Here is a 230686-nt window from a genome sequence, read left to right as displayed (position 1 = left end):
TTTTTTCTCATGCTGACGTCCGGATGATCCAAAAGTGGGTGGAAAAATTCACTAAGGCGATCGCGGAGGATAAAGGGCACGTCTGATCATTTCGTAAAAATGCTTCGCCTTGGCCAGACCGGCAATGCTCAGGAGGGCTGGCGCTCTCAAGTCCCGGTTCCTGCCTGCCGATAAACATTCAAAGAGAGCGCCCATCGCACGTTTTAGATTTGAGGCGTTACGCAGCCTGGAAACGTAAATAACTGTTGCGAATTTGCCTAAGTCACACCGCGGCGACCAATGGAGGCATAGAGTTAAAGTGCTTTCTGAGGTTTGTGGTGCGTTGCGGGAGGTCGTATGAAACGTAGAACGGCTAGGCAGCTTGTTGTCCAGTTGGCGGATTTGAGGCATCTCGCGCGGTGTAGCGCACTGAGAGCAAAGGCTGCCAGCAGCACGATGGTGCAAAGCTCGCTTGAAGATGGCGCGCGCAAAACGCCAGACGTCAGAGACGCTACGAATGCGGCGGATGAAGTCGGGCAAGAATCGTTTGTTGGAGCGGTACATGAAATCCATGCATGAGCATTCGTTGCGGACCCAGGTCGAAAAGTGGCTTGCGCCAGGGTTGTCGACCCCTGTTCGTGTCACCGAATTTAGTCGGACGCCCGTCGGCGGCCGACGTTATGTGTGTGTGGAAACGGCATTGCCGCGGGGCTTGCGCGCGCTTTTGTTCTTTCGTCACGACGATGGATGCTGGTGTGTATTTCCTCCCGCGTCGGACAGAGCAGCCTCCAATCGATCGATGACGAATCGCGCGCAGCCAGGGTAAGGGACCGGGTGGAAATAGTTGGGGATGCTTATTTTTGAAGGCGCACGGTGATGTGCTGACCGCGCGTGATGTGCGGCCCATATGGCAACTTTTAGGTTGGCCATGTGCTAAAAAATACTATGCTGGGAGAATCGCCATGTACATCGGCTTGCTCGTCTCGCAAGTGCGGCATCCTCAGGAACGGCTGTCTTATCCCGAGGCCGCGCTGCCTAATGCGGAATCTTCGCCACGCGGTTTTGCCGCGCTGTGGACGAAAATCACGGGCGCTTTTTTGCGACTGGCGTAAAGCCTCCCTATTGCCCTCCGATTCGCTGCGCTCGCCTGAGCGCAGTGTCAGGATTTTGTCGTCCATCGTCTTTACCATCTTTAAGCAGCGCATCGACATGCCTCAGCGTCAATTGCGTTCGCTCCACGTTTCTGATATCGGTCGAACAGGTTAGCCGCACTGCGCCGACCTGATGACTTACTCATGAACTGTTAACGCTTGGATGTGACCAGGTTTCCAATTGCGAAACGAATTCGGCATGCACACGTTTTGCGAAAACCCAAGCCCCAAGGAAATAAATGGCGATGGACGGATGCTTCAGGGAAGGGGGCTCCTTTGGCCTCCGATCTTCATTCGACGGATCGCCAACGACTGAGCGAAACGAGCGCAACCGGCGCTCGATACCTGAAAGCCTGCGCATCCTCTTTCTTTTCAGTGGACTGTTCGCGGCGCATGCGAGCCAGGCTGCGGCCGTCGATCTTCCCGGCATGCTGCCCAGCATGATCGGCGGCGGCCTGGGTTCTACCACTGACTATGCAGGCGGGAAAGATCGCTTTGTCGGCGCCGTTCCGGGTGTGCGCTATGTCACCGATGGCGGACGTCTGTTCGAATTGTATGGGCCTTACGCGCAGTTCGATTTGGGCGGCATTACCGGGTTGCAATATGGTCCGGCCATATCGCTTCGCCTTGGACGCAACAACGTCGATGATCCGGTCGTTTCTCAGGTCCACGAGATTCACACCACGGTCGAGGGCGGCGGGTTCGTCGGCTATGAGTATGAGCATCCGGGTAGCGTTCCGTATCGGCTGCGCGGGTCCGTGACCGTCATGACCAACGCGGGCGTCGTTTATACAGGTGCGCGCGTCTCGGTGAACGGGAGCTTCTGGATGCCGTTGTACCGGCGGGTGTTCGCCGGAGCAGGCGTAGGGGCGAGCTGGGTCAGTCAGGGCTTCAACCAGGTCTACTTCGGGGTCACGCAAGACGATTCCGCTCGTAGCGGGCTGCCTGTGTTCAGCCCTTCGGGCGGGCTCGAACAAATGACGGGATGGCTCGCCGCGATCTATCAGTTCGATAAACACTGGTTCGGCGGCGCGATGATCTATTACCAGCGGGTATCGGGTTCGGCAGCGGACAGCCCCATCGTGACGCAGCGCGGCAATCGCAATCAGATCACGTATGGCGCGGGCATCGCTTATGCGTTCAAATGAACTGCAAGGCTATTCGAGTTCCACGCCTTTCAACTCGGGAATGAGAAACAGCGTCGCCAGCATGTCGAGAACATAAATACCCGCGAGCGATGCAATCGCGACCTGCAGCGAATACGACGCAGCCAATCCGCCCACGATGATCGGCCCCAATCCGCCGACCGCGCGACCAATATTGAACAACACATTTTGCGCGGTTGCACGGGCCGCGGTCGGATACGCCTCGGAGATAAGGGCCCCGTACCCACCGATCATCCCGTTGATGAACAGGCCCATCACGGCGCCGGCCCAAAGCATGGCGCCGGGCGTCGACAACGTCGAATAGAAAATCACCATCACGACCGAACCCGCCTGAAACAGCAGGAAAGTCGGCTTGCGGCCGATGCGATCGGCGAGCTGACCGAAGATAAAAACGCCGATCATCATCCCGACAATGGTCACCGACGTCCATAACGCCGACTTGGTCAGGCCGAAGCCCAGCGTCTTTCCAAGGTAAGTCGGCAGCCAGATCATGATGCCGTAGTAGCCGAAGTTCTGAACGGAACACAAAATGACGATACCGATGCTCGCGCGCGTGGTGTTGGCATCGGCGACAAGTAGTTTAAAAGCGTTAGCCTTGTTCTCGGGTTTCATCGAACTGCGTACGAACACCTCCGGTTCATGCAGCGAATTGCGCACCATCCACGCGATGATCGCCGGCGCCACGCCAAGCAGGAACATGCCGCGCCAGCCGATATGCGGAAGCAGCAGCGGCGTCAGCAAGGAGGCGGCCAGCACGCCCGCCTGCCAGCCCAAGGCAACATAGGACGACGCCCGGGCACGATACTTCGCGGGCCACGCTTCGGCTGCCAAAGCCATGCCGATACCAAACTCGCCGCCAAGCCCGATGCCCGCGATGGTCCGATAAGCGAGCAGATCCCAAAAGCCGGTTGCAAACGCGCACAGTCCCGTGAATACCGCGAACAGCACGATGGTCCATGTCAGCACGCGAATCCGGCCATACCGGTCGCTCAGCGAGCCGAACACAATGCCGCCCGCCACCGCGCCGATCAGCGTCCATGTAACCAGTGCCCCGGATTGCTGCGTGCTCAGATGCAATTCGAGCGCGATGGCAGGCAGCATGAAGCCGAGAATGAGCAGATCGAAGCCGTCCATCGCGTAGCCGGTTGCGGAGGCGATGAGCGCCTTCCACGCGTTTTTATCGGCGGTAAGGGTGGTGTCCGGGACTATCGGCGCCCTGCGTCCGGATGCCTTTGCATCGGCTTGCATACCAAGCTCCAGTGAGAATTCTTTTTGAGTTTGAAAGCGCGGCAAGCGACCGGCAATTCTCTGCTGACAAAAAAAACGATGGGGGCCTTTGCCCCCATCGCCTGCTTCTGAATCTTTACTTGGCTGCGGAGCCGCTCTCGGCCACGGTTTTCACCGCGCGTTTGCGTGCCGCTTTCTTCGCCGGCGCGGCCTTGTTCGATGCCCGGGCTTTCTTCGCTACTTTCTTGGCTGCTGCGCCATTGGATGCCAACGATTTTGTCTTGGCATTTTTACGCGCTGCGCCTGGTTGCCTTGTAACGGCATCGGCCGCAGCGGCGCCGTTCTCGATCAGGAACTTCGAACGGTCCTTGACCTGGGCGATCCATGCAGGAGCACGTCCATGTCCGCTCCAGGTTGCGCCCGTCTTTGGATGAAGATACTTCGGCGCGCCCTTGCCCGGCAGGCTGCCGGCCGCTTTCCGCCTTGTTTTCAAGGATGTTTTCGGCGCGCTGCCTTTTACCGCTTTCGCATTGCGCCGGGCTTTCGCTTTCGCCTCGATGTCCTCGGTCGTCAGGCCATGCTCCAGCATGATCTTTCGAATTTGATCGACTGCCGCTTGCATCTTTTTTGCAATCAATGCGTCAGCCTGAATCTGTAGCTTCGTTATTTTTGAGCGAAGCTGTTCGATTGTAGGCATATGGGACCTCCTGAAATGGATGTGGCCGCACTATGCCACGCGCGCTTGAATTGCAAAAGTGCCGATGAAGTGGAATCACGCAGGGCCGCCATGTTGCAACGATACGATCGTGTTTGAAGAGCGGTTCGAGACAGCGGTTAAAGCAAGTCATGCATGCTCTCAGACAGGGTTTTGCTATATCCATGTCAATGAAGTGAGGTACAGGTACGCGGTTTCGTGACTTTCATGCAAAAAACCCTTTAATTTATGGTCTGAGATGTTGCGTCTTCATGGCGGTGTTGTTACGCTGGCGCCCAACCCGAGGATTTGTACCTTTGCGTTAGTCGGTGACGGCGCAAAGGCAAAGGTCTTGGGCAACTTTTGACTATAAGCGAGGAACTCATGGCAACAACCACCACGAAGAAAACCGCAGCTCCGGCATCGAAGAAAGCAGCAGCGCCGGCAACCAAGAAAGTGACCGCCGCAAGCAAGAAAGCAGCGCCGGTAGCAAAGAAGGCAGCGGCGCCCGCAGCGAAGAAAGCGGTCGTGGCCACTCCGCTGAAACCCATCAAGGACTCGTTCACCAAGGCATCGCTGACTGTTCATCTGGCAGAACGCTCGGGCGTCGAGCCGAAGGCGGCGAAGGCTTTGCTCGCGGCTCTCGAAGAAACGCTGCTGGCATCGATTCACAAAAAAGGTGCTAAGGAATTCACGTTGCCGGGCCTGCTGAAGGTCGTTGCGCAAGACGTGCCGGCGAAGAAGAAGCGCTTCGGCAAGGACCCGTTCACGGGTGAAGACAAGTGGTTTGCAGCCAAGCCGGCATCGGTGCGCCTGAAGGTGCGCCCGCTGAAGAAGCTGAAGGACGCAGCGCTGTAATTTGAAGGTTTGCAGTCGAGTCTTCAGAAGTAATAACGCCCCTCGCGATGAAAATCCGAGGGGCGTTTTTTTGCAGTTTAAAAGATGGCGCCAGACGCCCGCTATTTCGACTGCTCCATCGAAGACTTCAGTTCCTTGGCGGCTTCTTCAATGCGCTTCGTCACGATCGCGTAGGCCTCTGTCTGCGCCTGCTGCGTTTTCTGCGCGATGTCCTGCATGTCGGCCAGCGCCTGATGCAGCGCTTTCTGTACGACCTCCGTCGGATTGCTTGCGGCCTTGGCCGGCGACGTGGCGAACTCTTGCGCGATGGTTTGGAAATCGCCGAGCGCGCGGCGCAGGATCTCCAGTTGCTTGTCGCGAAGCGCTTCCATGCCACCGAACGCAACGCGGTTTGCAGCCGCCAGCGCTTCAACGTCTTTGCGGCGGGCATCGAGGATGGCCTGGACATCGAATCCGGGAAGCTTGTATTGCTGGAACATTGCGGCAAACTGACTAAACGGGTCGGCGTACTCGGGCTTTGCCATGTGCGTCTCCAATAGGTTTATTCGCGTTCGGAAAAACGAGAGGCGCTCTTCGGTGTTCGACCTTCGGCGCCCAACGCTCGTTCGATATTACAGCGGAACGGCCGTTCCCGAATCCAAGGGAAAACGCGCGGGAGTTCGCGCGAACGTTCACGAGCGCGCTGTAATCTTAGGAGACAATTATTTGGGAACGTAGCGAGCTTCAGTGGCTCATAAGAACTGAAGGGTTGTGTTTATCCCGGCGCACGAATGGAGTAAATGATGAAAGTCGCAGCAAAGATTGTTATGTCGATGCTGATTGCGGGCGCGTCGGCGGGCGTTTATGCGCAGGCGAACGGCAGTCTGGACGATGGCGCAAACCCGGCCTCCACGCGTAATCCAACTGCGCCCGGAACGTCCGTTCGCAACAGTCCCCAAACGAGCGTGACGGGACTTAGCAAAGGAACAGACGGTGTTATCAGCAGCATGAGAGCCAACGGCACGAGAACCACGGAAAGTTCAATCCTGAGGGCGCCAAACAGAACCGGGACGATGCCCGGCACGCGATAAGCCCCGGCGCGCTCATCTGAATACCAGTGCGCGATCGCCGCCTCGCTGCAGCACGAAATTCTGCAGCACCATGGCAAGGTCTTTCTCGTTGGGACGCGTTCCCCACGTGCTGTATCCCGCGACGGACGCGATCGCGAACCATGAGTGAGGCGGAAACCATTCGGCGATGACAACGCCTTCGTCGATAATTCTAAGGCGTCCGGTATCGCGATTGAATTCCGCCGACATCGCCATGCCGTCAATTTGCCTGCTTGCCCTGACCGGTTTGCTCAGCATCTTGCGCTCCCAGTTGCAGCGTGTTTTATGACGTCGGCGAGATGGATCTTCGGATTGAACGGATCCCGAACCTTTCGTGCAGAGCGAGCGCGATGGTCCGGGTTTTTATTGATGACGTTGAACTATCCGCACGATGAAAACCGTGCGGCGGCAAAGCGATGCGGGGAGACCGCACCAAATTCTGCCCTGGCGGCGTCTGAGTCTTGGTGCGCGGCGAGAATCGCGCATGACTTGAACATAAGCCGACGATATCCAGCAGGCAATCCCTCTTTTAGGAGGGCATCGACTACTAGGGTATTGGGGCAGGTAAGACAATAACTCTACTAAGATTTACGTTGTTCCGATTTGCCGGATTGCGGTGCATTCAGATGCGGCCCGCTTCCCGAAGCAGACGTCGAAGCAACATGACCTGATTAACGGCATCGGCTTCGAGTAATGACAAGCCGTCCTTTGGGAAAACCTCTTCCGGATGATGCCGCGGGTCGCCGGCCAAGCCGGATTCGATACTTTCGCCCACGCAACCGATCCATTCTGCAAGTGGAGCATTTGCCGCAAAGCCCGCGCCGAACGAACGTGCGCGCGTTGCGGTTCCCGCTACGCGGCGTAGCAGCGCGAGTGCGGTCGAGCCGGTACGATCCTCGTTCGATGTATCGAGTTTTTCCAGTCGCAAACGCGCGAGTACTTCCTCCGCGTTGTTGCTTGCAAGACCGGCGACGCGTCTTAGCCGCTCGAGTTCGAGTTCATCGCTTTTAGACCTGCCGAGCGCCTCGGCGAGATAAGCAAAATTCGCAGCGATCGCCTCGATCAACCTCTGATTGAAGCGGGCGGGTTCGCGGCTTGGCCATAGCAAGAAAGTCGCGAGCAATGCAACAACGCAGCCAAACACATTGTTCGTAAGCCGCGTGATCGCATAGCCAATCTCAGCGCCACCCGGGGCCGCAAAGTCCGCGACCAGCACGAACGTAGGCGTGATGAAAAGCACGAAGAGGCTGTAGCTCACGGGCCTGAGCGCCATGGTCGCGCACACGAGCGGGAACACGACCAGCGAGATTGCCACGGGTGAGTGAACAGCAAGACCGATCGCGGCGGCTAGCAGACCGCCCACCACGCTGCCCGCCGCGCGCTCGATGCTGCGCGGCCAGCTCGTTGCAATGGACGGCTGCAGGATCAGCAGCGTCGCCATGGTGGCCCAGTATCCGAACGGAAGGTGAAGCAGGCGCACCGTCATGAATACGATGGTCGCCGCCACCGCAACCCGCGCCGCATGCCGCGCGCCGATAGACTCCGCCGACGCATTCGCCTTCAGCGTTTCAAAACCGTGCTTCAGATTCAGCAAAGCCGCATTCCACCAGGACGCCTGCACGATCGGCGCGGGTTCCAGCTCGCTGAAATCGGCATCGAATCGAAGCACGATTTTTTCGCCCAGCGCGGTTTCCAGTTGCTGCGCAAGCGAATGAAGCCGGTCGCGCTGACGCCATGTCGGCTCCCAGGGTTGATCGGCGAGAGCACGGGACAGGCGCGAAAGCACTTCCGCGAAGGCTTCCAGTACGCGTGCGGCGCGTTTGGGATTCGGCAGCCTGTGGTGCCCGCGCTCGCAGGCGTCGGTGACGGCAATCAGGTACGCGAAGATCTGCTCGCTGTCGGCGAGCGCGAGCAGCAGGTTGTTGTAGGTGTCGCGTCGGTCGGCCCTTGCCGATGGAACCCGTGCCAACGCCTTGCGTGTCGTCTCGATCGCGGCGCGTGCCTGCCCGCGATACCGCGACGCATGCGATGCCCATTCCTGGAATCCGGCGCGCTCGCGCTTGAGCAGACGCGCGCTGTCGCTGGACATGTCGGCGAGCCGCGCGTAAGTCGCGCGCGTGGCGGCGCGGCTCGATCCAAACGGATGGATGCGCCAGACCGTGAAACTGAGCGCGGTCGCGAACAGGCATCCGGCGGCATACAACGCGAGGAACCGGAAGCTTTCCAAAGAACCATGAATGGGGCGATCGACCATCACCACGCACGCCGTTGCTGCGAGAATGCCGACCTGCGCCGACGCCGATCCCCAGATTCGCGCCAACGCGCCCAGCCCCGAAAAAACGAAAACGGCAACGGCCGCTGCAACGATGTTCGATCCCGACGCGTAAGCGGTCAGCCCGCCGCATAGGGTGGATAACAACGCGAACGCGCTCATCGATGCAAAGCGCATCCGGTTCGAGCCCGCCGCGTCCGCGAGGCACGTCCAGAACGCACCGATCGCCGCCCACGAAAACTCGGGCATGTGCAGCAGGTTGCCGAGCAGCAGCATGACCGTGGATGCAAACGCGGCGCGCAATCCTTCCGATAAATCCGCCTGGCTCACCGCAAACGAGACCATCCAGACAGGACGATTCCGCGCGACGGAGTCGAGCAATCCGGAAGCCGCCTTGCCATGGCGTCCCGCTACTTTTCTTGATTCACGATGGAGATCTCGCAAACGCAACATAAGCTTGATGGACGTCCGTGTGTCGCGCTACGTTGAGGAACCGCGCTGCTTTTCATTGATGATCCACAGCACTTCGGCGTCGTCCGTACTTGTCGAAACCGCCGCGTGCCCTGTGCGGCTATCGAAGTAAATGCTGTCGCCGGCTTCAAGATTCGTCGGCGCGTAAAGCTCGGAATACAGGCAGACCGTGCCGCTCAGGACGAACAGAAATTCCTCGCCTTCATGCCGGCCCCATTCCTCGAATGCGTCGAGCGAATGCGCGGTGATGCGGATGCGAAACGGGTACATCGCCTTTTGCGCGAGTTCGGTCGCAAGCAATTCCATCTCGTAGCAACCCGCCGTGTGCGGGCTTCCCTGACCCTTGCGAGTCACCGCGCGGCGGCCGCCGGCGTTGGCCTTGAGCGCGGAGCCGAACAACTCGCCCAGGTCTATTTTCAACCCGTGGACAATCTTTTGCAGCACGTCGAAGGTCGGCGACATCAGGCCGTTTTCGACCTTCGATAAAGTCGAACGCGATACGCCGCACAAACGGCTCGCGGCCTCGAGGGTCATGTTTTGCTGGAGACGCGCGGCTTTGACCCGGCGGCCGAGGTCTGTTGATGACTGCTCGACTGGCCTCAAGAGATTCGTATCCATGGATTGCGGAAGATAAGCGGAAAAGCGCGGTTGTTTCCGATAATACCATCGGCTCGATTGCGCTTTATTTGAGTTCCGAGGACCAAGCAGGCCAAGTCTTCACGCCTGGACTTCGTTGATTCTTGCAATATTGCCAACAAAAAAACAGCGTAGTATAGTTTCCGAACTTACAAAAGTTTCGTATCGGAAACTCGCGTTAGAAAAGGAATCAGCAGTCATTCCTCGTCGGTCTTCCCGTCTTTTGCGTCTGGAGCAAGTCGTGAGTTCAAAAGTCGTTATTGTCGGCGGCGGGGTTATCGGCAGTTCCGTGGCTTACTTCCTGCGCGCGACGGATCCGACCGTGTCGGTTACCGTGATTGAACGCGACACGACTTACGCCCGGTCTTCATCGGCGCTCTCGGCTGCATCCATTCGACAGCAATTTTCCACGCCTTTGTCCGTGCAGATGTCCTTGTACGGGATCGAGTTCCTGCGCGGTATCGGCGAGCTGCTTGAAGTCGATGGCGAAAAACCGTGCATCGATTTGCACGAAGGCGGCTATTTGTTCCTCGCGACGCCGCCGGGGGAGTCCACGCTGCGTGAAAACCACGCAATGCAAACGCGGTTGGGCGCCGACATTTCCTTGCTCGACAAGACGTCGTTGAGCGCGAAATTCCCGTGGCTGAATACCGGTGACCTGGCCGCAGGCGCCTACGGCAATTCGGGCGAAGGCTGGTTCGACGGCTACGGCCTCGTGCAAGCGCTCAAGAAGAAAGCGCAGGCGCTCGGCGCGCGTTACGTGCCTGCCAATGTCACGCAAATGGACATGGCGGGCAGCCGCGTGACCCATGTGCGCACGCATATCGGCGAGCGCTTCGAGTGTGACAGCGTGGTGAATGCCGCCGGTCCGTGGGCGCGCGGTATCGCGTTGATGATGGGTATCGATATCCCCGTTCGCGCGCGCCGGCGGAGCATTTTCAACGTGTCGTCACCGGCCCGGCTGAGCGCGTGTCCGCTGCTCATCGATCCGACTGGCGTTTATTTTCGTCCCGAAGGGAAGACATATATTTGCGGCACGTCGCCGGATGCCGATAACGATCCCGACGACTTGCCGCTGGATCAGGTCGATCACGCCATTTTCGATGACGTCATCTGGCCGACGCTTGCGAATCGCGTACCGGAATTCGAAGCGCTGCGCGTGGAAAATTGCTGGTCAGGTTATTACGAGTACAACGTGCTCGATCAGAACGCGATCATTGGATACCACCCGCAAGTCGATAATTGCGTATTCGCCAACGGCTTCAGCGGTCATGGTTTGCAACAAGGGCCGGCAACCGGGCGCGGTATCAGCGAACTCATTCTTGGCGGAAGATATAAGACGCTGGACTTGTCGTCGCTAAGTTGGTCGCGGGTAATCGAAAACCGGCCAATCGTGGAGAAGAATGTGGTGTGACGCTTCCAGCTTTAATGCAGTGCGTATTGTTTCCTTTGGTGAAAACCAATTGCGCCCGGCTTGATGCCGGGTTTTTTTTCGTGCGGTGGTTTCAAGAAAACGCAGCTTGATACACCTTTGGCGTGACGCCGGTCTGCTGCTTGAATACACGCGTAAAGTGCGACTGATCCGCGAAACCCGTTCGTGCGCCGACTTCGGCGATCGGCCTTCCGCTGCGCAAGAGCGGCATGGCACAACGTACGCGTTCCTGCTGCAAAAATGCATGGGGACTGAGACCGGCCTCGCGGACAAAAGCGCGGAGCAGCACGAACGGGGTGACATCGAATTCGCGGGCGAGCGTCGATAATGTCAGCCCCGCATGCAAATCATCGCGCAGACGATCCTTGACCGCGCGCACGAGTGCCGGTTCGCTGCGCACGACGGGCAACTGGCCGGCACGTCCCGAATGCCCGGCATGCCGCGCGTACAGACCAGTGACGGCGCTTGCCAGAACCTCGCTGCGCTTGAACGCATCGTGGTCGACTTCGGAACACCAGTTCACGCCATAAAGATGCTGCGACAGTTCGGTATCGGCAATGAAAGGACTCGGCAAATCGAACCGCTCGCGCCGCGTTATGCCAAGACGTTCGCAATAAGCGCCAAGCGCGGCCGGCTGAACGTGCGCCACGCGCATTTTCCATTGACCATCGCCCGCGGCGAGTCCGGCGTGGACCAGATCGGCATCGATGACAATCACATCGCCACGACGGCACAAACGCCGCTCCTGCTGGACCTCGACCGCGAGCACGCCGCCGGTGATGACGGCGAGGCAATGGGTATCGTGCGAATGGGGCGGATAGCGGTGACCGACGAAACGGCCCTTCAGCATGACGGCATCCATTACATCGGGCGCGTGCCAGAGCTTGATGGATTTGGTGGGCGCGGTGGCGTTCACGAAGTGCGGCCTGTGAAAGGGGCGGAAAACGTCATGATATGCCCTGGCTTTCCTTGATGCAGGAACCTGCGCAAAACTCAATGACGCTCATGCAAAAAGCGCAAGTCCACCGACGAGTTTGCCGACCTTTTTCTTCGGTCCGACCAGACCGACCGCCAGATATTGCAGCGACTCGCCCGGCAGTGCGTTGACGGCGCTTAGAAAGGCGGCGTAGTCGGTCGTGGTCTGGCCCTGCACCGGAAAGTCCACGACATCGCAATGCGCGAGCGATTTCTGGCGAAGCGCGCTCAATTGCTCGGTCGTGGCCTTGAGCACCGGAATGCCGATGGGTATGAGGCCGGGGTGGGCGGTTCCATCGAGTTCGCGCAGCGCTTCGCCGACAAGATGGTTGTGCCGCTGGCCTAGCGTGAACGCGACCACTGCGGCGGCGTTCGATGCCTTCCCCGGCGGCAGCGCTTCATCCACAACGATGACACAACGTTCCGGCTCCGCGGGTGCCTGAGCGGCGGTCGCGTCGATTGCTTCGTTTTGCGCTAACAATGCATTTCTCCTGAAGAACACGCAGAAACGACAATGCTAGGGAAACGCCCACGGAAAGTATTGGACGATTTTGCAGGCGAACGATTTTTATCCGGCCGCCACCTCATTCGGCGAATGGGCCTAAGCGGCCGAAAGGTTCTCACGCATCCATGCTCCGGTTCACAAACGGCGATGCCGTGTTTTGCATTGCATGTTCAAGGAACGTTTAGCTGGAAGTTGTAAACGCAAACCGGTTTTGTTTATCGGGAACAATCCGTGAGATGCATTGAAAAAAACCTGCGCGCGTGTTTAAGTGCCCGCTGACGTCTTTTTTCGCGCTCGAGCAGAGCGCCTGGAAACGACGGTCCCCTGGCCGCCAACGTGAAATTCAATGAACGCCGTCTTCAAGACTTTCCTTGCGCTGATCCGTCTCCCCGGTTATCCCGGCATTTCTCTCGCGATGTTTCTTTCGGGCATTGCGTCGTCTTTTGCCGTGCCGTACACGTCGCTGTTCGGCGCGACCGAAGCGCATATGACGCCGCTGCGCCTCGGCATTTTCATGACGCTGACGGCCGTCAGCAGCGTGGTGGTCAGCGCGTATCTCGGGCGCATCGCGGACAAACGCAGCGATAAAAAACGCATCGTCCTGCTTTCGATTGCCGGATCGGCCCTTGGTTATGCGCTGCTTTGCGTCACGCGCAACTACATTCTGCTGACCATTTTCGGCTGCGTCTTTCTGAGCATTGGCGCGGCCGTGTTTCCACAACTGTTCACGTTCAGCAAGGCCCGGCTGCACGCTGAAGGCATCGAGAACACCGAGTTGCCGATGGCAACGCTGCGCACCACGCTCTCGTGCGCGTGGGTGTTCGGGCCGGCGGCCGGTGCGATCGTGCTGGGCGTATCGGGGTTCAACGGACTGTTTTTATCGGCGGCGGGCGCGTTTGCCGTGGCCGGCGTGATCGTGTTGTTCATGCGTGAGCCGAAGGTCTACGACGCGCTCGAAGCCGGCGACAAAACCAGCAGCGAAATTCCGCAGCAAGGCAAGAACGCGCATGTGTATGCGGCGCTCGTGAGTTTCACGCTGATCGGAATGGGATCGGCGATCGCGACCATCATGTTGCCGGTATTGATCGTGGACCAGTTGCACGGCACGACCGCGCACGTGGCGCAGATGGTCGGCCTCGGCGCGTTCGCCGAAATCCCGATGATGCTGATGCTCGGCGGCGCGTCACGGCGGATCAACAAGGCGAACATGATCGCGTTTGCATCGCTGTCGCATATTGTTTATTTCGCCGGAATCGCGATGGCGCCCAATCTCTGGGTTCTCGTCCCGCTGCAGATCCTGAACGCGGTCGTGGTCGCCGTGACGTCGTGCCTCGGTATGTCGTATTTCCAGGAAATGATGCCCGGCGCGCTTGCCCGCGCGACCACGCTGTTTTTCAACACGATGCGAACCGGTTCGGTAATGGCGGGCGTGGCGTCGGGGTTTGTCGCGGCGACCTGGGGGTATCGCGCGGTATTCGTGTTTTGCGTGGTGCTGGCGACGACTGCATCTGTCGTACTGTTTATTTTCAACTATCAGCGCGGCGCAAAAGTGTTCATCGATCCCGCCGTTGATCCCGCCTTCGACCCGGTTGCGTCTGGTACAACACTTGAAGTCGCCAAGCCCGCGCAACCGGTGAACAACGTGTAACGCTCAGATGGGATGTCCGTCCGGCGGCGCGTCGGGTTGCTGCGGTTCTTCCGGCCGATGCCCCGGCGAAGGAGGCGACAACGGATCGGCCTCCGGATCGCGGTTTGGATCGGCGAGGGGATCGGGGATCGGATTGGTCTGCATCCGGTAGCTTTGGTATTGCACGGTCTGGGTGTTCATGGCTCGCCTCGGTGGTTCAGTGTCGTCGATGGATCATGCTGCATCCTTGAGCATAGGCGTATGCAGCGTGAAAGGCAGCCCGGGATGCGCCGCGCCTTGGGTATGAAGTTCGGCAAGGGCCGCTCCAACAATGGTCTCGGCGCGCCCGCGAAAAATGACGCGATCGATGCTTATTAAAGGAGTGCCGCGTTCACCCGCAATACGCGCAACCGCAGATCCTTCAACGCGCTCGCTCAGGATCAGTCTGGCGTTTCCAATCAACGCAGCCCGGACCTCGGAAGTCATCGCTCCAGCGAGATACAGCGCGCCGGACTGCATCGCGCCCAGAACAGCGCCGGTGCTTTCCGACTCGCAAGCATCGCCGATGATCGCAATTTGCCAGCCATCGGCCGCAAGGGTGTCGCTGATATCGGCAAATAGCTGGCCGTTGCTGGAAGCGCTGGTACTGTTGTGAGGATCGATCAGGACCAGCCGGTCCGGCTCGATCCCATGAAATGCGAGCAGCGCAGCATAGTCGTTCTCGGGGTGCACGACGGGCTCGAAAGCGCATGTGCCCAAGGCGGAGAGCTCGGCGCTCAAGGGTTCGTCGAACGTCGGGAAGGCGGAAGCGGCAAGCATGTGGGGCGGCTCCGGAACGTTGATTCAAACAGATGGGCATTCGCGCGGCATTGCGCGCGCCGGGAGTTTGCAGCACGGTTCATGCCTGTTTCGAGCTGGCCCTAAGCCGCCATTTTTCGCAACCGGATTGGAATTGCTTTGCCGGCCGGCACCTTGCTGCGCTTTGCGTGATGCGACAGGGGAATCAGCCGGTTGCATTCGGGGTAGTAACCCATTACGCAACCTGCCGGAATGTCGTACGCGTGAACCTGCAGGCCGGTCAGTTCGCGCAGCACGTCGTCCTTGGCAACCGTGGTCGCCGTCACCGTGTCGTTTTCGGCAAGCCCGAGCCGGATCATGTCGTCCTTGTTCATCAGCAACACATCGCGCGATTTGGTGATTCCGCGAAAGCGGTCATCGAGCGCATAAACCGTCGTATTGAACTGACTGTCGCCGCGTGTTGTCATCAGGCGCAGGGTGCGTTCGCCATCGAATTGCATGTCGGGGTCCTCACCAAATCCCGCCGGCACGATGAAATTCGCTTTTCCCGTCTTGGTTTTCCACTCACGCTTTGCAGCGGGAAGCGGCCGATGAAACCCGCCCGGCTGCCCCATGCGTTGATTGAAATCCTTGAACTGTTCCGGGTAGGTTTGTTCGATGGCGCTGCGCACGAGCCCGTAATCCGCCACCCACGCGTCCCAATCGATCATTGGATTCGGCGGCAAGATCGACTTCGCCAGCGCCGCGACAATCGCAGGTTCGGACAGCAAATGTTCGCTCGCCGGCTCGACCATTCCCTTCGATGCATGAATGCAAGCCGTACTGTCCTCCACCGTGACAGTTTGTTCACCGCCGGTCTGCCGGTCCACCTCGATGCGCCCGAGGCAGGGCAGCAGATACGCCGCGCGCCCGTGCACGATATGACTTCGGTTCAGCTTGGTCGCAATCTGTACGGTCAGCGGCACGTTCTTCCACGCTGGATCGAGCACGCCCTGATCCGGAATCGCGCGCGCAAAGTTTCCTCCAAGTCCTATAAACGCATCGATACCACCATCAAGCACGGCCTCGCACGTATCCACGGTCGTCAGCCCCGTTTCTTTCGGCGGCTCGAAGTTGTACAGTTCGGCGAGCTTGTCCATGGGCACGAGCTCGGGCTTTTCCGTAATGCCGACGGTGCGTTGTCCCTGCACGTTCGAGTGGCCGCGAATCGGGCAAATTCCCGCGCCTTTCTTGCCGATATTGCCGCCCAGCAGCATCAGGTTCGTGAGCATCTGCACGGCAAGCACGCCCTCGCGATGCTGCGTGATCCCCATGCCGTACAGGATCATCACTGCCTTGGCACGCGCATATTCAGTCGCGGCCGCTTCGAGCGCTGCGCGCGTCAACGCCGATTCCAGTTCGATGTCTTTCCAGTCGGCCGCGCGCATTGCGTTCGCGAATGCATCGAAACCATGCGTATGTTCCGCGATGAAATCCGCATCGAGCACGCGCGGCGTGTTTGCGGCGATGGCTTTGTCATCGGCTTCGATCAGCGCCTTGCAGATTCCCGTGACCGCCGCGATATCGCCACCAATCTTCACCTGGTGATATTGCGAGCTGATACAGGTTTGTTCAGTGGAAAGCATTTCCTTCGGCGATTGCGGGTTGGCAAAACTCACGAGACCGCGTTCGCGCAGCGGATTGAACGTGATGATCTGCGCGTTGCGTTTGCGCGCTTCCTGTAGCGGATGGAGCATGCGCGGCGCATTCGTGCCGGTGTTGTGGCCGAAGAAAAACATGCAGTCGGTGTGATCGAAATCTTCGAGCGTCACAGTCCCAACCGGCACGCCGATGGTCTCGGGCAACGCCACCGATGTACTTTCATGGCACATGTTCGAGCTGTCCGGCAGGTTGTTGCAGCCGTAGAGCCTGGCCATCAGCGCATACATGTAAGAGGTTTCAAGCGACGCCCGTCCCGAGGCGTAGAACACCACGCGCTTCGGATCGTAGCCTCGCAGCTTTTCGCCGATTTCATCGAAGGCCTGTTGCCATGGGATCGGCAGATAACGGTCCGTCTCGGCGTCGTAGCGCATGGGTTCGGTCAACCGGCCTTGCGACTCGAGTTCCATGTCGCTCCACGCTTCAAGCGCGGCGAGCGTGTGGTGATCGAAGAATTTCGGCGTGGCGCGCTTGGTCGTGATTTCCCAAGCCGTGGCTTTCGCGCCGTTCTCGCAGAACTCGAACAAATGCGGGTCGGCGGGTTTCGCCCACGAGCAGCTCACGCATGCAAAGCCATCCGGTTTGTTCTGCTTGAAAAGGACGCGGGTTCCGTTGGTGGCGACGTGTTCTTTGAGAAGTATCGTCGTGACCGCTTTCACCGATCCCCAGCCGCCTGCCGGATGGTCGTACTGCTTGATATTAGGTTGCTTACTCATGCTTCGAAGCTCCGCGGATGGACAAGAAGCGAACGGCTCAAATGCGTTCGCTGGCGGAGCTTCACTCAGCAAGAAACAGGCTCAAGACCTGACCAAAACGTTTTTAAAAAAAATGAAAGCCGCCGGCCCGTGTTCGCGGGGCGGCGGCTTTCATTTATTTAGTGCCGAGTGGTTCGGTGTTTGTGTGAACCACCGGTCAATGTCAGGCTTCTTGGGTTTGCTGACCTTCGGGCGTGGGTTTGAATGCATCGGCGCGACGTCGGATTTCCTCCACTTCGACCGTCACGAAAGTGCGGTTCTCGGCGGCCAGCGCGCTTTGATACGACGCACCTTCCGGCACGCGATGCAGCAGCGCGCGCATTTCGCCCTGTGTGGTCTGTTCGACCGGCTCGAAGTTGTAGAGGCGCAGCATCAGCTCGGCGCGCTCGTGCAGCAGGAACAGGCACGCTGCGAACACCGCCACGGCGACCACTTCCTGCGCGCCGAAGCTGAAATCGTCCGGGATCGGCGAGAACGGCATGGCCACGACGGCGATCATTCCGGCTATAGCCAGCGCGATCGTCGCATACAGGAAAAACTTCGCGCGCCCGACAATACGATCATGTTCCGCCTTGAGTTGACCGGCCGTGCGCGGGATAAGCGCGGTGTGGCCATGTTTTTGTTCGCGTTGCTGAAGTGCTGAAAGCGGAAGGGCGGCCATGGAGTCGGTTGCCTCACAGTTCGGTAAGTTTGTCGCCAGGAATTGGCGCTGTCACCGGGTTAACGCCAAGCTTCCAGGAAAGTTGACGCCAGTTACGTGTTGTTTCAGTCGGGTCTCAAAATGTTTCTGGCCGGGCTTCCGCCAAGTACTGTTATTTTGTACAGGTTCCGTTCGCTTTTTCCGATAATCGCAATAACGCAAACCCATGTTTTTGCGTGGCTTTTATCGGTTCGACCTCCGTTGGGAATGCCTATTGCTGTGGGTCTCCAGCAACTGTCCGGAGCTTACCGGACAACGAAAATGCGAACGGAGAGAAGAACATGATTGGCATCGTCATTCCGGCTCATAACGAAGCAGAGCAGATCGGGGCATGTGTAACAGCAGCAAAACGCGCGGCGAGTCATCATCAACTGTTGGGCGAAGAGGTGCGCGTGATCGTGGTTGTCGACCATTGCACTGATGAGACGCCGGTCATTGCCAAGTCCCTTGGCGCCGAGGTGATCGCCGTGGACGCGCGCAATGTCGGCATCGCGCGGGCGGAAGGCGCGCGTCGTGCCTTGTCGCTGGGCGCGAGGTGGCTCGCTTTCACCGATGCCGACAGCGTCGTCGCCGATGACTGGCTGGTCCGTCAGCTCGATCTGTGTGCCGATGCGGTGTGCGGCGTCATCGCAATTCACGACTGGTCGCCACATTTGTCGGCAGTGCGCGAGCATTTCGCGCGCAACTACATGGACGCAGATGACCACAGGCATATTCATGGCGCGAACATGGGGGTCTCGGCGGCGGCTTATTTGCGCGTCGGCGGTTTCGCACCACTGGAACATAGCGAGGACGTCGCGCTCGTCGAGGCGTTGATTGCCGACGGCGCGTCGATTGCATGGAGCGCGGCGCCGCGCGTGGTGACGAGCGCGCGCACGGACTTCAGGGCGCGCAAGGGGTTCGGAGCGACGCTGGTCGATATGAGCCGGCGCTGCTTTCTGGTATCGACGGATGAGGATGGGGTGTTGGCGGCTTGAGCAAACTGCGCTTCATCGACCCAGCAAATCCCCCGGCACATCGACATCGCGCAAGATGTTCGCATCGTCGACATCGATCTTTGCCACCGTCTCCGACATGAACAGCGCCCGCGCTCCGGCGTCACCATCGAGCGCGCTGAGCGTTTCCAGGTGCATCGCGCCAAACCCCGCCGGATGTCCCCGTTGCCCGCGATAAAACGGCGCCACGATCGACGCCCCCGCGTCCAGCGAGCGCGCGACTGCTTCCACCGTCCCCGGCTCTATCCATGGCATGTCGCCGAGCGTCACGAGCCAGCCCTCGGCCTCCGGCGTCGCACGCACGGCGGCGGCGAGCGTGGCGCCCATGCCGCGTTCGGCATCGATGGAAAACATCACGTTGCAGCCCGCCTCGTTTAAAACCTCAGCGAGCTTCTCCGATCCCGGCCGAACCACGGCAAGCACGCTCGATACAGCCGACAACAAACGCCGCGCGGACTGGAATACCACCGGCGTGCCGTCGGGAAGCGTGGCGAGCAACTTGTTGTGAAGGCCGCTCGGGTCGAAGCGGGAACCGTAGCCGGCGGCAAGCAGGATGCCGGTTGCGCTCGATGAATAACTCATGGCCGGCGTCCTGACGAAGAGGGAAAAAGAGAGAAGCGTCGATTCTGACAAGCCGCATCGCGCGCGGCAAGCACGAAAAAAACCGCGCGGCGTTTTAAACCGCGCGGTTTCCGCAACGACAAACCGTCAAACCATCGTCTTCGGCATGACCTTGTCGAGCGTAATCGGCAGATCACGCACGCGCACGCCGGTGGCGTGATACACCGCGTTGGCAATCGCGCCCGCCACGCCCGTGATGCCGATCTCGCCGATACCCCGCACGCCCAGCGAATTGATATGCGGATCAGCCTGGCCGAGCACGGTGATGTCGATTGAGTTGATATCGGCGTTCACCGGCACGTGGTACTCCGCGAGATTGGCATTCGTGTAGCGGCCGTAGCGCGGATCAAGTTCGCTCTTCTCGGTCAGCGCCGAGCCGATGCCCCACACCACGCCGCCCATCAACTGGCTGTGCGCGGTTTTTTCGTTGAGCAAATTGCCGACGTCGTAGACGCTCACCACGCGCGCGACGCGAATCGTGCCGAGATCGGCATCGACATGAACTTCCGCGAACACCGCGCCGAACGAGTGGAACGCGTATTCCTTTTTTTCGTCGCCGGGTTTTACGGTGGCCGTGGCTTCGATCGGCTTGCCGCCATTTCTCGCAATCACGGCCGCCGCGGGATCGCGCTTCGATGGGTCCGCGCGGCTGATCACCCAGCCGTTGTTGACCGTCACGTCATCGGGCGATACGCCGCTCAACGGAGACGCCGAGTCCGCAATGGTCATCGCGATCAACTTGCCGCGCACTTGCGATGCCGCTTCGCGCACCGCCGGCGACACACTTGCCGCCGATTGCGATCCGCCCGATACCGGCGCTTTCGGCAACGACGAATCCCCGAGCGCGAACGTGACCATTTCCATCGGGAAGCCGAGGGCATCGGCGGCGACTTGGGTCATCACTGTGAACGTGCCGGTGCCGAGATCCTGCGTGCCCGATGCCGCCATCGCCGTCCCGTCCGGCAGGATGCGCACGACCGCCGATGCCTCGCTGCGATTCGCCGGATACGTTGCCGTTGCCATGCCCCAGCCGATCAGCGTATTGCCTTCACGCATGGAACGCGGTTTAGGGTTGCGCCGCGACCAGCCGAACTTCGCCGCGCCTTTCTCATAACACTCGCGCAGCGACTTTTCCGACCACGGTTTTTTCTCCTGCGGTTCCATGTCGGCGTAGTTTTTCAGGCGGAACGCGAGCGGGTCCATGTTCAACTGGTATGCCATTTCGTCCATCGCGGATTCGAGGGCGAACGAGCCGCTTGTCTCGCCCGGCGCGCGCATGAACGTGGGCGTTCCGACATCGAGTTTCACGAGCTTGTGCGTGGTCGCCTGATTCGGCGTGGCGTACAACATGCGCGTAAGAATGGCGGAGCTTTCGTTCCAGTCCTCGAAAGTCGATGTCGTCGATATCACGTCATGGCGCATGCCGGTCAGCGTGCCGTCATCGCGTGCGGCGACCTGGAAATGCTGTTCGGTGAACGGACGGTTGCCGACCATGCCGAACATCTGCGGACGTTCGAGCACGAGCCGCACGGGGCGGCCGGTCTGCTTCGCCGCCATCGCGGCGAGCACGACGTGCGACCACGCCGACCCTTTGCAGCCGAATCCGCCGCCAACGAATGGGCAAATCACGCGCACGTTTTCTTCGCTGATGCCAAGCGTTTTTGCCACCGCGCTGCGCTCGCCCGAGACACCCTGGGTTGCATCGTAGAGCGTGAGATGGGGGCCGTCCCAGCGAGCCAGGGTTGCGTGCGGTTCCATCGGGTTGTGGTGTTCGTTCGGCGTGGTGTAGACCACGTCGAGTCTTGTCGGGCCTTGTCGCAAACCTGCGGCGACATCGCCGCGTTGTGTATCGATGGGCCTTCCCATCATTTTTTCCGGCCGGTACGCACTGGACTTCGCGCGCTGGTAGTCCGCGTTGGGCGTGGCGGCTTCGTACTTGACCGACGCCTGCAATTTGCGCGCGCCGTCGGTAGCGCGTTCGAGCGTGTCGGCCACGACGACCGCGATAGGCTCGTTGCTGTAGCGCACTTCATCGGTCTGCAACAACGATAACCTGCGCACCGCTGGCGGCGACGCATCGGGCTTGCCGCCATTGGGCAAGCGCATGGCGGTTTCGTGCGTCATCACGAGCAGTACGCCGGGCATGGACTGCACGCGGGCGGTGTCCATCGATACAACCCGGCCATGCGCAATCGTGCTCATCACGAGTACCGCGTGTGCGAGTTTGGCTTCGGGGTTATCGGCGGAATACCGGGCTTGACCGGTTACTTTCAGAAGACCGTCGGTGCGATCGAGCGGTTGTCCAAGAACACTCATGCCATACCTCCAGCGGTGGAAACCGCGCGGATGATCGCGCGTTGAGCCAGCTCGATCTTGAAGCTGTTTTCGCGATAACCCTTCGCATCACGCACCGCGAGCGCCGCGGCGCGTTGCAATGTGTCGTGCGATAAGGGCTTGCCGACAAGCATCTGTTCCGTCGCCGTCGCCCGCCATGGTTTGTGGGCGACGCCGCCCAACGCAATGCGCGCCGTCTTCACCGTGTCGCCGTCCATCTGCAACGCGGCCGCAACCGAAACCAGCGCGAAAGCGTAACTTGCGCGATCGCGCACCTTCAGATAATGCGAATGCTCGGCGAACAAGGGCGGCGGCAGATCCACCGATGTAATCAGTTCGCCCGGTTTCAGCGTGGTATCGACTTCAGGATGATCCCCCGGCAACCGATGAAATTCCGCAAACGGAATCGCACGTTCGCCTTGCGGACCGTTCACGCGCACGACGGCATCGAGGGCGGCGAGCGCCACGCTCATATCGGAGGGATTCGTCGCGATGCATTGATCGCTCGCGCCGAGGATCGCGTGAATTCGGTTGTTGCCTTCCAGCGCCGCGCAACCGCTGCCCGGCATGCGTTTGTTGCACTGCTGGAAGCCTGTGTCGTAGAAGTAATAGCAGCGCGTGCGTTGCATCAGGTTGCCGCCGACGGTTGCCATATTGCGCAATTGCGCCGATGCACCCGCCAGAAACGCCTCCGATAAAAGCGGATAACGCCCGCGAATCCATGCGTGATTCGCGGCGTCGCTATTGCGAACCAGCGCGCCGATACGCAGGCCGCCATCGGGTAACGGAGTCACGGCGCCGAGGCCGTCGATATGCGTGATATCGACGAGTTTCGAAGGCCTTGCGACGCCGCCTTTCATGAGGTCGAGCAGATTTGTCCCGCCGCCGATAAACGCAACGCCCGGCTGCTGCGCAGCCTTGATTGCCGCGCTGACATCGGCTGCGCGTTCGTAGGAAATGGCATCCATGTCGCGCTCCTATGCCTTGGTGATGGAAATGGCTTTCACCGCCGAGACAATGTTCGGATACGCGCCACATCTACAGATGTTGCCGCTCATGCGTTCGCGGATTTCATCGTCGGAGAGTTGGGGCGGGCGGAAGCGGACATCGGCGGTGGCGGCGCTCGCATCGCCGGCACGGAATTCATCGAGCAAGGCTGTGGCCGAACACAGTTGCCCGGGCGTACAGAAACCGCACTGAAAGGCATCGTGCTCGATGAAAGCCGCCTGTATGGGGCTCAGCGTTTGCGCCGTTGCGAGACCTTCGACGGTCGTGATCGATTCGCCTTCATGCATGACGGCAAGCGTCAGGCAGGAGTTGATGCGCCGGCCGTTCGCGATCACCGTGCACGCGCCGCATTGACCGCGGTCGCAGCCTTTCTTCGTTCCGGTAAGACTCGCGTATTCGCGCAGGGCGTCGAGCAGCGTGGTGCGCGCCTCCAGTTGCATTTCGTAAGAATGACCATTGATGATCAGCTTCACGGGCATCAGGGGGGCGGCTGCGCCAGGATTCGCCGATACCACGGGCGCTTCCGCGCTTACCGGTTGCTGCTGTGCATGTGCCAAGGGTGCGGTAGATACCGCTGCGGCTGCGGCGGCGGATTGGAGGAAACGGCGTCGGGAAGGTTTGGTTATGTCTGGGGATGAAGTGGTGCTGTCGGTCTTGTGGGGCATGGCGATGTGAAAGCTCCTCGCTGAGTCGGTCGGCGTTGGCTCGACGCACTCAATCTCGCGATGCGTCTGGCTAACAGCGGTGCTGTCCGCATTCGCCTTCCTGTTGGTGAAAAGGCAAATGGAGACAAAGGCAGTGAGCAAGTCCGGTGCCATCGACACGGAGCGCGCAGCGGCGGGGCGCTGATCGCGCGATTGCAGGTAAGGGCTACATTCAACGGTAAAAACACGCGGGGAGCGAGTGATCGAATTATCGAACGGCTATCCCAAAAATTGTCTATACTAACCAAGTAGGTTAATCTGGGCGCATGGAAAAAAGGCGTCCCTCACTGCCGGCTTTCTGTGGTTTTTGCTCTTGTCGAAGCAGGCAAAGTGCGCTCGACCATGTCCGCGCTTAGCGGCGCTGCCGCGTTGGGCTTCGACTTCGACGAGATGATGCAGGTGGTTAGAGCACTGGTACCAAGCGATTTCTATAAAAGCATGACAACGTATGCCGACCACCGCGTTTGGCAAGACGTTTATCAACCAACCACATCCGCCGGACCGATTTACTTGAAACTGACGGTCATCGATGACGTGCTTGTGGTGTCCTTCAAGGAGCTAGGCGCATGAAGTGTCCGGTCTGTGGCGCAGCGGAACTCGAACGCGGCACACGCGATCTGCCGTATGCATACAAGGGCGAGTCAACGATGATTCCGGACGCAACCGGCGACTTTTGCCCGGCTTGCAGTGAAGCAATATTCGATACGGCCGAGTCGTGGCGGATTAACGCAGCGATGCTTGAATTCAACAAGCAAGTGAACGCGACTATCGTCGATCCGGCTTTCATTGCGAGCGTTCGCAAAAAGCTTGCCCTTGACCAACGCGAAGCTGCCGAGATATTTGGCGGCGGCGTCAATGCTTTTTCCCGTTACGAAAATGGGAAAACAAGACCGCCATTGGCTCTAGTCAAGTTGCTGAAAATATTGGATCACCATCCTGATCTTTTAGATGAAGTCAGAGCCGCGTAAGCCCCAAACGCAAACTGCCGCCCAAGGGCGGCAGTTTGCGTTTAACAACAATTTGGTCCGGAAAGTTAATCGCAAGCCAGCTTACAGATCGCTCGGATAAGGCGCTTTCAGCCACTTCGTGGACAGCTTGTTCAGCGTGCCATCGTTCTTGGCCTTCAGCACGGCTGCATCGACTTCCTTCAGCAGGCGCGTCTCGCCCTTATTGACCGCCACATGATCCGGCGAGCTGAAGAGCTGGAACTTCTGCTCCGGCGCGATCGGCGGATTGCGCGCGATGATCGTTGCGCCGACATCGTTGCCCACCACCATCAATTGAACCTGCCCCGACAAAAACGCTGAGATCGCGCCGTTGGGGTCATCAAAACGCTTGATGGTCGCATCCGGCGGCGCGACCTTCGTCACGCTCAGGTCTTCCAGCGTGCCGCGCGCCACGGAAATTGTCTTGCCGGCCAGATCCTTTTCGCTTTTAACGGGCAGTGACTTCGGCCCGAACACCGCCAGGTAGTAAGGCGCATACGGCCGCGAAAAGTCGAGAACCTTGTCGCGCTCGGGCGTCTGGCCCACGCTCAGCAGAACATCGGCTTTACCGGTCGCGATGTACGCCATGCGGTTCTCGCCCGTGATGGGCACGAGTTCGACCTTGACCTTCATTGCTTTCGCCAGGTAGTCGGCCATTTCGATGTCATACCCCTGCGGCTTCATATCCGGACCAATAGAACCAAACGGCGGGTAATCCATGAACACGCCGACGCGCACGACGCCGCTTTTCTGCACGGTATCGAGGGCGTCGGCATGGGCGAACGAAGCGCCAGCGAGCGGCGCGGCGAAAGCGGCGGCCACGAAAATGCGCCGGGCGAGACGTGAAAGACGAAGGGTCATGATGGTGGCCTTGAGCAGAGGTCGAAAAAAATCGATTGGCTCGCGATTCGAATGACCGCGGACATGAATGGACTGTAGGGAGGCCAAAATCCCGTAACAATCGAAATCTGCTCATGCCAGCCATGACGGCCAAGCATGGCTCACGCTTTACTTGACGAGCGCGAGCACTTTCTTGAAACGCGGATGGCGGCAGCTTTCCAGCCAGCCGAAAATTGCGGTTTCGGCCGTGGTCGGAAACGCGCCATCGCGCTGTGCTCTTGTCAAAGCGATTGCCTTGTTCTCCGGCGAGCGTGAACCGATGGCATCGGCAATGAGTTCCACCGTGTAGCCGAGTTTCAGCAAACCGCGCACGGTCAGCAACACGCAGACATGCGCCTCGCAGCCGGCCACGAACAGCACCGTGTCCTTCGATGGCAAGGCGGCGGTGAAATCCGGGCAGAGGGTTGCATCGAAGGTATGTTTTTCGATTACGCGATGCCGCTCGCCAATCAAGCCTTCCACGGTTGCACCGAGTCCACGCGGATTCTGCTCCGTGACGAGCACGGGGATATCGAGCAAATCCGCCGCTGCGATCAACGCGGCGCAACGATCGAACACGCGCGCCCCGCCGTCTATATGCGGCATCAACTTCGCCTGCATATCGACCACGATCAACATCCGCTCAGGCTTCACTTTCCATGATCCGGTCGATCAGCCGCGCGTTTTCTCCCGCCGATCCTATGCCTTCGTGCTTGGCCATCGGGATGAAAAAGTGCGTCTTCACATTCGGCAGGTTGGCGGCCTCGAGCCAGCCGGTCAGGTGCTGCGCAAGGCGCTGCGCGGGGACATCGAGTTCATCGCGCAGGGCAGGCGGCAGTTGTTCCAGATATCGCGCTTCGGTTTGATAGGGCTCGGGCGCGACACATAACGCGTCGGGGCGACCATCGGGATCTGCCGGCAGGCGTTCAAGCGCCTCGCGCAGGAGGGCAACGCCCAGACCTTCGCCGCGCCAGGGCTTGCGCACTTCCCACGTACCGATGAACACCACGCGGTGCGTATTGAACACCGAGCACAGACGTTCGGGCCCGAGCGCTTCGGTCGCGGCGAGCGCCAGCGACAGCATTTCTCCGGAATACGTGTCCAGCACGTACACGAGGTCTGCACTGCTCTGGATGGGCGGCACTTTCACGAGCTTCAACTCGACGGCCGCCGCAACGATATCCGTCCCCGCTTCGTGATAGACGGCAAAAGCGGTACCGAGGCGTTCATCGTCGACTTGGGGATATTCGTGCCGATACGTCATGGTCAGCAGGAACGGGCCGATCTTTTCCCCGACTTTCTCGCGATAGGCAAGCGGCTTGTCGACGTCGTAGTCGCTCGTGCCTTCGAGACCGTACGGGTCGTAATCCTGCGCGGCGGTTTCACCCGGCGCGCGCAGGGCGCCAACGGCGGCGGCCGGCCGGCGCGATTTCGGCACAAGGTCTTCCGGCAAGCCTTCCCAGCTCAGACGCAGGAATTCTCGGCCGCTGCGGTAATGCGTTTCAAACAGCGACGCGACCGGCGCGCTCTTGAAAGGCGCAAGGATTCGCTCGGCGGATTCCATCGCGCGATCCATGAGCTGGTCGGCTTCGTCGGGGTCGGGTACGTGGCGGATGGTGTCATCGGCGGGTCCGCCTTCTGCCGCGTGCTGCTGGCGCGCGAGTTCAAGCCATTGGTCGGCGGCGCGTTCGGCCAGGAAGCCTGCTGCGATCTGGTAGCCGGACAGCACGATCGACTTGCCTGTTTCTCCAAGCGGGAAAACGTATTCGTCGGTCATGACGTCCGCGACACTCACGGTTTTGTAATCCGTACGAGGCGAGGGTGCGTTCGTGGCCGCGTCGTAACGTTCATGCGAGAGCACATGGGCGGCGAGATCCGTCGCACCCGGTGCAGCATTGGGACCGGTCGCCGTTGCGAAGGCAGAGGCGCCAGTGGGGAGCAGAGCCAGCAGGGATACGCGCTTCATGAATGCCATCTCCGTCTCTTGGGGGTGTCATCGTAGCAAAACCGGCGCTTTTTGCCGCGGTCGCCGACGGTTCGGCGCGAGAGTTGCTACTCCTGTGCGTATTGGTACGACCGTTTTCACTGCCCGGCGAAGTACCGATACCAGATTACAGGGAGCCGCGATGAACCGCCTTATGAGCAACTCTAATGATGAAGCGCGCGACAGGGAAGCCACATCGGCAGAACGTGGCGAGCACGGCGAAGCAATACACGAAGGCGGCTGCGCGTGCGGCGCCTGGCGGTTCGTGGTTTCATCGGAGCCGGATCGCATTGGGCTGTGCCATTGCATGACATGCCGCAAGGTGCATGGCTCGGCGTTCGGCGCGTACGCGGTTTATCTGGCCGAGCAGGTCAGCATGTCGGGCGCGACCCGCGCCTGGCAAAGTTCCGCCGATGGCCGCCGGCATTTCTGCACAGTATGCGGATCGGTGGCGTACATGGCGTTCGTCAACAACGACGAAATCGAACTGCCAATCGGTGCATTCGATGAAACCGGCTTCCTCGAGCCGACCTACGAGCTGTTTTGCGTGCATCGCGAGCCGTGGTTATCCGCCGATGGCCGTCGCGAGTATCCCGAGGACCGGCCCTGAATCCTTTCTTTTCCCCATCCGGACGCCGCAAGACACGTCTTGCGGCGAAGTCTTGTCCCGGAAGGCAATCGTTTGCCATGCCAGAACTGCGGCATGAATCCGTAACAGCGAGGAGTCCGAGCACCATGACCGTTACAACCCCCCCTGCAAACCATCCCGTTCCAGGGAGTGACAAATCGCAGCCCGACGGCTCGCATTGCCTCGGCGCGTGTAATCCAAATGAAAAGATCGAAGTGGTGGTGATGCTTCGGCGGCAAAACGAAGGTGAATTCAAGCAGTTGATGCAGAAGATCAACGAAGGCGCCGCAGATGCCACGCCGGTTTCCCGCGATGAAGTCGGCAAGCGCTTCGGTGCATCGCAAGCCGATGTGACCAGGATCGAAACATTCGCCAAGGCGCATGGGCTGGATGTGGTCCGCGCCGATGCAAACTCGCGCAGCGTCGTGTTGTCCGGCACGATCGCGCAGTTCAGCACGGCGTTTGCCGTCAAGCTTGAACGTTTCGAACATCATGCCATTGGCGAATATCGCGGACGCTCGGGCCCGGTGAACGTGCCTTCGGACATGAAGGATATGGTGACCGCCGTGCTGGGACTCGACAGCCGGCCGCAAGCGCGTCCGCATTTTCGTTTCCGTCCGCCGTTTCAGCCGGCGCGCGGCGGCACGAGCACCTCGTACACGCCGCTCGACCTTGCGCGCCTCTACAACTTTCCCGCCGGCGACGGCAGCGGCCAGTGCGTCGGGATCATCGAACTGGGGGGAGGCTACAAGCAGAGCGATCTCAGCGCGTATTTTTCGAAACTCGGCGTGGGCAAGCCCGACGTGGTATCGATTGGCGTCGATCAGGCCAACAACGCGCCGACCGGCAACCCGAACGGCCCGGACGGGGAAGTGACGCTGGATATCGAAATTGTCGGCGCGATCGTGCCCGGCGCGCGCATCGCGGTGTATTTCACGAACAATAGCGACGCGGGTTTTGTCGATGCCGTGAACCGCGCAATCCACGACGATGCGAACAAACCCTCGGTCGTCTCCATCAGCTGGGGCGGACCGGAGTCGAACTGGACGGCGCAATCGCAGAACGCGTTCAACGACGTGCTGCAATCTGCTGCGGCCATGGGCGTGACGGTCTGCGTGGCCTCGGGCGACAGCGGCTCGAACGACGGCGTGGCCGACAACCGCGATCATGTCGACTTCCCGGCGTCGAGCCCGTACGTGCTTGCGTGCGGCGGAACGCATCTGAGTGCATCGGCGAAGGGAATTGGCAGCGAAGTCGTCTGGAACGATGGCGATCAGGGCGGCGCGGGCGGTGGCGGCGTGAGCGCGGTATTTGCGTTGCCGGTCTGGCAGAACGGCCTGAGCACGACGCGCACAGAAGGCGGCAAGGCCGCGCTGACAAAACGCGGCGTGCCCGATGTTGCCGGCGACGCGTCGCCTCTTACCGGCTACGACGTGCTGATTGGCGGCACGGAAACAGTGGTGGGCGGCACGAGCGCGGTCGCGCCGCTTTGGGCGGCGTTGATCGCGAGGATCAACGCGGCGGCGGGCAAGCCCGCGGGTTTCATCAACCCGAAGTTGTATCGGGCGAAGACGGCGGGGAATGACATCACGCAGGGCAATAATGGGAGCTTCGAGGCATCGGCGGGGTGGGATGCATGCACGGGTCTTGGCAGTCCCGATGGCGCAAAAGTCTCGGCGGCGCTTAAATAGGGCAATGCACACACAGCAGGTACGGCAAGAACTCCAACAACAAAGCTAGGAGCAATCATGACGAATTCACCGGCGGCAGAGAAGTCTTCCAGTGCACCTTCCGGCAAGAAAGATCAGCCGTATTTCGATCCGACGCCATACGGCAATGGTCCCGACGACGCCATCGATTCAACCCTCACCGACGAAAGCGCCGCGATCACGCATCATTCGGCGACGATTGCCGGGAAGAAGATTGACTACACGGCAACCGCCGGGCATCTGGTGATCGTGGATCCAAGCAGCTCGAAGCCTACCGCCAAGCTTTTCTACGTTGCGTTCACGCAGGACAACCAGACCGAGGAAGCGCGTCCGCTGACGTTTTTCTATAACGGCGGTCCGGGATCGTCCGCGGTGTTCGTGTTGTTGGGTTCCTACGCGCCAATGCGCATCAAGACTTCGACGCCCGACTTCACCCCGCCCGCTCCTTACCAGATGGAAGACAACCCCGACAGCCTGCTCGACAAGAGCGATCTGGTGTTCATCAACCCGGTGGGGACGGGATATTCGGCGGCGATCGCGCCGAACAAGAACCGGGATTTCTGGGGCGTTGATCAGGATGCCGATTCAATCAAGCAATTCATCAAGCGCTTCCTGACCAAGAATAATCGATGGAATTCTCCGAAGTTCTTATACGGCGAATCGTATGGTACGGCGCGTAGTTGCGTGCTCGCGTACCGTTTGCACGAGGACGGCGTGGACCTGAACGGCGTCACCTTGCAATCGTCCATTCTCGACTACACGCAGTCGGGCAATCCGGTCGGCGCATTGCCAACCGCCGCCGCCGATGCGTGGTTTCATAAAAAACTCGGCGTGCATCCGCGTCCGACAGATCTGCTGGCGTTCTCGGAAGAGGTGGCGCAATTCGCGCGCACGGATTACATCGCGGCGTTGCGCAAGTTTCCGCAGACCGACGACGATACCGTGGAGAAACTCTCGGAATACACAGGTATCGACAAAGCCACGCTAATCGCGTGGAGCCTCGACATTGCGTCTTACGACAGCCGCGGCAATTCGCTTTTTCTTACGACGCTGCTTAAATCCAGGGGCGTGGCGCTCGGTTCCTACGATGGCCGCGTGACGGCCATTTCAACGGGCATTGCGGGGAAGATCGATCCGAATTCCGGCGGCAACGATCCAACCATGACCGCTGTCACCGGCGCGTACACCGCGATGTGGAACCAGTACCTGAACGAAAAGCTGAAATTCACATCCACGTCGTCGTTCACCGATCTCAACGATCAAGCCTTCCTCAACTGGGATTTCCATCACAAGGACCCGACCGGCGCGGAAAAGGGCATGGACGCCAAGGGCAACGTCATTCTCTACACGGCGGGCGACCTTGCCGCGGTGATGGCGCTGAATATCGACTTGAAGGTGCTGTCGGCGAATGGGTTTTATGACTTCGTGACGCCTTTCTACCAGACGGTGCTGGACCTGCAGCAAATGCCGCTCATCGATAAAACCGTGCGCGAGAATCTCTCCGCGAAGTTCTATCCGTCGGGGCACATGATCTATCTCGATGGCGGTTCACGCACGCAACTCAAGGCGGATCTCGCGATTATGTATGAAGCCGCGACAGCAAATCACGAAGCAATGAGCCGCATTCGCGCATTGCAACAACGCAAGAAAGACTGACGGCATTTTGACGATAGGCGTTGGCGGGAACACGGTTTGCGGACGAAAGGCGAGCGCATGTGAGATGCGTCAGTCCAATTGCAAACCGGAGTTCCCTCAATGCCGACATCGAAGAAGAATGGAGGCGCAGCAGCGCCGTCACAGACCAGCGCCGTTGCGCGGACACCCTCGCAGAACAATACGAATCCCAAGCTGGATAGCCTCGAACAATTCCGCTCGGACGCAACGAATCAGGCGCTGACGACCAATCAAGGCGTCAAAGTCTCCGATAACCAGAACACCCTCAAAGCCGGTCCGCGCGGCCCTTCGCTGCTCGAAGATTTCATCATGCGTGAAAAGATCACGCACTTCGACCACGAGCGTATTCCTGAACGGATCGTGCACGCGCGTGGATCGGCCGCGCACGGCGTGTTCAAGCCCTACAAGGCGCATACCGATTTGACGAAGGCCGCGTTCTTGTCAGACCCGACCAAGGAAACGCCGGTTTACGTGCGTTTTTCGACGGTCCAGGGTTCGCGCGGTTCCGCCGATACCGTGCGCGACGTGCGCGGTTTTGCCGTCAAGTTCTACACGGACGAGGGCAACTTCGATATGGTCGGCAACAACATGCCGGTCTTCTTCATCCAGGACGCCATCAAGTTTCCGGACTTCGTGCATGCGGTCAAGCCGGAACCGCACAACGAAATGCCGCAAGGCGGATCGGCGCATGACACGTTCTGGGACTTCGTCTCGCTCGTGCCGGAGTCCGCGCATATGGTTCTATGGACCATGTCCGATCGCGCGATCCCGCGCAGCCTTCGCACCATGGAAGGCTTCGGCATCCATACGTTTCGTCTGGTGAATGCAGAGGGCAAGGGACGTTTCGTGAAGTTCCATTGGCGTCCGACCATCGGTTCCGCATCGCTCTTGTGGGACGAAGCGCAGAAACTTGCCGGCAAGGATGCCGACTTCCACCGGCGCGATCTTTGGGAAGCGATCGATATGGGCGACTACCCGGAATGGGAGCTGGGCGTCCAGATCGTGGAAGAGGACCAGGAGCATTCGTTCGACTTCGATATTCTCGATCCGACCAAGATCATTCCCGAAGAAATCGTGCCGATCACCATGCTCGGCAAGCTCACGCTGAACCGTAACCCCGATAATTTCTTTGCTGAAACGGAGCAGGTTGCATTCTGTCCGGGGCATATCGTTCCGGGTATCGACTTTTCGAACGATCCCTTGCTGCAAGGCCGTTTGTTCTCCTATACCGATACCCAGATCAGCCGTCTTGGCGGTCCAAACTTCCACGAGATTCCGATCAACCGCCCGATCGCGCCGATGCACAACAACCAGCGCGATGCAAAACATCGCATGACGGTAAATCGCGGCCAGGCGTCGTACGAACCAAATTCCATCGACAGCGGCTGGCCGAAAGAAACGCCGCCGGCGGCAAGCGGTGGCGGTTTTGAAACGTACCCGGAACGCGTCGATGCCGTGAAGATCCGTCAACGCAGCGAATCTTTCGCCGACCATTATTCGCAAGCCACGCTCTTCTGGAAGAGCATGACGACGCCGGAGAAGGACCACATTGTCGGCGCATATTCGTTCGAGCTGAGCAAGGTCGAGCGCAAGTTCATCCGTGAACGGCAGCTTGGAATTCTGGCGAATATCGATAGCGAGCTTTGCGCACGTGTGGCCGACAATCTCGGCCTTCCGGCACCGCAAGCGAACGCTACGCCGGAGCAGCTTGGCAAGTCGTCCCTTGCGCAATCGCCGGCGCTGAGTCTTATTGCCAAGGCGAAACCCTCGGTAAAGACGCGCAAGGTTGCGATTCTCGCGGCGAAGGGCGCGGATGTCGCCAGCATCAAGGCGATCAAGGACGCGCTGACGGCCGAAGGCGCGCATGCGAAAGTCGTCGCGCCGCAGCTCGGCACGCTTGGCGACGGCGTTGAAGTCGATGCAACCATTCTCGCGCTGCCATCGATCATGTTCGATGGCGTGGTCGTGGCTGGCGGTGCGGCAAGTGCGAAGCTGTTGTCCGAATCGGGCGATGCGCGTCATTACGTGCTCGAAGCGTTCAAGCATTTGAAGGCAATCGGCGCCGTGGGCGATGGCGAAGATGTGCTCGCGGCTGCGCACTTGCCAACGGGCGATGAAGGCGTAAGCGTGGGCAGCGACGTGAAGAACGTCATGAAGGCGTTCATCACCGCGCTGTCGGCGCACCGGGTCTGGGCGCGAGCTGAAAAGGCGGAAAGCGTGCCGGCCTGATTCAAGGCTCAAGCAGCACGCATGACATAGAATGGCCGCCGATCTGCGATCGGCGGCCATTTTTCTTAGGCAATCCCTAGCGGGAATTGCCTTAGGTTATTGCCCGAAATAAGTCGACCGCGCGCCGTCTGGCTGAGCGACGAGTGATCGCGTTCCGGCTGCGGACGAACCATTCACGGTCGGTCCGTACGATGTCGCCATCACGCCGTGATTTGTTTCCACTCTGCTCGGCGGCCTGCGCTTGTGCGGGATACGTCGTGTGATCGCCTTCGACGTTATAGCCCGACTGTTCCAGCTGGACCAGATCCGCTTTTACGGCCGCGCGCGTGACGGTGTCGCCGGACTGCTGTGCATTGGCGAGCGTCGGAGCGCCGATCGCCGCCGCTAACGCAATAGCGGGAATGATTGCCTTGAGCATGATGGTATCTCCTCGATTGTCCTTGTCGCTTGTTGGCCTCTTCGAGTCACCAGACGGGGGATCGAAGATGCGTGACAGCACCAAGTGTAGGCATGCAACGCATATTCTATTAAGGGCGAATTTCGCTAAATATTGTTGTGAGACGCGCAATAATGACCGCATTACTTTTGGCTTTGTAAGCTTACGCCTGGACTGTATCGGCTTGAGCGAAGTGCTGTTTCACGATCCTTTATTGGCCTTGGCACCTGGATTTGCGACACTGGCAAACCGCTTAAAACAGGCGTGGATTGCGTCGTTTCTTTAGGGAATTGCTATGGTTTCACTAAGGACACTCGTCACGATAAAAACGCCATGCCTTGCGCGCAATGCGGCGTTTTTTTTTACTGCGCTTTTGCTTTGTGTTTCAGTGAACGCGCGCACAAACGTTGCGTCGAATGCGGATCAATCAAAGCCATTGATAATCGGCGTTGTCCCCGGCGCGCTACCGCCCATGGAAATGAGTAATCCGAATGAATCGGAAAATTCAGTGCGTGGCGTGTCGGCGGATTTTGCGCAACGAATTGCAAGCGCGTTGCAACGCCCAATTCAATGGCAGACCTTCGCCGATCGCAGCACGATGATCGACGCGTTGCGGCAGCATCGAATAGATGCGACGACCAGCGCAACCGGAAACGATGGCGGCGCTTCGTTGCTGTACAGCAAACCCTATGTCGCGACCAAGCAGGTCTATGTGGAGCGTCGTGTTGCCGGCGCGCATACAGGAAAGATCGCGTACGTTGAATCGCAGACTTCGCCGCAGCGGCTGCAGAACGCGTATCCGTCGATGCATCCGGTTGCTTATCGCGATACGTTGAGCGCATTGCTGGCTGTGTCGCTGGGCGACGCCGACGCCTTTGTCGGCGACCTGATCACAGCGGGTTACGCGGTCGATCATTTCGATCTGGTCAGCCTCACGCTGTCCGGCTTTGCCCCGTTCGACGAAGCCGGCTACAGCTTCGCATTCGCCGCCGACGCAACCGGCGAAGCCTTGCGCCGCCGCGTGGACGCGGCACTTACCGCATTGCCGCCGCGTTTCCTGATGGAAGTGCGCGCGCGCTGGGCCGTCGCCGCGGCCGTCACCTTCAACCAGCCGCTAAGATTGAGCGAAGCCGAGCTTGCCTGGATCGCGGCGCATCCGGTGATCGACTACTCCATGTACGCGAACGCAGCACCCCTCACGTTCCGCGATTCGAGCGGCAAGCCGGCGGGACTTGCCATTGACATGTTGTCGGCCATCGGCGCGTTGACAGGGCTGACGTTCGAGGGGCACTTGCGTGACTCGGTCGAAGCCGTCACCGACGATATTGCCGATGGCAGCTCGTCTCTGATCCCGTATGGACTCAGCATGGGGCAAATTCCGCCGCAGTTCGTGCGGACCAAACCCTATGGCGAAGGCGTGCTCGCGATCGTGACGCGCGCAGGCGCCAAGCCGCTTCACGATGCTCGCGCGCTCGACGGGAAACGTGTTGCGTTGTGGCGTAACCATGCGCTGATGAGCATGTTGCGAGAGCGCGTGCCGACGGCTCGAATCGTGGAGACGTCGCCGGTCACCGGCCAGTTCGATGCCGTGCTCAACGGCGACGCGGACGCGACGATCGCCGACATGACCTTTGCGAACTACGCGGTAGGCAATCCGTATCGCGGCAAGCTAGCGATCACCGGCGCGTTCATCGATCAGCCCTTGCAGCACGGGTTTCTTGTCGCGCGCGGAGAGCCGATGTTGCTGTCGATCTTGAACAAGGCGATCGCGCACATGCAGCCGCCCGAACTCGACGCGATCCGCCGCCGCTGGCTGCTTATAGAACATCCCGAAAGCAAGTGGGAGCAGCGGCGTCCGCAAGTCATTTTCGGCGCGCTGCTGGCTGTGGCTCTGCTCGCACTACTCGCGGGCTGGGGAGTGTCGCTAAAAAACCAGGTCAACCGGCGGCGCATTGCCGAGCAGGCCATGCGCCGCGCGAGAAACGACGCCGAGAGCGCGAACCGCGCAAAGTCGGCGTTCCTCGCCGCCATGAGCCACGAAATCCGCACGCCGATGAACGCCGTCCTCGGCCTGCTCGAACTCGAGTTACGCAGCCCGGGCGACCGGGCATCGACGGTCAAGGCGCTCGGCACCGCGCACGATGCGGCGCGCGATCTGCTCGGCATGATCGACGATATCCTCGACATGGCGAAGATCGAAGCCGGACGTCTCACATTGACGTCCGCGCCCGTCGAACTCGGGGCGTGGGTGCAGGGCGTCGCCGCAATCTACGAGCCGGCGGCGCGCGTGAAAGGCCTGGCGCTCCAGGTCCGCGCGAGCGGCGAGTGCGAGCACGCGTGGGTGCTGGCAGACGCGTTGCGCCTGCGGCAAGTGCTGGGAAATTTGTTATCGAATGCGATCAAGTTCACTGATGCCGGCGAAGTGATAGTTGAGTATTCGATCACGCAGACGAACACGCGTTGCGCGTTTGTTTTCACCGTGTCCGATACCGGTCTCGGCATCGCGCCCGATCAGCAGGCGTTGTTGTTCGCGCCGTTCACGCAGGCCCGTCAGGAACGGCCGGGAAGGTTCGGCGGAACCGGTCTTGGCCTGACCATCTGCAGGCGGTTGATGACGTTGATGAACGGCACCGTCGCGTTATCGAGCGCGCCGGGGCAGGGCAGCCGGTTCACAGTTAAGGTGAGCTTGCCGCTGGTTGAAGCGCCTGTAGACAAGGTCGTGTCCGAGCACATCGAAACGCCGGTGCGCGCCGGTTTGCGAGTACTCGTCGTCGATGATCATCCTGCCAATCTCATCCTGCTTACGAGCCAGTTGAAGACCCTTGGCTGCGAGATCGAAACAGCGAGCGAGGGCGCGGCCGCTTTCGCGCGATGGGATCGGCACAGGCTCGATGGTTTGCCATTCGATCTGATCCTGACGGACTGTTCAATGCCCGTGATGAGCGGCGAGGACCTCGCGCGCGCGATCCGCAAGCGGGAAGCGGAAGGGCAGGGTGCGCGCATACCCATTGTCGGCGTGACGGCGAATGCTCAGCGTGAGGCCGTTGACCACGCGCTTGCGGCAGGCATGACGCAATGCCTTGTGAAGCCGCTGGGGCTGGACGCGCTGCGCCATGCGCTCGTGCTTGCGTCGCAGGATGTGGAAGACGCGTCTGTCGCGCCGAGTGCCGGCCATGCGTCGCACGATGCTTATGCGAGATTCTTCCCGGTATCCGATGCTCCCATCCGGCTCTCGAAGCGCACCGTGCGCACGCGAGCTTACGGACCGGCGCACGCATTTCCGTCGAATACGATTGGCCAGCAATCGGTGCTGACGGCGCCGTATGCCTTGGACGCCAATCATCAGACAAACGCGTTGGCCATCGACGCACCCCGTTTCGATGCAGACCTGCTGAAAAGTTACGGCGACCAGGCAACGCCTCTGGTCGATGCATTGAAATGGGCGAACCAGCTGGATCTCGATGAAACCCGCGCAGCCCGCGCGACGGGCGATTTCGGCCGGATGCATGAACTCGTGCATCGCATGAAGGGAGCGGCGTTGGTGATCGGCGCAAGGCCTTTCGCCGATGCGTGTCTTGCGTTGCAACGCTTGCTTGAGCAAGGTGACCAAGGCGAGCAAGCGCCTGACATGACGGAGCTCGACCACGCTTACACACGTTTCAGCGACGAAGCGATAGCGCTGGATACGGCGTTGGCACAGCATGCCGCGCTGACACAAAGCGACGCCTGAAATGAATGCCTGGGCGCAACTTCGGGTTCACCATTAATGTCCGTTGCGATTATCGAGTCGCGCTTGTGTTTTAATTAGGCCCTCCTCTCGCTCCGACATTTTGCTGCGCTGTGTGTGGCGCGGCACGCTCGCCGAATGAATAGAAGGCCTCTTTCGTATCACCGGCATGGTTCTCGCCTGGCGGTTGCCGCTGCGTGGTTCCTGCTCGTCGCCAGCGCGGCGCATGCTCAGAGACCCGAGCTGCTGGACCCGCGCGTGAAGCAAACGACTATCGTGGACACGATTTGCCGTCCTGGTTACGCCGACGACGTGCTGCCTCCGTTCGACACCCTGCAGCGCCAGAAGGACCAACTGCTCAAGCAGCGCAAGGTGGACCCGGCGAACGCATCGCAATACGCGCTCGATCACCGCATGCCCGTGCTGCTTGGCGGCTCGCCGACGGCAACCGCTAATCTCGATGTGCGCCGCTGGGACGGCCGCGCGGGGCAGCGCCGCAAGGAACGGCTCGCGGTATTTCTGAAGCGCTGCGTGTGTACCGGGGATCTGTCGTTGGCGGCGGCGCAGGCCGCCATGAGTGGCGACTGGTCGAACCAGTTCCGGAATTTGTCGAGTTCTACGTGTACCGGCGATTGAACGTCGCGGCAATTTTCATTCGATAGTGAACGTATCGAGCGGCTGATTCGCCTGCGCTTCCCCCGCGAAACGTCGCGCGAGCTGGTCATGGAGCCGGCGGGCTTCATCGAGTGTCAGGTCGATCCAGTACGGGTCGCCGGCGCCGTCGTTCAGACGGTCGGGCGGAAACTGGATCTCCAGCACAATGCCTTTCTTGTAGCTCATCGCTGCATGCTCCGCGTCGTCGCAAAGAAAGGCATCGAGTCTAACGGCGCGTGCGGTTGCCATTGCTTTCGGCGAGGAAACATATTCTTGCCGCTCCTTCAATACCAGCAACGCCTGCGACACGACGTCACACGGTGGGCAACGCGGTTCCATCGATCAGATGACTTGCTACGCGCTCACCCAGCGCCGGGCCGATGCTCATCCCCACACCGCTGTGCATGAACACGCCTGTAAGGTTGGGCGCTGCCCGTAGCACTGAGAACGGCGCATCCGACGTGCCGGTCCGCGCGCCATAAACCCCTTGCCATCGTTCGATCACGTCAAGCTTGTCACCGAGCGCGCTTTCGGCAAGCCCGAGCAGCATGTCGTCGATAAAAGTCGCGTTGAAGGGCGACGGATCATCGCCATAATCATGCGAATCGCCGATGATCAGATCGCCCGCCGGCGTTGGACTTGCCAGCAAATGGATGCCATGTTCGAGCAGCGCGGGTTCTTGCGCGGCAATTTCGTCGTGCAGCGCAGCCGCTTCAGGCAAATCGGAAAATGCGCCGTAATGCAGGCAACTGAGGCCGGTCAGCACGGCATGATCGAGGGCGAATGGCTTGGCCGGCTTCACGCGCAGCATCTGCAAACGGCAGACGCGCGGCTTGATCGCGGCGAGTTCCGGTGCGAGCAACGACAGATAATCGTGCCCGGCGCACACGACCACCTGTTCAGCGCGCCAACCTCCCGCCGTCGTATCGAGAATCCCTTCATCGATACCCCGCACCATCGTTCCGAAGCGAAAATCCACGCCATGCGCACGCCGCAAATAATCGATCAACCCTGGCACCGCCTCGCGCGAAAAGACTTGCAGGTCGGCGCGTCCGTGCAGCGCAGCGTGATGTTTGCTGAATCGGCCATCGTAGAGATCGTCCAGCGCGGCGCGTGACAGCATGGCGGCGTCGTAGCCTGATTCGCGGGCACGCGTCTCGGCGAATGCCTCCATGACGCGCGCTTCCGCCGGGCTGCGCGCGACCATCAACGAGCCGGAACGGCGCATATGCAAGCCGGCATCGCGTGCCCAGGCTAGCCATATTTCCCGCGATGCCTGCGCGAGCGCATGCATCGCGCCCGGCGGCTGCCCGGTGACCAGCACCATGCCGAAGTTGCGGATGGACGCGCCGACTGGGCTGCCGCTGCGCTCGAAAACCGTCACGCGCAAGCCGCGCCGGGCGAACGCGTGGGCGTGCGCCAAGCCAAGAATGCCGGCGCCGATGATGGCTACATCTGTGTGAGGGGTTGTCGTCATTAGGGTTTATCAAGGCGTTCGGCGTACTACAATACGCGCGGTTTCATGTCTTTTAATCGATGTCCATTCATTGCCGGCCTGTCCGGTCGCCCCGATGCTCGCCGAACAACGCCACCAATACATCTTGTCCGAGTTGTCGAAGAACGGCGCGTTGTCGGTCGCCGAACTCGTGCGCGCGCTCGACGTATCGCGTGAAACGATTCGCCGCGATCTCAACGCACTTGCGGAACGCGGTCTGATCGCGACCACACATGGCGGTGCATTGTCGAACGACCGGCGCGAGCCGGACCTCGACGTGCGCGAGGCGGCGAACGCATCGGCCAAGCGCGCAATAGGCGAGCGCGCCGCGCAATTCGTGCCCGACGGCGCGTCGGTGATCATCGATTCGGGCAGCACCACGCAAGCCGTGGCGCGCGCGCTGGGCGACCGGCATCGCCTGACGGTTTATACCAACGACTGGCGCATCGCGCTGCTGCTCGGGCGGCGCAACGACAATAAGGTCACGCTGCTCGGCGGCGAACTTTCCGACAACGAAGACGCCACGTTCGGTCTCGATACCGTGCAACAGCTTTCGCAGTACCACGTGGATTTCGCGTTCGTGGGCGCAGGCGCGATCACGTCTGACGGCTACCTGACCGACTATTCGCGGCTTGCCGCCGAAGTGCGCAGCAGGATGATCGTGGCGGCGAGCGTGGCCGCGATCGTTGCGGATCATTCGAAGTTCGGCCACGTCACGCCGGTGCGCATCCGCGACTTCGAGAAGGCGCGGTATCTGATTACCGAACTCGCGCCCGATAAAGCGTTGCGAAAGACAATCGCCGCGCGCGGGCCAGAGCTGGTCATTGCCTGAGCGCATGGCGGCCATACGTCAGGCCGCGAGCCGCACGTGCAAGGTGTTCAACGCGCGGCCGATTGCAGCCACGGCGTTGTGCATTTCGTTGGCATCGATAGCGCCAATACAACCCACGCGAAACGTCTCCACCTCCGTCAGCTTGCCCGGATAAAGCACGTAACCGGCATCGCGCACGGCTTCGTAAAAGCGCTTGAAATCGTAGGCCGGATCGCGCGGCGCATGGAACGTGACGATCACAGGCGCTTGCACCGAAGCGTCCAGGAAAGGCCTGAATCCAAGTGCCGCCATGCCATCGATCAATGCCGCGCAATTGCGGCGGTATCGCGCGCCACGCGCCGCCTGGCCACCTTCGGCCATGAATTGATCGAGCGCCGCGCGCAACGCGGCGACCACGTGCGTAGGCGGCGTGAAGCGCCATTGCGTGGTCTTTTGCATGTACGCGTATTGATCGAACAGATCGAGCGCGAGCGAACGCGAATTTCCTTCCGATGCTTCCAGCAAGCTCTTGCGCACGATCACGAAGCCCATTCCCGGCACGCCTTCAAGACATTTTCCGCTCGCTGAGATCACCGCATCGATCCCGCCTTTCGACACATCGATAGGCAACGCGCCGAACGAACTCATGGCGTCGACGATCAGGCGTTTGTCGAAACGCGCGCACAACGCGGCGATGTCATCGAGCGGATTGAGCAGGCCCGCGCTCGTTTCCAGATGCACTTGCGCCACGTGTGTGATGCGCGGCTCGCGCAGGAACATTTCTTCGATACGCGCAACGCTCGCCGCCTCGTCATCGCGTAATTTCAATTCGATCGCCGATATCCCGAGCCGGTCGAGGATCTTCAGCAAACGCACGCAATACGCACCGTTGTTCGGCACGAGCACGACTGCGTCGTGCGGCACGAGCGACCCGAGCGCGGCTTCGACTGAAAACGTGCCGCTTCCCTGCATGGGCACGCATACAAAATCTTTTTGACCGGACACGATAGAGAGGAGGTCGCGGCAGATCGAATGTGTCATCTGGTTGAAAGCCGCATCCCACGATCCCCAGTCCCGCAGCATTGCCTGACGCGTGGCCGGCGAGGTGGTCAGCGGGCCGGGCGTCAGCAAAATCGGGTCACTTCCGTTGATCACGTTCTTCTCCCCTTCAGGTTTTCAGTCATACGGAAAATAGTTTAAGCCGAATTTTGGCGAAATGTGTTCTTTGTTGTAGAAATGTGGCATCGTCATGGCGCTGTCATGAAGTTCTGTGATGCTTCGATCCGGCTGGCGGTGGTCAGGTTTCAACCTCCGCGCCACTGAATCATCGGATGCAAGCGGCCGCAGAAAACCCCGCGCGTCCATCCTCACGCCATTTGGTTGTTTCGCCTTCCGGAGAACTTGCAACATGACAAAAAATCGCTTTTCCGCACCCCGTCTTGCCATCAGTCTTGCCGTGACCGCATTCGTGAGCATGTTGGCCGTGCAGGCGCATGCCGCCGATGCCGTGGTGCTCTACACCGCCGACGGCCTGGAGAACCTGTACAAGGACGTCCTGCCCGCCTTCGAAAAGAAGGAAGGCGTAAAGGTGAATATCGTCACTGCGGGTAGCGGGGAAGTGGTCAACCGGGCGCAAGTGGAGAAGGATTCGCCGAAGGCCGACGTGCTCGTGACGCTGCCGCCGTTCATCCAGCAGGCATCGCAGAGCGGCTTGCTGCAGCCGTATCAAAGCGTGAACTACACGAACGTGCCGGCGATCGCGAAGGCGTCGGATGGTGCGTGGGCGACGTTCGTGAACAACTATTTCTCGTTCGCGATCAACCCCGAAATCACGAAGACCGCGCCGAAGACGTTTGGCGATTTGTTGCATCCTGACTTTGGCGGCAAGATCGCTTACTCGAATCCCGCGACCGCCGGCGACGGCATGGCCGTGATCATCCTGACGAGCGCGCTGATGGGCGAGGACAAGGCGTTCGACTACCTGAAGGATCTCGAGAAGAGCGCGAAATTCCATACGAAGGGCACGGGTTACCTCGACGTATTGCTTTCGCGCAACGAGATCTCGTTCGCGAATGGCGACCTGCAGATGGACCTCGATGACGCCACCAACGGCGGCCTTTCGCTCAAGCCGATCTTCCTTTCGGCCAAAGCCGGCGAAGCACCGACCACGTTCCAGTTGCCTTACGCGATTGGTCTCATCAAGGGCGGACCGAACCAGGCTGAAGGCAAGAAGCTGGTCGACTACCTGATGTCGAAGGAAGTCCAGGCGAAGGTGCCGGACATCTACGGCATTCCGGGCCGCACCGATGTTCCGCTTGCCGGCAAGAATGGCGAGACGGTCAAGCAGGCCATCGCGGGCGTGAAGCTGATTCCTGTCGACTGGAATCAGGTCATGGACAAGAAAGCCGCATGGACCACGCGCTGGAAGAATGACGTGATCGGCAATTCGGGGAAGCAGCTCGATGTGGTCAAGCCGAAGTCTTAAGCGCTTGCGTTCATATCAAAGCTATCAAGGATGCGAACCGTGAACACTTTGACGCTGGCTCCGGCCACTCGCGAAGCCGCTGCCGCTGATTCATTCAAGCCGGCGCATGGCGGCGTGCATATCGAAGGCCTGAGCGTGCGTTTTGGCGCGCGAACGGTGCTCGACGACCTCTCGCTGACTATCGAACGTGGTGAACTGCTGACCGTGCTCGGCCGCAGTGGTTGCGGCAAGACGACGTTGCTGCGGTTTATCGCGGGCTTCGTGGAAGCGGACGGCCTCGCGGGACGGCTGACGGTGGCCGGGCGTGACCTCACGCACGTGCCGCCGTTCAAGCGCAACCTTGGGCTGCTGTTTCAAAGCTACGCGCTGTTTCCGCATCTTTCAGTGTTCGATAACGTCGCGTTCGGTTTGCGGGCGCGGCGTCTGAAAGCCGGAGAGATAGCACGGCGTGTGGCTGATGCGCTCAAGCTCGTGCAACTCGGCGATGCGGGTCACGTGATGCCAGCGCAGCTCTCGGGCGGCATGCAGCAGCGTGTGGCGCTTGCGCGGGCGCTGGTGATCGAGCCAGATGTATTGCTGCTCGATGAACCGCTTTCGGCACTCGATGCCAACCTGCGTGCATCGGTTCGTACCGAATTGAAAGCGTTGCACGAGCGCCTGCCGAACCTGACCATCGTATGTGTCACGCACGATCAGGACGATGCCCTCGTGCTGTCGGACCGCACGTTGCTGATGCGCGATGGTCGCATCGCGCAACTCGGCACGCCGCGCGAACTCTATGACAACCCGAAGGACGCGTTCGTCGCGCGTTACCTTGGCGCGGCGAATCTGTTGCCGCCATCGATCATGTTTCCTATCGGCGACGCACGGCACGACGAACGCGACAAGCTTGCGTGTGTCCGTCCCGAGTGTTTGTCGATCGTGCCGCTGGGCAGCGCGCAATTGCACGGCACGATTGCTTCGGTGGAATGGTATGGCGCGGCGTTGTCGGTTTCGGTAATGCTCGATGCGTTGCCCGACAAGCCCGTGCTCGTCACCATGCAACGCTCGCATGGCCCGATGCCCGAAAAGGGCGCACGTGTTTCCCTACGCCATGAGGTTGACGATGTCGTCCTTATCAGCGAGTGAACATCTGGCCGACGACCCCGCGCACACGATCGCAAAACGCCGTCGCGAACGGCGTGCGCAGTGGCAGCTCTGGTTCATTCTGGTGGTCGTGCTCGGGCCGCTGGTGATCTATCCGCTCATCCAATTGTTGTTGTTGAGCGTGACCGGCAAGCATGGTATGAGCTTGCAGGCGTACTCCGCGTTCTTCACCAATCCCGAAACAAGCGGCGTCATTGGCACCACACTTGGCATCCTCTTCGCGAGCGCAACACTGGCGTCGTTGCTCGGTGTATTGCTTGCATCGATACTATTTTTCAAGCCCTTTCCCGGGGCGAAACTCGTCACGCGTTTCCTCGAATTGTTCGTTGCGTTCCCTTCGTTTCTGGTCGCGTTCACGCTGATCTTTTTATACGGATCGCAAGGGTCGGTGAGCATCGGTTTGCAGCGCCTGTTCAACTTGCAGAATCCGCCGCTCGACTTTTTGTTTGGTATCGGCGGCGTGATTCTGGCGGAGGTCGTGTTCTACGCGCCGTTCGTCGTGCGGCCGACGCTGGCTTCGTTTGCGACGCTCGACATGCGGCTGATCGAAGCCGCGAAGAGCCTCGGCGCGAACGGCTGGATGGTCGCGTTCAAGGTCATCTTGCCGCTTGCATGGCCGGGTATCGCGGCGGGAACCATTCTGTGTTTCCTGCTGACGCTCAACGAATTCGGCATCTTGCTCGTCCTTGGCAGCGCGCATCTGATTACATTACCGATGGCGATCTACAGTTCCGCGACAGTCGACCTGGACTTGCCGACAGCGGCCGCCGGAGCCGTCGTCATGCTCGCGATGTCGCTCTCGCTGTACGCGCTCTACAGGCGTGTGAACCGGCGCACGGGAGGCCGCAATGGCAACTGAATTTTCGCTGCCAGTCAGCATTTCGAAGCCGTTCACGCTGAAGCGGATCGGTGGGTGGATCTTCACCTGTTTTGCCGCGCTTTTATGCTTCTGGTTGTTTGTTTTGCCCGTGATCGTGGTCGCGCTTTCCAGCGTGGCGTCCCATTGGTCCGGAACGATCTTCCCCGATGGTTTCAGCATGCGCTGGTTCGAACGCCTCGGTTCAAGCGACTTCGATGCACTGACGACGAGCCTTGAAGTCGGCTTCGGCGTGGCGGTGTTGGGTACCGTTCTTGGCCTCTGGCTGGCGCTCGCGCTCGAAGGCCGTGACCGTCGCGGCGTAGGCGCATGGGCCGATACCATCGCAATGATGCCCAACGGCGTGCCGAGTGTTGTGCTCGGGCTGGCCGTGTTGATCGCGTATCACAAGAAGCCGCTGGATATTTCGGGCTCGGCTGCAATCGTGGTGCTGGTGCAGTTGGCGCTCGTGCTGCCGTTTTGTTATCGATGCGCAGCCGCTGCGCTGCGTCCCGAACTCACGATCCTGCGCGAAGCCGCCGCGAGTCTCGGCGCGCCGCCTTCCATGGTGCTTTCACGCGTAGTCCTCCCGCAACTCGTGCCGGCAATACGCGCAAGCCTTGCGCTTGGATTTGCGTTGTCGCTGGGCGAGCTCGGCGCGACGCTGACCGTTTATCCGCCGGGATTCGCGACGGTTCCTATTGTTGTCGTGGGGCAGGTGAATCGCGGATATTACTTGCCGGCATCGGCGCTTTCTCTGATCCTGCTGGCCGTGTCCCTGGCTGCGTTGTTGCTGATCGCAGCAAAGGTTCCGCGGCGGCGTATCGCCTGATTCAGGTTTTCTTGATGTGTATCCCGCATGCACGGGATATTTTCTCACGCCGATAAATGTGGCAAATATTGGCGTTGTAAGTCAAAATATGGTGATCGCGCCAACCCAAAAGCGCCGGTTCACGCTCGAAAAGGAACGTCATGTCCATCTCCACTGAAACGTCTATCGAAGTTAATGGCCGGGCTTACGCGCCGGCGCGCGCGCTGACGGTTGTCGTTTGCGTCGATGGTTGCGAGTACGACTATTTGGAAGCAGCGGTCGCCGCGGGCGTAGCGCCGTTTATCGGTTCGATGCTCAAGGGCGGCTCCGCGTTTCGCGCTGATTGCGTGATTCCGTCGTTCACGAACCCAAACAACCTGTCTATCGTGACGGGCGTGCCGCCTTCCGTGCACGGCATCTGCGGCAACTATTTCTTCGATCCCGACGCGAACGGCGGCAAGGGCGCTGAAGTCATGATGAACGACCCGGCCTACCTTCGTGCAGGAACGATCCTCGCGGCCGCGGCGCAACGCGGCGACAAGGTGGCGGTCGTCACGGCGAAGGACAAACTCAGGCGTTTGCTTGGGTGGCAACTCGACGGGATTTGTTTTTCGGCCGAAAAAGCCGATGCCGTCACGCTCGCGGAAAACGGCATCGACAATGTGCTTGAACTCGTTGGCAAACCAGTGCCTGACGTCTACAGCGCAGGACTTTCCGAGTTCGTGTTCGCGGCCGGCGTGCGGCTTGCGGAGACGCGCGACATCGACCTGATGTATCTCTCGACGACCGATTACGTGCAGCATAAATTTGCACCGGGCACGGACGGCGCGAACGCGTTCTACGCGATGATGGACGGCTACCTCGCACGGTTGAACGCGCTTGGCGCGGTGATCGGGCTTACCGCCGACCACGGCATGAACGCGAAGCACGATCCAGCGACGGGTGAACCGAACGTTGTGTATCTGCAGGACTGGCTGGACGAAACGCTCGACATTCCGAACGCACGCGTGATCCTGCCGATTACCGATCCGTACGTGGTTCATCACGGCGCGCTCGGATCGTTCGCGACCATCTACCTACCGCGTTCCGCCGATGCAAAAGCGCTGGCAAAGCGCATTGCGGATCTACCGGGCGTGGATATCGTTCTGGATAACGCCGCGGCGTGCGAACGTTTCGAATTGCCGAACGATCGTGTAGGTGACCTCGTTGTGGTGAGCGCGCGCAATACGGCGCTTGGCACCCGTCGCGCGGAGCATGATCTTTCGGGGCTTACGGTACCGCTGCGCTCGCATGGTGGTGTGTCGGAGCAGGAAGTGCCGTTGCTGTTCAATCGAAAAACCGATGGCTTCGAGTCGAAGCTCGACGACAAACGTCTGCGCAATTTCGACGTGTTCAGCATCGCGCTCAACCATCTGGCGATCGAATCATGAGCGCCGTTCTCGTAGCAGAACAACACGCGCTGCGGGTGGAAAAACTTCGCCTGAAGGGTGAACGTGCAGCGCGTACGCGCAATATGGATGTCTTCGATCCATATACGAATACGCGCGTTGGCACGGTCCCAATGGCAAGCATCGACGACGTGCGCGACGCCTTCGAGTACGCCGCGAACTATCGCGCGACGCTTACGCGCTACGAGCGTTCGCAGATCCTCGAACGCGCGGCCGCGATCATGCGCGAGCGCACAGAAGAAGCGTCGGATCTGATTTCGCTGGAGTCGGGTTTATCGAAGCAAGACTCGCGATACGAAATAGGCCGCGTTGCGGACGTGCTTAAATTCGCTTCAATGGAAGCCTTGCGCGACGACGGCCAAAGCTTCTCGTGCGATCTCACACCGCACGGCAAGGCACGCCGCGTGTTTTCGCAGCGCGAACCGCTCGCCGGCGTCATCGTCGCGATCACGCCATTCAATCATCCGATGAACCAGGTCGCGCACAAGATCGCGCCCGCCATTGCGACGAACAATCGCGTGATTCTGAAGCCGTCGGAGAAGGTGCCGTTATCGGCGTATTACTTCGCCGACGTCTTGTATGAAGCTGGGTTGCCCGCGCCGATGCTGCAGGTCCTGACCGGCGACCCGCGCGAGATCGCCAATGAACTCATCACCCACCGGCACGCCGAACTGGTCACTTTTACCGGCGGCGTGGCTATTGGAAAAGCGATCGCCGCGAAAGCGGGATATCGGCGCGTGGTGCTCGAACTCGGCGGCAACGATCCGCTGATCGTGCTCGATGACGCCGACGTTGAACGCGCCGCGACGCTCGCGGTGCAGGGTTCATACAAGAACTCGGGCCAACGATGCACGGCGGTCAAGCGAATGCTGGTACAGAAGGGAATCGCCGCGCGCTTTACCGAACTCGTGCTCGAAAAAACACATGCATGGAGCTATGGCGATCCCTTCGATGCCGCAAACCAGATGGGCACTGTGATCGACGCCGCGGCGGCGGAATCGTTCGAGACGCGCGTAAATGAAGCGGTTCGACAAGGCGCGCGTTTGCTCTGCGGCAACCGTCGCAATGGCGCGCTGTACTCGCCAACTGTGCTTGATCGCGTCGATCCGTCCATGACCCTGGTGCGCGAAGAAACATTCGGACCGGTCTCGCCGATCATCGAATTTGATACCATCGACGACGCCATTCGCATCAGCAACGGCACCGCGTTCGGTTTGTCATCGGGCGTCTGCACCGACCGCGCGGACCTCATCACGCGTTTCGTGAACGAGCTGCGCGTGGGCACCGTCAATGTGTGGGAAGTGCCCGGGTATCGCATAGAACTGACACCTTTCGGCGGTATAAAAGATTCCGGCCTCGGCTATAAGGAAGGCGTCCAAGAGGCCATGAAAAGCTTCACAAGCCTCAAGACCTTTTCACTCCCGTGGGAATAACATGGCGCTGACACTTCCTGATATCCGTCATCTTTTCACTACTTACGGCGCGATGGCGTACAGCGGCGAACCCGTGACGCAACTGCAGCACGCTTTGCAGAGCGCGGCGCTGGCGGAAAACGCCGGTGCAGGCGAAGCGCTTGTCGGCGCGGCCTTCTTGCACGATCTGGGCCACTTGTTGAACCTGCAGGGCGAGACACCGAGTGCGCGCGGTATCGACGACTTGCACCAGTATTTCGCGCTGCCATTTCTGCGGCCGCTTTTCAGCGATGCCGTGCTAGAACCCATCCGTCTTCACGTCGATGCAAAGCGTTGTTTGTGCGCGATTGATGCGGAATATTTCTCAAAGCTTTCGGCTGATTCCGTGCGCAGCCTCAAGCTGCAAGGCGGTATTTTCAGCGAGGAAGAAGCGGAAGAATTCCTGCGTAAGCCTTTCGCGCAAGATGCGCTTTCCTTGCGCCGCTGGGACGATCTTGCCAAGCAACCAGAATGCGACACACCACCGCTCAACCACTATATCAAGCTGATCGAAAGGCTTTCCGAGCGGCATCGTGCGGCGAATCAAGCTGTGCAATAGATAAGGAAACCGAACTAAAAATAGTCGCATCGAACCCGTAAATTTTCACTCCGGAATGACGGAAATACGACAAACACTCGAACTCGCTATAGCTGTCGCGCATATTCCACGCCTGCCCCGGCGGGATGCACAGGCATTACCAAAAAAATAAAAATAGCGTAATCTGCCTGTTCCCACGGCCCGTCCCGCTTGGGTCTGGCCGACGCAGGCTATGTACCCGAGGGCTTTGTGCGTTAATGCTTTCTGGAGAGTTCGATGACATCCGTCGACCTGGAGTTCGAACAACTCAATAGCACCGTCGATGCGCTCAGGCGCTCCATTTCAAACCGGCTCATGTACGGTGTCGGTAAAGATGCCGTGACCGCCCAGCCGCGCGACTGGCTGCATGCAGTGGAACTGGCGGTCCGCGACCGACTGGTCGCCCGCTGGATGAAAACCACGCGACAGCAATACGAGCAGGACGTCAAGCGCGTTTACTACCTGTCGATGGAGTTCCTGATCGGCCGGACCTTCACCAACGCGCTACTTGCGCTGGGCATTCACGAGGAAGTCCGTGAAGCCCTCAACGGCCTGGGCGTCGATATCAACACTCTCGAGAACCTCGAGCCCGATGCCGCGCTCGGCAATGGCGGCCTTGGCCGTCTGGCAGCCTGTTTTCTCGATTCAATGGCAACCGTCGGCATTCCGGGTTTTGGTTACGGAATCCGCTACGAATACGGCATGTTCAGGCAGACCATCGTTGACGGCAATCAGGTCGAAACGCCCGATTACTGGCTGCGCGCGGGCAACCCGTGGGAATTTCCGCGTCCAGAAGTGAACTACGTGATTCATTTCGGCGGACGCACCGTTCGCCATGAAGATCGCACCGAATGGATTGACACGGAACACGTGAACGCCATGGCGTACGACACCGTGATCCCGGGTTTCGCCACGACCGCGACCAACACGCTGCGCCTCTGGTCCGCGCGCGCCACGGACGAATTCGATCTTTCCGCATTCAATCAGGGCGATTACCGGCGTTCCGTCGAAGCAAAAAATACCTCGGAACACGTGTCCCGTCTGCTTTATCCGGACGACTCCACGCAAGCCGGACGCGAACTGCGTTTGCGCCAGGAATACTTCTTTGTATCGGCGACGATGCAGGACTTGATCCGCCGATATCAACGCACGCACACGCATTTCGGACGGCTTGCAGAAAAGGTCGCGGTGCATCTGAACGACACACACCCGGTGCTCGCCATTCCCGAGTTGATGCGGCTGCTGGTGGACACGCATCATCTGCCGTGGGACAAGGCGTGGAAACTCGTGCAACAGATGTTCTCGTACACGAACCACACGCTGATGCCCGAAGCGCTGGAGACGTGGGACGTGGAGATGTTGTCCCGTCTGTTGCCGCGTCACCTTGAAATCATCTTCGACATCAACGCGGATTTTCTCAAGCAAGTGGGCGAGAAGTTCGGTCGCGACATGGACCTGATCCGCCGCATTTCGCTCGTGGACGAATACGGCCAGCGCCGCGTGCGCATGGCGCATCTCGCGATTGTTGCAAGCCACACGGTGAACGGTGTGTCGAAGCTGCATTCCCAGTTGATGACGCAGAACATCTTTTCGGATTTCGCGCGCATGTACCCCGAGCGTTTTACGAACGTGACGAACGGCATCACACCGCGCCGGTGGCTGTCGCAAGCGAGTCCCAAGCTGTCTTCGCTTATCGATGAGCGGCTTGGACCGCGCTGGCGTACCGACTTGTTCGAGCTCGCACGTTTGCGCGAATGGCGCGATGATCCGGAGTTCAGGTCGGCTTTCCACGAAGCGAAGTTCGCTAGCAAGGTGCGGCTCGCCGCGCGTGCGAAGCTTGAAACGGGCGCGATCATCGACCCGAATGCGCTTTTCGATTTGCAGGTCAAGCGCATTCACGAGTACAAGCGGCAACTGCTGAACATCCTGCATGTGATCGTGCGATACAACCGCATTCGCGAGGCGCCGGAGAAAGCGTGGACGCCGCGCGTGGTGATGTTCGCGGGCAAGGCGGCGTCCGCCTACAAGATGGCGAAAACCATCATCAAGCTGATCAACGACGTCGCCGAGATGGTCAACAATGACCCGCTCATTGGTGACCGGTTGAAGGTCGGATTCATTCCGAACTATGGCGTGAGCGTTGCCGAGCTGATCATTCCGGCCGCAGATTTGTCGCAGCAGATTTCGATGGCCGGCACGGAAGCGTCGGGTACCGGCAACATGAAACTTGCGTTGAACGGAGCGCTAACCATTGGCACGCTGGATGGCGCGAACATCGAAATCTGCGATGCCGTTGGCCGCGAGAACATGTTCATTTTTGGGCACTCGACCGAAGAGATCGATGCGTTGCGCGCGACGGGTTATCGTCCGCGTCAGATCTACGAAGAGAATCCTGAGCTGAAGATGGCGCTCGACCAGATCCGGCTCGGGCACTTTTCGCCGGACCAGCCGCACCGGTTCTATGACATCTTCCACACGCTCGTTGACTGGGGCGATCACTACATGGTGCTTGCCGACTTCGACAGTTTCGACCGCACGCAAGCCGAGGTCGACGCCAAGTTCCTCGATAAAGATGCGTGGACCCGAAGCGCAATCGAGAACGTCGCCGGCATGGGCATTTTCTCGTCGGATCGCACGATTGCCGAATATGCGAAGCACATCTGGCATGTGGAGCCTTTGGTGGTGACGTCGTAGTTTTCGTTTCGTAGCTTTGCCGGCTGCGCGGGCCGAGGTCCGCGCAGCCCGGTTTGCCAATTCGGTCGCGGTTCCTCCGGTCAACACGTTCCCCGCGACGCCGGCACAGCTCTCGTCTGTTCCGGCGACTCATTTGCATCATCCTCAGAAAGGAATGCTAACTAATCACGCATTGAATCCTGGTTACGGATGCAGGGCGGTGCGCGGCGGATCACGCAAATTTTTATTTTGACCGCGTTTGACGCCAAAAAAACTTTCAGTTAATTTCAACCCTGTTCGAAAGAGCGCTCCCTGCGGTTCCGCGGGGATATCGGGTTGGCGTGCCCGTCCTGACAAAAGGTGATCGCGATGAGCGACAACCCTGTTGGGCCGGTGGCGGCTTCCCCGGTCCATACACACGACGGGCAGGCAACGCCTATCGTCATCAAAAACGCTAACATCCTGACAATGGATCCTGCACGCCCGCAATGGGAGCGCGCGGATATTCTCATCAGCAACGGCACGATCTCCGCGATCGGCCCCGACCTGTCAGCGAACATCACCTACCCGCACGACGTTATCGATGCAACCGGCCATCTGATCATGCCCGGCTTGATCAACGCGCATTTCCACTCGCCAACGAATTTGCTCAAAGGCGCGCTGGACAGCTTGCCACTGGAGCTTTTCATGCTCTACGAGGTACCGTCGACACCGGATGCGGCTGTGTCGGCGCGTACGGCTTACGTCCGGACCATGCTGGGTGCAGCCGAAATGCTCAAGCTCGGGGTGACCTCCGTGCAGGACGACGCGTTCTTCCTTCCGGCGCCCAGTCACGCCGAAATCGATGCGGTCATGGGCGCATACAGGGACATCGGCATAAGGGCGACGGTCGCGCTCGATCAGCCGAATCTGCCTGAGATCGCCAAGCTGCCTTTTCTCGGCGATATCGTCCCGGAGGCGCTCAAAGCGCGCCTTGAAGCACCTCCGCTCATGGACGCCGAGGCTTTGCTTCAGCATTACGACTACTTACTCGAGCACTGGCACATGGCTGAAGGCGGACGCCTGCGCGCGGCGGTATCGTGTTCGGCGCCACAACGTGTGACGGTCGACTACTTGCGCGCGCTCGATGCACTAAGCCGAAAACACAATCTGCCGTTTTACATTCATATGCTGGAAACGCGGTTGCAACGGGTCTTCGGCGAGGTTTGCCTGAACGGCCGCTCGCTCATACAGCATGTGGACGATCTCGGCCTTCTGTCCGAGCGTATGAACGTAATTCATGCGGTGTGGATCAGCGACGCTGACATCGCGTTGCTTGCGAAATCCGGCGCACAGGTCATTCACAATCCGATCAGCAACCTGCGCTTGGGGAGCGGCGTCATGCCGTTCCGCCGGCTCGCCGATGCAGGTGTGCCTATTGCGCTGGGTTCCGACGAAATCATTGCCGACGATGCCGTCAACATGTGGTCAGTGATGAAAACCGCCGCGCTGGTTCATACCATTGGCGACGCGCATCCTGAACGCTGGCCGATTGCGCCCGAGCTACTGCAGTGCATGTTTCATGGCGGTGCGGCCTCAATGCGTCAGCCCGACAGGCTCGGCCGTATCGCGCCCGGCTATCAGGCCGATCTGGTCATGCTCGACCTGGATTCACTGCCATTCACGCCGCTCAACAACCTTCCGCGGCAGCTCGTGTATGCGGACGCCAGCAGGGCGGTCGTCATGACCATGGTCGCCGGCGAGGTCGTCATGCGCGACGGTGAATTGCTTTTCATCGATGAAAAGGCTTTACGACGCGAAGCGCGCAAGATCATGGCGAGTGCGGTTGACCAGCGAGACGCGCTGATGAACGACGCCGCGCAGTGGTTTCCGCATTACCGCGCGATGTACCAGAAGATGCTCGATTTCGATGTTGGCATGAACCGCTGGGTTGGCGACGCCGGTCCTGCGCGCGCTTGAGTTTTTCCTTCCGCTTTTTCACTTTATCTATTGATTAGGGGTACGTCAGATGTCAAGTCATGCCAAACTGAAACGCGGTGGCCTGTTTGCTTTGGGTCTTGCTTTGTTCGCGAGCGTCGCTCATGCAGAAGAGAAGACTGTCAGGGTGATCTGCAACAACTGGTCGGGCTTCGCGCCGGTATTCGTTGCAAGCGACCTGGGATACTTCAAGAAGCTGGGACTGAACGTCTCGGTCAAGTTCGACGACGAACAATCGGACGCGCTGGCGGGTATTGCGCACGGCGATATTGAAGTCGACATGCGCACGGTCGACGACTATCAGCGCCGCCCGCGCGGTCCTTCTACTCCAGGCGTGATGATCGGTACGATCGATGAATCCACGGGCGGCGACGGCATTGTTGCGGACGGTTCGATCAAGCAGGTCAGCGACCTGAAGGGCAAGGTCGTCGCCATGCAGACGGACATTCCCGCTTATCTGCTTCTGCAACTGGAACTGACCAAAGCCGGCTTGAGCTACAAGGATCTCAAGATCAAGCAGACGGCCGGCTCCGACGCGCTGTCCGTGTTTTCCGACCCGGGCGTAGCAGCCATTGGTACGTTTCAGCCGTTCATGAACAAAGCGGTCACGCTCGATGCAAAGCGCGGCGCGCATATTCTGGTTTCGTCGACGAATTATCCTGGCACCATTGTCGATGCCATCATCGTCAACCAGTCGAAGCTGAAGGCCGATCCCGCCATGTACAAGAGTTTCCTCACGGGTGTGTACAAGGCCATTGCGTATTACAACGCGAATCCCACTGACTTCATTCATCGCGCGGCGCCGCACTTCAATCTGAGCGACAAGGAGTTCAAGGACAGCATTGACGGGAGCCTGACCTATACATCGCTCAAGACGGCGCGCGCGTATTTCGGATCGACGGCGAAACCCGGCTCACTGTATGGCACCTTCGACACGCTGATGAAACTGAACCTCTCGAATGGCGCATCGGATCATACGTTGTCTGCTGCGGCATCCTTTGACGGTTCGGCCCTTGAATCGATATCCGACGCGGACCTCAAGTGACAAAACCGCTTTCCGCCGCCTTCAGTTTTCGCGGTAGCATCAGCCGCCGGGCGCACGTGCTCGTGGGTCTTGCCAGCAGCTTTCTTGTGCTGCTCGCGTGGCAATTGTCGTCGTGGAGCGGACTGGTTGATCCAACCTTCCTGCCGGCGCCGCTCGACATTGCCCGCACGCTCTGGAAGATGACGCTGGATGGACAGATCATCGGCAATGCGTTGATTTCGACAGGGCGGATCCTGGCTGCGTTCGTGCTCTCGGCGGTGATGGCGATTCCCATCGGCTTGCTGATGAGCAGTTACCGGCCTGTCAACGCAGCGCTTGAGCCAATGGTCGATTTCATTCGCTATCTGCCCACACCCGCGCTCGTGCCGATCAGCATCATCTGGTTTGGAATCGGCGAGGAAACGAAGATCTTCCTGCTCTGGCTCGGGACGTTTTTCCAGCTCGTGTTGCTGGTGGTGGACGACGCGAATCGGGTGCCCGGCGAATATATCGAAATTGCTCGCACGCTCGGCGCGCGACCGTTCCAGATTCTCATCGATATCGCGTGGCGCTCGATGCTCCCCAACCTCGTGGACAACTTGCGCATTACGCTGGGATGGTGCTGGACCTACCTGATTATTGCGGAGATCGTCGCCGCGGACAGCGGGCTTGGTTTTGTGATCTGGACTGCACGCCGTTACATGCAGACGGACCAGGTGATGGCGGGCGTCTTCGTGATCGGCCTGATCGGTCTTGTCAGCGACCAGGCGCTTCGCGCGCTGCATCGCCGGCTGTTTCGTTACCTAAGGAGCACCGACTGATGAACGTCCGGACAACTGATTACCTTGTCTTCGACAGCGTGACGAAAAACTTCGACGGCCTTCCGGTTGTCGAGACACCGTTCAACCTCGTGATACCGCGCGGACAATTCGTGGTGTTCCTTGGGCCGTCGGGTTGCGGCAAGACCACGTTGATGCGCATGTCGGGCGGACTCGACACACCGAGCAGCGGTGAGATCCGGCTCGAAGGCGAACGGGTTGGCAAGCCGGATCAGCGTCGCGGCATGGTCTTCCAATCGTACTCGTCGTTTCCGTGGCTGACGGTCGGCCAGAACGTTGCATTCGGCATGCGCTACCGGCTTGATTTGAGCAAGGAGGAAAAGCGCCGGCGCACCGATCACTATCTGAATCTGGTTGGGCTTCACGAATTCGCGAACGCCTACCCGAATCGTATTTCAGGTGGCATGCGTCAACGCGTGGCGATTGCGCGCACGCTCGCCGCAGGGTCGGAAGTGCTTTTGATGGACGAGCCCTTTGGCGCGCTCGACGCCCAGCGCCGCGAACAACTGCAGGTTGAATTACGGCGCATTCAAAGCGAGGAATCTCGCACCGTGATCTTCGTGACGCACGACGTTGAGGAAGCGGTGTTCCTCGCCGACAGGATCATTGTGTTCTCACGGCGGCCGGCCAGGATACTTGAAGACATAGACGTCACCTCGCAGCTAGGAGACGCCCGGACGCTCGCGCTTCGTGACAGCGACATGTTCTTTCGCATGAAGACGCAGATCATTCAGCGGGTTCGCGATACGAGCGGCGCGGAGGTTTGAGTTCGGCGTCTCTTATCAGCGTCGCAAGCTGTAGGTCGTGGCGCGCCCGAGCGTTGCCTGCTCGAATCGCGAAATGACGATTCCAATCACGTCGCTCAGCGAACGCGACGGCACTTCTACATGGAGCGTGAGGCAGTCATGGCGGCGATCCGTCGCGACGACCTGCATGCGTGCTTCGCCGCCCAGCGCCTTTTGCAATACACGGCGAGGCTCGCTGGAATCGAGACCCGGCAGGGTGACATCGAAGGCGACTACCGTATGGAGTTTGCGCGTGGCCCGTGCAATCGACTGGGCTACTGACAGGGACGGGGAACGGACCGGGGAAGCAACGCTTGCCCGAACAACGCTTGCCTGAAGCATCGGATGTTGCGCCGTCTCGCGACGGGCGGTGGTGGGAACATCACCACTTTAGCGAGCGGCGCATTAACGCGGGGCATCGATCAGTGTTGTCCGCGTAAAGAAAGTATTAAAGCGAATTTGTTCCTTCAACCGGTTCGGTCGAAGTTTTCGCCGCTTGCTGCTCTGCGACCGCTTCGCGCACGAGGGTGGCAACGCGTTGCGCGAACTCTTCGTCTTTCGTTGTGAACACTTCCCGCTCGCCGTCTGGCACCGTGACGTACATCCGGTAGATCACGTCCTGCGTGATCCACGACAGATATCCGACCACCGCGACCATGATGCCGAGCAGCAGTGCCGGTCCTGATCCGAAAAATCCCCCAATTACCGCAACGATTACGCCTATCGCGCTCACGGTGATTGGCAACGGTTTTTGTCGCGGGATCATTTTTACGGTTGCACCGCGCAGATCGCGCAGCGGATAAAGCTGGCCCGCCGCGCTCAATCCCGCGCGGGCAAAGGTAATTCCACGTTCGTTAAAGGGCAGTTCGTGTTGCATGTGGTGAAGTCTTCTGCGGAATAAAGGCGCAGATTAACAGACCGGCGGCGCTTTCATGCTCTCACCCATCGTCGCATCGGGGGCATGGGGCCCGTTCGTGCAGATCGTGACATGGTTACAAATGAAAACTTTTGAGTTTATGGTTGCTGTCGATTCAATTCGTTGTCGTTCGTCGTCCAATTGAAACCCCTATTGGAGACAACGTATGACTACGTTATTGAAAGAAAGCCGCGCGTTCAGCGGATTCGCTGTACCGGACCTTGACGCTGCAAAAACGTTTTACGCCAAGACGCTGGGACTCGATGTCACCACCGGTTCCATGGGCGTCCTCGAGTTGCATCTGGCGGGTGGGAATCATGTTTTGATCTACCCAAAGGCGGATCACACACCGGCGAGCTACACGATGCTCAACTTTCCCGTTGCAAACGTTGAACATACCGTCGATGAACTGACCGCACGGGGCGTGCGTTTCGAACATTACGACATGCCTCAGCTGAAGACCGACGCCAAGGGTATATGTCGCGATCCTCGTGGTCCTGTGATTGCATGGTTCAAGGATCCAGCCGGCAACATCCTCTCGTTGCTGGAGCCGGATAAATGACCCTCACGCGTGTATTGCGGACTCGCTGGATACAAGCCGCAACTCATCGGCGATAGTCGCGATCAGCGCTTCGGCCGCCGCGCTCAGCGGACGCCGTGGGTGACTGATCCGCACGATATGACGCACGATCCTCGGCGCGAGAATCGGATAGGCGCGCAACGTGCCCTGGCGCACCGCACGTTCCACCACGATGCGCGGAAGGATCGTCGCAAAACGCGTGCTCTCCACCAGTTTCACGATCGTGCTCAGTACGTCGATCTCGAAGCGCGGTGCAAGCAACACGTCTTCGTGCTGGGCGGCGGTATCGAGTACGCCTCGAAGGCCGTGGCGCTTGGTGGGCAATACCAGTTCCAGATCAGGCAACTGAGCGAGCTCGATAGCATGCGGCAAGTCGGGACCATGCATGGCGCTCGTCACCAGCACCATTTCTTCATCCAGCAGCGGTTGCGAGTCGAGCGAAAGCCGTGCGCGTGGCTTGTTGATGAGCGCGGCATCGAGTTGCCCGCCCGAAACCCAGTCGATGAACGTCGCGGTGTAGCCATCGGCAACGGTCACCTCCACATGCGGATAACGCGCATGAAAACGCGAAAGCGAATCGGCGAGCACGCTCTCGGTCACCGACGCAATCAGACCTATGGAGACATGCCCTGTTACGACCTCGTCGCGCTGCACGAGTTGCTGACGTGCGTGGGCCAGGTCGCGCATGATCGGCAAGAACAGACGGTACATGAGGCGTCCTGCGGCGGTCGGCGCCATGCCATGGGCGCCGCGCTCGAAAAGCTGTTGATGCAGTTCGTCTTCGAGTTTGGCGATCTGCATGCTCAGTGCCGGCTGCACGATGTTCAATCGCTTGGCCGCGCGCGTGACGGAACCGTCCTCGAACAAAGCGATGAAGTATTGAATCTGCTTCAGGTCCATTTCGGTGGCTCGGTGGCATTGGCCCGAGTTCTAAGGGCATCAATAAGTCTAATGAAGCAGCGCGTTTTCATCATTGCATCGTAGGTGACCATTCTGCGCCAGGGCGCGTCATAGTGATATCTCAGCGCGCCGGTGGTTGCATTGGGGCAAATACGGATATCACCGCGAATGATCGACGACATCAAAAAACAGTATTAGAAGTTATATCGCCATCTCGCTACCCTTCAATTCAGTAACAAGGAGACGAGACATGAATCAACGCGAAGCCGCAACGCACGGTGGCGAGACCCATACACCAGACAAACGGGACTTCGACATAGCTTCGCTGCGCGGCTGGTTGGCGCATCTTTCGGCCACCGGACGCGTGGCCACGATCGACAAGCCGGTATCGCTGAAACACGAGCTTGCGGCAATTGCAAAGCGGCTCGATGGCAAGCAGGCAGCGGTGTTCCTTGCTCCCGGAGATCATGCAATTCCCGTGGTCAGCGGTTTCATGTCGAAGCGCGCGTGGATTGCGGAAGCAATGGGCGTGGCCGAGAAAGACCTGCTGAAACGTTTTCGCGATGCCGCCGACAACCCGCTGCCATGGACCGAAATCGTCTCGCGCGAAGCTGCCTGTCAGCAGGTCGTACATACCGATGGCATCGACCTTCACGCGCTGCTGCCCATTCCCACGCATAGCGAACACGACAACGGTCCTTACATTACCGCGGGGCTGGTTATCGCGCGCAATCCGCGCACGGGTGTGCAGAACGTATCGATCAATCGCATTCAGGTTCACGCGCGCGACCGCATGGCGATCCTGTTGTTGCCGCGTCATCTTCATGCATTCCAGAAAGAGGCAGAAGCCGCGGGTGATGCCCTTGATGTTGCCGTGGCAATCGGCGTCGATCCACTCACCATGCTGGCGTCGCAAGCAATTTCACCCATCGATTTCGATGAACTCGAAATTGCCGGCGCGTTGCATGGCGCGCCCTTGCCAGTGGTGAAGTGCGTCACTAACCAGGTACGTGTGCCGGCCTTCGCGGAGATTGTGATCGAGGGACGTATCCTGCCGGACGTGCGCGAAGCGGAAGGCCCCTTCGGCGAATTCCCCAAGTACTACAGCGCGCAGGAAGCGCGTGAAGTGATTGAAGTGACGGCAGTGACGCACCGCAGGAATCCGATTTATCACACGATTGTTCCTGCCGAGATGGAGCACTTGCTGCTCGGCGCGATTCCGCGCGAGGCGACGCTGTTGTCGCATCTTCAGCGCAGTCATCCTGGTGTGACCGACGTGCATCTTTCGGTTGGCGGCGTATGCCGTTACCACCTCTGGGTGCAGTTTGCGAAGAAGCGCGAAGGCGAAGCGAAGAACGTGATCCTGTGCGCCTTCGGCGCGCATTACGACATCAAGCAAGTGGTGGTCGTGGATACGGACGTCGATATCTACGATCCCGCTGAAATTGAATGGGCGATTGCCACACGCTTTCAGGCCGACCGCGATCTCGTCCTGATTCCAGGCGCGCAAGGTTCGCCTCTGGACCCGTCGACAACCGTTGGCGAACCTGAAGATGCACCATCGCATCTGCAAGGCATCAGCACGAAAATGGGACTCGACGCCACGCGTCCGGTCGTTTATGCGGGTCACGTTTTTACCCGTGTGCGTATTCCGGGTCACGACGCGGTCGATCTGGAAACGCTCACGGCCGCAGATAACGCCGCGTTCGATACCTACTTGAGCCAATCATGACGAGCACGCAAAAGCTCCAGCGTATCGTCGTCGGCATATCCGGCGCGAGCGGCGCAATGATCGGCGTGCGGCTGCTTGAAGCGCTGCGCCGGATCGGCACGCATGAAACGCATCTGATCGTGTCGGCGTCGGGCGCGGTGACGGCTGCGCAGGAGCTGGGTATGGGGCGCAACGACCTCGACGGTCTTGCCGATGTGGTGCACAACGTTCGCGACGTGGGGGCATCGATTGCGAGCGGTTCGTTTGTCACGAGCGGGATGGTGATCGCGCCATGCTCGATGAAAACCCTTGCCGCCGTGGCAAATGGCCTCTCCGACAATCTGCTGACCCGCGCCGCAGACGTGATGCTCAAGGAGCGCCGCCGGCTTGTCCTCGTGGCGCGCGAAACGCCGCTCAATCTCGCGCATCTTCGCAACATGACACTTGCTACCGAAATGGGTGCGATCGTGATGCCACCCGTGCCCGCTTTCTATGCGCATCCGAAAACCATCGACGACGTGGTGAACCATACAGTAGGCCGTATTCTGGATCTATTCGGTGTCGAGCATCGCGAGATTGAAAAACGCTGGAACGGTCTTGCCGATGAATTCGGTTCGCGCGGTGACGCTGGAGCCGACGAATGAATCAGCGTGAACAGGCTGGCATTGCTGCAATCAACGCGCACGCGTCGGACGTCGTGGAGGGAGCGCATGACACGCGGCCGAAGCGCCATGTCGGGCAGTCAGTCGAACGTTTCGAAGATCCCGCAATCCTCACAGGCCGTGGCCGTTATGGCGACGACATAGGCACCAAGCCCGGTACGTTGCACGCGGCGGTTCTTCGCTCCCCGCACGCGCATGCCGAACTGGTTTCGCTTGACACGAGCAACGCGGTGAGTGCTGAAGGCGTGCGCGCAGTGTTGACGCGCGACGACCTTCGAGCGTGGTCGCGACCGTTCGTGGTCGGCGTCAAATCAAAGATGGAGCAATGGTCGCTCGCGATGGACCGTGTGCGTTATGTGGGTGAACCGGTGGCGGTCGTGATGGCCGAATCGCGGGCGCTCGCCGAAGATGCGCTCGATCTGATAAAGGTGGAATATCGGACGCTTGATCCGGTGACATCCATTGAAGGTGCATTGAAGGACGATGCGTGCGTGCTGCATCCGAGCGTAGAAACCAACGTGATCAGCGACCGCAGTTTCCGTTATGGCGAGCCCGAAACTGCCTTCAATAACGCGCCGCATCGCGTGAAGATCGACGCGCATTATCCGCGCAACACGTGTGCGCCGATCGAATGCGGCTTAGTGATTGCCGAGTATCTTTCCGGCGATGAAGGCTACGACGTCACGTCGAATTTCATGGGCCCGTTCTCGCTGCATGCCGTCATGGCGCTCGCGCTGAACGTGCCGGCAAACCGGCTTCGCCATAAAGCGCCGCGCGATTCGGGCGGCAGCTTCGGCGTCAAGCAGGCCGTGTTTCCGTATGTGGTGCTGATGTGCCTCGCATCGCGCAAGGCGAACGCGCCGGTGAAGTATGTCGAGGACCGGCTCGAACATCTGAGCGCGGCGACATCGGCCACCGCACGCTTTACGACGCTCGAAGCCGCGGTCGAAAACGATGGCCGGATCACCGCGCTGAACTACGATCAGGTTGAGGACTGCGGCGGTTACCTGCGCGCGCCGGAACCTGCCACGTTCTATCGGATGCACGGCTGCTTGACAGGTGCCTATGACATTCCGAACCTGCTCGTGCGCAACCGGGTTGTGTTGACAAACAAGACGCCTACGGGCCTTGTACGTGGCTTTGGCGGGCCGCAGGTTTACTTTGCGCTCGAGCGGTTGATGCAACGCATCGCGATCGAGTTGAATCTCGACCTGCTCGATGTGTATCGCCGCAATTTCGTTCCCGCCGATGCATTCCCGTATCGCGCGGCGGCGGGTGCGTTGCTCGATTCGGGCAACTATCAGGAAGCATTGAGACGTTCGATTGCCGAAGGCGGCTACGAAGAACTGAAGACGCGCCGCGATACCGCGCGCAGCGAAGGACGTTTGTACGGAATCGGCTTCGCTGCGATCGTCGAGCCTTCGGTATCGAACATGGGTTACATCACGACCGTGATGCCCGTCGACGCACGTAAGAAAGCCGGTCCGAAAAGCGGCGCGATTGCGAGCGCAACGGTCAGCGTGGACTTGCTGGGCGGCGTGGTCGTGACAATCGCATCCACGCCGGCGGGGCAGGGACATATGACGGTGTGCGCGCAAGTAGTGGCCGACGCGCTTGGTCTGTCGCCGCATGAAATCGTGGTGAACGTGGAGTTCGATACCCACAAGGACGCGTGGTCGGTCGCGGCCGGAAACTATTCGAGCCGCTTCGCCGGCGCGGTCGCGGGCACGGTGCATCTCGCGGCCGTCAAGGTACGGGACAAGCTCGCGCGCATTGTCTCGTCGCAACTGAAATGCAAGCCCGAGGATATCCGTTTCGAAGGCGGACGAATCTATCGAGATGGCGATGAAGACCATGCCATGCCCTTTGGTCGCGTGGCGAGCAATGCGCCTCACTGGGCGCCCGCGTTGCTGCCTGCAGGCGAAGAGCCGGGCTTGCGCGAGACGGTGTTCTGGACCCCGCCGAACATGGATGCGCCGGACGAACAGGATCGCATCAATACATCGGCGGCCTATGGTTTTGCGTTCGATATGTGTGGCGTGGAGGTGGATCGCGCAACGGGGCGGGTGCGTATCGACCGTTATGTAACCACGCACGATGCCGGCACGTTGCTAAATCCCGCACTCGCCGACGGTCAGATTCGCGGCGCGTTTGCGCAAGGACTCGGCGCGGCGTTGATGGAAGAGTTTCGCTACGGTTCGGACGGCAGTTTTCAGTCGGGAACGTTGGCCGACTACTTGATGCCGACCACCTGCGAAGTGCCCGATCCGATCATCGTTCATCTGGAAACGCCGTCGCCATTCACGCCGCTTGGCGCGAAGGGGTTGGGCGAAGGCAACAACATGAGCACGCCCCCGTGCGTGGCGAATGCGGTTGCGGACGCACTTGGTGTCGATGACATTCGCTTGCCGCTGACGCCGTCGAAGGTGATGGGGCTGATTGGTATCGATGATCCGGAACCATCGCGGCCCGAGTTCCGCGAAGCGCAGCAAAAGAAGCCGGCATTGCCCGGCGCCAAGGCGCTGACCGCGCAGGGCAGCGTGGATCTGCCGGCAACGCCCGAGGCCATCTTCGCGGTGCTGCTCGACCCGACGGCGCTCGCCAAGGTGATCCCGGGGTGCCACGCGCTCGAAGCCAAGGGCGAGAACACATATCGTGCGGATGTGACTGTTGGCGTCGGCATGATCAAGGCGCGCTTTGAAGCAGAGATCGGACTGTCCGATCTCGATCCACCGCATCGTTTGCGGCTCGCCGGCGCGGGGATGTCATCGCTTGGCAGTGCACGGGGTAATGGCCTTGTGGAGCTAACGCCTATCGATACAGGCGCGCGGCTGACCTACGACTACGAGGCGCAAGTCTCGGGAAAGGTCGCGGCGGTCGGCGGCCGGATGCTCGAAGGCGCGGCGAAGGTCGTGTTGCGGCAACTGTTCGAATCGCTGGGGCGGCAGGCTGCGGGGAAACCTGTAAAGGCCAATAGCGGCTCGTGGCTTGGACGCCTCCTCGGCCGTTTCAGGAGGCGCTCATGAAACCTGCACCATTCGATTATCTGCGCGCTGCGACTGCACATGAAGCGCTCGATGCCCTCGCGCATTCCGGCGAAGACGCGCGCATCCTGGCTGGCGGCCAGTCGTTGATGGCCGTGCTCAACATGCGACTTGCGCAGCCGCGTGTGTTGATCGATATCTCGCGCACGGCCGATCTGGAAGCGGTGCGTATCGAAAGGGACCATCTGGTCGTCGGCGCGGCGGCGACGCAAGGCAGCGTGGAATGGCGCGCATCGTTACGCGATGAAGTGCCGCTGCTCGCGCTCGCCTTTCCGAATATCTCCCACTTCCAGATCCGCAATCGCGGCACGGTTTGCGGTTCGATCGCCCACGCCGATCCAAGCGCGGAGTTGCCGCTCGTGCTCTCGCTGCTTGGCGGCGACGTGATGCTGCGATCGAAAAAACGCAAACGCACGCTGAAAGCAGACGACTTCTTTCAAGGCATGTTGATGACGGCGCGCGAACCCGACGAACTCATCGAAGCCGTCCGTTTCCCGCTGAAAAAGGCAGGCGAACGATACGGCTTCACGGAATTCTCTGCACGGCATGGCGATTTCGCGATGGTAGCGTGCGCTGCGATCGTCACCGATACATCCATCTGCATAGCGGTTGGCGGTGTTGCGGACAGACCCGTGGTCGAACACTGGCCGCATCTGAAAGGCGATGACTTGCGCGGCGCGCTGAATGACCTGAGCTGGAAGTTGAATGCGCAGGACGACGCCCATGTCAGCGCTACGTATAGACGCCATCTTGTGCGGCAACTTGGATGGCGCGTAATCGAGGAGGCGAAGTGAGCAACACATCATCAATCAAGCTGGATCGCGGCGAACGCCGGAAGATCATGCTGACGCTCAACGGACGCGAACGCACCGGGTATTGCGAATCGCGCGACCTGCTGTCGGACTTCGTGCGGCACGAGCTGGGCGCAACTGGAACGCACGTGGGCTGCGAGCACGGCGTATGCGGCGCATGCACCGTGCATGTGGATGGCATCGCGGCGCGGTCATGTCTGATGCTTGCGGTGCAAGTCGAAGGCCGCCGCGTGGATACCGTCGAAGGTCTCGCGCCGGACCAGACGCTTGGGGACTTACAGCAAGCTTTTCAGCGCCATCACGCATTGCAGTGCGGTTTTTGCACGGCGGGCATCTTGATGTCGTGTGCGGACTATCTCAAACGCGTGCCGGAACCCACTGAGACTGATGTACGCGAAATGCTTTCCGGCCATCTATGCCGATGTACGGGCTATACGCCCATTGTTGCCGCCGTCCTCGACGTTGCCGCCAGTCGAAATAGAAAGGAGCCGGAACATGCTTGATCTCGGCCGAACCTTTTTGCAGAGCGTCGAGCGAAGCCCGGACACGCTTGCACTCGTGGATGGCGACGTACGGCTGACCTATGCGCAGTGGTACGAAATCATTCTCCGCGTTGCTGCCGGATTGCGCGATGTGGGCGTTCAGCCCGGCGATCGCCTGCTCGTGGTGCTGCAAAACCGCTGGGAAATGGCGACGCTGCATTGGGCTTGCCAGTTTTCAGGCATCGTCATGACGCCGTTGAACTGGCGCGCGAAGCCGGACGAACTCGACTATTGCGTAACCGATTCCGGTGCGAAGGCAATCGTGTTCGAACCCGTTTCCGCAGACGCCGTCGAAGGCAGTGAAGCCGCGCAGAAGATCCCATGCATTGCACTGGACGACGCACGCGGCACGCTTTCGTTCACAACGCTCCTGGACGCGTACACTGCGAACACCACGACCGAAGCCACCGCTGACGATGTCTCGCTGATCCTCTATACGTCGGGCACAACCGGCAAGGCAAAGGGCGTGCCGCGACGTCATCGTCACGAGCGTGCCGCAGCGCTCGCACACGTTGCGCAAAACCTGTATCGATACAACGAGCGCACGCTCGGCGTCATGCCGCTCTATCACACCATGGGCGTGCGTTCATTGCTCGCCATGGCGCTTGTTGACGGGCTGTTCGTTTGCGTGCGCCGCTGGAACGCGGCACAGGCGCTTGCATCGATCAATGAATTCAGACTGACGTGCCTGTATCTCGTGCCGACGCTCTATCACGATCTGCTCGCAGCTCCGGGTTTTGCAGACGCAACAACACGCTCGGTCACGAAGCTGGGTTTTGCCGGCGCCCCGATGAGTGACGGCTTGTTGAAGCGTCTCTCCGCCGCATTCAAACCAGAGCTTTTCGTGAACCACTACGGTTCGTCCGAGGTGTACACATTCAGCATCGATCAAGACGCGATGCGCAAACCGGGCAGTGCGGGGCGCGCCGGAATCAATACGCGGCTGCGTGTGGTCAAGCTCGATGCCTCCACGCCAACGGACTTTGCAGCGGTGAACGAGGAAGGTCAGATCATCGCGGACCTGCTTGGCGACGAAGCCTTCGAGGGCTACTGGAACCGCCCGGACGCGAATGCGAAATCCTTGCGCGACGGCTGGTACTTCACCGGCGACACCGGTTTCTTCGATAAGGACGGCGACCTCTTCGTGAGCGGCCGCGTTGACGACATGATCATCAGCGGCGGCGAAAACATCTCGCCGGTGGACATCGAATCTGTCTTGTCTTTGCATCCTGCCGTGGATGAAGTTGCGGTCGCCGGCGTCAAGGACGAGCGCTGGGGCCAGCGCGTGGTGGCCTTCATCAAGCGCCGCGATTTCGTTGATTCCGCGATCCTCGACGCTTGGTGCCGCGAGTCTGACCTCGTGAATTTCAAGCGGCCGCGTGACTATGTTTTCGTCGACGACATTCCAAAATCTCCCGTCGGCAAGATCCTGCGCCGCAAGCTTTCGGCCGGTGAATACGACGTCGATACCTCGATCAACCCCATAGAAACAACGAAGGAGTAGGCAATGACCGAACTGACCCATCGTGGCCAGACGCTGCTGCAGGATCTGGACGGCTTCTCGATTGAAGTCGATGCACAACGCGAGCGCGCCGACATCATCTTGCATCGACCACCGTTGAACGTTATCTCCATGCACGCGCGTGACCAGTTGCGCGCGGCCTTCGAAGCGCTCGATGAAGACGACCGCGTTCGCGTGATCGTCGTGCGCGCGAACGGCGAGCATTTTTCCAGCGGCGGCGACATCAAGGGCTTTCTTGAGGCATCGCCGGAACATGTTTCGAAACTCGCTTGGAACATTGCGGCCCCCGCACGCTGTTCCAAGCCGGTGATCGCGGCGAACCGCGGCTTTTGTTTTGGCGTGGGCTTCGAGTTGTCGCTTGCGTGCGACTTTCGTATTGCGACCGACACCACATTCTACGCGCTGCCTGAACAGAAGCTCGGCCAAATCCCGGGCTCGGGCGGCTCGGCTCGCTTGCAGCAAATGGTGGGCGTGGGCAGGACCAAGGACATCGTGATGCGCTCGCGCCGCATTCCGGGCAAGCAGGCTTATGAATGGGGCATTGCAGTGGAATGTGTGGCCGACGCGCAGCTCGAAGCCGCGACCGATTCCCTGGTTGATGAACTGCGCGCGTTTTCGCCTTTGGCGCAGCGCACGGCGAAGAAGCTGCTCAACGACACCGAAGATGCACCGTTGTCTATTGCCATCGAACTTGAAGGGCATAGCTATAGCCGGCTGCGTACATCGGATGATTTCCGCGAAGGCGTCGAAGCATTTCACGGCAAACGCAAACCGGTATTTCGCGGCAGCTGAATCCAAACGATAGGGGAGTCATGGCATGGAGGCGTTCGACTACGTGATCGTGGGCGGCGGATCGGCGGGATGCGTGTTGGCGCATCGGCTTTCGGCCGTGCCGTCGCTACGCGTCGCGTTGATCGAAGCAGGCGCGGATACGCCGCCGGACAACGTGCCCGAAGCCATCCTCGACAGCTATCCCATGCCCGTGTTTTGCGGCGATACCTATATCTGGCCAGGATTGAAAGCACGGGCGACAAGGCAGGCCGCTGAACGTATCTACGAGCAAGGCCGTGTGATGGGCGGCGGCTCGAGCATCAACGTGCAATCGGCAAATCGTGGTCTGCCGCGCGACTTTGATGAGTGGGCCGCAAGCGGTGCCACGGGTTGGTCGTGGGACGATGTGTTGCCATACTTTCGCAAGCTGGAACGCGACGCAAATTTTCCCGACGACCCGCTGCACGGCAAGGACGGCCCCATTGCGATCCGCCGCATCATGTCCGGTGAGTGGCCGCCGTTTTGCCACGCGTTCGCGAAGGGTTTGAAGAGCAATGGATTCGCAACGCTGCATGACCAGAACGCGGAATTCGTTGACGGCTTCTTTCCCGGTGCGTTCTCTAACTTCAACGACCGCCGCGTAACCACGGCGACGGCTTACCTCGACGCCACCACACGCAAGCGGCCGAACCTCTCGATATTCGCGAACCTGCGCGTTGAACGCATCGTGATGAATGGTGTTACGGCTCAAGGCGTGGTCGCGGTTGCATCGAACGGCGAAAAAATCAGATTCGATGCCCGTGAGGTGATCGTGGCGGCGGGCGCTTTGCAGTCTCCCGCCATGTTGTTGCGTGCTGGCATCGGCGATTCGAAAGACCTCGATGCCCTCGGCATTCGTTGTGCGATCGATTTGCCCGGCGTTGGAAGGAACCTTCAGGACCATCCGTCGCTGACGTTTTGCCACTTCCTCGAACCGCGCTTTCGCATGCCGCTCACGCGCCGCCGCGCGAGCATGATGGCTGCGCGATTCACGTCGGGCGTAGACGGGTGTGATGTCTCGGATATGTATCTGTCGAGTGCCACGCGTGCCGCATGGCATGCGCTCGGCAATCGCCTCGGTTTGTTTTTCTTGTGGTGCAACCGGCCGTATTCCCGCGGCCGTGTGCAACTGGTTTCCCCCGATTCTGCCATCGCTCCACGTGTAGACCTGAATCTGCTTGACGATGAGCGCGATACCGCGCGCCTCGCTGCCGGTGTTCGCATGCTCGTGAAAGTGGTCGAAGCGTCGGGCTTGGGCCACGATCGGCGAGACTTTTTTCCAGCTGCGTTTTCGCCACGCGTCAAGGCATTGAGTCGCGTGAGCAAGGGCAATGCGATCTTGACGTCACTGCTTGGTGCGCTGCTCGATACACCCACCCCAGTACGCCGGATGTTTATCGAACGCTTCTTCACGCGCGGCCAGGACATGGCTTCATTGCTTGCCAATGACAACGCGTTGAACGCGTTTATCCGCGCGAATGTGTTCGGCGTGTGGCACGCGAGCGGAACATGCCGTATGGGCCTTTCAAGTGATCCTGGCGCCGTCGTCGATACACAAGGCCGCGTTCACGGCGCACACGGCCTGCGTGTTGTCGATGCATCGCTGATGCCGCGCTTGCCTTCGGCCAACACGAATATTCCGACCATCATGATTGCGGAAAAAATCGCCGACACCATGCTACGCGAGCGGGCGCCCAGCGTTGCAAGTAACAAGACGATCTATCTGCATACAACGATTTCATAAACGACAACAAGAGCACGAACAACAAACACGTGCCATAAACACGGCGTCTTCCATAAGGCGGCGCCGCGACCTTCAAGGAGATAACAATGTCCGTTGCAGCTCAGGAAAGCGCCGCCGTGCCCGAGGTTAACTCGCGGCAGGTCATGGGTGCGGTAGTAGCCTCGTGCCTGGGTTGGGCACTCGATCTGTTCGATCTGTTCGTGCTGTTGTATGTCGCGCCGGTGGTCGGCCGTCTGTTCTTTCCGTCCGAGCACGCAATGTTGTCGCTCGCGGCAGTGTATGCGTCGTTTGCCGTGACGCTGTTGATGAGGCCGCTCGGTTCGGCGTGGTTCGGCTCTTACGCGGACCGTCATGGACGCAAGGGTGCGATGATTCTCGCGGTCGTCGGCGTGGGGATATCGACGGCGCTCTTTGGCGTGTTGCCTACCGTCGCGCAGGCCGGCCTGATCGCGCCGATCCTGTTTCTTCTGCTGCGACTCGTGCAGGGCGTGTTCGTGGGCGGCGTGGTTGCATCAACGCATACCATTGGCACGGAATCGGTCGCGCCCAAATATCGTGGCGCGGTGTCGGGGTTGATCGGTGGTGGCGGTGCGGGGCTTGGCGCGTTGCTGGCGTCCATCGTATTCCTGACCATGTCGGCGATCTTCCCAGGCGATCTCTTCGATGTTTGGGGATGGCGCTGTATGTTCTTTACCGGGATCATCAGTTCGGTACTCGGCCTGTTCGTGTTCAACACGCTCGAAGAATCGCCGCTGTGGCAAAAGCTTGCAGCCGAGAAGGCAGCGAAGGCCGCAAACCGTGATCCATCATTGCCGGTTGAAGTGATTCGATCGCCGATCAAGACACTGTTTTCACGTGAGTATCGCGGCATACTTTTTGTGAACCTGCTTCTCACCATCGGCGGGGGCAGCGGCTACTACCTGACGTCGGGGTATCTTCCGACTTTCCTCAAGGTGGTGAGCCACGTGCCTAACGGCGCGGCGGCCGCCATCCTGATGATCGCGAGCGTCGGGGTATTGGTGGCATCGGTTGCGGCGGGACACCTGAGCACGTTCATTGGCCGCAAGAGCGCGTTCATCTGGATCGGGCTCGTACGGCTGGTCGCGTTACCCGCGCTGTTCCTGTTGTTGCCCACTGCGCAAAGCATCACGATGATCGGCCTGTACGCCGTGATACTAAGCGCGCTCGGCAGCGCGGGCTATGCGCCTATCCTCATCTTCCTGAACGAACGCTTTCCAACTGCGATCCGCGCAACGGGTACAGGCTTGTCGTGGAACATAGGCTTTGCTATTGGCGGAATGATGCCGACGGCTGTGTCGCTGGTCGCGAAGGATCCGGGCGAATTGCCGATGACGCTCGCCATCTTCGTGGGCGTGATCAGCGTGATCTTCCTGGTCGGCGCGTTCATTGTTCCGGAGACGCGCGGCAAGCTGGAGAACAATGCGCAGGCTGTGCACTGATTGTTCAGGGTGCGGTGGTTACGCGGCGGATGTCTTCGGTGATGATATCAATGAGCGCGATGGCGGCTGCGCCAAGTGGTCGTTTCGGATGACTGACGCACACGATCTGCCGCACGATAACCGGATTGGCAATGCGGTGAATTCGCAGCACGCCTTCGTCCACTTTTCGCTGCACGACGACGCGCGGCATGATGGTCGCGACGCTACTCTGTTCCACGAACTGCACAATTGTAGTCAGCAAGTCGATCTCGAACTTCGGTTTGATCACGATGTCCGCGTTGAGAAGCGCGGCATCGAGCGCGCCGCGCAAGCCGTTGCGTCTGGTGGGCAGCACGAGTTCGAGATCGCCGAGATCGGACAAGTCGATCGCATCGGGCAAAACACGTCCGTGCGCTGCGCTGACCACCAGGACCATTTCTTCATCGAGTAAAGCGCGTGTATCGAGCGTGAGGCGACCGCGCGGTTTGTTGATGACCGCGGCGTCGAGCCGGCCGGCTTCGACCGCATCGATGAGTTGTGCGCTGAAGCCGTCGGCCACCGACACCTCCACTTGCGGAAACAGCGCGTTGAAGGTCGCGAGCGACTCGGGCAACACGCTTTCCGCTTCCGATGCGACCATGCCCAGCGACACGCGTCCCGTGACAATCACGTCGCTGCTGCTGAGCTGCTCGCGGGCGTGATCGATATCGCGAATGATCGGTACATATAGCCGATACATCAGGCGCGCCGCTTCGGTGGGCGTCATGCCATGTGGACCGCGCTCGAAGAGCGGCTGGTTCAGCTCGGCCTCGAGCCTGGAAATCTGCATGCTCAGCGCGGGCTGAACGATGTTGAGCCGCTTCGCCGCGCGCGTGACCGAGCCGTCTTCAAACAGCGCGATGAAATATTGAATCTGCTTCAGGTCCATGGGCGGCCAGCGAGTGGGTCGAAGCACGATGAAACCACAACCCGCCGCCCGGTACCAGCAAACTATTTATCCCAGGTGCCGCTTCTGCGCCTCTACGACGAATGCCTGGGCATCGCGTGCAGCCTGCACGACCGTAGCCATGCCGAAGAACTCGTGAGTTGCACCCTGATAGTTTTGATGTTCGACGTCCACCCCTGCATCACGCAATTGCTCCGCCAGTTTTTCGCCGTCGGAGCGCAATGGGTCGATGCCGGCCGTGACCACGGTTGTCGGCGGAAGACCGTTTAGATCGGCACTCACTACATCGATTAACGGGTTCTTCAAGTCGGTTTTTTCGTTGATGAGGTGATCGACGAACCACAACATCATTGGCTTGTTCAGCGGTTTTGCGTGGCGGTTTTCCTCATAGGAAATCGACATCACATTGTTGCTTGCAACCGGATAGATCAGCGCCTGATGCAAGGGCAGTTGCAAGCCGGCGTTGCGTGCATAGATGGACACGTTCACGGCCAAGTTCGCACCTGCGCTTTCACCCATCACCGCGATGCGCGCCGGGTTGCCACCCAGGCTTGAAGCATGATCGACGACCCATTTCCACGCGGCAAACGCGTCTTCGTGCGATGCGGGAAACTTGTGCTCCGGCGCCTGGCGATAATGCGCCGACACTACGATTGCGTTTGTCTGCGCGGCGATGGCACGCGGGGTTGCATCGTACACGTCGAGGTCTGCGATCACGAACCCGCCGCCGTGGAAATACAGGATCACAGGGAACGGACCCTCGCCCGCAGGCTTGTAGATGCGCGCGGGATTGTCGCCGGCTGCGCCCGGGATCGTGATGTCCTGTGTCTGTACTTGCTGAACGGCTGCTGGCGGTGTGATGCCACGTTCTTGCATCAGCTTTTTCACGGCGTTGGTTACCGTGGGCTGCTGGCGCGCTTCGTCGGCGGTGCAATCTTCGATTGGCTTCGCGTTCAGGCTCTTGAATGCGTTGAGCACGTCCTTCATGTCGGCGTCGGCATGCTCGGTCGGGTCCATCCCAACAACGCCCTTGATCGTATCGGCGAGGCTCATGTCATCTCCAATGTATTAAAGGAAACCGCTCGGGAATGGCGGTTTCTCACGTTTGAGGTGCAAGCGTTATGCCCATCGCTCATCGCTTTCCGATGAACAAGACGAAACGGTATTTCTGCCTTTCGACGCTGCGGAATGCTATTTGCTGCAACGCGGTTGTTCAACCCAACTCAGGTCTCACATGAAGCCCTATATTGTTTGCCACATGATGTCGTCCGTCGATGGCCGCAGCCTGACCGATGGCTGGCACCTCGACTTCGCCTCCGACTTGTACGAAAGCACCGCTGCGACGTTCGAAGCCAACGGCTGGATCTGCGGACGCGTCACGATGCAGGAAATCGCGCATGGCGATGGATACCCAAAAGGCCTTGCGGAAGAACCCGTGCCCCGTAAGAATCATTTCGCAAAACGCGACCCTGATCAGTACGCCATTTCCATCGATCCGAAGGGGCTGGTCGAGTGGAAATCGGACACGGCGTTGAAGTCGCACATCATTGAAGTCGTCACGGAGCAGGTGGCGGACGACTATCTTGCGTACCTTCAGTCGATTGGCGTGTCATATGTCTTCGGCGGGAAGACAGATATTGATCTGGGCCATGTGATCGAAACGCTCGCGCAGGAACTTGGTGTCAAGAAGCTGATCGTGGAGGGCGGCTCGCATGTCAGCGGTGCGTTCGTGAATGCCGGTCTTGTCGATGAAGTCAGCGTTTTGATCCTGCCGCTGGTCGATGGCCGCAGCGAACATCCATCGTCATTCGAAGTCGCAATGGACGCGTGGAAGCAACCTGCATATCTGACGCTGACGTCGGTCGAACAAACGGCCAACGATGGCGTCTGGCTGCGCTATACGCGCAAAGGCGAGTAGAAATGTAAGGGATTACCCCTAACGGCGTCAGTGGTTTCATTGTATTTCGCTTTTTTGCGAAATACAATTCGGTTCAACGCGAATTCATTCTTGGAATCAACCCGACCCCTTTAGCCGTTTTCATGGACATCGACGCTATTCATAAAGCCTTGGCCAATCCGGTCCGCCGCGAGATTCTGGCGTGGCTCAACGAACCCAGGGCCTATTTCAGCGAGCAGGATTTTCCGCTTGAGAATGGCGTGTGCGCGGGGCAGATCTACGCGCGCTGCGATATGTCTCAGTCCACGGTATCGGCTCATCTGGCTACGCTTCACAAAGCAGGCCTGGTTACGTCGAAACGAGTTGGTCAGTGGATTTTTTTCAAGCGCGACGACGCGGTCATCAACGCCTTTCTTGAACAGCTGCACCGCACGCTTTAGCGCGACGCAAACATCAGCCTAAGTTCCTCATACTCTATTTAGGATTACTTCCAAAATGCCGAATCTTTTCGATCCGCTTAAAGCAGGCGCTTTTAATCTTCGCAACCGTATTGTGATGGCGCCGCTGACGCGTCAACGCGCCGGCGAGGAACGCGTGCCTAATGCTCTGATGGCGCAGTACTACGCTGATCGCGCCGCTGCTGGTCTGATCCTGAGCGAAGCGACCTCGGTTACGCCCCAGGGCGTGGGTTACGCTGAAACACCGGGAATCTGGTCGGATGAGCAGGTCGAAGGCTGGAAGCTGGTGACAAAAGCCGTGCACGATGCGGGCGGGACGATCCTGCTGCAACTGTGGCACGTAGGCCGTATCTCGGACCCGCTGTTCCTGAACGGCGATCTGCCGGTTGCGCCGAGCGCTATTGCCGCGCAAGGGCACGTGAGCCTGGTGCGTCCACAGCGAGAATATGTGACGCCGCGAGCATTGGAACTCGATGAAATCGCGGGTGTAGTCGCGGCTTTCCGCAAGGGCGCGGAGAACGCAAAGCTGGCCGGCTTCGACGGCGTTGAAATTCACGGCGCGAATGGTTATCTGCTCGACCAGTTCCTGCAGGACAGCACGAACAAACGTACCGACATCTACGGCGGCCCGATTGAAAACCGCGCGCGCCTGATGCTTGAAGTTGTGGATGCATGCATTGAAGTGTGGGGCGCGGATCGCGTAGCCATGCATCTGGCGCCGCGCGCAGACTCGCACACCATGGGCGACAGCGACCGTGCCGCAACCTTTGGTTATGTAGCGCGTGAGCTCGGCAAGCGCAAGATTGCATTCATTGCTGCACGTGAGCGCGTCGCCGAAGATTCGATCGGACCGTTGCTGAAGAAGGAGTTTGGCGGCGTGTATATCGCGAACGAAAAGTTCACGAAGGAAACCGCTCAGGCCGCACTCGATCGCGGAGATGCGGATGCGGTTGCATGGGGTCAGTTGTTCATCGCAAACGCGGATCTGGTAAAACGCTTCGAGGTCGACGCTCCGTTGAACGCGCCGATTCCAGAGACGTTTTACGCGCGCGGTACCGAAGGGTACACAGACTATCCGACGCTGGAAACGATGGACTGATTGCTGGTTTTATCTTTACGAAAGCGGTGGCCTGAGGCCACCGCTTTTTTACGTCAGGCAAGCCTTCAGATATTTCGATGTCTGGCCGCGCCCCCCCATTTTCACGACGTCTTCCGGAGTCCCGCTTGCCACGACCTTGCCGCCGCTTTCTCCCGCGCCCGGACCCATGTCGATAACCCAATCGCTCTGCGCCGCCACACGCATATCGTGCTCGACAACGATCACCGTGTTGCCGGCATCGACAAGACCTTGTAGCTGAATCAGCAGGCGGTCGCTGTCGACGGAATGCAGGCCCGTAGTGGGTTCATCGAGTATGTAGAGGTGCTTTCCCTGCTGCGCGCGCTGAAGCTCCGTTGCCAGCTTGATGCGTTGCGCCTCGCCGCCTGACAGCTCTGTCGCCGGCTGCCCGAGCCGCAAATAACCCAGCCCGATGTCGCGCAATACTGTAAGCGCACGCATGATCTGGGTCTCGCCCAAGAAAAACTCGCACGCCGAATCCACGGTCATCTGCAGGACTTCCGCAATATTCTTCTCGTTCCATTTGACTTCGAGCGTCTCCGGGTTGTAGCGCGTTCCGCCGCATGTCGAGCATGGCGCGTAGACGCTCGGCATGAACAGCAACTCCACACTGACGAAACCTTCTCCTTCGCACGTCGGGCAGCGGCCCTTGGCGACGTTGAATGAAAATCGGCCCGCGTCGTAGCGGTGACGACGCGCTTGCGGCGTGTCCGCGAACAGCTTGCGAACGTGATCGAAGAGACCCGTATAGGTCGCGAGATTGGAGCGCGGCGTGCGGCCGATTGGCTTCTGATCGACCCGCACCAGACGACGTATGTTCTCCATGCCTTCCGTGATTTCACCGTCGGTCTGGATGTCTTCAACGTCGAGAAGCGGATCGCGCTCTTCGTCGGCGTCGGTCGTGATCGGACGTCCAAGTTTTTCCGCGACGAGTTCCGGCAACGCCTGGCTCACAAGACTCGATTTGCCTGACCCCGAGACCCCGGTGACCGTCGTAAAACAGCCGAGCGGGAACGCGACGTCAAGGGCTGCCAGGTTGTTCCGAGTGACGTTTGCAAGCCGCAGCCAGCCCGTTGGCGAACGCTTCGTACGAGCAACGGGCCGGTGCCCTCCAAAGAGGTGCAGTCTCGTCTGCGACGCTTCCACTTCTGCCAGTCCGGCGGGTGGCCCGCTATACACGATGCTTCCGCCCGCAGTACCGGCCGCCGGCCCGACATCGACGATCCAGTCGGCACGGCGCATCATTTCAAGGTCGTGCTCGACCACGAACAGCGAATTGCCCGCTTCCTTCAAGCGCTGCAGCGCGCTGTAAAGCGCTTCGCCGTCATCGGGATGAAGGCCTGCGGACGGTTCGTCGAGGACGTAGATCACGCCAAACAATTGCGATGCCAGTTGCGTCGCGAGCCTCAGGCGCTGAAGTTCGCCGGACGACAACGTCGGCGTGCTCCGGTCCAGCGCCAGGTAACCAAGACCCAGGTCGATCAACGTGGACAAGCGTTCGAGCAGCTCTTTCGCCATGCGTTGGGCCGCGACCTGCTTCTCGCGCGATTGATTCGTTGTCCGTCTTATATCAGGTGATGCCTTGTGCGCCGATCCGCCCGATGCAACCCGCCGTTCCACGGCGTCGCGCATTTCTTTTTTGTTCAGCACTTCGCCCGTTTGAACATCGGAGGCCAACTCGCCGCGCGCAACCGGGCGCAAGATCTCGGCGACACGTGCCATCGGCATCTGCGATAACTCCGCTATGTCCAGTCCCGCGAATGTGACGGACAGGGCTTCGAGCTTCAGCCTCTTGCCATGACATGTCGGGCAGGGGCTGCTTACCATGAAGCGCGACACGCGCTTTTTCATCAATGCGCTTTGTGTATTGGCGAAGGTATGCAGCACATAGCGGCGCGCGCCCGTGAACGTGCCCTGATAGCTCGGCTCCGCGTGGCGCTTTAGCGCGGCTTTCGTTTCCTGGGGCGTGAGTCCCGCATACACAGGGACGGTCGGCGTTTCATCGGTAAAGAGAATCCAGTCGCGAACTTTTTTGGGCAGATCGCGCCAGGGGGTGTCGACGTCGTAGCCCATCGTGACCAGGATGTCGCGCAGGTTCTGGCCGTGCCATGCGGGTGGCCACGCGGCGACTGCACGCTCGCGGATGGTCAGCGAGTCGTCGGGCACCATCGACTTCTCGGTGACTTCGTAGACGCGTCCCAGACCGTGACACGCGGGGCAGGCGCCTTGCACAGTGTTCGGAGAGAAGTCCTCGGCGAACAACATGGGCTGCTTCGCCGGATACGTGCCTGTGCGCGAGTAGAGCATGCGCACGAGGCTAGAGAGGGTGGTTACACTGCCTACCGACGACCGCGCGTTCGGCGTGCCGCGTTGCTGTTGCAGCGCCACGGCCGGCGGCAATCCTTCGATGGAATCCACCTCCGGCACGCCGACCTGATCAATCAGGCGCCGTGCATAAGGTGCAACTGACTCGAAGTACCGCCGCTGCGCTTCGGCGTATAGCGTGCCGAACGCGAGTGACGATTTGCCCGAACCCGACACGCCGGTGAAGACCACGAGCGCATCGCGGGGGATATCGACGTCCACGTTGCGCAGATTGTGCTCACGCGCACCTCGCACACGAACGAAGCCAGTGTGGGAGGAAGAAACTTCAGATTTGCTGTTTCCGGCTTTCATGCGCCTCTTCAATGGTTTGCGGTTTCAGGTCAGCAATGCATCGCGCCCAGGAAAACAAATGTTGCGCAGAGCTTGTGCCTGGGTCTTTAGGAAAATGGTTACGCAAACCTGCTTGCTTGAAAGCCGATGTTTAAAAGATCGATTTAATGCTGGTAAATTCCTGGCCAAATTGGAACCGCTTTAATGGCCCGGACGTGATATTGGTAAGAGGTGCAGGATCAATCTTCGAAGAATTGTTGGACTGTTTCGAAATATAAAGCGATTGCAGTTTTGTCTTTGCTGGGCCCGATCGCGATTGTGCCCCAAAATTGAACCAAGGATTATTTCAGGTCTTGAAACAAAGCTCACGGTCGCGCATGTGATTTCTCCCGGAGAGCAGGACGCCAGGGCAACGGGCGCCGCTCTCTTCAAGCAGTCGATTATTTCTGGAGGTACCGGATGTCCAAGTCCAAGAAAGCGGGTTCGCAAGACCAGTCCAAGATTGCGGCACTCAGCCCGTTCGAATTGAAGGACGAGTTGATCAAGGCAGCAGGCGGTGGTGCCGTCGACCGGCCTGCAAACGTTGCCATGCTCAACGCAGGCCGCGGCAACCCGAACTTCCTTGCCACCATCCCGCGCCACGGTTTCTGGCAATTGGGCCTGTTCGCCATGCGCGAATCCGAGCGCTCATTCGCGCACATGCCGGAAGGGCTCGGCGGATTTCCGAAACATGAAGGGCTTGAAGAGCGCTTCGAGATTTTCGCGCGCGACAACAAGGGTGTTCCGGGCATCGACTTCTTGCGCGGCGCACTATCGTACGTGCGCGATCAACTGGGCTTGAACGGCGGCGAATTCCTTTATGAAATGTGCGAGGGGATTTTGGCGTCGAACTATCCGGTGCCCGACCGGATGCTGAAGCTGTCTGAAGTGATCGTGGCGCAATACCTGAAAAAGGAGATGATCGGCAAGCATCCGTTCATTGGTGATTTCGATATCTTCGCGACCGAAGGCGGCACCGCCGCCATGACGTACATCTTCAACACCTTGCGTGAAAACCACCTGATCAAGCCAGGCGACACCATCGCGCTGGGCTCGCCGATCTTTACGCCGTACATCGAAATTCCGACGCTCAACGACTACAAGCTGAACGTGGTGAATCTCAATGCAGATGTCGAGCGCGGCTGGCAATACTCGAAGGAAGAACTCGACAAGCTGCGCGACCCCAAGGTCAAGGCTTTCTTCCTCGTCAACCCGAGCAATCCGCCTTCGGTCAAGATCGATACCGAAAGCCTCGAATACATTGCGGATATCGTGAAAGAACGGCCGGAGCTGATTCTTCTCACCGACGACGTGTACGGCACCTTTGCAGATGACTTCGTGTCGTTGTTCGCGTTGTGCCCGAGGAACACCATCCTCGTATATTCGTACTCGAAGTACTTTGGCGCCACGGGCTGGCGGCTCGGCACGATCGCAACGCATCAGGACAACGTGATCGATGAACTGATCCGCAAGCTCCCCAAGGAACAACGCGCCGAACTGCACGAGCGTTATGAGTCCATCACCACCGAGCCTGAGAACCTCAAGTTTATCGACCGACTCGTGGCGGATAGCCGGACCGTTGCGTTGAATCACACGGCGGGCCTTTCCACGCCGCAACAAGTGCAGATGGTGCTGTTCTCGCTTTTCTCGCTGATGGACACGCCCGAGGCATACAAGAACGCCTTGAAGCGTCTGATTCGCGGGCGCAAGGAGGCGTTGTATCGTGAGATTGGAATCAGTTTCGACGACACCGATGTGAATCAGGTCGACTACTACACGATCCTCGACCTCGAGTTCCTTGGCAACCGGGCGTATGGGCCGGAATTCGTGCAGTGGCTCTTCAAGAACACCGAGCCGTCCGAGTTGCTGTTCCGCCTCGCGAAGGAAGCACGCGTGGTGCTGTTGCCGGGACGTGGTTTTGGTACGCAGCATCCGTCGGGCCGCGTATCGCTCGCGAATTTGAACGAAAGCGACTACAAGCAGATTGGCCGCGCATTGCGCAAGCTGATGAGTGAATACGTCGATCGTTATAACGAGGAAACTGGCAAGTCGCTCGACAGTAAAAAGGTGCTGTAATGAGGCATTGAAACGAAACGGGCCGCTGAAAACAGCGGCCCCGTTTTTACGTCAGCAGCATGCTTAGAACTTGTGGCGAATACCTACGCGTGCAGCGATCTGGTCGTTCGTGCCACGGCCCGACGTGCCGAAGTAGCTGGTGCTCGAACCAATCTGCGCCTGTACATCGACACCGTTGTTCGAGCCCGATGCGTGTTGATAAATGCCCAGCACGTAGACATCGGTACGCTTGGAGAGCGCGTAGTCGACGCTTGCGTCGACCTGTTGCCACTTGCCTTGCGCCGCGTCCGTCAGCTTCATGTACGTGTAGCCGAGGCCCGCCGTCACTGCCGGCGTGAACGCATATTTGGCGCCGGCTTCATAGGCGTTGAACTTCGACGTCGCGCCGCTGATTGCCTCGAAGCGCGTGTTGGTCCACAACGCAAACAACGTCGCGGCCGCGATCTTGTAGTTCGCGCCAATGCCAAACGTGCGCAGGTCCTTGGAGCCGCCCGTCGCCACGTTTGCAATGCTCGTGCTGAACGCCGGCGTAGCCGAACCCGGGAAGTGGATGTCCGTATAAGCTGCGCCGATGCTGAACGGGCCCGAGGCGTAGTTCAGGCCGAAGCTGTATGCACGCGATGAACCTTGCGTGGTCACGCCAGCGGTCGTGGTCGTGGGCGAACCCGAAAATGCGCCTGCTGCGTTCGAGAAGCCGTACATGCCGCCGAACGTCACGCCGTAGAAGTTCGCGCTGCTGAACTTGATCGAGTTGTTGATGCGGCTCGACGTCAGCTGATCCACGTCGTTGATGTGATACGCGTAGTTGCCTGCGACCGTCTGGCCGCCGATCGAATACGAACCGCCCAGATAGTCGGTCGAGAACGAGTACTGGCGGCCGAGGGTCACCGAGCCCACGTCCGACTTCGAAATACCCACATAAGCCTGACGGCCGAATTCCGCGCCGCCCTGGCCAAGCGTGCCGTTGCCGCTGTTGAAGCCGCTTTCCAACGTGAAGATGGCTTTCAGTCCGCCGCCCAGGTCCTCAGCACCGCGCAGGCCCCAGCGGCTGCCTTGCGACACGCCGTCGTCGTACTTGAAAATCTTCGAACTGCCGGTGCCGGCGGTGCTGTGGTTCGCGTAGCTGATACCTGCATCGATCAAACCGTACAGCGTGACGCTGCTTTGAGCTTGAGCGGGCGCGGCCGATGCGGCAAACGCAGCGAGTGCGGCGATGGCGAGCAGTGATTTACGGTTCAAAACATTCTCCCTGAGCGTGGGTGGTAGCGTGAGTGGTCTCGTACAACAAGTGCTTCGATACGCGTGACTCTTACGGTCCGCTGACTTGCGACGGGCGGACTTTACGGGAGGTGTATGTAAGGTCTATGACAGTTGTATCGAAGCGACGGCCGCGCTACACACGCTGCTCTTGTGCTAGGGAGAGGGATGACACGACCAGCGAAGCAGGGAAAGAAACCGCGCGCGACTGAAGTATCGTCGCGCGGTGCACTGCGGCCTGTCAGCCCTTTGATGAGACTTCGCCGCTTGGGGAAAACGGCCGCGGCTTGAGCTGCTCTTGCGCGACCTTGCCAGGTATCACGGCGCTTGCCGGCTGTGTATCGTCGACTGACGTACGGCCTCCATCCGCGAAGAACGCCTGCTCGGCGGCCTTGTTCAACACGAGAATGCTGATGCGGCGGTTGGTGGGTTCATCGGCGACGGCTTTGTTGAGCGGCAGCACGTCGGCGAGGCCGCGCACTTGCAGGATCTTGCCTTCGCTCATGCCGCCCGCAATCAGCGAGCGGCGTGCAGCATTCGCGCGTTCGCTCGACAATTCCCAGTTCGAGTAACCGGCCTGACCGCCGGAATAGGGCACGGCGTCGGTATGACCTGCAATCGATACGCGGTTGTCCACATCGTTCATGGACGCCCCGATCTGCGCGAGGATCACGCCCACATAACTTTCGAGCTTCGAGCTGCCCGATGCAAACATGGGCCGCTTGAGCGAATCGACAATCTCGATACGCAAACCTTCGCTCGTGATGTCGATACGGATCTGGTCCTTGAACGCCCGCAGCGCCGGGGTGTTTTCGATCAACGCCGTGAGCTTCTCTTTCAGTTGCTTGAGGCGGCGCGCGTCGTCATCCGCTGCAATGCGCGCGGTGGTCTTGGGCATCGGCTCGGTCTGGCTCTTGGTCGCCTCGCCGGGACGTGTGCTCGAAAGATCGCGGCCGCCGCCGTTGATTACGCTCGAGCGCGCCGCACCGCTGCCGTCCTTGCCGCCAAAGAGCGTTGAGAGCGGGGCGTTGAAATAATCTTCGATGCCCTGCTTGTCGTACTTCGATGTCGATCCGAGCAGCCACATCAGGAGAAAGAACGCCATCATGGCGGTGACGAAGTCGGCGTAGGCAATCTTCCACGCGCCGCCATGATGGCCGCCGTGCCCGGATTTCTTCTTCCGGCGTACCACGATGGTCGGCGCGAGCACCGACTGCAGGGGATCGCGGGATGGTTTTTCAGCCATGATCGTTACCCGGGGTTTCGAAGTACAAGCAGCTCATCAGGCCGACTTTGGCGATTTGGTGGCGCGCACGGCTTCATCGAGTTCCTTGAAGCTCGGGCGATCCGCCGTGAACAACACCTTGCGGCCGAACTCGACGGCAATGGCAGGCGCATAACCGTTCATCGACGCAAGCAATACCGACTTCACGCACTGGAACGGCTTGGATTCAGCTTGTCCCTTTGCGGCAAGCAGATCGGCAAGCGGTCCGAAGAAGCCGTACGCGAGCAAGATGCCGAGGAACGTGCCAACGAGCGCGCCGGCAATCATCTCGCCGAGAATGGCGGGCGCGGCGCCGACAGAGCCCATGGTATGAACGACGCCCATCACGGCTGCAACAATCCCGAATGCAGGCAGGCCGTCGGCCATTTTCTGGATCGCGCCGGACGCGACCGATGCCTCTGCATGATGCGTCTCGAGTTCTTCATCCATGAGGTCCTGCATTTCGAGCGCGTTGACGTTGCCGCTCGACATCATGCGCAAATAATCGACGATGAATTCCAGCAGATGGTGGTCGTTGAGCACGTGTTCGTACTTCATGAACGTCGGGCTTTTCTCGGGCGCTTCGACATCGACTTCGAGCGCCATCATGCCTTCCTTGCGCGCTTTTTGAAGCAGCTCGTAGAGCAGTGCGATGAGCTGCACGTATTTCTCTTTCGAGTAGCCGCCGCCCTTGAATGCGGTCGGAATCACCTTGAGCGTTTTCTTCAGCGTCGCAATGGGATTTGATACGACGAATGCGCCAATCGCGGCACCGAAGATGCACAGCAACTCGAAAGGCTGAAGCAGCGCCTTCAGGTGGCCGCCGACACCCATGAAACTTCCGATCACCGACCCGATGACTAACACCCATCCGATAACGACAAACATGCTCTCTCCGCTGGATTTTTGTGCTTCGATTGAATGAAGCTGTCACAGAACTTAACGGCAAGCGGGCCCCTACATTTAGGGTGGACGTGAGGAATCTTTTCTTGCCGATTTAACTGCGCCAGCAAAATTTACTTCGCATCACGGGTATTTTTTGCAATGAGTGCGGACAGTTTCTGGACACTGCGATGCCGTTGAATTGACGCCAAAAACGGTCACTGTTCGTTCCATTGAATCGTTTAACGAAACCGTACAGTCTCGCCACGGGAAGGAGCCCGGCTACTAACGGAGAAGGTGCAGTGAAGACAGTTCTGAGCGCGGCGGCGGCCGCCATGATCGCCATGCTGGCAACGCAAACGACCCAGGCGCAAGAGGTCTATGTACAAGGGGGGACGCTGGGCGGGGGTGTCGGCGCCGCGTATTCGCTCAACTCGTGGGCGGGCGTACATGCTGAAGTGGAAGGTTTCGGTTTTTCGCATTCGTTCAACGTGGACGGCGCCAAATACGACGGGCATCTGAGTCTCATACAAGGCGGCCTTTACCTCGATCTGTTTCCGTTCACGAACAGCGGCTTCCGGGTGACAGGCGGCGCGCTGATCAACGGCGACGAACTGAAGGCCCACGCCGTTCCCGACGCCCAGGGCAACTTCAAGATCGGCGACGCTTCGGTACCTGCCATTGCCGGCGCGCCGTCGGCTACCGTGCGTTTGCCGAGCGTCATGCCCTATCTGGGCGTGGGGTATGGGCACAAACCGGTATCGAAGGGATTCGGATTCATGTTCGATCTCGGCGTGGCGTATGGCCGCCCGCACGTGTCGTACTTTGTGCCGGAGGTGTACAGCTTGCTCACCACGCAGGCGAATATCGATCAGGAAAAGCAGGACATTACCAATCGCGTGGAAAAATATCGCTGGTATCCGGTCGTTCAGCTCGGCGTGACGTATCGGTTTTAAAGCGCGGTTCAGACGCACGGTTTTTGAACCTCTGGCCCGCTCGGCGCTCAATAGTCAGGAATCGTCAGGAAGACGCGCGTCGGGCGAGTTGGCATGGATGATGCGTTCCTTTCCAGGACTTACAGTTCATCTACAGAGGCGAACCTTCAATATGATCCAAACCTTCGAGCAAACCATTGACGGCCAGCCGATGCAATTCTGCGCAAGCATCGCGGACGGCGGCAGCCCGCAGCGCGTGATCATCAGCCGTGCGGATTCGGCGAAATCGCTGGTGATTGTCGAGGCTTCCGGGATCATCAGCGCAATCAAGGCCGAGGTCGAGGCGCCGGAATCTTTTGTCGCCGATGCCGTGCGGAAAGCCCAGGAAAGCGGGTTGATCGAGAAAGCGCTTAAATCAGGCGATGTACTGACTACGACGCTCTAAATCTCTTACCCGAAGCCTTAAAAAAAGCCCGGACGCGCGTGCGCGTTCGGGCTTTTTTCAACCCATACCTAACGAATCTCAAAGCCGCGGCGAGCCGTTGTTGGGATCGGCCGGGACAAGAGGCGTCGCGGAATCTGGCCCGTCGGGCAGATCGGGATCGTCGGGGTTCGGCGGTGCGTCCGGGTCGAGCAATTCGTCGGGATCTGGTTCTATCGGCAATTGGGTCGGATCTACGGGCGGCGTGGACATGGTTCGATACCTCCAGCGGCCTGCGGACCGCGCGTTGCACGAGAGGTGCAGGGACCTTTTCGCAACCCGCGTTCCCGGCATGTGGCCGCTTATCTAGCGTTTGTTCTCCGGCACGCGGGACCGCACCAACCGCCACGCCATCGCTGCAGCCAGCAACAGCAACGCCACGGAGATTGCCGCCGACAGCCTGACGCCCGTCACGATCTGCGCGGTCTCCGCCGCCGCGGCATGACTCGCCAACGCCCCAAAAACCGCGACGCCGATCGCACCGGCCGCTTGCCGGGCCGTATTGAGCACCGCAGACGCAGTGCCGGCCCGCGCGGGTTCGACCGTCCCGAGCATCGCGGTGGTCATGGCGGGGACCGCGAGTCCCATTCCGGTCGGGATCAGCAGAAATGGCAGCAGCAAGACGGCGACGGGCGTGCTCGCATCGACGAAACAGAGCGCCGCGAACCCGGCGGCATCGATCAACGCGCCCGCGATCATGGGCAACCGGGAACCGAAGCGCGCAACCACAGGCCCGGCGGCAAGATTCGACAGCAAAAATCCTCCGGTCAGCGGCAGGAAAGCGAGCCCTGCATGAAGCGGCGAGAGGCCCAGCACGCGCTGCAAATACAGGCTCAGCACAAACACCATGCCGTAGTACGTCAGGTTCACGCAGATGCCAAATGCAATCGCCGAATTGAAAGTGCGGTCGCGAAAGAGCGCTGGCGGCAGCATGGGCGCCCGGGCGCGCCGCTCGACCACGACAAACCCGGCGCCCGTCAGCAGCGCCAGTACCATCCCGCCGATAACAACCGGATGCGTGATGCCGAGAGGCTGAAGCTCGATCATCGCGCCGACGAAAGACGTCAGTGCAACGGTCGCCAGCACTTGCCCCGGCAGATCCACGCCCTGGCCTTTCTGCGCGGGTTTTTTATCGGCAATCCACGCATAGGTCGCGGCAATCCCGGCCATGCAAAGCGGCACGTTGACCCAGAAAATGCTGCGCCAGCCGAACGCCGCAATCAGCACGCCGCCCGCGACCGGCCCAGCCGCAATGGAGACCGCGCCCGCCGCTGTCCAGAGGCTCACGGCGCGCGCCCGCAAGCCGTCGTCGTGGCCGCACGACTGGTTCAGCAGCACGAGCGAGTTCGGCAGCATTGCCGCGGCGCCAATGCCTTGTAACGCGCGGGCGGCGATGAGCTGGCTGGCATCGGCGGCAAATCCGCACGCCGCCGACGCCAGTCCGAACAGCGCCAGCCCCGCCACGAATAGCCGCCGCGCGCCGAAGCGGTCGCCCAGCACGCCCGCTGAAAGCATCAGCGCGGCGAAGGCAAGCGCGTACGCGTCCACGGTCCACTGCAGGCTCGCGACGCCCGCGTGCAGGTCGCGCCCCATGCTGGCAAGGGCGACGTTGACGATGGTGACATCGAGTTGGGAAACCACGAAGCCCATGCTGGCCGTGGTGACGATCAACGCCTGACGTGTGCTCAGCCCCGCGTGCGAGGATTGAAGGTTCGAGTTCATGGGACCAGCTTAACCAGCTGCAGCGCGCGACGTTTCCGTGGTTCGTGAACTATGCATGCAGGGATTTTGCTCGGGCAGCCTGTTGCTTTCGTGCATCCCGATTAAGCACGCGATGAAATGCCGTTTTACGCCGATGCAGGCACGAGTCGGCACAAGCAGTGACTTTGCGCGACAGATTGAAAGCATTTGTGACGGTATCGGCCGGAAAAATAGGAGTTTTCCGATAGGACAAGGCGATCACGCTCTGGAGAATTCGCGCGTTCAAAGCGGTCTCGTAGAGCTTCATGAGACCTTCTGCGATGCCTTCGATCGATCAAGCCGAAGTCATCGTGCGCAGCGTCACCGGCATCGTCATCATGCGTATCGCAATCCTGCAGTCTGATCCCCAGCACCGTTATGTCGTCACCGAAATCGTCGAGCGGCTCGGCCACGTGTGCATTCCCTTTAGCGACGGTCTGGCGATGTCGAAGTCGCTGTCGCGCTCGACCGTAGACATGCTGATCCTCGACTGGCAGTCCTCCGGCTTGTCCGGCCTGGACTTGCTCAAGTCGATGCGCTCAGGCATTGGCGAGCGCGTTCCCGTCATGTTCGCTTCCGCCGATGGCGGCGAGAGCAACATCGTGCGTGCGCTGTCCGCCGGCGCCGACGACTTCGTCACGCACCCGGTGCGCAGCGCGGAATTTGGCGCGCGTATAGAGGCGCTGCTGCGGCGCGCTTATCCGGCGAACGCGGCCGCCATCACCGAACTCGGTCCGTACCGCTTCGATTCACGCCAGCAAAGCGTGACGGTGCGCGGGCAACCGGTCCAGTTGAGCGGTACGCAGTTCCGGCTCGCGTTGTTGTTCTTCTCGAACATTGGCCGCGTGTTGTCGCGCGATCACATTTTCGCGATGGTCTGGGGACGTGAGTTCCGCGAAAGCACACGAACGATCGACAGCCACGTGTCGCGCTTGAGGCTTGCGCTGAGCATCGAGCCGATCAATCACTTCCGCTTGCAGCCGGTGTACAAGAGCGGCTACCGGCTGTTGCATCTTTATGGCGATGAAGAAGCCACGCAACAAGCGCTGCAGGAGGAAGCCGCCGCTTGAGTTTGACGTTCAACATAAAAAGCCGTCAATTCGATTGACGGCTTTTTTTGTTTCTAAATGGACCAGACGGTTAACCGCTTCGTATCGATGGAAAAACGGTGCGATGTACCGGTCTTCACCCGTGGGTCATCGGTGGGGATGTCGAACGCAACTCCCACGATTTTCAGCCGCGCGTAGCGCTCGCCGCGGCGCAGTTCGATGTTTTCCACAACGCCCTCGAAGGCGCCGGTTTGCTCTTGCGTGATCGCCAGTGCCGGAACGCGCCACATGATGCTGCTTCCCGCCGGAAAACGCTGTGCAGTGGCCAGCCGTAAGGACCCACCCAGCTCGATCAGACCCGGTTCAACAAACGTACCTTGCCCGACGTTGTGCAAACCCAGCAGTTCTGCTGCGCGTAGCGTTGCAGGACGCTCGAACACTTCGCTGACCGGACCTGCCTGAAGTACGCGGCCTTGTTCAATCAAAAGGACTTCATCGGCGAGAAGGGCGGCTTCGTCGGGATCATGCGTGACGATCACGGTTACCGCCGATATCTCCCGTTGCAACGCTCGCAGCGATTGCTGAAGACGCCGGCGGCGGGGTGTATCGAGGGCGGCGAAGGGTTCATCGAAGAGTAGAAGCTGACTGTGTTGCGTCAACGCGCGGGCAAGCGCCACGCGCTGGCGCTGACCAAAGGACAACTCGTGCGGCAAGCGTCCGAGCAACGTTGAAAGTCCCAGTTGATCGACCCATTGCCGTGCACTCGCGGCATCCGCACTTAACGGAAACGCGAGTTGCTGCGCGACCGTCATGTGCGGAAAGAGTCCATAGTCTTGCGGCATGTAACCAATCCTGCGCGCCTCGGGCGAAAGGCCGGTCAGCGAATCGCTACCAAGAGACACCGTCGCCGTTTGTCCGGTTTCAAGCCCGGCGATAAGGCGCAGGGTCATCGACTTGCCAGAACCCGATGTCCCGATGATGGCAAGACGCCGCGTTTGCGGCGCCCATTCGATGTCGAGATCGAAGCTGCCCAAGTGCTTTTTTAGCGCAATGCTCAAGCGGCGATCGTCTGTGTCGACGATGGCCCGGGCTTGGGGCATGTCATTGGTGTCATCAGCGTTGACGAGTTCCACGCTGGATGTAGCCCGCCCGTTGCGGCTATAGATCGACAACGCCGCGCATACGATGGCGATCGCAAGCGTCGGCAGCAGCAGCGGCATCATGGCGGGCAGGCCCTGTCCGCCGAAGACCACGTAGGTATAAACCGGCAGCGAATACGGGTGATACGCGACCATCACGGTTGCGCCGAATTCGCCGAACGCGCGCAGCCATGCAAGTGCCAGACCCGCGCTGATCGCCGGCCACGCGACCGGCAAGGTCACGCGAAAGAAGCGGCTGCCCGCGCCATGGCCGAGCGTCGCGGCCACGTCCTCGAACATGGGGTCGACGGCTGCAAATGCGGAGCGTGCCGCGATGATCAAAAAAGGCGCGGCAACAAATGTCTCGGCCAGCACGATGCCCGCAAACGAGTCGGTCAGCACACCGCCGGTCAGTTGCCCGACCCAGCTATATGGCCCGAGCAAGAACAGCAGCAAGACGCCGCTGGTCAGCGGCGGCAGCGCAAGCGGCAACTGCACGATAAACCCCAGCAACGCCGCCCCGCGCGAAGTGGATCGAGCAAGCAGATACCCGAGCGGCACGCCGCCTATCAGGATGACAAGCGCCGCAACGCTCGCGCTTCCCGCCGATACCGCAACAGCGGACAGCGTCGAGCTCCAGTCCACGCCATGCCAATCTGCCGCGCCGATCTGCGGAATGCTGGCCAGAAACGGCGCGCACAAATAGACCGCGAGCAGCGCTGCGAGCCACGACAACGGTCGCGCGGCGACGCGTTTCATCGAGTGGCGTCGATCACAGCCTGGAGCGACGGCGGCATGGCCTGCGCGTTACCTGTGATAGCGGGCTTGATCACATCGACGCCATGTTCCTTCAGCAGTTCACGACCCTTCGCGCTCAGCAGGAAATTGACGAAGCGCGTTGCGCCCGCAGAGTTCGGCGCATCGCCCAGGATGGCGAGCGTATAGCTTGCCTTCGCCTGCAATTCAGGCGCGGGACGAATGGATGGAATCTTCAGGTCCGATGTTTCGGTGGAATAGAAGAAACCTGCATCGAGTTGTCCCGATTGCAAACGGCCCACAAGCGTTTCCTCAGGCAAGACCTGATCGGGATTTTCGGCGCTGCCAAGCGTCTTTTCGACGAGATCCGGCTGGTGATAAAGATCGGCCGCCTTCGTCACCATCTCGACCGTGAATGCGCCTTTCGGATCCAGCTTGGGATCAGTGCGGCCGATCTTGATGCCCTGTTCCTGCAATACCTGGTCCCAGCGCTTGGTCTTGAACTCGCCGGCAAATTTGCTGCGCGGGTTATAGCCGATCATCAACGGCGATTCCGCGAAAGTCACGTACCACGCGACATGATCGCCATTCGCGGCGCCCATTAATCCCGTGTTGACCTTCGGGCTCGCGCTGATAAAGACGTCGCCGCGCCGCAGCTTCCCCTTGATCTCGTTGGCGATCTTGTTCGACCCCGCCGCGTAGCCCTGGAAATGAAGACCGGTTTCCTTCTCGAACGCGGGACCGACGCTGCGCTCCATCAGGTTGACCAGCGAGCCTGCATACAAGACGTTGACGACGTTGTCGTCGGCTACTGCAGTGTGCGCGAACATCGCGCCGGCCAGCATTGCAACGGACACCATCACCTTACGGATCATCTTGTTCTCCACGTTGTTCGATTTTGATTGAGAGGCACTTGGGCGGGTAATAAAGCGCGTAATAAAGGGCGATATATTACGCTGAGACATACGGAGTTCGCTAACCCGATCATTAGGTGCAAGCGAGTTTTACGTGGCAAACTGACTCGCACTGGCCTCGCTGCGCAGGTAAACTTACGGCTTGCCTGCAAACCGGCAAGCACAGCACAACGTGCGTCCTTGTATCGCGGCCCAAGGGCTAGGCCAAGGACGCCGCAACCGGAGATGAATATGCGTACAAGCGCCCGAAATCAATTTGTTGGCGAAGTGGTGGATGTCAAACATGGCGCGGTGAACGACGAAATCCTGCTGCGTGCCAAGGACGGCCTCGAGATCGTCTCGGTAATCACCCACGGCAGCGCGACATCGCTCGGTCTTGCTGCGGGCAAGGCGGCGTTCGCGTTGGTCAAGGCGTCGTCGGTTATCGTGATGGTCGATGTGGCGAACAGCCAGACATCCGCAAGAAACAGCTTTGCAGGAACGATCTCGGCCGTGACGCCGGGCGCCGTGAATACGGAAGTCGTCATTACCGTGGCGGGCGGCGCTCAAATCGCAGCCATCGTCACCAACGAAAGCGCTCAACGTCTGGCGCTGGAAACCGGCAAGGTCGCGACCGCTATCTTCAAGGCGTCGAGCGTGATTATCGGCGTGGATGACTAAGCCAGTTTAATTAGTCAGCGGCGAAAGCTCAGTTCAGGGGAACGCTCCTTAAGCCGCTGACGCCGCTTGCGCTTTTTGCGCGATCCACCACGTAAAGCGAATGATGCAATGAGTCTATTGCCACGCCGCGCGCATCTTCGAAATCGTTTGCGACTTCAGTCACGGTGTTTTCGGGGGTGATCCGGCATACCGCGGTCGCATTGCACTTTGTGTAGAGCGTGCCGGTTGTATCGATGGCGAGAAGATCTGGGCCGTTGATCTTCACCACTTGCGTTTTCAGGCCGCCCGCGTGTGAATGATCAAGTAATCCGGCAAGGCTGGTCCTGAGAATCATGTTGTTGGCCTGGTCCGAAATCGAGACCACATCGCCTTGCACCACGACACCCACAGGTTTTGCCAATCCTGACAGCACGTTGTGTTCGGCTGCGGCGTGCGTGGATTCGTCGTACGTGATCAGGCTTACGCCGCCTGTCGCCGGCGCGTTGCCTTCCTTGACGAACCACGTTGAAAGCAGTTTCCCCGGGCCGATAAGGGCCAGTCCCAGCCTGCGCCGCGCGGGGTCGATACCGGAGAGCATCGAGACACTTTTATCCGCGCCGACTTCAAACACGGCGCCCGATGTCCCGAATCCAAACCGTTCAATCAGCAATGTGCCCTTGGCCGAGAACGCCACCTGACTCAGCGCATTGGGTTGCCCCGCGACTGCCGGAATGGCGGCAAACGGCACAAAGGTCCTGCCGTCCGTCGATGCAAGCACGCTGTTGGTTTTATCGTCGGTAATATAGATATGGCTATTGGCCTGCGCGATAGCGATGCTGTTCGGGCGGGCGTCGAGCGTTATTCGCTGAGGAGCGCTCGCGACTTGCGCGGATCCGCACGCCGCAAGCGACAAGGCCGCTGACGCCGACAATGCGCAAAAGACGATACGCGGGAATCCAATAAAGCGCGCGGTCAAATATGAAAAAACCATTGGCGTTCTCGTGGCGACTGGACCCTTAATATAACGCTTAAGTCTTGGGCGCATTACCGGCTGCGAGCCGCATATGCGAAAAGCTATATGTTCAACATGATCCACGCGCATGTCAGCGTCGCTTTTCGACGTCGTAATATTCCGGTGGATATAATGACGTACCCGTTGTCTGCAACCGGTCCCTGGAGGATAAAGATGAGTGATGCCAACGCTCAGGCACTCGTAGTCGAGGACGCCAAGACTGTCATTTCGCTGGAGGGCGATTTCCTGCGTCCTTTGACGGTCGACCTCGCTGAATTCAGGGAACAACCCACGGTTCTCTCCGATCCTTTCGACCTTCGCTGTTACACGACCAATCGCTTTATCCGAAGCGTGGATACGTATCGTGGCGTGTTACTGAAGGATCTGATTCTGAGAGCCGGATTGCGGCCCGAACCTGCGGGTCAGTTCAAGCGGACAGTTTTTATAGCGATAGCGCAGGACGGCTACGCAGTAATTTTCTCGTGGCACGAACTGTTCAATACGCCCGTGGGAGAGCGCGTCATCGTGGCCTACGAATGTGGCGGCCGTACGATCAGCAGCGAAGAGGGCGCGCCGATTTTGTTTTCCGGAGCCGACATTCTTCCTGCTCCGCGTCATGTGAAACGGCTTGCGCGAATCGTGGCCCAGGTGTTGACGGTCTAGGCCACACGTCAAGCAGTTTTCGAGCGAGCGCGAGTTGCAGCGCTCGCCTCTAAAGCAACAATCAGAACTTGTGGCGCAAGCCGATACGAACCGCAACCTGATTGTTCGCACCCGTACCCGAGTTGCCGAGGAAGCTTGAGCTCGAACCGATTTCCGCCTGAACCGGAACGTTACGGCCATTGACCGTATTGCTGCCCGACGCTTTCTGATACGCCACGATTCCGTAGACATCGGTACGCTTCGAGAACGCATAGTCCAGCACGCTGTTGACCTGATGCCACTTGCCTTCGAAGTGGTCATCGAGCTTCGAGAACGTGTAGCCCAAGCCTGCGCTCAACGCCGGCGTGAATGCGTATTTTCCACCCAGTTCATAGTTGTTCAGCTTCGATTCCGCACCCGTGATCGGCTCGAACTTGGTGTGCGTCCACAGGCCCCAGACCGTGCCGGCGCCGATCATGTAGCGTGCGCCAACGCCGAAGGTTTCCAGGTCACGCAAGCCGCCGGTGTTCACGTTGGCGATGCTCACGCTGAATGCGGGCGTCGCGCCGTTCGGGAAGCGGATATTCGTGTACGCCGCGCCAATGCCAAAAGGTCCTTGCGCATAGTTGACACCCGCGCTGACCGTGCTCGACGAACCTTGCGTGGTCGTCGTGCCGGCAGTGGTGGTCGGCGAACCGGCGAACGATCCTGCCTGGTTCGAGAAGCCGTACAAGGCGCCGAAGGTCAGGCCCGAAAAACCAGCGCTGCTGAACTTGACTGAGTTGTTGATACGGCTGGACGTGAGCTGGTCGAGGTCGTTGATGTGATATGCGTAGTTGCCGGCAGCCGTCTGGCCGCCCATCGAATAGTTGCCGCCGAGGTAATCGGTCGAGAACGAGTATTGACGACCCAGCGTGACCGAGCCAATACCTTTTTTCGCGATACCCACATATGCCTGGCGACCGAACAGTGCACCACCCTGACCAAGCGTGCCGTCGCCGGAACTGAAGCCGCTTTCCAACGTGAAGATGGCTTGCAGGCCGCCACCCAGATCTTCCGCACCGCGCAGGCCCCAGCGGCTTCCCTGAGCGACGCCGTCGCCGTAGCGGATCAAATGGTCGTGTCCCGTAGCCGTCGCGGCATTGCTGACGTAGCTCACGCCGGCGTCGATCAAGCCATAAAGCGTTACGCTGCTTTGTGCATGTGCGACCACTCCGAACGTGCTGAGTGCGGCTGCCGCCACGATCTTCTTTTTCATTGTCTTTTCCTGGATTTGTATTAGGTCGATGCTGCTTAGGTGTGCAGCGATCAGGCTTTTATTGCAGGTACATTTCGATTGCGAAATATCGACCGGAATATAGCGATCGGTTAGCGTTTGGTAAACGTGATTTTCGAGATTGTAGGGTTCCTGACACAATCGCTTGACGGCGCTCGTGGCGTGTCATACTAGTCGCCCGAGTGGCTCAACTCATGCTAGATGCTCATGAATGGCACGTCCCGGCCCAATCCGCAGAACGCGCGCCGACCTGATTACCGCCTCGGCGAATCCGCATTCTTCTGATACTGTTTTATTTGCAACCTTGCTTTCTGCGCAAAGTGAAACGCATCTTCTCGGCTTGTCGTGCACGCAAACTGCCTGGATTTACGAGCGGCATTTCGGCGGCTTGGCGGCGCCTGCTGCAAACGTATTGATTCAATCTCAAGAACACTCGGCATTCATTAAATCGGCTAGCGATTTTCTGCTATGTCATATTGCCGATTCCGTTGAAATAACAAACGCGCAATGCGTGGCGACGATCATCGCGCATGCCTGCTTGCGTCCTGATCATTTATGGCGCGATCTCGGACTTGGCGGACGCGACGAAGTCACGGCCATGCTTGACCGCTATTTTCCGACGCTGGTAAAACGCAATACCGACGCAACCCGATGGAAGAAATTCCTCGCACGAGAACTTGCGCTGTCTTTGGGTATGGCGCCGAGGCCCGCGCCTGGATGTCCCGGGTGCGAAGATTTTGATATTTGTTTTGGTTCCGGGCCATTGTCTGCCGAACTGTCCGTCAAGCCGGCCGCAAATGCCTCGTCCCGCCTTGCTCGTGTATGCTTTCGCGCATGGCCAAATCCACGAAAGAACCCATCACGCCCGTGTCGAATCAACCCGAGGTGCGTTTTCGCATGCGCATCCGGCAGGCGGACGCCGTTGCGATCGGACCGGGGAAAATCGATTTGCTCGAAGCCGTCCGTGAGCATGGCTCCATCTCCGCCGCTGCGCGCAGCTTGGGTATGTCGTACCGGCGTGCGTGGCTGCTTATCGATGAATTGAATGGCACGCTGAAGTCGCCGGCAACATCGTCGGAGACCGGCGGATCGTCAGGTGGCGGATGTGTGTTGACGCCGGTCGGCGAGAAAATTGTGCGGCTTTATCGCGAGATTGAAGAGGAAGCGGCAAGGAGTTGCTCGCCGCAGATTTCCGCGTTGACCCGAATGATTAAACGCTGACATTCGAATGCGCTTCAACGACGCTCGCCTTAGCCGTGCTTCAAGCAGAAACGCGAGGCCGGCGGTCGAGAAGCAGTTTGCCCAAGCCGCGCCATCAGTTCCATGAAGCTCGCGACGCTCGCGGTCCTCACCGGGTGATAGTCGACCTGATGACGATCGCAGACGCGCTTGAGCAGATTCATCGAATCATGATCGATGCAATCCACCGGAAAGACCACGATATCCGCGCGCGGCAACGCAGCCGCGAACATACCCTTGCGGTCTTCTATGCCGCCGTCGTGCACGATAAAATCGCCGCCCGCCGATTCGACCAGTTGCCTCAACGCCGCATTCGATCCCGGCCGGCCGCCGACATACACCACACGCTTTCCCGCGAGATTTTCGAGGTCCGCGCGGCGCGATCCCGCCTGCTCTCCCTGGGCAAGCATCGCTTGTTCGAGTGCGCCACATTCGGCTTGTACGATGTTAAGCGTAGCGATGCTGTCGTCAAGGCGCGCGCTTAACGTGCGTGCATAATTTTGCTCGTTGATCGCGCGTTGCTCCGCCGCTTCGCGCCGGCTCGTGTGGATTGCCAAGCGTTCGTCGCGGGCAACGAGCGCTTCGCGAAGCATCTGGACTTCGGCTTCAAGGCTCCCCTCCGATACCTCCGGTGCGCGTTGTGCCTTCGCCGACATCTCGGCGAGTTGTTCGGTCAGGTGACGTATGGTTGCATCGCGCTCGGTGCCGAGTTCGTGGAGCTTGCTTTGCTGGCGCTCTATCTTGTCTTTCAGCGCCGCATTGTCTTCCTCTAACGCAACCAGCCGGCGGATGTCTGCACGGTTGGCAGCGCCGACCAGATGAGACAGCATGTGCAAGTCGCCAAACGCAATTTGCCGCACGCTCATGACGGCTTGCGGATGCGTCATCAGCGCCCAGTAAGCGGGGGGAATGTCACCGCTTTTGAGCGCCTCTTTCCACAGCACCAACAAGGCTTCAGACGTTTTGGCCTTCTCAAAGCGACGCACTGCGCCTGAGTAACGGGCATCGAGTGCCTTCTGCAAGGCCTTCGCTCCCGGGCCGCCTTCTATGGCGAGCTCAACCGCCGCGTGATGAATCTCCAGGTCGCTTGCGTGCTGCTTGTCGAGATCGGCGAATTTGGGAACGAGCTTTCTGAGCTCGTTCGTGCTCAGGCAAGTTCCAATGATCGAGCAATGCAGATGCGAATCCAGATCGACCAGCCGCGCGCGGCGGTTCACGCTGCGAAGCTGTTCATTAGAGGGCGTACAGCATGCATCGGCCGAGAAACCCTTGTAAGCGCCCGCGCCGCTGGCGGATTCGCCTGATGACGTACGGGCAATGAGGAAAGGGGGAACGGATTGCACATTCACCTCGAGTCGATCTGGATTTTAAACGGCCGGACAAAAAACGGCACAAAGATTGTCCGATGCACGGATATCGAAATATACCATCGAATATAACGGTGCGAATTTTAACGGCCGTGCTCGGCGCGTTGCTAGACAGATGCGCCGGCGTTGGTGCGATCGCGATAATGCTGTTCGAGCACATGCTCGACGCAAAGGCCGACGAAGATCGCATCCAGCCGTTGAAAGCCGCGCGCGACGCGCTGCAAGCCCTCGGTTCCGGTTCCAGGCGCAACCTGAAAAACCAGGTCGCGTTGCTGCTCGGCCGAACGCGCTGTTTCTATGGCAAAGCGCAGGTCGTCGATGCGCACGAAGCCCAAAGCGCGCGCGTGATCGTAGAGCGACGACAAAAGCTCGCCGAGCGTCTGCCCGGATGTCGCTTCGAGCGAACGGGCGTCGCCCAGCACATCTTCAAGCATCAATACAAAGCGCGCGACGCTTGCATGAAGGTTCCGGAACGCATCGACAACTTCGCGGATTGCCGCCGTGTGATCAGGATCGCGCGCGGTGTTAAGCGGCGTGATGGCCCCCGACAAAGTATGCGCGATTGAGATTGGTGCAGCGACGCGATGTGAACCTGCCTGTTGCCCGGACATCGGGAACTCCTTGTAATGCTTCAGATAGCGTGTTTTCGTCTGCCGGATGGACGATATCCGGCGTAGGAGAATAGTACCGTGATATACGAAAGAATATAACGGACGCGATAATTTTGCGCCGTTTGTTGGTTTTCTTGGGGCTTGGGAGCGGGGAACTAACGCGCGGACGGGCTTCGTGGTGAAGCCATCTTGAGGTGCGGAGGGTGCGAACGGGTGCAGGCGAAAGCGCCGGGATTGCCCCGGCGCCACGGTACTTAATAAGCCGGCAAGACCGGACGCGTTTCGATCGAATGCCGGATCAGCGCTTCAACCTCGCGCCTTTCGTCACCTGCAAGCGGCAGGCGCGGCGGGCGGACCGGTTCGGTGCCGAGACCGGCCAACGCTTCTGCAAGCTTGATGTTCTGCACGAGTTTCGTGGAAACATCGAGCGCGAGCATTGGCGCAAACCAGCGATAGATCGTGCGCGCTTCTTCCAGGCGCCCCGCCTTCAACAGCTTGAAAATGGCGACTGTTTCGTCAGGGAAAGCGCACACGAGTCCGGCGACCCAACCGCGCGCGCCCATCAGAATGGCTTCCATTGCGAGATTATCCACGCCACAAAAAAGCGCATAGCGATCGCCGACAGCATTGATGAGATCGGTAAACCGGCGCACGTCGCCGGCCGATTCCTTGATCGCAACGAACTTCTTTTCGTCGGCGAGTTCAGCGAACATATCGGGCGTGACGTCCACGCCGTAAGCGAGCGGATTGTTGTAGACCATTATTGGCAGCGCACTGGCGCTGGCGATCACGCGGTAATGATTCAGCGTCTCACGGCGATCGGACACGTAACGCAAGCCTGGCAAAACCATATAACCTACGGCGCCGTGCTTCACGCCGAGTTCGGCCTGTCGGCATCCGTCGAGTGTGCTGTTTTCAGCAATGGTCAACAGCACCGGCACGCGATCCTGTGCTGCGTCTACGGCGATATCGAGCACGTCCAGCTTTTCGTCAAGGGACAGCGTGGATGCTTCGCCAAGCGATCCACACACGATGATGCCGTCAACTCCTGCGCTGATTTGTGCTTCGATATTCTTCTTGGTCCACTCGCGATCTATGCTGAAATCGGCATTGAACTTGGTCGTTACGGCGGGCATGACGCCTTCCCAGATATGTGACACGGCAGCGCTCCTGACAATATTGAATTGAATAGAGTCTAAGCATTGCAAAACGGTTGGTCTTGCATCAGACGCGCAAGCCAAGTGCCGATTTCGGCATAGAAATTTTTGCTGGCGCCTCTTTAAATCAAGCGGCGAAAGTACGCTATGCCAGACGCAGTAATTATGCTGAAATCGGCATGCAACACGCCTAGCGCGACCAAGACGCAACGCGCCCCAATTCCTACGATGACAGCATGAAAACCCTGAACTTCATCGACTCGCACACCGGTGGCGAACCGACGCGCCTGGTCGTGTCCGGCGGGCCTGATCTCGGCACCGGCACGCTGACCGAGCGCTTTCGCAATCTGCGCGAACACCACGACGACTGGCGCGCGGGCGTCGTCACGGAACCACGCGGTTCCGACGTCGTCGTGGGCGCGTTGTTATGTGAACCGGATAATCCCGAGTGCGTGGCGGCGGTCATCTTTTTTAATAATGTCGGCTACCTCGGCATGTGTGGTCACGGGACAATAGGCCTGGTTGTATCGCTCGCTTATCTTGGGAAGATCGGTGCAGGATCACACAAGATACAGACCCCGGCGGGCGTGGTGGAGGCGACGCTCAATGGAGACGGCAGCGTGAGCGTGCGCAACGTTCCTGCATATAGATACCAGCACGCGGTCACCGTCGATATCCCTGGTCACGGACCGCTTGCGGGCGACGTCGCCTGGGGCGGCAACTGGTTTTTCCTCGCAGGAAATCACGGCCAGGAACTCGCAGCAAGCAACATCCCGCAATTGACTGCATTCGCGGACGCTGTGCGCATTGCGCTGCAGGCGCAGAACATCACGGGCGCTGATGGCGCGGTTATCGATCACATTGAATTGTTCGCGGATTCGCCGCGTGAGGGCATCGATAGCCGCAACTTCGTGCTGTGTCCGGGCAGCGCGTACGATCGCTCTCCGTGTGGGACGGGCACGAGCGCGAAGGTCGCGTGTCTCTCGGCCGACGGCGAGCTTGCGGAGGGCGAAACATGGCGCCAGGAGAGCATTATCGGCAGCGTGTTCGATGCATGCTATCAGCGCGTAAGCCCCGCAGACAAAGTGGCGGTGATCCCCGTCATCACAGGCCGCGCGCACATCATGGCGGAAGGACGCCTTTGTTTTGACGATACCGACCCGTTCGCCCGAGGCATCCACGCTGCCTGACGCGCTTGCGGTCATTACCAATTTTGGCGCGCGCGTGCCGCCTCTATAATCGGGCGCAACGCAGTGCGCCTTCGCATGAGCTACCAACACGGGCGCAACTCGCGGACATCGACGACGCCAGCGAGACGCGAATGATCACTACGACGGACCGTCCGGCGCCTCGCGCGCATGAACACGGGGCTGGCCTGCATGCCGCGCTGCATCTGGCTGCGGGCGCCTCGACGCTCGATTCCATGCTCGAGCATTTCAGGCTGCTGGAGCCGGTATTCGACGCGATGCCCGACATCGTGTTCTTCGTCAAAGATGAGGAGGCGCGCTACGCGTTGGTGAACCGTGCGCTTGCTTCGCGCTGCGGCTTGAAGGACAAGTCCGGGCTGCTGGGCAAGACGGCGGAAGAAGTTTTTCCGCAGCGTTTCGGGCGCATTTACACGGCGCAGGACCGCTCGGTCATCGCGCAAGGCAACGCAATGATCGACCAGCTGGAACTGCATCTCTATCCGGCACGTCAGCCCGGCTGGTGCATGACGTCGAAACAGCCGTTACACGATGCGCACGGCAACGTCGTCGGCCTGGCGGGAATTTCGCGTGACTTGCAAGCCGATGAAAGCACGCATCCCGCGTATAGCCGGCTGGCGGCCGTGGTCCAGCATATCCAATGCAATTTTGTGCAGCCGCTGAACATGCCGCATCTCGCGTCCATGGCGAACATGTCCATCGCGCAACTCGAACGCTATTTCCACAAGGTGTTTCATCTGACGCCAAGACAGGTATTGCTCAAGACGCGGCTCGATGCCGCCACGGCACTCCTGGTCACGCACGACAAGGTGACGGACGTGGCGGCATTGTGCGGATATACGGATCACAGTGCGTTCACACGGCAATTCAAGGCAACCGTAGGCCTGACGCCAACTGAATATCGTGCGTTGCTGCGCTCGCATAACCCGGCTGTAAAGAATGCCGGCGTTGCGTATTCAGGCCAATAAATCTGATCTTTCGATGCAATTCGGTGCGCCATAATTTACTTGTTACCGGCTCGAACCCCGCTCAAAGATCGCTTGCAAACACGGACAGCAGCAGCGCAAACGCTCGTGCAGCAAGGCTGGCGCGGTCATTGCTCATGCACTTTCTGTGGTCGGTCTGTTTTTTGCTCCCATGATTAGTCGAAAGCAATGAGGCATACTGCGCCCGTTGAAAATTTTGAACCGTGCACTGTTCGACACCGGCGTGCTCGGCTTACAACACGGTGCCGCATGGATCTCGCGCCGTTGTGCTGCAATTGGCAAATGTTGGCGAAGAGTAGGGAGACGCAGCAGCGACATCGGCACCGGAATCCTGTTTGAGCTGTACGAAAAGATAATGATGAATGAAGTAGCGAGACTGGGACATGCCCGGATTGTGCTGGTCGAAGACGATCTGGAAAGCAGGGAATCACTGCGTATGTTGTTGGAGGAGGAAGGTGCGGACGTGGTTGCCGTTGCCGATGCCGAAGAGGGCGCGGAGACCGCCATTCGCGTTCTGCCAGATGCGGTGATCTGCGATATCGACTTGCCGATGATGGACGGCTTCTACCTGATCCAACGTTTGCGCGACCATGAGATTCGAGGCAATCTCACGCCGTCGATTGCGATCGCGCTGACTGGCCATGATGGCGATGAATACCGCTTGCGAAGTATCGGCGAGGGGTTCCAGCATTTCATGACCAAGCCCGCGCACCCGGATGCCCTGGTTACGCTGATCCAGCAGTCGCTCAGCGCGCGGGTTTTGTCTTAGGCAGATGCCTTAAGCAGTTCGCGGCGCTCAGCGTTAGTTTTCGAGCGCCGCACCCGCCTAAGACCGGTCGCGATTTCGTGCCCGGGTCGCACCCGTAATGACCGCGATTCCAAGCAGAATCACATCGACGATCAGGATGGTGTGCTGCGTCACGTGCATGGCGACCAGGGCCCACGAAACGCCACCGATCAAGATCAGCCAGCCGACGAGATAAATCACCAGGGTCATTGGTTTGTCCTTTGCGTGCGTGCGCGTTGATGTTGATATGAAACCTGCAGGGCGGATTGTCGCCACGCATAAAATGGGCCTGGCACGCTGAATAACATATAAAAAATCGAGGACCGGCTCGGTTTCCCGACGCCCCGCGCGAGCAGCCCTGTTGTATTCTTTGCGCGTTCGCGCCCGGACTTCAACCCTCATGGCAAAGCCCACATGCTCATAGTTCATCACCTCAATAATTCCCGCTCCCAACGCGTGCTCTGGATGCTGGAAGAACTGGGCGTCGAATACGACATTAAGCGTTATCAACGCGATCCGAACACCATGCTTGCGCCGCCTGAACTGCGCGCCGTGCATCCGCTAGGCAAGTCACCGGTTATCACCGACGAAGGCCGCACGCTTGCCGAATCCGGCGCAATCCTGGCGTATTTGAACGAGCGCTACGGCGAGGGCCGCTTTGCACCGCCACACGGCATTTCGCCCGAGCGTCTGCGCTACGACTACTGGATGCATTACGCCGAAGGCTCGGCCATGCCGCCGCTGTTGCTCAAGCTCGTTGCCTTGCGCATTGGCAGCGCGCCCATGCCGTTCTTTGTGAAGCCGATCGCGCGCCGGATTGCGCAGACCATGCAGGACAGTTTCATCGATCCACAATTGAAGCTGCACTTCGGTTATGTGGAAAACGAGTTGTCGAAGTCCGAATGGTTTGCGGGCGATACCTTCAGCGCCGCTGACGTTCAAATGAGCTTTCCACTCGAAGCCGCCAGCCAGCGCGCGGGCGCAAAGTCCCTGCCGCGCATATCGGCTTTCCTGCAGCGGATTCATGCGCGTCCGGCTTATCAGCGCGCGCTCGAACGTGGCGGCAAATACGACTTCGCGGACTGACCCGGGAGACGGGCCGGGGAGCTCGCGCGGCTTGCGTACAATGGCCGCTGAATTCCCGAATCCGGCTTGAATTGGGCGGTGTCGCGGCATGCCGAAGGCGCCCGGCAATTATCCCGAACAAGCCCCCGAATCCCGTATTTAGCGCGAAGGCGAAGCATGGCTCGAATCGTCCCCGACGACTGGAAAAACCTTGAAGCAACCGGTGCAGCCGCTCGCGAGCTCGACACGCTCGCACTTCTCTCGAAGCTTCCCGACGACTACACCGTGTATCACGGTGTGCACTGGACGCGCATCAACGAAGGCTTTTCCGTGTTCGGCGAAGCGGACTTTGTCGTGGTCGCCCCTTCCGGCCGGGTGCTCGTGATCGAACAGAAGGCCGGGTTCCTGCGCGAGACGCCGGCTGGCCTGATGAAGGTCTACATGCAAAAGGAGCGCAATGTCGCCATTCAACTGGCGCATACGCTCGAAAATCTGCATCGGCGATTTACCGCGGCGTTCGGCGCGGGCACTTATCGGATTGAAGAGCTGCTTTATTGCCCGGACTACACGGTCAAGGATGCGTCGATTGCGGGCGTTCCGGAGTCGCGTATCGTCGATGCCAGCCGCAAAGCCAGGCTACCCTCGGTCGTACTGGAGATTCTTCCGCCAGACGAACCGCGCTTCGAAGCGTCCGCGCGGATCCACCATTTTCTCTCCGACGAACTCGCTCTCACGCCCGATACCAACGCCCTTGTCGGCCAGGCCGACATGCTTGTCACGCGGCTTTCGGGCGGTCTTGCAACCTGGGCGCGCCGCCTCGAGTTCGAGCCGTTCAGGTTGCGCGTGATCGGCACGGCCGGCTCGGGCAAGACACAGCTCGCGGTGCAGGTCATGCGTGACGCGGTCGCGAAGGGACGCAGCGTGCTCTACGTCTGCTTCAACCGGCCGCTTGCGGACCATATCCGGCTGGTGGCGCCGTCTGAAGCGCGCATCGCCAACTACCACCAGTTGAGCGCTGCGGTAACGCGCGACGCCGGCACGCCGCCCGACTTCAGCCAGCCGAACGTGTTCAGCACGCTGGAAGATCGCTTCGCGAATGTCGATATTGCAGAACACTGGAAGTTCGACGTGTTGATCGTCGATGAAGGCCAGGATTTTCATGCGGTCTGGGTCGATGCGCTCGCGCGCCTGCTCAAACCGGATGGCGCGTGGTGGTGGCTCGAAGACCCCATGCAGAACCTGTATTTCCGCGATCCGGTGCCGCTGCCGGGATGGACCACGTTGCGCGAAACCACGAATTACCGCAGCCCGCGTGATCTGCTTGCGTACATTCGCCGGATCGTGGGGCGCGAAGTTCGGCTCGACGCCGGCAGTCCGTTCGATGGTTCCGAAGTCAGCCTGTCCACGTATGAAAACGGGCACCCCGATGAAGTGATCGAGGCGACCAAACGCGCGATCACGCAAGCGCTGGCGCTGGGTTATCGGAAGCAGGATATCGCGGTGCTGTCGTTTCGCGGGCGGGAGGGATCGGTGTTGACGTCGGTCGAGCATCTCGGGCCGCATCGGCTGCGCAGTTTCACCGGGTCTTATGATTTGTTCGGGAATCCGGAATATCGTGAAGGTGATGTGCTGCTTGAATCCATCTATCGATTCAAGGGGCAATCGGCGCCGTGCGTGATCTTTACCGAAGTCGACTTCGACGCCTTCGACGAACAGGTCGCGCGGAAGTTTTTTGTCGGCGCGACGCGCGCGACCATGAAGCTGATTATCGTGGCCTCCGAACGTGCGGCGCGCGCGTTCGACGAACAACACTGAACGGCAATGAAAAGCTTCGACTTGATCCGTTGCATATTGCTGCTGCTGACGCTTGCCTGCACGCCGCTGATGGTGGCTGCGGCGCCGATGACGCTCGACGTTGAAGGCAAGATCAGCCGCACGAACGATCCGGACCGCACCATGTACCGCATCAGCGAAGCCGAGTTGATGAAGTTGCCGGCCCATACCATCACGACGTCGACGACATGGACGCCCAAGTCGGCGTTCACAGGTCCCTTGCTCGCCGATGTCCTGCGGCTCGTGGGCGCGCATGCCGATCTGGTGGAGCTTCGCACACTCGATGACTACGCCTACACCGTGCCGGTTTCCGAAGCCGAGCGCTACGGCGCGATCCTCGCGTACAGCATGAACGGCACGCGTTTGAAGGTCAGCAACTTCGGTCCGCTGTTCCTGATCTATCCGCGCGATGCCTACCCGCAAGAACTAACCGGCTCGGTGGCGGACGCGAAATTCGTGTGGCAGATCAAGGCGCTGGTCCTTAAATGATCGGTGCGCCGCTTCGTCGTCTGAAGGTTGCGTTGCTGCTTGCGGCCGCCATCGCGCCGCCGCTCGCGGGTGTGGGTTATCTGCTGTATTCCGCCTTGCTCGCGAACCAGAGCAACCAGCAACTCGGCATGCCGTACGACGGGTTCTACTGGGATGGCGCGCAATTCCAGATCGCCTATGGGCGCTTCGGGAATCAGATCTTGCTGTACCGCAGCGGTATTGATGCCAACGTAGACGAGATCCAGCTTCGCTACGAGATCCTCGAATCGAAGCTCGCCATTGTCACGGCTTCCACGGCAATGCTCGCCGATCGCGAAGCGTTGCGCAGCAGGCAGCAGGAGATTCTCCGGCAACTCGACGCTGCGCTCGACTCCATCGAACCGGATATCGATGCGCTGGGCACCGACCGTTCGCGCACGCTGAGGATTGTCGGCGTATTGCGGCAGAATCAGGATGCAGTGAACGAACTGGCGAACGGGCGGCGCGTGGTGGACATTGCGGAGCGCGACTATATCGTGCGTGATTTCGTGTCCAAGCGCCGTTATCTATTCGCGGGCGGCATGCTGCTCGCGCTGCTTTCCATGGTCGCGACGGCCATGTTGCTGCTCAACGGGTATCGACGCTCGCGGCTGATTCATCAGCAACGCGCAGCGCTTGAAGCGCAGCATCAGGCGACGCGCGCGGCGCGCGAGGCGTCGCAGGCGAAGGACGCGTTTCTCGGCATGATCAGCCATGAATTGCGCACACCGCTGCACGCGATCGTTTCGTCGGTGGAGCTGCTCGAGCTGAACCTGCATAGCGAAAGCGATCGCAAGATCATCCAGCGGCTCGAAACCGGTGCGCGCCATCTGGAAGCGCAGATGCGCGACCTCACCGACTTCGCACGGCTTGGCGCCGGAAAGCTCGAATTGCGCCTGACTGTGTTCGACCCCATGGAACTGCTCGATTCCATCGTCGATGCAAACACGCCGGCCGCGAGCGCGAAAGGTCTCGTGCTGCGCGGCCAGTTCGCGGGCGAAGCGGGGTTGATCGAATCGGATCAGCACCGGCTGCGGCAGATCGTGACCAACCTGGTGACGAATGCGATCAAATACACGGATGCAGGTTCGATCGATGTCCGTTTCGAGCGCACGCTGGAACGCCTCGACATCTCGGTGGTGGACACGGGACCCGGCATTCCGCGCGAACAGTTGCCGCTGATCTTCAAGGAATTCACGCAACTGGATTCATCGACAACCCGTCGTTTCGATGGTGCCGGCATGGGTCTCGCCGTGGTTCGCGGACTGGTCGAGTTGTTGGGCGGCGTGGTGAATGTGTCGAGCGATATTGGGCAGGGCGCGGCATTTCGTGTGAGCTTGCCGGCGGCGCCCGTTGCGCATGTGCCTGAACGCGAACGCGCGCCAGCTGATCTACCGCCGTTGAAGAAAGCGCGCGTGCTCGTGATCGACGACCACAATTCCATTCGTGAATCGCTGTCGGAAATGCTCGCTCACCTGGGTTATGCAAGCGTTGCGATGAGCGATGTGGACAGCGCGCTCGCGTGGCTGGAGACGAATCAGGCCGACGTGATCCTGGCGGATCTGCACATGCCGGGCAAGGACGGTTATTCGTTCGTGAATGAATACCGGGCGCGGCGTGCGTCGGGCGCAAGTTTGCCCGTGATCGCGGTGAGCGCTTATGCGCCGGATCTCGTCGATCCGAGCGCGGCCATTCTGTTCTTCGATTACTTGCTCAAGCCTGTTCGCTATGAGGTGCTGAAAAGCGCGCTGGCGCGGGCGTTATCGGCAACACGACGGGTTCATTGAGCGCACTACGCCCTCAACAGCCGCTTGGAAAGATCCGCAACGAGAATCGCCATGCGCGCCGGCTTTTCAAAACACGTCACGTTATAGCGCTGAATGACGTCGCTGATTTCCGATTCGCTGGCCTTGCCGGTTGTCAGTTCGCCCGTCAGCACGAACACCGGCGCATCCGGGTTGTCCGAGTTGCGAACGGCGCGGATTGCATCGGCCGAGGTGTGCGCGCCGAACAACCAGTCGATAACCACCGCATCGAAGACTTGCGTCTGCAGCGCTTCCGCGAAATCTTCCAGGCCATACAGCGCCACCGCTGCAAAACCGCTGCGTTCAAGGTAGTCGTGAAGGTTGTCGGCGGAAGTCTGGTCGTCGTCGACCACCGCTATCAGCGGCTTGTCCATGTCCGTGCGGCGCGGCTGGATCTCGATCTTGTGCACGTCGTGCGCGGCTTGCAGCAACACGCCTTCGTGCGTTGTCACGAGCCACCGGCCGTTCATGTTCTGCGCGATGAAATCCGGCCGGCTGCCAGGTTCGAGCGCGTCGCCTATCCAGGCAACACACGCGATCTCGGCGGCGCCGAGCTTGAGGACGGCGTCTTGCGCCGTGCCCGCGGTGTCATCGACATCGGCGTTCTTGGCATCGAAAAGTTGCAGCGCGGGTTCGTCGAACGCCTCCGCCACGCGGCGGATCTGCGCGAGCGTCCAGGGACTATTGCCGCGCAACTTGCGATGGCCCTGAGAGAAACTCAGGTCGAGAATGCGGCAAAGCTCGGCGGTCTGCTGCCGCTTGCCAATGCCGTGGCGATTCATCAGGTCGCGTACGCGCTGGGCGACGGCGAGGGAATCAGAGGATGAGGTTTCAGTGACCATGCTGCTGCTTACCGGTTAAAGCGCCTGGTGTTGACAGACTGAGAGGGGGGTATTGTAGGCGCAAGACGGCGCATCTTCGCAAAACTCTTGGACTGATAAAAGGGTTCGCTCACATGGCGCCGCATTTTGATTCTGAATGGCGAAAAGCGCGCTAAGTTCCTTCTTGCGGCAAGCGAAAAGATGCAAACGTTAGCGTGGTTTTGAAACTTGGCGTTCTTGCGGTCGGTCCAAAGTGTGAGCGCCAGGCCACGCATCGGTTGGGCAATAAGACGGCCATTCGCGTACAGTCGGATTTTGTGACAGGAAGAGATTGCCGCAGGTCAATTTAGTATCGAACATCGGGGGCCGATGATGCGTGTCACCAAGTCTTTAAGGATGGCGGCGGGATGTGCGACCGCGTGTTTCCTGCTGTCGCCCGTGCTCGCGCGCGCCGAGGCGATCGAGGAACAGCTCGATTGCAGGTCGTCGGGGCATACATTCATAAGCGCGCTTCTGGCAAGCGGCGAAATCCAGAGCAAGCCGATGCGTGTGGAAGCGAACTCCGTCAACGCGTTCCGGCCGGCCCACGGCGTCAAGCTCACGGCTTATGACTACAAGGTGTTTGTCGTGCTGGGCTATCAGAAGGACGATCCCATCTTTGCGCAGGGAAAGGGCACACCGATCGCGGATTCTGCTTACGGTGTGGTAGTGACCGGACCGACCGACGACGTCAAGGATCGCGTGCATCAGTCGGGAAGCAGCGCGATCGTGCATGAAATAACGCCTATCACGACGGCGATTCTTTGCAAGTCCGAGTGACGAATTCAAGCGGTGAACGGATCTAGGCGCCACATGATTAGCGGGCCCGCCGTGCGTTGGGTCATCTGCATTCCGGCGCCTTGGGCAAGCCGTGAAAACACGAATGCATCGGCATGCCGGGTCAGCCCGGCGAATGCTGTTTCCTCCGCGCCTGAAGCGGGCGCGAGAAGTTCAAACCACATTTCACCGATGTCCCCGCTCAACGCCACGCTGCGCGCACCCGTCATGCACGCGCGCCGAGCAAAGGCACGGCTGTCGGCGAGATGTGCATCGAACAGGACGGTAAGCCGGCGCGCGGCCAGCTCATGCGCTGCGACAAGCCGAGGCGTTCGCACGCCAACTGCCGCGAGCGATACGACCGCCATGAAATAACGCCGCGTGTGTCTCATGGCGTTCGACCCGTTGTTTTGCCCGGCCAGATCCCCTGTTTCCCGGGCGACAAGATACCGTTCGGATCGAGCGCGGTCTTGATGGTCTCGCTCATGCGCATCAACGCGTGATCGTTGAAGTCGTATTGCGATGCCGCCAGATCCATGAATTCAAGGTGCGTCCTGTATTGACCATATCCCGCAGCACCGAAATCGTTTATTAGCGCTTCGAGCAGATCCCGTGCGGCGCCGGTCTGCTGCGCATCGTCACGATTGAAAATGGCCGCGAAAATGTGATGCATGCTGCGTTGTCCGACGGTGAACCCGCCGTAATAATCGAAGCCGTATTGGGCCGCGCGTTCCTGCACCATGCGAGCCTGCTTCGCCGCGTCCTGGCCGAGCGGCGGGCAGACCGGCGAAAAATCGATATGCGCGCCTGTGCCGCCCCGCCAATTGAGCAGGTTGAAAGCATCCATGTTCGGGATGCCGACCTGACTGCGGTCGCCGCCGCCTTTGGGCTCAATGGCGGCATCGGTAAAGGGCATTTCGATCAGCTCTGCATTCGCGATGCGTGCAAAGCGCTCATGAATGACATCGCGACGCGCCTTGACCATACGCTCGGGGCCATACAGGCAAAAACGCAGGTTCCACCGGCCGATCCCAAGCGCGCGCGCCATCTTGTCGACCAGCGCGTCAGGCATGGCGCCCGTCCCGTCATACCATTGCTTGCGCGTTGAAACCCCCGCCGCCCAACGCATCGCGCTTTCGATCGCCGCATTGCTCTGGATGGTGTCATCGAGTTTAAGAGGGCGAAGCGTCTCCACGATAGTTTCCAGATCGGCGTCATGACGGAACATGTACCTGCACAGCAGATAACCTTCCGGGCGCGGCATCAGCCACACGCCAAGCTTCGTGACGATGCCGAAATTCGACTGCATGAACATGCCGTCATAGGATGGGCCGAACCCCGGCTTGAAGACCTGCCACGCACGGTTGCCGGTCATCGCGCCCATGCCGGTGCGCACGAGCTCGCCGTTGGCGAGCATCACTTCCATGCCGCATTGCGCCGCCGCGTGGTCGCCATATGGCGTCGTGCCAAAGCCGCGTTCGAGCGTATTGCCCATCACGCTGCCCCAGCCGGCCGCGGGCGGATCGAGCCATAACTTGCTGCCTCGCGCCTTCAGTTCACGATAAAGATCGTAGTAACTCACGCCCGGTTCGACCAGCGCATAGCCGAGTGTTTCGTTGATTTCGAGCACGCGGTTCATGCGCTGCATGTCGAGCACGACGCAGCCTTTGAGCCTCGGTGCAGCGCCGCCGTACGCGAAGTTGCGTCCTGTCGAGACGCTCCATAAAGGCACACGATACCGGTTCGCCACATCCAGCACGGCGCGAAGCTGATCGATATCCGCTACCAGGACGACCGCCGACGCCTCGTGAGCGCGCGCGTCGCCGGGCGGAAACGGGTCGAACGGATCGAGATACGACTGCGCCGCGCTGTCTCCCGAAAGCACGGCGGCGCGGCCAACGATGGCCGCAAATTCAGCAAGCGCAAGCCTGAAATCGGACTCGGAGATTCCGGGCGGCCGCAAAGGGCCACTCATGGCCTGGTCACTGCGCGATCACCCGGCTCAATAACCGCCGCTGCTGCTCGAACTCGATCCGGACCCGCCGCCTGATCCGTCCGTCTGGCATCCGGCAAGCGACATGGCGAGAGAGACGGTCAATACGGCGAGCAGCATCGATGCAATGCGTTTGAAGTTCATTTGGATTCCCCAAGGGTTAAGTAAAACGCGCTGCTTTGTTCAAGCGGCGCTTAAGTTCTTAACGCATGGGGAATCCGGTTTATTCCAGTGACGCTCAAGACAGGTGTTCCTTGAGCGTATCGCGGAATTTTTGAATCAGCGGTTCCTTTGATCGTCCGCGCCGCAGGATCAATCCAAACGGCGCCTGATAACCAAATGCCGCTGGCGCCAGCGCGCGCAGGCGGCCGTTATCGACCCAGGTTTGTGCGTAGTGCTCCGGTAAAAAACCAATGAACGCGCCCGACAGGATCAGGATCAACTGACCTTCCATGCTGTCGACCGTTGCCTCGCTGCGCTTGAAGCCGTGCCGCGCCAGCTCGGTCTGACTCCAATAGGCGCGGCCGACCATGCGCTGCTGACTGATGGTTTCGTGCGGGATCTGATGCGCGTTGAAGAGCGGATGGGTATTGCTGCAATAGAGCCAATGTTGCTCACGATAAAGCGAGTGATGAATCAGCCCATTCATCCGCAAATGGAACGCACCGATTGCCACGTCGAGCCGGTTGCCAAGCACGCTAAGCTGCAATTCATAAGGGCTTTGCACGTGCAGATGCAAATGCAACGCCGGATGTTCGCGCGTAAATGCGCCGATCACTTCTGCGAGGGGCAGCGCTTTGTCGCTGACGGTCGAGTCCAGCACGCCCAGCTTGATGCTGCCGCGCAGTTCGCCGCGCAGGCCGGCGGCGTAGCGCTCGAAACCATCGACTTCGCCCAGCAGACGCAACGCCTCCTGATGAAAATCTTCGCCTTTGGGCGTAAGGCTGAATCCACCCCGTCCGCGATGACACAAGACCACGCCGACGAGCGATTCGAGCTGGCTCATATACGTGCTGATCGCCGATGTAGACAGGTTCAGTTCCTGCTGCGCTGCGGCGAAACCCTGATGCCGGACTACGCACGTAAAAATGCGCAGCAGGCGCGCTTCGGGCAAGACTGACGCCAAGAGAAGCTCCATTAAACAAAGGCAAACACGCCGATAGTTTAGAAATACCTGAACTAATTATTTCGCACCAGCACTTTGTCCGCTTGCCGCGCGGGTTCAAAATCACCCGCATGCCTGTTCGATGAACCAATGCGAGGACGCGTCATGGAAAAGATCTTTCATCAGCCGCTGGGCGGTAACGAAATGCCGCGTTTCGGTGGTATCGCGACAATGCTGCGCTTGCCGCATCTGCAATCGGCGGAAGGGCTCGATGCCGCGTTCGTAGGCGTTCCGCTCGATATCGGCACGTCGTTGCGCCCGGGCACGCGCTTCGGGCCGCGCGGCATTCGCGCTGAGTCCGTGATGATCCGGCCTTACAACATGGCAACGGGAGCGGCGCCCTTCGATTCGCTGTCGGTGGCGGATATCGGCGACGTCGCCATCAATACGTTCAATCTGCTCGATGCGGTGCGAATCATCGAAGAGCATTACGACGGGATTCTCAAGCACGACGTCAAGCCGCTGACGCTCGGTGGCGACCACACCATCACGCTGCCTATCCTGCGTGCGCTGCACAAGAAGTACGGCAAGATCGGGCTCGTGCATGTCGATGCACACGCCGACGTCAACGACCACATGTTCGGCGAGAAGATCGCGCATGGCACCACGTTTCGCCGCGCGGTGGAGGAGGGGTTGCTCGATTGCGAGCGCGTGGTGCAGATCGGGCTGCGCGCGCAGGGCTACACGGCCGACGATTTCAACTGGAGCCGCAGGCAGGGCTTTCGCGTCGTCCAGGCGGAGGAGTGCTGGCACAAATCGATGGACCCGCTGATGGCCGAAGTGCGGCGCAAGGTTGAAGGCGGCCCGGTATATCTGAGCTTTGACATCGATGGAATCGATCCCGCCTGGGCGCCGGGTACGGGCACACCGGAAATCGGCGGCTTGACGACAATCCAGGGCATGGAAATCATTCGCGGATGCCACGGGCTGGATCTGATCGGATGTGATCTCGTGGAAGTGTCACCTCCCTACGATACGACCGGCAATACGTCCTTGCTCGGCGCCAACCTGCTGTATGAAATGCTGTGCGTGCTGCCCGGCGTCATCAGGCGTTAAGCTTGCCGTCCGACGTCACAAACAGAGGAGCCCCACGATGGATACCGAACAAAAAGTCCGCGAGGACCTGGCGGCGCTGTATCGGCTGGCGGCGCATTTCCGCATGACCGACATGATCGATACGCACATCACCGCGCGTTTGCCCGGTTCGCCGGACGAAAAACCCGCGTTCCTGATCAACCGGTATGGCGTGCTGTTCCATGAGATGCGGGCCTCGGATCTCGTGAAGATCGATTATCAGGGCAAGGTGATCGATGACCGCGCCCGCGACATGCCCGAGCTTTTCCGGGTCAACGCGGCGGGCTTCACCATCCACTCTGCCGTGCATATGGCGCGTCACGATCTGGCTTTCGTCGTGCACACCCATACGGCGGCGGGCACGGCGGTGTCCGCGCAGGAGCAGGGGCTTTTGCCCATCAGCCAGCATGCGCTGAAGTTCTACGGCAAGCTTGGATATCACGATTACGAGGGCATCGCGCTGGATCTGGGCGAACGTGATCGTCTGGTCGCCGATCTCGGTAACCACAAGGCAATGATCCTGCGCAATCATGGCTTGCTCGCCGGCGGCGCGACGGCCGCGCACGCGTTTCACGAAATCTATTTCCTCGAGCGCGCATGTCAGGCGCAGGTCCAGGCGATGGCTGGCGGCGCGCAACTACGGTTTCCGCCTGAGCACGTACGCGAACTCACCGCGCGCCAGTTCGAATCCGAAGGGTCGGACGGCATTACGGAACTTGCGTGGCAGGCGGCGCTGCGTCTCATCGCCGATACCCAGCCCGACTACCGCACCTGAGCGGGCTCACCGAACCCGGTTGCCCTTTTCATCGATGATCCGTTCGCCGTCTTCCTTGGCGAACGGGCCTTTCTGCGCCAACGAAAGAATCTCCAGAAGCTTCTCCGACGGACGGCACAAAAGCGTGCCCTCGGGCGTCACCACAAACGGGCGATTGATCAGGATCGGATGGGCGAGCATGGCGTCGAGCAGTTGCTCGTCGGTCAGCGTTGCATCGGCGAGTTCGAGCTGGACGAACACGGCCTCTTTTTCACGAAGCGCGTCGCGCACCGTAAGCCCCGCGTCCTGAATCAACCTGGTCAGTGCGGCGCGATCCGGTGGTGTCTTCAAATATTCAATGACCTTCGGTTCGATCCCGGCGTTGCGAATCAGCGCGAGCGTATTGCGCGATGTGCCGCATAAAGGGTTGTGGTAGATCGTGACGTCCATGTCGTTTGTCTCCATATCTCTGAAAGTGCAGCCGGTCGTCTTTCATTCCCGAAATAGAAATGAAAGGCTTCGTCTTGATCCTGCATAACCAGATGCTATGCCAGTTTACTCAAGTGACAGGTGAGATTGCCGTTAAAGGGTTCGGGTCGGGGAATATTCGCCGGCCCCGGTTGCGCGCGAGGAATCCGGCGTGCGGCGCCGCTTGAATAACAGTGTTGAGAAAAGTGAGACATGAACATACTTTCGACGATCAAAGGCCGCCTCGGCATTGCCATGGCGTTTCTGGGCCTGTTGCTGGTGGTTATCGGCGGCCTCGGGTTGTGGGGCATGAGCCGCGGCAACGAGACCACGCGCGATCTTTTCACCAATGAAATGCCCAGCGCGGTAGCAGCCGGCAACGCGGAAATGTTCACAGCGCGTGAGCGGCTCAGCTTCGACCGCGCAGCCTTGCTCGTCGGCAAACCGGCTGCGGAAACGGCGATCGGGCGCGGCGCATTGATGCGCGATCGCGCTGACAAGGAATGGGCGCGCTACGCCGCGTTGCCGCAGGGACCCGGCGAGCACGAGATGGCCCAGGCATTCCAGACGAAGCGGATCGAGCTGCAGAAAATGCTCGACGATGGTTACGCGAATATCCGCGCGAACGACGCCGACAAGATCGTTGCATCGGCGGAAGCCATGCAGGTGAAGTTCAACGAGATGGCGGCCATCGGCGAATCGCTGCGCAAGTATCAGTTTGATTCGGCGAAGAGCGACTTCGAACTGTCGCAGGAAAAATTCAACGAATTCCGCACGATCAGCGCGGTGGCGATCATCATTGGATTGCTTGCAGCCGCGTTCTCGTGGCTCTCGCTGCGCCGCGCGATCGGCCGTCCGCTCGACGAAGCGCTCGCACAGTTCGACGCCATCGCGTCCGGCGATCTGCGCCGCGAACTGGTCGTGACATCGCGCGACGAGATGGGCCAGCTGCTCAACGGTCTCGCGAAGATGCAGGCAAGTCTCGTCGATACCGTGCGCTCGGTGCGTTCGGGCAGCGAGTCGATTGCGTCGGCGACCAAGCAGATTGCGGCGGGCAATATCGATTTGTCCTCGCGTACCGAGGAGCAGGCTTCGGCGTTGCAACAAACGGCGTCGAGCATGGACGAGCTGACCGGCACGGTGAAGCAGAACGCCGAGAACGCGCGTCAGGCAAGTTCGCTGGCGGCGAATGCATCGGAAATTGCGAACAAGGGCAGCACGGTCGTCTCGCAAGTCGTCGATACCATGGGCGACATCAACCAGAGTTCCACGAAGATCGCGGACATCATCACGATCATTGAAGGCATTGCGTTCCAGACGAACATCCTGGCGTTGAACGCGGCGGTCGAGGCGGCGCGCGCGGGCGAACAAGGGCGCGGTTTCGCGGTGGTGGCAGCGGAGGTGCGCAGCCTCGCGCAACGTTCATCGGCGGCGGCCAAGGAGATCAAGGAGTTGATCAACACCTCGGTTTCCCGTGTGCAGACAGGCACGACGCTGGTCGGCGATGCCGGCCGCACGATGTCCGAGATCATCGGCGCGGTGCAGCGCGTGACGGACATCATGGGCGAGATTGCGGCGGCTTCGCACGAGCAGAGCAGTGGCATTGAACAGGTGGCGCTCGCCGTCACGCAAATGGACGAAGTGACGCAGCAGAACGCGGCGCTGGTGGAAGAGGCGGCGGCCGCTGCGCAATCGCTGGAAGATCAAGCGGGCGCGCTGAAGGCGGCGGTGTCGGTGTTCCAGTTGAACGATGGCGGCATGGACCACGTCAAGCTTGCAGTGAAGCCGGTGCGTGCCGTGGCTGTCGCATCGACGACCCGCGCCGTTGCAAGCGAGCGGCTGGCCAAGCTGAAAACGCCGTTCGTGGGCGTGGAAAAAGCAAAACCGGTTGCATTGGCGGGCGCGGCCGACTGGGAAGCGTTCTAGCCCGCGGCTTTGTCACTGAAACAGCGAAATGCCAGGCTGATGCGCGGGCCTGTCACTTCGCTCATTTTCGGGATGCCGTGATTGTGCGTGAATTGCGAGGCGTAACTCATTACGAGCACGCTCCCGGCATGCAGGTCCACGTTGAGCGTGCGGCCTTTACCTGATTTCGCACGGATGGTCATGCGCCGGGTGGCGCCGAGCGACAGAATGGCGATGGGCGCTTTCAGCGCAAGTGCCTTGGTGTGATCGTTGTGCGGCGCGACGCTGTCATTGCCGTCGCGATACAAATTCAACCCGACGCTGTTGAACGCCGCACCCACGGTTGATCGCACCTGCCCGGCGGCCTGCATCAGCGGCGCGGGCAAATCCGCCGCGTCGAGAGAAAAATGCGCCATCAGACGCGGCACGTCGACTTCGCGCTCATACATCATGCGGCGCTGATTGCTCCAGATCACGCCGTCCAGCGCTTGCTCGAACCACGCTTGTGCCGTCTCGGCTGAAACCACGCCTGGCAGATAACGAATCCCGCTCTCGGTGTCATCAATGAGATCGAGCGGCGCGGGATCGAACAGATCGTTCTGATACACGATGCCTCCTCAATCCGACGAAAACGGCAATTCGCCCTGAACGGCGATCGGCTCAGCTATGTACGAACCCGCCGGAACCAGCGCCGTCACGCGCACGCCGAGCAAACGCAGACGCCGGTCGAGCGGCACGCGCCGCAGGCATTCGGTCGCGGCCCGGCGGATGTCCGTGGCGTCGGCGGTAGGCGCCGGCACCGTCAGGTCGCGCGTGACCGTGCTGAAATCGTTGTAACGCAGCTTAATGCCGACCGTACGGCCTTCGTAGCCTTTGCGCCGCAAGTCGTCCGCAACCCGCGTGCATAAATCCGTGAACGCCGCCGACAACGTGCTGCGATCCTGGCGCGGATGCAGGTCGCGCTCGAACGTGGTTTCGCGGCTCATCGACTTCGGCTCGGTGCTGACGACCACTGGCCGTTCGTCCACGCCTTGCGCCACTTCCACGAGCCACGCCGAATAGCTGCGTCCGAACGTGGCCTGAAGCAGTTCCGGATCGGCGCGCGCCAGGTCGCCGACTGTTTTTATACCGATCGACGCCAGCTTTTCCGTCGCCTTCGGCCCAATGCCGTTGACCTTGCGCACCGCGAGCGGCCAGATCCGCAGCGGGATATCGGCGGCGGTGAGGATGGTCAGGCCGTCGGGCTTGTCCAGTTCCGAGCCGATCTTCGCCAGCAGCTTGTTCGGCGCGACGCTGATCGAGCATGACAGGGCGGTTGCGTCGCGCACGGCCTGCTTGATGCGTGCGGCGGTTTCGGCGGCGTCGCCCGGGAGATCCGTCAGGTCGATATAGATTTCATCGATACCGCGGTTCTCGATTTGCAAGGTGAATGTGGCGACGGCCGCCTTGAAGAGACGCGAATAATGCCGGTACGAATCGAAATCCGTGGGCAGCAAAATGGCGTCTGGCGCCAGTTGTGCCGCTTTCATCATGCCCATGGCAGAAAATACGCCGAGGGCCCGGGCTTCATAGGTGGAAGTCGTCACCACGCCCCGGCCGGCGTAATCGCGCAGCCGGACGAAACGGCGGCTGCCGTCGGGCAGGGTTTCAGGAGTGGCGTTCCTGCCGCCGCCGATCACCACGGGCTGGCCGCGCAGTTCGGGATAGCGCAATAGTTCGACGGACGCGTAGAACGCGTCCATGTCGAGATGCGCGATGCGGCGCGTGGTCACGACGGCGCTCCAGAATCGGACATGACATCAATAGCTGTATGGATATACAGTATCTTACATCGAATTTGCCTGGTGTGGCCGGGACACACATACTGAAGACGGTAACAGTCCGATATAGGTCTATGATTATATGTCTAATTTATGTCGATAGCCGAGCCTCGGCACGACCCGTCTGCCAGATTCGTTCACCCGAAGATTCAAGAAATGACAACACAAGAAAGCGGCGCCGGCTTCTCTGATGAAAGGCGCTTTGAACTGCTGGTGAGCAACGTCAGCGACTACGCAATCTACATGCTCGACCTGAACGGCCGTATCAACAGCTGGAACGCCGGCGCACAGCGGTTCAAGGGCTACAACGCCAGCGAGATCATCGGCGAGCACTTTTCCCTTTTTTATACGCCTGAGGACCAGCAGTCGGACAAGCCGGCGCGCGCTCTGCGCACGGTGCGCGAGGAGGGCCGTTTCGAGGACGAGGGTTGGCGTGTGCGCAAGGACGGCACGTGCTTCTGGGCCAACGTCGTGATCGATCCGATCCGCGATCCCGAGGGCAATCTGGTCGGTTATGCCAAAGTCACGCGCGATATCACCGAACGCAAGGCCGCCGAGGAAGCCCTGCGCGGAAGCGAAGAAAGATTCCGTCTGCTCGTGCAGGGCGTGACGGATTACGCCATCTACATGCTGTCGCCGGCGGGGCTGGTCACGAACTGGAATTCGGGCGCCGAGCGCATCAAGGGGTACACGCACGACGAGATTATGGGCCAGCATTTCTCGTGCTTCTACACACCCGAGGATCGCGAAGCCGGGTTTCCCGCGCGAACGCTTGCGGCGGCGGCATCGGAGGGGCGGTTCGAGCAGGAGGGCTGGCGCGTAAGAAAGGACGGAACGCGGTTCTGGGCGCACGTCGTTGTCGATGCAGTCCACGACGATCAGCAGCAACTGATCGGCTTTGCCAAGATCACGCGCGATGTCACCGAACGCAAGGCGGCGGCCGAAGCGCTCGAGCGCGCCAACGCGGCGCTGTTCCAGTCGCAAAAGATGGAGGCCGTCGGGCAGCTCACCGGCGGTATCGCGCATGATTTCAACAATCTGCTGACGGTCCTGTCGAGCAGCATGGATCTCTTGACCATGCGGTTGAACAACCCGTCGGACGTCCGTATTCTCGATACGATGCGCCGCGCCGTCGAACGCGGCGCGACCCTCACGCAGCAGCTTTTGTCGTTTGCGCGCAAGCAGCCGCTGCAGGTCCTCAATTGCGATCTCAACGTGGTGATCTCCGGGTTCGAAGCGGTGCTCAAGCGTGCGGGTAATTCGAGTATTGAAATCGATTTCGCTTATGCGCCGGACTTGCGCATGGTCGCAATCGATGTCGCCCGCTTCGAGGCCGCATTGCTGAACCTGGTGGTCAACGCGCGCGACGCGATGCCCGATGGCGGAAAGATCGTCGTGGCGGTGAACAACGTCGACTTGAAGGACGGCGACGTGGGCGCGCTCAAGGCCGGCGCTTTCATCGCGGTCAACGTAACGGACACCGGAACGGGCATGTCGGACACGGTCATCTCGCGTGCGTTCGAGCCGTTCTTTACCACGAAGGAAATCGGCAAAGGGTCGGGGCTCGGCTTGAGTCAGGTGTACGGTTTCATCGCGCAGTCGGGCGGCGAAGTGCAGATCGACAGCAAGGAAGGGCGCGGTACGACGATCCGGCTGTATCTGCCGGCCATCGCGCATGATGCGGCGGAGTCGAAAGGGGCGTTGGCCGCATCGCAGGAGATGATCCTCATGGTCGATGACGAACCGGACGTGCTCGATATCGGCGCGGAGTTGTGCAGGTCGATCGGATATCAGGTCCTGACGGCAAACAACGCCAGGGAAGCGCTGGAGATGCTGAACCGGAGCAGCAACATCTCGATCCTGTTCACCGACGTCGTGATGCCGCAAGGCATGCACGGCCTGGAGCTTGCACGCACCGCACGGGCGCTTTTACCCCGGTTGAAGGTCGTGCTGGCCTCGGGTTATCCGCTGCCCATGCTGAAAGAACAACATGGCTCGACCGATGCGTTCACTTTCATCACCAAGCCGTATCGTCTGGCCGATCTTGCCCAGGTGTTGCGCACGGCGACGTAGAAGAAGCGAGAAAACATGAGCGATGCATGGTTGTACCAGGTCAGGATCACCGTTTCATCCGAACTCGCCACGACTTTGCGCGACGATTCGCAGAACATGCCCGCGTCGTTGAACGACGTGCTGCGCCGGCACGACGCATCTTTGGTGTGTCAGTTCGACGCGTTTGCCGGCTACGTCGACGAAGCGGAAAAACTCGGCCCAGATAACTATCCGCTGTACCAATGGACCAGGGACACGATCGAGAACCCGGAGAAAAAGGCCAAATATCTGCGGGCGTTCACCGCGTATGTGGACGGCGCGGATGTCTATGCCGCGCAGATTGCCGATTCGTTGCAATCCGCGTTATCGGCGCTCGTGGGTGAGCTTGGCATCGAGCGCGTCGTCAAGATCGACACCAACCCGGCAAACAATCCGCAGCCGCCCGCTAAGGTATAGCGGCGTTCGAAACAGCCCCCGGCGTCCATCGATAAACAATGATGCTCGACTCGTTGTAGTTGTCCTTGGTGACCACATACTCCCCGGTCGAGCGCAGAAACGCCCTGAGGCCATACATGGAATCCACGTCGTTGCCCACGTCCACGTTGCCGGGGTTGCTGTTGGTGAATGTCATGTCGAGACTGCCGGTCGCGAGATTGAATGCATCGATATTCGGCACCGAATGCACGTAGCCGACAAACAAATAATTGCCCGTCGCAGCGATTGATTTAGGGTTGGCGGTCGTGAGGGTGATCACCGGGTTCGGCGCTTTTTGATTACCCGCGCGCCAGCCGTGATAGACCTCGATGCGCGTGCCTATGGATGTCCAGTCCGCGCTGCCAATGATGCCTTGTGCAAGGATCAGGGTGTCGCTGTCAGCAAGATAAATGATCCGGGTCAGCGGCAGGACGGACCTCGGCGTGGCGTACGCGAAGCCCGGGCCCCATGAGGGCTTGCCGTCAGTATCGAAGCCTGTCAGCGGATAGAAGTAAATGCGGTTCGTCCTGTCCGGACCGGCCCAGACGTTCGCGTTGCTATCGAGGGAAAAACCGCCCGTGATCAACGTGCTTGAATTGAACAGCGTGCCCGGCAGCGATCCATCCGGAATCGCGATATAACCATTCGCCGCGTTGAAGTGATAGAAGTTGAACACGCCCGGATTCTGGCCGGCTGCAACCATGACCCTGTTTGCGCCAACGGTTGCGAGTTGCGCGAAGTGCTGGCCGCGTTGGGTATCGTTGATATCGATGCGCGGGTCGGCCGGATAGTCGAACGGATTCACCGTATTGGCCACGAAAGTACCCCCGGCCGTGCCGGTATAGACGTTGAAACCGCCATAGAGATACGCGCCGTCCGTGCCCGGGTCCGGCGCGCCGTTGCCTTCGAAGTTGAGCGCCTGAAGTCTCCATCGAAGAATGTTTGAGGCGTCATACACGTAGATGTCCGTGTTGCCGTTACGCGCGAGGTCCCAGGTTCCGCCCCACGGATTGCTGAGGACGTAGAGGTTGCCGGCTGTGTCTTTACCGATTCCCACCACGCGCGTGAATCGCCTGTCGCCGACCTGGCCTTTGATGCCCGACGTGGTGTCGAGATAACCGCCCTGAATGCCGAACGTGCCCGCTTGAACCGGGCTGCCCGAGGTCTGGTAGAGCTTGATGTTCATGTCGGGCCCCTGGTCGCCGACCATGAGTTGCCCATTCGTTGGGTCGAAATAAAGCGCTGAAGGACGCGACGTCGCGGCCATCTGGATCGTATTCATGGTGGTGCCGGCCGGACTGAATTCCACGATGGCGCCCGCGTTTTTCTGCGCGACCCAGAGGTTGCCGGTGGTATCGACGGCAAGCGCGCCGGGGCCGGTCACGTTGATATCGCTTTGCCAGACGCCGTCGGTGGTGAACACGCGCACGCGATTGCCCGGAAAGTCGCTTGCGTAGAGCAGGGAGCCGGCGGTGGCGAGTCCCGTGATGACATCGGCACGCTTTTCGGTCGTGGTCGCGCTGACTGCGATCGTGAAGTCCTGGGTCTTGGTTGCGCGGTTGTATCGGCCCACGTAGCCGCTGCCCTTGTTCCGGTCGTATTGCATCGCTGCAAAAATCGATGTCGCGTTGCCGGTGATCGCGCTGCCCTGAAACGCGTTGTGTATGCCGATGGAACCCGCGTTCTGGCGGTTCTGGTAGATCGCAATGCCGCCTTCGTTTTCATCCCAGAGCGACGCTGTATAGATGATGCCTTCGGGCGCGATCCACATTGATCGGGCGCCGTTGCCTACGTAGGTAGAGCTTGTCCCGTATGTGTTCGCGACCCAGTCGGTTGAGTACTGCGCGTAAACGGGGCGCCCAATCGCCGCGAGCAGCACGAGGGCGGCAGAAAAGACGTGGAGAACGCGAAGGCGTGTCAAGACCATGAGCGATATTTTCCTGGACGGTGTGGTGAGCTTAAGCAGGATGTGCGCGTAAAGCGCGCGATTGCCTTGGGCGGCGTCTGGCGGGAGATTGAAACGAGTTGATGCCTCAACCACGCTATGGCTGATCGTAAGAGGAAAATATTGGCACGCGCCGCCGATAAAAATCAAAAATAAATGGCGCGTCTTTTAATTGACGCTATCGGCGTGGGTGAAGACTGAAAATCGTCTTTGAAACTTCGTGGTTCAGGTAATTAGGTAATGCTTAGTCAACCTAATGGTGAAAGCCTGACCGGATGCTCAGGCATCAGTCAGGCATCGCTCAGGCATCAAAGACCGTGGACGGCACGAACACGAAGCCTTCCATCAACCTGCGCGCGCTGCGGCTCATGATGGCTTTTGTCACAATCCAGTCATCGTTTGTCTGTCTGGTCTCCGCACCGACCGCAAGACTTCCCGATGGATGCCCGAAACGGATCGACCCGTGCGAATCCGGCACGAGCCGGTTGACCAGCGTGCCGGGAATCGCCGCCGCAACCGCGATGGCGACTGCGCCGGTTCCGGTCATCGCGTGGTGAAGCTTGCCCATCGAAAAGATGCGCGCGTTGATATCGAGCGTGGTTGCGTCAATGGGCTTGCCGCTGGATGCCACATAGCCAGTTGGTTTTGCGACGAACGCGAGCTTGGGCGTATGCGGCCTTGACTGGGTGGCTTCATCGGCGGTCGTCGCGAGGCCCATGCGGACCGCCGCGTGCGAGCGTATTGCTTCGGCTTTGTGAAGCAAGGCGGCGTCGCCGTTCACGTCGCGCTGAAGTTCGTTGCCGACCAGCCCCAACGCTGCTGCATCGATGAAAATGGCGGGGTTGCCCGCGTTGATCATGGTCATTTCCACGGCGCCGACGCCCGGTATGTTCAGCACGTCCGATGCATTTCCTGTCGGGAACATGGCGGTGTCCGGGCTTTCGCCATCGCCGGCCGGGTCGAGGAATTCGATGCGGATTTCCGCTGCGGGAAACGTCACGCCATCGAGCTCGAAATCGCCTTCTTCCACGACTTCACCGTCGCGCATGGGAACGTGGGCGATGATCTTTGCGTTGATGTTGGCCTGCCAGATCCGGACGGTGGCGATGCCGTCGCGCGGGGCATCGACCAGACCCTGGGCGATCGCGAACGGACCCACCGCGGAGGTCAGGTTGCCGCAGTTGCCGGACCAGTCGACGACGGGTTTGTCGATAGCGACCTGTCCGAACCGATAGTCAACGTCACAATCGTCACGCGACGACGGCCCGATGATCACGACCTTGCTGGTGCTGGACGTGGCGCCGCCCATGCCGTCGATATGCTGCCCGTAGGGGTCGGGGCTGCCGATCACGCGCATGAGGATGCGGTCTCGCAGCGCGGGGTCGGCGGGCAGCCAGTCGCGACGGAAGAACACGCCCTTGCTCGTGCCGCCACGCATGTAGACGGCGGGGATTTTCGTTTGCGCCAAGGTGTGTCTCCGGTGGGGGCGGTGAGTGCCTATTTTGACGCTTTGCGCGTCTTTACGCTTTCAATGCCACTTCCTCCATTCGCGGCACAATCGAACTCAGCCATTCCGACAGCGCCACGAACGGTTCGTCCTGCGCGATTTCATCGGGGGCGACGAGGTAATAGCCGGACGTGCCAGTCATGGGTTTATCGAGCGGCACCATCAGCCTTCCCGACGACAATTCATCCGCCAGCAAAATCTCCGGCAGCAGCGCGACCCCCAGACCTGCCTGCGCCGCGCTGGTGAGCATGGTGAACAATTCGTATCGCGCGCCCCGCACCGCACGGACATCGTGTTCGAGTCCGTTCAGCCGGAACCAGGTGCGCCACGCGTCCGGTCTCGTCGATAAATGCAGCAGCGGCAGATCCGTCAGCTGTTCCAGCGACACCGGCACGGCGCCCGCCAGCAACGACGGACTGCACACCGGCACGACCTTTCCTTCGCGGAACAGCAGCTTGCCTTGCGTGCCTGGCCAGACTGAATCGCCGAAGTACAGGGCGGCATCGAAAGGGGAATCGCTGAATAGAAACGGTTCGGTACGGATGGAGAGATTCACCGTGATATCGGGGCGCAACGCGCGAAATTGCGGCAAACGCGGAATCAGCCACTGGCTTGCCAGCGTTGGCACCACGGCGATTTCGAGAATGCGCCCCACACCGCGCTGCGCCATTAGTTCAAGCGTGTCACGTTCGATCCGGTCGAGGTTCTTGCGCACGAGCGCGGCGTACTGCCTTCCGTGCGTAGTCAGCACAATGCGTTTCTTGATCCGCAGGAACAACGCGACCCCCAGCCGGCTTTCCAGCGATGCCACCTGCCTGCACACCGCGCTTTGCGTCAGCGCGAGTTCGTTGGCGGCGCGGGTAAAGCTCTCATGGCGCGCAGCAGCTTCGAAAATCTGCAGCGCGACCAGATTGGGGATGCCTTTTCTCATGTATTGCCTGTCTCTTTAACTGATTGAAAAAGGCACTTGGTGCGTTTTCAGAACCAACTAATGAGTTTATATCAATTGCGTGGCTTTTTGACGCGCCGCAGAATCGGCTCGTGTTGAATTGCTTACAGCGCTGATCGAGCTTGAAGCGTCTGCCTTGCTGGATCAGTCGGAACCAAGGAAAAATGAATTCCAATCTTGCCGCCTTGCTTACCACGGTTGTCCCTGAGACAAAGGTCGCCGGGTTAGTGCGTTTGATGAACTTGCCCGCCGCGATGAACACCTTCACGTCCGGCACTGTCACTCGCGCCGAGCTCGCTCAGGCAATGAACATGGCGCTGTTCGCGGACCTGCTCGAACGCGTGCCAAGCGGCCGCGCGTACACGGACGACGTACAGCACACGCAAACCCGCGTTCAGTTCGACCACGGCGCGTTGCGCACTGTGCGCTGGTGCGAGTCGGGCGGCCTGCCGCCCGGCGAGGCCGCGTTCACGCGCATTCTCCGGCCGCTCGGTTTTGTTTTGAACGGCACGTATCCGCTCGATCGAATCAAAATGACGGGGCGTTCATACAAACACCTCGACGCCCCCGATGACATCGCCCAGTATTTCGTCAGCGAGTTGCATCCTGACCGTTTCAGCCCGGAATTCCAGCAGGCGGTGACGCGCGTGATTGGCGAAAGCGTTGATCCGCTGACGCCGCAAGCTGTCGCGTCGCTCGCCGAACTCGAGCGCGACGGCTCGCTGCCGCTCGCCATCGCGCTCGATCTGCTGCCGGTGATCGTCCGATGTTTCGAGCGTCAGCATCCGGTGCCGCATCTCGCCGATTACGAAACGTTGCGCGCCGAATCGGCCGAAATGGCCTGGATTGCAACCGAAGGCAACGCGTTCAATCACGCGACGGACCGCGTGGACGACGTTTTCGCCGTCGCCGATGCCCAGCGTGCACTCGGCCGTCCTATCAAGGATTCAGTCGAAATATCGAAGTCGGGCCGCGTCCGCCAGACGGCGTTCCGCGCGGATCCGGTGCGCCGTGTGTTCATCGATAAAACCGGTGCGCAGATCGAGCGCGACGTGCCCGGTTCGTTCTATGAATTCATCAGCCGCGACACGGTTCTCGACGACACCACCGGCCGTCGCGTGCTCGATCTCGGTTTCGATGCCGGCAACGCAACGGGCATCTTCAAGATGACGGCGGCCGCGTGAACGCAACCGCCGAGTCCGATCTCTACGATTTCACGGAGCCGTTCAAGGCGCCGCGAGGCTCCGCTATCCGCGAACTCTTCAAATATCTCGGCCGGCCGGGGATGATCTCGTTCGCGGGCGGTTATCCATCGAAGGATCTGTTCGACCGCGTAGGAATCGGGCACGCAATGGAAGAGGCCTACCGCGCGGACCCGGTCGCGTGCCTGCAATACGGCGACACGGCCGGCGCGCCCGCGCTGCGTCGCGCGATTGTGCGTTTAATGAGCGAACGCGGCGTATCGCGCGAAATCGACGATCTGATCGTGACTACCGGCTCGCAGCAAGGCCTCGATCTGCTGATCAAGATCCTGGTCGCGCCGGGCGACGCCGTGCTGATCGAAGAGCCGGCCTATCCAGCCGCGATTCAGGCGCTGCGTCTTGCGGGCGCGAAGCTGATCCCTGTGCGCACGGACGCGCAAGGCATCGACGTCGATTCGCTCACCGAACAACTCGAAGCACTCGATCCGGCCGAGCGGCCGAAGCTGCTATACACCGTGCCGACCTTCGCGAACCCGACCGGCACGACGTTGCCGGTGGAGCGCCGCGAGGCGCTCGCACGCCTCGCGATGCGGTTTCGTTTCGTGCTGATCGAAGACGATCCCTACGGCGAACTGCGTTTCTCGGGCGACCCGGTGAAGCCGGTCATCGCTCTCGCCGACGAAATTCCCGGCGCGCGCGACTGGGTCGTCTATTTCGGCAGCCTCTCGAAGGTCGTTGCGCCGGGCTTGCGGATCGGCTGGTCGATCGCGCCGCCTGCCATCACGCGGCGCATGCTGGTCGCCAAGCAGACAAGCGATCTCTGCACGTCGCCGCTCGCGCAGGAAACGGCGCGGTGCTATCTGGAAAGCGGACGGCTGGCGGAGCATGTGCCGGTTATCGTGCAGGCTTACAAGAAGCGTTACGAGGCGCTCTCGAGCGCGTTGCGGCAATTCGTTCCCAACGACATCGACTACGTCGTGCCGCAGGGCGGCATGTTCGTCTGGGCGCGGTTGAAGGGCGGGCGTCATGCGGCCGACGTACTCAAGCGCGCAATCGAGCAGAACGTGATCTACGTGCCCGGCCCGGCCTTTTATGTTCACGACGCCGATGAATCCAGCATGCGGCTGTCTTTCGCCGCGGCGCCGGGGGAAGCTGAAGTGTTCGAAGGCGTGTGTCGTCTCAAGCTCGCGCTGGCAAGCCGGTAACACTACGCCTCGCCAGATGGGCCAAAACGCGTTCTAATCGCAAGAGCCGGATTGCTGGATCAATGAAGTTGGTTCGTCCAGCGCACCAAGTCATACCGATTAATCATTTGCAACGGTATTTTTAGGCCCTGAAACTCTGTGCCGTCGTGTGTGTATTTTCATGCCGGCTTGAGTTCCAGAGCAGCGTTGATGTCGATGGCGGCACGCCGCGCACAACGCCCCGGCAGTAACCCGACATAAAGAGAGGAAGTGATGCAACTGAACGATATTCTTGGCGCACTCGGTGTAGACCTCGGCCAGTGGAAGGGCGACGCCCTCGTGGCGCGCTCGCCGCTCGATGGCGCGCTGCTCGCCAAACTCGCCGTCGATACCCCCGAGACCGCTGCCCGCAAGATCGACGCGGCGCATGCTGCGTTCCTCAAATGGCGTACCGTGCCCGCGCCGCAGCGCGGCGAACTCATCCGCGTATTCGGCAACGTGCTGCGCGAACACAAGGCCGCGCTCGGCAGCCTCGTGACGCTGGAAGCCGGCAAGATCACGTCCGAAGGCCTGGGCGAAGTGCAGGAAATGATCGACATCTGCGACTTCGCGGTAGGTCTGTCGCGCCAGCTTTACGGCCTGACCATCGCGTCCGAGCGCCCGGGGCATCGGATGATGGAAACGTGGCATCCGCTCGGCGTTGTCGGCGTGATTTCGGCGTTCAACTTTCCGGTTGCGGTGTGGTCGTGGAATACGGCGCTGGCGATTGTCTGCGGCGATTCGGTCGTGTGGAAGCCATCGGAGAAGACGCCTTTGACGGCCATTGCGTGTCATGCACTGTTCGAAAAAGCCTTGCGCGAATTCGATAAAACCCATCCCGGCACAGCGCCCGAAGGCCTGAGCCAGTTGCTGCTCGGCGAACGCGATATCGGCCAGACGCTGACCGAGTCCACGAAGGTGCCGCTCGTCAGCGCAACGGGCAGCGTGCGCATGGGTATCGAAGTCGCGCAAGTGCTGGCGAAGCGCCTTGGCCGCAGCATTCTGGAACTCGGCGGCAATAACGCGGTGATCGTGGCGCCCAGCGCCGACCTGGATCTCGTCGTGCGCGGCGTGACGTTCTCAGCGGTCGGTACGGCGGGTCAGCGTTGCACCACCTTGCGTCGGCTCGTGGTTCACAGCAGCGTGGTCGACAAGCTGTTGCCGCGGCTGGAGAAGGCGTTTGCATCGGTGAAAGTGGGAAGTCCGCTTGAAAGCGATACGCTGGTTGGTCCGCTGGTCGACCGCGCCGCATTCGACGCCATGCAAAAGGCGTTGCGCGATGCACGCGAGCAAGGCGGCGACGTGAAGGGCGGTGAACGCGTTGAAATCGGCGGTCATGCCGATGCTTATTACGTGCGTCCCGCGTTCGTGCGCATGCCGGCGCAAACGGCTGTGGTCGAACGCGAGACCTTCGCACCGATCCTCTACGTCCTGACCTACGACGATTTCGCCGATGCGCTGCAATTGCAGAACGGCGTGCCGCAAGGTTTGTCCTCGGCGATCTTCACTAATGACATTCGCGAAGCCGAACAATTCATGTCGGCCGCGGGCAGCGATTGCGGCATCGTGAACGTAAACATTGGCACGAGCGGCGCTGAAATTGGCGGCGCGTTCGGCGGTGAAAAGGAAACCGGCGGCGGCCGCGAATCGGGTTCGGACGCGTGGAAGGGCTACATGCGCCGCGCGACCAACACGATCAACTACAGCCGCGAATTGCCGCTGGCGCAAGGCGTCAAGTTCGACGTTTAATCAATAATAGAAGTCCAAGATGTCGTACCCTGGCGTCGACCTTGCCGCCCGAAGCGCGCTAACCGCGGCGCGTCGATCGGGCGGCGGAATTCCTCTTTTGTTCCATCGCGATCTGTTTGATAAGCGCATCGCGTCGCCTGCCTGATTGCTCAACTGTTTTCCGAAAAGACCCTGGAGGCCACCGTGTCGTTTCTCGTGCTGGACAAACTGACAAAAGCCTACGGCGATCTGCACGCCGTCAGCGACGTGAGCCTCTCGGTCGAAAAAGGCGAGTTCGTCTCGTTGCTCGGACCTTCGGGTTGCGGCAAGACCACGACGCTGCAAATGATCGCGGGGTTTATCGACGTCACGCGCGGCCGTATTTCACTCGATGGCAAGGACATCACGAACGTCCGCCCAAACAAGCGCGGCCTGGGCGTGGTGTTTCAAAGCTACGCACTTTTTCCGCACATGACGGTCACGCAGAACGTGGGTTTCGGTCTGGAGATGCGCGGCGTGAGCAAGGCCGAATGCACCGAGCGGATTCGTGAAGCGCTTTCGCTCGTGCGGCTCGATGCGTTCGCCGCGCGCTATCCGCGTGAACTTTCGGGCGGTCAGCGCCAGCGTGTGGCAATCGCGCGCGCGCTCGTAATCAAGCCGCCGGTTCTGCTGCTCGATGAACCCATGTCCAACCTCGACGCCAAGCTGCGCGAAGAGATGCAGTTCGAATTGCGCACCATCCAGCGCAAGGTCGGCACGACGACCGTGATGGTCACGCACGATCAATCCGAAGCCTTGTCGATCAGCGATCGTGTGGTCGTGATGGAAGCCGGGCGCGTTACACAAGTGGACTCGCCGTATCGCGCGTATGAGCGGCCGGAGAATCGCTTCGTGTCGCAGTTTATCGGCAAGGCGAACATGCTCGCGGGCAAGGTGACCGAAGCGCGTTCGAACGAAGTGCACGTGGACCTCGGCCACGACCTGACGGGTATTGCATGCATCGATGCGGGAACGGTCTGGCGCGAAGGCGACACCGTGACCTTGTGCATTCGTCCCGAGAAACTGCACTTGTGCAAGGTGGGAACGGGAAGGTTGTCGGCAACCGTGACGAGCCGATTCTTCCTGGGCAGCCAGTGGTTGTATCGCGTCGATACCGCGCTGGGCGAAGTACTCGTTTGCAGCCAGAACGAGGGCACCGAACCCGTAGCGGAGGGCGAGGCTGTGGGTATCGACTGGCATCGCGATTCAGTGCGCGTGATTCAGGAAGCAAGTCATGGCTAGCATGCTCGAATCCACCGATCCATCCGCGAAGGGCACGCTCAACAAGCCGCGTGCGCCTTGGCACGCGTTCGTGCCGCCGTGGATGATGAGCCTGCCCGCGTTCATCTTGTTCGCGGTGCTCGTGCTCACGCCGCTCGCAATGACGGTCGTACTCACCTTCTACAAGTTCGATCCGGCCAGCGGACCCATTGCAGCGTTCCAGTTCGGCAATTACGCCGAGGTGCTCACGGACAGCTATTACCAGACGATTTTCGCGCGGACCTTCGGCATCGCGATCCTGACCACGTTGCTGTGTGTGGTGATCGGTGCGCCCGAGGCCTACGTGTTGTACCGGATGCGCGATCCATGGCGTTCGATGTTCCTGCTCGTGATCCTTGCGCCCTTGCTCGTTTCCGTGGTTGTGCGCGCGTTCGGCTGGAGCATGTTGCTCAATACCGGCGGCATTGTGAACCAGTTCTTCGGGTTGTTCGGCATGGGTCCGTACAAGCTCGAATACACGACGTTTGCGATCGTGATCGCGCTCGTGCACGTGATGTTGCCGTTCATGGTGATTCCCGTCTGGACCTCGTTGCAAAAGCTCGATCCGCAAGTGGAGAACGCGGCGCTTTCGCTGATGGCGTCGCCGGCTACAACGCTTCGACGCATCGTATTGCCGCAAGTCGCGCCCGGCATCCTCTCGGGCAGCCTGATGGTGTTCGGGTTATCGGCGAGCGCGTTTGCAATTCCCGGTTTGCTCGGCGGACGTCGTCTGAAAGTGGCGGCGACTGCCGTCTACGATGAATTCCTCGGATCGCTCAACTGGCCGCTCGGCGCGACCATCGCCATTTTGTTGCTGATCGCGAACCTCATCATCATGATCACGTACTACAGGGTTCTGGAGCGTCGTTACTCCAGAAGCCTCGGCTAAGGAGACCGCCATGCGAAAGAACGGCCTCATTGCGCTGAGTTTTCATACGCTCGTGATCCTGTTCGTGCTTGCGCCGCTGGTGATCGTGGTGCTGGTTGCGTTCACGCCGGAGCAGACGCTCACGTTGCCCACGCACGGATTGTCGCTGCGCTGGTTCCGCGCGATTCTCGACTATCCGGATTTCATCTCGGCGTTCGCGAACAGCATCAAGCTTGCGTTTGCATCGGCGACTTTGTCGCTTGCGCTCGCCTTGCCGGCGGCGCTTGCCATCGGACGTGAACGTTTTCCGGGACGCGAATTTCTCAACGGCCTGTTCCTCTCGCCGTTGGTGATTCCGAGCCTCGTGCTTGGCATCGCGTTCCTGCGTTTCTTCGCGATGATCGGCGCAACCGGCTCGTTCACGTGGCTCGTCGCGGCGCACATGATCATCATTACGCCGTTCGTGATGCGGCTCGTGCTGGCTTCGGTGAGCGGAATGGACCGCAGCATCGAGCATGCGGCGCAGTCGCTCGGCGCTGATCGATGGACGTCGTTTCGCCGTATCACGCTGCCGATGATCTTGCCGGGCATCACCGGCGGCTGGCTGCTTGCGTTCATCAACAGCTTCGATGAATTGACCATGTCCATTTTCGTGACGTCGCCGCAAACGGTGACATTGCCCGTGCGCATGTATATGTACGCAACGGAATCCATCGACCCGATGATGGCGTCGGTCTCCGCGCTCGTGATCTTCATCACCGCGGGCGCGATGATCCTGCTTGATCGCGTGTATGGACTGAACCGCATCCTGATCGGTTCGCATTGATTCGAGCCCATGACAACAGACCCACAGCCGCAATTCGTTCGTTTGACGGAGACAGATCGCCCGGCGGTCAATTTTGTACTGGATGGTACATCTGCAACCGCATTGGCCGGTGACACTGTTCTGAGCGCAATCTTGCTGAGCACGCGGCGAGTCCGTAACACCGAATTCAGCGGCGAACCGCGCGCGGGATTTTGTCTGATGGGTGCGTGCCAGGACTGCTGGGTTCAACTGGAAGACGGCACGCGGATCAGGGCGTGTTCGACAATCATCAAGGACGGCATGCGTATCCAGACGCGGCCCATCGAGGCATGAGCGATCAAAAGAGCATTGTGATTGTTGGCGCCGGGCCTGCGGGCGTGCGCGCGGCCGAAACGCTGGTGATGGCGGGCTTGAGGCCGGTTGTCATCGATGAAGCGTCGCGTGCGGGCGGCCAGATTTACCGGCAACCGCCGGCTGATGCAGGCTTCGTCCGCGACAAAAGCGCGCTCTATGGAATGGAAGCGGGCAAGGCAGACGCGGTGCATTCAACAATGGCGAGCATGATGTCGAAGCTCGACTACCGGCCCGATACGCTGGTCTGGGGATGCGGGGCGGGACGACTCGACACATTTCATGCAGGGCGTCAGCGCACAGTGCCTTACTCGCATCTGATCATTGCGACGGGCGCGACGGATCGCATCTTGCCGTTTCCCGGATGGACGCTGCCGGGCGTCTATACGCTGGGTGCATCGCAGATTGCGTTGAAAGCGCAAGGCTGCGCGATCGGGCGGCGCGTGGTGTTTGCCGGAACCGGGCCGCTGCTTTATCTCGTCGCATATCAATACGCGAAGGCGGGCGCGCAGGTCGAAGCAATACTCGATACCAATCCGTTCTCCAAACAATTTGCCGCGACGCCGCGTTTGTTGAGGCAACCGTCGACGTTCGCAAAAGGCCTGTTTTACGTCGGCTGGCTTGCGGCGCACGGTGTGCGTATCGAACGGGGCGTGAAGATCGTGCGCGCTGACGGGCACGGCGCGGTTCAAGGCATCACGTTCAGTGACGGCGCGCGCGAGATGACGATCCCATGCGATGCCATCGGCTTTGGATATGGCCTGCGTTCCGAGACGCAGCTCGCCGACCTTGCGGGTTGCCGCTTTCGTTTCGATACGCTCAATCGTGCATGGTTGCCCGAACGCGACGCCGCCGGCCGCAGCTCGGTGCCCGGCGTCTATCTCGCCGGCGACGGCGCCGGAATCGCCGGTGCGGATGCTGCTGAACTGGCGGGACGGCGTGCTGCATTGGCAATGCTCGAAGACCTCGACCATCCCGCTGCGAACGCTGGCGATACATCGAAACTCGACCGGCAACTGGCCAGCATTGCGCAGTTTCGCGTGGGATTGGAGCAGGCCTTTGCGCCGCCATCCGATTGTGCGTCGGCATGGCCCGACGACATGACCGTATGCCGTTGCGAGGAAATCACGGCAGGCACATTACGACGGTGCATTCGCGGCGGCGAAGCAAGCGAGATCAACCGGCTGAAGGCGCTGACGCGCGTTGGCATGGGTCGATGCCAGGGGCGCATGTGTGGCGCGGCCGCAGCCGAACTGCTGAGCGCGGAGACGGGCAAGAGCATCGCCGGTGTCGGCCGTTTGCGCGGACAGGCGCCGATCAAGCCGGTGCCTTTATCGATTGCGTTGATGGCGGACATGAGCGACGAGGCCGATCTCTCCCCGATCCCGGAGCATGCCCGCGATGAATGAAACCTTGCGTTTCGACGTAGTGATAGTGGGCGGCGGCCTGGTCGGGTCGTCGGCGGCGCTGATGCTCGCGAGACGCGGGCTGAAGGTCGGGCTGTTCGAGCGACGCTATTGCGGCGCGCAGGCGAGCGGCGTGAATTATGGCGGCGTGCGCCGGCAAGGGCGGCCTGCCACGCAATTGCCGCTGGCTGTACGTGCGCGCGCGATCTGGAACCGGCTGCCGGAATTGGTAGGTACGGATGGCGAGTTTGTTGTATCGGGTCATTTGCGGCTTGCTCGCAGCGAAGCCGATCTCGCTGCGCTCGAAGCGTACGCGCAGCTTGCGAATCCATTCGGCCTTGATTTGGAGGTGATGAGTGGTCCATCGTTTCGCCGGCGATATCCCTGGCTTGGTCCGGCGGCGCTCGGCGGTTCCTTATGTCCTGGCGATGGCCACGCAAACCCGCGAATCGTATCGCCCGCATTTGCGCGTGCTGCACGTGCGGCGGGAGCGGACGTTCGCGAGCAGACTTCCGTGACCAGTATCACGCGAAATGGCGATGAATTCGTGATCCAGGCGCGCCACGATTCGGGTGCGACGATCGAGGCGCGAGCCGACTGGCTGATCAATTCGGCGGGCGCATGGGGCAATGTTGTGGCTGGATTTTTCGGCGAGTCCATTCCTATGGAACCGATCTATCCGAACATGTGGGTGACTGAGCCGCTGCCGTTTTTCATCGATCACAATCTGGGCGTTTATGGCGGTGGCATTTATGCGCGTCAGGTATCGCGTGGAAACGTGGTGATTGGCGGCGGCCGTGGTTTGGGTGACGGTGAATACGCGCAGCCGCTAACCGAGACGACGCGCAAGGTGATGAGGGCGGCATGTGAGTTATTGCCAAGGCTTCGACACGCATTGTTGTTGCGAACCTGGACTGGCGTAGAGGGTGCCACGTCCGACGACAACCCCGTGATTGGCTTTAGCCAAACAACGCCAAAGCTTCTGCATGCTTTCGGTTTTTCTGGCGGAGGCTTTTTGCTTGCGCCTGGGGTTGGCGAAGTACTGGCGGATTTAGTGATAGACGGCACGACGAGTACGCCGATAGATAGTTTTTCGATTAAGAGATGGGCGGGAGTTGCTGCCGCCTGACGCCTCGTGTGCGCGACGCGCGGGAAATGGTTTCCTGGTTAATGGCTACCCACACTGGTGGCGAAGCGTGTGGGTATCTGTTGACGGAGGGGGAGGGTTTCAGCGGGACGTGGTTATTTGCCGAGCGTGCTTTTGGGGTACCAAGCAGTTAAAAACTGCACGCTGTGGACACTTATGAGCCCGTGGTGGAAAGGCGTTTTCTTTGCTTCGTTTCTTTTTCGCCGTTGGAAAAAGAAATGAAGTGCCGCCACGCACAGTGGCCAATAGTGCTAAAGAAATCAATTAGAGCGGAACGCGCGCAGACGCAGAAAGCAGCAACCGAGCAAAGAACCAGCCATAAAACGCAAAACGCAAAACGCAAAAAGAAAAAAGACCAAAAAAACACCCTGTTACCAAGGATCAACTCCAATGAAAAAAGCATTAGCGAGTCTCACGAGCGCCCTCTTCACTGTGGGCCTGATGTCCGCATTCCCCGCGCACGCGGAAACCAAAACCATCTACATCGGCATGAACGGCGGCCCGATGGAAAAGGCCTACACGAGCGAGGTCCTTCCCGAATTCGAAAAAGCCAACAACGTCAAGGTCGTCGTCGTCCCGGGCACGTCCTCGGACATCCTGGCGAAGCTTTTGGCGAATAAAGCAAAACCGCAAATCCACGTAGTATTCCTCGACGATGGCGTGATGGCCCGCGCCGTCAGCATGGGCGTATGCCAGAAGATGACGTCCGGCCCCGAAATCCAGCAGCTCTATCCGTTCGCGCGCATGAAGGACGATATCGGCGCAGGCGTACAGCTTGGCATGACCGGCATCGCATACAACACGAAGCTCTTCAAGGAAAAAGGCTGGGCGCCGCCAACCTCGTGGATGGACTTCGCCGATCCGAAATACAAGGACAAAGTGGTGTTCCAGTCGGCATCGAGCAGCACGTTCGGGCTGCATGGTTTCCTGATGATCAATCGCCTCGAAGGCGGCACCGAAAAGAACGTGGAACCCGGCTTCACGAAGTGGCAAAGCACCGTGGGCAAGAACGTGATCGAGTACATTCCGAACTCGGCGAAGATCTCCGAGATGGTGCAAACGGGTCAGGCTGGTCTGTTCCCGCTCACCCCGACGGCTGCCGGCGACCTGCAAACGAAGGGCATTCCGGTTGCGTACGTAAACCCGAAGGAAGGTCCGGTGCTGTTGCTCGTGGATGAATGCGTGGTCGCGAATAATCCCGATCCCGAACTCGCGCAAAAACTCGCGGCGTTCATGATCTCGGCATCGGCGCAGACCAAAGCGGCAAGCGCCGGTCGTCAGATTCCAACGAACCGCCAAGCGAAGATGACCGACGCAATGCAGCAACAACTCGGCAATCTCGATGACCTCGTGAAGAAGGTCAACACGGTGGATTGGGATGTGATCAACGCGAACCGTCCGCAGTGGGACGCGCGCTGGAATCGTCAGGTCGAGCGTTGATCGAGACTTGAGTGAACAATGGGCGTTGTCGAGGCAACGCCCGCTGCATCATTCCGGTTTGGCGGCGAGCGCTATGGACATGGCGTCGGCAAGTGGTTGTTCGCTGTTGGTCCGCAAGCCGTCGATCGCGCCTTGAATATCGCGCCGTTCCTTGTTCTGGCCGAGCTTCGATTTCCCGACAAGACGTGTAATCTCGATCTCGATGCCGACAATGGCTTGCAGCATCGAATCAATATAATCACGCGCTGAATCGCCCATTTTCCAGGGTTTTTCCTCGCCAGCCTCATGCACTCGCGTGAGCCGTCCAACGAGTCCGCGAAGGAATTTTTCGTCGTCGCGGATCGTGATTTTTCCATGTGCATGGACCACCTGATAATTCCAGGTCGGAACTTGCCGGTGCGCTTCGTGTTTGCTCGGGTACCAGTTCGGCGAAATGTAGTGCTCGGGGCCACGGAAGATCACCAGCACCTCGGCGCCGTCCGCCACTTCTTTCCAGACCGGATTCGCCCGCGCGACGTGCGCTCGCAGCACGCCCTGGCTGCCCACCGATGCATCCAGCTCGAACGGGACATGGTTTGCATCGAGTCCGTCGGGGCCGTTGGTGACGAGCGCGGCAAGCGGGTACTCATTCATTAGCCGATGAAGCTCGTCAACGCGAGTTTCGGCAAAGTGGGCGGGCAAATACATTCGGGCTCCTGTTTCCTTGGCGGCTTGAATCGGCTCCGGGAGCGATCCCCGGTGCCAACACGCAATCATGCGCCAGAAATGGCGCACAGAAACAGGGCCAATTTCGCAGAAATTACCCGGCCACTTTCGTTATTCCTGCGAGTTGACCACCACCTTCGACACCGCATGCTCCTGCAAGCCCCATTTCGTCAGGATTTTCTTGTAGGTGCCATCGGCGAGCAGTTTTCCGAACGCCTGCGTCATGGCGTCGCTCAATGCGGTGTTGTCCTTCGCCATGCCGATCGCCGTGTATTGCAGGAGGAACGGTTGACCGATCGGCGCATAGGCATCTTTTTCCAGCGTGTTTTGATACGGCAGGGTCTCGCCGCCTTGCACCGCGGCGTCGAGCCGGCCCTGACGCAATTGCAGGCGGGCGTCGGCGGAACCGTCTGTGCCCACCACCACGACCGCAGGCTTGCCCGCCTTCACGCAATGCGCGTCGCTCCATGTCTTCGTATCATCAGGAAACGATGTGCGGCGGCTCGATCCCACGCGTTTGCCACAGACGGCTTCCATCGACGCGTACTGCGCACCGTTTGCCTTCAAAGTGTAGAACTGCGGTCCGGTCTTGATGTAGTCGAGAAAGTTCACCGACTCGCGCCGCGCGGGCAAGTCGGTCATGCCAGACAGGATCACATCCACACGATGCGTGGTCAGCGCGCTCATCATCTGGTCGAAACTGGTTTCTTCCCACTTGAGCTTGACGCCCATCTTCGCGGCCAAAGCGTTGCCGAGGTCGACGTCGAAACCGGTGAGTTCGTCGGTGGCAGGGTCCTTGTATTCGAACGGCGGATAGTTCGGCACGATGGCGGCCGTTAGCGTGCCTTTGCCGCCGACCGGCGTTTGAGCATGTGCAAACGATGCAGTCAGCGCCACTGCGCCTAACAGAAAACCGCCAACGGTGCGCCGGAACAAGGAGTCGATCATGGGTAGTCGCCTGAGCTAGAGGTTGATGTGCAATACGGTTAGCGCATGAAAAATCAGGAAAGCACTGCGGATATGAAGTCCTGCGTACGTTGTTGCTGCGGATGGGACAGCACTTGTTCCGGCGTCCCTGTTTCCACGATCCTGCCCTGATCCATGAATACGACGCGGTTTGCTACCTCGCGCGCGAAGCCGAGTTCATGCGTGACGACGATCATCGTCATGCCGCTTTTGGCGAGGTCGCGCATTACGCTCAGCACTTCGCCGACGAGTTCTGGGTCGAGCGCGGAGGTGGGTTCATCGAAGAGCATGAGCTGCGGATGCATTGCCAACGCGCGCGCAATGGCGACGCGCTGCTGCTGTCCGCCGGACAGCTCGACGGGAAACGCATCGCACTTGTGGCCGAGGCCCACGCGCGTCAACAACGCCCGTGCTTCTTCCACTGCCTCGGATTTTTTCTTCTTCAGCACTTGCACCGGCCCTTCGATCACATTTTCCAGCGCGGTCATATGCGGGAACAGATTGAAGCGCTGAAACACCATGCCGGTCGCGAGCCGTTGCCGCGCCATTTGTTTTTCAGAGAGCGGGTACAGTTTGTTCTCGACGCGCCGATATCCAACCAGTTCGCCGTTCACCCACAACGCGCCGCCACTGATGGTTTCGAGTTGATTGATGCAGCGCAGGAACGTGCTTTTGCCCGAACCCGATGGTCCGATGATGCAGAGCACTTCGCCTTTCTCGACATCGAGATGAACGCCGTGCAGCGCCTGGAACTCTCCATAGGACTTGCGCAGATCGACGGCTTTGACGAGAGGATTCATGGCTTTGTTTATTCCCGTGATTTCAAGCGTCATTGCTTCGCCGAAGCCCGGCCTGCACCGCGCGCGAACCGGACTTCGACGCGCGATTGCAGCATCGAAAGCACGGTGACGATCACGAGATACCAGACGCCCGCGACCATCAGCAACTCGATCACCCGGGCGTTCGCGTAATAGATGTTCTCGGCGTTGTGCAGCATCTCGGCGTACTGGATCACGCTTGCGAGCGACGTGAGTTTCGCCATGCCAATCAATTCATTGCCGATAGGCGGCACGATCACGCGCATTGCCTGCGGCAGGATGATGCGCCGCAACGCCTGCAGCCTCGGCATGCCGATGGACTTCGCTGCTTCGTACTGGCCGGTATCGACGGAAAGCAGACCCGCGCGCACCACTTCCGATGTGTACGCGCCCTGGTTGATGCCAAGCCCGAGCAATGCGGCAAGGAACGGCGTCATGATGTCGACGGTACGGAACTCGAACAATCCGGGAATGCCCATGACCGGAAAGACCAGGGCAAGGTTGAACCACAAAAGCAGTTGCAGGATCACCGGCGTGCCGCGAAACAACCACACGTACGCATGCGCGACGCTGCGCAGCACAGGGTTGGTCGAAAGGCGCATGATCGCCACGATCACACCCAGCACAATGCCAAGCGCCATCGCGAGGATGGTCATGATGATGGTGTTGACCAGACCTTTCAGGATCGACTTGGCCGTGAGGAAACGCGCAACGACCGCCCATTCGATTTGCCCGCGCGCGAACGCCACGACGATATACCCGACTATCGCGAGGATCACGGCCGAGGCCACGTAGCGCCCGTAATAACGTCGCGGCACGTGTTCGAAATGCGAGATATCGGCGAAGGCGCTGTCCTGCGCTGCGCCATTGTTCGATGCCCGGTCGTTCGATGCACTCAGCATGAAGGTCCCTTGTAGGCGGCCGCCCATGCGGCCTGTTTGTCTATCGCCGCGCGCAGCCGCGTGATCTGTTCCTTGACGCGTACCGGCGCGGTGCCGCCATAACCGCTGCGCGCCGCAACCGCTGCGTCCAGCGTGACGTGATCGAGGACGGCGGGTTCAAGCCGTGCATCGACTTGAGCGAGCGTTGCGACCGATACATCGCCGAGTTCGATGCCTTGCTGTTCGCATGCGCGCACCAGCGCCCCGGTGATCTCGTGCGCCTCGCTGAACGGCACGCCGCGCAGCGCCAGCCAGTCGGCAACTTCGGTTGCAAGCGTAAACCCGAGCGGCGCCTGCGCCCGCATTTCGGCCACGTTCACGCGCATTGTGCGGATCATACCGGCCATTGCGGGCAGCACGAGTTCGAGTGTATCGATGCTGTCGAACGCCGCGATCTTGTCTTCGGCCAGGTCGCGGTTATACGCGAGCGGCAACGACTTCAGCGTGGCGAGCAAGCCGCTCAGGTTGCCGATCAGCCGACCGGCTTTTCCGCGCGTCAGTTCTGCTATATCCGAGTTCTTTTTCTGCGGCATGATCGAGCTGCCCGTGGCGTAGGCATCGTCGAGTTCGACCCAGCGAAATTGCCGCGATGTCCACAAGATGACCTCCTCCGAAAGCCGCGAAAGATTCACCGACAACATGCTCAGGACGAACGTGAATTCAGCAACGTGGTCGCGCGATGCGACGGCATCGATGGAGTTCTCGCACGGGCCGTCGTAGCCGAGTTCCAGCGCCGACAAATCAGCACGCAAGCAGATTGCGGAGCCTGCAAGCGCCGCCGCGCCCAACGGCGAACGCGCGGAACGCCGGTCCCAGTCGACCAGACGATCGACATCGCGATAAACCGATTGCGCGTGTGCGAGCAACTGATGCGCGAACACGATTGGCTGCGCGGGCTGCAAATGCGTGAAGCCGGCCGTGATGGTTTCCACGTGTGCACTGGCTTGTTCGATCAGCGCATCCTGCAGTTCATTCACCGCGACCGCGAGCGTGCGCGCCTTGTCCCGCAGATACAAACGCAGGTCGTTCGCCGCCTGATCGTTGCGTGAACGTCCAGCGCGGAGTTTGCCGCCGACTGCTTTCAGCCGCTGCGTCAACTCGCGTTCGAGGAACGTGTGGACGTCTTCATCGGCGAGGATGGGTGAGAGTTCACCCGCGAGCAATTCTTTCTCGATCTGGTCCATCGCGGCGAGCAATTGCTCGAGCTCGGCGGCATTCAGGATTCCCGCGCGTTCGAGTTCGTTGGCGTGCGCGCGCGAGCCGGCGAGATCGTAGGGCGCGAGACGAAAGAAGCTCGGGTCCGAACGCGAAAGGTTTTCCAGTGCAAGCGATGGTCCGGATTTGAAGCGGCCGCCCCAAAGGCGTTCGGTTGCTGCGGTCGTGTTCATGCGCTTTCCTGTTCGTTAGGGCATCTGGCTCATTACGTATAGCTTAAGCATTCAAATTTTCTGCTTGTACAGAGAATTTAATTCGCATCAAATGAAATTTTTCTCAGCATCTCCGGGTCTTCGCCATGCGTCACAGATTGCCGCCGCTCAACCCGTTGCGCGCGTTCGAGGCCACCGCCCGCCACGGCACGGTCGCGGCCGCCGCCGATGAACTCAGCGTCACCGCGAGCGCCGTCAGTCATCAGGTGCGCGTGCTGGAAAGCACTTTGGGCGTGGCGTTGTTCATCCGTTCGAAGGCCCGTGTGAAGCTGACGCCAGCGGGCGAGGCCTTGCTCCAGCCCGTCAAGACCGCGTTCGACATGATCGCCACAGCCGTCGTGAGGCTCGATTCCCCGGCGATTGCGGGTGATTTGGTGGTATCGGCGCCATTGTTGTTCACATCACGCTGGCTCGCGCGGCATATCGGCGATTTCCTGGAGCAGTTTCCAGCGGTGAACCTCAAGCTGATTCCATCGAACGAAGACAAGGAAATCTATTCTTCCGATGTCGACCTGTGCATCCGGTACGGCGAGGGCCGCTGGCGCGATCGCGATGTCAAGCTCATCACGCATCCGGTCCTGTTCCCCGTGGTGAGTCCGGCGCTGATGAACGGTCCGCGTACGTTGCGCACGGTGCAGGATCTGGCGAACCGGACCTTGTTCTGCGAGCACGCCGGATCGTGGACACGATGGCTCGCGGCGGCATCGGCGGACAAGCTTGGCGGCTTGCGCATTCTCGAGATCGGCATTGCGCACGTGGGGATCGAAGCGGCCGTGCGAGGGCAGGGCGTGGCGCTGGGTGACAGCGTCTCGGTACGCGACGATCTCGCCGATGGAACCCTGATCCGCCCGTTTCGCATCACCGTGCCGGCGAAACATGCGTACTACTGGGTGCGTCGGAACGAATTGATGGAATCGCCGCTGATCGCGGCGTTCATGTCATGGGTCGATGAAAAGCTGAGGTAGCGGATTGGCTAAGCCAGTCGCTCACGCCACGCTGCGCGGATGGTCCGCGGGCAACGGCACCCGGTCTCCGTCCATCTGCTCGATCCGGATATGCGGATCGCGTGCAAACCGGAAGCCGTTGCGGCCCTTGCGCTTGGCTTCATACATTGCACCGTCTGCGCTGCTGATGAGTTCATCGGTGGATGCCTGGCTGGCGTCGATGCACATTGTGATGCCTACGCTCGTACTGATCTCGACAGTCACGCCCGGCAGGACGAACGGGCGCGTCAAGGCCCGGCAGATGTCCTGCGCAATTCGACTGCATGCACTTGCAGTAGTGATTCCGCGGCTCAGGATGATGAATTCGTCGCCCGCCAGGCGGCTGACGACGTCGTTCTGGCGAACGATTTTCTTCAGTCTCTTGCCCACTTCGATGAGCAGTGCGTCGCCGGCATCGTGGCCGTAGGTATCGTTGACGGTCTTGAAGCCGTCGAGATCGAGGAAAAACAACGCGAACGGCACGGCTTCGCGCTTGCCATGTTCAACCGCTTGCGCCAGTTCTTCATGCAACGCCCGCCGGTTCGGCAAGCCCGTCAGCGGGTCGAGCATGGCTTTGGCGAGAAGCGCTTTCTCCGCGTGCTTCCGGTCGGTAATGTCCTGGCTCATGATGTAAAAACCCGCCACCTTGTCGCCGCGAAAGTCGGGAATGTAGGTGGCGCTCCAGATGCGGTCGTGCTGGGAAGCGTAGCGGATGTTGTCGTAGGTGACCCGCTCGCCCGCCAGCGCGCGCTCAAAGTAAGGGCGAAGCTCTTCGAAAAGCGCGGAACCCAGCGTCTCCTCGAGCGACTTCCCGTGCAGGCTGCGCGGCTCCACGCCAAACACGTCCCTGAACACGTCGTTGTTGAACTGGTATAGAAGATCGGCGTCAACATGGCCGATGAGAATCGGCAGGTTATTAGTGATCGTCTGCAGGGTTTCCCGGCTCTGCGTCAGTTCGGCCGTGCGTTCGGTGACGCGTTGCTCGAGTTCATGCTGATAATCCCGCAGAAATTTCTCGCTGTCCTTGCGTGCCGAAATGTCCTGTATGACGCTGATGAAGTGCAAGGGCTCGCCGGTTTCATCGCGCACGAGCGCCACGCTCAAGTCGACCCAGACGATTGTGCCGTCCCGTCGCCTATACCGCTTTTCCAGCGAATACGTCTTCCTCCGGCCGAACAGCAGATCGGCGACGAGTTGCAGATCCATCGCCAGATCCGCTTCCACAGTGATTTCCAGGAAGGTCAGGCTGAGAAGCTGTTCGGCGCTGTATCCGGTGATTTCGCAGAGCTTGGAGTTGACGTCGATAAACCGGCCGCTCAGATCAACGATGGCTTTTCCGGTCGGCGTCTGACGGAAAATCGTTTCGAAGCGAGACGCGCTCAGCGCAAGATTACGGCGGTCGAATTCCTGCACGGCGCGGCCAACGCGCACCGTTTCCTTATGCAGCAGCTCCCTCTCGACTGTGCGAGCCAGATCGCACAATGCGCTTATTGCGGAACGGGTGAGCGTGCGGGGTTTTGTATCGATGGCGCACAGCGTGCCGAGCACAAGACCTTCCGGCGAACGCAGCGGAACGCCTGCATAAAAGCGGACAAACGGCGCGCCTGTTACCAGGGGATTATCGGCAAAGCGGCCGTCTTCCAGCGCGTCTTCGACCAGCAAGATCTCGTCGACGTTCAACGCGTGTGCACAGAAAGCCAGGTCGCGACTTGTTTCGCAAACGTCTATTCCAACCCGCGACTTGAACCATTGGCGATATTCGTCGACGAGAGAAATCAGTGCGATAGGCACCTGCAATAACTCCGCAGCGATTCGCGTGATGCGGTCGAAGGCTTCGTCGGCGGGTGTATCGAGTACTTCCAGCCCCTGCAGAAGGCGTAGTCGAGCTGCTTCATTTGCTGGTTCAGGCGCTTTCGACATAGACCTTGAGTGTTTGGGAAGCTGGTGATTGGTTAGTCCGTACTATCGACCTGGCGGTCCGGAACTTTAAGGATTCCACGATTTAAAGTTGCTTGCACCGACAAACAAAGCGAAAAAATTACCGTTAAACACAGGATCAAAATTCGTCCCGCATACAAAAAACTCTCGGTGCGTTTCGGAATCCCGGTCGTACCCGAAATAAAGATCTGATTTGCACAGAATAACGAATGATTTATTCCTCTGATGAGAAAGTAGGATCAGCCGGTCGCTGCAAATGAACGATTTCCGGAAAATTCCGGCTTTTTTCATCTGATGTAAGCAAATGTATTTGGTTTTCGTTACATTCGCGTATCATTTACTCATACCAAACGTATTGCGTATATTTTACCTTCACGCGATTTGGCACTGATTTGTCAAACGTTTGCGCTGGACCGATAACAGGCGAATCAAACCGAATGAATGGTTCAAGTTTCAATTTTCCTGACCGTTAATTCAATTGCGTGCATTAGATATCCTAAGCAATCGTTCATGAAAGAATTACCTGTTTAAGAATTTAGGATCACAAAGTTAAATTTGCAGGGGCCGTTTATCGGCGGCCTTTCTCGTTCGCATTTTAAAAAAATGACCAAACTTTTTTATGCCGGGATTTGCCCGGCAGGGGAAAACTCGCCATGTTGAAACGACGTCAATTTCTTGGCGGCCTTGCCGCCATCAGTGGCAGCTATCTTTTGGCCGCATGCGGCGGCGGTTCGAGCGCAGGTGCGGGTGGCGCTGCCGTGAGCGCTGCTGCAAATGTTCAGGCGTTGCAAAATGCGGCCGTTGGCGGCGCATCGGCAAATGGAGCGACCATTCCGCCGGCGTCTTCGCTTACCGACAGCAATGGCGCTATCTGGACGCTCTCCGGCGGCGTGGTCTACAAGAACGGTGCGGTTGCCGGGATCAACTACGACGTGACGCTGGTGCTGTGGTTCAGCAACACGATCTACCACGAGAATTCATCCGGGAAGTTTTATGCGTGGTCGGGTTCGGGGTGGTCCGCGTGTCTCGATCCGCGTTCCGCGAGAGGCACTTCGCCCAACGGTACGACCATCCCGACTGGCGCGTATATCAACGACGCAGTCGGCAGGCAGTGGACCGTCACGAACGGCGTGGTGTACCGCGACGGTGTGATCGCCGGCATCAACTATGACGTTGCCCTGCTTCTCTGGTACGGCGGCATGATGTGGCACAAGAACACGAGCGGGCAGTTTTACGTCTGGGCCGACGTGGGCGTCGCGGGCTGGCTGCATGCCACCGACCCGCGCATCGCGACCGCGCCGGTTGCCGGAAGCTTCTATGGCATCAACGGGCATTTCGACTATACCTATTCCCCGGCGCAAGTCGTATCGATGCTAAAGGGCCTGGGCATGTCGACCTATCGCGTCGGCGTGAGCGACGATCCCACGCAGCTCAACGCAGTGGCCGCTCTCGCCAAGGCGTTTCAATCGGCCGGCATGACGCTCTTTGTCCTGATCAACCAGGGAATGACCGACGCATCCGGGAATGTCCTGAGCGGCGAGAAAGTGGCGTACAACCAGGCGTTCATGGTCGGGTCGACCGTTGCGAACCGGCTGAAGCAGTACGGCGTGACCATGTACGAATGCGGGAACGAACTGACCCGGCAGAATTCGACCATCCTCGACTTCAATCAGGCGGGCAATACGGCCAAGGACTTCAACAATGCGAACTGGCCTGCCATGCGAGGCGTGATGCGAGGTTTGCTCGATGGAGTGAGGTCAGTTCAGCCGAACGCCAAGTGCGGCATCAACTTTTGCGCCGCCGATATTGGCGCAGCGGACGCGTTGTGGGAAGGCTCGCAACCTGACGGGACCACGGGATACCCGATCGTGCGCTGGGATATCACGACGTGGCACAACTACGAGGTCTACGGCGACATATTCAATATAGGCACGGATGGCGCGGGCCCGGGCTTCGACTTGCCGACGTATTGCAAGGCCCGGTACGGTGTGCCGTTCATGATCACCGAGTGGAATACGGGCCCTGAGCACACGCAGGCTTACCGTGCGACCTACATCACGACTCAGTTGACGAACCTGTATCAGGCGCGAAAAACCCACAACATCCAGTCGACGATGTATTACGTCCTCGACAGCGGCAACAACACCTTCGGGATCGTCACCTCCGGCGTGAAGTCGATCTTGCCTTACGCCGCGTTTGCGACTTTCATCGCGGGTAACGCAGACGTTTGAACGTTGCATCTGAAGCGTGATTGGCGGGTCGCGCTCCCTGCGTTGCAGCAGGGAGCGCGACCCGTTTGTGCATTTCCGTTTGGCCGGCCACATATCGCATGGACGCGACAAAGCACAATCCCCTGATGAACGCACTCAATCGGACTCAAGCTGGTTCGAGCGTAATCCCGGCGATAGTCACTGCGATATTGGAGAAACAATGGGTTGGAAAAACCTGCTGATCGAAGCGCCCGTCTGGTTGCTGAGCCGTTTCTACCGGCCGCGGTTCAACCCGCATCGGGAAACGCCGCGCGAGATCCTCGTGTTGCGCCCGAATGATTTCGGTGAACTGCTCACCACCACGCCGCTTTTCGAAGCGCTGCGCACGCGCTTCCCGACAACGCGCCTGATCGCCGGAGTTGGAAGCTGGGGTCGTCCCATTCTGGAAAACAATCCGTTCATCGATGAAATCGTCGAGATCGATGCACCCTGGAACAACAAGCTCGTCGAGGACCGGTCGCATCGCCATGTGATGCGATTCCTGTGGAAGTCGCCGCAGGTTGCTGCGTTGCGTGCGCGGGGCGGTTTCGATGTGGGTATCGACGTGCTCGGCAGCTACATGGGCGCGGTGCTGATGATGCGCGCGGGCGTGAAATACCGCATTGGTGTGCGCGGGTATCGCGGCGGCTGGAGCGGGTGTCAGGATTACATCGAGTTCGCGAGGCGGCAATGCGGGCGGGCCGCGCTCGGGCAAGCGGAACTGCTTGGCGCCAAGACGCTGCCTGAGGCGCGCCCCCAACTTTTCCTGACTGACGATGAACGCCTGCAAGCGGCGCAGATATGGAATGCGGGCGAGGCGGGTGGCCGCCGCACGGTGCGCTTAGTCGTTGGAGTGGGTGCCGGCGTTTCCAGCAAGGCATGGGATGCGCGGCAGGTCGGGGACGCGCTAACCCGGATTGCGAACGCCATCGAAAAAGCCGGTAATGCATGCAATATCGCGATCGTCGGCAGTGACGCTGATCGGCTGCGCGCGCACGAAGCCATCGCCGCTGCTGGCCCGGGCGTGCAAATCCGCTCGATGGCGGGAGAAGTATCGATGCGCATTATGTTCGCGCTGGTCGAAACGGCCGACGTCGTGCTCACGAATTCCTCCATGTTGCTGCACGTTGCCGCTGCGTTCAGGCGTCCGACGGTCGCTGTGCTCGGCGGCAGCGTGACGCGGCCCGAAGTTCACGATGCGATCTGGGGTTATCCGCCGCCTTATCGGAGCGTTGCGCCCGAACAGTATGTTCCCGGCCAGCATGCGCAGAACTGGCCGAGCGTCGAGCGGGTCGTGCAAGCCGTCATTGAGTCGGTGCAAGCGCAGTGCGCTCGTGGGGACAATTACGTCGAGCCGGTTGCGTAAAACTAGCAGAATGCGCAGGATTTTTTGTTCAAGCTTGCGCCGGACGAAAGGTTTTTTTCACTGGAACAGATAAAGAGAGGCGCGCAGAGTTTTCTGGCAGTTTTGCCATTTTGGCGCCATGTAGGCGTTGGCGCCTTGCCGCTAAGATGCGGGCGTCGGCGGATTGCGCGCGGGTTGGTGTGTCCTCGCCATCAGGCTCGCCGAATGCGTGTAAGCCCAGCACCGGCCTAGTCACTTTCTTTTCCTGCTTTTTTTCGAGCGCGTCTTAATGTGGATCGTCAACGTTGCGCTGAAGCGGCCCTACACATTCATTGTGATGGCCATCATGATTCTGTTGGCAACGCCTTTCGCGCTCCTGACAACGCCCGTCGACGTGCTGCCGGAAATCAATATTCCAGTGGTCAGCATCATCTGGACATACACGGGTTTGTCGGCGGAGGACATGGCGAACCGGATCGCCCAGGTCAACGAACGCAGCCTCACCACTACGGTCAACGATATTGAACATATCGAGTCGCAGTCGTTGCCGGGCATCGCCATCCTGAAGGTGTTCCTGCAACCGAATGCGAACATCCAGACCGCTATCGCGCAGACGGTGGCCGTCGAACAGGCGCAGTTGAAGCAGATGCCGCCTGGCGCCACGCCACCGCTCGTGCTGAGTTATTCGGCGTCCAGCATTCCGGTGATTCAGCTTGGCCTGTCGAGCCAGACGCTCTCCGAACAAGATCTGAACGACTCGGCGCTGAACTTCCTGCGCCCGCAACTGGTGACCATTCCGGGCGCGTCGGTGCCTTATCCATATGGCGGCAAGAGCCGCCTGATTTCGGTGGACCTGAACACGCGTGCGCTGCTGGCGAAGGGTCTCACGCCCTCCGATGTCGTCAGCGCCTTCAACGCGCAAAACCTGATCTTGCCCACGGGCACGGCCAAGATCGGCCCGAAGGAATACACGATCAACATGAACGGTTCGCCGGCGACCATCGCGGCGTTGAACGAGATCCCCGTGCGCACCGTGAACGGTGCGACTACTTACTTGCGTGAAGTCGCCCACGTGCGCGACGGCTTTTCTCCGCAGACGAATATCGTGCGGCAGAACGGCCAGCGCGGCGTGTTGATTTCGGTGATGAAAAACGGCAGCGCGTCGACGCTGTCGATCGTCAATTCGCTGCGCGCCATCTTGCCGAACGCAAAGGCCTCGTTGCCGGAAGACCTCACGATCACCGCGCTCTTCGACCAGTCCGTGTTCGTGAAGGCGGCTGTTCAGGGCGTGATCAAGGAGGCGGTGATCGCCGCCGCACTGACGGCCGCGATGATCCTGCTGTTCCTCGGCAACTGGCGCAGCACCTGCATCATCGCGATATCGATTCCGCTTTCCATCTTGTCCTCGCTGCTGGCGCTTCATGCGCTTGGCCAGACCATCAACATCATGACGCTGGGGGGACTCGCGCTCGCGGTGGGTATCCTCGTCGATGACGCGACGGTGACCATCGAGAATATCGAGCGGCATTTACACATGGGTACGGATCTGCACGAGGCGATCCTCGAAGGCGCGGGCGAAATAGCGATTCCGGCGCTCGTGTCCACGCTATGCATATGTATTGTGTTCGTGCCGATGTTCTTCCTCACCGGTGTCGCCAAGTTCCTGTTCGTGCCGCTCGCGGAGGCCGTGGTGTTCGCGATGCTCGCGTCCTACGTGCTTTCGCGTACGCTCGTGCCGACGCTCGCTATGCTTTTGATGGGCCACGCCCACACGCCGAAGAAAGACGCGAAGCCAAATCTGTTCATGCGTTTGTATCATCGTTTCGATGCCGGTTTCGAGCGGATGCGCGCCACGTACATCGTGATCCTGAGCACGTTGCTGGTGCGCCGCCGCGTTTTTGCAGCGGGCTTCCTGGGCTTTTGCGTTCTCTCGGTCGGGCTTGTGTTCGTGCTCGGCGAAGACTTCTTTCCAAGCGTCGACTCCGGCAACATCCGGCTTCACATGCGCGCACCGACAGGTACGCGCATCGAAGAAACGGCGCGGCTTGCGGACGACGTCGAACGCGTCGTGCGTCAGGTCGTGCCGGCCAATCAGCTCGAGACCATTCTCGATAACCTCGGCTTGCCCTATAGCGGTATCAATCTCTCGTACAGCAACGCGGGAACCATCGGTACGCTCGATGGCGAAATCCAGGTCGCATTGAAGCCCGACCATGATCCGACCGCGGGCTTCGTGGACAAGCTGCGCACCATCCTGCCGCAACGATTCCCGGGCGTGGACTTCTTCTTCCAGCCGGCGGATATCGTCACGCAGATCCTGAACTTCGGTTTGCCGGCGGCTGTCGATGTACAGATTTCCGGCGCCAACCAGCGGGGCAATTTCGAAGTCGCGTCGGCCCTGATGAAGTCGATCCGCCAGATTCCCGGCACCGTCGATACCCACATCCAGCAGAAGTTCGACCAGCCCGCGCTCAACCTGCAGATGGACCGCACTCGGCTGCAGCAGCTCAACCTGACGGCGAGCAACGTTGCACAGAACGTGCTGGTATCGCTTTCGGGCAGCTCGCAAACCTCGCCGGGTTTCTGGTTCAACAACAAGAACGGCGTGGAGTATCAGGTCGCGGTGCAGACACCGCAGTATCAGATTTCTTCCATCGACGAACTGTTGCGTACGCCGGTTTCGGGCAGCGCGACCGGTCCGACGCAACTGCTCGGCAACCTCGTGCGCGTCTCGCCGCAAAGCCAGTTCGCCGTGGTGTCCCGCTACAACATCAAGCCGGTCATCGATGTATTCGTGAGCGTCGAAGGACGTGATCTCGGCAGCGTGGCAAAGCAGGTGGACAAACTCGTCGATCAGGCGCGCGCCAAGCTGCCGCGCGGCAGCGAGATCACGGTGCGCGGCCAGGTTGCGACCATGCGGTCATCGTTCTTCGGCCTTGGCGTGGGCGTTGCGATGGCCATCGTGCTTGTGTATCTGCTGATCGTGGTGAACTTCCAGTCGTGGGTCGATCCGCTGATCATCATCAGCGCATTGCCCGCCGCGCTGGCCGGTATCGTGTGGATGCTGTTCCTCACCGGCACGCACCTGAGCGTCCCGGCGCTCACCGGCGCGATCATGACAATGGGGGTCGCGACGGCGAACAGTATCCTGATGGTGTCGTTCGCAAGACAGCGCCTGCAGGCCGGCGCGCCGCCGCTGACGGCCGCGCTCGAAGCGGGTGCAAGCCGTATCCGGCCGGTCTTGATGACGGCGTTCGCAATGATCATCGGCATGATTCCGATGGCGCTCGGGCTTGGCGAAGGCGCCGAGCAGAACGCTCCGCTCGGACGCGCGGTGATCGGCGGATTGCTGTTTGCGACCGTATCCACCCTTTTCTTCGTGCCGCTTATTTTCGCGGGTATCCATAGCCGGCTGGCCCGGCGGCGCGAGCGTTCGGAAGGTGACCATGATGATCACGATGGCCACGGCACGCCCGAACATGCACCAAGTTAAAACTGGCTGAACGATATGACCGAAAAAACTCATGCATCGCTGGCAATTCCCGTGAGGGAAACCGAGGACGGCCACGCGTTGCCACCCCGGGGCCGCGAATGGAAGCGCGCCAAGATCGCCGTGGTGATCGTGCTGATCGTGCTGGCTGCCGGCGCCGTGCGCACGGTGGTATCGAACGTGTCGGAAAGCCATGCCGCGACCGAGACCTCGCAGCAAAACGCGAAGGTCTATGTCAACGTGATCTCGCCCAAACCGGCGGAAGGCGGTGGCGAAACCTTGTTGCCGGGCACCTTGCGCGGTTACGTGGAGTCCCCCATCTATGCGCGCGCAACAGGGTATTTGCTGCACTGGTACGCGGATATCGGCGTGCGGGTGAAGCAGGGCCAGTTGCTCGCGACGCTCGATACCCCCGAGATCGATCAGGAACTCGCGCAGGCGGTCGCTCAGCGCGACCAGACTGCGTCGAGCCTCGTGCTCGCGAAGAGTTCGTTCACGCGCTGGCAGCAATTGCGTCAACGCGATGCCGTCTCGCAGCAAGAACTCGATGAACGCCAGAGCACCTACAACCAGGGCGTCGCGAATCTCGCGGCGGCAAACGCGAACGTGCAGCGCCTGAAGCAGCTCGAATCGTTCAAGCGTATCGTGGCGCCGTTCACCGGCGTGGTGACGCAGCGCAACGTGGACGTAGGTGATCTTATCGATGCAGGCAGCGGCGCAAGCCGCGCGCTTTTCGCCATGGCGCAGTCAGATCCCTTGCGCGTCTATGTGCAGCTTCCGCAGGCATACGCGCAGAACGTGAAGCCAGGGCAAGACGTAATCGTGACGCAGGCGGAGCTGCCGGGGCAGCAGTTCCATGGCAGCATCGCGAATATCTCCGGCGCAATCGATGTCCCCACGCGTTCGCTGCAGGTCGAAGTGCGCTTGCCGAATCCGGACAACAAGTTGCGCCCGGGTGCCTACGTTCAGGTAGCGTTGCCGGGTGTTGCACGCGCGCCGCTCGTGGTGCCGGGCAATGTGCTGCTGTTCCGCGCGGAAGGGCCGCGGGTTGCTGTCGTCGATCAGAATGGCAAGGTCGTGTTGCGCAAGATCGTGATCGCGCAGGACCTCGGGCGATCGCTGGAGATCGAAAGCGGCATTGAGCAGAGCGACAAGATCATCGTCAATCCCAGCGATTCCATTGCGGACGGCGACCCGGTGCAGATCGCGCCGCTCAAGCCTGCGAAGAAGGGGACCTCGTGATGGGCGCGCACTGGGTCATGCGGCTGGGCGCGCTTGCGGCCGGGGCGATGGTTCTGTCCGCCTGCACGGTCGGGCCGGATTACAAGCAGCCTTTGGCCGAGACGCCGCCCGAATGGCGCACGGATTCATACTGGCACGTCGCGGAGCCTTCGCATGCGCCGCTCGGCGCGAATTGGTGGACGAGTTACGGCGACGCTACGCTCAACGGTTTCGAAGACCTGGCGCTCGCGCAGAACCAGACGCTTGCCGCCGCGAGCGCGCACTACGCGCAAGCGCGCGCGACGCTTGCCAATAACACGGCGCAACGGCTGCCCGAAGTCGATTTCGGCGCAACCGGTGCACGCGCCCGCATTTCGCAAAACCGGCCGCGCACCAATTACGCAACGCCCACGCAATCGACGGTTCAGAACGACATCCGGGTCGGTCCGACCATCGATTACGACACCGATTTGTTCGGCCGGATTCGTCGTGAGATCGAAAGCGCGACGGCGTCCGCGCAACAATCCGCCGACGATCTGGCAAACGCCCGACTCGTGCTCGCCACCGACCTCGCCAACGACTACTTTTCGATGCGAGAACTCGACGCCGAGATCGACGTCCTGAACCGTTCAGTCGCGTTGCAACAAAAGGCGCTGGATTACGTGACGACGCAGCACGACCTCGGCTCGGTATCCGGGCTCGACGTGCTGCAGCAAAAATCGGAACTCGATACCACCCGCGTGCAAGCCCGCTTGTTGCTCAACCAGCGTGCGCAATTCGAGCACGCAATTGCCGCGTTGATCGGCGTACCGGCGCCGCAGTTCGCAATCGCACCGAAAGTAATCGATGCAAGCGTGCCGGTCATTCCATTGGGTCTGCCGAGCGATCTGTTGCAGCGGCGTCCGGATATTGCATCGGCGGAACGCGCGATGGCCGCCGCCAACGCGCAGATCGGCGTGGCGAAAGCCGCGTATTTCCCGAGCCTTTCGCTGACGCCGGGTATCGGCTGGGAAAGCACCCAGTTCGCGAGCCTCTTGAGCGCGCCCACCTTGATGTGGACGCTGGGCGCGAGCCTCGGCCAAGTCATCTTCGATGGCGGGCGGCGGGCGGCCAATGTCGACTTCGCGAGCGCGGGTTATCAGGCCGCCCAGGCGAATTACCGGCAAACGGTACTCAACGCATTCCAGCAGGTTCAGGACGGCGTGACGGGTTTGTCTGTGCTCGATGCCGCCGCGAAGGAATCGCAGGCGGCCGTGACCGACGCACGGCGTTTGTTGACGCTTGCGAACGACCGCTATTCGGGCGGCCTTGTCGCGTTTCTCGATGTGATCACCGCACAGCAGTCGCTGCTCACGAGCGAGCGTCAGGACGTGCAGATCCACGGGCAGCAACTGACATTGTCGGTATCGCTGGTGAAGGCGTTGGGCGGCGGCTGGGACGTGAACGATCCCCTGGTCGCGTCACCCGCGCCGGCCAATACGATGGCGGCCAACCCGCCGTCATCACAGTGACAGAGCCATTGCGTTTCCTATAATGGAAGAACGTACTTAAGAAGGCGCCATGAAACTGCTGATCGTTGAAGACGAACACAAGGTAGTTGATTATCTGCGCTCCGGGCTGACCGAGCAGGGCTGGATAGTCGATGTCGCCATGGACGGCGAGGAGGGTACGCATCTCGCGATCGAGTTCGATTACGACGTGATCGTGCTCGACGTGATGCTCCCCAAGCGCGACGGCTTCAGCGTGCTCAAGGCACTGCGCGCACACAAGGCGACGCCCGTCATCATGCTGACCGCGCGCGACCAGATCAACGACCGCGTGCGCGGCCTGCGCGAAGGTGCAGACGATTACCTTACGAAGCCCTTTTCATTCCTTGAACTCGTGGAGCGGCTGCACGCCCTTGCGCGGCGCACGCGCGCGCAGGAATCCACATTGATTGCATTGGGCGATCTGTACGTGGATCTGATCGGCCGGCGGGCGACGCGCGACGGCATTCGCCTCGACCTGACCGCGAAGGAGTTCCAGTTGCTGAGCGTGCTCGCACGCCGCCAAGGGGATATCCTGTCGAAAACCGCCATCACCGAACTGGTGTGGGAAGTGAATTTCGATAGCCATACGAACGTCGTGGAAACTGCCATCAAACGATTACGCGCAAAGCTCGACGGTCCGTTTCGGACCAAGCTGCTGCATACCGTGCGCGGCATGGGCTACGTGCTCGAGGTCCGCGACGACGCGGCGGCATCATGAACCGGTCCATCTCGCGGCGCCTTGCATTCATGTTCGCGGCGGTCGCGTTGTTCGTGTTCACGCTCGTGGGCACAGGGCTTTTTCTGGTGTTGCGCACGCAGCTCGAACAGCATCTGCGCGAATCGCTCGATGACCGCATCGAGATCGCCAAGATCATCGTTTATCACGCCACCACGCCCGAAAAATGGAAGATGGCGAGTGAACGTCTCGCCGATATGACGCCGCGCGACGGCTATACGCGTTATTCGGTGTCGAGCAGCAATCCGGCCTTTCACATCGGCGAACCAGTGACGGGGCAGGTGGTCGACCGCTGGCCGGGCGGTTATGCACGCCTCAAGACGAGCGACGGGAAATGCGACATGCTCGTCAATACCATCGAGATTCCATCGTACGGCGACAGGCCGGCAGTCAGGCTGCAGGTTGGCGCGGGTTATGCAGCGAACACGCGGACCATGCGCGCGTTCGGGCTTGCGCTTGCGGCGCTATCGGCATTAGGAAGTCTTGGCGTTCTCCTGCTGAGTTATTCGGTCACGCGCATTGGTCTAGCGCCGCTTACTCGTCTGACGCGCGATGCCTCCGCTGTCAGCCCGAACAATCGCTCGCAGCGGCTCAATACGAGTTCCCTGCCGCTGGAACTCAGCGATCTTGCCAATTCGTTCAACGGCGCGCTGGAACGGCTGGACGCTGCGTATGGACGGCTCGAGTCGTTCAACGCCGACGTTGCGCACGAGTTGCGCACGCCGGTCACCATTCTGATCGGCCAGACGGAAGTCGCGTTGACGCGTAACCGCTCGGTGGACGACTTGCGCCAGACGTTGCAATCCAATCTGGAAGAGTTCGGGCGCATGCGAGCAATCATCAACGACATGCTGTTTCTCGCGCGCGCCGATCAGGGCGAACGCGCAACGGGTCTCGTCGATACCTCGCTTGCCGCCGAAGTGGCGCACACGCTCGAGTTTCTCGAGATTCCGCTGGAGGAGGCGCAGGTCCACGCGATTGATTCCGGCGATGCGTTCGTGCGCGTCAATAGATCGCTGTTCGGCCGCGCGTGCATCAACCTTTTGATGAACGCGATCCAGCACTGCGAGGCGGGATCGATCATCAGCGTATCGATCAAACGCGAAGGCGATCAGGTGCGCGTCGCGGTCGCGAACCCGGGCAAAGCGATCGAACCCGCCGTACTCGATCATCTGTTCGACCGGTTTTATCGGGCGGAGGTATCGCGCACGAATAGCCGGGAGAATCACGGGCTGGGATTGGCTATTGTGAAAGCGACCGCCGAAATGCACGGCGGGAAGGTATTCGCGACCAGCGTGGGCGGGATCAATACGTTCGGGTTTTCCGTCGAGGCGTCGGAGATCGTGGAGCAACCTCAAACTCCAGCCGATGCACGGGTTCAGGAGCCGCACGCCGAAAGCGCAATGCAGACGGCTTCGATCAGCCAGTAAGCGGCCGGCGGTAATATCTGGCTTGCCCGGCGACATCGCTCGCCGGGGGGCAGAAGTTTTTATTCATTCCGGATTTGCATCGGCCGTTCGCGCCATCAACCACACCCCTTCAAAGATAGGTTGTCGTACAACTTCTTGGTTGGGCCGGCTGGGTTTGGCTATTGTTCGTCGAATGCCGGATTTTGCGCTGGAAAACTGCCTCAAATGGTAGGACGTCTAATCCACGGGGCTTCACGGCCCTGATGCTTTGAATCTAGCGCCTGCGCCGAACCTTACGTTTAAGGGTTAACGGTTATGGAAAGCGCGGTCCGTCCCGGTTATGTTCTCATACGACAACATACATCGATAAGCGCGCCGTAAAGAGCGTCCCCCAGAGGCCGAAACCGGCCGATTGGCCGGCATCGGCCCCAAATCGATCCGCACAAAATCCATACGAAGAGCGAGGAGACGAAATGATTCTGTCCGGCCGTTTATTGGCTAGGTTCTCAACGAAGCTGACCGCACTATGCGGCGCCCTGAGCGCGGTCGCGGCCATTGCCGTGATCACCACGCCCGCCGCGCACGCGGCCGATCCCGTATCGATCAACATTGTCGATGTCGCGGGCAACCTGCAGCTCACGCAAAAGGCGTTCGAAGCCTTCAAGGCGAAATACCCGCAACTCGTTTCCAACATCACCTTCACCAATGCACCCGCGCCGCAATTGCCCGGCAAGATCAAGGCAATGCAAGCCGCTGGACGTTCCGATATCGACCTCGTGCTGACCGGCACGGACGCGCTGGCTGCGGGTATCGAACAGAAGCTGTGGATGAAACTGCTGCCGGAGCAATCGGCCGCGTTCCCCGGCGTCCTCGACAAATACGCACCCGGTCCGCGCAAGATGCAGGACGTGGCGCAGGGTTATGGCATTGAAGTGACGTACATGCCGGCCGGTCCGCTGATCGAGTACAACCCGGCGAAGGTCACCGATCCGCCGAAGACGCCCGAGCAACTGCTTGCATGGTGCAAGGCGCATCCGGACAAGCTGATCTATGCGCGTCCGGCCAATTCCGGTCCGGGCCGTACCTTCCTGATGGGTCTGCCGTACGTTCTCGGCGACAAGGACCCGCGTGACCCCATCAACGGCTGGGACAAGACCTGGGCGTTCCTCAAGCAACTGAACGATTGCATTCCTTACTATCCGGGCGGAACGTCGGCGGTGATGAAGGAGTTGGGCGAAGGTTCGCGCGACATGACGTTGACCGTGACGGGCTGGGATATCAACCCGCGTGCACTGGGTCTCGTGCCAGCGGAGTTCAAGGTTCAGGCCTTCGACAACATGACGTGGGTGAACGACGCCCATTACATGGTGATCCCGAACGGCGTGCCGAAGGAAAAGCTCGACGTGCTCTACAAGATGATGAACTTCATGCTCGAGCCGGCGCAGCAGGCCATGACTTTCGACGATGGTTATTTTTATCCGGGTCCTGCGGTGAAGGGTGTGACGATCGAATCGGCGCCCGCGAAAAGCCAGGACGTGATCAAGAAGTATGGTCGCCCGGAATACGCGAAGCTGCTTGCTGACCGTCCGCACGTGGTGCCGTTGAGCGCGACCGCGATGGTCGCCGCGTTCCAGAAATGGGACCGCGAGATCGGATCGCAGAAGTCGAAGTAAACGCCTGTATCCGTGCGGTTTTCACCGAACCGCACGGCGTCGCTCACAGCTTCATGAATCAAGCATCAGGAACCTGCCATGAAACATCAGTTCGATGAGTTGCGACTCGATTCCGTCAGCCGCAGTTTCATGAACGCCGAAGGCCAGGCGGTCGCGGCGTTGCGTGGACTCGCATTGAATATCCAGCGCGGCGAGTTCATCGCGTTGCTGGGGCCTTCCGGATGCGGCAAGTCGACAGCGCTCAATTGCATCGCCGGATTGCAGCCTCTGACCGGCGGCAAGATCTGGCTCGATACACAGCGTATCGATGTCCTGCCGCCAGAGAAACGCGGCTTCGGCATGGTGTTCCAGAACTACGCGCTGTTCCCGCATATGTCGGTGCTCGATAACGTCGGCTTCGGCCTCAAGATGCGTGGCGTGGCGAAAAGCGAAGCCGCGCGCCGTGCGTTCGAGGCGCTGCAGATGGTGCAGCTCGTGGGGCAGGAAAAGAAATTGCCCGGACAGTTGTCGGGTGGTCAGCAACAGCGCGTTGCCATCGCGCGGGCGATCGTGATCGAACCGTCGCTCGTATTGATGGATGAGCCGCTGTCGAATCTCGATACAAAACTGCGCATCGAAATGCGCGCTGAAATCCGGCGCATTCATAGCCAGCTCGGACGCGCGACCATTTATGTGACGCACGATCAGGACGAGGCGTTATCGATGGCGGATCGTATCGTGGTGATGCGTGAAGGCACCGTGCAGCAGGTTGCGACGCCCAAGGAAATCTATGAGCGGCCCGGCAACCTGCATGTGGCGCGTTTCATGGGGTATCGGAACGTGGCGGAATTTACGCTCGAAGGCATGGCGGGCGAGGGCGTTGCTGTCAACGCGAACGGCGTGCGCTTGATCGGCATGCCGATGGCGGGCTTCAACAGCAAGCACGTGAGCGTTGCAATGCGCCCTGAGGATATCGACCGTGCGTCGCCGGGTGCGGAGAATGCGTTCAATGCCGAAGTGCTGACGGTTGAATACGGCGGCCAGGATTCGCTGATTCGCGTGAAGGCTGCGTTCGGTTTGTTGTGGGCGCGCGTGACGGGCGATGTTGCTGTTGGCGACGTCGTCACGCTTCGTGTTCCGCCGTCCCGCACGCTCGTGTACGAAGGGGAAGCGCAATGAGTTCGCCACCGCTGCCGCTACCCAACGCAGTGCCGCGCGACGCCAAGGCGTGGCTCGTTTCGCCGGCGCTGATCTTCATCCTCGCGTTGTTTGTTTATCCATTCATCTACGGCCTGGTGCTCTCGTTCCAGCCGATGAACGGCGGTTCCGCGTTCGCGAATTACATTGCCTTCTTCACCGATACCGCGATGTGGCCCACGATCATCGTCACGTTGAAGCTTGCGGTTCCTGCGACGATCATCAACGTGGGTTTGTCGGTGCCTGTCGCCTTCGCGTTGCGGCGCAATTCGCCGTACCAGAAGTTCGTCACCACGCTGCTCGTGATTCCGGTGACGCTTGGCACGGTGTTGATCGCGGACGGCATGCTGACGTATTTCGGACCCAACGGCTGGTTCTCGCAAGCGGTGCACGGACTGCATCTTTACCGCGATGAAGTCAGGCTCACGCACAATTATTGGGGCGTGTTGATATCGCTGATCGTGTCGGGATTTCCGTTTGCATTCCTGCTGACGCTTTCGTATGTGACGGGCATCGATCCGACGCTTGCGCGCGCCGCCGCTACGCTAGGCGCAAGTCCGTGGCAGCAGTTCAAGCAGATCTATCTGCCGCTCTTGATGCCCGGGCTGACCATGGCTGCGTGTTTGTCATTCGTGCAGGCGTTCTCGGTGTTTCCGTCGGCGGTGCTGCTTGGCGCGCCGGCCGGACCCACGCGCGTGATATCGATCGCCGCTGCAGAAGCCGCGTTTGAGAACTACGATTACTCGCTTGCATCGGCGATTGCGATGGTCATGGGCTTCGTGCAATTGCTGGTCGTCGCCGGGATGCTCGGCACGCGGCGCTTCTTCTACACAGGTCCGGTGACCGGAGGTAAAGGCTGATGGCAACCGATAATCATGCATCTGTGTGGCCCGCTTCCTCCCATGCTTCCGCACCCGATAGCCGCAACGACGGTGCTCAACCTGCCAAGCCGATGAAACCACATGTCAGCCTCGGCGACCGCATCTGGAAGATGTTTGTCTGGGGCGCAATGGCGTTCTTCCTCTTCAACGTGTTGCTGTTGATCGCGACCGTTGCGGTGAACTCGGTGGCGACGCGCTGGTTCGGCACGTTGCTGCCGGCCGGATTCACGCTGCACTGGTACGCGCAGGCATGGGGCGACTTCCAGTTGGCGAGCGTGCTGTGGGTGACCATGGAAGTCGTGGGCGCGGTGGTGCTGTTATCCATAGCGCTCGGCGTGCCCGCGGCCTATGCATTGGCCCGCGTGCAATTTCGCGGCAAGCGTTTTGCGATGCTCGTATTCCTGTTGCCGTTGATGGTTCCTCCCGTCACTTATGGGATTCCGATGGCAACCGTCATGTACAAGGTTGGACTTGCAGGAACGCTGAGCGGCGTGATTCTGGCGAACCTTGTGCCGGCTTTGCCGTTTGTCATTCTTGTGATGACGCCGTTTATCGAGCAGATCGATCCGAATCTTGAAGCGGCGGCGCGGATCTTTGGGGCGAACACGGCGAAGTACTTTCGATACGTGTTGCTGCCGTTGTTGATGCCCGGAATGCTTGCTGCGGGATTGCTTGTGCTGGTGCGCACTATTGGGATGTTCGAGCTGACGTTTTTTACCGCGGGGCCGACTACGCAGACGCTCGTGGTTGCGCTGTACTATGCGGTCTTTTCGACCGGGGTGCGAGCGCCGCAATCGATTGATGCAATGGCGATGATTTATATGGCGATTACACTGGTGTGGGTGTTGATTGCGCTGCAGTTTGTTAGTCCGACGCAGTTGGTGTCGAGGGTTAAGGAGCAGAGGTAGGGGGGGCGGTCGGGGTTGGGGTTGGTGTTGGGTTGCTGCTGCTTAGGTCTTCGCGCGTTCGGTGTTAGATGTTTTCTTTAGCACTGTTAGCCACTGTCCGTGGCGGGACTTCATTTCTTTGTCCAACGGCGACAAAGAAACGAAGCAAAGAAAACGCCTCTCAACCGCTAATTCTTAAGTGTCCAAAGCGTGCAGTGACAACTGTTTGGTACCCCAAAAGCACGCTCGGCGCATAACAACGAACACTTGAAACCCTCCCCCTCCGAACATGGATACCCACACGCTTCGCCACCAGTGTGGGAATCCGTTAACACGGAAACCTGGCCTACGCATAACAACGGAATAGCCCAACAGTCCAAAGCATCTTGAACTCAAGGCCTCGTCACCGGCACGGCCGCCCCTTCGGTTTGGGCGCCAGCGCGCGCAGCGCGGAGGCCTGGTTAACGGATTCTCACACTGGTGGCGAAGCGTGTGGGTTGCCTTTGACGGAGGGGGAGGGTTTCAACTGTTCGTTGTTATACGCTGAGCGTGCTTTTGGGGTACCAAAGAGTTGTCACTGCACGCTTTGGACACTTAAGAATTAGCGGTTGAAAGGCGTTTTCTTTGCTTCGTTTCTTTGTCGCCGTTGGACAAAGAAATGAAGTCCCGCCACGGACAGTGGCTAATAGTGCTAAAGAGAACAGTCAAGACAGAACGCGCGAAGACCCAAAAAGCAGCAACCCAGCCCCAACCCCAACCCCGCCCCACGACCAAACCACGCGAAGCCCTGAACACCCCCGACCGCCAACACCGGAACCATCGAAAATGGAACAGTCCCCCCATTACATACGTGTCCATCCCAACGACAATGTCGCGATTGTCGTCAACGACGGTGGCCTGCCCGAAGGCGCAGTCTTCCCTGATGGCCTCACATTGCGCGAACGCATCCCCCAAGGCCACAAGGTAGCGCTCACGGACCTGGCCGAAAACGCCCCCGTCGTGCGTTACGACGTGATCATCGGTTATGCGCTCAAGGACTTGCCCAAGGGCAGCTGGATCAACGAACACGTGATCCGCATGCCCGAGCCGCCGGGTCTGGAAGACTTGCCTATCGCCACGCGCGTAGCGCCCGACATGCCGCCGCTCGAAGGCTTCACGTTCGAGGGATATCGCAATGCCGATGGCACCGTCGGCTCGCGCAACATTCTCGCGATCACGACGACCGTGCAATGTGTATCGGGCGTGGTCGAGCATGCGGTCGCGCGCATCAAGGCGGAATTGTTGCCGCGATATCCGAACGTGGATGATGTCGTCGGGCTCGAACACACGTATGGTTGCGGCGTGGCTATCGATGCAACCGATGCCATGGTCCCCATTCGCACCGTGCGAAACATCAGCCTGAACCCCAACTTCGGCGGCGAAGTGATGATGGTGAGCCTCGGTTGCGAGAAGCTCCAACCCGAGCGCCTGATGCCCGCCGGCACGATCCCGATCGCAACGCAAGACGATGCCAACGGCGACGTCGTCGTGCTGCAGGACAACGCGCACGTCGGCTTCCAGTCGATGATCGATTCCATCATGCGCACGGCCACGCGGCATCTCGAACGCCTGAATCAGCGGCGGCGCGAAACATGCCCGGCGTCGGACCTGGTGATCGGCGTGCAGTGCGGCGGCAGCGATGCGTTTTCCGGACTCACCGCCAATCCGGCCGTCGGTTTTGCCACGGACTTGCTGGTCCGCGCGGGCGCAACGGTGATGTTCTCGGAAGTCACGGAAGTTCGCGATGGCGTCGATCAATTGACGAGCCGTGCTGCGAACGCGGACGTCGCAAACGCGATCATCCGCGAGATGCAGTGGTACGACAGTTACCTGAAACGAGGCGGTGCAGATCGCAGCGCGAACACGACGCCCGGAAACAAGAAGGGCGGGTTATCGAATATCGTCGAAAAGGCGATGGGATCGATCATCAAGTCCGGCAATTCGGCGATCTCCGGCGTGCTCTCGCCGGGCGAGAAAGTGAAACAGAAAGGCTTGATCTTTGCTGCAACGCCGGCCAGTGATTTCATCTGCGGCACATTGCAGGTGGCGGCCGGTATCAACCTGCATGTGTTCACCACCGGACGCGGCACGCCTTACAGCCTTGCAGAAGTACCCGTCATCAAGATGGCGACACGCTCGGATCTCGCGCGCCGCTGGCATGACCTGATGGACATCGATGCCGGGCGGATCGCAACCGGTGACGCGACGATCGAAGACGTCGGCTGGGAATTGTTCCGGCTGATGCTCGATGTTGCGAGCGGCCGGAAAGAGACGTGCGCGGAGAAGCTCAAGCTGCATAACGCATTGACGCTGTTCAATCCGGCGCCAGTGACTTGATGCGGGACGCTTACTTGGATGTGAAACGCACGCGCCCCGCGTTTCTCTTTTCACTTCGCCTTGTCCTGCCCAAGCATCTTCTGCGCTTGCGCCGCGTTTTCCTTGCTCACAAGAATTGAAGGCACGTAGGTCGCGGGCGGGATCGTGCGATCCCCCGCGAGATAACGCGCGACGTTATCAACTGCCGTCTTGCCAATCAGATAAGGCTGTTGCGCGACCACGGCCGCCGCGCTCGATTGCGGGTCCTTCACAAGCACGACCGCCTCGGGACTTCCATCCACCCCATAAGTCCGGATCTCGACGCGTTGCGCTGCATCCACCGCCTGGGTGGCGCCCACTTGCGGTCCGTCCCATGCAGCCCAGATCGCTTGCACGGTGCCCTTCGGATACTTGTCGAGCAGCCGCGCGATCTGCTCGCGTGCGTTTTCCACAGTGTTCGGGATGACTTCGCGTAACTCGGGCTCGATGATCGTGATCTTCGGATACCACTTGAGTACGGCGCGCAGCATCTCGTAGCGGATCGCATCGACGGGCGTGTTATAGAAGCCGTTGAACACGAGGATCTTTCCTTCACCGCGAAGATCGTTGACGAGCTTGAGCGCCAGTTGCTCGCCAATATAAAAATTATCCGATGTCGTCACGTTGATGCTCGACGGGCTCGCGGTATCGACGGTGAAAAGCGGGATGCCCGCCTCACGGATTTTCTTGAGATACGGTTCGAGAAGCGCAACCGACCCAAGCTGTTCGATGATCGCGTCGGGCTTCTGCTCGATCAGTGCCTGCAACTGCGCGATCTGCTTGCTGTCTTCGCGGCCTGCGTCCATGGGAATGGGCGTGCCGCCGAGCCGTTTGACTTCATCGATTTGTCCTTGATACGCCTTCAGATCCCAGTAGTGTTCCGTACCGGCCACGCTGATGCCGATCCGCTTGCCCTTGAGCGTCGGCGTGGTGTTGGAATGTTGGATGGCGTCCGCGGACGGCGCGGCGAGCGCGCCGCTCGCTTGCAAGAGCAGCAGCGCCGCCATAAATAACCCGGCCAGCGCGCTGCATCCTGGAAGCGTTGCGTTGGTCTTTGTAGTGTCGTGCTTGGTGACCATGTTGAATCGTTATCGCTGAGTTAATGAAGGACATAAGAACCAGACCGTGCGTCCTGGATACCCATTTTAGAGTCTTCACTAACCGCGGCTCGCGTTCAACGAAACGCTCTCATTTGCGAGGACATCAACTGCAGCATCTTGTTCGATGCCACCGACAACTTTCTTCCCGCACGCGTGACGAGATGCGCCTCGGCTTTCTTCAGTATCGGATGATCGATTTCAATGGCAAGGAGTTCACCCGCCGCGAGCTCGGTCGTCACGGCAAACGCGGGCAGGACCGCAAGGCCCAGGCCCGATTTTGCGAACTGCTTGAGGATGTTGATCGAGTTGGTGGTGACCACGGGATCGAGCCTGACCTTCTCCGCAAACTCGACCGCCTGAAGCATCTGGCGCGTGCCGTAGGTCGCATGTGTAGCCGCGAGCGGATAACCGGACAGCTCTTTCACGCTCATGGTTTTCTGCTTGCTGGTACGAATGAATTCCGGATTGACGATGGCCATCATCGGCTGTTGTTTGATTGCACGCGACACGATCTTTGCTTCGCCCGGCGGGTTATACACCAGCCCGATCTCGCCTTCGTCTTCCGAGATCCGGCGCATGACATCGTTTGTGCTGCCCAGATCCAGGTTGATCTTGATGCCTGGATAAAGCTTGCAGAAATGCTGCATGGGTCCGGCCAGAACGTCAGATACAAACCCTTCGCCAAGCACGACGCTGACGGTCCCCGTTTTCAATCCGCGCAATTCCTGCAGGCGCGAAATCAGGTCGTCCTTATGCGCGAGCTGTTCACGAAAGTATTCGATCAGGTATTGCCCGGCCTCAGTTGGCCGCACGCCTCGCGCATGCCGCTCGATCAGCGTGGCATCCAGTTCTGTTTCGAGCAAACCGATTTGCCGGCTCACCGCCGAAGGCGCGACATCCAGCCAGTCGGCGGCGGCGCGGATCGTTCCGCATCTGACCGCCTCGAAAAAATAGACGATTCGGCTTTCAGTGAGGTTGTCGGCCATGGCAAAGGTCTCGGGCGTGGGTGCAAACGAGTGTTCTAAAAATCAGAACGATTCCAATATTGGCGTTGATGGATTATAGGGTCTTGCGAGCCGAAGATAAGCATTCCAAACGCGCTCGCGGCGGACAGACCCTTTCTCTCCGGCCGGCAGCGTATTCGCAATGGAGTGGATTTATGCAGACGGTTGGCGTTATCGGACTGGGAAACATGGGGCGGGGCATGGCGCTTTCGCTCAAGCGCGGCGGGTATACCGTGCTCGGATTCGACGCGGCGCCCGGCGTCGCGGCGGCGCTCGAAGTACAAGGCGTCTCGCCGCGCGCGTCTATTGCAGACATCACGCGCGATTCGGATGTGCTGGTCATGTCGCTGCCGACATCGGCGATCGTGGAAGAAGTCGTGCTCGGTGACGGCGGTGTTGCCGCGCATGGAAAGGCGGGGCTCATTGTCGTCGATACCACCACGGCCGAGCCGAACAGCACACGCAAGGTCGCGGCCGCATTGGCGGAATTGAAGATCGGTTTCGTCGATGGCCCCGTGAGCGGCGGCCCGAAAGGCGCGGCGACTGCGACCATGACCATGGTCCTCGGCGGCTCTGAAGAGGACGTCGCGGCGGTCGAGCCGATCCTTGCCGTGATGAGCGCAAAGCGCGTCCATGTCGGCCCGGTCGGCGCGGGACATGTCACGAAGATCATCAACAACTTGCTGACGGGCGTGCATCTGCTGGCAACGAGCGAAGCCGTGCGCGCGGCGAAGGCGGCGGGCGTGGACCCGGAGAAACTGGTCGAAGCGCTCAACGGCGGTTCCGGGCGCAACAGCGCGACGCTCACGAACTACCCCACGTGGATCTTCACCAACACGTTCGATTCCGGTTTCACAATGAAACTGATGCGCAAGGACGTGCGTCTCGCAATGGACCTGCTGCGCGCGCAGGACATCGACGCGCCTGTCGCAGCAGAAGCGGGACGTCTGTGGGCGGAGAGTGCAAAGACCATCGGCGATGGCGAGGACTTCAATCGCATCGTGCAATTCATCGACAAGAAATAAACGGATTCTGGAGAAGCAAAAATGGAAAACAACGCAGCCGAAAACCTGTTGGCAGCTTTCACACATTTCTTTCCGAGCGCGAAGACTATTGGATCGTATGTTGGCGGCGAGCTCATAGAGGGCGCGGGCGAACTAATCCAGCTCTACGATGCCGCGACCGGCAAGCCTAGCCTCTCGTATAAAGATGGCGGCGCGGCTATCGTCGATATCGCCGCGGACGCTGCACAGCGCGCGCAAAAACAATGGTGGGCGATGACACACGCCGCGCGCGGCCGCACGATGTTCGACATCGCGCGCGAGTTGCGACGCGATACCGAAAGCCTCGCGCGTCTGGAATCGATGGGCTCAGGCAAACCCATTCGCGATTGCCGTGGAGAAGTCGCGAAGGTCGCCGAGATGTTCGAGTACTACGGCGGCTGGGCCGACAAATTCTATGGCGATGTCATTCCCGTTCCGACATCACATCTGAACTACACGCGCCGCGAACCGGCGGGAACGGTGTTGCAGATCACGCCCTGGAACGCGCCGGTCTTCACGTGCGGGTGGCAATTGGCGCCCGCCATTTGCATGGGCAATGCGGTGTTGTTGAAGCCATCGGAGATGACGCCTTTTACGTCGCTCGTGGTTGCCATGCTGGCCGAAAAAGCCGGCGCGCCCAAGGGTTTGATCAACGTCCTCGCGGGCCTCGGGCAGACTGTTGCGCAAGCTGCGATCGCCCACAAGGCCGTGAAGAAAGTCGTGTTCGTGGGTTCTCCCGCGACCGGCGTGCGCATTGCCGAAGCCGCGGCCAAACGCGTGCTGCCGTGCGTGCTGGAACTCGGCGGCAAGTCGGCCAACATCATCTTCGCCGATGCCAACCTGAAGCATGCCGCGCTGACCGCGCAAGCTGCGATCTTCGCCGGCGCAGGCCAGAGTTGCGTGGCGGGGTCACGTCTTCTGGTACAACGCTCGGTCTACGATGAGTTCGTCGGCATGATTGCGACGGGCGCGCGCAAGATCAAGGTGGGTCTTCCACTCGATGACACCACCGAAGTCGGTCCCATCAACAACGTCACGCAGTACAACCATGTGATGAAGATGATCGCAAGCGGCGTCGAGGCGGGCGCCACGCTCGCGGCGGGATCGGCGGAACACTCTGATGGTGGGTACTTTGTATCGCCGACGGTGCTGTCGAACGTAACGAACGAGATGGACGTGGCGCGCACTGAAATTTTCGGGCCGGTGGTCGCCGCAATTCCGTTCGATACCGAAGAAGAAGCGCTCGCAATCGCGAACGATACCGAGTTTGGCCTGGCTGGCGCTGTCTGGACGAACGATGTGGGCCGTGCTCATCGCGTGGCAGGTCAGGTCAATGCCGGGACCTTCTGGATTAATGGCTATAAAACCATTAATGTCGCGTCTCCATTCGGTGGCTATGGTATGAGTGGATACGGACGCTCAAGCGGGGTTGAAGCGTTGTATGAATACACGCAGACCAAGAGCGTCTGGGTTGAAACGGCTAAAGAACCGGCAACGGCGTTCGGTTATCTATAAAGCTTTTATAAAACACCGTGTCCTTTCGTCGATGACAAATACGAGAGGACACGAGGACCTACAAGGGAGCAACAAATGGCAAGTACGTTGGCCGCGCAACAACGGGGCAGTGATGGCTTGAGGAGCGCAAAGCTCTTCTTTTATGCAGCAGTCATTCTGCTCATTGCCGAATTCATCGGCTCGTTCACGTTCAAGGTCGGGCCGGGGAAAGTCGTGTTGCTCCCCATGATCTGGGCACTTCTTCTCGGCGCGGCCTTAGGTTTGGCAAGCGGCCGGTGGAGCGGCGTTGCGCGGCTCGACGTCAAGACGCAATTCCTCGCGGCCGCCATTCTTCAACCGGCGCTTTTGTTGTTTGTCGCCAAGCTGGGCTTGCTGGTCGGCGGTGCATTGCCTAAGCTCGCGGCGTCCGGCTGGGCGCTGGCGTTCCAGGAACTTGGGCATTTCGTCGGGACCATCCTGCTCGGTTTGCCGCTGGCGTTGCTGCTCGGTATCAAGCGTGAGGCGATCGGCGCGACGTTTTCAGTGGGTCGTGAACCGAGCCTTGCGATCATCGGCGAAAAGTACGGCATGGATTCGCCGGAAGGGCGCGGCGTGCTCGCCGAATACTTGACGGGGACGGTCTTCGGCGCGGTGTTCATCGCGATCCTGGCCGGCTTCGTCGCAAGCCTGAACATCTTCCATCCGCTTGCTTTGGCAATGGGCTCCGGCGTGGGATCGGGAAGCATGATGGCCGCTGCATCGGGTGCTATCGCCGCGCAGCAGACGCCCGAAATGGCGAAGGCCGTGCTGACGTTCGCGGCTGCGAGCAACCTGATCACGACGACTATCGGCACTTACTTCACGCTCTTCATTTCGTTGCCGATGGCCGTGTGGGGTTACCGCATTCTCGAACCGCTGATCGGGCGTACGAGCCGTGCATCGGATGCATCGCAGGCAATCGAAAACGATCGTCCCAAGCTCGGCGATGTCGAAACGGCCGCGCCGGAACTGGGGTATCGCGGCAAGCTGGTTGCGTGGGGCGTGACGGCCGTGTTCGCGCTCGGTTGCGACTGGATCACGCATGGAACCACGCCGTTTGCAGGCTTCCCCGGCATGTTGATCATGGTGCTCGCGACCATTGTGGGCGATGCAATCTATACCTTCAGTGGACGCAAGATCCCGGCGGTCTGCTGGGTTTCGATTGTCGCGATGTTCCTGACTTCACCGTGGTGTCCGTGGGCTTCGCAGATATCGGCGTATAGCGCGCAGAACGATTTTCTGAGCATCACCACGCCCATGTTGACGTTCGCAGGCCTTTCCATCGCGAAGGATATTCCCGCGTTTCGCCGGCTGGGATGGCGCATCGTGCTGGTATCGTTCGTGGCGAATGCGGGAACGTTCCTGGGCGCTACTTTGGTCGCGCAGTTTTTCCACGTCTGAGCGTTCGAACGATCGTTAGCTACGCCAGGGAACTCACGCATGAAACTCGGGCAGGACTTCAGCCGCGAGTTCTTCGAGCAATTCTCGCGGCGGGCGTTGCGATGCCTGAAGGTTCAGCGTGACGTGATGCGTGCCGTGGTCGCGCATCTTCTGCAGAATCCTGATGAGGTCGTTTCGCCCTGCCCGATATCCCAGCGAACGCGGTTCGGCGGCTTCGTTTTTATCGGTGGCGAGATCGAGGCCCATTGCTACGCCGAAGGCGCGAAATTCGTCCGGCGCGACCCGATCAACAGCCGCCCTCCACATGCTGTGTCTTGCGCGCTGCTTTTCGGGCTCGCGGTGATATGTCATCCAGCCGATCGAATTGCGCGCGATCCAGTCGACGCTCTGGCCGCCCGATCCGACGGCGATCATTGGAACGGGTGTTGGCGCCTTGGGTAACAGGAAGAATTCCGGAGCGTCAGGCGGCGATTGATCGGGGATGACCCTCGGTTCGCGTCCCACGGCGGCCGCGACCGTCTCCCAATTGCGCCGATACACCTCCCGCCGCGAGTCGGCATCAATACCGAACGCCGCGTATTCATGCGGACGATCGCCGGAACCCAAGCCCAGGATGAACCGTCCGCGACTCAACGTATTCACCGATACCGCACCCTTCGCGATATGCAGTGGATGCCGCAGCGTCAGAACGATTGCACCGCTCGCGAGCGCAATATTTCTGGTGTGCGATGCCAACGCGCCGAGAAACACCCACGGATCGAGATGCCTGACCGGGTCTGGGTAGTCGCTGCTGTTCAACGGCACATCGCGCACCCAAAGCGCGGCGAAGCCAAGCTCGTCGGCGAGTCTTGCCAGCTCGATCTGTTCGTCGAAGTCGGCAACGGCATTGCCCGATGGAAGCATCGGCAGCGTCAAGCCGATTGAAAGCCGCCCTTCGGCAAACACCTTGCGCTCGATGACCCCTGGCATTTCAACTCCGCATGTTAGAACCCGCCCGCAGGCATTGCCGGAGATGCTATCACCGCTAAGCGATTCGCTTTCGCTATCGCATCATCGAATACTCGGATTGTTAGGCTATGACTTGCCCCCTATAGTGCTTCCAATAGCAGAAAACATCCAACACAAGGAGACACGATGAACCAGATCGATCTGGCCGGACGGACCGTGGTGATTACCGGCGGCGCGCGTGGTATCGGTTATGCGGTGGCGCAACGGGCGCTGGCGTCGGGCGCCGAAGTCGCGCTGTGGGACATCGATTCCGAGCGGCTCGAGCGCGCGCGCGGCGAATTATCGAAGGGTGGAAAGGTCAGCGTCGCCGTGGTCGAACTGACCGAGGAAGCATCGGTTGAACAGGCGGTCCAGCAAACGCTGGAGGCGCATCGCAAGATCGACGTGCTGATCAATTGCGCCGGCATCACGGGCGGCAATGGCACGACATGGGAGCTTGCGCCCGATGTCTGGCGTCGTGTGATCGATGTGAACCTGATCGGCCCGTACCTCACATGCCGCGCAATCGTCCCGCACATGCTGAAAGAAGGGTATGGGCGCATCGTCAATATTGCGTCGGTAGCAGGCAAGGAAGGCAACCCGAATGCATCGCACTATAGTGCTTCGAAGGCGGGTTTGATCGGGCTGACGAAGTCGCTTGGCAAGGAACTCGCCACGCGCGGCATTCTCGTGAATGCGGTGACGCCGGCCGCTGCCAAGACCGAAATTTTCGACTCGATGTCGCAGCAGCACATCGACTACATGCTCTCCAAGATCCCGATGAACCGTTTCCTCCTGCCGGAAGAAGCGGCGTCGCTGATCCTGTGGTTGAGTTCCGAGGATTGCGCGTTCAGCACGGCATCCGTGTTCGATTTGTCGGGTGGCCGCGCGACTTACTAAAGCGTATTGCTTCACGCGGGCCTGGCCCGCAACATCACCAATAACAATATCCGGAGACACGCATGAGCGATCACGCAAATGCGGAGGACGCCGTCACCGCGCGCGTAATGCGTCGTCTGCTGCCGTTCCTGCTGCTGATGTACATGCTCGCGTTTCTCGACCGGGCGAACATCGGCTTCGCACAGAAAGCGCTTCAGCACGACACGGGTTTGTCGAACGCCGCCTTCGCATTCGGCGCGGGTGTGTTTTTCGTGGGTTATGCGCTCTTCGAAGTGCCGAGCAACCTGCTGCTGCATCGCGTGGGCGCCAAGCTCTGGATGTGCCGGATCATGGTGACCTGGGGGCTGGTATCGGCGGCGATGGCGTTCGCGCATACAGCCACGGCGTTCTACATTTTGCGTTTTATGCTCGGCGTGGCTGAAGCGGGTTTCTTTCCTGGCATCGTCTATTACCTCACGCGATGGTTCCCGCAATCCGCGCGGGCCCGAGCATTGGGCCTGTTCTATTTCGGCGCGCCGCTCGCGTTTATTTTTGGCAGTCCGCTGTCGGGTGCGCTGCTCGACTTGCACGGCGCGCTTGGATTCGCGGGATGGCAGTGGCTCTTTCTGGTCGAGGGTGTGCTGGCATCGATCGTGGGTGTCTGGGCGTTCTGGTATCTCGACGATGATCCATCCAAGGCGCGCTGGCTCGATGCGACTCAACGCAACTTGCTGATATCACGACTCGATCAGGACGCAGCAACCGCATCCGCGCATGGGCCCCGTTCCGTGCTCGCCGCGCTGGTCGATCCGCGCGTGCTGGTTTTGTCGGCGGTGTATTTCCTGATTCAGATGTCTGTGTATGGCGTGATCTTTTATCTGCCGCAACAAGTGGCTGCATTGATGGGGGCGCATGTCGGCGCGAAGGTCGGCTTTGTGACGGCAATTCCATGGCTGTGCGCGGTACTCGTGACGTGGATCGTGCCGCGTTATGCGGATCGCCATGCGCAACACAGGCGGTTGGCAGTTTTAATGCTGGTCGTCGCGGGATTCGGTATTGCGATCTCCGGACTTGCGGGCCAACCACTGGTTTCGTTGATTGCATTGTGCTTCGCGGCTAGCGGATTGATTGCGGCGCAACCGCTGTTCTGGACTTTCCCAACGCACTACCTCACCGGCGCGGCAGCGGCGGGCGCTATCGCGTTGATCAATTCACTTGGCAGCCTCGGCGGGTTCGTCGCGCCGATGGTTCGTACAAGCGCCGAACGTATCTACGATTCGACGAGCGCCGGCCTTGTGCTGCTCGGTCTCGTTGCGGTGCTCGCGGCAATAGCAATCATCGTGTTCGTGCGTCCCGCGCGAACCTCTGCGTACACGCCTGGCAAACGCGCCAAAGCATCCTGAACATCAGAACTTAAACGGAGTCCGATCATGTCCATGCCTACCATTCGCCACGTCCGCGCGTTCACCGTCCGCGGCGGCGGCGCCGACTATCACGACCAGGGCGCCGATCACTGGATCGATGACCACGTCTCCACGCCAATGGCGCGTTATCCCGAGTACAGGCAAAGCCGCCAATCGTTCGGCCTGAACGTGCTCGGTTCGCTGGTCGTCGAGATCGAAGCAAGCGATGGAACCGTCGGCTTCGCAGTGACCACAGGCGGCGAGATTGGCGCGTTCATTGTCGAGAAACATCTGGCGCGATTCCTCGAAGGTCAGCGTGTGACGGACATCGAAAAGATGTGGGACCAGATGTATTTCGCCACGCTCTATTACGGGCGCAAGGGGATCGTGCTCAATGCAATATCGGGCGTGGATCTCGCACTTTGGGATTTGCTCGCGAAGGTCCGCAAGGAGCCAGTGTTCCATCTGTTGGGTGGACCCGTTCGCGATGAACTGCAATTCTATGCAACCGGTGCACGTCCGGATCTGGCGAAGGGAATGGGGTTTATCGGCGGGAAGATGCCGTTGCAGCACGGACCGGCTGAAGGCGAAGAGGGACTGTTGAAGAACATCGCCAAGCTCGCGGACATGCGCGCGAAAGTCGGCGACGATTTCTGGCTGATGTTCGATTGCTGGATGAGCCTCGACCTGAATTACGCAACGCGTCTCGCGCATGCCGCGAAAGAGTATGGCTTGAAGTGGATTGAAGAAGCGCTGCCGCCCGACGACTATTGGGGTTACGCCGAACTGCGCCGTTCGGTGCCGCGCGGCATGATGGTGACGACCGGCGAACATGAAGCGACGCGCTGGGGTTTCCGTATGCTGTTTGAAATGGGTTGCGCCGATCTCGTGCAGCCGGACGTTGGATGGTGCGGCGGCATTACGGAACTGATCAAGATATCGGCGCTGGCCGACGCGCATAACGTGCTCGTGGTGCCACATGGTTCATCGGTGTACAGCTATCACTTCGTGGTGACGCGCCATAACTCTCCGTTCGCGGAATTCCTGATGATGGCGCCGAAGGCCGACGAAGTCGTGCCCATGTTCAATCCGCTTCTGCTCGATGAACCCGTGCCTGTGAACGGACGGATGAAAGTGCCGGAGACACCGGGTTTCGGCGTGCGGCTCAATCCCGAATGCACGCTGACGCGTCCTTATTCACATTGAGGCTTGTAGAGGTTAATCGTGCTGCTCGAGAACAAAGTGGTGATCGTGACCGGCGGATCGCGAGGCATTGGCCGCGCGATTGCAGTGGCCTGTGCGAAGGAAGGCGCGGACGTCGTGCTGAATTATTGGGGCGATAACGATCGCTCGTATGGGCGTTTATCGGCGGTGGAGGAAGTCATCGGCGAGATCGAACAACTCGGCCGTCGTGTCATTGCAGTGGAAGGCAACGTGGCGAAGCGCGAGACGGGTATCGAACTCGTGAAGCATGCCGTGGACGCATTCGGTCACGTCGATGTCCTTGCAAGCAACGCAGGCATCTGCCCGTTTCATGCGTTCCTGGACATGCCGGCATCGGTGTATGAAGCGACAATCGGCGTGAACCTGAATGGCGCGTTTTATGTCACGCAAGCCGTCGCGAACCAGATGAAGCTTCAGGGAACAGGCGGCGCGATTGTTGCGACGAGCTCGATCAGCGCGCTCGTTGGCGGCGCCATGCAGACGCATTACACGCCGACCAAAGCCGGCGTGCATTCGCTGATGCAATCGTGCGCGATCGCGCTGGGACCTTACGGAATTCGCTGCAACTCGGTGATGCCCGGCACGATCGCGACCGACCTGAACGCCGAAGATCTCGCCGATACCGAAAAACGCGCTTACATGGAAAAGCGCATCCCACTGGGACGTCTGGGCCAGCCTGACGACGTCGCGCAATGCGTGACGTTCCTCGCCTCCGATCGCGCGCGATACGTGACGGGTGCGTCGTTGTTGGTCGATGGCGGTTTGTTCGTCAACCTTCAATGAGGTTCGGTGAACGAGCCTGCCGAGTACTTACGCAGCAACGCAATGCAATATTCGGCGGGTTCGCTGAGCATTTCATGTTTGCGTCGAAGAAGGCCGAAGCCCGAAAGACTCTTGCCAATTTCGATGGGCAGCTCGACCAGCAAATGCGCGCGCAAGTAGTCGCGGACAACAGACTCGGGCAGCATCGCGACAGCGTCGCTGTTTTGCAATAGCTGCAATGTCGCGAAGATCGACGCGCATTCAACAATGTTGGAAGGCGACGCAAGCTTTGCGCGCGCGAGTTCTTCTTCGAACAGCGCGCGCGCCGGGCTGGTGATGGGTTGCAATATCCACGGCCATGAGATTAGCGCATCGAGCGAGAGCGGTGTTTCAACGCCCAGCGGATGCCCGGCGCGAACCACAAGCCGCATCGCTTCACGTGAAAGGGGTTCGAAGTCGAAGTCGTTGTGTTGAAGCGGCGTGGTGAGGCGCCCGAGCGCCAGATCCACTTCCCGGCGATGCAGCAGTTGCACGACCTGGTCGCTTGTCTCGCCAAGAATGCGCACGTTGAGGAGCGGTCGCTCGCTTTTGAGTTCCGCGATGGCCATGGCGAGCACGTCGGGCGCGGCGCCCATGATCGCGCCAACCGTGAGTTGTCCGTGTCCGCCGCGCCGCTTGCTTTCCAGGTCGGCGGCGAAGCGGGTGAGATCGGCAAGCGATCGGCGCGCGTAGGCGAGTGTGGTAACGCCAAGCGGGGTAGGCTGCATGCCGCGCGCATTGCGTTCGAACAAAAGGAAGCCGAACGCCTCTTCAATGTCGCTCAGCATCCGGCTCGCGCTGGGTTGCGCGACGTTGATGATAACGGCAGCCTGATGCAGGTTGCGGGCGTCATCGAGTGCGACGAGCAGCGCAAGATGCTTGAACTTCAGGCGATTGACGAGGGCGATCTGGGAGATGTTCTGGGTCATTGGACTCTCGCGATGAACTCCGCTCTGCGATTCGGTTTTGCGATCGGCTGATCCTGACTTCGGATTGTCATGTTATCAGTCGGCGAATTATAGTCGTAGCCAAACGACGCTACGCCGTAGCTTCAACATCTATAAAAGGCAAGCCGCAATGGAGACGATTGCGTTCAGGATGACCCTCAAGCCGGGCATGCGCGATGAATACGAGCGGCGTCATCGCGAGATATGGCCCGAACTGGCGGAGGCCTTGCGGCTCGCCGGCGTGCGCGACTACTGGATTTTCCTCGACGAACCCACCGGCCAGCTCTTCGCCACGCTCAAGCGTGCGCCGGACCACGGCATGCACGCGCTGCCCGATTTGCCCGTGATGCGCAAATGGTGGGACAGCATGGCCGAACTCATGGAAACGAATCCTGACCGCTCGCCGGTGCAAACCACGCTCGTGCCGGTTTTTCATCTTCCCTGATCACGTTCATCGTTTTGGCTCGTTTTGGCTCGTTTTAGCTTTTCGGCACGAGGACACATTCATGCAGGTTGTCGATCCGCACATTCATCTTTGGGATTTGAAAACGCATCACTACCCGTGGCTCGCAAGCCCGGGGAAGTCGTTCGTGGGCGACGCACGCGACTTGAAGCATGACTACCTGATCGACGATTTTTTGAGCGAAACGGGTTCGGTGCAGGTGCTGAAGGTCGTGCATGTAGACGCGAATCACGATCCCGACGATCCCGTGGAAGAGACGCGCTGGCTGCAGGATGTCGCCGACAACGAAGGTCGCGGCTTGCCGAATGCAATCGTGGCGGGCGCGGATCTGTCGGCGGAAAACGCGAATGAAATACTCGAGTCACACGCAGCGTTCAAGAACACGCGGGGCATTCGCCAAATACTGAATGTGCATTCGAATCCGCTCTACAACTATGTGAACCGGCACTTCATGCGCGAGACGCAATGGCGCAAAAATTTCGCGCTGCTGAAGCAATATTCGATGTCGTTCGATCTGCAGTTGTATCCGTCGCAGATGCACGAAGCGGCTTTGTTGGCGCACGAGCATCACAATACGCAGTTCATCGTGAATCACGCCGGCATGTGCGCGGATCGCGATTCGGCTGAAGGGAAGGACGAATGGCGCGATGGCATGCTTGCGCTCGCAGCGTGCCCGAATGTTTCGGTAAAAGTCAGCGGCCTCGCGATGTTCGATCACGATTGGACCGTCGAAAGTTTTCGTCCTTACGTGCTTGAAACCATCGATATATTCGGTTGCGACCGGTCAATGTTCGCATCGAATTTTCCGGTCGACCGGTTGTTCGCCACGTACGACGGATTGTGGAAGGCGTATGCGTTGATCGTGAAAGATTTCAGCGATACAGAAAAAGATGCGCTCTTTAAAAGCAACGCAGAGCGAATCTATCGCATCTGAAGGAGACAGGCATGAGCACGAATCAAACGCCTCGGCTGGAGTTGAGGCACGCGAGCAAGTCGTTCGGGCGCGTACGCGCCCTCGGCGACGGCAGCCTCGCGTTATGGCCGGGAGAAGTGCATGCGCTGCTTGGCGAAAACGGCGCGGGCAAGTCGACGCTGGTCAAGCTGCTTGCCGGGGTTTATCAGCCGGACTCGGGCGAATTGCTCGTTGGCGGTGTGGCGCGCACGTTCGCGAACCCCGCTGAAGCGCGCGATGCAGGTCTCGCCGTGATCTATCAGGAACCCACGTTGTTCGCGGACCTTTCAATAGCCGAAAACATCTACATGGGGCGTCAGCCGCGCGATCGTATCGGACGGATTCGTTACGATGAAATGAACCGCGAAGTCGATGCACTGCTGCAATCGCTCGGCGTGAATCTGCGTGCTGAACGCCTGGTGCGCGGTTTGTCGATCGCCGATCAGCAAGTGGTCGAGATCGCCAAGGCGCTTTCACTTAACGCGAACGTGCTCATCATGGATGAACCCACGGCAGCGCTATCGCTGACTGAAGTCGAGCGTCTCTTTGCAATCGTGCGCGCGTTGCGTGAACGCGATGCCGCCATCCTGTTCATCACGCATCGGCTGGATGAAGTCTTTGCGTTGACGCAGCGCCTGACCATCATGCGCGACGGCATGAAAGTTTTCGATGCAATGACCGCCGACATGACAATCGATTCCATCGTGAGCAAGATGGTCGGGCGCGATCTCGATACGTTCTATCCGAAGGCCGATGTCCCGCCGGGCGAGGTGCGTCTCTCGGTGCGTGGCCTCACGCGTGATGGCGTCTTCAAGAACGTTTCCTTCGATGTCCACGCGGGCGAGATCGTGGCGCTTGCCGGACTGGTCGGCGCCGGACGCAGCGAGGTTGCGCGCGCGATCTTCGGCATCGACCCGGTGGATTCGGGCGAAGTAAAGATCGCGGGCAAGACGTTGCAGCTCGGTCGTCCGCAAGCTGCGGTTCGCGCTGGACTTGCGCTCGTTCCCGAAGACCGGCGCGCGCAAGGTCTTGCGTTGGAGCTGAGCATTGCACGCAATGCATCGTTGACGGTGCTCGGGCGTCTGGTCAAACACGGTTTGATATCGGCGCGCAGTGAAACCACGCTGGCATCGGATTGGGGCAAGCGCCTTCGCTTGAAAGCAAGCGATCTGGACGCGCCTGTCGGCACGCTTTCCGGCGGCAATCAGCAGAAAGTCGTGCTCGGGAAGTGGCTTGCCACAGAGCCCAAAGTGCTGATCATCGATGAACCCACGCGCGGTATCGATGTAGGCGCCAAGGCCGAGGTTTATCGAACGCTTGCCGAGCTCGTCAAAGAAGGAATGGCAGTCCTGATGATTTCCAGCGAATTGCCCGAAGTCCTCGGCATGGCCGACCGTATTCTCGTGATGCATGAAGGGCGCATCAGCGCCGACATTGCACGCGTCGATGCCAACGAAGAACGCGTGATGAGCGCAGCGCTCGGTGCTTCGCCATCCACGCTAGGGAAGGCCGCATGATGACCCGACATTCTTCCGCAATGCCGGCCGTGCACGCGCCGAAGCCCAAGCGCCGCAACGTGCTTGCCGAACTCGTTCGCAGCCGCGAGGCGACGTTGTTTGTCGTGCTGATTGCGTTGATCGCGGCCACCGCTGCGGTCAAACCCGAGTTTCTCAATCTTCAGAATCTGCGTGACGTATTGCTCAACGTATCGATCATCGGCTTGCTTACCGCCGGCATGACGGTCGTGATGCTGATGCGGCACATCGATTTGTCGGTGGCATCGGTGGTCGGCGTAAGCGCGTATTCGGTCGGCGCGCTTTACGTGATGTTTCCGCACATGCCGATCATCGTCGCGATGCTTGCCGGGATTGCTATCGGCTTCCTTATCGGCGCGGTGAACGGGACGCTCGTGACATTCGGGCGCGTGCCTTCTTTGGTCGCGACGCTTTCCACCTTGTATATCGTGCGCGGTGCAGATTACGCGTGGGTCCACGGCGGACAGATCAACGCGACGAGTCTTCCCGACGCCTTTTCTCGCATCGCGACGGGTTCGTTGCTGGGCATTCCGAACCTCGTGCTGATAGCCGTGGTGGTGCTGGTCGCGATCGGCGTCTACCTCAAGCAATATCGTGGTGGCCGCGAGCATTACGCCATCGGTTCCAACCCAGAAGCTGCGCGTCTCGCGGGCATTCAGGTCGAGCGCCGCGTGATGATCGGCTTCCTGTTGTCGGGCGCGATCGCGGGTCTTGCTGGCGTCCTGTGGCTTGCGCGTTTCGGTACCGTCGATGCCAGCACGGCAAAAGGTATCGAGTTGCAAGTTGTGGCCGCAGCCGTTGTCGGCAGCGTCGCGATCACCGGTGGCGTGGGCACGATCATGGGGGCCACACTTGGCGCGCTCGTGCTCGGCGTGATCAACATCGCGCTCGTGGTGCTACGCGTGTCGCCGTTCTGGCAACAGGCAATTCAAGGCGCGCTGATCGTTGCGGCGATTGCGCTCGACACAATGCTGGCACGCTCCGTCGCGCGCCGCATGATGAGGAAACGCGATCATGGCTAAACCCGATTCCGCACTTGCGCTGACCAAGCGTCGTCATCTTTCGTGGGAGACCATGCTCGTGGTGGTCCTCGTGCTCGCGCTGGTCCTCGGCCGCGTGTTGTCGCCGATGTTCTTATCGAGCGCGAACCTCTCCAACATGCTCGCGGACTTCACCGAGATCGCGCTGATCGCGTTGCCGATGACGTTGATCATTGTCGCGGCTGAAATTGATTTGTCGGTGGCGTCGGTGCTTGGCGCATCGAGTGCGCTGATGGGCGTGCTCTGGCACATGGGCCTGCCCATGCCGCTCGTGATCGCCATCGTGCTCATTGCCGGAACGCTGGCCGGGCTCTTTAACGGCCTCGTGATCGTGCGCTTCAACCTGCCTTCGCTTGCGGTCACCATTGGTACGCTGGCGCTGTTTCGCGGCCTTGCCTACGTGCTGCTCGGCGATCAGGCCGTCGCGGACTTCCCCGCTTCATACACGTCGTTCGGCATCGACACCATTGCCGCTTTCCTGCCGATGCCCTTCGTGCTCGTGATCATCGGCGCGATCATTTTTACGGTGCTGCTACAGGCCACGCCGTTTGGCCGCAGCCTCTACGCAATCGGCGCGAATCCGGTTGCCGCGCAGTTCTCCGGCATCGATGTAGCCCGCACCAAGCTCAAGCTTTTCATGCTCTCGGGCGCGATGAGCGCGCTTGCCGGCATCGTCTACACGCTGCGTTTCACGAGTGCGCGCGGCGACAACGGCGAGGGCTTCGAGCTGTCCGTGATCGCGGCCGTGCTGTTCGGCGGCGTGAGTATTTTCGGCGGACGCGGATCGATGATCGGCGTGCTGTTGTCGTTGCTGATCATCGGCGTGTTGCGCAATGCGCTGACCTTATCCGATGTCTCCAGCGAAACGCTGACCATCGTGACGGGCGGTTTGTTGCTGTCGTCGGTGCTGATCCCGAATCTTGTTGCACGTTGGCGTGTCATGCGTGAAAAGCGCCTGATGACGCAGACGCTTTGATGAAAGTTGGATTTTTAAAACCAGCGTGAAGACTCCAAAAGAACGGAGCGGCGCGCGACATCAGGAGACACAAGCATGTTCAAACCCTTTCACTCATTTCGCGGGCCGGTGCTATGCGCTGCGCTGATCGCGATCTCCGCGGCGGCCACTGTGCCGATCAGCGCGGCCGCCGCCGATCTGAAGAAGGATCTGAAGATCGCGTTCTTGCCGAAGCAGATCAACAATCCGTACGAAGTCATCGCCGATGACGGCGGTCTCGCCGCCATCAAGGAGATGGGCGGGCAGGGCAAGGTGGTCGGACCATCGGATGCGGGCGCTTCGTCGCAGGTGCAATACATCAACACGTTGATCACGCAGCGCCAGAACGCGATCGTGGTCGCCGCCAACGATGCAAACGCGGTCGTCCCATACCTGAAAAAGGCGATGGCGCAAGGCATCAAGGTCGTCACGTTCGACTCCGATACCGCGCCCGACGGCCGGCAGATTTTCGTGAACCAGGCGAACTCGGAATCGATCGGACGCGGCCAGATTCAGTTGTTATCGAAACTGGTGGGCGGCGAGGGCGAGTTTGCGATTCTTTCGGCCACGCCGAACGCGACCAATCAGAACACCTGGATCAAGTACATGCAGGAAGAGTTGAAGAAGCCCGAGTATTCGAAATTGAAGCTCGTGAAGATCGCCTACGGCAATGACGACGACCAGAAATCGTTCGTCGAAACGCAAGGCTTGCTGCAGGCGTATCCGAACCTGAAGGGCATCATCTCGCCGACGACCGTGGGTATCGCGGCAGCAGCGCGTTATATCTCGACGTCGCCAGCCAAAGGCAAGGTGATGGTGACGGGTCTTGGCACGCCGAACCAGATGCGCGCGTTCGTGAAGAACGGCACCGTCACGGCCTTCCAGTTGTGGGACCCGGGTCAACTTGGTTATCTCGCGGCTTACGCGGCAGCCAACCTCGCGTCGGGCACGATCACCGGCAAGGAGGGCGACAGCTTCGAAGCGGGCAAACTTGGCAAGCGCACGGTGGGCAAGAGCGGCGAAGTCGTGCTTGGACCGCCGACGACGTTCGATTCATCGAATATCGATAATTTCAACTTCTAAACCAATAGCATTAGCTACTGCAAACGCCCTTCGGGGCGTTTTCAAATGGTTTCAAAGGTTGGTTCAGCATACGCGCGGCACCGCGGCTCCCGACCGGTCTACCAGTCCGCAGACAGACGCCGCCTGCCTAGAGGCAGCTTCAAACCCTGTAGAACTCTATATCCTGCCCGGCATGCACGGCGCGCTTCAGCCACTCCGGCATTTCGCCTTCTCCGTCCCACGTGTCGCCGCTTGCATTTCTGAATACCGGCGTCGCGCCATTTGCGTTCTCAGGCATCTGAGGCATGGAAGGCAATGCGCGCTTGGTGGCGCTCGAACTCTTCGTCAACGGGGGAGGAGTAACAGAAGCCTGTGCTTCGGCCAATGCTTCAGCCAAGGCGGTTTCGGAAATGCCAAACTCAGCCATTCGGCTGCGCAAATAGGCAATGATGCTGTCTCGCTTTCTTTCGTCCACGGCTGTCCTGATTCAGCTTTTACTTTCTTGAAGGCGAGCCATCTGCCCGCGCGGACCGGGGCGACTCGAGGAATATGTGGGTTGACTAAAATCGTGGCGCGCTGAATGGCGCGCGTCAATTAGTGTAATACCGCAAATCACCGCATTACCCGCAGCGGCCAATAACGAGCTGCTGCGAATGCGGTTCTACAAACTGGTTACTGTGGTTGAGATCGGTGCGAAGCGTCAAGTTGCCGATTCAGCGGCTGTGGCTCACGACCAGATCGGTGCACGACTGGCGGCTGGTCTTGTGTTTCAGAAACGCCTTCAACACAGCCGCTAATTTAACAATTTGTCCGACACCCGCGGGCGCCACGGGGAAATGATAGCGCCGAATGCCGCTATTGTATGCCTAAATCATTTTAACGATTATGTTGCTCGCCTGGCAGTTCCGCACCGTGGGCGCGAATTGCCGCAATCAATTCCGCCGGCGTGATTTCATAACGCACTTCACGATGAATGCCGGCTTTCCTTTCATCGATTTCAATCAGCAGAACAGCCTTGCCATCTGCCGCCGGCTCGAGGCGCAACGTACGCACTTCCTGACCGGTTGCTTCATCACGCTCCGTCAGCAAGGTCATGGATCCTGTGGCGGGACTTCTGGCCATTATCATTCTCCCTTCCGAAAACCGACATCTTGTTGTCGAGACCCTGCGTAAGGCACGTCGGGCACTAAAAGCGGGCATCGCGTGCAAGGTCGTCAGGTGGCTGACCTCATTATTGCTTGTCAAAACGATACCCGTCCAGTCTTGGAGCGCGTGTTCGCTGGGCCGCTTTTCCATTTCGAAAGAGCGCAGCCTTGAACCAAGGCTTTACAACGCCAATGCCGTGCGCGCCTGCGCCGTGATTTCGAACGAACGCAGCCGCGCGTCGTGATCGTAGATTTGCGCCGTGACCATTAACTCGTCGGGCTGCGTTTGTTCGATAAGCGACGCGAGGCCCGCTTCCACTTCGCGCGGGTCGCCGATCACTGAGCACGCCAGCGAATGATCGACGCCCGCGCGTTCCGCGTCGTTCCACGGAATCTGTTTCACGGGAGGGGGCAACTGGCCGGGCGTGCCGCGCCGCAGGTTGATGAACTGCTGCTGCAGCGATGTGAACAGGAACTCGGCTTCGGCCGTGGTATCGGCGGCGAACACGTTGACGCCGACCATCGCATACGGGCGATCGAGTTGCTTCGACGGGCGGAATTGCGACCGGTACACCTGCAACGCCGTCAGCAAATAGTCAGGCGCGAAGTGCGAGGCGAACGCGAACGGCAGCCCGAGTGCGGCGGCGAGTTGCGCGCTGAACGTGGATGAACCCAGCAGCCAGATCGGCACTTCCAGCCCTGCGCCCGGTACGGCGCGCACGCGCTGCCCCTCCACGGGTTCGGCAAAAAAGCGCTGCAGTTCCACCACATCGTCCGGAAAACTGTCCGCGCTACCCTGCAGGTCGCGGCGTAGCGCGCGAGCCGTGGTCTGGTCGGTGCCGGGCGCACGGCCCAGACCCAGATCGATGCGCCCAGGAAACAGAGACGCAAGCGTGCCAAACTGTTCCGCGATTACGAGCGGCGCATGGTTCGGCAGCATGACGCCGCCGGAACCGACGCGAATCGTGCTGGTCCCTGCGGCGACGTGTCCGATCACGACCGATGTCGCGGCACTCGCGATGCCCGTCATGTTGTGATGTTCGGCAAGCCAGAACCGCTTATAGCCGAGTTTTTCCGCGTGTTGCGCGAGTTCGCGCGAGTGGCGGAACGCGTCGGCGGCGGTCGATCCGGCGGGAATTGGGGAGAGGTCGAGAACTGAAAAGGGGATCCTTGCGGCTTCCATGACTTCGAGCAGGCGGCGGTGCGAACCGGCTGGCAGAACATATGCCGGGAACGCGTGGCTAAATGCCGATTGTGCCGAAAGTCTTGAAAGTCTGCCGTGACCAGGCTCAGGCGAGGCGCGGGTAACCACGCTTCTCAGCGTCGGTTTCGATATCGATGATGGACGAATAATCGGCCAGCGGGCGCTCGATGAAGCCGGCGAGCTTGAGGCGCGCGGCGAGCTGCGGATCCTGGGCCACGGCGTTGGATAGGGCGGCCCGCAACGCCTCGATTCCGTCGGGTGGAACTTTCTTCGATGCAATCAGCGGCAAGCCCGGCGACGACACCGTCACGCCGATCTCGATCACGCCATCGGCGAGTGCCGGAAGGTGTTCGCGCACGAAGGCGAAGGTCACGCAGTCGATGGCGGCGATATCGGCACGATCATCGAGCAGCGCTTTGAGCGACGCCAGATGACCGCCCGTTTCAATCACCGACGCAAAGAACGCACGGCCGCCGGCGAGCGGCGCGACCGCGTGGCGCAGCAGGTTCATGCCGCTGTTGGAGTCGTTGCTGTTGTACGCGGCGCGCAGGCCTCGGCTGCTTTCCAGCGATGTCACGCCCGCCGCCTTGCGCGCGACCAGCACGCTTCGATAATCCCCGTTCGCGCAACCATCGATGGAAAAAATCGGGGTCGTGACAAGTTGCACGCGATCGTTTAACGCGTGCATCAACGGATAACCGCAGGTCTGCGCGAGGAGCACGTCGTCGCGCAGCCAGAATTCAGTGAGCGACGTGGCGGGATGGACGAGTTCGAGCGAGTCGCCGCGTGCGTCGAGCCAGGGTTGAAGACGGCTATGAACATGTTCCAGCAGCACGCGCCAATCAGCCGCGAGCGTTGGCGTCACGTTGTACATCGGTAATGCCGCAAGCCAGTTCATGCAGATTCGGGGTCCCTTATACGGCTTGCGCAACTCCGGACTTCGCGTCCTTGGCCGCATTGCGTTCGGCAAGTGCGATCTGATCGGCGCGCGCGTGCAGCGGATGCAATGCCGGCGCGACCGGTTTCACGCCGTGCTTGACCATCCATTCCTGGTAGCCCCGCACGATAAAACCGCCATTGCGCTGTAGATATGCGTCGCGTTCGTCATGATAGATCGCCGATAACGCGAACCACGGCGCGCCCGGCAAATCATGATGCACCGAATGGAAATTGTTGTTCAGGAACAGCAGGCGCCAGAACCACGACGCTTCGTTGATGACGGTGCGTTCGCTGAATTTATCGGCGGCGCGATGTTCCTGGAACGAGCGGATCGCGCTCAATGCCAGCGCGGGATATCCCACGCCAAAGATAAAAACGAGAGGGCTGATGCCGCAATAGCGGTCGAGCCACGCCAGAAGCAAGCTGAGCAGCGCGAAGTGAAGCGCCCATGCCCCGGCCATCCGGACATTGCCGCGCGCGACTGCAACGATTGCCGATCCGAGCGTCGAGGCGATGGAAAACCAGGGCGCGAGCAAGATGCGTCCGACGAACGTGTTGCGAAACGTCAACAGCCCGCGTACGACGATTCCCGCCTCCCGCCAGCGTTCTGCCGATACAAAATAGGTCTCCGGGTCCAGATCGGGATCGGTGAGATGAATGTCGTCATGATGGCGCAAATGCGACTCGCGATACACCGCGTAGGGAAACCACACCGCGAGCGGCGCGATGCCGAACATGGCGTTGACCAAGGGAAAGCGCGTCGGATGTCCATGCAGCAATTCGTGCTGCAACGAGAGATAAAGGCAGGAAAGCAAGGCGAGAATACCGGCGGCGAGCGGCATGCCAAGAGCGCGCGCATTTATCGCCGTGCCGAACCATCCTGCATACAGAGCCACGATCAAGAGCCACGTGGGCCATTCGCTGCGCCAGCGCCATGAAGCGCGAAGCTGGTGGATCTTGCGGCGTTGCGCGTCGTCGATGTAAAGACTCATGGGGATTCAGTGACGGATCGAGCCCCGATCTTAGCGTCGTGCCGCCGCGCGCCAAACCAAGCGATTCGGCTAAGCTTGTTCCCATGTGAAGAATCTGGTTATTACGCTAAGCCTCATTGCCAACTGCGGAATGTAAGGATTTAGTAGGCATCTTTCCTGCTGTTGCCATGCAACCCGGTCTTGAGCGAACAAAGCCTTGACGGGGGGCCGGTCCGTCCGGACATGGCCAAAAAAAGACGGCGCGACATCGGCATTGCCGGCGACCGCTGCAGGGAGCGTGCGATGCCGCAAAAGCAGGAAGCGAAAGAACAGGGTCAGGAAGCAGGGTCCAATTCTCCCCATCTCGACAACGAAGAAAAGGAACAGGCCGCCGAACATTCGTCCCCACACGCGCTCGTCATTCACGAGATCGTTCGCGAGGAGGGCGAAAACTCGATGGAGCGCACCTTCTTCGCGCTTGCATGGTCGGCGCTGGCGGCGGGCTTATCGATAGGATTCTCGTTCCTCACACAAGCCACGCTGTTAAGCGCATTACCCGATCAACCGTGGCGCGACCTCGTGGCATCGTTCGGATATACGATCGGTTTCGTGATCGTGATTCTCGGACGCCAGCAACTGTTCACGGAGAGTACGTTGAGCGCCGTGTTGCCCGTACTCACGCGCCGCGATCTGAAGACGCTGTTGAAGACCTTTCGGCTCTGGGCAATCGTGCTGTCTTTCAACCTGATCGGCACGATCATCTTTGCCGCAATCCTGCAGATCCACGGCGTGTTTCCCGACGACGTCGTCGAGTCGCTCGGCAAGCTGGCGCAGTTGCCGATATCCGGAAGCTTCGGTGTGACCGTGATCCGCGCGATGTTCGCAGGATGGTTGATCGCCCTGATGGTCTGGCTGCTTCCGAGTGCCCGATCAGCACGTTTCCTGACCATCTTGCTGATCACATATACGGTAGCCGTGAGCAAGCTCTCGCACGTGATCGCAGGTTCGGTCGAAACGTCGTACGCGGTGATGACGGGCGCCGCGAGCATTCGCGACTACCTGTTCGTCTTCCTGGTGCCGACGTTCATCGGCAACATGATCGGCGGGATTTCACTCGTGGCGATCGTCAATCATGCGGCAATCGCGCCCGAGATCGAGTGAGGCTTCCCAGCTTGCGCGCAGCACCTTGCCCCAAGCGCCGCACGCAAGTAACAGATGAACAACGGATGCGCACCCTTGCGCGCAATGGCGAAAGCGCCGTGATTACGCCGCTTTCGCCCAAAGCCTGTTGGTCGATCTCTTGCCCCCGGAAACGGGTCCGCCGGGCGGTTGCGAAAAGGAATCGAGGACCTTGCGCAATGCATCGATACGTCGCCGTTGCGCCGGCACCAGCACGTGTTCACCGCTGACTGCGGTAAGTCGTTCGCGCCAATAGTCGACGTTGAGCGCGCCTGCCGGTTTCTGGCTCATCGCGCGCAACTGGCCGATTGCGCGTTCGATGTGCTGGAGTTCCGCGTCCGCATGCGACGATGTTTTCAAGCCCCCTGATGCTGCATTCTGTTTGTTTTTCATCTGCGCCACCCTCTTTGCCGGCGTACTGCCGCGCGCTGTCATTTCTTCGATGACATTGCCCGTCGTGCGTCGTCCGGCTTTCTTCCCCATCGCCCGCTTGGCTTTTGTGCGTGTCGGGCGGCCCCGGTTTGATGCGACCGTCGATGCATACTCGCCCGGCCTGGCGCGTGTGGACTGTCTGGAATCGCACATTGACCGCGCCGCTAAGTGCGGGGGCAAACATGGCAGCTTTGCAGATGAGATGCGCAAACGTTTTCGCGGTAGCGACAGCCGTCGCGTGCAGAGTCGCGTGGTAAAGGTTACTCGCTCTCCGGAACGCGTGATTTGCCGCTGCGTTTGATCTGCTCGTCCATTGCAAGGTCGAGTTTACTTACGCGCCGTGGTTTTTCTGGCTTGAGCGTATTGACGAAGACGACAAAATCATCGAGCGGGAGGGGCGAAGAGAGTTTCTGCTCGCCGATGAGCGCGCGGTCGACGAGATAAAAAAGACCGCCGCTCAGGCTGACCGCCGCGTATTGAGGGTTGCCCGAGCGGGTCTTGAGCCGTTCGACGGCGTTGATGGCTTTAGTGGAACGCACGTTGATATCTAAAAAGCGTGCTCATCAGGAACCGTTGGTTCCCGGCGCGCATTTCTTGCTCGCGCCCTCAAGCCACAAATTGGATACATGCCGTTCGCCTGGATAAAACCGGTACGAGGTTTCGCCGTTGTCGAATCGAACCTTGATTACGTTCGAATCGCCGAATTCGAGCATGGTGCCTTGGGGAATCGGGGTTTTCTTAAACTTCGCGTCGTGCTTTTGTGCTTCGTCCGTCAGGCACTGAACAATGCTCGTCACCGATGCGTTGGTAGCAGTTTCGACTTCGGGTTGTCCGGCGTCAGCGTTGTGGAACTGGCCGCAGGCCTGAAGCAAAAACAAGGGAAGCGCGAGAGCGCAGGCAATTTTTTTCATGGTGTCCTTCAAAAATTCGGCCGCAGCGGCATTGACTTCAATCATGCCAATTACATCACAGCGGCCTTACGGTTTACGTATCGGCGCATCACGCGTCCGGTGGCACGCCCAGAAGCTGCATGGTCCCGCCAACAACGCCTGAAAACACCGGCCCCGCCACGGTGCCGCCGTAATACGAGCCTGCCGAAGGTTCATCGATCATCACCGCGACAATCACTTGCGGGTCGCTCATGGGCGCCATTCCGACAAACGACGCGCGATACTTGTTCGCAGCATACGTGCGCCCAACCTGCTTGCGTGCCGTGCCGGTCTTTCCGCCCACGCGATAACCCTCTACTGCTGCCGCACGTCCCGTGCCACGGGGTCCCATCGCGAGTTCGAGCATGTCGCGCACAGCCGCTGCCGTCGTGGCCTTGGTAACCTGAACGGGTTCCGGTGCAGGCTTGCCGCGCACGAGCGTGGACTGGCGGAACTCGCCCGTGCCCGCGTAAGCCGTATAAACCTGCGCAATCTGCAAAAGCGACAGGGACAGGCCGTAACCGTAGGCCATGGTCGCTTGTTCGATCGGCCGCCAGCGCTGGTATGCCCGCAGGCGGCCGGTCGCGGCGCCCGGGAAGGTCAGTTCCGGCGCCTGCCCGATGCCATATTGCCGGTACTTGTCCCAAACTGTCTGCGCGGGCAGCTTGAGCGAGAGCTTGGTCAACGCGATATTGCTCGACATCTGCACCGCTTCCGACACCGTGATCACGCCGTGATTGGATGTATCGTGGATCGTGTTCGGGCCGAGCTTGAACGTGCCCGGCGATGTATCGATCCGCGTATCGGGCCGAACCTGACCCATATCGATGGCAAGCGCCGCGACCAGCGGCTTGATGGTGGAGCCGGGTTCGAACGTGTCGGTCAGCGCCCGATTGCGCAGCTGGTCGCCAGTCAGGCGCGAGCGGTCGTTCGGATCGAAGGTCGGATAATTGGCGAGCGCGAGGATTTCGCCGTTCTTGGCATCGAGCACGACCACGCTGCCCGCGCGTGCCTTGTGTTTTGTAATTGCCGCCGCGAGTTGTGTATGCGCAAGCTGCTGGATGCGCCGGTCGATAGTCAGATGGATTGTCTCGCCATTCTCCGGCAACTCGGCTTCACCAATCTCCGAGACGACGCGTCCCAGCCGGTCTCGAATCACTTCGCGCTGACCGTGCTCGCCGGTCAGGCGATCGTTGGCCGCGAGCTCGACGCCTTCCTGGCCCTTGTCCTCGTTATCCGTGAACCCGACTATATGCGCCGCCGATTCCCCCTCGGGATAAAAGCGTTTCGTATCCGCGACGAGTGTCACGCCGGCAAGCCCCGTTTCCGCGATGCGCGTTGCCTGGTCGGCGTCGACCTGGCGTTTGAGCAGGACGAACGAACGCTCCGTTCCCAGCCGGCGTGCAAGTTCCTTCTCGGGCATGTCGAGAAGCCGCGCAACATGCGGCCGCGTTTCCGGACTGAAACGGGACGGCGTTGCCCAGATCGAGTAGGTCGCGAGGCTGACCGCGAGCATCGCGCCATTACGATCGACAATGCGCCCGCGCGTGGCGGCCAGCTCGAGGGTGCGCTGATAACGCTTTTGCCCCTCGCCGATGTAGAAGTCCTGGTTCACGACCTGCACCCACAGCGCGCGCGCCGCCAGCGTCGCGAACGCGGCGAACATCAGCATGACAATGAAGGTGGAGCGCCACTGTGGCAGCCGGCTTTCGAGAACGGCGTTCTTCACGGGCGTTCGATACGACTCGTGAGCGCGCCTGGCGGTTTTACGCATGCTTCGGCCAAGTCAAGTTATGGGTCAGGTCGTGGCGGATGCGGATCGCGCAACCAGGCGTTCAAGCAATTTTCCGACCTTGGCGTCTGCCGGCAATGAGAGGCCGAACGTGTCTTCCAGTGCGTCGCGCGCCTCGGCGGCTGTGGCGATGTCACGATGCTCTTCGGCCTTGCCCCGGCGCGTCAGCGTCCGATCAAACAAGGTCTGGCGCTGCCCCGGAACCACGCGCCCCACGATCAGGTGATTGACGAAGACCGAATCGGGCAGCGTGGACACGTAATGGTTCGCCATGTCGTAGTCGGACGGTACCTGCGGTTCGAGATCGAACCTGTACACGGGCTTCCATGTGTCGCCGAGCTTCACCAGCAGCTTGAAGTCGCCACGCTCGATCAGATCGAGGCGAAAGGTTTCGTGCGGCGTGGCCTGTTCGCGGCCGTTATCGAACACGAGGGGCGCGGTGAGCGTCATGCTGCCGAAACCCACATCGGCGAGCCATGTCTCGTCAGGCGTTTCCACCAGCAACATCATGTGCGTACGCGGCAGCATGGCATCCGGATCAGCCCATAGCACGCGCGCTGCAAGCCCGGTCGTTTCGAACCCGATGGTCTCGAGCACCGCACGAAACAGAAGGTTGTGTTCGAAACAATAACCACCGCGCCGCGCGCTCACCAGCTTCGCAAACACCGACTCGAGATCGAGCCGCGGCGTGAGCCCAAGCAGCGTGTCGATGTTCTCGAACGGGATGGCCTGCGGATGCAGCCGGTGCAGCGCGGCCAGCGTTTCGCCGCTCGCTTCACGCGGGCCGGTATAGCCGATACGGTCGAAGTAGGCGGCGAGCTGCGCCGGCGAGACTGTCTGAATCATGTGTGGAACTCCTGCCCTGATGAGGGAAAAACTAGGCCGGGCGTGCCGCCGAAAGGGTGCCGTCATTCTACGGCACAGACCTGCCCTTGTTTACATATTGCATACGGCGACGAGCATAAGCCCGCCGTTTGGTCATGATTTTGAACTGTGAGACGGCTAACATGGTCTTTAATAGGCAGTGCGCTCAACTCTTCTTTTAAAGAACCCTATGTCGACCCCACTTGCTACCGCTACATCCTCCCCGCCGGCTCCCGGCAAACATCCCGCCCCGCCTTGCACCCTCGTGATCTTCGGCGCTGCCGGCGACCTGACCAAGCGGCTCTTGATGCCGGCACTGTACAACCTCTCGTCGGACGGTCTGCTTGACGACAAGATGAAAATCATTGGCGTCAATCACGGCGAACTTGAAACCAGCGTCTGGCGTGACCAGCTGACTGAATCGCTCAAGAAATTCGCCGCCGACAAAGCCGGCGCTTTTCATACATCCCAGCTCAACGAACAGGCATGGAAGTGGATTGCAGACCGCCTGGAGTATGTTGCAGGCGAGTTCGAAACGGATGACGTATTCAACAAGCTAAAGCAGACTTTGGGTGAAAGCGGAAATGTCATTTTTTATCTCGCTGTCAGCTCGCGCTTCTTCAAACCCATTGTCGAGCGGCTCGGCCGTGCCGGATTGCTGAAAGAAAATGATCAGGCGTTCCGGCGCGTGGTCATCGAAAAGCCGTTTGGGCACGACTACGCATCGGCGAAAGATCTTAATGAGAGCATTCTCAAGTTCGCCGGCGAAAACCAGATTTATCGCATCGATCATTTCCTCGGCAAGGACACCGTTCAGAGCATTCTTGCCGTGCGCTTCGCCAACGCGTTGTTCGAACCAATTTTCCGGCGTGAATATATCGATCACGTCCAGATCACGGCGGCGGAAACCATCGGCGTGGAAGGGCGTGGCGGGTTTTACGAGCAAACCGGCGCGTTTCGGGACATGGTTCCGAACCACCTGTTCCAGTTGCTCGGCATGGTCGCCATGGAACCGCCAAATTCTTTCGATGCCGAAGCCGTCCGCGACAAGAAAGCCGAGATCTTCGACGCCATCCAGCCGCTGAAGGCCAGCGACGTTGTGCTTGGCCAGTACGAGAAGTCAGCCAGTGTGCCGGGTTATCGCGAGGAAAAGGACGTCGCGCCCGACAGCCAGACGGAGACGTACGCCGCGGCGCGGGTGTTTGTCGAGAACTGGCGCTGGGCCGGCGTGCCGTTCTACCTGCGCACGGGCAAGCGCATGACGGCGCGGCGCACGGAGATCGCGGTGCAACTGAAGGCCGTGCCGTTCCGGCTGTTTCGCGACACCCCCGTGGATACGCTGGTGCCGAACGTGCTGACGTTGCGCATCGATCCGGAACACGGCACGACCTTCGACTTCAATGTGAAGGTGCCCGGTCCGGTGATGCAGGTCGGGGCAGTGAAGTCATCGTTCAAGTACGGTGATTTCTTCGATGAAAAACCCAACGTAGGCTACGAAACGCTGCTCTACGATTGCATGCTCGGCGACGAAACGCTGTTCCAGCGCGCGGACAGTATCGAGACGAGTTGGGCGGCGGTCGAGGCCGTGCTGCATCCCGAAGGCGGTCCGTTGCCGGTTCACGGCTACGAGGCAGGAAGCGCCGGTCCGAAAGAAGCCGACGCGTTGCTGCAGGCCGATGGCCGCACGTGGCGCCCGCTTGCCGACGAACACACGAAGAACACCGGTCACGACGACAAGAATTGAGGAGAAACCTGATGGGGACAGCAGCAAGGAAGACAGCAAGCAAGCCGGCGAAACGAACATCCGCTGCGGAACGCATTCTCGCCATCGATGTCGGCGGCACGGGCCTGAAGGCAGCCATCATCGATGCGCATGGGAACATGAAAACCGAGCGCCTGAAGGTTGCGACGCCGCATCCGTGCCCGCCGGAATTACTGGTGGACACGCTGGTAAAACTGGTCGAGCCGCTCATGCAGCCGCTTCCGGCCACGCACATCTCGATCGGATTTCCGGGCGTGGTGCGCGACAACCATGTGCTGACCGCACCGAACCTCGGCAACGAGAGCTGGCGCAACATCCCGCTCGCGCAAATGCTTTCGGATCAACTCGGCCACCACTTGCCGGTGCGCATCATCAACGACGCCGAAATGCAGGGGCTGGCGGCTATCGAAGGGAAGGGTATTGAACTTGTGCTGACGCTCGGCACGGGCGCCGGCACCGCGCTTTTTCGCGATGGCGAACTGATGCCGCATCTCGAACTCGCACATCACCCGGTCAGCAAAAACAAGACTTACGATGAATATCTGGGCAACGCCGCGCGCGACAAGGCAGGCAACAAGCGCTGGAATCGCCGCGTGGAAAAAGTCATCGGCATCCTGAGTTCTCTTGTGAACTACGATCGGCTGTGGATCGGCGGCGGCAACGCGGCCAATCTCAAATTCGAATTGCCGGGCAACGTGAAAGTGGTATCGAACGAGGCGGGCATCGAAGGCGGCGCACGTCTCTGGCATCCGCGTTCGGTGCGCGAAACGCGTCAATTGCCGCCGGGGACATTCGAATGATTCCCAAGGATTTGAATCTCACCAAACGTTCGCGGAATGATCCCGACCGGGCGCTGGACGCGCTATCGAAAGTTGAACTCGTGATCACCGATTGCGACGGCACGCTGCTGTACACCGATAAAACCCTGGGTGAGCCCGCGAAAGAAGCGGTGCGAAATCTGAGTGCGGCGGGCGTGCGCTTCACGGTGGCGAGCAGCCGCCCGGGCAAGGGCATGCGCACGATCGTCGAGACACTTGGCATCAAGACGCCGTTTGCCGCGTTCAACGGCGGCAAGCTCGTCGATCCCGCCGGCTGGAAGACCATGCATGCACACTGGCTCGCGCGCGATGCAGCCGAAACCGCGTTGGAAAGCCTGGCGCATGATGGCATAGATGCGTGGGTGTTTATCGACGACGAGTGGTACATCACGAATCCCGGCGGTGAATACGTGCCGCTCGAGCGCCGGACAGTTGGATACGACGCGGTGGTGGTGAAGCGTTTCGAGGATATCGACCTGAGTTCGGTGGAAAAGATCGTCGCGTCGACCAAGGATGCGGCGTTGCTCGAACGCAAGGAAGCCGAGTTTGCCGGCACGCTGAAAGGCCGTGCCACAGCCATGCGCTCGCAAAGCTATTACCTCGACATCACGCATCCCCTCGCGAACAAGGGCGAGGGCATTCGCGAACTGGCGCAGCTCGCCGGGGTGGCGCTGGAAAACGTGGCGGTGCTGGGGGATATGCAAAACGACGTCGCCATGTTCGATGTAGCGGGCGTGTCGATTGCGATGGGGCAGGCGTCGGCGCAGGTCCAGGACAGGGCGACGTTTGTATCGTCAACAAACGATGCAGACGGTTTCGCGTTAGGCGTGAGCGGATTGCTCGCGGCCCGGAAAGGGTAACGGTCGTTGTTGAACAGGAGAGCGACATCGGCGCCATGCGATGCTGACTGACAGCATCCAGCGGCGGCGCCGACGAAGCCTTGCTCTCGGCGTTGCTGCGTTTTCTACCAGAGTCCACGGCGCGCTGATGCGTGCCTTATCCAGGACGTCCGGTTTTAGCGGCGACGCATTTGCGGACGTGGTCCACCGCCGCCGGTAGCGCGCTCGTCCTTGTGCCGGAAGTTGATCCGGCCTTTCGTCAGGTCATACACCGACAATTCCAGCGTCACGCGATCCCCTGCAAGAATCCGGATGTGATTCTTGCGCATGCGGCCCGATGCATACGCGCCCACGACCACGCCGTTGTCCAGCGTCACGCGGTAGCGGCTGTCGGGAAGCACTTCATCAACAATGCCGTCCAGCTCGAGTAACTCTTCTTTCGCCATATAAAGCTCCTAAATTCGTCGTTCGATGCGATTGTATGCGAGACCCGCATGCAACCGCGATGCCTTTTATTGCTTAACAATCACCGATAGTCACAGATCTGCAACAGTCTGGCCGTCGATCTGTCCATCGATCAATTTTTCCGCATGCAACAAGCAGGCCCGTCGAGCCTGTCCGCCATTTTCGAAACTTCCGTCCTGCTCGATGCGGAACACGCGGCTTTCGCCCGTGACTTCCTCGCCAGCCGGCGGCGCGCGGCAGATACGCACCGATGCTTCGTAACCCGTATCCGCTGCACGGACCGCTGCGCCTTGACGTGCTCCGCGCGGATAGATCAGCGGATGAATCTCGTAACCCTTGTACGTCTTGAGCGGCTTGACCAGTTCTTTCATATTCCGTGATTTCCTGTATTGCGCCCGCCCGCGCCTCGAAATAGTGCATTCGATGCGTAAAACCCCGCTTGCAGCCGGTCGCAGCGCCTCAGCACTCGCGGTCGATCAGCGGTTACGAGCAAAAAATAGCGCACGGCGCACACGGAGTGCAGCCGTTTCGCCGGGCTGTAGGTGTCGAAGAACGCCGGGGTAATGCGCGCAATACCGAAAGTCATACACGATATAACGCATGGACTAAGCCATCCGCCGACGTCGCTGCTGTTTAAACTTTGAAGACGACTCTGAAGACGAGTGCCGGGCCGCGTTTTCGATGCGAAGCCTGCACTGCCGGGGCGATGACATTCAGCCAGAAACTGCGCTGAAATGCCGGGTGGATCGCTGCTGCCGTGGCGAACACGCTGCGCCAAAGCGCACTATGCAAGTTAGACAGCAAATCAGAAAAAAGTTCCGCTGTCGCCGGAGGCCCCGCCTCCCGATGCTGCAACGCTGACGTGGTTTTCGAACCTGAGCGGCTCGCACTTCCAGGTTCACATCACGCCGCCTTCCAAGCATCGAAAGAGCCATTATACCGTTATAGCCAGCCCGCCTTGCGGAACCGCCAGTAAAGGAACACGTCCACCATCAGCATCACCGTGATGCAGGCCGGGTAACCATAGGACCAGTCCAGTTCCGGAATCTTGTGGAAATTCATGCCGTAGATACCAGCGATCATGGTCGGAACGGCAAAAAGCGCTGCAAAAGACCCCAGACGCTTGGTTACTTCGCTTTCCGCCAGCGAAATCAGGCCCAGATTGACCTGAATCGCAGTGACGACCATTTCCCGGCGCCCCTCGACGGTCTTCACAATGCGCTGCAGATGATCGTAGACGTCGCGGAAATAGTCCTGCATGCCGCTGCATACGCCTGGTGCACGACCGCCGTACAGCTTGCTGACCGCTTCCAGCAAGGGCGCGGTGTGATGTTGAAGCAGGACCAGACGGCGTTTCAACGAATACAGATCTTCGATGATCACTCGTGATTCCGCAGAGCCATTGCGCTCGAAAATGCGTTCCTCGAGTTCATCGAGTTCCGAGCCGAGCGCTTCCAGAATGGGGAAATAGCGGTCGACGACGTTGTCGATCAGGGCGTACATCACGAATGCAGGCCCGTGCTTGAGCAGATGCGGTTCGCGCTCGCAGCGCTTGCGCACCTCCTGGAAGCCCTGGCTGGTCCGGTTGCGCACCGACAACACGTAATTTTCGCCGACGAACACATTGATCTCGCCGACCACGAGTTCGTTCTCGGCGTCGAGTTCGACCGTATGGAGCACGCAAAAGAGCGAATCCGTGTATTCCTCGATCTTCGGGCGCTGATGGCCGTGCTGGGCATCTTCCACCGCGAGTTCGTGCAACCCGAACTGGTGCGTCATGTGCGCGAGTTCGCCGGGACCTGGATCTTTCAGCGCAACCCACACGAAGCAGTCGGGGACATCCCGGTAAGCAGAGATATCGTCGATGGGGACATCGGCGAGCTTGCGGCCATCTTGATAGGCCGCGCAATTGACCAGCATGTAGTCTGCCCTTCTCACGGTAACGAAACCGGCCCGGCCCGCCTCGCTCAAATACTGACGCGTGACGCGGCCGGCGCCGGAACTTCCATGAATCTTAGCGGATTTGCGAACGTGCCCTGGGCGGGGCCGCTCATCCGGCGGCCGGCGGGGTTGCCGGCCTGGAAAACCAAAGCCTAGCTATTCGAATAATCCGATGTCATTTCGGAACTGAGCCGGGGCGTCTCGACTGGCGCCAGCGTGTTGTCGCGTTTTGTAAGTTTGCCTTCCACTGATGCGCCCACATCCATGCGCAATTGCTGATAATAAATGTTGCCATTTACGTGCGCATTCGATTGCAGTTCCACGAAATGCTCCACGGTCACGTCGCCGGTAATGGTCCCGTTGATCACGATGTCATAGGCAACGACATTACCCGTGATCGATCCCTGGTCGCTGACCACCAGCAGTGTCTGCTCGCCTGGGCGTCCGGTCACGTTGCCCTTCACGTGGCCGTCCATGCGCAGCCCATCGCTGAATTCGAGATTGCCTGCGATCTGCACGTCGTGTGCAATCAGCGTGGCCAGCTTGGCCTGACTGACGCCGGTGGTTTTTTTTGCCTTGAACATGGATGACCCCTTTCTGGTCTGGATTGCGATTTCGATTTAGATACTGGCCGCACGCAGCGCGCGAGCCGGTGCTTGGCTGCTCTAGTTGGATTTGTCCCGCTGGCGTTTGATGAACGCGAGATCGGTGCGCATCTGGTGAATCTCGGCGGCGCTTTCGGTTGCCTGTTGCTGCAAGACGAGCCGCGTCGCGACCTCGTGATCGAGCGCAATGCGCGCCTTTGCAAGTTGTTCGCGAATTTCGCGCTCGGACATGGGCGGTGCGCACAGGGCGTCGGCTTTCTTGCTGTTTTCACGCGATGTCAGAAGCGCAAAACCCGCGGCTGCGAGCGCCGCGGCGGCGCATGCTGCCGCTAGCAGGCCGAGCATGATCATGGCCCAGCTGGGCCCCCGGCGCGACGTGAGCGAGTAGGTGCGGCGCGTGAGGCGATGCGTCGCCCGGTGTTTATCAGCTTGCGGCATTGGAAGTCGGCTTGAAGAGCGCGAGATAGTGCTTGGGATTGACCTGGGTTCCGTCGACGATTACTTCGAAATGCAAGTGCGGTCCGGTCGAGCGGCCAGTGGAACCGATCTCGCCGATCTTCTGGCCTGGCATCACGAGATCGCCGGCCTTGACGAATATCTTCGACGTATGTCCGTAGCGCGTCACCATGCCGGTGCTGTGCTGGATATCGATGGCATTGCCATACCCGCCGTGCAGTCCCGCCTGGATCACGCGGCCGCCGGCGCTCGCGAAGATGGGCGTTCCGGACGGGGCGACAAGATCCATCCCTGGATGAAAACTCAGATGCTGGTTGAACGGGTCGATGCGGTTGCCGAACGGCGAGCCAACCCGTGCAGCCGGCGCCGGTTGGCGGCCGGGAAACGCCATGTACGAGGCGTAGTGCGCGAGAACGGCATTGTCGAGTTTGTTCAGCGTTGCATCGAGGCAATCGAGCGCGTTCTGAGTGCGGCGCAGGCGTTGCGGCGCCGAGCCGGTTTGCGTGGCGCGCTGGGCATCGCAAAGCCGTGCCGGCAGGGCCGGACCGCCTTCGGCGACATCGGCTGCGCTTGCCGGTGCGGGTCGTGATGCAGAGCGCGGGGGGCTCGCAGCGGCGCTCCCAGCCGAGCGGCGCGGGGGCAACGAAGGTCCGCCGGCGCTGTCGAGCGGCGATTCGTCGTCGTTATCCGGCAGCGGCGGCACGACATGAATATCCGGACGATCGGCCGCGCGCCGTGACGCCTTCAACTGCGCTTCGAAGTCCTGAAGTTCGTTGACTTGCGTGACGAGCTGGCCCACGCGGGGTTCGAGATGCGTGAGCGTTGCACTGATCTTGCCGAGCTCGTCGATTTCGTAGGAGCGGCGCTCAGCCTGTGCTTTTTCTTCGGCTGCATGCGTGTTGCCAGTTGCTGCGCCGATTGCAATGCCGAGCGCGAGCGCAGCAAGGATCATCGCGATGACGGCAATGATCACCATCGTGCGAACCGTGCGTGCTTCGACGAACCGCACGCGCTGATTCGACATGGTCCTTCTCGACCAGATTACGAAGGCCATCAGCGCACCGGGCGCGACGCGCGCGAAGAAGAGAAAACGCTCATCGAAACAGAAACACTGGCGCGTGTTCGAATGTTGAAATTGAGATAAATGAAAGTCACGTCCATGTGAAAACGCCGCAGCGGGGCTACGGCGAAAGGCCTTATGGGCGGACGATTATGCGCCAGTTATCCGAATGCGTATCTCATATATAAGGGTTGCTGAACAAATGCGAAATTCAGGGGCGCGCTGTTTCGCTCCATAGCATCTCGCGGGCCTCTCCCATGAGCAGCGGATGGTTCAATTCGGCCACTGTGCGCAGGAAATCCCACACGGCCGTGATGCGTTTCAATTTGCGCAAATCTTCGCGGCAGGAGAGATAAAACGCACGCGTGACGACGATCTCATCGGCGAGTACGGCTTCGAGACGCGGATCTTGCGCGGCCATGAAACACGGCAGGATGGCGAGCGCGCGCCCTTGCAACGCGGCGTGATATTGCGCGATCACGCTCGTGCTGCGCCAGTTGGAAACAGCGCCCGGAATGGCGCGATCGAGATAGAGAAGCTCGTAGCTGAAAGCGAGGTCATCGATATAGCTTGCGAAGCGATGCGTCCTCAGATCCTCGACTCGATCCACGGGCTCATGTTGTTCGAGGTATTCGCGCGTCGCGTAGAGACGCAGACGGTAGTCGCAGAGTTTGGTGTAGACGGTCTGGCCGTGTTCAGGGCGCTCGAGGGTCACCGCAATATCCGCTTCGCGCTTGGACAAGCTCACGAAGTGCGGCACCGGCAACAGGTCGATGGAGATCTGCCTGTGCATGTCCTGGAAGCGCGCGAGTTGCGGCGCGAGGAAAAAACAGCCGAAGCCCTCGGTGCATCCCACGCGCACGTGCCCGGACAACGCATGTCCTGAATTGGCGATGTGTTCGGTTGCGGACTGAACCGTGGTTTCCATTGCATCGACGTAGGCGAGCAGGCGTTGGCCTTCGGCGGTGAGGATGAAACCGCCGCTGCGGGATTTATCGAAGAGGAGGGTGCCCAGCGCATCTTCCAGTGCCCGCACGCGGCGCGCGACGGTCGTGTAATCCACGCCCAGGCGCTTGGCCGCGCCGCTTGCACGCTGCGTCCGGGCGACTTCGAGGAAATAGCGTAAATCGTCCCAGTTCAGGTTCTGCAGGCTGTTTGCACTCGGCGGCGTGCTTTTTTGCATATCGGATGGGTATTTCTATTGATACTTCGTAGAGATTTGCATAACTATACTGAACGCTATCGGTTCGGCGGTTTCTTTTCCCCGAGCCGACTACATTCAAATAAACGGAGACGACGTTCGCTCAGCGACCTGCACGGGTATACCCGCTGCAATGGTCCGCGTCTCCGTTTCCACGCCCGTTTCTTTAGGAGACTCCCACATGAATACCGCTGCTGACCGCCCGGCGCTCGCCGAACACACCGCATCCGCACGCACGGCCAAGTTGCTGATCGACGGCAAGTTCGTGGAATCGAACACGAATGAGTGGCGCGACATCGTCAATCCGGCGACGCAGGAAGTCGTCGGACGCGTACCGTTCGCGACAAAAGACGAAGTCGATGCCGCCGTGGCATCGGCTGCAAATGCTTTCAAGACGTGGCGGCTGACATCGCTTGGTGTGCGCATGCGGGTGATGCTGAAGTTCCAGGACCTCGTGCGCCAGAACATGAAACGCATCGCGCAGACGCTGACGGCCGAGCAAGGCAAGACGCTGGCCGACGCCGAAGGCGATATCTTTCGCGGCCTCGAAGTCGTCGAACATGCCTGTTCCATCGGCACGTTGCAGCAAGGGGAATTCTCGGAGAACGTGGCGGGCGGCGTGGACACCTACACGTTGCGTCAGCCGATAGGCGTATGCGCGGGCATCACGCCGTTCAACTTCCCCGCCATGATCCCGCTCTGGATGTTCCCCATGGCGATCGTCTGCGGCAATACGTTCGTGCTGAAGCCGTCGGAACAGGACCCGTTGTCGACCATGGAACTCGTGGAACTCGCGCTCGAAGCGGGCGTACCGGCGGGTGTGTTGAACGTGGTTCACGGCGGCAAGGACGTGGTCGATGCCATCTGCACGCATCCCGATATCAAGGCGATATCGTTCGTTGGATCGACGCATGTAGGCACGCACGTGTACAACCTCGGGAGCCAGCACGGCAAGCGCGTGCAGGCCATGATGGGCGCAAAGAACCACGCGGTTGTCCTGCCCGATGCAAACAAGGAGCAAACGCTGAACGCACTGGCCGGCGCGGGATTCGGCGCGGCGGGGCAACGCTGCATGGCGACGTCGGTGGTGGTGTTCGTGGGGGCATCGAAGGACTGGTTGCCGGACCTGGTCGAGCGCGCGCGTGGCCTGTCGATCAACGGCGGCACGGAAGCGAACACGGATGTCGGGCCTGTTGTTTCGCGCGCGGCGAAGGAGCGCATTCTGGGGTTGATCGAGACGGGCGTGGGCGAAGGCGCGACGTTGTCGCTGGATGGACGCGGCGTGGAAGTGAAGGGCTATGAAAAGGGTAACTTCATCGGCCCGACGGTCTTCTCCGACGTCACGACCGACATGACCATCTACAAACAGGAAATCTTCGGCCCGGTGATCTGCGTGCTGGAAGCAGCCACGCTCGACGACGCCATCGCGCTCGTCAATCGCAATCCGATGGGCAATGGCGTTGGCCTCTTCACGCAAAGCGGCGCGGCGGCGCGCAAGTTCCAGAGCGAGATCGACGTGGGTCAGGTCGGCATCAATATCCCGATTCCGGTTCCGGTCCCGTACTTCAGTTTCACGGGTTCGCGCGGATCGAAGCTTGGCGATCTCGGCCCGTACGGCAAGCAGGTCGTGCAGTTCTACACGCAAACGAAAACGGTCACGTCGCGCTGGTTCGACGACGCGACCGTCAACGATGGCGTGAACACGACCATTTCGCTTCGCTAAGCATTTTTCGCAGAACAATAATCAGGAGACTCGCGATGAATATCGGTTTTATCGGACTCGGCAACATGGGTGGTCCCATGGCCGCCAACTTGCTGAAAGCAGGGCATGCGCTGACGGTGTTCGATTTGTCGGAGACGGCATTGCAGACAGCGGTCGATGCCGGTGCGCGGACCGCCGTATCGCCGCGTGAAGCAGTTCGCGACGCTGAGGTGGTGATCACCATGCTGCCCGCTGCCGCGCACGTCAGAGCCGTCTATTTGAATGACGATGGTGTGCTCGCCGGCGTGCGCTCCGGCGTGCCGTTGGTGGACAGCAGCACCATCGATCCGGCAACTGCGCGCCTGGTTGGCGAAAGCGCAAAAAAACAAGGCAATCCGTTCGCCGATGCCCCCGTGTCCGGCGGTACGGGCGGCGCGCAGGCCGGCACGCTCACGTTCATGGTGGGAGCCAATGCTGAGTTGTTCGAAACGCTCAAGCCGGTGCTCGCGGGCATGGGCAAGAACATGGTGCAGTGCGGTGATACGGGCACGGGACAGATTGCGAAGATCTGCAATAACCTGCTGCTCGGCATTTCGATGATCGGCGTGGCCGAAGCCATGCAACTGGGTGCATCGCTTGGAATCGCCCCGAACAAGCTTGCCGGGATCATCAATACATCGACCGGACGTTGCTGGAGTGCCGATACGTGTAATCCCTACCCTAACGTATTACCGAATGCGCCTTCGTCACGCGGGTATACCGGGGGGTTCGGCGCCGACCTGATGCTGAAGGACCTGGGGCTTGCCGTTGATGCAGCGCGTCAGGTGAAACAGCCGGTGCTGCTTGGCGCACTTGCGCAACAGCTTTACCAGTCGATGAGCATGCAGGGCCTGGGCGGACTCGACTTCTCCGCGATCATCAAGCTGTACAGTAACGAGGACGCCTGAATAAAACGCAGCAGTGAACCAACGTCTGTAGGTGCTTTATTAAGCTGCGTTGCAACATGTCGACCGCCAGCGTCATACGAGGCAAGGACATGGGGAATACGATGATTCGATTCTTCTGAATTTGGCCTATTCTCAAAGCACGACGTTCATGTCTCCGTCTTAATTAGTAAGTAGATGACGAAGTCAGCGAAGCCGCTTTGGAATACTCATTAGGTTAAACCTAGGCCGGTAGCGATGCCGGTGGCAAGCCAGGATCAAGGAGAGCCAGATGCAAACAACTCGTCATTTCCACGTGGAATTGCGTCATGCAACAATGCCGACTTACGTGTTCAGTTATCTGTTCCCGTTAGTGTTGGCGGTCTATGAGCTTTGGCGTGTAGGTTCGTGGGTCGCGGTTCACGGGCTCAACTTTACGGACTTCAGCGCGATGAGTTATGAGTTTGCGCTCATGCTGGCCGTTTTCGTGATGCAGGTTGTGGTCGAGATCGCATTCATGGCAGCTGCCATGCTAACGAAGCATCATGACGTGGCGCATCGTGCAGGAAATTTACTGCTCGGCATTTTCTGTTCGATGGTCGTGCTCGGTTTTGACCTTGCCCTGCAATATGCAATGTAAGCGGGCCTTTTAGACCCAGATCGTTCCAGTTCTCGCAGCAATGAAAAGCCCGTTTGAACGCTGAGTTCAAGCGGGCTTTTTTTCGCCCCGTGGGCGCGTTCCAGACGCGTTCTACAGGTTTAGCAACCGACGGCGCTTGCCAGCTCCGGCGCTTTTTCCGCGCGTTCTTCGAAGCACTTCTTGTTTGCTTCCTTAAGCGCCGTGCGCAAGCCTTCTTCAACGACCGGGTGGTAGTACGGCATCTTCAGCATGTCTTCGACCGTCAAATCCAGTTGCAGCGCCCACGCGAGCAGATGACCCAGATGTTCGACGGCCGGGCCGCAGCCCTGAGCGCCGAGCAGCTTGCCGGTCTTCGCGTGCGCATAGACATGCAGCAATCCGCGGTTTTGCCTCATCACGCGGCTGCGGCCCTGCGTTTCAAAAGAGACGCTGCCCGTTACCGTCAACTGTTTATCGAGATCGTCATAAGACGCGCCGACGATCGCCACTTGCGGTTCGCAAAACACCAGCGAAAACGGCACCTTGCGCTTGACGCTCTGCACGTTGGGGAAGTTGGCTGCGTTGTCGCCCGCGAGCTTGCCTTCGTCGGCGGCGTCGGAGAGAAACGGGCGCGTACCGTCGCAATCGCCTGCAATGAAGATGTTGCTGTCGCCACATTGCATCGAGTTCTCGTTGAAGACGGGAACGCCTTTCTTGTCGAGTTCGATACCCGTGGTTTCGAGATGCAGACTGCTCAGCGCGGGTTTCCTGCCGGTCGCGACGAGCACGAGATCGAAACGCTCGGTGCGATCGCTGCCATCGAGTGATTTGAAGTGCAGGGTGGGTTCACCGTCCTGCATGGTTTTCTCGTGGACGGTCGCATCCGGGTCGAGGTAGAACTCGTCTTGCAGTGCTTTGATCAAGGCCTCGCGCACCGGGGTATCGGTAAGCGCGCCCACCTGGTTTTTCTGGCTGAACATGAAAACGTCCACGCCGAGCCGCGAGAATGCCTGGCCTATTTCCAGGGCAATAGGGCCCGCGCCGAAAACCGCGCAACGCTTGGGCAAGGTCTTCAGATCGAAGACGTCGTCGCTCGTGATCAGCCGCTCGCCGAAGACTTTGAAGTCGTCGGGAATGGCGGATGCCGAACCTGTCCCGATCACCACGCTTGTGGCTTCAATACGCGTTGTGTCATCCACGATCAACACGTTACGCGACTCGAAACGCGCGCGTCCGCGAATCACGGTTTCCGGCGGAAACGAACTGATTTCCTCCAGCACGCCTTTGACGAAATGATCGCGTTCTTTGCGCACATAAGCGAGCACGTGTTCGCCGTTGGCTTCTAGATCATGCGTACCTTCTATGCCTCGTGCCGCTTGATCCTTCGCGTCGTGCAGGCCGTTTGCTGCGGCCAGCAGGAGCTTGGACGGCATGCAGCCCACACGCGCGCACGTGGTGCCGAATTCGGCGGCTTCTATGATCACCGCCTCTTTGCCCGCACCGCGTGCCGCACGATAAGCGGCCATTCCCGCCGTTCCCGCGCCAATGACGGCGACGTCCACTTTGATCTGCTTCATCAGTACCCTTTGTGTGTTTCTACGACCATTGCGGATGTTCGCCGCCGAGACTCCGGTCAAGCTGGAATGCGGCGCTAATCAAAGCCAGATGCGTGAGCGCTTGCGGAAAGTTTCCGAGCGCCTCCCCGCTGATGGCGACCTCTTCCGAATAAAGCCCAACGTGATTCGCGTAGGCCAGCATTTTTTCGAACACGAGCCGGCCTTCATCCACGCGGCCCGCGCGAGCGAGCGCCTCTGCATACCAGAACGAGCACGCGCTGAAGCCGCCTTCCTCGCCGGGAAGGCCGTCGAGGGAATCGCCGCGCGTGTACCGGAAGATCAAGGGGTCGACGCCTAGCTCATTGCCGATCGCGTCGAGCGTCGTAAGCCAGCGCGGATCCTTCGGTCCGATAAAGCGCACGAGCGGCATCATCAGCGTGGAGGCGTCGAGCGTATTCGAGTCGGGGGTCTGTACGAAACTCTTGATCTCGTCGTTCCAGAAGTTGGTGTAAATATCCAGGTGAATGGCATCGCGCACAGCGTTCCAGTCCTGGAAAGGCGCGGGCAGCGAACGCTTTTGCGCGAGGCGTATCGCGCGGTCGAGTGCGACCCAGCACATCAACCTGGAATGCAGCAACGGTCTGCCGCCGTTGCGAAATTCCCAGATGCCCTGATCCGCGTTCTGCCAGTTTTTAGCCACGAAGTTGACTGTGCGTGTGACGTGCTGCCAGCCATCGTAGGAGATGGCCTCGCCGTACTTGTTGTAGAGATAGATTGCATCGAGCAGCGCGCCGTACACGTCGAGTTGGGTCTGGTCGCGCGCGCCGTTGCCGATCAAAGGCGGTTCGGTACCGCTGCCGTAGAGCGTATCGACCGCTTCCTCGTCGGGCGGTTCCTCGCCATCGACGGCGTACATGACCCTGAACGATCCATCCGAGTCGCATTGTTTGTTGCGCTCGGCGATCCAGTTCTTGAAGTTGCGCGCTTCACCAGTGTAGCCCAGGCGCAGCAGGGCGTAGACGGAAAACGCGGCGTCCCGTATCCACGTGTAGCGGTAATCCCAGCGGCGGCCGCCATCGGGCGTCTCGGGCATGCCGAAGGTGGGCGCGGCGACAATCGCGCCGGTCTCGCGAGAGCTGAGCAGCTTGAGCAACAACGCGGAACGCATCACGACCTCGCGATATCGCCCGTGATACGTCGATTTCGCCGACCACGCACGCCAGAAATCGATGGTGTCCGAGAGCGCTTCCTTGCACTGCAGTTCGGTGCAAGCCAGCTCCGATTCCGCGCCGAAAACGAAGCATGCCGTCTCGCCTTCCTTGAGATTGAACTGCGCGAAGGCATCGTTTTTATCGATACCGAGCTTGATCGTCGAAGCAAGCATCAGGGTTTCGTTCTTGCCCGAAACCGCAAAACGAATGCTGTTTTCATCGGCCTGCGTCGCCTCGTGGCTACCACGGGCGTAGTCGAAGCGCGGCGCGCACTGCACGCGCACGGACATGTCGCCGTACTTGGCGCGCACTACTCGGACAATGCAATTCGAGTCGCCTTTCTCCTCTTCATCGTTTTTTGAAACGGGCATGAAGTCGACCAGCTCACACACCGCATCGCCCGACATGAAGCGCGTCAGTAGCACATTGGTCTCGGGCAGGTACATCTGCTTGGTGCGCGCGATCTCGAATGCCGGCGCAATGCTGAAGGCGCCGCCACGTTTCTCGTCGAGCAGCGCGCCGAAGATGGTCGGCGAATCGACGCGTGGAAAACACATGAAGTCGATCGCGCCTTGTGTCGATACGAGTGCAGTCGTGCGCATGTTGCCGATCAAACCGTGCGCATCGATAGGAATGCCGTGCGGTGTGGGCGGATTGGTCTTGACCGGGTTGTCGTCGTGAGGGTCTTGCGCGCGCGGGTCAGCCATTGTCAGCGAACCCCGGATACAAGGTCATGCCGCCATCCACGAAGAGCGTGGTGCCGGTCACGTAGTCGCTGTCGTCCGATGCGAGCCAGACCGCCGCGTTGCCGATGTCCTCCGCCTCGCCGATGCGACCGTAGGGCACGAGTTCAAGCAGTTTTTTCAGCGCCTCGGGATTGTCCCAGGCGGCCTTGTTGATCGGCGTTTTTATCGCGCCCGGGGCGATCGAATTCACCCGGATCTTGTGCGGTGCGACCTCCTGCGCGAGCGATTTCATCATCATCTGGATGCCACCCTTCGACGCCGCATAGTTCACATGTCCGGCCCACGGAATGATCTCGTGAACGGAACTCATGCAGATGATCTTGCCCAGTGCTTTCGACACAGGACGCGGCCCGCGCCGGAGAAATTCGCGCACTGCCCGTTGCGCCGTCATGAACTGGCCGGTGAGGTTGACGTTCATCACGGCGTTCCAGTCGGCGAGCGTCATGTCGGTGAACCTGGCGTCTTTTTGCAGGCCCGAGTTGGCGACCACGATATCGACCGTGCCGAAGCGCTTGATGAGTGCGTCGAACATGGAATCGATGTCAGCTTCGTTCGAGACGTCGGCCTTGATCGCAAAGGCCTGGCCGCCAGCCTGTTCGATCTTGCTGGCGAGGCCTTCAGCCTCTTCGCCGTGAGAGTGGTAATTAATGGCGACACTCGCACCGGCCCCGGCGAGCGCAAGCGCAACGCCGTATCCGATCCCGGAGCTTCCGCCGGTGATGAGCGCGACCTGACCTTCGAGTTTCTGATTGGATGCTTGAGCCATGGCGTTCCCTGGTTCGATGCGAAACGAGCTCAAGCGTCAGCTCGCGATGCACCTGTTTGGGGCCGGTCTAAGCCGGCGACGTCATGGTCCTGAGCAAGTGCCGGTCCCGCCCGGGGGCGGTCGCTACGCCTTACTCCGCGTGCACGGCAAGCGCGGGAAACCTCTCGGTCGGGTGCGCGATTTCGTCTTGCGCCGCGACGATTTCCAGCTCGTATCGGCCTGCTTCATAAGTGGTTTTCACCACTGCATTGACGGCAGCCAGCGTATGTTCGAACGCTTCGCGTACCGAATCGCCAAGCAGGGTGCGCGCGAGGAACACCGCGCTCGTCAGGTCGCCCACGCCGACCGGTTGGCGTGCGAACGGATAGAGCGGCCGCTGCGCGAACCACGCCTGGCTCTCAGTCACCGCGAGCATGTTGAAGGTGTCGGCGCGGCTGTTTCTGTCGATCAGATGCTTGACCAGGACGACCTTTGGCCCACGCGCGATGATTTCTCGGCACGCTTCGACGGCTTCTTCCACTGTTTCGATCGACCGGCCGGTGAGCTTTTGCAACTCGATATGATTTGGCGTCATGGCGTCGGCGATCTCAGGCATGTTCGTGACGAGATATTCCTGAATCCCCGGCTCCACGATGCAACCTGTCGCCGCACCCATGACCGGATCGCAGAAATAGAGCGCCTTCGGATTCACGGCCTTGACCATCCTGACGATTTCGACCACCGCCGCAGCCTGGTCGGGCGCGCCAAGATAGCCGGAAAGCACGGCGTTGCAGCGTGGCAGCACGCCGATAGCCCCGACTCCTTCGATCACGCGCGTGAGTTCGCTGGCATCGACGACGCTGCCGGTCCAGCGCCCGTATTGCGTGTGGTTGGAGAACTGCACCGTGTTGAGCGGCCAGACGTTGACGCCCATACGGCGCATTGGGAAAACGGCTGCGCTGTTTCCGGCATGGCCAAAGACGACGTGCGACTGGATACTGAGGACGTTATTCATGATGTGTTTTTTCGTCAGGGGCCGGAGTGGCGAATCGGGCGCGATGTCTCGGGTCTTGATCCCGTCAGGGCGCCGCACATTATTGTGCCGTGGCGCATGACGTCGTGACGCGGGCTCGCAAAGATTTTGCATTTCCACGACACACGGCGCGGCGTGCGGACGTATTTTTATTCTCATTGGCACGGCGATTGCTAAGGTTGCGGGAAACCATCGGAATACCTCAAGTTTTCGTTTGTGTTTGGCCCCTCCGCCCGGCCGTATCCGCCGTCGACTAGACCTTTATTGGTTCGATATGGAAAAGCAGGTGCGAACTGTTCACCTTTGCAGCAGAATCGTTCTCACGCACTGTTTCAAATCCATTTAATTCCTCTGGAGAAAATCGCACTTATTGTTTTGAATCAACCCGGGATTTGCCGACGACGCGCAAGGTGGGTAGCTGAAAACAATTCAGAAACAGGCCGCACAGGCCGCAAAAGAGGAGGTCAGTATGGAGACGCTGAACAGAGAGAGATTGTCGCAAAGTCATACGGATCTGCAGAAGAATACGCTGGCTATCGTCCTTGCGGGCGGGCGTGGCACGCGCCTCGGAGCGCTGACCAACAAACGCGTCAAACCGGCGGTGCACTTTGGCGGCAAGTACCGGATCGTCGACTTCGCGTTGTCGAACTGCCTGAATTCAGGTATCCGGCGTATCGCCGTGGTCACGCAGTACAAGGCGCATTCGCTTTTGCGCCACTTGCAGCGCGGTTGGGGTTTCCTGCGCGGCGAGTTCAACGAGTTCATCGATATCTGGCCGGCGCAGCAACGTGTGGACGCAAGCTGGTATCGCGGTACGGCGGACGCCGTATTCCAGAATCTCGACATCATCCGCTCGATTGGCCCGGAGTACATCGTCGTGCTGGCGGGCGATCATATCTACAAGCAGGACTACACGCGCATGGTCCTCGACCATGTGGAGAGCGGCGCGGATTGCACGGTCGGCTGTATCGAGGTGCCGCGCATGGAAGCCACCGCGTTTGGCGTGATGCACGTGGATGAGCAACGGCGCATTACGGCATTTCTTGAAAAGCCCGAGGATCCGCCGTCGATGCCAGGCAAGCCTGACATCGCGCTGGCGAGCATGGGCATCTACGTGTTCAGCGCCAAGTATCTGTATCAGTTGCTCGAAGAAAACATCTTGACGTCGGAGACGGATCACGATTTCGGCAAGGACATCCTGCCGCGCGTGGTCACCAGCGGCCGGGCAATTGCGCATCCGTTCGGCATGTCGTGTGTGACATCGGAAACCGATCCGAACGCGCCGCCGTACTGGCGCGACGTAGGGACCGTCGACGCTTATTGGGCGGCCAATCTGGATCTGGCATCGACGATTCCCGCGCTCGATCTCTATGACCGCCGCTGGCCCATCTGGACCAACCAGGAGCAGTTGCCGCCAGGCAAGTTCGTGCGCGACCTGCACGGGCAGCAGGGCGCGATCAACAACCTGCTGGTCTGCGGCGGCTGCGTGATCGCGGGGTCGCAGGTGGCGCGGTCGGTGTTTTCATCGGCGGTGCGGGTGAATTCGTTCTGTCATATCAACGAAGCCGTGTTGTTGCCGCAAGTCACGGTCGGCTCGAGCTGCCGTCTCAAGAAGGTGGTGATCGACCGGGGTTGCACGTTGCCGGAAGGGCTCGTGATCGGCGAAGACCCGCAATATGACGCCGAGCGGTTCTACAGAACGGAAAGCGGTGTGGTGCTGGTGACGCAAGAGGCGTTGACACGCCTTGGACAAGCAAAGCAGTCATAGTTCGCTAAACTGCGTGCGATGTTGCGTCAGATACCGCGCGGATGATTCTGTCCAGCGCAACCAGCCAATGGGGAACCGATGACCGTATGTGTGCTGCATGTTGCAGCGGAAATGTATCCGCTTTTGAAGACCGGCGGCCTGGCCGATGTCGTGGGCGCCTTGCCGCCGGCCCAGATGCAGGTGGGCACGGATGCCCGGGTAATCCTGCCGGCGTTTCCGTCGGTCGTGGCCGGCTTGACGCAAATCGAGCACGTGGCGGATCTCGGCCCGGCGTTTGGAATTGGCAATGTGAGGCTCGAACGTGGTGTGCTCGAGCCGCATGCGATCGCGGTTTACATCGTGCGGGCCGATGCCTTCTACAATCGCCCGGGCAATCCCTATCTGGATGCATCGCATACGCAGTACGCCGATAGCGACCGGCGTTTCGCTTTGCTCGGCTGGGCTGCGGCGCGCATAGCCCATGGCGCCGATCCCGATTGGCAACCAGACGTGCTGCACGCGCACGACTGGCACGCGGGGCTTGCGCCGGCTTACTTGCGGGCGTGGGAACGCACCTCGGGCATGCCGCGCATACCCTCTGTCATCACGGTCCATAACCTCGCCTACCAAGGCGTTTTCCCGGCGGCCGAATTCGGCGTGCTGCAATTGCCGGCGGATTTTTTCTCTGTCGATGGAATCGAGTTTTACGGCCATCTTTCTTTTCTTAAGGCCGGCCTTTTCTACGCCGATCGCATCACGACGGTGAGCCCGACTTACGCGCGCGAGATTCAGACGCAGGTGCAGGGCGCGGGCCTCGACGGTCTGCTACGCACGCGTACACACAACATCAGCGGAATTCTCAACGGCGTCGATAAAACGGTCTGGAATCCCGCAACCGATACGACCATCAATACCCAATATTCCATCGAGAAATTTTCAGGCAAGGAGAAATGCAAGGCCGCGCTGCAGGAACGCATGGGTCTTGCGCGCGACCCCGACGCGCTTCTGTTCGGCGTGGTGAGCCGCCTGACGGAACAGAAGGGCATCGATTTGTTGCTCTCGGTGATTCCCGATATCGTCCAGCGCGGCGGTCAGCTTGTCGTGCTCGGCACCGGCGACCCGGCGCTTGAAAACGGCCTCAAGAACGCGGCGGCAGCGAATCCGCAGGCCGTCGCGGTGGAACTCGGATTCGACGAGACCCTGTCTCACTCGATCATTGCAGGCAGCGATATCGTAATGGTCCCCTCGCGCTTCGAGCCGTGCGGCCTGACGCAGCTTTACGCACTCGCCTATGGGTCGCTGCCGCTTGTCCATTGCGTGGGTGGTCTGGCGGACACAGTGGTCGACACATCGCTTGAAAATCTCGCCGATGAAATCGCCACCGGCTTTGTCTTCGAAAAGTTCGACCGGCCATCGATCGTCGCGGCTATCCGGCGCGCGTTCGCGTTGAAAGCGCGGCGGCCGGACTGGAAGGCGGTCATTCGCCGCGCGATGGAGCAGGACTTCGGCTGGGAAGCATCGGCGTTGCGGTACGCCGACGTATATGGCGAGTTGACGGCTTAGTCTTCGGTATCGCGTGCGAGGGCATGAATCGCGATCTGCACGCGGCTTGTCAGGTTGAGCTTGCGCAGCACGTTGCGCACGTGAATCTTCACGGTGCTTTCGGCCAGATCGAGCTCGCGCGCAATGTCCTTGTTGCTCGCGCCGCGCGCCACGATCCGCACGATGTCACGTTCGCGCGGCGTCAGGGCGGATGATTCTCGGGTATCGGGGGCGGGAAGTTCTTCAGCCTTCTGCGGCGTCCTCATCTTCGCGATCAACCGTTGCGTCATGCTCTCCGCGATCACCGATTCGCCGTCGGCTGCGCGGCGAATCATGGTTGCGAGCGCGTCGGCGTCCATATTCTTGAGCAAATAGCCACATGCGCCTTCGTGCAGCGCGGACGTGAGTTCATCCACGTCTTCAGAGACCGTGAGCATGATGACCGCTGTATCGGGCAGGTCCTGCTGCAATAACTGCAGCGTCTCTATGCCCGATAACCCCGGCATGTTCAGATCGAGCAGCACCACGTCCGGCCTGTGCTGCTTCGCGCGCTTGATTCCCTCGATACCATCTGCGGCATCGCCCACGACCTCGAAGTCCGGCTGGCGCTGCAGCAATGCATGCACGCCTGAGCGAAACAGTGTGTGGTCGTCGATCAAAAGAATGCGAATGGTCATGCGGCCTGCCTCCTGCTTGCGGGCAAGAGGAGATGGACTTGCGCGCCGCCGCCCGGCCGGCTTTCGAGTCTGAGTTGTGCGCCAAGGCGCGCCGCCCGTTCGCGCATGATGTGAAAGCCGACATGTGCTTCACCTCGGCTGGCGATATCGGCGGGGTCGTAGCCGTCCCCGTCGTCCTCCACATTATGACCAAGCTGAAATTTATTAGATTTAAGTTGACGATTGGACGCAGGTTGACTAGCTTGGTGTCTATTCGCGACGCGACGAGGAGGAACTGATGCCTTGGACAGTTGACTACAGCATTCCTGCAATGACGGCTGCCGCCGGTTTTGGCAAAGTGGCTCATTTGCCTTTCATTATGGATTCGCGTCCTGGTTATCACCGTTTGAGTAGTCGGTTTTTGCTTGAAAGGGGATTGGGGAAGTGGCATCCCGAAACTCGAGGTCAAACAACTTTAACAAGGCGCATACCTACGCCAAGGTCGATAAAAAACTATGCTGATTGGCTAGTCAACTTTCTCGAGTGGGCCGAAATGAGAAAATTGAATTTAACAAGTTGTGATTACGTTGACGATATCGTTAATGGATATCAAAAAGACATGGAAAAAGGAAAGTGGTCTAGAGATGGGAAGAAACTCTCTAATTCAACTATCAATTGCCGAGTTATGCTGGCGAGCGAGTTATTACTGTGGATGTTCGATAAAGGATTGCGTCCAAAATTCGAAGTGGTAACTATTCCAGTTGCTGGAGGTAATTTTGGAAAAAAAGTGAAATCGGAAGTAAGGTTAGGTAATCTTCGCGAAAATAAACGCCGACTACGTATGCCCTCGCAAGAGGAGCTTATTCTGTGGCTAAATTCCGTTTACAGAAATTTTGGTTTTACATATGGGTTAATGTGCGAATCGATACTAACGACTGCAATGCGTCGGGAGGAAATTGCGTGCCTACGAGTAGACTCCCTGCCGGAAGATAGGCGGGAATGGCATTTGAAGGATGTTGACGCCCCGTTTGCACAGCAGCGAGTATTGATAACTATACAGTATGGGGTGAAGGGCCAAGCCTACGGCGAGGACCATGGCGATAAAATTGGCCCCAGGCGGGACATTTGGATACCCATGCATTTGGCAGAGCGATGGCATGCATACCGGAGCGTTAAGGGAGCACGCAGTGCAGCATTAAAACGGCGAGTGGCCACAACGTCCAATATTCAAGAAAAACGGCGGCGAATCAAAGAATCGGTATGTCTTTTCCTTGACGAAAAGACGGGTAATCGTATTTCTTCCAAACAGCTTTACCATGCGTGGACTGGTGGCATGGTTCCGTATAGGGGTTGGTCTCCTCATAGGGGCCGTGACTGGTGGTCGTGCGCTACTTTGATGCAGGAACTGGAAGAGCGATTCCCTCGCGAAAAGGGATTTGATGAAACAACAAAGTTGCATCTGGCAGGGGCAGCTAGAGACGTAATTCGCTTTATTATACAACCGCAATTGGGTCATGTAAACGAAGAAACAACAATGATTTATCTCCAATGGTTCATGGACGCAATTGCACGGAATGTAACTATTGGGTATGACGAAGAGCTACAAAAATACGCGCAGAACGTTTACGGCGAAAATGGAGCGAGCATTGAGTATCCGAAAACACAATAAGGACCATTCGGCTTTGTATAGCGGATTGGAAGACGAAGGTATTGAGTCATCAGGACGCTCAGATTCTAAATCCGACACTGCGCTGCAATTCTGGACTTCGCACGAAGAGCCTTTTTTTGTTGACCTCCTCTCATTCGCGACCGGACAAGACAAAAGAGAGAGGGCGGGGCTGTGGGGTGGCCCATTTACCGGGCGACAAAAACTTATAAACGAGATTGCTCCAGCAATACGCGGTCTAGTGGACTATCTGGCGCCAGACTCGGCTTTTAGTTATGTGATGTCCGTTCGGACGTGGTGGCGACTCTTCGATGCCATTGAATCGAGTTCAACTACGCATGATGCTTTATCGCTTGCAGTTATAAGCATAAACGATATTACGGACATACACGTTCGAAAAGCGATTGATAGTGGTATGAGCAGCAACCTATACCGGACTTTCGTTCGCATATTAAATTTAGCAAGACGCCTGAATTATCTAGCTCCAATAAATTGGCCAGCGGTCTCATCTAACCCGCCGAAGCTTAGAGACCTGCCTCCCTCCGAACAGATGAAAGAGATACGAATTGAGCTTAAGCATGCGTGGTTTCGCGCTCTCTGGCGGTGGGAGCGCGCTGAAGCGCTCATTGCTGGGCAGAGGCCGCGCAATATTGAGGAGGCGAGACTACTGAGAAGTTACATGCACTATCGTGTGGTGGTGACGAAGGCTGGACATCCTCAGCCTGGACGCGAAATCTTGCATAACGGCATGTCCACCCGTAAATATGATGGTCTTGAGTATCGAATGGTCGACATGCTGAAGGGCTTTTTTCCTGATAGCACTGACATTAAAGTTGCACTGCACTGCTGTATGGCGAGCACGGGTTGGAATGCATCCACCCTGTTGAATCTGCGTACGGACCAGCGCTTTCTTATCGCCCATCCTAAAGACCCAAACAGGTATGTGCTGTATGGCGTGAAGAAGCGCGCCGCCTACGCCGACCAGACCTCTGAAGGATTGCTGAAGTCTCAAGGGGCCGCCGGCGTAATTATTCAAATGCTCATCAAACGCACAGAGCCACTTCGGAAGCAGCTTTACAAGGACCTCGAGGAAGCAGAGTCGCTTCTAGCAAAGGCGAAACAAGAGAAGGGTGGTGCAGTCGTCATAAACCAACTGAACAAGAAAATTAACTGGCTTAAAAAGGGCGTAGTAAGCCCGTGGCTTTATGCCGGTGTCAAGTCAGGCGGTGGTTCAGATGCCAAGTCAGGAAAAGCGATTTCCTATTTGGATACGCGGAACTATGGTAGTGGCCTTAAGGAGTCTTTTCTACATGATTTCATCACAGACGTGAATGCCAGTCGAACTCGGAAGAAGAAGCTGCCCTACGTCGTTGCGGGCGACTTTCGACATGCCTTCGCGGAATACGCCTATGAGGTTAGTGGCGGCTTAGTTCTGTATGTGATGAAAGCGCTTGGTCAGAAGCGGTTGAAAACAGGAATGACCTATCTGAACCATGTAATCCTTAACGAGAGGGAACAACGGCAGTATGTCAAATTGCAAGAGGTACTTTGGGATGAGCTAGGCCACGGAGGCAGAGTAGACCCGACCATCTTGGCCAAGCGCGCTCAAGACGGAGGTATTTCTAACATCGAACGCCTGCGGCTGGAAGATTATCGCCGGCTCCGAAGGAGCCGGATTGGCGTTGGTTGTGAACGCCCGCACTCGCCCCCAAAACACATTGCGCCTGCTTTCGAGCCGGACGGAAAGAAGATGTGTCCTGTTCAGCGATGCACTCTTTGCATCGAAAACAGCGTGCTCCTTCCTGACAGTCGCGACGGGCTTTGTATGAGGCAGGCAGAACTTGAGCAAGTCAAGATGAACATATCAGTCGCTGCTTTCCTTGAGTCGTCTTTCGAAGAAGAGTTAGAGAATACAAAACTCGCATTGCGCTGGTGGCTGCCAGAAGAAGTTCGAGAAAATTTGGCAGTTTGGAGAGAGCGCATCGCATCTGGAAGACACCGGGCGGTTGACTTAACCGAATGACCATTTTGTGGGGCAATGTAAATGACTGCACAAACCGCAATGCCACAATTTTCCGCTAAGTTTCGGCAAGAAATTTTATCTACAATCGCAACGAAAGTAATAGAAAAAATATCGGTTAGTTCAATACAGCATATGCAACCGAACGAGCTCATCGCGATGCAATCGACGCTTCGACATGGAAGCGATTATGGTTTCTGGGAAACGCCGCAGGAATGGGCTCCCGGGCAAACCGGGCAAGCTACATTGAGAATCGACCTTCGTGGTCGAATTCTCGAATTTCTTCGGAAATCGTCAACTGTTGAAACGGAGGGCGACAGCGATGGTGAGACAAACCAAGTTGGTGTTTCGAACTGGGCGGTTAATCCAGCTTTTCATCGGAAGCTAGTTGAGCAAGCAGTTCGGCTGATTACTCGCTACTGCATACTGCTGCGCATTGCCCCGGTAACCTTCAAGCGAGTAAAAGGAGGCCCTCTAGACGTCACGACGATAAGAAGTCTCGCCTACACTGAGTTGCCTCGACTGATGGCAGCTTGCATCGCTAACATAATGAAGAATGGACCGGACATTGCGGGATACGAAGCGCCCGACGCTCTCATTTTCGAGAACGACACCAGGTTTCTCAACCACATTCCAAAAGACTTTTATTTGACGTTGGCCCGTTCTGTGCGCGATGCAATGACTAACGAGGTCCGTCGGATGGAGATGCTTTCAAAAATGGGCCTTTGGAACGATGCCCCTCCGGTTATGGACGACGTATCGGCGACGATGGAAGTAGCCGGACCGTCTGCGGTTTCAGAGCAAGAAGTTTTGGTCACTCCGCACCTACCGCTTCCTGACGAATATGTGAGTTTGATGGGAACGCGAAGCCTTTGGTTGATTGAGGTAATGGGACCCGCAGTGATACCCGTACTTAAAGAACTCAAAACAATACTTCAAGGTAAGGATGAAACGGAGTCCAGTGGTGACGAAAAGCGCGCCTGCGCGAAAGCGTTTGTAGCCGGACACGTCTGGATGGAATCCGAGGGAACGATTATCGACGCTCTGCCGTTCTCGATTTACTCGCCAAACTTCGGCGGCCGTTATAACTCCGATACGGCAGCGGTCAATTACGACGCGCACCTGCATCCGTTGAATCGTCTCGATTGGCCGCCCAAAGAAATTAGGCAGGTTTTTGAACTCGCATATGCCGTTCAGTACGCTCATATTTTCGTTGTTGGACTTGCAATGGCCGCTCGGCGAAGTGAGTTATTGACGCTTGAGCGCACGTGCATACGGTACGCTCGAAATGGCACAACGTATGTCGACGGGCGAACTTTCAAACTCGTCGAACGGCACGACGGGAAAGTTCGCGACTGGATACTTCCAGCAGTGGCAGCGACCGCAATTGAGCAGCAAATTCAGTTGATATCCGTGCTTGAGACAATTGGAAACTACTCAACAGACGACGATAACGTTGAGTTTAGCGAACCTATTAGGAACGCAAAGCATCTCTGGGCCAGAACAGGGCATGGGAGCGGAGACCGCTCGGAACCGTTGGTGGATTTGAACCATGCATTAAAGCAGTATGCGCGGATTCTTTGTATGGACCCAGAACCAAGCGGGCAGCCGATTCGCCCCCACAGACTTCGTAAAACCGTTGCTCGGCTCGTAGCACTAGCCCTCATACAGGCGCCACGGATTCTGATGGCAGTCTTTGGGCACAAGTCGATTGAGATGACCATGTCGTACATGTTATCGGACAAAAACCTTCGGGCCGAAATCGAGAAGGTTGCTCGCGAATTGCGAGTGATTCGTGCAGCAGATGTGGTTCTCGACATCGTCTACGCCGAGGACAAAGAGGATGCGGAGCTGGTCAATGGGGGTTATGGAGGGCCTGCGGCCCATACAATCAAGCACGCGCAACAAGTTTTCCGGGAGCGGCTCCACCAGACGGGTGATGATTTTGACGCTCGCACTCTCGCGGAACTTGCGGAACTACTTACCCTGCGCGGCAAAGCATGGGTCTATGTGCGGCCTGGCATCATCTGCACGAAATTTCCGGGGACCGAGTCAGGGCCATGTAATAAGAGTCGAGGTCAACCTGAGCCCGCGCGTTGCCAGACTCATTGCTCGCACCGGCTTGAAGAGCAATTTCTACGGCGCGATGTTGACGCGGCGATAGCCCATGCTGTAGACGAATACGTTCGCATGGACGAGGAAAAAAATGAGCTGGTACAGGGCTCATGGGCAAGTCAAATAATGCTGCATCTTGGTAGATTCGAGGACGTTCGACAAAAATGGATGCTTAATCCGATTGTGCAGCGAGTTTTTTTTGACTTCCACGAAGAAAGTAGGGTTTCACCATGACATCTACGAAGCGAGGTTACGTTCATTCAAGCGCGGCGCGAGAACTAATGCGTCAAAAAGCGCTTAAGAGGGGCGCGAAACGTTCTGCTGCTGTCGAAGCAAGCGTTCGCAAAGCGATGGAAGACATCGATACAGAGATTGAAAGTAACGACGGAATTTATCCTCACAACGGAGGGGCGCTATCAGCGGCGGAAGTTGCAAGGCGAGCGGATATACATGAAACCACACTCCACAAAAAGCTAATAACACTCGGCGAAGAGGTTAAAACATGGCTCAAGCTCAAAGAAGAAAAGAAACATCCGGTAGGGCGCGTACGGGCTCGGCGAGCGCTGTCAGAACGGCTAGAAGATTGGAAGGCGTTGTACAACGGCCTTAAACAGTCTCACCGCGACACTGAGTTGCAACTGCAGCAATTTGAGGCTGAACTCGAAATCGTCCGCAAGGAAAACCGCAAGTTACGCGACGAGAACAAATTACTTTGGGAGCAGATTCAGGCATCATCTGTGGGACGAGTAGTGCCCTTTCGACGGGAGCCGGTCAAATAGGTCCTTATTCGCACACGTTCTCCTTCAACCGCTAATTGGCGATACTGATTGTCGACACAGATGTTGCAAATTAAGCGGAGAGGCCCATACGTCGACTACAGCCTGTGCGGATTTTAGGACTGAGGGAAACCAGATGGTTTCAATAGAATGCTGGGCTTACCTGAATCAAACCAATACCTCGCTCCCTCCGAACTCGCCGCCGTGCCAGACATTTCTACACGCACGGTCGTCTTAGGAGCAAAACACCGCCCTTGGTTGCTGCCCCCACGCGCCGAACTCTATGACCGAGAGTTGCTTCGCTAGCGGAGCGACCAAGTTCAGGCGTGGCTGACGGCAGTGAGTAAGGATGTGAGCATGTGCAAAACGAGGGTTTAGTCGAAGAGGCAAACACTTTGTTAACGGTTCAGAGTAATTCGCCTATCGGGACGCCGAGTCCACTCGCAAGTTTTTCCAGCGTGGTCAGGTAAAGCTTTGTGTCGCTCGTTTCATTCTCCAGCCGAGATATGTAATCACGCCCCAAACCGCCGCGCGCGGCGACCGCCGTCTGTGATAACCCAAGCTCTTCCCGTCGAGCTTTAAATCTGGCAATGCTTCTTGCGCTGGAAATTGCCCTCGGGTCTGTCATACCATCCGCGATGGTTTGCGACTCCCCTTCGCCGAGTAAATTCGCCAAATTGATGTCGAGAGCTGCAGCCAGCTCTGCCGCGCGTTCGACCGTTACGCCTGCCTTATTGCGCTCGATGCGGCTCACCGTAGTCACATCTACGCCGATTGCTTGGGCAAGCTTAAGCTGCGACCAATCCAGAGCCAAGCGTTCCGCTCTTAGATTTTTTGCAAAGCGTTGGGCGGAGGAAGTCACAGTTCAAGGACGGGGCTAAAGGTCGCGATGCTCCCATGCTGTGTGAAGTTGGTCTACGGCTCACTTTACATAGACAAAGTTTACATAGACAAACTTAACACACACAGGTAGTTTACGAACTGTCCGCAGTCGGACAATCGCACACGTTTCCAACTGCTAAAACGCCCATCGCTAATCAGAAGGATTGTTCATGTCCGTTCCTAAAGGACTCTGGCGCCTCTACGGAGAAGCGCCGTTTCCCCGCATCCAAGTTCTTGCAGGACGCACGTGCGAAGAGCGCAGGGAGTCGCTCAACGCAATTGGCGGTGCAGACGTGCTAGTTGTCGCTGGTGGGCTGGGCGAATTGGATGAGTCCGTCGAGGCTCTAGCTAAAACGGCAATCCCATGTGTTTTCGTTTTAGGTCCATCGGACCTGCGGGGTCACGAAGTGACCTCCGCAGTGGCATACGCACGGAAACTTGCGGCAGGGACGGATGTATATGTTCTGGACCGAGACGAGGTCGTTATCACAGGGGTCCGATTCCTTGGTGCCACCTTGTGGTCGTCGTATTCTGATTGGAATCCTGAGATTGTGAGGGAGTGTCTTTCAACACCGCCAGTGTTGGCAGACATCAAAGCAGATGACTGGTGGAGCGAAGCTGAGAACCGCCGGGAAGCAGAGGCCCTGTATCGAATAGCAGGTTTGTCCGAACCGTGTTTCAGCTCAGGTTCGATGCATCCGGCAGCGGCTTACATTGAGCATCGGCGAGCGCTTGATTGGCTCGAGGACAGGCTAAGCACGCCCTTCGATGGTTTTACTGTTGTCGTTTCTAGCAATTCGCCTACTCGAGCGTCTTTGGTTGGTGTCGACGGCTATCCCGCAGAGACTGTCGACATTTTCCAATTTGAAGACTCAAAGTACCGATGCAAACTCGTCCGACTCCGTGCCGAGGCAAACGACTTGCGTAAATTTCTGCGTGAACATCGGGACGATGTTGCTCTCTGGGTGCACGGGCTTACCGAGGCAAATAGCGACCTCGCCGTCGAAGGAGTTCGCGTGGTGTGCCGGTCCGGGCGGCGCGCGAGGGTCGACGACGACCTGCCGATTGGCGAGTTAATGGCCCGCGAGCTTTCGAAGCATGCTCCGAACAAGCGGAGAAACAAGTCGAAGTCGTTGCCGAGCGAGGATGCCGAAATCCTTTTGCATCCCGCTCCGATTTTTTTGGAGCATGGCTTGGCGGAGCCATTGTCCGCCTCGCTTCTTCCAAAGGCCGACGCTCTCTCGCAGCATGTCAACGCCGTCCGCGGGGTGATTCCGCATTCGATGTCGAAAAGCTCAGTCCACCGGGCATGCGTGCGTCGGGTCATTTACGAGGAACTCGTCGCGTTCGAAAACCTCTGCAACAGCGTAATTGAAATCGAGGGACAACTCTCCGATGATGCAAGGACTTGGGTCCACAAACTAGCTTGTAATATTCGTACGTTGGATTGCCCGAAAGGCTATCCAACGGAGATGAAAGAGCCGGTGGAGTTCGATTACTACGCAACGGCTGACCGTCTCGACGAGCGAGTAGACGTGGTACGCGATATCCCATTGAAGGCGTCAACAGCGTTGGCTCGTTGGGCGGAGTATGCGTACGTAGCACTGACGACCCTTGACTCACTTGGAGCGGCAGGTGTCGTTGTCCGGCCACCTCATAGTGCGTTCCGCCGGTCCTACGCGTCGCAACGTATCAACATCGTCGTCGCGTGTTCAGCAACGGAGCTCGAAGCATTGCAAGCACAACTGCGCGCTGCACATCCCCGAGCAAATGAGCTTCAGCCAACCATTCGACTGCTCTCGGAAGACTCCTTGCCTACCGATGGTGTCGCGCTCCTTGAGCGAGCGCAGATGAAGCTCGTAACTGAACACATTGAAGTTCCGCCAGTTGTTGAAAGGATGGCTTCGATTTCGAGCTGATGCACCGCCATCAACCATCCGCGCAACTTTTATTGGCCCAGTCGCCCTCGATGTTGAAATGGGAGAACCAAGCGTTCGACGCGACACTGGTGTTTGAAGTGATAACCCGCGAGTACCTAGCGACTTCTCTCGACAGTGACACCAGCGTCGCTCTCGGAGCGAGGCCTGAAAGAATATTCGGAGAAAAAGATGACGTTGCCAAACCGCATTGACCTCCAGATTGCGCTTCAAACGTTTCACGAATTAGGCTTAGACGACGGGGACGTCGGATACGAATATTGGAGTCAAGTCGGACGACTCCTGACACGAGCAGCTGGCATGCAAGCGCAAATTGATGTACTCAGCACGGAGTTGGAAAAATGTCGCGCGAGGCTCAGAGCAGCGAAATGACACGGAAGCATCCCGTGATGTGAGGAGGCTTAATTTGAAAGACAAGTGGTCGCGGAAGAACAGCCGGTTGCAATGGGGAGCTGACGTCGAGTTGATTGGTTGGCGAATCTTGCAAACAAGCGCGGGCACGTGCCACTTCGTTGGTTGCCGTACGACTCACGGACGAGGGCGTGTCAGTTCTGCTATCAAGACATTCGACCATGAGCTCCTGCAGGGCACCACACGCTCTGGGAATATCTACCAGCTCGAAGGACCGAGCGAAGTGTCGGTGGCTGCGGACGCCGTCTGGCGGCAATGGTGTCAGAAGAACGGCATCGAGAGGTGGACCGACGTTACGTATGAATGGCTCTCAAACGTCGAGTGCGAAGCAGGCGAACCGTCGACGGTTGACGCCCGCGCACCCTTCGAGGGCGACCCGCAACAATGAACTTACAAGCCAGCCCCATTGCTGACACGGCCGTTGACGCCACCGAACAACGTTCGCCAACGCTAACGAAGGGACGCATGACAGAAACTCGGCAGCGGTCTATCGACAGTATTCGGCCTCGTATTCTTGGCTGCAAAGACCTACTGCGCGACGCCAAGAATGAGTCGCTCTCCCTGCATACGCGTTATCGACTGGCGCTCGAGTGCATGTATCTATGCTGTGTCGAGGTTGTAGAGTCCGAAGGCGTGCCGGTCGATGAAATTGCGCACTCCAGATTCAAAATTCTTGATGTAGCCCTTCCGGCGCTACAACTACCCGACAGAGATAGCGTAACTGTCGATTTGCTGTTCTATTGGTCACAACGCAGTTCGCCGTTCGTGCCTGCAGTTTCGGTGGCCGATGTGTGCGAGTTGGCGGAACGAATTTACGACGCAATGCTCTGCCGCATCGGGTTTGTATAACTGATGAGCACGAGGGCAAGGAAAAAGGCCCGACTCGAAGACCGAGTAATGCGTTCAATTCGCCGTCGCTCAGGGGTCGTTATTTTGCGGTCAGAGCTAACGAAGCTGGGAGGGCGTTCGCAGCTAACCCGAGTGCTCGCCACACTGGTCGCCACGAGGATGCTGGTACGAATCGGGCATGGCATCTATGCGAAAACGAAGATAAATAAGTTTACAGCGACGCTCATGCCGGCTGCCACTTTCGAGTCGATAGCTGCGGAAGCTTTTGCAAAGCTTGGTATTTCCGTTGGTTTCGGAATGCTAGCTGCAGAATACAACGCTGGGCGGTCGACGCAGATACCAATGGTGGCAGTGGTAACCACAGGGCAACGCCGTATCACGCGCAAAATCCAGGTTGGGAGCAAGCGAGTCATTTATGAGCGAGCCAGATGAGACAACTAAGGAGCTGCCGTCGCCAGGCGGCCCTGCTACGAGTTTGCAGACCGACATCATTGTGTATTTGGGCGATTGCGCGGGCGACAGCCTATTCATTGCTTGCGAGGGAACAACCATTGAACCTGGCGGTTCTCCATGGCAGCGCGCTTTGGATGCTCTTGCTACACCTTCACCGCGCGGCCCGTACCCTGTTGCGAATCGCTTTACGGTTTTTGTCCACGAAACGCGACCCGATGCAATCGCCGACACGCATGTCCTGGCGACTTATCGGGTCGACGTCACATGCGAACAGAACGTGGCGCACGCAGGCATCCAAGGCATGCGCTCGTGCGTCGATTCGAGGGTTGTCCGCTTTTGCATTGGCGATGACGTTGTTGAGATAACGCGTGCAATTCTCCGGGCCGCCTCATGACGCTTTTTCTTTCACGGATGCTTCGGGAAAAGTGGTTATTACTTGCCGTTCCATTGAGCGCAGGTATCGTCGGACATGTCGCGCGCCGACTTCTTCGCGGACGCGACGGCGAACACCTTCATCAATCTGAAGCCCTGAAGGAGAGACACGCAATGAAGGTACGAGAATTGATGGCTCTTTTGCTGAATCAAGACCCGGATGCCACCCTGATGCTCCTCCCCGGGGATGTAATTGAAGAAGATGCTCAAACGGTCCACTCGGTCCGCTCAGGCGAGACAACGTGGACGCGCGAGCGAGGCTCGAGTAAGGGCCGACCGTATGAGGCCTTGTACCCCGGAAAACCTCATCGTGCGCTCAGGTACGACTGTGAGAACGTGACTTACGAAAGCGTCCCTGTGATTTTGCTGGCAACGTAACAACGCGATGTCACATCACTCTTCATTACATGAAGGCGGCTGGAGCATCGCCATGCAGCGCATAGATGCGCTGTACGACGTCCCACAGTATGTCGCTGCACGTCTTGTTCGAAAAATCGCTGCAAACAATTTCCGGCTGCCGACAACCGAACGGGGACGCGTTGCGTCGATGCCGGACGACGTGATTGCCCGCATCGAACAAATCGTGCTTGCAGCGTACGTGGAAGCTGGCGAAGACGTCGGCGGTGATGCCCTACGCGAGTATCTGTCGCAGCAAGCCCTCGACTCTCGTCGCGCGATGATTACAAATGGCGAATTGCTTTCAGAAACTGATTTCCGGCAACGTCTTGGCGTAACCAAACGCTGTTTGGACGAAATGCTCGCGGACGGGAGCGTCTTCGCAATGGAAGTCGACGAAACGCAGTATTTCCCGGCACAGCTGGTAGAACCATCACGCATTCAAAAGCGATTGCAGGCAATATGCCGAATCATCGCGCCCGCGCCGGCGACTAGCCGCCTCGACTTTTTGAAGTCGCCACTCGGGAGCCTTGGTGACCAAATTCCTTTTGAAATGCTAGACGATGACATTGATTTCAAGCGTGTGCAAACGGTAGCCGCCGCATGGGCGGCGGAGTGGTCTCGCACGACCGTGACGATGTACCAGGGCGAACACGACCGTGAACCGAAGGAGCTTCAACCGCTGTACACAGCGACGGCCGAGATTGACCCTCGGCGGCCATTGTGGGAGCGGGCGTCGGAAGCGCTTCACACACATGGGTACGAGTGGCCGCTCGGCCCATATCAGAATGTGCGGGAATTTACCTTGTTCGTTGAACGTCAGACGGCCGGTCAACCGTCAGCAATTTCAGAAGCCCGTGTGAATATTTCTGTGGATGGCGAGGTCATCCGTACTCGTGTTGCCGCGGCGCCTGAGACGACGCTCAGGTCGAAGGCGGTTCATGCTGGGAAGGACATGAGCCTGATTAGCCTAGCGAAGCGAGTTATCGCGAATCTGAAAGCGAGCACTATTCTGCTTGCAGATATTCCACAAAACATGCGGTCACCGTCGCATGAGAGCGCAGCGGCGACTGACGAACTCGTGTCGACGAAACAGGCGGCTGTGATTCTCTGCGTGTCGCGGCAGCACGTCGTTGAACTTATCAATTCCGGATTGCTGCCATTGCATCACCGTGGCGGCAAAGCACGATTCGTTCGGAGAGTCGACGTGCTGGCTTACAAAGAGAAGAAACACGTCGAGGCAACGGTGTGGCTTGCGTCCCAGACTGAAGACAAGGAACCGCCGGGTCATTGACGGCAAGCTTATCGTTGGGCAGAAGGACGATGAGCGCTACCTGCGATGGGACGCATGTGACGACCTCGCGCAGCAACTGGTCGCGAAGGCTCGAAATCGGGGAGTGCATAGCACGCGACCGCGAATCGACTTCGAGCCCATTCTCGTTCGAATGACGGATGACATCGTCGCCGTTGCCATCAAAGTGCTGGAGGCTGCACATGACCGTACCGTATGAGCGCATACAGGCCGTGCTGCGCACGCAGGAGCTGTTGAGGGAACCGGCAGCGGGTGCCCCCATCGATGCGGACACACTGCGCCGCCTTGCTGCCGCGATGCTAAAGCACTACCCCGCACCTGCCGACCTGGACCCGTCCGCCGCAGAGAAGAACCAGATGACGTCGCACGGGGACATCATTACTGTCGCGGTCTACGACGGCGAATTCAACGGCGACCTCGCTCCCCTTGTTGTCATATGCGAACTTGAAGGCAGCGTCTTACTGCGCGACGGAGCACGCTTCCCGCATTTTAAAGATGTCGCCAAGTTGCTTGAGATGAGCGCCGACAAGTGCAGCGTGCCCCAACCACTCGGCGACTATTTCCCGGTATTTGTTGGTCATAAGATAGGCAGCGACGTTCAGCCCCTCGCACGTTTCGATGTCTTTGCGCACAACGGAGCAGCGATTGCCAGCATAGTATCCGCAGACTTTCCGCGGATAGACACTGAAAGCGTCCGTTACGCCGTGGACGATAACGTTATCGGAATTGCGTGCAAGGTACTGCGAAGCGTCATCCGTGCTGGATGACGACTTTGCACGGGTGGGATTGAACGAACATCCATGTGCGCATTGCTCGAGGATGTGCTCACGCCGTACCCGCAGCTGGCTTTTGTTCCAACGACGAGGCTGTGTGAGTCGCTACCGTGGAAACATACGCCGCCTGTCGCATCGGTTGACTCCTGGTTTGCAGGACGTGTGATTGGCGCCCCCTAAGAACTCAAGACGACCCGGAGCTAATGTGCGATACGAGAATTTGATTGCTGACGCTCAGAATGTCGAGCTGACCGAGTCTACGCGCGTACGTGCCGCGTTTGACGCGATTTATTGCTGTTCTCCGCAGTCAGAATTGTTAGAGCAGTCGTTGGCGCTGCTCCGGCTGAATGCGGAGGATGCCTCGCTTGTGAACCAGCTCGCCGAGTGGGTCTTGAAAATAGCACCGCTCGAGCCGCTGCCGATGTCGCCAGCCGAAGCAGTGGCGCTTGCGGCGCGCGTTCACAGAGTCGTCGGAAGTAAGTAATGCTGCGCACGACAGTGCATAGTCAGTTTGCGGGCGCCGCGGCAAGAGGATGCTGCAATGCAATAAAATTTGCTGCGATATCCGCGTTGCGGCCAGCTATCTTGAACGCGAAGATGCGTTCGATGTCGACCCCGTCGCCCTATCACTCAGATACGCTACCAGCATCGCCGGAAAGGTGCTCCACCCCCCAATTTCTTGCCGCAGTTCGGCAGCATCCGAGATGCCATGCCGGACGCTTGGGGACGCCGAGTCATCGAGAACATACTTAACGCGCCCCTCAACGGGCTCTCAGAGTCTGAATATCTTCTGCATTCGGGCCACGACCGCGCCGGCGCTTTGGATTTCAGACCTGCTATCGCCCCGCTCGAGCTGACCGAGCCCGCTGACCTGGGCAGTCTGCCGGGGTTAGCCGAAGCAGCCGCACTAATAGAACGTGGTCAGCGCGTCCCGAGCGACCTTCGGAGCATTTTCGATTGCGGTGCGAGCCTTGGCGGGGCTAGGCCGAAAGCGGCCGTCCGCGACAGGGACGGGGTGGAATGGGTTGCAAAATTCCCGAGCGTCGACGACCGGCTGAGTGTGCCGCTATCGAATGGGCAACCCAGCGGCTCGCTACGCGGGCGGGACTCAGCGCCGCTCTGGTCATGCTTCTCGAAATCGGCGACCGAAACGGGCCGCTACGGCATGTGCTTGACCGGCACCACGTGATGCTCAGCCGCCGCTACGACGCACGGTGGATTTATTACCCAGAGTGCCCCGAAGCCAAGACCCAAGCAGGATGGGAGGTTTATCGCATCCCCTATGCGAGCGCGTTGACGCTCGTGGGGTGCGACGAGATGAGCTCGCGGCATTGTAGCTACGGTGACATCGTTAGAGCGATATATGCGTTCTGCGTCGCAAAGGTGACGAAGTCAGACGCAGAGGAGTTGTTTAATCACGCTGATAGCTCGGTACGACAAGATTTTTTCCCGCAAAAAACGTTTCGATGGTCTGCTTGCTCACGCTGAATCCTGTTATCGATTTATGGGTTATGCAACGAGACTGCGGGTTATCACGAGCTTCCAACTATCGCCGTCGCGACGGACGGATAGCGGTATTCATGCAGTGATTTTTTGAGTTTTTCAAGTCTATTCGACCAAGTGACTGAGCGATATCCCAATTTGCGTGCATGGGAGCTTTTTCAAAAAGATATCTGAGCCGGTGCACGAAGTGTTGCCCCGGGAAGTCGGCGCGCTCGAAACATGGCAGCCGTGCCATCGCGCTGCGCGATATAGGAAGCAACGCTGTGCTAGCCAGTGCGCTCCGGGACGGCCGGACCGCGGCGGACGCATCTGTTGACGAAAACACTGGTATCGCGAAGCTCACGCCTGTCATTTGCATTTGCGCGTAGCCTGAGTGAGCCAAGCCTTTCATAGCCGATACGAGAACATGCTAATTCCATCATGTATTGGAGAAGCGGCAGACGCTCCGGCGCTTGTCAGAACTAGCAACCATTGACGAACACTATTTTGAGCCGTTGCTTAGCGACATGCACACGAAGAGGCCGTCTTTAAGAGGCCTTTTATGTTCAACGCGTGCCATTTTCTGAAGCAACGCCGGTCGCCCCAGCACCGCCTTTGTAAGGGTCAACATATCCGCCTTCAAAAGTATTCCGAGTGAGCGCCGTTCACTCCGCATCTTCGAGGCTTCTGCGCATGCTCTGCCGTCGACTGCCAATCACCATAATTCGCCATATCCAGGTGGGGCGTTGTCCATGTCGTCCCATCGACATTCGACGGTTGGGTCCAACCAGTCTGCAGCACGTCTTAGCCATGTGGCATCGACGACATCGTCAGAGGACTTCAGTTTCTTGACCTCGAATTCAGTCGCAAGCGTTCGCAGGCGGTTCGCTCGCTCGAGCTTCAACGCCCATTCCTCGACGCGCTTGAGTTGCTCAATTGCAGAACGGCGAATCGCTGCAAGCCGTGCACGCTCAGCTTCCTGCGCAGCAGCGATTGCTCGTTGTTCTACCCGCATCTCTGCATGTACAGAGTTGCGAATAATCAGGTGCCGAAGCTTGCCAACGAAACCGCAAATCTTCGTCTCGACTAGGGCGCTTCGACTGTCCACGGCGGTTGCAGCCGCGTAGTTGCTTCCAACTTCGAACGCCGATATTTCCAGTTCGTTCGTGGGATGATAAAGGCAAGCCTGCTTGTTCATGCTATATCCGACGCGTTTGTTTTCGGCGAGTTGTTCCCGAGTCAGAGGTATATCCTCCTGGCGGCTTCGTTCTCTCACGCGAAAAGTAAGCTTGCTATCAAGCAATGTCACGTAGGCCGGTTCGCCTTCTTTGCCGCTTGAGGAAAGCGTATATCCCGCGCCCGTAAGTGTCTCGATAAGCATGTTCAGCACGAGAAGCGCGCGCAAGGAGTTCTGCGAGGACACCGCAACCCGCATGAGTCCGGCACCGTCGCAATACGGCCATGCTCGCGAGTCGCGGTGCTTACTATCGAGCTTCTTCGCAACCCGTTTGACAAGCGGCAGACATTCATCGATAGAGGTCTGCATGCTGACGGTCGGTACGTGCGGCGCACGAATGGCATCCTCATCGATTCGAGTCTGGGTGCGCGAAGACAGCTCATTGTCTTGTGGGTTCTTGAAGACAGAACGCCGGTGGGTTGTCGCTCCTTTGGTAGGCGGAAGCGATGGTTTTTCCACTGCCTTACCGGCTGCGAGTTTTTCCCAATAGCCGCGAGGAGGGACTGGGACATCTAGGCTTATACAAATCTTCCGAAGTCCCACATCTGATATGTCGTACTTCCTCGAAACTTTGTTAACCGGCTCGGACCAGATTTCCTCGTACAGCTTTTCGCGTTCGAAGTCTTGATGAAGGTATGGCATGTGGGTTCAGGGTGTATTTGGGGGGGGCACCATCGGCCACTTTCGCCCAAGTTATTCCGAAGCAGGAACGGTTGACCGTCCGCCCCTAACAACGCTGTAGAATCGACTCACAAACCGTGGCGCGACCCAATGAGCGCGACCAAGCATACCGTAGGCCAAACAATCCGAGCACATGAACCATCAAGCCCTTTCTTCCTTTATCTGGTCGGTCGCGGACCTACTCCGCGGCGATTACAAGCAATCCGAGTATGGGCGCGTCATCCTCCCTTTTACGGTCTTACGCCGGCTAGATTGCGTCTTGGAACCAACCAAGGCAGCGGTCTTGGCGGAGGCCATGGCTAAAACTAAAGCTGGTATCAACCCCGACCCATTTCTAACTCGAAAAGCGGGCCAGTCGTTTTACAACACATCCCCCCTTGACCTAGTTAAGGTACTTGGCGACCAAGATAATATTCGGCAGAACCTGTATTCATACGT

209 protein-coding genes and 2 pseudogenes (1 of these 211 cut by a window edge) are annotated in these 230686 nt (G+C 59.5%); 119 read left to right on the top strand and 92 right to left on the bottom strand.

The genetic code is table 11. The annotated features are described in order from the left end of the window. Window positions 1-11, bottom strand: the beginning of a protein-coding gene (locus HB633_RS17020) for a porin (RefSeq protein ID WP_213779339.1). 1108 nt of this gene lie to the left of the window's left edge; the window shows 11 of its 1119 coding nt (coding positions 1-11); its start codon is at window positions 9-11; its stop codon lies beyond the left edge, outside the window. A gap of 530 nt (window positions 12-541) precedes the next feature. On the opposite strand from HB633_RS17020, the gene HB633_RS30915 reads away from it, so the two are divergent. From HB633_RS30915 to HB633_RS17010, 3 genes are all read left to right on the top strand, one after another. After that, window positions 542-805: a hypothetical protein gene (locus HB633_RS30915; protein WP_255580966.1), complete on the top strand. Its 264-nt coding sequence runs from the start codon at window positions 542-544 to the stop codon at window positions 803-805. Between the two features lie 136 nt (window positions 806-941). Next, a complete protein-coding gene (locus HB633_RS17015) occupies window positions 942-1091 on the top strand; it encodes a hypothetical protein (RefSeq protein WP_213779338.1) in 150 nt (49 codons plus the stop codon). A 467-nt stretch (window positions 1092-1558) separates the two neighbouring features. Further along, window positions 1559-2278 (top strand): MipA/OmpV family protein, encoded by a 720-nt coding sequence (locus tag HB633_RS17010; RefSeq protein WP_255580965.1) that lies wholly within the window; start codon window positions 1559-1561, stop codon window positions 2276-2278. Window positions 2279-2287: 9 nt separating this feature from the next. Here HB633_RS17010 and HB633_RS17005 read toward each other — a convergent pair whose 3' ends face one another. Together HB633_RS17005 and HB633_RS17000 are read right to left on the bottom strand one after the other, a co-directional pair. Next, window positions 2288-3544: an MFS transporter gene (locus HB633_RS17005; RefSeq protein WP_213779337.1), complete on the bottom strand. Its 1257-nt coding sequence runs from the start codon at window positions 3542-3544 to the stop codon at window positions 2288-2290. A gap of 115 nt (window positions 3545-3659) precedes the next feature. Continuing rightward, on the bottom strand, window positions 3660-4220 hold the full coding sequence (locus tag HB633_RS17000; protein WP_213779336.1) for an H-NS histone family protein: 561 nt from the start codon (window positions 4218-4220) through the stop codon (window positions 3660-3662). Window positions 4221-4601: 381 nt separating this feature from the next. Between HB633_RS17000 and HB633_RS16995 the strand changes: the two genes are divergently transcribed. After that, window positions 4602-5075: an HU family DNA-binding protein gene (locus HB633_RS16995; protein WP_062003320.1), complete on the top strand. Its 474-nt coding sequence runs from the start codon at window positions 4602-4604 to the stop codon at window positions 5073-5075. 101 nt (window positions 5076-5176) lie between these two features. On the opposite strand, the gene HB633_RS16990 is transcribed toward HB633_RS16995, so the two are convergent. The 4 genes from HB633_RS16990 to HB633_RS16975 all read right to left on the bottom strand — a co-directional run bounded on the left by HB633_RS16990 (window position 5177) and on the right by HB633_RS16975 (window position 9524). Beyond that, window positions 5177-5599, bottom strand: a complete 423-nt coding sequence (locus HB633_RS16990; RefSeq protein WP_213779335.1) for a phasin family protein — start codon at window positions 5597-5599, stop codon at window positions 5177-5179. A 558-nt stretch (window positions 5600-6157) separates the two neighbouring features. After that, the gene (locus HB633_RS16985; protein WP_213779334.1) at window positions 6158-6421 is read right to left on the bottom strand and encodes a hypothetical protein; all 264 of its coding nucleotides are present in this window, start codon (window positions 6419-6421) and stop codon (window positions 6158-6160) included. Window positions 6422-6785: 364 nt separating this feature from the next. Next, complete coding sequence (locus HB633_RS16980) at window positions 6786-8816, bottom strand: FUSC family protein (RefSeq protein WP_255580964.1); 2031 nt, start codon at window positions 8814-8816, stop codon at window positions 6786-6788. A gap of 99 nt (window positions 8817-8915) precedes the next feature. Next, window positions 8916-9524: an XRE family transcriptional regulator gene (locus HB633_RS16975; protein WP_213779332.1), complete on the bottom strand. Its 609-nt coding sequence runs from the start codon at window positions 9522-9524 to the stop codon at window positions 8916-8918. A gap of 259 nt (window positions 9525-9783) precedes the next feature. Between HB633_RS16975 and HB633_RS16970 the strand changes: the two genes are divergently transcribed. Continuing rightward, on the top strand, window positions 9784-10956 hold the full coding sequence (locus tag HB633_RS16970; RefSeq protein WP_213779331.1) for an FAD-dependent oxidoreductase: 1173 nt from the start codon (window positions 9784-9786) through the stop codon (window positions 10954-10956). Between the two features lie 91 nt (window positions 10957-11047). On the opposite strand, the gene HB633_RS16965 is transcribed toward HB633_RS16970, so the two are convergent. Both HB633_RS16965 and HB633_RS16960 read right to left on the bottom strand, forming a co-directional pair. Continuing rightward, entirely contained in the window at window positions 11048-11890 is an 843-nt protein-coding gene (locus tag HB633_RS16965) for a helix-turn-helix domain-containing protein (protein WP_213779330.1), read from the bottom strand. A gap of 87 nt (window positions 11891-11977) precedes the next feature. Beyond that, complete coding sequence (locus HB633_RS16960; protein ID WP_213779329.1) at window positions 11978-12430, bottom strand: DUF2000 domain-containing protein; 453 nt, start codon at window positions 12428-12430, stop codon at window positions 11978-11980. Between the two features lie 370 nt (window positions 12431-12800). Between HB633_RS16960 and HB633_RS16955 the strand changes: the two genes are divergently transcribed. Next, the gene (locus HB633_RS16955) at window positions 12801-14102 is read left to right on the top strand and encodes a sugar efflux transporter (protein WP_213779328.1); all 1302 of its coding nucleotides are present in this window, start codon (window positions 12801-12803) and stop codon (window positions 14100-14102) included. A 3-nt stretch (window positions 14103-14105) separates the two neighbouring features. Here HB633_RS16955 and HB633_RS16950 read toward each other — a convergent pair whose 3' ends face one another. The 4 genes from HB633_RS16950 to HB633_RS16935 all read right to left on the bottom strand — a co-directional run bounded on the left by HB633_RS16950 (window position 14106) and on the right by HB633_RS16935 (window position 17993). Further along, entirely contained in the window at window positions 14106-14282 is a 177-nt protein-coding gene (locus HB633_RS16950; protein WP_213779526.1) for a hypothetical protein, read from the bottom strand. A 33-nt stretch (window positions 14283-14315) separates the two neighbouring features. Next, the gene (locus HB633_RS16945) at window positions 14316-14861 is read right to left on the bottom strand and encodes a glycosyl transferase (RefSeq protein ID WP_213779327.1); all 546 of its coding nucleotides are present in this window, start codon (window positions 14859-14861) and stop codon (window positions 14316-14318) included. A gap of 140 nt (window positions 14862-15001) precedes the next feature. After that, window positions 15002-17293: an FdhF/YdeP family oxidoreductase gene (locus HB633_RS16940; protein ID WP_213779326.1), complete on the bottom strand. Its 2292-nt coding sequence runs from the start codon at window positions 17291-17293 to the stop codon at window positions 15002-15004. 202 nt (window positions 17294-17495) lie between these two features. Beyond that, window positions 17496-17993, bottom strand: a complete 498-nt coding sequence (locus HB633_RS16935) for a hypothetical protein (RefSeq protein ID WP_213779325.1) — start codon at window positions 17991-17993, stop codon at window positions 17496-17498. Between the two features lie 320 nt (window positions 17994-18313). Between HB633_RS16935 and HB633_RS16930 the strand changes: the two genes are divergently transcribed. After that, a complete protein-coding gene (locus tag HB633_RS16930) occupies window positions 18314-19009 on the top strand; it encodes a glycosyltransferase (protein WP_213779324.1) in 696 nt (231 codons plus the stop codon). A gap of 12 nt (window positions 19010-19021) precedes the next feature. Here the strand turns inward: HB633_RS16930 and HB633_RS16925 are convergent, their stop codons facing one another. The 4 genes from HB633_RS16925 to HB633_RS16910 form a co-directional block, all read right to left on the bottom strand. Then, window positions 19022-19609, bottom strand: coding sequence for a nucleotidyltransferase family protein (locus HB633_RS16925; protein ID WP_213779323.1), 588 nt, complete (start codon window positions 19607-19609; stop codon window positions 19022-19024). Window positions 19610-19735: 126 nt separating this feature from the next. Beyond that, window positions 19736-21964 carry a xanthine dehydrogenase family protein molybdopterin-binding subunit gene (locus HB633_RS16920; RefSeq protein WP_213779322.1) on the bottom strand — a complete coding sequence of 743 codons (2229 nt, stop codon included), beginning with the start codon at window positions 21962-21964 and terminating at the stop codon, window positions 19736-19738. Beyond that, window positions 21961-22950 (bottom strand): xanthine dehydrogenase family protein subunit M, encoded by a 990-nt coding sequence (locus HB633_RS16915; RefSeq protein WP_213779321.1) that lies wholly within the window; start codon window positions 22948-22950, stop codon window positions 21961-21963. The genes HB633_RS16920 and HB633_RS16915 overlap by 4 nt, the downstream gene beginning before the upstream one ends. Window positions 22951-22959: 9 nt before the next feature. Beyond that, window positions 22960-23655, bottom strand: coding sequence for a 2Fe-2S iron-sulfur cluster-binding protein (locus tag HB633_RS16910; RefSeq protein ID WP_213779320.1), 696 nt, complete (start codon window positions 23653-23655; stop codon window positions 22960-22962). A gap of 297 nt (window positions 23656-23952) precedes the next feature. On the opposite strand from HB633_RS16910, the gene HB633_RS16905 reads away from it, so the two are divergent. Together HB633_RS16905 and HB633_RS16900 are read left to right on the top strand one after the other, a co-directional pair. Beyond that, complete coding sequence (locus HB633_RS16905) at window positions 23953-24264, top strand: type II toxin-antitoxin system MqsR family toxin (RefSeq protein ID WP_213779513.1); 312 nt, start codon at window positions 23953-23955, stop codon at window positions 24262-24264. Continuing rightward, a complete protein-coding gene (locus HB633_RS16900) occupies window positions 24261-24662 on the top strand; it encodes a type II toxin-antitoxin system MqsA family antitoxin (RefSeq protein WP_213779319.1) in 402 nt (133 codons plus the stop codon). The genes HB633_RS16905 and HB633_RS16900 overlap by 4 nt, the downstream gene beginning before the upstream one ends. Window positions 24663-24743: 81 nt before the next feature. Here the strand turns inward: HB633_RS16900 and HB633_RS16895 are convergent, their stop codons facing one another. The 3 genes from HB633_RS16895 to HB633_RS16885 all read right to left on the bottom strand — a co-directional run bounded on the left by HB633_RS16895 (window position 24744) and on the right by HB633_RS16885 (window position 27525). After that, complete coding sequence (locus HB633_RS16895) at window positions 24744-25541, bottom strand: transporter substrate-binding domain-containing protein (RefSeq protein ID WP_213779318.1); 798 nt, start codon at window positions 25539-25541, stop codon at window positions 24744-24746. Window positions 25542-25688: 147 nt separating this feature from the next. Continuing rightward, window positions 25689-26213 carry an isochorismatase family protein gene (locus HB633_RS16890; protein ID WP_346730327.1) on the bottom strand — a complete coding sequence of 175 codons (525 nt, stop codon included), beginning with the start codon at window positions 26211-26213 and terminating at the stop codon, window positions 25689-25691. Next, window positions 26203-27525: an inositol monophosphatase gene (locus HB633_RS16885; protein ID WP_255580963.1), complete on the bottom strand. Its 1323-nt coding sequence runs from the start codon at window positions 27523-27525 to the stop codon at window positions 26203-26205. Before HB633_RS16885 ends, HB633_RS16890 begins: the two co-directional genes overlap by 11 nt. Before the next feature lie 172 nt (window positions 27526-27697). On the opposite strand from HB633_RS16885, the gene HB633_RS16880 reads away from it, so the two are divergent. The 4 genes from HB633_RS16880 to katE all read left to right on the top strand — a co-directional run bounded on the left by HB633_RS16880 (window position 27698) and on the right by katE (window position 33783). After that, a complete protein-coding gene (locus tag HB633_RS16880; protein WP_213779317.1) occupies window positions 27698-28153 on the top strand; it encodes a GFA family protein in 456 nt (151 codons plus the stop codon). Window positions 28154-28278: 125 nt separating this feature from the next. Further along, the gene (locus tag HB633_RS16875) at window positions 28279-29862 is read left to right on the top strand and encodes a S53 family peptidase (protein WP_213779316.1); all 1584 of its coding nucleotides are present in this window, start codon (window positions 28279-28281) and stop codon (window positions 29860-29862) included. A gap of 57 nt (window positions 29863-29919) precedes the next feature. After that, on the top strand, window positions 29920-31536 hold the full coding sequence (locus HB633_RS16870; RefSeq protein ID WP_213779315.1) for a peptidase S1: 1617 nt from the start codon (window positions 29920-29922) through the stop codon (window positions 31534-31536). Between the two features lie 99 nt (window positions 31537-31635). Beyond that, window positions 31636-33783 carry a catalase HPII gene (gene katE / locus HB633_RS16865; RefSeq protein ID WP_213779314.1) on the top strand — a complete coding sequence of 716 codons (2148 nt, stop codon included), beginning with the start codon at window positions 31636-31638 and terminating at the stop codon, window positions 33781-33783. 91 nt (window positions 33784-33874) lie between these two features. Here katE and HB633_RS16860 read toward each other — a convergent pair whose 3' ends face one another. Then, window positions 33875-34201 carry a DUF4148 domain-containing protein gene (locus tag HB633_RS16860; RefSeq protein ID WP_255580962.1) on the bottom strand — a complete coding sequence of 109 codons (327 nt, stop codon included), beginning with the start codon at window positions 34199-34201 and terminating at the stop codon, window positions 33875-33877. Window positions 34202-34514: 313 nt separating this feature from the next. Here HB633_RS16860 and HB633_RS16855 point away from each other — a divergent pair, with 313 nt between their 5' ends. Both HB633_RS16855 and HB633_RS16850 read left to right on the top strand, forming a co-directional pair. Further along, window positions 34515-37949, top strand: a complete 3435-nt coding sequence (locus tag HB633_RS16855; RefSeq protein ID WP_255580961.1) for a transporter substrate-binding domain-containing protein — start codon at window positions 34515-34517, stop codon at window positions 37947-37949. Window positions 37950-38084: 135 nt separating this feature from the next. Next, complete coding sequence (locus tag HB633_RS16850) at window positions 38085-38582, top strand: hypothetical protein (protein WP_255580960.1); 498 nt, start codon at window positions 38085-38087, stop codon at window positions 38580-38582. A 15-nt stretch (window positions 38583-38597) separates the two neighbouring features. Here the strand turns inward: HB633_RS16850 and HB633_RS16845 are convergent, their stop codons facing one another. Beyond that, window positions 38598-38786, bottom strand: coding sequence for a hypothetical protein (locus tag HB633_RS16845; RefSeq protein ID WP_213779312.1), 189 nt, complete (start codon window positions 38784-38786; stop codon window positions 38598-38600). A gap of 127 nt (window positions 38787-38913) precedes the next feature. Then, window positions 38914-40077, bottom strand: a complete 1164-nt coding sequence (locus tag HB633_RS16840; protein ID WP_213779311.1) for a TIGR03364 family FAD-dependent oxidoreductase — start codon at window positions 40075-40077, stop codon at window positions 38914-38916. A 94-nt stretch (window positions 40078-40171) separates the two neighbouring features. Between HB633_RS16840 and HB633_RS16835 the strand changes: the two genes are divergently transcribed. Continuing rightward, a complete protein-coding gene (locus tag HB633_RS16835) occupies window positions 40172-40927 on the top strand; it encodes a DeoR/GlpR family DNA-binding transcription regulator (protein WP_213779310.1) in 756 nt (251 codons plus the stop codon). Window positions 40928-40945: 18 nt separating this feature from the next. Here HB633_RS16835 and HB633_RS16830 read toward each other — a convergent pair whose 3' ends face one another. Together HB633_RS16830 and HB633_RS16825 are read right to left on the bottom strand one after the other, a co-directional pair. Further along, the gene (locus tag HB633_RS16830) at window positions 40946-42061 is read right to left on the bottom strand and encodes a 2-aminoethylphosphonate--pyruvate transaminase (RefSeq protein ID WP_213779309.1); all 1116 of its coding nucleotides are present in this window, start codon (window positions 42059-42061) and stop codon (window positions 40946-40948) included. Window positions 42062-42082: 21 nt separating this feature from the next. Next, window positions 42083-42316, bottom strand: coding sequence for a hypothetical protein (locus HB633_RS16825; protein WP_213779308.1), 234 nt, complete (start codon window positions 42314-42316; stop codon window positions 42083-42085). Here HB633_RS16825 and phnS point away from each other — a divergent pair. The 12 genes from phnS to HB633_RS16765 all read left to right on the top strand — a co-directional run bounded on the left by phnS (window position 42315) and on the right by HB633_RS16765 (window position 56960). Next, on the top strand, window positions 42315-43391 hold the full coding sequence (gene phnS / locus HB633_RS16820; RefSeq protein WP_213779307.1) for a 2-aminoethylphosphonate ABC transporter substrate-binding protein: 1077 nt from the start codon (window positions 42315-42317) through the stop codon (window positions 43389-43391). The two genes, HB633_RS16825 and phnS, sit on opposite strands and share 2 nt — an antisense overlap. 30 nt (window positions 43392-43421) lie before the next feature. Then, entirely contained in the window at window positions 43422-44519 is a 1098-nt protein-coding gene (phnT, locus tag HB633_RS16815) for a 2-aminoethylphosphonate ABC transport system ATP-binding subunit PhnT (RefSeq protein ID WP_213779306.1), read from the top strand. After that, on the top strand, window positions 44497-45396 hold the full coding sequence (locus tag HB633_RS16810) for a 2-aminoethylphosphonate ABC transporter permease subunit (RefSeq protein WP_213779305.1): 900 nt from the start codon (window positions 44497-44499) through the stop codon (window positions 45394-45396). The genes phnT and HB633_RS16810 overlap by 23 nt, the downstream gene beginning before the upstream one ends. Next, window positions 45386-46225 (top strand): 2-aminoethylphosphonate ABC transport system, membrane component PhnV, encoded by an 840-nt coding sequence (gene phnV, locus HB633_RS16805; RefSeq protein WP_213779304.1) that lies wholly within the window; start codon window positions 45386-45388, stop codon window positions 46223-46225. The genes HB633_RS16810 and phnV overlap by 11 nt, the downstream gene beginning before the upstream one ends. A 140-nt stretch (window positions 46226-46365) precedes the next feature. Next, window positions 46366-47634 carry a phosphonoacetate hydrolase gene (gene phnA / locus HB633_RS16800; RefSeq protein ID WP_213779303.1) on the top strand — a complete coding sequence of 423 codons (1269 nt, stop codon included), beginning with the start codon at window positions 46366-46368 and terminating at the stop codon, window positions 47632-47634. Further along, window positions 47631-49085: a phosphonoacetaldehyde dehydrogenase gene (gene phnY, locus HB633_RS16795; protein ID WP_213779302.1), complete on the top strand. Its 1455-nt coding sequence runs from the start codon at window positions 47631-47633 to the stop codon at window positions 49083-49085. The genes phnA and phnY overlap by 4 nt, the downstream gene beginning before the upstream one ends. A 1-nt stretch (window position 49086) precedes the next feature. Then, on the top strand, window positions 49087-49662 hold the full coding sequence (locus HB633_RS16790; protein ID WP_213779301.1) for a phosphonate degradation HD-domain oxygenase: 576 nt from the start codon (window positions 49087-49089) through the stop codon (window positions 49660-49662). 255 nt (window positions 49663-49917) lie between these two features. Then, window positions 49918-52374, top strand: coding sequence for a glycogen/starch/alpha-glucan phosphorylase (locus HB633_RS16785; RefSeq protein WP_213779300.1), 2457 nt, complete (start codon window positions 49918-49920; stop codon window positions 52372-52374). A 348-nt stretch (window positions 52375-52722) separates the two neighbouring features. Next, complete coding sequence (locus HB633_RS16780) at window positions 52723-54312, top strand: amidohydrolase family protein (protein WP_213779299.1); 1590 nt, start codon at window positions 52723-52725, stop codon at window positions 54310-54312. 49 nt (window positions 54313-54361) lie between these two features. Further along, a complete protein-coding gene (locus HB633_RS16775) occupies window positions 54362-55375 on the top strand; it encodes an ABC transporter substrate-binding protein (protein ID WP_213779298.1) in 1014 nt (337 codons plus the stop codon). Beyond that, window positions 55372-56175 carry an ABC transporter permease gene (locus HB633_RS16770; protein ID WP_213779297.1) on the top strand — a complete coding sequence of 268 codons (804 nt, stop codon included), beginning with the start codon at window positions 55372-55374 and terminating at the stop codon, window positions 56173-56175. Before HB633_RS16775 ends, HB633_RS16770 begins: the two co-directional genes overlap by 4 nt. Continuing rightward, on the top strand, window positions 56175-56960 hold the full coding sequence (locus HB633_RS16765; RefSeq protein WP_213779296.1) for an ABC transporter ATP-binding protein: 786 nt from the start codon (window positions 56175-56177) through the stop codon (window positions 56958-56960). Before HB633_RS16770 ends, HB633_RS16765 begins: the two co-directional genes overlap by 1 nt. Window positions 56961-56975: 15 nt before the next feature. On the opposite strand, the gene HB633_RS16760 is transcribed toward HB633_RS16765, so the two are convergent. Both HB633_RS16760 and HB633_RS16755 read right to left on the bottom strand, forming a co-directional pair. Further along, window positions 56976-57320 carry a hypothetical protein gene (locus tag HB633_RS16760; protein WP_213779295.1) on the bottom strand — a complete coding sequence of 115 codons (345 nt, stop codon included), beginning with the start codon at window positions 57318-57320 and terminating at the stop codon, window positions 56976-56978. A gap of 106 nt (window positions 57321-57426) precedes the next feature. Further along, window positions 57427-57855 carry a DUF6232 family protein gene (locus HB633_RS16755; protein WP_213779294.1) on the bottom strand — a complete coding sequence of 143 codons (429 nt, stop codon included), beginning with the start codon at window positions 57853-57855 and terminating at the stop codon, window positions 57427-57429. A gap of 205 nt (window positions 57856-58060) precedes the next feature. Here HB633_RS16755 and HB633_RS16750 point away from each other — a divergent pair, with 205 nt between their 5' ends. Next, window positions 58061-58456: a VOC family protein gene (locus tag HB633_RS16750; protein WP_213779293.1), complete on the top strand. Its 396-nt coding sequence runs from the start codon at window positions 58061-58063 to the stop codon at window positions 58454-58456. Between the two features lie 3 nt (window positions 58457-58459). Here the strand turns inward: HB633_RS16750 and HB633_RS16745 are convergent, their stop codons facing one another. Continuing rightward, window positions 58460-59374, bottom strand: a complete 915-nt coding sequence (locus tag HB633_RS16745) for a LysR family transcriptional regulator (protein ID WP_213779292.1) — start codon at window positions 59372-59374, stop codon at window positions 58460-58462. A gap of 250 nt (window positions 59375-59624) precedes the next feature. Here HB633_RS16745 and HB633_RS16740 point away from each other — a divergent pair, with 250 nt between their 5' ends. The 9 genes from HB633_RS16740 (at window position 59625) to HB633_RS16700 (ending at window position 71681) form a co-directional block, all read left to right on the top strand. Then, the gene (locus HB633_RS16740) at window positions 59625-61106 is read left to right on the top strand and encodes a UbiD family decarboxylase (RefSeq protein ID WP_213779291.1); all 1482 of its coding nucleotides are present in this window, start codon (window positions 59625-59627) and stop codon (window positions 61104-61106) included. Then, entirely contained in the window at window positions 61103-61729 is a 627-nt protein-coding gene (locus tag HB633_RS16735; protein ID WP_213779290.1) for a UbiX family flavin prenyltransferase, read from the top strand. The genes HB633_RS16740 and HB633_RS16735 overlap by 4 nt, the downstream gene beginning before the upstream one ends. After that, entirely contained in the window at window positions 61726-64773 is a 3048-nt protein-coding gene (locus HB633_RS16730; protein ID WP_213779289.1) for a molybdopterin cofactor-binding domain-containing protein, read from the top strand. Before HB633_RS16735 ends, HB633_RS16730 begins: the two co-directional genes overlap by 4 nt. Continuing rightward, window positions 64770-65585 (top strand): FAD binding domain-containing protein, encoded by an 816-nt coding sequence (locus HB633_RS16725; protein ID WP_213779288.1) that lies wholly within the window; start codon window positions 64770-64772, stop codon window positions 65583-65585. Before HB633_RS16730 ends, HB633_RS16725 begins: the two co-directional genes overlap by 4 nt. A gap of 47 nt (window positions 65586-65632) precedes the next feature. Then, window positions 65633-66106, top strand: coding sequence for a (2Fe-2S)-binding protein (locus tag HB633_RS16720; RefSeq protein WP_255580984.1), 474 nt, complete (start codon window positions 65633-65635; stop codon window positions 66104-66106). Next, window positions 66099-67649: an AMP-binding protein gene (locus HB633_RS16715; protein ID WP_213779286.1), complete on the top strand. Its 1551-nt coding sequence runs from the start codon at window positions 66099-66101 to the stop codon at window positions 67647-67649. The genes HB633_RS16720 and HB633_RS16715 overlap by 8 nt, the downstream gene beginning before the upstream one ends. A 3-nt stretch (window positions 67650-67652) precedes the next feature. Further along, a complete protein-coding gene (locus HB633_RS16710; protein ID WP_213779285.1) occupies window positions 67653-68459 on the top strand; it encodes an enoyl-CoA hydratase-related protein in 807 nt (268 codons plus the stop codon). A 25-nt stretch (window positions 68460-68484) separates the two neighbouring features. Next, window positions 68485-70221 carry a GMC family oxidoreductase N-terminal domain-containing protein gene (locus HB633_RS16705; RefSeq protein WP_213779284.1) on the top strand — a complete coding sequence of 579 codons (1737 nt, stop codon included), beginning with the start codon at window positions 68485-68487 and terminating at the stop codon, window positions 70219-70221. 86 nt (window positions 70222-70307) lie between these two features. Further along, window positions 70308-71681, top strand: coding sequence for an MFS transporter (locus HB633_RS16700; protein WP_213779283.1), 1374 nt, complete (start codon window positions 70308-70310; stop codon window positions 71679-71681). Window positions 71682-71685: 4 nt separating this feature from the next. On the opposite strand, the gene HB633_RS16695 is transcribed toward HB633_RS16700, so the two are convergent. Then, window positions 71686-72588: a LysR family transcriptional regulator gene (locus HB633_RS16695; protein WP_213779510.1), complete on the bottom strand. Its 903-nt coding sequence runs from the start codon at window positions 72586-72588 to the stop codon at window positions 71686-71688. 66 nt (window positions 72589-72654) lie between these two features. Continuing rightward, on the bottom strand, window positions 72655-73659 hold the full coding sequence (locus HB633_RS16690) for an alpha/beta hydrolase (RefSeq protein WP_213779282.1): 1005 nt from the start codon (window positions 73657-73659) through the stop codon (window positions 72655-72657). A gap of 181 nt (window positions 73660-73840) precedes the next feature. Here HB633_RS16690 and HB633_RS16685 point away from each other — a divergent pair, with 181 nt between their 5' ends. The 3 genes from HB633_RS16685 (at window position 73841) to HB633_RS16675 (ending at window position 76060) form a co-directional block, all read left to right on the top strand. Beyond that, window positions 73841-74524 carry a dihydrofolate reductase family protein gene (locus HB633_RS16685; RefSeq protein WP_213779281.1) on the top strand — a complete coding sequence of 228 codons (684 nt, stop codon included), beginning with the start codon at window positions 73841-73843 and terminating at the stop codon, window positions 74522-74524. A 122-nt stretch (window positions 74525-74646) separates the two neighbouring features. Then, complete coding sequence (locus tag HB633_RS16680) at window positions 74647-74943, top strand: metalloregulator ArsR/SmtB family transcription factor (protein ID WP_213779280.1); 297 nt, start codon at window positions 74647-74649, stop codon at window positions 74941-74943. Between the two features lie 55 nt (window positions 74944-74998). Continuing rightward, the gene (locus HB633_RS16675) at window positions 74999-76060 is read left to right on the top strand and encodes an alkene reductase (protein ID WP_213779279.1); all 1062 of its coding nucleotides are present in this window, start codon (window positions 74999-75001) and stop codon (window positions 76058-76060) included. A gap of 48 nt (window positions 76061-76108) precedes the next feature. Here the strand turns inward: HB633_RS16675 and HB633_RS16670 are convergent, their stop codons facing one another. Beyond that, window positions 76109-78754: an excinuclease ABC subunit UvrA gene (locus HB633_RS16670; protein WP_213779278.1), complete on the bottom strand. Its 2646-nt coding sequence runs from the start codon at window positions 78752-78754 to the stop codon at window positions 76109-76111. 438 nt (window positions 78755-79192) lie between these two features. Here HB633_RS16670 and HB633_RS16665 point away from each other — a divergent pair, with 438 nt between their 5' ends. Beyond that, on the top strand, window positions 79193-80848 hold the full coding sequence (locus tag HB633_RS16665) for a bifunctional aspartate transaminase/aspartate 4-decarboxylase (RefSeq protein ID WP_213779277.1): 1656 nt from the start codon (window positions 79193-79195) through the stop codon (window positions 80846-80848). A 63-nt stretch (window positions 80849-80911) separates the two neighbouring features. Here the strand turns inward: HB633_RS16665 and HB633_RS16660 are convergent, their stop codons facing one another. The 3 genes from HB633_RS16660 to motA all read right to left on the bottom strand — a co-directional run bounded on the left by HB633_RS16660 (window position 80912) and on the right by motA (window position 84257). Further along, entirely contained in the window at window positions 80912-82087 is a 1176-nt protein-coding gene (locus HB633_RS16660) for a porin (protein ID WP_213779276.1), read from the bottom strand. A 259-nt stretch (window positions 82088-82346) separates the two neighbouring features. After that, window positions 82347-83351: a flagellar motor protein MotB gene (gene motB / locus HB633_RS16655; RefSeq protein ID WP_213779275.1), complete on the bottom strand. Its 1005-nt coding sequence runs from the start codon at window positions 83349-83351 to the stop codon at window positions 82347-82349. A 36-nt stretch (window positions 83352-83387) separates the two neighbouring features. Continuing rightward, window positions 83388-84257, bottom strand: coding sequence for a flagellar motor stator protein MotA (gene motA, locus HB633_RS16650; RefSeq protein ID WP_213779274.1), 870 nt, complete (start codon window positions 84255-84257; stop codon window positions 83388-83390). A 296-nt stretch (window positions 84258-84553) separates the two neighbouring features. Here motA and HB633_RS16645 point away from each other — a divergent pair, with 296 nt between their 5' ends. Continuing rightward, window positions 84554-85207 (top strand): hypothetical protein, encoded by a 654-nt coding sequence (locus HB633_RS16645; RefSeq protein ID WP_346730326.1) that lies wholly within the window; start codon window positions 84554-84556, stop codon window positions 85205-85207. A gap of 151 nt (window positions 85208-85358) precedes the next feature. After that, entirely contained in the window at window positions 85359-85631 is a 273-nt protein-coding gene (locus HB633_RS16640) for a hypothetical protein (protein WP_213779273.1), read from the top strand. A 78-nt stretch (window positions 85632-85709) separates the two neighbouring features. Here HB633_RS16640 and HB633_RS16635 read toward each other — a convergent pair whose 3' ends face one another. From HB633_RS16635 to HB633_RS16625, 3 genes are all read right to left on the bottom strand, one after another. Further along, on the bottom strand, window positions 85710-85880 hold the full coding sequence (locus HB633_RS16635) for a hypothetical protein (protein ID WP_157766600.1): 171 nt from the start codon (window positions 85878-85880) through the stop codon (window positions 85710-85712). A gap of 93 nt (window positions 85881-85973) precedes the next feature. Then, window positions 85974-87389: an MFS transporter gene (locus tag HB633_RS16630; protein ID WP_213779272.1), complete on the bottom strand. Its 1416-nt coding sequence runs from the start codon at window positions 87387-87389 to the stop codon at window positions 85974-85976. Window positions 87390-87438: 49 nt separating this feature from the next. After that, complete coding sequence (locus HB633_RS16625; RefSeq protein ID WP_213779271.1) at window positions 87439-87675, bottom strand: hypothetical protein; 237 nt, start codon at window positions 87673-87675, stop codon at window positions 87439-87441. 70 nt (window positions 87676-87745) lie between these two features. Here HB633_RS16625 and HB633_RS16620 point away from each other — a divergent pair, with 70 nt between their 5' ends. Beyond that, a complete protein-coding gene (locus tag HB633_RS16620) occupies window positions 87746-88477 on the top strand; it encodes a response regulator transcription factor (RefSeq protein ID WP_213779508.1) in 732 nt (243 codons plus the stop codon). A 53-nt stretch (window positions 88478-88530) separates the two neighbouring features. On the opposite strand, the gene HB633_RS16615 is transcribed toward HB633_RS16620, so the two are convergent. Together HB633_RS16615 and HB633_RS16610 are read right to left on the bottom strand one after the other, a co-directional pair. Continuing rightward, a complete protein-coding gene (locus HB633_RS16615) occupies window positions 88531-90354 on the bottom strand; it encodes an ATP-binding cassette domain-containing protein (protein ID WP_213779270.1) in 1824 nt (607 codons plus the stop codon). Continuing rightward, on the bottom strand, window positions 90351-91226 hold the full coding sequence (locus HB633_RS16610; RefSeq protein WP_213779269.1) for an extracellular solute-binding protein: 876 nt from the start codon (window positions 91224-91226) through the stop codon (window positions 90351-90353). The genes HB633_RS16615 and HB633_RS16610 overlap by 4 nt, the downstream gene beginning before the upstream one ends. A gap of 270 nt (window positions 91227-91496) precedes the next feature. Here HB633_RS16610 and HB633_RS16605 point away from each other — a divergent pair, with 270 nt between their 5' ends. Next, a complete protein-coding gene (locus HB633_RS16605) occupies window positions 91497-91925 on the top strand; it encodes a TOBE domain-containing protein (RefSeq protein ID WP_213779268.1) in 429 nt (142 codons plus the stop codon). A gap of 28 nt (window positions 91926-91953) precedes the next feature. Here HB633_RS16605 and HB633_RS16600 read toward each other — a convergent pair whose 3' ends face one another. Beyond that, complete coding sequence (locus tag HB633_RS16600) at window positions 91954-92895, bottom strand: hypothetical protein (protein WP_213779267.1); 942 nt, start codon at window positions 92893-92895, stop codon at window positions 91954-91956. A gap of 195 nt (window positions 92896-93090) precedes the next feature. Here HB633_RS16600 and HB633_RS16595 point away from each other — a divergent pair, with 195 nt between their 5' ends. Continuing rightward, window positions 93091-93579, top strand: a complete 489-nt coding sequence (locus tag HB633_RS16595; RefSeq protein ID WP_213779266.1) for a molybdopterin-dependent oxidoreductase — start codon at window positions 93091-93093, stop codon at window positions 93577-93579. Window positions 93580-93640: 61 nt separating this feature from the next. Here HB633_RS16595 and HB633_RS16590 read toward each other — a convergent pair whose 3' ends face one another. Further along, entirely contained in the window at window positions 93641-94816 is a 1176-nt protein-coding gene (locus HB633_RS16590; protein WP_213779265.1) for a porin, read from the bottom strand. A gap of 229 nt (window positions 94817-95045) precedes the next feature. Between HB633_RS16590 and HB633_RS16585 the strand changes: the two are divergent. Together HB633_RS16585 and HB633_RS16580 are read left to right on the top strand one after the other, a co-directional pair. Next, a pseudogene (locus HB633_RS16585) lies at window positions 95046-95576 on the top strand (nitrogen fixation protein NifQ); the annotation flags it as partial. A gap of 80 nt (window positions 95577-95656) precedes the next feature. After that, window positions 95657-96055, top strand: coding sequence for a LysR family transcriptional regulator (locus HB633_RS16580; protein WP_255580959.1), 399 nt, complete (start codon window positions 95657-95659; stop codon window positions 96053-96055). A 29-nt stretch (window positions 96056-96084) separates the two neighbouring features. Here the strand turns inward: HB633_RS16580 and HB633_RS16575 are convergent, their stop codons facing one another. The 3 genes from HB633_RS16575 to HB633_RS16565 form a co-directional block, all read right to left on the bottom strand. Next, a complete protein-coding gene (locus HB633_RS16575; protein WP_346730330.1) occupies window positions 96085-97392 on the bottom strand; it encodes a DUF2325 domain-containing protein in 1308 nt (435 codons plus the stop codon). A 155-nt stretch (window positions 97393-97547) separates the two neighbouring features. Then, a complete protein-coding gene (locus HB633_RS16570) occupies window positions 97548-98051 on the bottom strand; it encodes a hypothetical protein (protein ID WP_213779262.1) in 504 nt (167 codons plus the stop codon). Window positions 98052-98305: 254 nt separating this feature from the next. Beyond that, entirely contained in the window at window positions 98306-99211 is a 906-nt protein-coding gene (locus HB633_RS16565) for a dihydrodipicolinate synthase family protein (RefSeq protein WP_213779261.1), read from the bottom strand. Between the two features lie 233 nt (window positions 99212-99444). Between HB633_RS16565 and HB633_RS16560 the strand changes: the two genes are divergently transcribed. The 3 genes from HB633_RS16560 to HB633_RS16550 all read left to right on the top strand — a co-directional run bounded on the left by HB633_RS16560 (window position 99445) and on the right by HB633_RS16550 (window position 102168). Continuing rightward, window positions 99445-100398 (top strand): 4-hydroxyproline epimerase, encoded by a 954-nt coding sequence (locus HB633_RS16560; RefSeq protein ID WP_213779260.1) that lies wholly within the window; start codon window positions 99445-99447, stop codon window positions 100396-100398. Window positions 100399-100631: 233 nt separating this feature from the next. Continuing rightward, window positions 100632-101381, top strand: coding sequence for an AraC family transcriptional regulator (locus tag HB633_RS16555; RefSeq protein ID WP_255580983.1), 750 nt, complete (start codon window positions 100632-100634; stop codon window positions 101379-101381). A gap of 373 nt (window positions 101382-101754) precedes the next feature. Then, window positions 101755-102168 carry a response regulator gene (locus HB633_RS16550; protein ID WP_255580982.1) on the top strand — a complete coding sequence of 138 codons (414 nt, stop codon included), beginning with the start codon at window positions 101755-101757 and terminating at the stop codon, window positions 102166-102168. Between the two features lie 57 nt (window positions 102169-102225). Here HB633_RS16550 and HB633_RS16545 read toward each other — a convergent pair whose 3' ends face one another. Continuing rightward, a complete protein-coding gene (locus HB633_RS16545) occupies window positions 102226-102396 on the bottom strand; it encodes a hypothetical protein (protein WP_162916082.1) in 171 nt (56 codons plus the stop codon). Between the two features lie 204 nt (window positions 102397-102600). Here HB633_RS16545 and HB633_RS16540 point away from each other — a divergent pair, with 204 nt between their 5' ends. From HB633_RS16540 to HB633_RS16525, 4 genes are all read left to right on the top strand, one after another. Then, the gene (locus tag HB633_RS16540; RefSeq protein WP_213779258.1) at window positions 102601-103272 is read left to right on the top strand and encodes a glutathione S-transferase; all 672 of its coding nucleotides are present in this window, start codon (window positions 102601-102603) and stop codon (window positions 103270-103272) included. Between the two features lie 156 nt (window positions 103273-103428). Beyond that, window positions 103429-105066, top strand: coding sequence for an ATP-binding domain-containing protein (locus HB633_RS16535; protein WP_213779257.1), 1638 nt, complete (start codon window positions 103429-103431; stop codon window positions 105064-105066). Between the two features lie 69 nt (window positions 105067-105135). Next, on the top strand, window positions 105136-105573 hold the full coding sequence (locus HB633_RS16530) for a molybdopterin-dependent oxidoreductase (RefSeq protein ID WP_255580981.1): 438 nt from the start codon (window positions 105136-105138) through the stop codon (window positions 105571-105573). Further along, the gene (locus HB633_RS16525; protein WP_213779255.1) at window positions 105570-107378 is read left to right on the top strand and encodes an ATP-binding protein; all 1809 of its coding nucleotides are present in this window, start codon (window positions 105570-105572) and stop codon (window positions 107376-107378) included. The genes HB633_RS16530 and HB633_RS16525 overlap by 4 nt, the downstream gene beginning before the upstream one ends. A gap of 5 nt (window positions 107379-107383) precedes the next feature. Here the strand turns inward: HB633_RS16525 and HB633_RS16520 are convergent, their stop codons facing one another. Next, window positions 107384-108238, bottom strand: a complete 855-nt coding sequence (locus HB633_RS16520) for a helix-turn-helix domain-containing protein (protein WP_213779254.1) — start codon at window positions 108236-108238, stop codon at window positions 107384-107386. Window positions 108239-108586: 348 nt separating this feature from the next. Here HB633_RS16520 and HB633_RS16515 point away from each other — a divergent pair, with 348 nt between their 5' ends. Beyond that, window positions 108587-109036, top strand: coding sequence for a hypothetical protein (locus HB633_RS16515; RefSeq protein ID WP_255580958.1), 450 nt, complete (start codon window positions 108587-108589; stop codon window positions 109034-109036). A 5-nt stretch (window positions 109037-109041) separates the two neighbouring features. Here the strand turns inward: HB633_RS16515 and HB633_RS16510 are convergent, their stop codons facing one another. From HB633_RS16510 to HB633_RS16500, 4 genes are all read right to left on the bottom strand, one after another. Further along, a complete protein-coding gene (locus HB633_RS16510; RefSeq protein WP_213779253.1) occupies window positions 109042-109425 on the bottom strand; it encodes a hypothetical protein in 384 nt (127 codons plus the stop codon). Continuing rightward, on the bottom strand, window positions 109422-111008 hold the full coding sequence (locus HB633_RS16505) for an FAD-binding oxidoreductase (protein WP_213779252.1): 1587 nt from the start codon (window positions 111006-111008) through the stop codon (window positions 109422-109424). Before HB633_RS16505 ends, HB633_RS16510 begins: the two co-directional genes overlap by 4 nt. A gap of 27 nt (window positions 111009-111035) precedes the next feature. Continuing rightward, the gene (locus tag HB633_RS30910; protein ID WP_255580957.1) at window positions 111036-111170 is read right to left on the bottom strand and encodes a hypothetical protein; all 135 of its coding nucleotides are present in this window, start codon (window positions 111168-111170) and stop codon (window positions 111036-111038) included. 94 nt (window positions 111171-111264) lie between these two features. After that, entirely contained in the window at window positions 111265-112152 is an 888-nt protein-coding gene (locus HB633_RS16500; protein WP_255580956.1) for a LysR family transcriptional regulator, read from the bottom strand. A 144-nt stretch (window positions 112153-112296) separates the two neighbouring features. On the opposite strand from HB633_RS16500, the gene speB reads away from it, so the two are divergent. Next, a complete protein-coding gene (speB, locus tag HB633_RS16495) occupies window positions 112297-113247 on the top strand; it encodes an agmatinase (RefSeq protein WP_213779250.1) in 951 nt (316 codons plus the stop codon). Then, window positions 113207-114040, top strand: coding sequence for a class II aldolase/adducin family protein (locus HB633_RS16490; protein WP_213779249.1), 834 nt, complete (start codon window positions 113207-113209; stop codon window positions 114038-114040). Before speB ends, HB633_RS16490 begins: the two co-directional genes overlap by 41 nt. A gap of 6 nt (window positions 114041-114046) precedes the next feature. Here HB633_RS16490 and arsC read toward each other — a convergent pair whose 3' ends face one another. Then, window positions 114047-114469 carry an arsenate reductase (glutaredoxin) gene (arsC, locus tag HB633_RS16485; protein ID WP_213779248.1) on the bottom strand — a complete coding sequence of 141 codons (423 nt, stop codon included), beginning with the start codon at window positions 114467-114469 and terminating at the stop codon, window positions 114047-114049. A gap of 231 nt (window positions 114470-114700) precedes the next feature. Between arsC and HB633_RS16480 the strand changes: the two genes are divergently transcribed. After that, a complete protein-coding gene (locus HB633_RS16480; RefSeq protein WP_213779247.1) occupies window positions 114701-116413 on the top strand; it encodes a methyl-accepting chemotaxis protein in 1713 nt (570 codons plus the stop codon). Here the strand turns inward: HB633_RS16480 and HB633_RS16475 are convergent. Together HB633_RS16475 and dinB are read right to left on the bottom strand one after the other, a co-directional pair. Then, the gene (locus tag HB633_RS16475; protein ID WP_346730325.1) at window positions 116410-117000 is read right to left on the bottom strand and encodes an alpha-ketoglutarate-dependent dioxygenase AlkB; all 591 of its coding nucleotides are present in this window, start codon (window positions 116998-117000) and stop codon (window positions 116410-116412) included. The genes HB633_RS16480 and HB633_RS16475 overlap by 4 nt on opposite strands. Window positions 117001-117009: 9 nt before the next feature. Further along, window positions 117010-118164, bottom strand: a complete 1155-nt coding sequence (dinB, locus tag HB633_RS16470) for a DNA polymerase IV (RefSeq protein WP_346730324.1) — start codon at window positions 118162-118164, stop codon at window positions 117010-117012. Between the two features lie 204 nt (window positions 118165-118368). Between dinB and HB633_RS16465 the strand changes: the two genes are divergently transcribed. Further along, complete coding sequence (locus tag HB633_RS16465) at window positions 118369-120285, top strand: PAS domain-containing sensor histidine kinase (protein ID WP_213779246.1); 1917 nt, start codon at window positions 118369-118371, stop codon at window positions 120283-120285. Between the two features lie 15 nt (window positions 120286-120300). Beyond that, window positions 120301-120720, top strand: a complete 420-nt coding sequence (locus HB633_RS16460; RefSeq protein ID WP_213779245.1) for a hypothetical protein — start codon at window positions 120301-120303, stop codon at window positions 120718-120720. Here HB633_RS16460 and HB633_RS16455 read toward each other — a convergent pair. From HB633_RS16455 to HB633_RS16445, 3 genes are all read right to left on the bottom strand, one after another. Next, window positions 120710-122665, bottom strand: coding sequence for an SMP-30/gluconolactonase/LRE family protein (locus HB633_RS16455; protein ID WP_213779244.1), 1956 nt, complete (start codon window positions 122663-122665; stop codon window positions 120710-120712). The genes HB633_RS16460 and HB633_RS16455 overlap by 11 nt on opposite strands. A gap of 319 nt (window positions 122666-122984) precedes the next feature. Next, window positions 122985-124151: a 2-methylaconitate cis-trans isomerase PrpF gene (gene prpF, locus HB633_RS16450; protein ID WP_213779243.1), complete on the bottom strand. Its 1167-nt coding sequence runs from the start codon at window positions 124149-124151 to the stop codon at window positions 122985-122987. A 52-nt stretch (window positions 124152-124203) separates the two neighbouring features. Continuing rightward, the gene (locus tag HB633_RS16445) at window positions 124204-125121 is read right to left on the bottom strand and encodes a LysR substrate-binding domain-containing protein (protein WP_213779242.1); all 918 of its coding nucleotides are present in this window, start codon (window positions 125119-125121) and stop codon (window positions 124204-124206) included. Between the two features lie 182 nt (window positions 125122-125303). Here HB633_RS16445 and HB633_RS16440 point away from each other — a divergent pair, with 182 nt between their 5' ends. The 10 genes from HB633_RS16440 to HB633_RS16395 all read left to right on the top strand — a co-directional run bounded on the left by HB633_RS16440 (window position 125304) and on the right by HB633_RS16395 (window position 136608). Then, window positions 125304-126323: a DUF1338 domain-containing protein gene (locus tag HB633_RS16440; protein WP_213779240.1), complete on the top strand. Its 1020-nt coding sequence runs from the start codon at window positions 125304-125306 to the stop codon at window positions 126321-126323. After that, complete coding sequence (locus HB633_RS16435) at window positions 126320-127546, top strand: PLP-dependent aminotransferase family protein (protein WP_346730323.1); 1227 nt, start codon at window positions 126320-126322, stop codon at window positions 127544-127546. The genes HB633_RS16440 and HB633_RS16435 overlap by 4 nt, the downstream gene beginning before the upstream one ends. A gap of 252 nt (window positions 127547-127798) precedes the next feature. Further along, the gene (locus tag HB633_RS16430) at window positions 127799-129313 is read left to right on the top strand and encodes an aldehyde dehydrogenase family protein (protein WP_213779238.1); all 1515 of its coding nucleotides are present in this window, start codon (window positions 127799-127801) and stop codon (window positions 129311-129313) included. A 183-nt stretch (window positions 129314-129496) separates the two neighbouring features. Further along, entirely contained in the window at window positions 129497-130573 is a 1077-nt protein-coding gene (locus HB633_RS16425) for a polyamine ABC transporter ATP-binding protein (RefSeq protein WP_213779237.1), read from the top strand. Further along, the gene (locus tag HB633_RS16420) at window positions 130566-131480 is read left to right on the top strand and encodes an ABC transporter permease (protein ID WP_213779235.1); all 915 of its coding nucleotides are present in this window, start codon (window positions 130566-130568) and stop codon (window positions 131478-131480) included. The genes HB633_RS16425 and HB633_RS16420 overlap by 8 nt, the downstream gene beginning before the upstream one ends. 10 nt (window positions 131481-131490) lie before the next feature. Continuing rightward, entirely contained in the window at window positions 131491-132285 is a 795-nt protein-coding gene (locus tag HB633_RS16415; RefSeq protein ID WP_056356019.1) for an ABC transporter permease, read from the top strand. 9 nt (window positions 132286-132294) lie between these two features. Further along, window positions 132295-132597, top strand: a complete 303-nt coding sequence (locus HB633_RS16410; RefSeq protein ID WP_213779233.1) for a (2Fe-2S)-binding protein — start codon at window positions 132295-132297, stop codon at window positions 132595-132597. Then, window positions 132594-134024, top strand: a complete 1431-nt coding sequence (locus tag HB633_RS16405; RefSeq protein ID WP_213779231.1) for an NAD(P)/FAD-dependent oxidoreductase — start codon at window positions 132594-132596, stop codon at window positions 134022-134024. Before HB633_RS16410 ends, HB633_RS16405 begins: the two co-directional genes overlap by 4 nt. Beyond that, a complete protein-coding gene (locus tag HB633_RS16400; RefSeq protein ID WP_213779229.1) occupies window positions 134017-135150 on the top strand; it encodes an FAD-binding oxidoreductase in 1134 nt (377 codons plus the stop codon). Before HB633_RS16405 ends, HB633_RS16400 begins: the two co-directional genes overlap by 8 nt. A gap of 459 nt (window positions 135151-135609) precedes the next feature. Next, entirely contained in the window at window positions 135610-136608 is a 999-nt protein-coding gene (locus tag HB633_RS16395; RefSeq protein ID WP_255580979.1) for an ABC transporter substrate-binding protein, read from the top strand. A 48-nt stretch (window positions 136609-136656) separates the two neighbouring features. Here HB633_RS16395 and HB633_RS16390 read toward each other — a convergent pair whose 3' ends face one another. From HB633_RS16390 to argH, 5 genes are all read right to left on the bottom strand, one after another. Next, window positions 136657-137295 carry an FMN-binding negative transcriptional regulator gene (locus HB633_RS16390; protein WP_213779225.1) on the bottom strand — a complete coding sequence of 213 codons (639 nt, stop codon included), beginning with the start codon at window positions 137293-137295 and terminating at the stop codon, window positions 136657-136659. A gap of 129 nt (window positions 137296-137424) precedes the next feature. Next, a complete protein-coding gene (locus tag HB633_RS16385; protein ID WP_213779223.1) occupies window positions 137425-138261 on the bottom strand; it encodes an ABC transporter substrate-binding protein in 837 nt (278 codons plus the stop codon). A 53-nt stretch (window positions 138262-138314) separates the two neighbouring features. Further along, a complete protein-coding gene (locus HB633_RS16380; RefSeq protein ID WP_213779221.1) occupies window positions 138315-139079 on the bottom strand; it encodes an amino acid ABC transporter ATP-binding protein in 765 nt (254 codons plus the stop codon). 29 nt (window positions 139080-139108) lie between these two features. Continuing rightward, the gene (locus HB633_RS16375; RefSeq protein WP_213779219.1) at window positions 139109-139999 is read right to left on the bottom strand and encodes an amino acid ABC transporter permease; all 891 of its coding nucleotides are present in this window, start codon (window positions 139997-139999) and stop codon (window positions 139109-139111) included. Next, window positions 139993-141426, bottom strand: a complete 1434-nt coding sequence (argH, locus tag HB633_RS16370; RefSeq protein ID WP_213779217.1) for an argininosuccinate lyase — start codon at window positions 141424-141426, stop codon at window positions 139993-139995. The genes HB633_RS16375 and argH overlap by 7 nt, the downstream gene beginning before the upstream one ends. 125 nt (window positions 141427-141551) lie before the next feature. Here argH and HB633_RS16365 point away from each other — a divergent pair, with 125 nt between their 5' ends. Continuing rightward, a complete protein-coding gene (locus HB633_RS16365; RefSeq protein ID WP_213779215.1) occupies window positions 141552-142430 on the top strand; it encodes a LysR substrate-binding domain-containing protein in 879 nt (292 codons plus the stop codon). Between the two features lie 21 nt (window positions 142431-142451). Here the strand turns inward: HB633_RS16365 and HB633_RS16360 are convergent, their stop codons facing one another. Continuing rightward, entirely contained in the window at window positions 142452-144368 is a 1917-nt protein-coding gene (locus HB633_RS16360) for a diguanylate cyclase (RefSeq protein ID WP_213779213.1), read from the bottom strand. A 671-nt stretch (window positions 144369-145039) separates the two neighbouring features. Between HB633_RS16360 and HB633_RS16355 the strand changes: the two genes are divergently transcribed. The 12 genes from HB633_RS16355 (at window position 145040) to garD (ending at window position 163358) form a co-directional block, all read left to right on the top strand. After that, window positions 145040-146617 (top strand): hypothetical protein, encoded by a 1578-nt coding sequence (locus tag HB633_RS16355; RefSeq protein ID WP_213779211.1) that lies wholly within the window; start codon window positions 145040-145042, stop codon window positions 146615-146617. Window positions 146618-146816: 199 nt separating this feature from the next. Then, the gene (locus HB633_RS16350) at window positions 146817-148001 is read left to right on the top strand and encodes a glycosyltransferase family 9 protein (protein WP_213779209.1); all 1185 of its coding nucleotides are present in this window, start codon (window positions 146817-146819) and stop codon (window positions 147999-148001) included. Window positions 148002-148269: 268 nt separating this feature from the next. Continuing rightward, the gene (locus HB633_RS16345; protein ID WP_213779207.1) at window positions 148270-151473 is read left to right on the top strand and encodes an efflux RND transporter permease subunit; all 3204 of its coding nucleotides are present in this window, start codon (window positions 148270-148272) and stop codon (window positions 151471-151473) included. Between the two features lie 15 nt (window positions 151474-151488). Beyond that, a complete protein-coding gene (locus tag HB633_RS16340; RefSeq protein ID WP_213779205.1) occupies window positions 151489-152712 on the top strand; it encodes an efflux RND transporter periplasmic adaptor subunit in 1224 nt (407 codons plus the stop codon). Further along, window positions 152712-154202: an efflux transporter outer membrane subunit gene (locus HB633_RS16335; protein WP_213779203.1), complete on the top strand. Its 1491-nt coding sequence runs from the start codon at window positions 152712-152714 to the stop codon at window positions 154200-154202. Before HB633_RS16340 ends, HB633_RS16335 begins: the two co-directional genes overlap by 1 nt. Window positions 154203-154251: 49 nt before the next feature. After that, on the top strand, window positions 154252-154938 hold the full coding sequence (locus HB633_RS16330) for a heavy metal response regulator transcription factor (RefSeq protein WP_213779201.1): 687 nt from the start codon (window positions 154252-154254) through the stop codon (window positions 154936-154938). Continuing rightward, a complete protein-coding gene (locus HB633_RS16325; RefSeq protein WP_213779199.1) occupies window positions 154935-156386 on the top strand; it encodes a heavy metal sensor histidine kinase in 1452 nt (483 codons plus the stop codon). Before HB633_RS16330 ends, HB633_RS16325 begins: the two co-directional genes overlap by 4 nt. 452 nt (window positions 156387-156838) lie before the next feature. After that, a complete protein-coding gene (locus HB633_RS16320; RefSeq protein ID WP_213779197.1) occupies window positions 156839-158038 on the top strand; it encodes an extracellular solute-binding protein in 1200 nt (399 codons plus the stop codon). 78 nt (window positions 158039-158116) lie between these two features. Beyond that, entirely contained in the window at window positions 158117-159196 is a 1080-nt protein-coding gene (locus HB633_RS16315) for an ABC transporter ATP-binding protein (protein WP_213779195.1), read from the top strand. Beyond that, window positions 159193-160074: a sugar ABC transporter permease gene (locus HB633_RS16310; RefSeq protein ID WP_213779193.1), complete on the top strand. Its 882-nt coding sequence runs from the start codon at window positions 159193-159195 to the stop codon at window positions 160072-160074. The genes HB633_RS16315 and HB633_RS16310 overlap by 4 nt, the downstream gene beginning before the upstream one ends. Next, window positions 160074-161003, top strand: coding sequence for an ABC transporter permease (locus HB633_RS16305; protein WP_213779191.1), 930 nt, complete (start codon window positions 160074-160076; stop codon window positions 161001-161003). Before HB633_RS16310 ends, HB633_RS16305 begins: the two co-directional genes overlap by 1 nt. An 804-nt stretch (window positions 161004-161807) precedes the next feature. Continuing rightward, window positions 161808-163358, top strand: coding sequence for a galactarate dehydratase (gene garD / locus HB633_RS16300; protein ID WP_213779189.1), 1551 nt, complete (start codon window positions 161808-161810; stop codon window positions 163356-163358). A 50-nt stretch (window positions 163359-163408) separates the two neighbouring features. Here garD and HB633_RS16295 read toward each other — a convergent pair whose 3' ends face one another. Both HB633_RS16295 and HB633_RS16290 read right to left on the bottom strand, forming a co-directional pair. Beyond that, complete coding sequence (locus tag HB633_RS16295; RefSeq protein WP_213779502.1) at window positions 163409-164383, bottom strand: sugar ABC transporter substrate-binding protein; 975 nt, start codon at window positions 164381-164383, stop codon at window positions 163409-163411. Window positions 164384-164550: 167 nt separating this feature from the next. After that, entirely contained in the window at window positions 164551-165462 is a 912-nt protein-coding gene (locus tag HB633_RS16290; protein WP_213779188.1) for a LysR family transcriptional regulator, read from the bottom strand. A gap of 68 nt (window positions 165463-165530) precedes the next feature. Here HB633_RS16290 and HB633_RS16285 point away from each other — a divergent pair, with 68 nt between their 5' ends. The 3 genes from HB633_RS16285 (at window position 165531) to HB633_RS16275 (ending at window position 169457) form a co-directional block, all read left to right on the top strand. Continuing rightward, the gene (locus tag HB633_RS16285; protein ID WP_213779186.1) at window positions 165531-166505 is read left to right on the top strand and encodes an NAD(P)-dependent oxidoreductase; all 975 of its coding nucleotides are present in this window, start codon (window positions 165531-165533) and stop codon (window positions 166503-166505) included. A gap of 21 nt (window positions 166506-166526) precedes the next feature. Further along, window positions 166527-168038 carry an aldehyde dehydrogenase family protein gene (locus tag HB633_RS16280; protein ID WP_213779184.1) on the top strand — a complete coding sequence of 504 codons (1512 nt, stop codon included), beginning with the start codon at window positions 166527-166529 and terminating at the stop codon, window positions 168036-168038. A 75-nt stretch (window positions 168039-168113) separates the two neighbouring features. Further along, window positions 168114-169457, top strand: a complete 1344-nt coding sequence (locus HB633_RS16275; protein WP_213779182.1) for a DUF3100 domain-containing protein — start codon at window positions 168114-168116, stop codon at window positions 169455-169457. Window positions 169458-169490: 33 nt separating this feature from the next. On the opposite strand, the gene HB633_RS16270 is transcribed toward HB633_RS16275, so the two are convergent. Next, window positions 169491-170426 carry an LLM class oxidoreductase gene (locus HB633_RS16270; protein WP_213779180.1) on the bottom strand — a complete coding sequence of 312 codons (936 nt, stop codon included), beginning with the start codon at window positions 170424-170426 and terminating at the stop codon, window positions 169491-169493. A gap of 165 nt (window positions 170427-170591) precedes the next feature. Between HB633_RS16270 and HB633_RS16265 the strand changes: the two genes are divergently transcribed. The 4 genes from HB633_RS16265 (at window position 170592) to HB633_RS16250 (ending at window position 174733) form a co-directional block, all read left to right on the top strand. Continuing rightward, window positions 170592-171344 carry an SDR family NAD(P)-dependent oxidoreductase gene (locus HB633_RS16265; RefSeq protein WP_213779178.1) on the top strand — a complete coding sequence of 251 codons (753 nt, stop codon included), beginning with the start codon at window positions 170592-170594 and terminating at the stop codon, window positions 171342-171344. A gap of 62 nt (window positions 171345-171406) precedes the next feature. After that, on the top strand, window positions 171407-172726 hold the full coding sequence (locus HB633_RS16260; protein WP_213779177.1) for an MFS transporter: 1320 nt from the start codon (window positions 171407-171409) through the stop codon (window positions 172724-172726). A 27-nt stretch (window positions 172727-172753) separates the two neighbouring features. Then, window positions 172754-173932: an L-rhamnonate dehydratase gene (gene rhmD, locus HB633_RS16255; protein ID WP_213779175.1), complete on the top strand. Its 1179-nt coding sequence runs from the start codon at window positions 172754-172756 to the stop codon at window positions 173930-173932. Window positions 173933-173950: 18 nt separating this feature from the next. Next, complete coding sequence (locus HB633_RS16250; RefSeq protein WP_213779174.1) at window positions 173951-174733, top strand: glucose 1-dehydrogenase; 783 nt, start codon at window positions 173951-173953, stop codon at window positions 174731-174733. Here the strand turns inward: HB633_RS16250 and HB633_RS16245 are convergent. Next, window positions 174727-175680 carry a LysR family transcriptional regulator gene (locus HB633_RS16245; RefSeq protein WP_213779172.1) on the bottom strand — a complete coding sequence of 318 codons (954 nt, stop codon included), beginning with the start codon at window positions 175678-175680 and terminating at the stop codon, window positions 174727-174729. The genes HB633_RS16250 and HB633_RS16245 overlap by 7 nt on opposite strands. Window positions 175681-175828: 148 nt before the next feature. Between HB633_RS16245 and HB633_RS16240 the strand changes: the two genes are divergently transcribed. The 6 genes from HB633_RS16240 to rhaS all read left to right on the top strand — a co-directional run bounded on the left by HB633_RS16240 (window position 175829) and on the right by rhaS (window position 181765). Continuing rightward, on the top strand, window positions 175829-176143 hold the full coding sequence (locus tag HB633_RS16240) for an L-rhamnose mutarotase (RefSeq protein WP_213779171.1): 315 nt from the start codon (window positions 175829-175831) through the stop codon (window positions 176141-176143). A 61-nt stretch (window positions 176144-176204) separates the two neighbouring features. Then, the gene (locus HB633_RS16235) at window positions 176205-177095 is read left to right on the top strand and encodes an amidohydrolase family protein (RefSeq protein WP_213779170.1); all 891 of its coding nucleotides are present in this window, start codon (window positions 176205-176207) and stop codon (window positions 177093-177095) included. A gap of 11 nt (window positions 177096-177106) precedes the next feature. Next, window positions 177107-178630 (top strand): sugar ABC transporter ATP-binding protein, encoded by a 1524-nt coding sequence (locus tag HB633_RS16230; protein ID WP_213779168.1) that lies wholly within the window; start codon window positions 177107-177109, stop codon window positions 178628-178630. Next, window positions 178630-179670, top strand: a complete 1041-nt coding sequence (locus HB633_RS16225) for an ABC transporter permease (protein WP_213779501.1) — start codon at window positions 178630-178632, stop codon at window positions 179668-179670. Before HB633_RS16230 ends, HB633_RS16225 begins: the two co-directional genes overlap by 1 nt. Next, the gene (locus HB633_RS16220; protein WP_213779167.1) at window positions 179663-180664 is read left to right on the top strand and encodes an ABC transporter permease; all 1002 of its coding nucleotides are present in this window, start codon (window positions 179663-179665) and stop codon (window positions 180662-180664) included. Before HB633_RS16225 ends, HB633_RS16220 begins: the two co-directional genes overlap by 8 nt. A gap of 75 nt (window positions 180665-180739) precedes the next feature. Continuing rightward, entirely contained in the window at window positions 180740-181765 is a 1026-nt protein-coding gene (rhaS, locus tag HB633_RS16215; RefSeq protein ID WP_213779166.1) for a rhamnose ABC transporter substrate-binding protein, read from the top strand. Window positions 181766-181904: 139 nt separating this feature from the next. Here rhaS and HB633_RS16210 read toward each other — a convergent pair whose 3' ends face one another. From HB633_RS16210 to HB633_RS16190, 5 genes are all read right to left on the bottom strand, one after another. Beyond that, window positions 181905-182219 (bottom strand): H-NS family nucleoid-associated regulatory protein, encoded by a 315-nt coding sequence (locus tag HB633_RS16210; protein ID WP_056364829.1) that lies wholly within the window; start codon window positions 182217-182219, stop codon window positions 181905-181907. 401 nt (window positions 182220-182620) lie between these two features. Continuing rightward, a complete protein-coding gene (locus HB633_RS16205) occupies window positions 182621-182866 on the bottom strand; it encodes a hypothetical protein (protein WP_060818282.1) in 246 nt (81 codons plus the stop codon). Between the two features lie 204 nt (window positions 182867-183070). Next, window positions 183071-184072 carry an LLM class flavin-dependent oxidoreductase gene (locus HB633_RS16200; RefSeq protein WP_213779164.1) on the bottom strand — a complete coding sequence of 334 codons (1002 nt, stop codon included), beginning with the start codon at window positions 184070-184072 and terminating at the stop codon, window positions 183071-183073. 106 nt (window positions 184073-184178) lie between these two features. Next, complete coding sequence (locus HB633_RS16195) at window positions 184179-184991, bottom strand: PhnD/SsuA/transferrin family substrate-binding protein (protein WP_213779163.1); 813 nt, start codon at window positions 184989-184991, stop codon at window positions 184179-184181. A 16-nt stretch (window positions 184992-185007) separates the two neighbouring features. Further along, window positions 185008-186024 carry a fatty acid desaturase gene (locus HB633_RS16190; RefSeq protein ID WP_213779161.1) on the bottom strand — a complete coding sequence of 339 codons (1017 nt, stop codon included), beginning with the start codon at window positions 186022-186024 and terminating at the stop codon, window positions 185008-185010. A 282-nt stretch (window positions 186025-186306) separates the two neighbouring features. Between HB633_RS16190 and HB633_RS16185 the strand changes: the two genes are divergently transcribed. Beyond that, window positions 186307-187164 carry a formate/nitrite transporter family protein gene (locus HB633_RS16185; RefSeq protein WP_213779500.1) on the top strand — a complete coding sequence of 286 codons (858 nt, stop codon included), beginning with the start codon at window positions 186307-186309 and terminating at the stop codon, window positions 187162-187164. A 102-nt stretch (window positions 187165-187266) separates the two neighbouring features. Here HB633_RS16185 and HB633_RS30905 read toward each other — a convergent pair whose 3' ends face one another. The 5 genes from HB633_RS30905 to HB633_RS16160 form a co-directional block, all read right to left on the bottom strand. Continuing rightward, window positions 187267-187767, bottom strand: coding sequence for a hypothetical protein (locus HB633_RS30905; RefSeq protein WP_255580955.1), 501 nt, complete (start codon window positions 187765-187767; stop codon window positions 187267-187269). Between the two features lie 107 nt (window positions 187768-187874). Continuing rightward, a complete protein-coding gene (locus HB633_RS16175; protein WP_213779160.1) occupies window positions 187875-188153 on the bottom strand; it encodes a hypothetical protein in 279 nt (92 codons plus the stop codon). A 24-nt stretch (window positions 188154-188177) separates the two neighbouring features. Further along, window positions 188178-188525, bottom strand: coding sequence for a hypothetical protein (locus tag HB633_RS16170; RefSeq protein WP_062003713.1), 348 nt, complete (start codon window positions 188523-188525; stop codon window positions 188178-188180). 88 nt (window positions 188526-188613) lie between these two features. Further along, window positions 188614-190317: a penicillin-binding protein 2 gene (locus HB633_RS16165; RefSeq protein WP_213779158.1), complete on the bottom strand. Its 1704-nt coding sequence runs from the start codon at window positions 190315-190317 to the stop codon at window positions 188614-188616. A 24-nt stretch (window positions 190318-190341) separates the two neighbouring features. After that, window positions 190342-191181, bottom strand: coding sequence for an arylamine N-acetyltransferase (locus tag HB633_RS16160; protein ID WP_213779156.1), 840 nt, complete (start codon window positions 191179-191181; stop codon window positions 190342-190344). Between the two features lie 208 nt (window positions 191182-191389). Between HB633_RS16160 and zwf the strand changes: the two genes are divergently transcribed. Genes zwf through HB633_RS16145 form a run of 3 tightly spaced genes read left to right on the top strand, consistent with a single transcriptional unit; the run spans window position 191390 to window position 194639 of the window. Beyond that, window positions 191390-192943 carry a glucose-6-phosphate dehydrogenase gene (gene zwf / locus HB633_RS16155; protein WP_213779155.1) on the top strand — a complete coding sequence of 518 codons (1554 nt, stop codon included), beginning with the start codon at window positions 191390-191392 and terminating at the stop codon, window positions 192941-192943. Window positions 192944-192954: 11 nt separating this feature from the next. Then, window positions 192955-193761, top strand: a complete 807-nt coding sequence (locus HB633_RS16150) for an ROK family protein (protein ID WP_213779154.1) — start codon at window positions 192955-192957, stop codon at window positions 193759-193761. After that, window positions 193758-194639, top strand: coding sequence for an HAD family hydrolase (locus HB633_RS16145; protein ID WP_213779153.1), 882 nt, complete (start codon window positions 193758-193760; stop codon window positions 194637-194639). Before HB633_RS16150 ends, HB633_RS16145 begins: the two co-directional genes overlap by 4 nt. 155 nt (window positions 194640-194794) lie before the next feature. On the opposite strand, the gene infA is transcribed toward HB633_RS16145, so the two are convergent. The 7 genes from infA to HB633_RS16110 all read right to left on the bottom strand — a co-directional run bounded on the left by infA (window position 194795) and on the right by HB633_RS16110 (window position 200328). Continuing rightward, on the bottom strand, window positions 194795-195064 hold the full coding sequence (gene infA, locus HB633_RS16140) for a translation initiation factor IF-1 (protein WP_050382773.1): 270 nt from the start codon (window positions 195062-195064) through the stop codon (window positions 194795-194797). 90 nt (window positions 195065-195154) lie between these two features. Beyond that, entirely contained in the window at window positions 195155-195445 is a 291-nt protein-coding gene (locus tag HB633_RS16135; protein WP_213779498.1) for a hypothetical protein, read from the bottom strand. A gap of 580 nt (window positions 195446-196025) precedes the next feature. Then, window positions 196026-197003, bottom strand: a complete 978-nt coding sequence (corA, locus tag HB633_RS16130) for a magnesium/cobalt transporter CorA (protein WP_213779497.1) — start codon at window positions 197001-197003, stop codon at window positions 196026-196028. Window positions 197004-197176: 173 nt separating this feature from the next. Then, the gene (locus HB633_RS16125) at window positions 197177-197608 is read right to left on the bottom strand and encodes a polymer-forming cytoskeletal protein (protein WP_213779151.1); all 432 of its coding nucleotides are present in this window, start codon (window positions 197606-197608) and stop codon (window positions 197177-197179) included. 81 nt (window positions 197609-197689) lie between these two features. Next, window positions 197690-198067, bottom strand: coding sequence for a hypothetical protein (locus tag HB633_RS16120; RefSeq protein WP_213779150.1), 378 nt, complete (start codon window positions 198065-198067; stop codon window positions 197690-197692). After that, on the bottom strand, window positions 198054-199139 hold the full coding sequence (locus HB633_RS16115) for a M23 family metallopeptidase (RefSeq protein ID WP_213779149.1): 1086 nt from the start codon (window positions 199137-199139) through the stop codon (window positions 198054-198056). The genes HB633_RS16120 and HB633_RS16115 overlap by 14 nt, the downstream gene beginning before the upstream one ends. A gap of 217 nt (window positions 199140-199356) precedes the next feature. Beyond that, entirely contained in the window at window positions 199357-200328 is a 972-nt protein-coding gene (locus HB633_RS16110) for a LysR family transcriptional regulator (protein WP_213779148.1), read from the bottom strand. 199 nt (window positions 200329-200527) lie between these two features. Between HB633_RS16110 and HB633_RS16105 the strand changes: the two genes are divergently transcribed. The 3 genes from HB633_RS16105 (at window position 200528) to HB633_RS16095 (ending at window position 203611) form a co-directional block, all read left to right on the top strand. Beyond that, on the top strand, window positions 200528-202069 hold the full coding sequence (locus tag HB633_RS16105; RefSeq protein ID WP_213779146.1) for a CoA-acylating methylmalonate-semialdehyde dehydrogenase: 1542 nt from the start codon (window positions 200528-200530) through the stop codon (window positions 202067-202069). Between the two features lie 35 nt (window positions 202070-202104). Then, window positions 202105-202995, top strand: a complete 891-nt coding sequence (gene mmsB / locus HB633_RS16100; protein ID WP_213779144.1) for a 3-hydroxyisobutyrate dehydrogenase — start codon at window positions 202105-202107, stop codon at window positions 202993-202995. A gap of 268 nt (window positions 202996-203263) precedes the next feature. Continuing rightward, window positions 203264-203611 (top strand): hypothetical protein, encoded by a 348-nt coding sequence (locus HB633_RS16095; RefSeq protein ID WP_213779143.1) that lies wholly within the window; start codon window positions 203264-203266, stop codon window positions 203609-203611. 119 nt (window positions 203612-203730) lie between these two features. Here HB633_RS16095 and HB633_RS16090 read toward each other — a convergent pair whose 3' ends face one another. The 4 genes from HB633_RS16090 to pdxY form a co-directional block, all read right to left on the bottom strand. Next, entirely contained in the window at window positions 203731-205167 is a 1437-nt protein-coding gene (locus HB633_RS16090; RefSeq protein WP_213779142.1) for a dihydrolipoyl dehydrogenase, read from the bottom strand. A 19-nt stretch (window positions 205168-205186) separates the two neighbouring features. Continuing rightward, the gene (locus HB633_RS16085) at window positions 205187-207064 is read right to left on the bottom strand and encodes a glycoside hydrolase family 15 protein (RefSeq protein WP_255580954.1); all 1878 of its coding nucleotides are present in this window, start codon (window positions 207062-207064) and stop codon (window positions 205187-205189) included. Then, complete coding sequence (locus HB633_RS16080) at window positions 207057-207869, bottom strand: SDR family oxidoreductase (protein WP_213779141.1); 813 nt, start codon at window positions 207867-207869, stop codon at window positions 207057-207059. The genes HB633_RS16085 and HB633_RS16080 overlap by 8 nt, the downstream gene beginning before the upstream one ends. A 130-nt stretch (window positions 207870-207999) precedes the next feature. Continuing rightward, complete coding sequence (gene pdxY / locus HB633_RS16075; protein ID WP_213779139.1) at window positions 208000-208863, bottom strand: pyridoxal kinase PdxY; 864 nt, start codon at window positions 208861-208863, stop codon at window positions 208000-208002. A gap of 487 nt (window positions 208864-209350) precedes the next feature. Here pdxY and glgC point away from each other — a divergent pair, with 487 nt between their 5' ends. Together glgC and glgA are read left to right on the top strand one after the other, a co-directional pair. Further along, window positions 209351-210649, top strand: coding sequence for a glucose-1-phosphate adenylyltransferase (gene glgC, locus HB633_RS16070; RefSeq protein ID WP_213779138.1), 1299 nt, complete (start codon window positions 209351-209353; stop codon window positions 210647-210649). A 78-nt stretch (window positions 210650-210727) separates the two neighbouring features. Further along, entirely contained in the window at window positions 210728-212191 is a 1464-nt protein-coding gene (glgA, locus tag HB633_RS16065) for a glycogen synthase GlgA (RefSeq protein WP_213779136.1), read from the top strand. Here glgA and HB633_RS16060 read toward each other — a convergent pair. Then, window positions 212188-212847, bottom strand: a complete 660-nt coding sequence (locus HB633_RS16060) for a response regulator (RefSeq protein ID WP_213779134.1) — start codon at window positions 212845-212847, stop codon at window positions 212188-212190. The genes glgA and HB633_RS16060 overlap by 4 nt on opposite strands. Then, window positions 212844-213047: pseudogene (locus tag HB633_RS30900) on the bottom strand (ATP-binding protein); the annotation flags it as partial. The gene HB633_RS16060 and the pseudogene HB633_RS30900, both read right to left, overlap by 4 nt. A 77-nt stretch (window positions 213048-213124) precedes the next feature. Between HB633_RS30900 and HB633_RS16055 the strand changes: the two are divergent. Genes HB633_RS16055 through HB633_RS16040 form a run of 4 tightly spaced genes read left to right on the top strand, consistent with a single transcriptional unit; the run spans window position 213125 to window position 219406 of the window. Beyond that, entirely contained in the window at window positions 213125-214495 is a 1371-nt protein-coding gene (locus tag HB633_RS16055; RefSeq protein ID WP_213779132.1) for a site-specific integrase, read from the top strand. Beyond that, window positions 214416-216515, top strand: a complete 2100-nt coding sequence (locus HB633_RS16050) for a hypothetical protein (protein WP_213779131.1) — start codon at window positions 214416-214418, stop codon at window positions 216513-216515. The genes HB633_RS16055 and HB633_RS16050 overlap by 80 nt, the downstream gene beginning before the upstream one ends. Window positions 216516-216536: 21 nt before the next feature. Next, window positions 216537-218861: a site-specific integrase gene (locus tag HB633_RS16045; protein ID WP_213779129.1), complete on the top strand. Its 2325-nt coding sequence runs from the start codon at window positions 216537-216539 to the stop codon at window positions 218859-218861. Between the two features lie 47 nt (window positions 218862-218908). Beyond that, entirely contained in the window at window positions 218909-219406 is a 498-nt protein-coding gene (locus tag HB633_RS16040; protein WP_213779127.1) for a hypothetical protein, read from the top strand. Between the two features lie 403 nt (window positions 219407-219809). On the opposite strand, the gene HB633_RS31135 is transcribed toward HB633_RS16040, so the two are convergent. After that, the gene (locus tag HB633_RS31135) at window positions 219810-220265 is read right to left on the bottom strand and encodes a helix-turn-helix transcriptional regulator (RefSeq protein WP_346730322.1); all 456 of its coding nucleotides are present in this window, start codon (window positions 220263-220265) and stop codon (window positions 219810-219812) included. 190 nt (window positions 220266-220455) lie between these two features. Between HB633_RS31135 and HB633_RS16030 the strand changes: the two genes are divergently transcribed. The 4 genes from HB633_RS16030 (at window position 220456) to HB633_RS30885 (ending at window position 223914) form a co-directional block, all read left to right on the top strand. Further along, entirely contained in the window at window positions 220456-222204 is a 1749-nt protein-coding gene (locus HB633_RS16030; RefSeq protein ID WP_213779125.1) for a hypothetical protein, read from the top strand. Window positions 222205-222628: 424 nt separating this feature from the next. Further along, window positions 222629-223021 carry a hypothetical protein gene (locus HB633_RS16025; protein WP_213779124.1) on the top strand — a complete coding sequence of 131 codons (393 nt, stop codon included), beginning with the start codon at window positions 222629-222631 and terminating at the stop codon, window positions 223019-223021. After that, window positions 223018-223482 carry a hypothetical protein gene (locus tag HB633_RS16020; RefSeq protein ID WP_213779122.1) on the top strand — a complete coding sequence of 155 codons (465 nt, stop codon included), beginning with the start codon at window positions 223018-223020 and terminating at the stop codon, window positions 223480-223482. Before HB633_RS16025 ends, HB633_RS16020 begins: the two co-directional genes overlap by 4 nt. Window positions 223483-223485: 3 nt before the next feature. After that, on the top strand, window positions 223486-223914 hold the full coding sequence (locus HB633_RS30885) for a DUF6088 family protein (RefSeq protein ID WP_346730321.1): 429 nt from the start codon (window positions 223486-223488) through the stop codon (window positions 223912-223914). Between the two features lie 453 nt (window positions 223915-224367). On the opposite strand, the gene HB633_RS16015 is transcribed toward HB633_RS30885, so the two are convergent. Then, the gene (locus HB633_RS16015; protein ID WP_213779120.1) at window positions 224368-224586 is read right to left on the bottom strand and encodes a hypothetical protein; all 219 of its coding nucleotides are present in this window, start codon (window positions 224584-224586) and stop codon (window positions 224368-224370) included. A gap of 211 nt (window positions 224587-224797) precedes the next feature. Between HB633_RS16015 and HB633_RS16010 the strand changes: the two genes are divergently transcribed. The 3 genes from HB633_RS16010 (at window position 224798) to HB633_RS16000 (ending at window position 227332) form a co-directional block, all read left to right on the top strand. After that, window positions 224798-226057 (top strand): helix-turn-helix domain-containing protein, encoded by a 1260-nt coding sequence (locus HB633_RS16010; RefSeq protein ID WP_213779119.1) that lies wholly within the window; start codon window positions 224798-224800, stop codon window positions 226055-226057. Window positions 226058-226257: 200 nt separating this feature from the next. Continuing rightward, window positions 226258-226842, top strand: coding sequence for a BPSL0761 family protein (locus HB633_RS16005; RefSeq protein ID WP_213779117.1), 585 nt, complete (start codon window positions 226258-226260; stop codon window positions 226840-226842). A 211-nt stretch (window positions 226843-227053) separates the two neighbouring features. Further along, window positions 227054-227332, top strand: coding sequence for a hypothetical protein (locus tag HB633_RS16000; RefSeq protein ID WP_213779115.1), 279 nt, complete (start codon window positions 227054-227056; stop codon window positions 227330-227332). A gap of 1713 nt (window positions 227333-229045) precedes the next feature. Here the strand turns inward: HB633_RS16000 and HB633_RS15990 are convergent. Next, a complete protein-coding gene (locus tag HB633_RS15990; RefSeq protein WP_213779112.1) occupies window positions 229046-230209 on the bottom strand; it encodes a hypothetical protein in 1164 nt (387 codons plus the stop codon). A gap of 172 nt (window positions 230210-230381) precedes the next feature. Here HB633_RS15990 and HB633_RS15985 point away from each other — a divergent pair. Further along, window positions 230382-230686 (top strand): type I restriction-modification system subunit M N-terminal domain-containing protein (locus tag HB633_RS15985; protein WP_213779111.1); only part of this gene is annotated, 305 nt, incomplete at its 3' end.

It is taken from the genome of Caballeronia sp. dw_276 (assembly GCF_018449635.1).
Taxonomy (GTDB): Bacteria; Pseudomonadota; Gammaproteobacteria; order Burkholderiales; family Burkholderiaceae; genus Caballeronia.
This window is presented reverse-complemented; position numbering and strand designations above follow the sequence as displayed.

Coding starts and splice junctions, on each gene's coding strand:
- HB633_RS30915 (WP_255580966.1), top strand. CDS start 542: ATGAAATCCATGCATGAGCATTCGTTGCGGACCCAGGTCGAAAAGTGG.
- HB633_RS17015 (WP_213779338.1), top strand. CDS start 942: ATGTACATCGGCTTGCTCGTCTCGCAAGTGCGGCATCCTCAGGAACGG.
- HB633_RS17010 (WP_255580965.1), top strand. CDS start 1,559: ATGCTGCCCAGCATGATCGGCGGCGGCCTGGGTTCTACCACTGACTAT.
- HB633_RS17005 (WP_213779337.1), bottom strand. CDS start 3,544: ATGCAAGCCGATGCAAAGGCATCCGGACGCAGGGCGCCGATAGTCCCG.
- HB633_RS17000 (WP_213779336.1), bottom strand. CDS start 4,220: ATGCCTACAATCGAACAGCTTCGCTCAAAAATAACGAAGCTACAGATT.
- HB633_RS16995 (WP_062003320.1), top strand. CDS start 4,602: ATGGCAACAACCACCACGAAGAAAACCGCAGCTCCGGCATCGAAGAAA.
- HB633_RS16990 (WP_213779335.1), bottom strand. CDS start 5,599: ATGGCAAAGCCCGAGTACGCCGACCCGTTTAGTCAGTTTGCCGCAATG.
- HB633_RS16985 (WP_213779334.1), bottom strand. CDS start 6,421: ATGCTGAGCAAACCGGTCAGGGCAAGCAGGCAAATTGACGGCATGGCG.
- HB633_RS16975 (WP_213779332.1), bottom strand. CDS start 9,524: ATGGATACGAATCTCTTGAGGCCAGTCGAGCAGTCATCAACAGACCTC.
- HB633_RS16955 (WP_213779328.1), top strand. CDS start 12,801: ATGAACGCCGTCTTCAAGACTTTCCTTGCGCTGATCCGTCTCCCCGGT.
- HB633_RS16950 (WP_213779526.1), bottom strand. CDS start 14,282: ATGAACACCCAGACCGTGCAATACCAAAGCTACCGGATGCAGACCAAT.
- HB633_RS16940 (WP_213779326.1), bottom strand. CDS start 17,293: ATGAGTAAGCAACCTAATATCAAGCAGTACGACCATCCGGCAGGCGGC.
- HB633_RS16935 (WP_213779325.1), bottom strand. CDS start 17,993: ATGGCCGCCCTTCCGCTTTCAGCACTTCAGCAACGCGAACAAAAACAT.
- HB633_RS16930 (WP_213779324.1), top strand. CDS start 18,314: ATGATTGGCATCGTCATTCCGGCTCATAACGAAGCAGAGCAGATCGGG.
- HB633_RS16925 (WP_213779323.1), bottom strand. CDS start 19,609: ATGAGTTATTCATCGAGCGCAACCGGCATCCTGCTTGCCGCCGGCTAC.
- HB633_RS16920 (WP_213779322.1), bottom strand. CDS start 21,964: ATGAGTGTTCTTGGACAACCGCTCGATCGCACCGACGGTCTTCTGAAA.
- HB633_RS16915 (WP_213779321.1), bottom strand. CDS start 22,950: ATGGATGCCATTTCCTACGAACGCGCAGCCGATGTCAGCGCGGCAATC.
- HB633_RS16910 (WP_213779320.1), bottom strand. CDS start 23,655: ATGCCCCACAAGACCGACAGCACCACTTCATCCCCAGACATAACCAAA.
- HB633_RS16900 (WP_213779319.1), top strand. CDS start 24,261: ATGAAGTGTCCGGTCTGTGGCGCAGCGGAACTCGAACGCGGCACACGC.
- HB633_RS16895 (WP_213779318.1), bottom strand. CDS start 25,541: ATGACCCTTCGTCTTTCACGTCTCGCCCGGCGCATTTTCGTGGCCGCC.
- HB633_RS16885 (WP_255580963.1), bottom strand. CDS start 27,525: ATGAAGCGCGTATCCCTGCTGGCTCTGCTCCCCACTGGCGCCTCTGCC.
- HB633_RS16880 (WP_213779317.1), top strand. CDS start 27,698: ATGAGCAACTCTAATGATGAAGCGCGCGACAGGGAAGCCACATCGGCA.
- HB633_RS16875 (WP_213779316.1), top strand. CDS start 28,279: ATGACCGTTACAACCCCCCCTGCAAACCATCCCGTTCCAGGGAGTGAC.
- HB633_RS16870 (WP_213779315.1), top strand. CDS start 29,920: ATGACGAATTCACCGGCGGCAGAGAAGTCTTCCAGTGCACCTTCCGGC.
- katE (WP_213779314.1), top strand. CDS start 31,636: ATGCCGACATCGAAGAAGAATGGAGGCGCAGCAGCGCCGTCACAGACC.
- HB633_RS16860 (WP_255580962.1), bottom strand. CDS start 34,201: ATGCTCAAGGCAATCATTCCCGCTATTGCGTTAGCGGCGGCGATCGGC.
- HB633_RS16855 (WP_255580961.1), top strand. CDS start 34,515: ATGGTTTCACTAAGGACACTCGTCACGATAAAAACGCCATGCCTTGCG.
- HB633_RS16850 (WP_255580960.1), top strand. CDS start 38,085: ATGAATAGAAGGCCTCTTTCGTATCACCGGCATGGTTCTCGCCTGGCG.
- HB633_RS16845 (WP_213779312.1), bottom strand. CDS start 38,786: ATGAGCTACAAGAAAGGCATTGTGCTGGAGATCCAGTTTCCGCCCGAC.
- HB633_RS16840 (WP_213779311.1), bottom strand. CDS start 40,077: ATGACGACAACCCCTCACACAGATGTAGCCATCATCGGCGCCGGCATT.
- HB633_RS16835 (WP_213779310.1), top strand. CDS start 40,172: ATGCTCGCCGAACAACGCCACCAATACATCTTGTCCGAGTTGTCGAAG.
- phnS (WP_213779307.1), top strand. CDS start 42,315: ATGACAAAAAATCGCTTTTCCGCACCCCGTCTTGCCATCAGTCTTGCC.
- HB633_RS16825 (WP_213779308.1), bottom strand. CDS start 42,316: ATGTTGCAAGTTCTCCGGAAGGCGAAACAACCAAATGGCGTGAGGATG.
- phnT (WP_213779306.1), top strand. CDS start 43,422: ATGCGAACCGTGAACACTTTGACGCTGGCTCCGGCCACTCGCGAAGCC.
- HB633_RS16810 (WP_213779305.1), top strand. CDS start 44,497: ATGTCGTCCTTATCAGCGAGTGAACATCTGGCCGACGACCCCGCGCAC.
- phnV (WP_213779304.1), top strand. CDS start 45,386: ATGGCAACTGAATTTTCGCTGCCAGTCAGCATTTCGAAGCCGTTCACG.
- phnA (WP_213779303.1), top strand. CDS start 46,366: ATGTCCATCTCCACTGAAACGTCTATCGAAGTTAATGGCCGGGCTTAC.
- phnY (WP_213779302.1), top strand. CDS start 47,631: ATGAGCGCCGTTCTCGTAGCAGAACAACACGCGCTGCGGGTGGAAAAA.
- HB633_RS16790 (WP_213779301.1), top strand. CDS start 49,087: ATGGCGCTGACACTTCCTGATATCCGTCATCTTTTCACTACTTACGGC.
- HB633_RS16785 (WP_213779300.1), top strand. CDS start 49,918: ATGACATCCGTCGACCTGGAGTTCGAACAACTCAATAGCACCGTCGAT.
- HB633_RS16780 (WP_213779299.1), top strand. CDS start 52,723: ATGAGCGACAACCCTGTTGGGCCGGTGGCGGCTTCCCCGGTCCATACA.
- HB633_RS16775 (WP_213779298.1), top strand. CDS start 54,362: ATGTCAAGTCATGCCAAACTGAAACGCGGTGGCCTGTTTGCTTTGGGT.
- HB633_RS16765 (WP_213779296.1), top strand. CDS start 56,175: ATGAACGTCCGGACAACTGATTACCTTGTCTTCGACAGCGTGACGAAA.
- HB633_RS16760 (WP_213779295.1), bottom strand. CDS start 57,320: ATGCTTCAGGCAAGCGTTGTTCGGGCAAGCGTTGCTTCCCCGGTCCGT.
- HB633_RS16755 (WP_213779294.1), bottom strand. CDS start 57,855: ATGCAACACGAACTGCCCTTTAACGAACGTGGAATTACCTTTGCCCGC.
- HB633_RS16750 (WP_213779293.1), top strand. CDS start 58,061: ATGACTACGTTATTGAAAGAAAGCCGCGCGTTCAGCGGATTCGCTGTA.
- HB633_RS16745 (WP_213779292.1), bottom strand. CDS start 59,374: ATGGACCTGAAGCAGATTCAATACTTCATCGCTTTGTTCGAGGACGGT.
- HB633_RS16740 (WP_213779291.1), top strand. CDS start 59,625: ATGAATCAACGCGAAGCCGCAACGCACGGTGGCGAGACCCATACACCA.
- HB633_RS16735 (WP_213779290.1), top strand. CDS start 61,103: ATGACGAGCACGCAAAAGCTCCAGCGTATCGTCGTCGGCATATCCGGC.
- HB633_RS16730 (WP_213779289.1), top strand. CDS start 61,726: ATGAATCAGCGTGAACAGGCTGGCATTGCTGCAATCAACGCGCACGCG.
- HB633_RS16725 (WP_213779288.1), top strand. CDS start 64,770: ATGAAACCTGCACCATTCGATTATCTGCGCGCTGCGACTGCACATGAA.
- HB633_RS16720 (WP_255580984.1), top strand. CDS start 65,633: ATGCTGACGCTCAACGGACGCGAACGCACCGGGTATTGCGAATCGCGC.
- HB633_RS16715 (WP_213779286.1), top strand. CDS start 66,099: ATGCTTGATCTCGGCCGAACCTTTTTGCAGAGCGTCGAGCGAAGCCCG.
- HB633_RS16710 (WP_213779285.1), top strand. CDS start 67,653: ATGACCGAACTGACCCATCGTGGCCAGACGCTGCTGCAGGATCTGGAC.
- HB633_RS16705 (WP_213779284.1), top strand. CDS start 68,485: ATGGAGGCGTTCGACTACGTGATCGTGGGCGGCGGATCGGCGGGATGC.
- HB633_RS16700 (WP_213779283.1), top strand. CDS start 70,308: ATGTCCGTTGCAGCTCAGGAAAGCGCCGCCGTGCCCGAGGTTAACTCG.
- HB633_RS16695 (WP_213779510.1), bottom strand. CDS start 72,588: ATGGACCTGAAGCAGATTCAATATTTCATCGCGCTGTTTGAAGACGGC.
- HB633_RS16690 (WP_213779282.1), bottom strand. CDS start 73,659: ATGAGCCTCGCCGATACGATCAAGGGCGTTGTTGGGATGGACCCGACC.
- HB633_RS16685 (WP_213779281.1), top strand. CDS start 73,841: ATGAAGCCCTATATTGTTTGCCACATGATGTCGTCCGTCGATGGCCGC.
- HB633_RS16680 (WP_213779280.1), top strand. CDS start 74,647: ATGGACATCGACGCTATTCATAAAGCCTTGGCCAATCCGGTCCGCCGC.
- HB633_RS16675 (WP_213779279.1), top strand. CDS start 74,999: ATGCCGAATCTTTTCGATCCGCTTAAAGCAGGCGCTTTTAATCTTCGC.
- HB633_RS16670 (WP_213779278.1), bottom strand. CDS start 78,754: ATGAAAGCCGGAAACAGCAAATCTGAAGTTTCTTCCTCCCACACTGGC.
- HB633_RS16665 (WP_213779277.1), top strand. CDS start 79,193: ATGTCCAAGTCCAAGAAAGCGGGTTCGCAAGACCAGTCCAAGATTGCG.
- motB (WP_213779275.1), bottom strand. CDS start 83,351: ATGGCTGAAAAACCATCCCGCGATCCCCTGCAGTCGGTGCTCGCGCCG.
- motA (WP_213779274.1), bottom strand. CDS start 84,257: ATGTTTGTCGTTATCGGATGGGTGTTAGTCATCGGGTCGGTGATCGGA.
- HB633_RS16640 (WP_213779273.1), top strand. CDS start 85,359: ATGATCCAAACCTTCGAGCAAACCATTGACGGCCAGCCGATGCAATTC.
- HB633_RS16635 (WP_157766600.1), bottom strand. CDS start 85,880: ATGTCCACGCCGCCCGTAGATCCGACCCAATTGCCGATAGAACCAGAT.
- HB633_RS16630 (WP_213779272.1), bottom strand. CDS start 87,389: ATGAACTCGAACCTTCAATCCTCGCACGCGGGGCTGAGCACACGTCAG.
- HB633_RS16625 (WP_213779271.1), bottom strand. CDS start 87,675: ATGAAGCTCTACGAGACCGCTTTGAACGCGCGAATTCTCCAGAGCGTG.
- HB633_RS16620 (WP_213779508.1), top strand. CDS start 87,746: ATGCGTATCGCAATCCTGCAGTCTGATCCCCAGCACCGTTATGTCGTC.
- HB633_RS16615 (WP_213779270.1), bottom strand. CDS start 90,354: ATGAAACGCGTCGCCGCGCGACCGTTGTCGTGGCTCGCAGCGCTGCTC.
- HB633_RS16610 (WP_213779269.1), bottom strand. CDS start 91,226: ATGATCCGTAAGGTGATGGTGTCCGTTGCAATGCTGGCCGGCGCGATG.
- HB633_RS16605 (WP_213779268.1), top strand. CDS start 91,497: ATGCGTACAAGCGCCCGAAATCAATTTGTTGGCGAAGTGGTGGATGTC.
- HB633_RS16600 (WP_213779267.1), bottom strand. CDS start 92,895: ATGGTTTTTTCATATTTGACCGCGCGCTTTATTGGATTCCCGCGTATC.
- HB633_RS16595 (WP_213779266.1), top strand. CDS start 93,091: ATGAGTGATGCCAACGCTCAGGCACTCGTAGTCGAGGACGCCAAGACT.
- HB633_RS16590 (WP_213779265.1), bottom strand. CDS start 94,816: ATGAAAAAGAAGATCGTGGCGGCAGCCGCACTCAGCACGTTCGGAGTG.
- HB633_RS16580 (WP_255580959.1), top strand. CDS start 95,657: ATGCTTTCGCGCATGGCCAAATCCACGAAAGAACCCATCACGCCCGTG.
- HB633_RS16570 (WP_213779262.1), bottom strand. CDS start 98,051: ATGTCCGGGCAACAGGCAGGTTCACATCGCGTCGCTGCACCAATCTCA.
- HB633_RS16560 (WP_213779260.1), top strand. CDS start 99,445: ATGAAAACCCTGAACTTCATCGACTCGCACACCGGTGGCGAACCGACG.
- HB633_RS16555 (WP_255580983.1), top strand. CDS start 100,632: ATGCTCGAGCATTTCAGGCTGCTGGAGCCGGTATTCGACGCGATGCCC.
- HB633_RS16550 (WP_255580982.1), top strand. CDS start 101,755: ATGATGAATGAAGTAGCGAGACTGGGACATGCCCGGATTGTGCTGGTC.
- HB633_RS16545 (WP_162916082.1), bottom strand. CDS start 102,396: ATGACCCTGGTGATTTATCTCGTCGGCTGGCTGATCTTGATCGGTGGC.
- HB633_RS16540 (WP_213779258.1), top strand. CDS start 102,601: ATGCTCATAGTTCATCACCTCAATAATTCCCGCTCCCAACGCGTGCTC.
- HB633_RS16535 (WP_213779257.1), top strand. CDS start 103,429: ATGGCTCGAATCGTCCCCGACGACTGGAAAAACCTTGAAGCAACCGGT.
- HB633_RS16530 (WP_255580981.1), top strand. CDS start 105,136: ATGGTGGCTGCGGCGCCGATGACGCTCGACGTTGAAGGCAAGATCAGC.
- HB633_RS16525 (WP_213779255.1), top strand. CDS start 105,570: ATGATCGGTGCGCCGCTTCGTCGTCTGAAGGTTGCGTTGCTGCTTGCG.
- HB633_RS16520 (WP_213779254.1), bottom strand. CDS start 108,238: ATGGTCACTGAAACCTCATCCTCTGATTCCCTCGCCGTCGCCCAGCGC.
- HB633_RS16515 (WP_255580958.1), top strand. CDS start 108,587: ATGATGCGTGTCACCAAGTCTTTAAGGATGGCGGCGGGATGTGCGACC.
- HB633_RS16510 (WP_213779253.1), bottom strand. CDS start 109,425: ATGAGACACACGCGGCGTTATTTCATGGCGGTCGTATCGCTCGCGGCA.
- HB633_RS16505 (WP_213779252.1), bottom strand. CDS start 111,008: ATGAGTGGCCCTTTGCGGCCGCCCGGAATCTCCGAGTCCGATTTCAGG.
- HB633_RS30910 (WP_255580957.1), bottom strand. CDS start 111,170: ATGAACTTCAAACGCATTGCATCGATGCTGCTCGCCGTATTGACCGTC.
- speB (WP_213779250.1), top strand. CDS start 112,297: ATGGAAAAGATCTTTCATCAGCCGCTGGGCGGTAACGAAATGCCGCGT.
- HB633_RS16490 (WP_213779249.1), top strand. CDS start 113,207: ATGAAATGCTGTGCGTGCTGCCCGGCGTCATCAGGCGTTAAGCTTGCC.
- arsC (WP_213779248.1), bottom strand. CDS start 114,469: ATGGACGTCACGATCTACCACAACCCTTTATGCGGCACATCGCGCAAT.
- HB633_RS16480 (WP_213779247.1), top strand. CDS start 114,701: ATGAACATACTTTCGACGATCAAAGGCCGCCTCGGCATTGCCATGGCG.
- HB633_RS16465 (WP_213779246.1), top strand. CDS start 118,369: ATGACAACACAAGAAAGCGGCGCCGGCTTCTCTGATGAAAGGCGCTTT.
- HB633_RS16460 (WP_213779245.1), top strand. CDS start 120,301: ATGAGCGATGCATGGTTGTACCAGGTCAGGATCACCGTTTCATCCGAA.
- HB633_RS16455 (WP_213779244.1), bottom strand. CDS start 122,665: ATGGTCTTGACACGCCTTCGCGTTCTCCACGTCTTTTCTGCCGCCCTC.
- HB633_RS16445 (WP_213779242.1), bottom strand. CDS start 125,121: ATGAGAAAAGGCATCCCCAATCTGGTCGCGCTGCAGATTTTCGAAGCT.
- HB633_RS16440 (WP_213779240.1), top strand. CDS start 125,304: ATGAATTCCAATCTTGCCGCCTTGCTTACCACGGTTGTCCCTGAGACA.
- HB633_RS16430 (WP_213779238.1), top strand. CDS start 127,799: ATGCAACTGAACGATATTCTTGGCGCACTCGGTGTAGACCTCGGCCAG.
- HB633_RS16420 (WP_213779235.1), top strand. CDS start 130,566: ATGGCTAGCATGCTCGAATCCACCGATCCATCCGCGAAGGGCACGCTC.
- HB633_RS16415 (WP_056356019.1), top strand. CDS start 131,491: ATGCGAAAGAACGGCCTCATTGCGCTGAGTTTTCATACGCTCGTGATC.
- HB633_RS16410 (WP_213779233.1), top strand. CDS start 132,295: ATGACAACAGACCCACAGCCGCAATTCGTTCGTTTGACGGAGACAGAT.
- HB633_RS16405 (WP_213779231.1), top strand. CDS start 132,594: ATGAGCGATCAAAAGAGCATTGTGATTGTTGGCGCCGGGCCTGCGGGC.
- HB633_RS16400 (WP_213779229.1), top strand. CDS start 134,017: ATGAATGAAACCTTGCGTTTCGACGTAGTGATAGTGGGCGGCGGCCTG.
- HB633_RS16395 (WP_255580979.1), top strand. CDS start 135,610: ATGTCCGCATTCCCCGCGCACGCGGAAACCAAAACCATCTACATCGGC.
- HB633_RS16390 (WP_213779225.1), bottom strand. CDS start 137,295: ATGTATTTGCCCGCCCACTTTGCCGAAACTCGCGTTGACGAGCTTCAT.
- HB633_RS16385 (WP_213779223.1), bottom strand. CDS start 138,261: ATGATCGACTCCTTGTTCCGGCGCACCGTTGGCGGTTTTCTGTTAGGC.
- HB633_RS16380 (WP_213779221.1), bottom strand. CDS start 139,079: ATGAATCCTCTCGTCAAAGCCGTCGATCTGCGCAAGTCCTATGGAGAG.
- HB633_RS16375 (WP_213779219.1), bottom strand. CDS start 139,999: ATGCTGAGTGCATCGAACGACCGGGCATCGAACAATGGCGCAGCGCAG.
- argH (WP_213779217.1), bottom strand. CDS start 141,426: ATGAACACGACCGCAGCAACCGAACGCCTTTGGGGCGGCCGCTTCAAA.
- HB633_RS16365 (WP_213779215.1), top strand. CDS start 141,552: ATGCGTCACAGATTGCCGCCGCTCAACCCGTTGCGCGCGTTCGAGGCC.
- HB633_RS16360 (WP_213779213.1), bottom strand. CDS start 144,368: ATGTCGAAAGCGCCTGAACCAGCAAATGAAGCAGCTCGACTACGCCTT.
- HB633_RS16355 (WP_213779211.1), top strand. CDS start 145,040: ATGTTGAAACGACGTCAATTTCTTGGCGGCCTTGCCGCCATCAGTGGC.
- HB633_RS16350 (WP_213779209.1), top strand. CDS start 146,817: ATGGGTTGGAAAAACCTGCTGATCGAAGCGCCCGTCTGGTTGCTGAGC.
- HB633_RS16345 (WP_213779207.1), top strand. CDS start 148,270: ATGTGGATCGTCAACGTTGCGCTGAAGCGGCCCTACACATTCATTGTG.
- HB633_RS16340 (WP_213779205.1), top strand. CDS start 151,489: ATGACCGAAAAAACTCATGCATCGCTGGCAATTCCCGTGAGGGAAACC.
- HB633_RS16335 (WP_213779203.1), top strand. CDS start 152,712: ATGGGCGCGCACTGGGTCATGCGGCTGGGCGCGCTTGCGGCCGGGGCG.
- HB633_RS16330 (WP_213779201.1), top strand. CDS start 154,252: ATGAAACTGCTGATCGTTGAAGACGAACACAAGGTAGTTGATTATCTG.
- HB633_RS16325 (WP_213779199.1), top strand. CDS start 154,935: ATGAACCGGTCCATCTCGCGGCGCCTTGCATTCATGTTCGCGGCGGTC.
- HB633_RS16320 (WP_213779197.1), top strand. CDS start 156,839: ATGATTCTGTCCGGCCGTTTATTGGCTAGGTTCTCAACGAAGCTGACC.
- HB633_RS16315 (WP_213779195.1), top strand. CDS start 158,117: ATGAAACATCAGTTCGATGAGTTGCGACTCGATTCCGTCAGCCGCAGT.
- HB633_RS16310 (WP_213779193.1), top strand. CDS start 159,193: ATGAGTTCGCCACCGCTGCCGCTACCCAACGCAGTGCCGCGCGACGCC.
- HB633_RS16305 (WP_213779191.1), top strand. CDS start 160,074: ATGGCAACCGATAATCATGCATCTGTGTGGCCCGCTTCCTCCCATGCT.
- garD (WP_213779189.1), top strand. CDS start 161,808: ATGGAACAGTCCCCCCATTACATACGTGTCCATCCCAACGACAATGTC.
- HB633_RS16295 (WP_213779502.1), bottom strand. CDS start 164,383: ATGGCGGCGCTGCTGCTCTTGCAAGCGAGCGGCGCGCTCGCCGCGCCG.
- HB633_RS16290 (WP_213779188.1), bottom strand. CDS start 165,462: ATGGCCGACAACCTCACTGAAAGCCGAATCGTCTATTTTTTCGAGGCG.
- HB633_RS16285 (WP_213779186.1), top strand. CDS start 165,531: ATGGATTATAGGGTCTTGCGAGCCGAAGATAAGCATTCCAAACGCGCT.
- HB633_RS16280 (WP_213779184.1), top strand. CDS start 166,527: ATGGAAAACAACGCAGCCGAAAACCTGTTGGCAGCTTTCACACATTTC.
- HB633_RS16275 (WP_213779182.1), top strand. CDS start 168,114: ATGGCAAGTACGTTGGCCGCGCAACAACGGGGCAGTGATGGCTTGAGG.
- HB633_RS16270 (WP_213779180.1), bottom strand. CDS start 170,426: ATGCCAGGGGTCATCGAGCGCAAGGTGTTTGCCGAAGGGCGGCTTTCA.
- HB633_RS16265 (WP_213779178.1), top strand. CDS start 170,592: ATGAACCAGATCGATCTGGCCGGACGGACCGTGGTGATTACCGGCGGC.
- HB633_RS16260 (WP_213779177.1), top strand. CDS start 171,407: ATGAGCGATCACGCAAATGCGGAGGACGCCGTCACCGCGCGCGTAATG.
- rhmD (WP_213779175.1), top strand. CDS start 172,754: ATGTCCATGCCTACCATTCGCCACGTCCGCGCGTTCACCGTCCGCGGC.
- HB633_RS16245 (WP_213779172.1), bottom strand. CDS start 175,680: ATGACCCAGAACATCTCCCAGATCGCCCTCGTCAATCGCCTGAAGTTC.
- HB633_RS16240 (WP_213779171.1), top strand. CDS start 175,829: ATGGAGACGATTGCGTTCAGGATGACCCTCAAGCCGGGCATGCGCGAT.
- HB633_RS16235 (WP_213779170.1), top strand. CDS start 176,205: ATGCAGGTTGTCGATCCGCACATTCATCTTTGGGATTTGAAAACGCAT.
- HB633_RS16230 (WP_213779168.1), top strand. CDS start 177,107: ATGAGCACGAATCAAACGCCTCGGCTGGAGTTGAGGCACGCGAGCAAG.
- HB633_RS16225 (WP_213779501.1), top strand. CDS start 178,630: ATGACCCGACATTCTTCCGCAATGCCGGCCGTGCACGCGCCGAAGCCC.
- HB633_RS16220 (WP_213779167.1), top strand. CDS start 179,663: ATGGCTAAACCCGATTCCGCACTTGCGCTGACCAAGCGTCGTCATCTT.
- rhaS (WP_213779166.1), top strand. CDS start 180,740: ATGTTCAAACCCTTTCACTCATTTCGCGGGCCGGTGCTATGCGCTGCG.
- HB633_RS16205 (WP_060818282.1), bottom strand. CDS start 182,866: ATGGCCAGAAGTCCCGCCACAGGATCCATGACCTTGCTGACGGAGCGT.
- HB633_RS16200 (WP_213779164.1), bottom strand. CDS start 184,072: ATGGAAGCCGCAAGGATCCCCTTTTCAGTTCTCGACCTCTCCCCAATT.
- HB633_RS16195 (WP_213779163.1), bottom strand. CDS start 184,991: ATGAACTGGCTTGCGGCATTACCGATGTACAACGTGACGCCAACGCTC.
- HB633_RS16190 (WP_213779161.1), bottom strand. CDS start 186,024: ATGAGTCTTTACATCGACGACGCGCAACGCCGCAAGATCCACCAGCTT.
- HB633_RS16185 (WP_213779500.1), top strand. CDS start 186,307: ATGCCGCAAAAGCAGGAAGCGAAAGAACAGGGTCAGGAAGCAGGGTCC.
- HB633_RS30905 (WP_255580955.1), bottom strand. CDS start 187,767: ATGTGCGATTCCAGACAGTCCACACGCGCCAGGCCGGGCGAGTATGCA.
- HB633_RS16170 (WP_062003713.1), bottom strand. CDS start 188,525: ATGAAAAAAATTGCCTGCGCTCTCGCGCTTCCCTTGTTTTTGCTTCAG.
- HB633_RS16165 (WP_213779158.1), bottom strand. CDS start 190,317: ATGCGTAAAACCGCCAGGCGCGCTCACGAGTCGTATCGAACGCCCGTG.
- HB633_RS16160 (WP_213779156.1), bottom strand. CDS start 191,181: ATGATTCAGACAGTCTCGCCGGCGCAGCTCGCCGCCTACTTCGACCGT.
- zwf (WP_213779155.1), top strand. CDS start 191,390: ATGTCGACCCCACTTGCTACCGCTACATCCTCCCCGCCGGCTCCCGGC.
- HB633_RS16150 (WP_213779154.1), top strand. CDS start 192,955: ATGGGGACAGCAGCAAGGAAGACAGCAAGCAAGCCGGCGAAACGAACA.
- HB633_RS16145 (WP_213779153.1), top strand. CDS start 193,758: ATGATTCCCAAGGATTTGAATCTCACCAAACGTTCGCGGAATGATCCC.
- infA (WP_050382773.1), bottom strand. CDS start 195,064: ATGGCGAAAGAAGAGTTACTCGAGCTGGACGGCATTGTTGATGAAGTG.
- corA (WP_213779497.1), bottom strand. CDS start 197,003: ATGCTGGTCAATTGCGCGGCCTATCAAGATGGCCGCAAGCTCGCCGAT.
- HB633_RS16125 (WP_213779151.1), bottom strand. CDS start 197,608: ATGTTCAAGGCAAAAAAAACCACCGGCGTCAGTCAGGCCAAGCTGGCC.
- HB633_RS16120 (WP_213779150.1), bottom strand. CDS start 198,067: ATGCCGCAAGCTGATAAACACCGGGCGACGCATCGCCTCACGCGCCGC.
- HB633_RS16115 (WP_213779149.1), bottom strand. CDS start 199,139: ATGGCCTTCGTAATCTGGTCGAGAAGGACCATGTCGAATCAGCGCGTG.
- HB633_RS16110 (WP_213779148.1), bottom strand. CDS start 200,328: ATGCAAAAAAGCACGCCGCCGAGTGCAAACAGCCTGCAGAACCTGAAC.
- HB633_RS16105 (WP_213779146.1), top strand. CDS start 200,528: ATGAATACCGCTGCTGACCGCCCGGCGCTCGCCGAACACACCGCATCC.
- mmsB (WP_213779144.1), top strand. CDS start 202,105: ATGAATATCGGTTTTATCGGACTCGGCAACATGGGTGGTCCCATGGCC.
- HB633_RS16095 (WP_213779143.1), top strand. CDS start 203,264: ATGCAAACAACTCGTCATTTCCACGTGGAATTGCGTCATGCAACAATG.
- HB633_RS16090 (WP_213779142.1), bottom strand. CDS start 205,167: ATGAAGCAGATCAAAGTGGACGTCGCCGTCATTGGCGCGGGAACGGCG.
- HB633_RS16085 (WP_255580954.1), bottom strand. CDS start 207,064: ATGGCTGACCCGCGCGCGCAAGACCCTCACGACGACAACCCGGTCAAG.
- HB633_RS16080 (WP_213779141.1), bottom strand. CDS start 207,869: ATGGCTCAAGCATCCAATCAGAAACTCGAAGGTCAGGTCGCGCTCATC.
- pdxY (WP_213779139.1), bottom strand. CDS start 208,863: ATGAATAACGTCCTCAGTATCCAGTCGCACGTCGTCTTTGGCCATGCC.
- glgC (WP_213779138.1), top strand. CDS start 209,351: ATGGAGACGCTGAACAGAGAGAGATTGTCGCAAAGTCATACGGATCTG.
- glgA (WP_213779136.1), top strand. CDS start 210,728: ATGACCGTATGTGTGCTGCATGTTGCAGCGGAAATGTATCCGCTTTTG.
- HB633_RS16060 (WP_213779134.1), bottom strand. CDS start 212,847: ATGACCATTCGCATTCTTTTGATCGACGACCACACACTGTTTCGCTCA.
- HB633_RS16055 (WP_213779132.1), top strand. CDS start 213,125: ATGCCTTGGACAGTTGACTACAGCATTCCTGCAATGACGGCTGCCGCC.
- HB633_RS16050 (WP_213779131.1), top strand. CDS start 214,416: ATGACGAAGAGCTACAAAAATACGCGCAGAACGTTTACGGCGAAAATG.
- HB633_RS16045 (WP_213779129.1), top strand. CDS start 216,537: ATGACTGCACAAACCGCAATGCCACAATTTTCCGCTAAGTTTCGGCAA.
- HB633_RS16040 (WP_213779127.1), top strand. CDS start 218,909: ATGCGTCAAAAAGCGCTTAAGAGGGGCGCGAAACGTTCTGCTGCTGTC.
- HB633_RS16030 (WP_213779125.1), top strand. CDS start 220,456: ATGTCCGTTCCTAAAGGACTCTGGCGCCTCTACGGAGAAGCGCCGTTT.
- HB633_RS16020 (WP_213779122.1), top strand. CDS start 223,018: ATGAACTTACAAGCCAGCCCCATTGCTGACACGGCCGTTGACGCCACC.
- HB633_RS30885 (WP_346730321.1), top strand. CDS start 223,486: ATGAGCACGAGGGCAAGGAAAAAGGCCCGACTCGAAGACCGAGTAATG.
- HB633_RS16010 (WP_213779119.1), top strand. CDS start 224,798: ATGCAGCGCATAGATGCGCTGTACGACGTCCCACAGTATGTCGCTGCA.
- HB633_RS16005 (WP_213779117.1), top strand. CDS start 226,258: ATGACCGTACCGTATGAGCGCATACAGGCCGTGCTGCGCACGCAGGAG.
- HB633_RS15990 (WP_213779112.1), bottom strand. CDS start 230,209: ATGCCATACCTTCATCAAGACTTCGAACGCGAAAAGCTGTACGAGGAA.